Below are 230,686 nucleotides of genomic sequence, written 5' to 3'. Positions count from 1 at the left end.
GAATAATTAATGCTGAACCATATAAATTTAATAGTGATAAAACACCAACCACTTCAACTTCCTCACCGCGCATAATATCCATCAGTTCACAATTATCTAAATTGATATTACTTACATCATTTTTCACACCCGGAATAAACCAAATCGGATGATTAATTATATCGGGAAGAATTTTTTTAACCATTCCTGCGGCTAATTTCTGCTGGCTAACGGGAGTGAGTAAATGTGGAATATCACATAATCCTAGGTTTGATGTGATCATCCCTGATGCAACAATAATGAGATTGTCATAACAACTGATTCCAGCTTTATCTAGCACTGTCATTAAGCAACATTTTACTGCTTTAGATAATTTATCTTTACTACCCGTTATGGCCGTATCGCGAACGCCAACCGTATCACTTGCCTGCGCGATAACCACATTATTTCCCCATAATTTAACTCGAGTATTAGTAGTTCCTGAGTCAATAGTCACTATATACATGAAATTTCCTTTATGCTTAATCAATTACTTTTAAATGGAATGGCATTCCGTAATAATGATAATCAACATGGGAGTGGAATGCAATTCCAGTTTTACGTAAATGAGATAGTGATCACAAAAATAATCAAAAAAAATGATACTAATTAAAGTGAATAATAAACAATTGGATACGTAAAAAACCAGTAATTAAGAGAAAAGTTTATCATTAAGAAAAATAAAGATATAATGGCAGGATATTCCAAAATTAAAGTTAACCATATGATCGAACAATCAAACTCATCTAATATTGATAAAGCGCTTACAATTCTAGAAACAATCAGTAACTATGCTGACGGTATTTCACTAGCAGAACTGGCTAAAATAACGCATATTCCGAAAACAACAACTTTTAGGATTTTAGAATCACTAAAAGCACGAGAATATGTGTTGTACGATATTTCAAATGAAAGCTATTCACTTGATATCAAATCGCTGGAATTAGGTATTAAAGGATTGATGAATGTTAATCTGGTAGAAGTATCTATTCCTTATTTAAAAACATTATCAAGTAAAACAAATGAAACCTGTTTTTTAGGTGTTTATAATCAAGGCCATGTCATTTACCTTTATAAAAGTGAAGGCACGATGTCAATCCAGACAAATGCCCGACTTGGTAGTAGAATGCCTGCATATTGTACAGGCATAGGTAAAGCTTTACTTGCTTATCAACCTTTGGAAGAGATAGATCGTGTTCTTAATCAAAAACTAGAAAGAATCACTGAAAAAACAGTTACTGATCGAGTGCAACTCTATAATATTTTGGCAGATGTCAGGCTTAACGGTTATTCTTTTGATAATGAGGAAAATGAAGAAGGTTTAACTTGTGTTGCTAAGCCAATATTTAATTACACCAACTCAATTATAGGTGCGATAAGTGTTGCCGGCCCAACACATCGAATGTGCCATAAAATAGATTCTATTATTTTAGAATTACAAAATGTATGCAATACCGTATCAAGAAGACTTGGCTACATTGGGATACTGTCAAGTTAACTTATATTCAGTATAATCATACAGATGAAACATACTAAAATCTATAAACATCATCGTTACCCATTCTCAATTATTAGTCACTGCGTATGGCTATATTACCGTTTCACGTTAAGTTATCGTGATATTGAACTTATTATGATAAAAAAAGCAGTTTCTGTGACTTATGAATCAATTCGCTATTGGTGCATTAAGTTCGGTAAGCTCTACGCTAAACGAATTAAAAAGACAAAATGTTATGGTGATTGTATTTATATGGATGAGGTCTTTTGTAAGATTAATAGCAAGCGAGTTTATCTTTGGCGAGCCGTTGATCAAGATGGTCAAACTATTGATGTGTTGGTTCAAGAAAAAAGAGATAGCAAAGCTGCTAAACGATTTATTCAAAAGGTAAGAAAAAACATTCAACAACCTGTTTCAAAAGTGATTACTGATAAATTAAAAAGCTATATTAAGCCTATCAAAACGTTACTTTTATCTACACCTCATATTACTCAGCAATATGCCAATAATCGAGCTGAAAATTCACATCAATCGACTCGACTTAGGGAAAAGAAAATGCGTAAATTTAAATCGTTAAAATAAGCGCAATTATTCTTGCCGTGTTTTGGTAATATTTATGATCATTTTAATTGCGCAAGGCACTTATGCTCTGCTAAAACCTTTCGAATTTTAGCTAAACGTTGATTTAAGGAGTAGGGTGCTGGCGCCTGAATTTCAAAATTAGGGATTAAATGTCAAATTAAGATTTATTGTTAAAAGTTAATTTGGAATGTCTACACATTTTCATACAACTAAATTAAGGGGGAGCTGTTTATTAAATGCAACAGGCGTCATATATCCCAATGACGAATGTAGTCGTTTATAATTATACCAATACGCATAAGCAGAGAAACGCTGTTGTAGCTCCCTAGTATTGCTAAACGTGATGTGCTCCTAGTTTAGTGGAGACTTTTTAGTAACAAAAAAGGAGTCTCAAATGAGTAAAAAATACGATCCCCAATTTAAACAAGAAGCGATCAATTTAGCCCTAAATAGCGAACAAACTTATCGACAAACAGCCAATGATTTAGGTATAAATTACAAAACATTTTGTAATTGGATGTACCAAACGATGAATAAACCAACCCATCAAGCGATAAAATCAAATAAAAAACCAGACTATCACGAACTTGAGCGTCAAAATAAAGCGATGAAAAAAGAGCTTGAGCTACGTAAAAAGGAGATCGATATCCTAAAAAAGGCCGCTCAGTACTTTGCGAGCCTGAAATAGCAAGGTACGAATTTATTAAAAAGCAAAACACGCTATCTAAGCGTCGTTTATTTCATCTATTTGACGTGTCAAGTAGTGGTTACTATGCCTATTTAAAGCGATTACCGTCTCAGAGAACAGTGTTTAATCAGCAGCTTGACAAAAAGATTGAAACACTATTTGAAGATCATCGGCATCTCTATGGTTATCGGCGTTTACATGTCGAACTTTTGGAGGAAGGCTATTGTTTATCACGTGAACGAGTTCGTCGACGAATGCACAAGCTTCACCTTAAAGCAAAACAACGCAAAAAGTATAAACAAACAACGCACAGTAACCACAACAAACCGGTCGCTGAAAATATTTTAGATAGGCACTTTACCATGGACACACCTAATCAAGCTTGGGTATGCGATATAACTTATATTAAAGTGAACGGACAGTGGTTATACCTCGCGATTGTACTTGCTCTCTACTCTCGTAAAATCATAGGCTGGGCGATGGATACGCATATGGAAAGCTCGCTAGTTTGTCAAGCCTTAACTATGGCTTTGCTTCATCGGGGCTATCCGAGTAAAGTGATTGTTCATAGTGACCGTGGTGGCCAGTATTGTTCCGATGATTACCAAGCTATATTAACGGCTTATGGCTTAACGTGTAGTATGAGTCGCAAAGGTAACTGTTGGGATAATGCGGTGGCTGAAAGCTTTTTCCATACCTTAAAAACAGAATGGATTTACCGACACAAACTAGAAAATATGGCACAAGCTAAATTGATGATCTTGTGGTACATTGAGGTTTACTATAACCGAGTAAGAAAACATTCATATTTAAACTATTTATCACCTGTTCAATTTGAAGAAAAAATGATTTAATAATTTGAAAATAACGCTCCACTAAAATGTGGGCAGATCAACGTTGTATTTTTTACAAACTCAGTTTTAATTGTCTTAAATGTTGCTTCTGACACGGCATTATCGTAAGGACATCCCTTATTGCTTAGTGAACGGGTGATCCCAAACAGGTCAAAACATCCATCAAGCAATTGATTATCAAATTCTTTTCCTCTATCGGAATGAAATAACGCAATTGACGATAAAGGCGCTTTAATTTGGCTTAATGCTGACATAACAAGCTCTGCTGTTTTATGTTGTCCAACACGATAGCCTGCGATTTTTCGTGCTGAAAGATCAAGTAATACGCAAAGGTAATTCCATTTTTTACCGACCTTTATATAAGTCAAATCAGCAACAATCACGGTGGCTTTCATTCCTACTGTAAAATTTCGTTGCAATACATTATTTATAGTAACGGAATTAACGTTTTTGTTATTGTTTTTGTAACATTTTTGGGTGTATTTTGACTTTAGCGATAATGATTTCATCACTTTTGCAACATAACGACGAGAGACGCTTATCCCTTCAGTTAACAGTGCTTGCCGTATTCTTCTTGTTCCGTAAGACTGATAACTACCATTAAAAATCGTTAAGATCTGTTGGGCGTATTTTAATCTTCTTTGATACGCATTTTTTTTGCACTGATAATAAAAATAATGCCTTGATATACCTAAGCATCTACATAACCACTGCAACGAGTAGCGATGTCGGCAAGCTTGGATCACTGCGATTTTCGTCCCATTATCAGTGCGGCTTGCTTTAGGATATCGTTTTCCATACGAAGCTGCTTAAGCTCTTTGCGTAGAGCAATTAATTCCTGCTCCTCTAGGCTACGATTATCTTTTGTTTTGAATGAACCACTTTGCGTGGCTTGAGCAATCCAACGATCTAATGCTGATGGTGTGAGATCATATTCGGCTATTAGCTCACTACGTGACTTACCATGCTGATATAAATTAACCATCTGTTGTTTAAAATCATCATTAAATGTTCGTCTAGGTCGTTTGACTGTATTCATATTTATTTCCTCTTTTAGTGATAAGTTTACCTTACCCCCTAAAAAAACTGTATGAATTAGTGTAGCCTATCCAATTTGACAGTGCCTAACTTGACAGTACCTTAGTAATAATTAATATTATAAACTGCATAACTGACGATAGGGCCTGGTTTAATTTTATGTACATCATTAATCGAATAACCAATATAATATTGGTATCTTATTTTATCAGCAGCAATGGCTTTTGCCACTGACTTTGCTTGAGAATCGGAAATGGGCTTAATTTTCTTTTTACTTTCTTGCTTTTCATCATTTTCAACCGATAATGCTAATGCAATATTTTTCGCCCCGTCCGGTGAAAGATTTAAAAATTCACCCGATGTCTTTTCATAACTACTTTGTAAAGCATAAGAGTCAATCCAATACACATCGAAAAGCTCAGTCCGTTTATCATCATCAGAGACCTTGCTAGAGAAACAATCAAATAAAGTAACATAAAATCCTTTTGATTTAACATAGGATTCCGATTTTAAATTATACAGTTCGTTAATGGGAATCGACGGTAGATTTATATTAGTATGGCTTTGATTGTCAATATCAATTTTACACGATGTAGCTGTAACTGAGCCATAAAATTGCAATTGACTTTCACTCATCATTTCCGCGTGGGCAAGGCACATTGGAACAAAAATAAGGTAATTTGTTAATAATATTCGTTTCATTTGTTTTTTCTTATTAAGTAATTAATCATAGGTTATATTAAATATCATTTTTGATTCGACAAGACCCGCCGTTATACTACTGCCATATCGATAATAACGCGCGGTATAGTTTGGGGTAACATAATAACTGATTTCGGTAGAGGCTAACGAACCAACAATGTATTTCTTATCAAATACAACAGCAGATTTATTACTATCTAAAACCTGAATACCAACACCTTGTGCACCATTAGAACTTACCTCGTTTGCCAGCACACCATCTGAATTGGTTAAATTAGATGGAATGGTGCCAGAAAATGCTATTGATATATTGTCAAAACCCGAATTTATCGATGCCCCGCCGCTACATTTTAATTCTATTTTAAAATTAGTATCCCCCGCGGTTGCACCAATCGTTTTCAATTTTGTATAGTTCACAGGCTCTAAATAAACATTTTGCTGAGCACCACTCACCACCGAGCAAGAAGGCGAAACAATTTTTGTGCCATTAGTACTCATATAAGTGGTTAAACCCGAAGTAGCAATTCCACCACCTTGTGGTCCATAGGTGGTGTAATTACCACTCGATAAAGGCCCTGAACCGACTATTTCACTGGTTTTGAACAGCGTAACAATAAAATTACCTGCAGCTATAAAAATATTATTATTACTTTTCGCCACATAATCATAAGGGTAAATATTGGTATTTCTCGCCATTTGTATACCAACACCCGGAATATTAGTTTGGTAAATTTTATTACTATTTGTTGTAAATAAACCAGTATTTACCATGCCCTCTAAGATGTCACCTGAATAACAATAAAACATGTTACTTGTTTCGGGAAAAGGAAACGATTGTTGCGCGATAATATCACCTACTTTTAGGTTAGGATTAACAACAACTGTTCCCATATCTAAATACAGTATCACCGGCTGTGTATCTAATTTTGTACAAGTAGCATAACTTTGACCAATAAAAAATAAATTGAGAATCAAAAAAAATTTAATTACTATTTTCATAAACAGACCTTATCACTTTGGTTGCTATCATCTAATGAAAATGAACACTTACCGTTAATACCATCAACGATAGCTTGCGTTGCCTTATCATCGGAAATAAAGACCTGACCACCTTGACCTACTACACCGATTGATTCATTATTACTATTAATTATATTTTGCCCAAAGGTTAGCGGTTGGCCACTGCTATTGACCACATTAAAGACTCTTATTTTTTCTATTTTAGTCTCAAACTTAACTTTGGTGATAGTTCCTTCATAAGGCACGATTTGAGTTGATGTATTATTAAACGTGACATTTTCATCGCTACCTTTTGGATCGATGGCTATTGTATTCAGTCTATAAGGCCTAATATTAGACGCTAGTGCGTAACCGTTGCCGTCGACTTTTATTCCCAAAGAACCTGCAATAGCCGCACCTTCGGCATCTTTGGCTTCCACAAGAACCATGGTATTTGAGGTATTTGGGGTGAAAGTTACGCCACCGCTATGAACTACTAGTGAGCCATTTGCACCAGCACCAAATTGTCGGTAATGATTACCTTGGCTAAAATTAGCACTAACATTAGAAATGGTTGAACGGTAATTGGTATTTAAGGCGATACTTTGGTTGCCACCCGTTGCAACGGCACTATTAACACCATAGATTGCTAGGCCAGCATCGTCAAGTGTGCCATTCACGCCAACTTGTGACGAGCCAAAACTTGAATTATTAAATAAGGTATTGGCGGTCAACGTAGCACGTCTATTAATACTACCTAATGGGTAGTTAAAGCTAAGAGAAATACGATTATCAGTACTATTTTCTGAATAAACACGGGAAAATGTTAACGAATATGATAAGTTACCAATACTATTATTATAGGTTTGTTGAATTTGTTTGCGTGTTTTTGAATCTCCCCAATAATTATAGATTTGCCCCGTCAAATAAAGGCTGCCATAACCATTAGGTAAATTTTGATTGATGGTTGAATTAAATACATTTTTTCGTGCTAATGAGCTACTTTTAATGTTTCGTTTGTAATAATCAACAAAATATAACGCTTCGTTAGTATCTAAATAATCTTCGGAGCTTGAATGCGAGGCGCTAATAATTAAGTTAGTATTGGTTTCACTAATTTGCCGATTGAAGGATAATCGATAATTATAGCCACTTTTTGATATATCATCTATTGATGTTTTAGCGTAAGTAACATCAAATCCTAATGCACCAATCCCCATATTAACACCAGTACCGACTAAGTAGGCTTGATAATCATCAAACAGTGTGACCCCTGAATACACGGTAAAAGTATTATTCAAACCATGTTGAATACTTGCTTGGAGTATATTGGGCTTATTACTTAGGCTATCAATATCTGCTTTACCGATAGCCACTTGATAATGAGTAAAACCGGGCCTTGATAATTGAGAAATAGAGGCATAAGGAACAATAAAACTATTTTCACTACCATCCGCTTCTTTAACCGTTACATCTAAATCACCACCAAAACCAATTGAGGAAATATCTTTGATGCTAAATGGACCAGGTGATACCGTTGTTTGATAAATAACATTACCATTTTGACGAACAGTAACTAACGCATTGCTCATGGCTACCCCATTAATATCAGGGGCAAATGATGACATACCATCAGGGTACATATTATCATCCGTCGTTAGTTTTGCACCTTTCATTTTTATACTATCAAAAAGTGAACCTTCGGTATAAAACTGCCCGAGTACGGCATTAGACTTAATGGCTGCAATCGATTTTTGCAAATAGGTTTGATTACTATTCCATTCAAAACCACCTTTCTTTTGCCAAGTCACATTACCGTTATTTTTTAATAACCAACCATTAACCGATAACCCGCTATCTAAGCTTAAATAAAATGATTGGCTATCTTCAGCTGAGTTACCCGAAGTATGACTATCATAATAGTTACTATTGTAACTCACATTCAAAGCCGGGATACCTTCGTCCCAAAACTCGGATGATACATAACCAGCCGAAGTAGACAGGACATAAAGTTGTGGCACAGAAATTAATAGTTTTAAAGAAGATGGTTCAAAGATGTCTTTAATATTATCGCTATTATTCCACTGCGATAACTCACCACAAAAATCGGCATCATTACTCAGTGTTTTATTTAATTCTCTAGCATTAATACCAAAGTCATCTAACATTTTAGCGGTATAGCAAACGCCTAATACCCCGTTAGTTTGTTTAATAATATCTAACTCATAACGGCCACGCCACTGCTCATTCGTATAAACATCTACTGAATACTGCCCTTCATCAATAGATGCTTTATTAAAACGGGTAAGATCAATATTTTCTTTTTGACCGACTAAAAAGCCGGTATTAAATTCATATTCAACAGGAGTGTCTGCAATGGCTGCTCCACTAAAATAAGTCAATGCAGTAAAGAAACAGATCTTAATTTTTAATGGGTTAGGTTTTAACATTATCAAGCCATTTCATGAAATTATAATTTATTATTAATAAATTTTTATCGTTCGAGTAACATCCGCACCATAATCGTTTAGCGTATTAATGGTTGCTTTGTCACCTGATTTTAAAATTTTATTTAACGTCACTACTTCAGTTGAAAATGGCGCTATCATTGATGTCTTAGCATTCAAAGCAATTTTATTTTCCGTTGAAATTTTAGTAATAGTGACATAAAAAGGAGAGTTATTATTAATGGTTAACTGTTTTCCCTTGGCTGAAAATGATAATTTTTCAATTGCTGACTCAGGAGAACCTAAATTTACTGGACGATAGAAAAATTTAAAACGTGAACGAATCGCTAATTGTAATACATTTTCATCTTTCCCTGCTTTTTTCGATACAGAAGGAATATCTAAAATATTTAGCCACCATAAACTTTCTTTATCAGTTGGTATTTCAGCTTTATTCATTAGTTTTATACGTAAAACCTGTCCACCTTTTGCCTCGATCCTAGATATAGGCGGGGTTATTTGAAATGGGGTCTTTATCGTATCTGGTGATTCATTAGCATTACCATTATCCAACCAAGCTTGAGCTATGGCCGGACGATCAGCTGAATTGGTCATCTGAATGGTAATCTCTTTTTCATTGCTAGGGTAGATAAAGCGAGTACCATTAACAATGATATTATTAGCATAAGAAAAAAAACTAAAAACTAAGCTAAAAAAAAGTATCGTTATTTTCATGTTATCTCTCATAAGAAAAACGATAATTTTAGCATTATCGTTTGATAATATTCTTAAATACAACGACTAGTCATAAGTAATTTCATAAGTTGCATAACTAGATAATTGACCTGGTGTTACCGCTGTAGGTTGTGAAGAAACATAACCAACATAATAAACAAAACGAGAAACATCACCACCAGCAAGACCAGAAATAACCGTTGCTGTTGCTTGTGGTTGAGTATTATCACCCGGAATGATTTTGTTTGTCAAAGTAGAACTTGAATCCGTTGCTAAAACAAATTGAACATTTGTCGCACCAGAGAGCTCCATATAACTGTTTGCCAAATAACCATTGTTTGAACCTTCTAATAAATTTCCGCCAGTCCAATTTACTGAAATAGTTTTTGTCTTACCTTCAGTTGCGGCAGGCAAACAATTGCTTACATCAATTGTAAATGATTTTGCTTTATATAAGGTATCAGCTTTAGTAATTTCACTCACTGAAACGGGTGCAAGATAAATACTTGAATCACTACCTTGACCATCGACAGAAACGGTACAAGATACATCCGTTACAGAACCAAAGAAATTGACTTGTCCACCAGCTACACCAGTCGTCGCAGCTTGAGCCATTGATGTCGAAAATAATGCCGCTAAAGTCGTTACTAATAATGTTTTTTTCATGATAAACCTCAAAAATAAGAGTAAATTAATTTAATTAAAAAAATAAAACCCAATTAATTTTTTTTAAATTGAGTTTAAGTTTATAAATTCGATTTGAATTTTATTTAAATTTTAAAGTAAGTCAATTCTTTTTTTTTAATTAGTTTTGTAGGGATGCTGTCAAGTTAACTTATATTCAGTATAATCATACTGATGAATACTAATAAAATCCATCAACGATATTGTAACGGTATACTTTTCTTGGAGATATTCTTAGCGGTATGATAAACCATCAACTAAGGAGATTATCCCGTGACAAGACAACTAAGTAGTGGATTTAAACGAGAATGTGCAGAGCTCGTTATCAATTATGGCTATGCTCATGATGCAGCAAAAACAATGAGCGTGAGTTTGTCATCAATTGGCCGTGATCTGCCCACATTTTAGAGGAGAGTTATTTTCAAATTATTAAATCATCTTTTCTTCAAATTGAACAGGTGATAAATAATTTAAATAAGAATGTTTTCTTACTCGGTTATAGTAAACCTCAATGTACCACAAAATCATCGATTTTGCTTGAGCCATATTTTCTAGTTTATGGCGGTAAACCCATTCTGTTTTTAAGGTATGGAAAAAACTTTTAGCCACCGCATTATCCCAGCAGTTTCCTTTACGACTCATATTACACCTTAACCCATAAGCTGTTAATATAGCTTGATAATCATCAGAGCAATACTGACCACCGCGAGCACTATGAACAATCACTTTACTCGGGTACCCTAGATGAAGCAGCGTCATGGTTAAGGCTTGACAGACGAGTGCGCTTTCCATATGTGTATTCATCGCCCAGCCTATGATTTTACGAGAGTAGAGGTCGAGTACAATAGCAAGGTATAACCACTGTCCGTTTACTTTAATATAGGTTATATCGCATACCCAAGCTTGATCTGGTTTATCCATTGTGAAGTGCCTATCTAAAATATTTTCAGCAACCGGTTTGTCGTGGTTACTGTCCGTTGTTTGTTTATACTTCTTTCGTTGTTTAGCTTTAAGGTTAAGTTTGTGCATTCGGCGACGAACTCGTTCACGTGATAAACAATAGCCTTCCTCTAAAAGTTCGACATGTAAACGTCAATAACCATAGAGATGCCGATGATCGTCAAATAGTGTTTCAAGCCTTTTGTCAAGTTGCTCATTAAACACGGTTCTCTGAGACGGCTGCCGCTTTAAATAGGCATAGTAACCACTACTTGACACGTCAAATAGATGAAACAAACGGTGCTTAGATAACGTGTTTTGCTTTTTAATAAATTCGTACCTTGCTATTTCCGGCTCGCAAAGTACTGAGCGGCCTTTTTTAAGATGTTGATCTCCTTTTTACGTAGCTCAAGTTCTTGATAGTCTGGTTTTTTATTTAATTTTATCGCTTGATAGGTCGGTTTATTCATCGTTTGGTACATCCAATTACAAAATGTTTTGTAATTTATACCTAAATCATTGGCTGTTTGTCGATAAGTTTGTTTGCTATTTAGGGCTAAATTAATCGCTTCTTGTTTAAATTGAGGATCGTATTTTTTACTCATTTGAGACTCCTTTTTTGTTACTAAAAAGTCTCCACTAAACTAGGAGCAGATCAGTGGGGTCTGCTGCTGCAACGGTAATCCCCCCTAAAAATAAAATCAGTCATTTTGCCCTCACTTGCTCGCATAATGCGGGCTTTTTTATTGCTGTATAAAACTTGAACACCAAATCAATAACCCGACCGAATCGGCGCTACACCGCTCCCGCCTACGGACTTCGGTCATGTATTTTTTTTCAGTTTTATTTTACTACAAAACAAATTGCCGGGGCTTATTATGAAAAGGATCGGAGAAGAACGAAGAAAACTGAAATAATTGAAATACTTTTCACTTTTTTACAGTTTTTAGAGTGTGAAAAGATCCACAATAAAAATTAACTAATTGATTTATTTATATATTTCTATTTTCGGTCATATTTTGCGATCTCAATCGCAAAGGCAAATAAATGTCATTAGTAAATAAATCAATAGGTTATAAAATAATAAAACTGAAAAATAGAGACAACAAAAAAATGATTATAACTGGGTTAATCAATACTTATTTTGATATTAGTTTTCAAATTCGTTTTTATTAATCTCCTCAGTATGATATACGAGTGATTTTCATCCAAGTATCACGAAGATTCATTTAATCCTTTTTTAATAGAAAATTTAGACATTCTTTTTTTTAAGGCATTCTCCATTGCATCTAACTTTTGTAATATTTCAGGTATTAACTCTATTAATTTTTCGAATGTAGAATTATCTTTTTTTCCTTTAGAACATGATTTTAAATATTCAGTCGCATTAATATGATAATTCATAAACAAAGAGTCATAATCGTTCAGTAAGTCACTAATATTAATCTTTAATGAAGATTCATACAGTAAAATGAGCGATGATAATTGAGATCTTGCATCATTTTTATCGATGTCTTTTATTAAATTTTGTGCTGTCGTAAAGCTAATATCATTAAGGTGAATTTTCTCTAAAACAGTAAATTTATTTTCTGTAATAGACCTTATTTGAAGTAAATATATGCTTATCTGTTCTAATTTATTTAGCAATATTAACTCTCTGTCTTTTCGAAAACTCTTTATTTGTAAAAAAAAACTTACAAGATACCCAAGAGAAGTACCCGCTAATGCAACTAACGCAACGATAATATTCTGAACTAAGTCTTTATCCATATCCATTTAATTTTACTCTATTTCAATAATTGTAGGTCATGCATTTTAAGTGCAATTTTTTGATATATATACAGTTTAATAGCTTTGAGTACAAGGATTTCGAATCTTAGAATGGTGGAATCAGTATTGTCATATATAACCACTTAAGAACGGTTTTGTTTTTTAAACTAACCGCCACTTTACCGCCACCAACTAATTATAAGTAAAAAAATATATTCATATTTTTTATATAACAAATTGATAATTAATTATTTAAATGGCTGGGGTACAAGGATTCGAACCTTGGAGTGGCGGAATCAGAATCCGCTGCCTTACCGCTTGGCTATACCCCAAAATCTGGATGTTATCAATTTGTCTAACATTGGTGCGGATAGTGAGATTTGAACTCGCACACCTAATTAGGAACTAGAATCTGAATCTAGCGCGTCTACCAATTCCGCCATATCCGCATGAACAATATTATGATATTGCTTATGAATATAATCAAGAGGACGAAAGGAGAAATTGTAATTAAAGCCAGTATTAATTTTTCATCGTTGTAATTGATATAATGCTTTTTATTGGGCTATTATCAAACTAATTATACGCCTAAATTCTTACATTCAGGGGGCTCATTAGCTGAACAATGAGAAAATTAATGGCTGGGGTACCAGGATTCGAACCTGGGAGTGGCGGGATCAAAACCCGCTGCCTTACCGCTTGGCTATACCCCAAAAGGGAAATTGAAATTAAATGGTGCGGGTGAAGGGACTTGAACCCCCACGCCTCGCGGCGCCAGAACCTAAATCTGGTGCGTCTACCAATTTCGCCACACCCGCATTTATTTCAATATATTTACTTCTTACTAAATGGTGGCTACGACGGGATTCGAACCTGTGACCCCATCATTATGAGTGATGTGCTCTAACCAGCTGAGCTACGTAGCCATTTTATTCGCAACGTCATAACCAACACTGCGAGGCGCATTATGCTTGTGTTAGGGTTAATCGTCAACTCTTTTTTTTATAAATTAGTGAATTTTTTTGTTGATTGTTTGAGATATAATCAAATTGTGTTTTTTGCCACAGATTTAGTTTAATTATTCTACGATAAGTTAGTTCTTCTTGAATTGCTTTTCCTTGTAATCCTGTTGCAATTATTTCTTGTATAGAGACAGATTTTGCAATTATATAAGCTTCTTTTAAATATTCTGCTTGTGGATAGGGCTTATTAGCGAAGTTTTCGCGCCCCCGAAAGTCAGCTAAACTACTTAAAATGAGTTGTTCAAGATGTTTTGGAGTTCGCCACACATCTATTCCATTGAGTAAGGCAACGATATTTTCTGCCGACATTTCATTAATAGAGTGTGTTTCATCATGGTAGCGGCATATCATACAGGCCACTTTTTTATAATTATTGGCTATTTTTAATCGAGTACATAGCTGATTAACTAATGTTATTCCTTTCTCACCATGTCCTATATGGTGAGGTAGTTGCTCTGGCAATGTGTGAGCTTTACCAAAATCGTGACATAGTACAGCAAATCGGACTTCTAAATCTGTTGTTAATAGGGCTGATTGTTTGAGTGCCAGTAAAGTGTGAATGCCTGAGTCAATTTCAGGATGCCATTTTTCTGGTTGGGGAATACCAAATAAATTATTTAATTCAGGAAACAGTATTGCTAAGGCATTACATTTTCTCAGAACATCAAAATAGATTTGAGGATCTTCTGTCGCCAAAGCTTTTTCAGTCTCTTTCCAGACTCTTTCTGCTGTTAGGTGGTTGATTTCTCCAGATTCGACAATCGCAGTCATTAGTTGCAATGTTTCTGGGGCAATAGTAAAACCATAATGATGATATTTAGCTGCGAATCTGGCGACTCTGAGTACTCGTAACGGATCTTCAGCAAAAGCAGGGGATACATGACGTAAGATTCGCTGATGCAAATCATTAATACCATGATAGGGATCAATAAAGTGACCATCATCATCCATCGCAATGGCATTAATGGTTAAATCTCGACGTAGTAGATCTTGTTCTAGCGTGATATCTTGATTAAAGTCACAAATAAAGCCGTTATAACCTTGACCTGATTTCCGTTCTGTTCTGGCTAAAGCATACTCTTCTTTCGTTTTCGGATGCAAAAAAACAGGAAAATCTTTTCCGACTTGAATAAAGCCTTGTTCCAGCATATTTTGTGGAGTAGCACCAACCACCACCCAGTCTCGATCGACTATGGCAACGTTTAAAAGTTTATCTCTAACAGCTCCGCCAACGAGATATGTTTTCATAGCTTAATTAACTCATCCAGCGATCTTTTTTACGACGGCGCGGCATAATTAATGGTAGTATTAAACCTAAAACTAAACCAATTCCTGCGACTAAGCCACCTCGTACAAACCATTTTAAAATTAAATCTTGCCTACTTTCATCAACAGTTTCACTAAGTAATGAAATCTGTGATTGCTGTTCATCAGATTGTGCTTGTAATTGGTTTTTGAGTTGCTCTAACTCTGTAATTTTTTGTTGTGCAGTACTTAATTTTTCCGAATAGTCATCAAGCATAGTCTGTTTTTCTTGCTCTAATCGACTCAGTTTTTCTTGGGCATTCGATAAATCATTAGTCAGTTGCCCAACTTGCTCTTTTAGACTTGGTGTACTTGTCAATTCGTTTGAATTTACCCAAGCTACTCTTCCTGTATCCGTTCTGATTTGGGTATATTTACCACTCTCACTCGTTGCTAATTCCGTTACTTTATCGCCAGAATTTAAAGTACCAACAATCGCATATTCATTACCAGGTCCTCTTTTAAGATAGATTGGCAAATTTTCTGATACATATTTTTCTACAGCGTGAACACTAAAAGTGCAGGTTGATAAAATGACGAAAAAGGATACAAAAGTAGAGAGTGATTTTTTATTCATAACGTTATTTCTTGCGACCGTAGTTAATTATGTGTATTAGTATATCATAAAAATATTTTATCAGGAGTGGCTTATTAAATCCTATCCATTTGCTATTCTCAATATTTGATAAATCTGCTATCTTAGGATAAGTTTGACACAATTTATTAGAGTAATAATGACACAATTTGACAACACCCCAAACAACACCAATTTCACTCACATTAATGCAAATGGTGATGCGCATATGGTGGATGTAACTAACAAACCGCCCACGATGAGAGAAGCGATTGCTGAAGCATTTGTTTTGATGGATCCACAAACATTAGCTATGATTGTTAATGGTCAGCATCATAAAGGTGATGTCTTTGCAACCGCTAGAATTGCAGGAATTCAGGCTGCTAAAAAGACATGGGAGTTAATTCCCCTATGCCATCCATTATTATTAACTAAAATTGAGATACAAATCGAACCAGATATCGATAATTCGCAGGTTAGAATTCAAGCGCTTTGTCGATTGACTGGACAAACTGGGGTTGAGATGGAAGCATTAGTCGCCGCATCAACGGCTGCATTAACCATTTATGATATGTGTAAAGCTGTACAAAAAGATATGGTAATTTCTCAAGTCAGATTGCTGTCTAAATCTGGCGGGAAATCTGGTGATTTTAGGGCCAAACATGATTAAGATTCTATTTTTTGCGCAAACTAGAGAGCTTGTTGGTGTTCCTTCTTTAACTTTAGAGATTGAGGCGATAACTATTGCTGATTTGATTAATCATTTAAGTTTGAAAGGGGATAATTGGCAATATGCTTTAAAAGAGAAACAGCCTTTGTGTGCTGTAAATAAACAGTTGGTTGATGAAAGTTATATTATTCAAATAGGCGATGAAGTAGCCTTTTTTCCTCCCGTTACAGGTGGTTAACTAAAATGAATGAAAATAGCATTGTAATTGTTGGTGATGATTCTATTGATATCAATCACTATTATCAGTGGTTGTCTCAGTCTCCCGAAGATGGCGCTATTGTGACATTTACAGGTAAAGTCAGATCATTAAAAAGTGATATTGCTTCTTTATTTCTTGAGCATTATCAAGGAATGACTGAAAAAGTTTTAATGAATATTATTGATAAAGCAAAAGAGCGCTGGGATCTTAATCGAGTTGTTGTGATCCATCGCGTTGGTGAAATATTTGCCAATGAAAATATTGTGTATGTGGGCGTGAGTAGCGCTCACCGGAAAGATTCATTTGCTGCGGCTGAGTTTATTATGGATGTTTTAAAAAATGAAGCGCCGTTTTGGAAAAAAGAGAAATCGCTCAACGGTGATAGTTGGGTTGAAGCAAAAAAATCTGATAAAGAGTCCTTGAAAAAATGGCATTAAGGTACAATTAATATATAATGGTGAAAGTTTTAGTCATCATTTTCTACAAAAAGAGGTTATTAAATGAATAATTATTCCCCTAACGGCTCTATTATTGAACAATCGAATAGTCAAGTTCAAACATATATGAGTCATGTGTATGGTTGGATGACAGTCGGTTTAGCATTAACTGGGTTAGTTGCTTGGTATGCGTCAACAAGTGATTCTATTTTACGTTTGCTATTTAGTTTTAATGAGTATGGTTATATTACTTCCATGAGTATGTTTGCATGGATTTTAGTCGCAGCTCAATTAGGACTAGTTTTTGTACTTTCTGGAATGATTAACCGTCTATCTGGTAGTACGGCAACGATGATGTTTATGTTATATTCAGCATTAAGTGGCTTAACACTAACATCGATTTTTATCATGTATACGGCTTCATCTATTGTCAGCGTGTTCTTTATTTCTGCTGGTATGTTTGCTGCTTTGGCATTTTATGGTTATACGACAAAACGTGATTTATCAGGTTTAGGCCGTTTCTTATTTATGGGGCTAATCGGTATTTTGATTGCTTCAGTCGTTAATATCTTTATGCAAAGTGCGCCGTTAATGTGGGCAATTACCTATATTGGTGTATTTGTTTTTGCTGGTTTAACAGCTTATGACACACAAAAATTAAAAGCATTTGGTGAACAGTTATCTACTGACGATCCAAGTACATTTAGACGTTATGCTATTTTTGGTGCGTTGACACTATATCTTGATTTCATTAACTTATTTATTATGTTATTAAGAATTTTTGGTGAGCGTCGATAGTCTTTTTATCTTAAAAAAAATAAACCCCAATTATTGGGGGTTATTTTTGCTCTAAAAAGGACCAACGGGTCCTTTTTTTATATAAATTAATTACCTAATGCTTTATCAGCTTGTTTATTCTCGATTAACTCAAGCTTATAGCCATCAGGATCTTCAACAAAAGCGATAATTGTTGATCCACCTTTGACCGGGCCTGCTTCACGAGTCACTTTACCGCCCGTTTGTTTGATGCGTTCACAAGTTGCTGCTACATCATCAACCCCAATCGCAACATGACCAAATGCATTACCGTGGTCATATTTTTCAGTACCCCAGTTATAGGTTAATTCAATCACTGCGGCGCTATTTTCATCATTATAACCAACAAAAGCGAGTGAATACTTATATTCAGGATTTTCACTTGTTCTTAGTAATCTCATACCCATTGTTTTAGTATAAAAATCAATTGAGCGTTGTAAATTACCAACACGAATCATTGTATGTAAAATACGCATTTTTTATCCTTATCTATTTTTAACGTGGTGATGCACTAACTTGTTTACCATTGGTAACTAAACGAACTTCTTGACCAACTTGGAACTCATTTGCTGATGCTTTTTGGACTAAAACAATCGTTGAGCCATTTTCTTGACGGACTTCTAATTCTACAGCATTAGTCTGACTAACCGCGTCTTGCACTTCTCCACCGATTAAAGCCCCACCGATGGCTCCCCCAGCGATAGCTAAGCTATTACCCGTACCATTACCAATTGTGTTTCCTAAAAAGCCGCCAAGAATTGCGCCACCTAATGTACCAACAATGTTATTTGATGAGCCATCTGATGAGGCATTTGTTTGAATTTTTACCGGACGGACTGAAAGTACTGTACCATAACTAACATGTTGAACTTGTTTTGCTTGATCTGCGGTATAAACATCACCAGAATAAACATCACTATTTTGACAACCAGCAAGTAAAGCTGCGCCTAAAAATGCTAATGTTGTAATTCTTTTCATAGACTGAATCCTCTTTGCTTCTCAATTACTTAAATTTTATTGAGTATAATATATAAAATACCTTTACGTATTTTATCAAATATTGATACTACATAGTGTCATTTTATTGTAAATAATCATTTCTTAGGCATTTTTAAACAAATTATGTTCATTATTAATTAATAACTAATTAAAGTGCATAAACTCTGTCATTAAATGGCAATCAGGTTTTTATTATTTAGTGAATTGATGATACAATTTATAACAAAGGTGTTGCTTGAAAAGGTTGTTGCTAGCGGCCACTTACTTCAAATTAAATCTGATCTTGTTATTTTATCTCTTATTACTAAATGTCATAATATTTTTGGTAGAATCTGCAATAGATGCTATTAAATATAACTGACAGTCAGTATAGATTGATTCGAGATCGTGTGCTTTTTTCATATTCGAAGTAAGATAGTAACAATACTCAATTAATTACACAATGAGATAAATTTTGTCTATTTTTGCAAAAAATAAAGGAATATTGCATGAAAATAATCGAAATTGATGATGAATTATACCAATATATTGCCGGGCAAACTCAGCATATTGGTGAAAGCGCATCAAGTATATTACGACGTTTACTTGCTATTGAGTCACCCGAAAAAGTTAAGTCTCAGCCTGATGAGGCTAATGATTTTTCTATGTTAGTTAACTTAGTAAAGAATAATGATTTTCTTGATGAAAAAAAACTTGTGAATCGTTTTTTATGGATTCTGTCTGTGTTATATCAGAGTAATAAATCTCTATTTTCTACTGCGGCAGCTTCTTTACATGGGAGTAAGAGACGTTATTTAGCGAAAGATGAAACAACGCTTTTACAGACAGGAAATAATACTAAACCCAAACAGATTCCAGATACACCGTATTTTGTTGTGACCAATAGTAATACTGATAGAAAAATTTTTATTATTGAGTCTTTAATGAATGATATGGGTGTACCTGAGCAGATAGTAAATTTGGTTAAACAACAATTTGTTACTAAATAGTCGTATCAACCGCAATAGGAAGCAGAATAATGAATTCAAGAGCAGGGCAATTAGCTCAATCAAGTGATTTAATTAATGTCGATAGCTTATTAAATAACTACTACAGCATAAAACCAAATAGCCATGAACCAAGCCAATTAGTTATTTTTGGGACGTCAGGTCATCGAGGAAGTGCCAATAAAGCAACTTTCAACGAAGATCATATTATTGCTATTGCACAGGCTATTGCTGATTATCGTCACGCACAAAATATTACCGGTCCTTGTTTCATTGGTAAAGATACCCATGCTTTATCAGAACCGGCATTAAAAACCGTTCTCGAAGTATTAGCGGCTAACCATATCCATTGTATTATTGCTAAAGATTGGGGATATACACCAACGCCAGTAATTTCGCACGCTATTATTACTTATAATAAAGGGAAAATAGACAATTTAGCTGATGGTATAGTAATTACTCCTTCACATAATCCACCTGAAGATGGGGGGATTAAATATAATGCAATTAATGGTGGTCCAGCAGATACGGCTGTTACTTCTGTCATTGAGGCTCGAGCAAATGAGCTATTAAAGGGAAATTTAGCTTTAGCAACGAAAAGATTAACCTTATCACAAGCAATGAATTCCGGTTATGTGCATACTCGTGAGTATGAAACAGATTATATTGACGATTTAATCAATATTATCGATTTTGATATTATTCGCACTAAAGAATTAAATATTGGCGTTGATCCTCTCGGTGGCGCGGGTATTACCTATTGGCCTCGAATTGCTGAAAAATATGGTCTAAAACTGGATATTGTGAATAATAAAGTTGATACCACTTTTAGCTTTATGCATCTTGATCATGACGGTGTTATTAGAATGGACTGTTCTAGTGCTGATGCAATGGCTGGTTTATTGTTATTAAAAGATAAGTTTGATTTAGCATTTGGTAACGATACTGATTTTGATCGTCATGGCATTGTAACGCCAGCAGGGTTAATGAAGCCAAATGCTTATTTAGCTTGCTGTATTAACTATTTATTTAAACATCGACCTGACTGGAATAGTCAGACTGCAATTGGTAAAACATTGGTTACCAGTTCTATGGTTGATAAAGTTGCACAAGGTTTAAATAAAAAATTATTAGAATTTCCTGTCGGTTTTAAATGGTACGCAGATGGATTGTTTAACGGAACAATTGGTTTTGCTGGTGAAGAGAGCGCAGGCGCATCTTTCTTAAGAAAAAATGGCCAGGTTTGGTCAACAGATAAAGATGGTATTGTGCTTTGTTTACTTGCTGCTGAAATGACCGCTAGAATGGGTAAAAATCCTCAAGTACAGTATCAAGAGCTTGAACAGCAATATGGCTGCTCTTATTATGGACGAATTCAAGCATCAGCCAATTATGTTGAAAAGCAGAAATTATCTAAACTTAATCCTAAACAGTTAACGACAGATTTACTCGCTGGTGAAAAAATCGAGCAATGTTTAACTAAAGCCCCGGCTAATGATGCTTCTATCGGCGGTTTAAAAGTTGTGACTGAAAATGGTTGGTTTGCCGCTCGTCCTTCAGGAACGGAAGATGCTTATAAAATATATGCAGAAAGTTTTATTAGTTGCGAGCACCTGCAACAGATTCAACAAGAAGCAGAAGAAATTGTATCAGCCGTAATAAAATAGAAAATTATAGACAATTTAATTATGATCAATCGGGTATAGTAATAAAATAGTATAACTGGGCGTTTTGTTATCTATTTATTTATGTACCTAATTTGATCATGATTAAAATAGAGGAGGTAAGGGGAAAATGAGAATAATAGCGATGAAAATATGGATCGTTATATTTAATCTATTTCTTTTTAATAATATCGTCTTCGCTAAACTAACTAATCAACAGATCAATCTGTTATTAGAAAATGATGATGTACAAATATTTGCACTGCAGTCTAAAACGGTCAAAAAATCGATTGTTTCAATTAAATCAGAAAATGATAGTCGTCAGGGTAAAACGATCACACAATATGATCAAGATGGTTTACTGATTAACTATTATTCTGCATCATCAATTAGTCTCGAAGGCGCAGAAAAAAATATCATGATTACTACGTTAATAAGAGATAAAGATTATCAATGGCAACGTAAACAAACAGTCGGTGATTATCAAATTAATAATAGTTTTTATCTGTTAAAAGACGATCGTATTCAAATAAAATTACTACCTTCGCCGAGAGTTGCTGAACAACGTTTAGTTGTACAACATAATACGGTTTCTGATGAAACTAAAGAGTTGTTCGTCTCATTTGATTATGAAAAACCATCGGTACTTAAAAAGTTAAAGATTGAGTATAACTTTAACGCACTTGGACAGATTAGTTGGTTTAATTTTACCAATATTGATCAGCATGACTATGGTTATACCTCTATAATGGAAACTCAGTTTAAATATGATGAGCTGAATCGATTAATCGAAAGCGATGTGTTTTTACACTATCAATCGCTTGAGATGGCTGGTAATGATATGAGATCTCACATTGTCTATAGTGATTTTGATGAGTATGGCAACTGGTTAACGAAAACAGAGATGATGAACGGTGAGAAAATTGTTTATACGCGAACGATTGAATACTGGGAATAATTGATTAGTTGAACTTATGCTAAATACAGATATCTTATTAACCTTAAAAATTAATAATCAGCTATTTGCTGATGCTAAGCGTATTACATTATTAAAAGCGATTTATCAAATGGGGAGTTTAAGCCAAGCCGCCCGCTCTATTGGTATTAGCTATAAGTCGGCTTGGGATGCAATTAATGATATCAATACATTATCTGAAAAACCATTCGTTCAAACATTAACTGGTGGCAAGGGTGGTGGCGGCGCGACATTAAGTCCATACGGAATACGTTTTGTTGAGATGTATGATCTACTAACTAAAATGCAAACGAATGCATTTAATATTCTAAGTGATGAAACGCTTCCGCTCAATGATATTCTTAAAGTTGCTGCTAAAGTTTCCTTACAATCGAGTGCTAGAAATCAGTTTTATGGTGTAATTACATCGATTAATATTAATGAGGTCGCTGGATTTATTACTGTATTGTTGCAAGATAAACAGACTGAAATGACAGCCTACATTACGCATTCAAGTATTGAACGTCTTAATCTAATGATTGGTAAAGAAGTGATATTATTCGTTAAGGCGCCACAAATCGAGCTACTTGATCATGCTGATTGTAACCATTATCTGACTCATGTCGATAGTTTTGTTCGTAGTAAACATTGGGGAGAGTTGACGTTATCTTTAGCGTCTGGAATTAATATCTATGCTTCTCGTGCAATTGAAGATTTTAAACAATTAACAATCGAGCATGGTTCTCCGCTGAGTATCTATATAAATCCTGAAAATATTATTGTCGCAACTATCGTTTAGTTCCATCAGCAATAAAACAGGATTAATCATCATTTGCCCTTTACCAATAGTCGATTTAAGGGCAAAACTCGTTCTTTTAGCTACTTTTTAATCCATCGCAGATGAAAGAGTACATCATTACTTAATGACATAATGGTTTTGACTTTGTTGTCCTTATATTGCAAATATGCATTATGTTCAGGCGTATTTGGCTCTGCATCTTGCCATTTAGATACCTGTGTGCGGAATTCGTCATCAAAAATAGTTTTATCAGGCCAAAGTTGTAATGTTTTACCTTCATAGCTAATTTCAAATAGAAATTGTCCAAGTACTGAAAGTGGTGCATCAGGATTTTCTAGTGTTGGTTTTTGTAAGCAGCGACCTTCGCGAACGGCATGACTTAACATCTCTACACAATCTAGAATACCTGGACCAGGAAAACCTAATGTCCAATAAAGTTTCCGTCTTATAACAGGTGTGGTTGGTGAAAGTAATGAGAATGCATAATGGCTTACGCGAATCATCAATGCTGCAGCAATAACATTCGCTTTAGTGGCATACTTTAATAGATCTTCTCGGGTTATTTCAATATCACCATCTTGATCGCTAACGATAACGGATAATTCAGTCATTACTCATTCTCCAATGCGATAGGTAAAATAATATCTTCAACATAAATTTTATTACGCATCATGTCATTTTCTAACATAAAATCCATTTCAGAATACATATCTTTGATATCCTGTTGGTTTAAACGTTGAGTGAAATGCGACCAATCATAGAGTTTTTGTGCGTCTTCAATTGAAATACCTTGCACATTAGCTGCTAATTCGATGGCTTGTTGCGGGTTGGCTTCAATCCATTTAGCTGCTTCATCATGAGTATTGATGACTAGTTCAACCCACTCTGGGTGTGCTTTAATCACTTTATCGGTAGATGTCATCACTAGTAATGGTGAAGTTAAACCGCTCGCAGTTGTTAATACTTTGCCTCCTTCCTCTTCTGCTTTTATCATCATATTTGCTGCGAGTAGTGCGGCATCAACTCGTCCTGATTGCAGTGCTGAAAATGCTTGAGGTAATTCCATCTGTAGGAAGTTAACATCATTAATAGTCATATTGTTTTTAACAAGTGCGGCAACTAAAGTTTGGTATAGAACGGTTCCTTTAGGCCCAGCAATTGTTTTACCTTTAAGTTCACTGAGTGATGTTATACCATTTTTAGGTGACACTATAGCGTATACATCGCGGGGTCTAGAAACACCCGCAATAATTTTAATTGGGCTACCAACACCATTTGCCATTAGTACGGAGGTTGTATTCATTACTCCACCAAAATCAAGATCACCACTAGATAAAGCTTGTGCTTGTTTTGCCCCTGAGTTTATTTCGTGCCATTTTATCGATAATCCTTCTTTGGCGGCATTATCTTCTAACAAATGTTTCTCTTTCATTACAATCATTTGCATATTTAGTGGTGATTTTACATAGCTAATATTGATTATATCGTCATTTGCATACACGGTAGTGGTAAAAAAGAGTGCAGCAATAGTTGCTAATTTTAAATAGTTTTTCATAAATAACTCCGATTATGAATAGTGAAGTTGTTGTGTAATTTGTTGTTTTAAATTGTTTAAATCGCTATGTTGTGCCGTATAATGTTCAACTTCAAGTTTCCCCTCTTGCATCACAATAATACGTTCGCCAATCAGGAGTGCTTCATCGATATCATGAGTAACGAATAAGCAGGTTTTATTTTGCTGCTTAATTAGGTGCTTTAGTGCTTGTTGCAAATCACTTCGGGTTAATGCATCTAATGCAGCAAAAGGTTCATCAAGTAATAATATATCTGGTTGTTTTAGTAATGCCCTGGCTATACCAACTCGTTGAGCCATTCCTCCAGAAAGTTCTCTCGGCATAAGATTAGCACAATCAGGAAGCTGTACTTCTGTAAGTTTTTGAACGATTTTATCCATTTTTTTTTGTCTGCTGAGCCAAAATGGTAAAGCAAGTTTTAAATTTTCAGCAACAGATAACCATGGTAATAAACGCGGCTCCTGAAAAACCATGGCACATTGTTTTTGTTGTACATTAATTGAACCTGAGTCAGATAGGATTAAGCCTGCAATAATTCTTAGTAAGGTTGATTTTCCACAACCAGAACGACCAAGTAAACAGACTATCTCACCTCTGTTAAGATTCAAATTAATATTATTTAGCACCAGTTTATTGTGGTAGCTTTTCCGAATATTATTCAATCTAATCATTAGTTAGCGACCTCTGGAAAACGATGAGCTAATAATTTTTTCGATAAAATATTGATTAGTGAATCAAGCATCCATCCTAAGATGCCAATAGTTAATATCCCGACAATCACTTCATCGGTTCTTAGCATCTCTTGTGCATCAACAATTAAGTAGCCAAGTCCACTACTTGCTGCAATTAACTCGGCCCCAACTAAAGCTCGCCAGCTGTAGCCAAAAGCTAACCTAAAACCGGTCACAAAAGAGGGGATCGCATTGGGTATAACAATAGCAAAAACATAGCGTATCGGTGATAAATTTAAACTTTTAGCTAGCTCTTTTTGTGTTGCATCAACTCGTTTTAAACCATCTCGAGTATTCAAAAAGATCGGGAATATAGATGCCAGAATAATAATTGTTAACTGGGTTTCATTGCCTATGCCTAACCATAAAATCAATAAAGGCACCATCGCTAATGGTGGGATCATTCTTAATAAGGTGATTGGAGCTGATAATAATCTCTCTATCCAGATACTTGAGCTGACGAATCCTGCGAGAATCACGCCGAGTAAACAACTTAATGCAAAACCACTAAGGACTCTGATTAATGAGACAATAATATGTTTTTGTAAAACGCCTGTTTCAAACATATTAATCGCCGCTTGCCAAACTTTTAACGGCGTCGGTAATAGGTAAGGCGATATTAAGCCTGAGCTCGATAATATTTGCCAATAGATGACAATTAATACAGGTGTTAATAGCAGTTGAAACAAGCGACTCATAGGATTCGGATAACATCCTCGGTACGATTTGATAACAATGTATTGGCTAAATCACATTTCGCTTTTTGCCATTGTTGCATCGTGTGAGCCGTGACATTTTGTTGTTTACTTGCTAAGCCAATTTTTAAAAAATGTGCTCCAGGATAGCCTTCAATAGGAGCAAGGGCTAATTTTTGACCTTGGTAACTGAATTGAAAATAGAAACGACCATAAATGCCAGGTTGTGCAGTTGTATCGGAAAACTCAGTATCGACAGTAATGCGCTGATCAGTGACCATTCTTGTAATAAGTTCAAAACAATCACGTGCACCTAATCCAGGAAAAGCGGTAAAGAGTCCAATTTCACGTCTTTGTAGCGGTTTTCTATCAGTATTAAATTGATAGCTTAAACGCTGCAGTAGCCTAAAACCTAATACAACTCCACCAACTGCATCATAACCATGGTAGTTAAAGGCATCTTGAATATGGAAGCGAAACAGATCTTTTCCATCCGCAATATCTAAATAGGGCTCAATCCATTGAGCAGAAGGGATTAGTAATGAATTCATGTAAATTTACAATAGCTAATTAATTTTAGTAATAATAATGAAAATTATTATCAATATCAAATTGTTTATCGTAAAAGTCACATAGCTTCACTCATTTTATTTCTTATTTTATTATATGAATAGCATTAACCTCGGCACATACTCATGACATAGTTTGAACTTGCCGATGTTGGATATATGCTACCTGTCGTACTAATTTCAAATTGAGAAAGGTCGGAATAACTTTCTGCTGTCCAGTAGAACATTAGTTGATTACCACTAGAATAATCATATTTATAGATGCCACCCCATTCCCCCATGAAAGTACCGTCGGCATCACGCGAATATTGGCTATTGACCACAGTCGGCGATGTTCCTTCTGGATAGGCTATAGGATCTGAGCCGAGACTATTGGTGATTTCATTTCGTCTAAACATATATTGTAGTCTATTCTTATATATATCATCATTAATACTTGTGACATTTTGCCCACTACAGCTAGTTAGTGCGGGAAAAGAAGTCGCCTGGCTAAGTGTATTTTGATTGGCATAAGGTAACTCTTGTATCATAAAAGTCCATAAGGTTGGTTTTGGTATTGTATAACTACCTATCTTAGACCAGCTGGAACCATCGTTATATTCCATATTAATCGTGATATCATAATTAAATCGCGTGTTTTTTTCATAACGTATTGTACAATTTAGTCCTTCATAAGCTGTACCACTACCAGATAGATTGAGTTCACTTGCACCATTTTCAACACTACATCGGTACTTACTTTGATCATCACCTGCACCTAATAACGTAAATTCTACACCTTTAAAACCGGTTGTTGGAAACTGTTTATTATTCTTTTTCAAACCAGAGATGATAAATCCTTTTGTGGTATCAAAGACATTCGCATTAAAGCCACCAGGTAGCGTAGTCCCCGTGGTTAATACTGTTAAATCAAGTGGTTTTAGATAACAGACCTCTGGTTTTGCGACTTTGAATGTATACATTACTGTGCCAGAACCGTAGTTATTGATAGCAGGATTCCCATAAGTGGTGTTAGCTGATACATTGTTGGCAATGAGGAATAATGTATATGGTGATTCACAAGCTGACAGGGGTTGCTCTAAATCATCAATAATGGTTCCTTTTTGATTGAACCAAACGCCTCTAAGTGTTCCTTGGGAAAACGTTGAATTATTGGCAGAGGCATCGCCGTCTTGATCATCAATTAGCAGATCTGTTTGTGATAATTGATAAGTGTAATTATTGGCCTTAACCAATGGGGTTACATCACTAAATTTCATTCCAGCTATAGCGACAATCGCCGTACTTGAGACTGTCGAATTTATTTGGGTTATTTCAATATCGGCAGATAAGCTGTTTTTAATAGGCATCGTAAAACCTAATAATTCAGTACTATCTTTTAATGTAGTTGTACGATCCGATAATATAAAATAGGGCGCATTGCCTAATATACTTGATGTTTTTGATGTGAGAGCCGCATTAGCAGTTTGTGTTCCGATAAGGATTAGGTGATTTTTTTGGATAACATTGAGCATTGCATAGTATTTTTTTCATACATTTTATCCCGCTTTTCCATTTAAATTTAGTTATTTTTTTATTACTATAAATTAGTTACGTAGTCCATTTACCTATTTTAATTACTGATGTTACTTAATTAAGATTATCTGTTTTGATTAATTTTTTGTCATATTGTTTATTTAGATTAATAAGTAATCATTAATAATTTTTAGCTATTGAAAAAAAATACTTTTTATGCTAATTGGTATACGGGATATATGGATAAATAGAAATGGTTTGATGGTGATTTAAAAAGTAGGTGAGATTTTCCCACCCCAATTTCTATTATATAGTTAAAAGAGTAGTAAAACAGTATGTTAACTCTATTTGCTATGCTTATCTTGACTGATTATTTAACAAAATTGTTTGGTAAAGTACTGCATTATTCTTAAGTCTAGGGTTAATTCAGGATGAAATGAACAGGCTAATATATTATTTGATTGAGCGATGACACAGTGATTATCAACATAACTCAATGGAATGACATCTTTACCAAGTTCCGCAATATAGGGTGCTCGAATAAATATTGCTGGAATTTGTTCACCAATTCTTTCAATATTAAGTTCTGTCTCAAAACTATCTATTTGTCGACCAAAGCCATTACGTTCAACAATAATATCCATCAATCCTAAAGGTGTAACCTCCTGATCTTTTTGAGTTATATCTGTTGTCGACTTACCACATAAAACTAATCCAGCGCAGGTTCCTAAAATTCCTTTACCTGTGTTGGCGAATTGTTGGATAGGTTGATACAAATTGTTCTCTTTTATCAGACGACTAAGTGCTGTTGACTCACCACCAGGGATAATCAGTCCATCAATTGAGCTTAGATCTTTAGGGTGTTTAATAAGCTTAGGCTGAATATTCACCAATTTAGCGAGCATTGTAATATGCTCACTAACCGCGCCTTGTAAATTTAATACGCCAATCGTTTTCATTACCAACCGCGCTCCTGCATACGTTCAGAGGCTAATAATTGACTAATTTCGATGCCTTTCATTGCACTACCTAAGTTTTTCGATAATTCAGCAATACGTGGGTAATCATTAAAATGAGTCGTCGCTTGTACAATCGCTTGTGCAAATTTTTCAGGATTAGTTGATTTAAAAATACCGGAACCGACAAATACACCATCTGCACCCAATTGCATCATCAGTGCAGCATCTGCTGGTGTAGCAATACCACCGGCAGCAAAATTGACAACGGGCAGTTTTGCTAATTGTTTCACTTGTAAAATAAGTTCATAAGGGGCGCCAATCTCTTTAGCATAGGTCATTAACTCATCAGGAGTTTTACTTGTTACAAGACGAATTTGTTCATTGACTCTACGCATATGGCGAACAGCTTCAACAATATTTCCCGTACCTGGTTCTCCTTTTGTTCTTAGCATCGATGCGCCTTCTCCAATGCGGCGTAATCCTTCACCTAAATCTCGGCAGCCACAGACAAAAGGCACAATAAAATCACTTTTTAATAAATGATATTGATCATCGGCAGGAGTAAGGACTTCACTTTCATCAATATAATCTACCGCCATTGCTTCTAACACTCGCGCCTCTACAATATGGCCAATTCTCGCTTTAGCCATTACTGGAATAGAGACGGCTTTCATGACTTCTTCAATAATAGATGGATCGGCCATTCTCGCGACACCACCAGCAGCACGAATATCTGAAGGTACGCGTTCTAATGCCATCACCGCTACAGCTCCCGCTTGTTCAGCAATTTTTGCTTGTTCGGCATTAATCACATCCATAATAACACCGCCTTTTTGCATTTGTGCCATGCCGCGTTTAACCGTTTGTGAACCAATAATTTTACTATTCATCTTCTTCTCTCCAATAAAATAATGAACGATTACGTTGGCACTATTATGGAAAAATTAAAAAATGGAAAAAACAGCCAATTGGACTATTTTTATACCATCCAATTTTATATGATAGCTAGTATTACCTCGTTTATAGATATTGATTATGTGGAATCAGACACAGCTAAATTTATTTAAAGGGCCTTTATATAAAAGAGTCAGTGCATTAATTGAAAGTTACATTGATCAGGGGGTGCTAATTTCTGGTGAACGTTTACCTTCTGAGCGGCAGTTATCTAAACAGTTGATGATTAACCGTTCTACCATTGTACATGCTTTAGAGGGCTTAACTGAGCGCAATATTTTAGTACGTAAGTTAGGCTGTGGAACATTTGTGAATGCTGATAAATGGGGGCTACAGACTTATCCTACGATTAATTGGCATTTGCCTAGCCATTTTCATCGACCGGTTTCTTTATATCAGCAAAAAGTACAACATTTGAAAAAACAAACAATGCTAAATAACGATGTGATTTGTGATTTAGCTAATGGTGACTTACCAGCATATCTTATTCCTAAATTAACTTTGCCAGAAATGTCTTCACAAGAACTGATTTATCAAGAGAAAAATAGTGACTTATTACAAATAGGATTACCTTCTTTAAAACGATATATTGCGGATTATATGCGGCATAAATTTGCGATGGATGTTCCCATTGAGCAAATTTTAATTACTTCGGGAACTCAACAAGCCCTTTTTTTAATCACACAAGGTCTGCTTAAACCAGGCGATGCAATCGGTATTGAATCGCCATCATATTTTTATTCTTTACCTTTGTTCCAAGCAGCAGGGATCCGAATCTATGGTATTAGCATGGATGAACAAGGCATTCGACTTGATGACCTGATAAGTCTACAAAAACAGCATCCTTTGAAATGGCTTTTACTCAATCCTGTTTTCCAAAATCCGACAGGTATAACAATGAGTTTAAATCGTAAACAAGATATTTTATCTTTTTGCCGTAAAGAGGGAATAGGCATTGTTGAAGATGATGCGTACAGTGCACTCTCTTTTGATCCTAAATTGGACTGTTCTCCAATTAAAAAATTGGATCAACATAATCAGGTTATTTACTTAGGTTCATTGTCGAAATATTTAGGTCGGAGCATTCGTGTTGGATGGATGATTGCACCAACTCATGTTATCAGTCGTTTAGCTGAAATTAGACAATATATTGACTCAGGACTGAGTATTTTACCTCAATTATTGGCTGAAGATTATTTGCGTAATCATTACTTAGATCATCAGCAACATTTACAGCAACAGTTACAGATTAAATACCAACATTTACTTACATGGCTTAATCAGTATCACCCTGATTATTATAGCTATAGTAAAGTTCAGGGGGGGATGCATCTATACCTTAATCTTAACGTTCAAAATATTAAACAAGAAGAACAGTTGTTAAATTATTGGTTATCTAAAGGTGTTACAGTTTCTAAAGGTGATATTTTTGGTGATTCTTTTGGTTTTGTTAGATTAAGCTATGGACATTTTGTTGAAAATTTGTTTTGATACATAAACTCAATGTTTTATATATTTTACAAAATATGAATAATTTGCCTTGTAAAAAAATCTCAAGTAATAAATTATTATTGATTGCAGGTACTGGTTGGCTATTTGATGCAATGGATGTCGGTTTATTGTCTTTTATTCTTGCTGCTTTAAAACTTGATTGGGATTTAACTGCTGGTGAGCTTGGACTTATTGGTAGTGTTAATTCGATAGGTATGGCTATTGGTGCATTTATATTTGGTATATACGCAGATAAAAAAGGACGTAAATCCGCTTTTTTAATCACATTACTGATGTTTAGCATTGCTAGTGGCTTGAGTGCCTTTGCTTGGGGACTTGGGAGTTTATTGGTACTACGCTTTTTTATTGGTATGGGATTAGGTGGTGAGTTACCCGTAGCGTCAACATTGGTTAGTGAAAGTGTTGAACCCGCTGTGCGTGGGCGTATTATCGTTTTATTGGAAAGTTTTTGGGCAGTCGGTTGGATTTTAGCTGCCTTAATTGCTTATTTTTTAATTCCTTTGCCAAGCATTGGTTGGCGTGGCGCAATGATTATTTGTGCATTACCTGCTTTTTATGCGCTTTATTTACGAACAGGATTACCTGACTCCCCAATTTATGACTCCTTAAATAGTGCTGAGAAAAAAGAGTCTATTTATACCAAATTAATCACGCTATTATCTCCGCAATATCGCAAAAGTAGCATAATGCTATGGATTGTTTGGTTTTGTGTGGTGTTCTCCTATTATGGGATGTTTTTATGGCTACCGAGTGTGATGATGCTGAAAGGATTTACATTAGTACAGAGTTTCGGCTATGTATTGATCATGACATTAGCACAGTTGCCTGGGTATTTTTCTGTAGCATGGTTGATTGAACGAGTTGGTCGAAAGTGGGTTTTAGCGACCTATTTATTGGGTACATTGAGTAGTGCTTATCTATTTGGTTTAGCTGAAAGTGCCAACCTTTTACTACTATATGGGGCATTACTATCATTTTTTAATTTAGGGGCATGGGGTGCTATGTATGCTTATACACCCGAGCAATACTCTACTAAAATACGCGCAACGGGAGCTGGAATGGCTGCGGCAATAGGTCGAATTGGCGGGATTTTAGGCCCTTTATTGGTCGGTGGACTGGTTTCAGCCGGTTTTTCAATATCAACAATCTTTATGCTATTTGCGATTGCAATTCTATTCGCTATTATTGCAATAATCGTGTTAGGTAAAGAGACTAAGCAACAAAGCCTTATTGATTAATATTATTGGCAATAATTACTGGATTTTTTATTGAGTTATAAATATGGTATGAATTTTATACTAGAATAATAGCTTACAGCAATATTATAACGAAAATGTTATTGAATTGAGTGATTAGGGGCAGTTTCAGGGCTTAGCCCTGAAACTCTTTCTAATACTTACTTAATTAAGTCAGCAAGAATTTTGATGCCTTTTTCAATGCGTTCTTCTGGCACAGTAACAAACGCTAAGCGTAAGCAGTTCTTTTTAGGATTGGTAGCAAAGAATGTTTCACCGGGTACAAAAGCGACATTACTTTTAACAGCTTTAGCAAGTAATTCAGTACTATTAATATGTTCAGGTAATTCAACCCAAATAAACATACCACCTTCTGGTTTAGTCCAACGTACTGTTTTTGGCATATATTTATCAAGTTGTGCAAGCATAAACTGACAACGTGTTTTATATAATTCACGAATTTTAGGAATATGAGAACCTAAATAACCATCTTTAATAACTTGGTAAGCAATATGTTGCGTATAACTTGGCGTATGTAAATCGGCTGCTTGTTTTAACTGTACTAATTTACGAATAAATTCAACAGGACCAACAACGTAACCTAGACGCATACCGGGTGCTAAAATTTTAGAGAATGAACCTAAATAAACAGTATTATCCGGCGCAAAACTAATTAAGCTAGGTAGACGATGCCCTTGATAATCAAGTTCGCCATAAGGATCATCTTCAATCATTAATAGGTTATTTTTCTTTGCTTTTTCAGCAAGTTTTTTACGTCGTTCTTCTGATAAGCGACGTCCAGTTGGATTTTGGAAGTTTGGAATAGTGTATAAAAAGTTTGCCGATTTCGCTTCTTCATCACTTAATTGATCCGGATTGAGCCCCTGATCATCACTTGCTATTGAAACGTATTCAGGCTCATATTGGGTAAATGTTTGCAAAGCTCCTAAATAAGTCGGCGTTTCAACAAGTACCTTTGTCCCTTCGTCGATCAAGGCTTTACCAATTAAATCAAGTGCTTGTTGTGAGCCAGTGACGATTAATACATTATCAATGGTTAAGTGCGTTTTTTCCCGTTGATTTATTAAATTAGCAACCCATTCGCGTAATGGTTTATACCCTTCCGTTGGACCATATTGTAAAGCGTTGAACGATTCATCACTATCCATAATATCATCAACTGCTTGTTTTATTTTCGCGATAGGAAATGAATTTGGTGATGGGAGTCCCCCTGCAAATGAGATAACATCGGGCAATTCAGTTACTTTTAAAATTTCTCGAATTGCTGAACTTTTAAGAGCAGCTGCGCGTTTGGAAAATTGCCACATAGATGATGTCATGATAAATACCTTATAATTGTTATTAAAGATACAAATATAATACTTGCAAATTCGTTTGTCATTATTAAAAACAAAAATTAAAATAGGTAACTAGTTCTTTGTCATAAAACAAATCATTATTTTTATTTTTTGCCCTATACTATAAAAACTCTATACTATAAAAGATAGTTAGGTACAGAATTTTAAACCACTGAACATAATAATAGGAATAAGCATCGTGGAAAATAGAATTGCAGTCTTTTGGAAAATACTTGGCATCATTATTTTGATCGCATTAGCTCAAATACCTATCTACTTTATGCAGCAGTATGCGATATCTACGCTAGATAATAATTATTTTATTGATTTGCAGTCTCAAGCTATTGATTATGCCAATAAAATAGTTGATGCTGTGCAGGGTACAACGCCTGATACAAGCGTAATAAATAAAGTGGATAATTATCGATTCGTTATTGATACTTTAAACAGCAGTTATTTAACGTTAGCTTTAGCATTTTTATGGTTATTACTGATTGATCTATTTAAGAAATCCCAATTAAGCTTAGTTAATTATTTTATTGTTGCAATTGGTCTGGTGTTATTTTATTTAATTGAGTTAGTTTTAGCGAGTTATTGGGTGATTAATCTTGCTTATTTTATTGCTGTAGCGATTTGTGCAATATTATTGGTGGGATATCTATCGGGAGTATTAAAAAGTATCGCTTTATCGGTACTATATGGTATAGGACTAGTCTTAATTTTTGTATTAGCTTATTACCTAAATCTGTATGTCAATAATGCATTAGCTTATGTAGCGATATGTTTATTATTGATATTTATCGTTATTATTATGATGACTCGAAACATTAATCGATGTGAACGCTCAGAAGCCACATCGCGTGGTACAAAAAAACTAAATTAAGCAAGAAGTTGAAGAAAAGAGAAGAATATGTCAATTGCGACTATAGAAGTCAGTGTTAGTGCGTTATTACACAATGTAAATTTGTTTAGGCAGCTAAGTCCAACTAGCCAAATTATGGCTATAGTTAAAGCCAATGCCTACTCGCACGGTAAAAATAAAATTGCCACGATCCTAGATCGGGTTGTCGATTATTTTGGTGTCGCTCGATTAGAAGAGGGGATTGAACTGCGCAAAATTGGTGTGCAGTTCCCAATATTGATATTAGAGGGGCTGTTTCTTCATGATTGTCCATCACAATTAGTCGATTATAATTTACAAACGGTTATTCATTGTGCTCAGCAAATTGAAACACTACGGAAAATGTCCTTACCTGTTAACTCTCTCGATGTGTGGTTTAAACTTGATTCAGGTATGCATCGCTTAGGTTTTAGGCCTGAGGAAGCCAAGGACTATTTTCAACAATTAGCAGATTTAGCCTGTGTAAAAAAACCGATTAATATTATTAGTCACTTTAGTAGTGCTGATGAGCTCAATTCTGCACAAACACTCCATCAAATGGCTACATTTGATCTCTTTATTAATTCGATTGATGACCAATCTTTACTTGGTAAGCAATCGATTGCTGCTTCTGGCGGTATTTTAGCATGGCCAATGTCACATCGTGACGTTATTCGTCCTGGCATTGCATTATATGGTGTTTCTCCCTTTAGTTATAGTGAAGCAAATAAAGCGATTGCCGCTGAGTTTGGACTCAAATCAGTGATGACCTTTAAATCTGAAATTATCACCGTGCGAGAGCATAAAAAAGATGAATCATTGGGCTATGGATTAATTTGGCAAGCTAAGCACGATACACGTTTAGCTGTTGTTGCAATGGGCTATGGTGATGGTTATCCGAGAGATATTTTGCCTGATACGCCAGTATGGATTAACGATCGTTTAGTGCCAATTGTTGGTCGCGTTGCAATGGATATGATTTTAGTTGATTTAGGTCCACAAGCAACAGACCAAGCGGGTGATGAAGTTATTTTCTGGGGGAATGCCGCATTACCTGTTGAAAAAATTGCTGCACATTCAGGTATGAGCGCCTATGAACTTTTGACTCGTTTAACTGAGCGCGCTAAATTACGGTATGTAGATTAATGATAGTTATGAAAAAAAAATCTCTGATTTATTTTATTGTTACCTGCTCTCTTTTAGTCGTGATTGCTTTAGGTATTGGTTATTGGTATATACAAAATTTTGCGCAGAAAACGATACATCTTTCAACACCAGAACAGACCTTTGTTCTAAAAAGAGGAACTTCTGTTGCCAGTTTAGCTAAACAAATGGAGCAAGAAGAATTAATTGCAGATGCTTCCTTATTACCTTATTTAATGAAAATTAATCCTGAACTACAAGGTATTAAAGCGGGAACTTATTCATTAGCAACTGATATGACGGTTGAGCAGTTTTTGCAACTGTTAGTGGGTGGTAAAGAAGTACAATTAACGGTCCAATTTGTGGAAGGTAAAACGGCGAAAGATTGGCTCAAAATCTTGCAAGAAGCCCCGAATATTTCTTCTACTTTAATGGATCTTACATTAGATGAAATTGCACAAAAATTGAATATTGACGGTTCACTAGAAGGTTGGCTATACCCTGATACGTATAACTATACTAATGGGACTTCGGATTTAGCAATTTTGGAACGTGCTCATCAAAAGATGAAAACAACGTTACAGGCTATATGGGATAATCGCGATGATGATCTCCCTTATGAAACACCTTATGAAATGCTGATTATGGCATCCATTATTGAAAAAGAGACGGGTGTTGATGCTGAACGGGCAAAAGTTGCATCGGTATTTATTAATCGTTTAAGATATAAAATGTTACTACAAACTGACCCAACAGTGATTTACGGTATGGGGGAACGTTATACGGGTAAGTTATTAAGTAAAGATTTGCGTGATGCGACAAATCCTTATAATACTTATATTATTAAGCGTTTCCCGCCAACGCCAATTGCTATGCCGAGTTTAGCCTCTTTAGAGGCCGCAGCACATCCAGATAAAACTAATTATATCTATTTTGTTGCAGATGCCCAAGGTGGTCATGTTTTTACCACTAATTATAAAGCGCACCAAAAAGCAGTCTCAGAATATTGGCGGTTAATTCGTGAAAAGCAACAGTAAGTCAATTTTAATTAGGCCAGTAGTAAAATCTGAGCATCCGATATTGCTTGAATTATGGTCTGGTTCAGTTAGTGCAACACATCGCTTTTTAACACAAAATGATATTGCTCTATTATATCAACAACTTCAAGCCCAATGGCTTGATTTGGTTGAAATTTGGGTATTAGAGGTATCGACCGAAATTGTCGGTTTTATTGGTTTTGATGAAAATAGAGTCGAGATGCTGTTTATTGAACCTAACCATTTTAGAAAAGGTTATGGGCAGCAACTTATTAATTTTGCGAAACAACGTTCTCGTGAGATCTTTTTAGATGTTAATGAACAAAATCCACAAGCACTGGCGTTTTATCAGAAACAGGGATTTCAGAGTATCGGTAGAAGTGAAACGGATTCACAAGGTAATCCGTTTCCATTGTTACATTTACGTTATCAATAAAACCAATTTTTTCACTATAATAACACTTTCCAGCAAAATTATAACGAAGATTAAGACGACGACTCAATTGATTCTAATCAATGGCACCCTTAAATAAGGTGCATTGGTTTATGCGACTTTCGCCGTCTGTTTAAGTCTATCTTTTAATTCAGTATATAGCTTTTGTACCCGTTGTTCAGCCCATTGTTGGTTGTCAATTTTACTGACCTTGACTGCCGAATGTTTATATTCAGGAGTACGGGATACTGGATCTAGATGATCAAGAGTCAATTCGTTACATGCGCCGATCCACCATTGATAAGTCATATATACTGCCCCTTTATTTGCTCTAGGGGTCACATCTGCCCGAGTAATCACTTTACCTCGTCGAGATTCCACATACACTAACGCTTCATGTTCAATACCCAAGCGCATTGCATCTTCAGGGTGAATTTGTACATTACCCGGTTCATCAGCTAACGCTTGTAGAGGGCGACAATTTCCCGTCATTGAACGGCAAGAATAATGACCTACTTCTCTGACAGTGCAAAGTACCATTGGATAATCATCACACAATTGCTCTTTAGGCGGTATCCAATCAGCACTCATTAATAAACCTTTTCCATTCGGCCGATCGAATTTATTCCCTTTATACAAATAAGGTGAGCCTGGATGATCTTCGTCTGGACACGGCCACTGTACATAGCCTAGCCCGGCCATTTTTTGATAAGTAGCGCCTTTATATTGATCGCAAAGCATGCGTAACTCATCCCAAATTTCTTGGGTATTGTTATAGTGCATTGGATAACCCAGTTTAGTTGATAGTAGACTGATAATTTCCCAGTCAACTTTCACATTACCAGTTGGTTCTATCGCTTTTTCAAAATGTTGGAATCCACGATCAGCACTTGAGTAAATGCCTTCATGTTCACCCCATGACGTTGCAGGTAAAATGACATCGGCTTCGGCTGCTGTTTTGGTCATAAAAATATCTTGTACCACCAAAAAATCGAGATTTTTAATTGCTTCTCGCATAGTCGATAATTCAGGATCTGTCTGTAGCGGATCTTCTCCCATAATGTAATAAGCTTTGATTTTTCCATCTAGAATATGATGAGGAACTTCAGTAATGGTATAACCTGGTTTTTCTGGTAGTTCTTTTACTTGCCATGCTTTAGCAAATTTTTGACGAACTGCCATATCAGCAACTTTTTGATAGCCCGGATAATCTTTTGGGGTTGCCCCCATATCGCAAGCACCTTGCACATTGTTTTGCCCCCGTACTGGGCCTACGCCAACATTAGGGCGACCTAAATTACCCGTAATTAGAGCCATACTTGATAAGCCTTTAATTACGTCTGTACTTTGCCCCCATTGGGTCACTCCCATACCCCATAAAATAGTGGCAGCAGATGATTTTCCATACATATAAGCGGCTTCACGGATCTGTTTGGCTGTGAGTCCTGTAATCTCTTCGACATATTCTGGCGTGTATTTATCAATCACTGCTTTTAGTTCATCAAAGCCTTCGGTATAACGCTCTACATACTCTTGATTATAGAGATTTTCATTAATTAACACGTTTAAAAAGGCATTAACCAGTGCCATATTACTACCATTTTTTAGAGGCAGCCAGATATCTGCAATACGGGCGGTTTCAATATAGCGAGGGTCACAAACAATAATTTTAGCACCTTTTTCTTTAGCTTTAATAATCCGTCTAGCCACGATCGGATGAGAGTCTGCAGCATTGTAACCAAAGATTAATAAGCATTTACTATCTTCCAGTTCAATAATTGAATTACTCATCGCTCCATTACCTAAGGTAACTTGCAGCGCTGCAACCGATGGCCCATGGCAAACCCGAGCACAACAGTCGATATTATTGGTACCAATTGCGGTCCGAGCAAACTTTTGCATCACATAATTTGTTTCATTACCGGTACCACGAGATGATCCGGTTAACATTATGGCATCTGGACCATTCTGTTGCTTAATCTGTGCAAAACGATCTGCAACATAATCAATCGCCTCATCCCAACTTACGGCTTCAAATTCCCCGCCTTTTTGGCGACGAATCATGGGGGTCTTTAATCGTGGAGTTAAAATTTGGGTATCATTTAAAAAATCCCAACCATAATAACCTTTTAAACAAAGCTGCCCTTGATTAGTGACGCCATTAGCCCCTTCAGCGCTGATGATTTTATTATCTTCTATTACAAGATTAATTTTGCAACCAGATGCACAATATGGGCAAACGGTGAGTACTTTTTTCATAATCTGTCTCTCTATATATACGGCTGTGATATTCACTATAATAGCTAACGGGGATCTATTTTTATTCGTTAGCGGCGCTTGTTATAGTTGAACAAAAATATTGATCTCGTCTAATGCAGTACGTTTCTGTTTTTCTTGAATCATTTTATCGATAGTTTTTGGCTCAACTAGTGTTAATGTATTGGTTGGGCAAACAGAGACACATGCTGGGCCATTTGGATTATCAATACATAAATCACATTTGATCGCTTGAGTTTGATAGTTATCGATACCGCGTTCTTGATCAAATCCGAGTTCTTGAGTGACAACTGTCATCGCTCCAAATGGGCAGGCGATAACGCAGGTTTTACAACCAATACAACGCTCTTGAATAATCTGAATACTGTTTGCTTTACGGATGATCGCATCCGTAGGACAAGCGTTGGCACATGGCGCATTATCACACTGTCGACACATCACAGGAATCGTAATATGCTGACCCTTAATGACCCGCAAACGAGGATTAAAATTATCTGCTGACATACCGATATCATTGGTATGAGACATTACACAGGCGATTTCACAAGTTTTACAGCCAATACATTTGTTGGCATCTGCAACAATAAAACGATTTGTCATGATACTTTCTCCATTATTTGGCTGTCGTGAGTCATAGTAGATACACCCAAATAGTTCATCATACTTTTTGCAGCCATTCGTCCATCTGAAATGGCTGTAACGACGAGATCTGCACCGCGCACGATATCACCACCCGCAAAGATTTTGGGATTGTCCGTTTGGCAGGCTAGTTTTTGATAAGTGATAGGAATGGCTGAAATTGTACCGCGGCGGGTCAATTGAATCCCTTCGGCACGCAACCACGAAATATCGTGAGGTAAGAATCCAAAGGCAACAATGACGATATCAGCCTCCAGTACAAACTCTGAACCTTCTATAGCTTGAGGACTGCGGCGCCCTTTAGCATCAGGTTGACCGAGTTCTGTTTTGACCATCCGAATGCCAATGACTTGGTTGTTGTCATCGACTTCTATTTTTATCGGTTGCATCATAAACATAAATTCAGCCCCTTCCTCACGGGCATTTTTGACCTCTTTTTTTGAACCTGGCATATTATTTTCATCACGACGATAGGCACAAGTGGCACTTTTTGCACCTTGGCGAATCGCAGTTCGTAAACAATCCATCGCGGTATCGCCTCCACCAAGTACGACGACACGCTTATCTTTGGTATCGATGTAGGGTTCATGTACTAATTGTGTTAATCCCATGACTTGTTTTGTATTGGCGGTTAAAAACGGTAAAGCCTGATAAACGCCATGAGCATCCTCGTTATCTAGCTTGGCTTTCATGGATTCATAAGTACCTACGCCAACAAAAATAGCATCATATTCATTAAGTAAATCAGCCATTTCAATATCTTTGCCGATTTCGCTATTAAGACGAAACTCTATACCCATTTCAGTGAAAATTTCACGACGACGGATCATAATCTCTTTTTCTAGCTTGAAAGAGGGAATACCAAATGTGAGCATTCCACCAATTTCAGGATGTCGGTCAAATACAACAGGAGTAATTCCGTTTCTGACTAATACATCAGCACAAGCAAGGCCAGCAGGACCGGCGCCAATAACTGCGACACGTTTTCCAACGGGCTCAATATTCGATAAATCAGGGCGCCATCCCATTGTGAAGGCTGTTTCTGTCACATAACGCTCAATATTACCAATAGTAACGGCATCACCTTCGTTTTTTAGTGTACAAGAACCTTCACATAATCTATCTTGTGGACAGACGCGACCAGTGATCTCCGGTAAACTATTAGTGCTATTTGATAAGCGAGCCGCCTCGATGATCTTTCCTTCTTTAGCCAGCTTAATCCAATGGGGAATCCGATTATGTAATGGGCATGTCCACTCACAAATAGAATTTGGACCACAACTAAAACATCTTGCTGCTTGTTGTTGCGTTTGTGCTTTAGTAAAACTGCGATAAATTTCGTTATAAGTCACCTTGCGTTCTGCAATTGGTGTTTTTTCTGCATCAAGACGAGGAATTGAAATTAATCTTGCAAATGGAGTCTCTTCACTGGTAAAGGGGGAGACTTGTTTATGAGTGATCTGACGATCTTGTGTGGTACTAAAAGCTGTTTGTCGCTGTTTCTGCGTTCGCTGTTGATGTAGTTTTTCCAAACTGACCAGTTTAATTGAACCAGTAGGACAAGCGGCTTGGCAAGCAGGGCTTGCGCGTCGCCCTTCACACAGATCACATTTATGAGCGACAATGGTGTTAAAGACACTTTCACTATTGCCTATATTGAGTGAACCTTCAACCGATTCATCCACCATACGAATAGCGCCAAATGGACAGGATAGTACACAGGCTTTACAACCAATACAGAGGGATTTATTTAAATAAACCTTTTCCTCTCCCTGAGTGAGAGCTTTTACTGGACAGGATCTTACACAAGGGGCATTTTCACATTGGCGACAGGCTAATGCCGTGTAAACTTTTTTACGGCCTTGAGTAACTTTATGAACTTTAATTCTTGGTTGAAACTGTTCCCTAAGGTCAGGATGTTTTCCCTGATTATAGGTAAACACACAAGCGACTTCACAGGCGTGGCAGCCAACACAAGTTTGGGGATTTGCGATAATAAATTGCGTCATAATTGCTCCAATTATCAAAATAACGCATACAGCAAAAGAGAGCAAACTATCAGTCCATTGAAAGATGCTTTCTACTTATGTCCGTATGTCTTATTTTTATACTACTATTACTTCTTTTGTAATTATTATTTTTGATAATTGAAGATTTAACTGGTAGCAATTATAAAGCGTTTTTTTAAATAAAATAGCGTAATTATTCATTACCATAATAAAATAAGCTTTTGAAAATAAATAATTTACTAACTTAACAATAATAACCAAATATGCATAATGAATTTTTTATACTTAATTTGATATTTATCAAAAAATAATTATCCGTTTTGTTTGGTCAATTTATAGTCATTAATAAGTAAGTTATCATTTTTTACCAACTTATTGTTTTTGATAAATAGATATTTCACTCTTTGTCGTTGAATCCGCTTTTAACTTCAATACGTTCATTTTCAGTTACTTTGGAATATGATAAAATTGTACTAATTTCGTCTGCGAAATTGGCAGACATAGATAATGATAAGATGATTAGGTGTATTTTGAAAAAGTCAGACACAACTATAACTAAGCCAAAAAAAGAAAAATTGACGGCTAAACATATTTTGATAGAAGTACTGTTATTTATGGGACTGGTTATTGCAGTTTATCTTTTTTGTGCATTAGTCTCATTTGATCCGGCCGATCCAGGATGGTCGCAAACAGCTTGGCATGAACCTATTCGTAATTGGGGTGGGGTTATTGGTGCTTACTGGTCTGATGTATTCTTACAGTTTTTTGGTTTTATTGCATATACGATACCTGTTTTAATGGGGATATTTTGTATTCAAAGTATGCTTTACTTTTATCGTAGCCATGAATCCATTAATTTTTTAAGTCTATCCTTACGTGTTATTGGTGTATTAGCCTTTTTGTTTAGTGCGACAGGATTTTTTGCTTTAAATATACAAGATCTCGAACAATTTCAAGCCGGTGGCATTCTTGGTGATATTGTTGGCAGTGAAATAATACCGTTGTTAGGTCATATTGGTTCCTCTATTATTCTGTTTGCAATCTGTTTTGTCTGTATCACTTTATTGACTGGATTATCATGGTTTTTTATTGCTGAAATGATTGGGGCTTCAGTTGTTTTTATTACTACTGTGTTAGTTAACTTTATTGGAAAGCAGCTTAATCGCCGTTCAGAAAAAAGAGCAGCTAAAAGAGATGATGAATTTGAACAACAGTTACAAATTGATTTATCTGATGCTGAGAAAGAGCCTGTAATGACAAAGATTGATGTAAAAAATCAATCGACAGATATCCTGCATAGTCATACTGCCGCTCATAACGAATCGGTGGATAGTGCATTGAGCGATGAGACTCTCATAAATAATAAACAGATAAATAGCGAACCTATCGCTCATGATTTAGTTAGTGATCATTTAGAAAATAATCATGTTGCACATAATAACTTATTAAATAATGAATTAGATGATAAGAGTTCGGTAAACCAAAATTTAGTCATTCAGCATTTAGATGATAATATTCTGTATCGTGAAACTGTGACTGAGCAGATTATTCAACCATCCCCTCAAGCTAGTGCTGATCAGACTAATTCTGTAGAAGCGCGCGATGAACAGTTATCTGAATTTTTGAACGATAATGCGACAGAGCAAGCGTTTACCATCACTAGTCCTGTGATTGATGAAAATAATCCACCACCTAAGTTAGTCAACCGACATGAACCTGAAACGCCTCGTGAATTTACGATTAATGCCGATTACTATTCACCTATTTCGATGATTGACCAAGCTGTCGAACAGCCAAGCAATATAGAGATGGATAATGAGGAAACGATTAAACCTTTTACAACTGATGATGAAACAATTGCCCCTGTAGGTAGTTATAGTATTGCTGACGAAGCTGAAACTTTGGTTATTACTGAGGATGTTAATGATAGCATTATGTTAGATAATACATCATTGACTCAGTCTTCTCCTACTCAGCGTTATCCAACCCAATTCAATGAGACGGCTATTCAACATACTGAAGAGCTTACTGAAACGTTGACAGATATAGATGATGTGGAACCGCTAGGTGAAGTGTTAGAAACAGCACAAATATCAGTAAATGACGCGGTTACTACGATTACGAAAGAAAATATCCACGACAGTTTGATCCATCCTCTACTGCAGAAAGATAATCGGCCATTAAAAAAACCGACGACGCCACTTCCGTCTTTAGATTTACTCACTACTCCGCCGACGAAACAGGTAGCTATTGACCATGATGCACTAAAAGCGATGGCGCAATTAATTGAAAAGAGCTTAGCTGATTTTAGAGTGAAAGCACGAGTTGTGGATTATCTACCTGGCCCAGTTATTACTCGTTTTGAAATTGAACTAGCTCCGGGAGTTAAAGCATCACGAATATCAACCCTAGATCGTGACTTGGCTCGTTCATTATCAATGCCATCGGTACGTGTTGTAGAAGTGATTCCCGGTAAACCTTATGTGGGTATCGAATTACCTAATAGTCATCGACAAACCGTTTACTTTAGAGAAGTGTTAGATAGCCCGCAATTTATTGAAGCAAAATCACCTTTAACGATGGTGCTTGGTAAAGACATTGCTGGACAAGCTGTTGTTGCTGATCTAAGTAAAATGCCTCATTTACTCGTAGCCGGTACTACGGGTTCGGGGAAATCCGTTGGGGTTAATGCGATGATTTTAAGCTTTTTATATAAATCGCAGCCTGAAGATGTCCGCTTTATTATGATTGACCCAAAAATGTTGGAGTTATCGGTTTATGAAGGGATACCGCATCTGTTAACTGATGTCGTCACGGATATGAAAGATGCGGCTAATGCACTAAATTGGTGTGTTAATGAGATGGAGCGACGTTATCGTTTAATGTCAGCTTTAGGTGTACGAAATATTGCCGGTTATAATGATAAAATTAAATTAGCGCAAGAGATGGGGCGACCGATTCCAGATCCATTATGGCGGCCAGGTGATAGCATGGATATTGATATGCCGATGCTAGAAAAATTGCCTTATATTGTGGTATTAGTTGATGAATTTGCTGACTTAATTATGGCTGTAGGTAAAAAAGTTGAAGAACTGATTGCCCGTTTAGCTCAAAAAGCACGAGCTGCAGGTATCCATTTAGTGCTAGCAACTCAGCGACCTTCTGTCGATGTCATTACCGGATTAATTAAAGCTAACATTCCAACGCGAATTGCTTTTACTGTATCAAGTAAAATTGATTCACGTACTATTTTAGATCAAATGGGGGCGGAATCCTTACTGGGTATGGGGGATATGCTTTATTTAGCTCCAAATAGCTCTATTCCTATTCGCGTTCATGGCGCCTTTGTTCGCGATGAAGAAGTTCATGCTGTTGTACAAGATTGGAAAGCAAGAGGTATTCCGACACAGTATGTACAAAATATTACCAGTAGTTCAAGTGAAGATAGTGATGGTTATGATAATGGTGAGGAAGAGCTAGATCCACTGTTTGATCAGGTTGTCTCTTTTGTTGTTGATAAACGCCGTGCATCTATCTCGAGTGTACAACGTCAATTCCGTATTGGTTATAATCGCGCGGCAAGAATCGTTGAACAAATGGAAATGCAAGGAATTGTCAGTGCACCAAGTCATAATGGTAACCGCGAAGTGTTATCGCCACCATCAGGACAAGACTACTAATAAATTTTTTAATAAAAAATACACTACGTTGAATTATTGTAAGTAATAAATCGACAATGTGTATTTTTTTATATTAAATTCTATTGCTTTATACTATCGTGTATTACTCATAATACTAATGTTATTAACCTCTTCAATCATTCTGTTTATTTATACAGTGACTCAGCACATAATATGCTGATAAATTATTTAATTTGATTTATCATAGTAATCAGATCAGTCTCATCATGGGTAATAGTCGTGAAAAAAATCATCTTAGTTTTGTGTTTATTCTTTTCTTGTTCTGTATTTGCTGACGCTAAAGATGTTCTACAGCAACGTTTAGATAAAGTGCAGGGTTTTTATGCCAAGTTTTCTCAAGTCGTCAAAACAGCTGATAATCAGCTAATTCAAGAAGGTAAAGGTGAATTATGGATGAATCGTCCAAATTACTTTAACTGGACAATGACCGAACCTGATGAATCGGTAATTATCTCTGATAGTAAAGATTTATGGATTTATATGCCGATGGTTGAGCAAGTCACTGTCATGCCATTAACTCAAGCAGTGGATAATCGTTTATTATTATTGATGACTGACAGTAAAAGTGCTGCTTGGCATGATTATCAAGTAACACAAAAGCAAAATACATTCACTTTAAAACCGACCGATCACTCAACTGGATATTTTGTTCTGAGTGTATTACCAACGGGTATGATTGCTGATTTTGCTATTATAGAGGCTGATGGGCAGCGTAGTTATTATCAACTTTCTCATCAAACTTTGGGTAAGGTCGATATGAAATATTTTCAATTTACTATTCCAAAGAACGTTTCTGTTGATGACCAACGATAGTCGAGATAGTTAATATGTCCACATTTTCATTTGATTTTGCCGGTGATGACTTTAAGCCTTTAGCTGCCAGAATGCGGCCTCGTATGTTATCTGAATATATTGGTCAATCACATCTTCTCGGTGCGGATAAACCATTATCGAAAGCGATTGAAGCGGGTCATTTACATTCAATGATTTTATGGGGACCGCCAGGTACCGGTAAAACAACATTGGCCGAAATTATTGCTCATCATGGCAATGCGAAAGTAGAGCGATTATCGGCAGTAACCGCTGGAATTAAAGATATTCGTGAGGCGGTAGAACGAGCTAAACATAACCAACAGATGGGATTTAGAACTATTCTTTTTGTTGATGAAGTTCATCGTTTTAATAAAAGTCAGCAAGATGCTTTTTTACCATTTGTTGAAGATGGCACGGTGACGTTTATTGGTGCTACGACAGAAAATCCATCGTTTGAGTTGAATTCAGCATTGTTATCACGGGCACGAGTCTACTTGTTGAAATCTTTAACAGAACAAGATATCGAAAAAATTTTACAGCAAGCGATGACGGATAAAGATCGAGGCTATGGAAATTTATCAATAGTACTACTTGATGAGACTAAACAACAAATCGCACAATTTGTCGGTGGAGATGCAAGGCGAGCATTAAATACGCTTGAATTATTAGTTGATATGGCTGGTGATAGTACTACGCTAACTCCTGAATTATTAAAGGAAGTGGTGGGTGAGCGAAGTGCTCGTTTCGATAATCAAGGTGATCGTTATTATGATCTCATTTCGGCTGTGCATAAATCGATTCGAGGTTCTGCTCCTGACGCTGCATTATACTGGTATGCGCGTATTATTAGTGCCGGTGGCGATCCTCTTTATGTCGCTCGTCGTTTATTAGCTATAGCCTCTGAAGATGTTGGTAATGCAGATCCTCGGGCGATGCAAGTTGCATTATCGGCGTGGGATTGTTTTACTCGTGTAGGTCCTGCCGAAGGGGAGCGAGCTATCGCTCAAGCGATTGTCTATCTGGCCTGTGCACCGAAAAGCAATGCAGTCTATATGGCCTTTAATCAAGCCATGCAAGATGCACAAAATAAACCCGATTATGATGTACCCGAGCACTTACGTAATGCTCCAACTAAATTGATGAAAAATTTGGGTTATGGTCAAGAGTATCGTTATGCACATAATGAAGCTAATGCTTATGCTGCGGGTGAAAATTATTTTCCAGCTGAAATGGCCGATACGCTTTACTATCAACCGACAGAGCGAGGGGCTGAAAAACAGTATAAGGAAAAACTAGCTTGGTTGGCCGATTTAGATGCTAAAAGTACGCTAAAACGTTATAAAAAGTAGTGATCTCGTATTACATCCGTCACTACTTTATCCTCACTTCCTACATTAAAAAATAATTCTTTTATAAAATAACTTGTTGACCTTATAGTGACTTTAAGGTTTAAAGTACATAACATCAATATGTTTAGCTATAACAATAATAATAGCTGATATTTTTTAATTTAATGGGGATAATTATGAGTCAAAACCCACAAAAGTCAGGTAGTTGTGGTTGCCAATCTCAAATACATCAGCACAATGAAAAACATGAACATGAACATGAACATGAACATGAACATGAACATGAACATGAAAAGTGCTGCAATAATGGTTGTGAGTCAATAAACCTAAGTGATAACGATATCCCTGTGAGTAGTGATACGCAGGCGGTATATCGTATTCGCAATATGGACTGTCCAACAGAAGAGGCATTAATTCGTAAAAAACTCGCTAATATGCAAGGGATTGTTGATTTAGAATTTAACTTAATGCAGCGTATTTTGACTGTGCATCACAAAAGTGCTGACCTAGTGGCTATTGAAGCCGCATTAAGTGCGATTGATATGGGACCAGAATCAATATTAAATTCAGATCATGATAAAAATGTTGATTTTACTCCTGTTATTAAATGGAGGCAGCTTGCTGTTGCAGGTGTACTTGCTTTAGCTTCTGAAATTATCCATTTTATTAGTGGTCCTGATTGGCTCGTTTTCGTATTAGCTATTGTTGCAATTGTATTCGGTGGGCTTGGAACTTATAAAAAAGGTTGGATTGCACTTAAAAATTTAAATTTAAATATGAATGCACTTATGTCATTTGCGGTGACAGGGGCAATATTAATTGGTCAATGGCCTGAAGCAGCGATGGTCATGGTTTTATTTACATTAGCAGAAGCGATTGAAGCTAAATCAATGGATCGTGCGCGTAATGCAATTAAAAATCTACTTAGTCTCACACCGGAAAAAGCAACGGTAAGACAACCTGATGGCTCATGGCTAGATATCGATGTCAAAAATGTTGTTATAGGTAGCCATGTTCGAGTAAAACCTGGTGAGCGAATTGCTTTAGATGGTGATGTGATTTCAGGCCAATCAACAATTAATCAAGCTCCGATCACGGGTGAGAGTCTGCCTGTTGAAAAAAGTATTGGTGATGCTATTTTTGCTGGAACAATTAATGAAGCGGGTTCATTTGAATATAAAGTAACTGCACTATCTACACAGTCAACCTTAGCTAGAATTATTAAAGCTGTCGAGTCAGCACAAGGTACTAAAGCGCAGACACAACGTTTTGTTGATCGTTTTGCAAAAGTGTATACACCGATAGTCTTTTTGATTGCATTAGGTATCGCGATTATTCCACCTCTACTATTTAATGGTGTATGGTTTGATTGGATCTATAAGGGATTGGTATTATTAGTTATTGCCTGTCCATGCGCTTTAGTTATTTCAACGCCTGTCACCATTGTGAGTGGTCTTGCTGCCGCGACTCGCTATGGTATTTTAATTAAAGGTGGTATGTATTTAGAACAGGGTAGAAAGCTTAAATATTTAGCATTAGATAAAACGGGTACCATAACTTATGGTAAACCTAAACAAACCGACTTTTTTTCTTTAGGACAATTGTCAGCTTTAGATACCCAGATTATCGCGGCTAGTCTCGCATCTCGTTCTGATCATCCTGTTTCAAAAGCTATTGCGCTAGCGGCCAAAGATGCACAACTCAATTTGCTCGAGGTTAATGATTTTGCTGCGGTATTAGGTCAAGGAACTCGAGGGGTTATTGGCTCTAATCAGTGGTATTTAGGTAACTATCGTATGGTTGAATCGTTAGGTTTTGGTTCATCAACACTTGCGCAACAGATAACTAAATTTGAGCAACAAGGTAAAACTGTTGTCATGTTAATCGGTCATGATGGTGTGCAGGGACTATTTGCGGTTGCTGATACTGTTAAAGAAACTAGTGTTGAAGCAATTGCTCAACTTAAAAAATTGGGTATCACCACTTTAATGTTAACCGGTGATAATCAGCATACCGCTAATGTAATTGCTGAAAAGGTTGGTATTGATCGTGCAAATGGAAATTTATTACCTGAAGATAAATTATCAGTTGTTAGTGAGTTAAGTCAAAAAGGTATTGTCGGCATGGTTGGTGATGGTATTAATGACGCCCCAGCACTAGCTAAAGCTGATATTGGTTTTGCAATGGGAGCTGTAGGTACTGATACTGCAATTGAAACTGCAGATGTTGCTTTAATGGATGATGATTTACGTAAAATTCCACAGTTTATCTCCTTATCAAAAGCAACGTTTGCCATTTTAGTTCAAAATATCTCTTTTGCGTTAGCCGTTAAAGTGATTTTCTTTGGATTAACTTTTGCTGGTGATACGACTATGTGGATGGCTGTTTTTGCTGATATTGGAACGAGTTTATTAGTGGTTGCCAATGGACTTAGACTGTTAAGAAAATAGCTGATATATAGAGCACAAATTATTGAAGTCTTAAAAAATAGTCGGTGTATAATTTAAGTACTTATCATTATTTAAGGAGTTAGATATGAAATTGATCGTTGATAATATGAGCTGTAATCATTGTGTCAAAGCAGTGACCAAAGCCATTAATGAAATTGATGCCAAAGCGGTTGTTACTGTTGATTTAGCTAAAAAAGAAGTGACAATTGAAGGTGGTACAATTTCTCAAGAAGATGCAATTAAAGCGATTGATAACGCTGGTTATCAGTTCGTCGGTGTTGCTTATTAATTTTCATTTCTGAACCGTCCATATTATCTGATGGACGGTCTATTTAAGTCCTGTAATCTCCCATCCCCAATTAATTATTTTTTATAAAAAATTTTTTCTTTATTTTTTGCATTTTAACCTTTGCTTTTCTTTGTTTTTTCAAAGTATTTACAGTTATAAGTATTTTTTATTTGTTTTTTGCTTTAAAAAGATGTTTACATTTTAAAAAAAATATATAAAATTCTTTTCCACACTACTTTTGTTGAATTAACAGTGCTTTCTGTTTTTTTAATTTTTATACTTTTTGTAAATAACGATATTCAAGGAAAAAAATGAAACTTTCTCAAATCGCTTTAGCAACATTACTTTCAGCAGGCTTAGCAACATCAGCAATCGCAGCAACTAGCAATACAGGCAGTGGTACTGTTACTTTTAAAGGATCAATTATTTCAGGTGCATGTTCTATCGCTCCAGGTTCAGTTGATCAAACTGTTGAATTAGGAAGTATTAATAAAGCTGTTCTTTTAAATAAAGGTTCTAGTAATCCAAGAACATTTACTATCGAGCTAGAAGATTGTGATACATCTGTTGCAAATAGCGTATCTATCACATTTAGTGGTAATGCAAATAGTACTGATACTACATTATTAGGTATTAGTTCAAGTGCTGGCGCAGCAATTCAGATTACTGATGGTAATGGTACTCCTATCAAATTAGGTGAAACAACAAGTGATACACATAAGCTACAAGAGGGTTCAAATACTCTATTATTCAGTGCTTATGTAACTGGTGTTGGTACAGATATTAATGAAGGGGCTTTTGAGTCTATTTCTAATTTCGTTTTATCTTACGAATAAAATATCGCTTTTAATAAAAGGCAATGATTCATTGCCTTTTATTTATTTTTACTAACCTGAATTGGAGTTAACAGTGAAATATATGACTAACCATATAATGGTATTAACACTATTAATGCTATTCACAACATATTCTAATTCTGAGCCTGCTAATTTTGACGGTAAAGTCGAAATGAAAGGGCACATTTATGACTCAGCTTGTACGATTGATACTGGATCACTGGACCAAACAGTTAGTATGGGTAATACCGCCATTCATGAGTTGTTAGAGCATGGTATTGGACCTAATAAATCTTTCAGTATCAAATTAATTGATTGTGATTTTGGTAAAAATCCTAATGGTGTTAAAGGTGATTTAGGTATCACGTTTGATGGACCTCGTGATGGTGATATTTTTATGGTTTCGGGTGATGCGTCAGGTGTTGGCCTAACGATTTCTAGTGAAACGCAAGATCAGATCGTTCCTGGTCAAATTGATAAGCTAATGCGTAATGAGATTCATGTTGAGAACAATTTTACTGTATTAACTTACCACGTTCAGCTTGTGAAACTGAGTAATAGCTTGATATCAGGTGACTATTACACCACTCTCAGTTTTAAACTTGATTATAACTAATTGTTATCTTTAATATTATATTAGGTATATTTTTTATGTCTTCTAAGCTTAAAAAAGCTCATATTGTATCGTTTATTGCTTTAGCGGTAAATTTTGCATTAGTTAAAACATCATATGCTACCGATTTTGTGCAATTTAATGTTGATGTATTGGATTTAGAGGACAGAGGAAATATTGACCTAAATAAATTTGCGATGCCAGGTTATATTATGCCTGGAACTTATCCATTTAAAGTACGTCTTAATAACGAGTCAATTGGTACTTATCCGATTACTTATGCTCAATCATCATCGGATGAAAACCAGAGTGAAGTCTGTTTAGAACCTAAGTTAGTTAATAAATTTGGACTAAAATCATCGATATTAAAATCATTGATTTGGTCAAGTAACAATCAGTGTTTAGTATTAAGCAGTTTACCTGGTCTTGATGTAAAGGGTGATATTGCGACTGAATCACTGAATATTACTGTCCCTCAAGCCTATTTGGAATATCGAAGTGAGAATTGGGAGCCTGCATCGATGTGGGATGAAGGTATACCTGGGATCATGTTCGATTACAATGTGACCGGCCAAATGAATAATAGCTATAAAAATGATCATAAATACTATAATTTGAATGGTAATGGTGTGATTGGTGCTAACTTAGAAGGCTGGCGATTACGTGCTGATTGGCAAGGTCGATCTAATCACTCTTGGGGAAATACATCATCAGGTACTAACGGTAATACATTTGATTTTAGTCGTATTTATGCTTATACCTCGTTATCAAGTATTAATGCAAAATTAAGTGTAGGTGAAAACTATTTAACTTCATCACTATTTGATACTTTTCGTTATACGGGAATGAGCTTAAATACTGATTTAAATATGTTACCACCGAATTTACGCGGGTATGCACCAGAAGTGACAGGTGTTGCTGCCACTAATGCGACGGTCATTATCAGCCAAGCTGGACGTGTTATTTATCAAACACAGGTTCCTGCTGGCCCTTTTGCTATTCAAGATTTACCAAGTGGTATTACTGGCCAGCTTGATGTTGAAGTTCAAGAACAGAGCGGTTCAGTACAACAGTATCAAGTTAATACCGCTAATATTCCTTATTTAACACGTCCAGGACAAGTGCGTTATAGTGCAGCGATTGGACGTCCGACTGATATGAGACATCATACTAATGGTGAGCTGTTCTTAACTGGAGAGTTTTCATGGGGTATTTCAAATGGTTGGTCGGTATTTGGTGGTAGTATTAATAGTCCAAATTATGATGCACTTGCACTTGGTGTCGGTCGTGACTTAGACAGTTTTGGTGCTATTTCATTTGACTACACGCAATCTTTTGCGCGTTTACCGACAGAATCTTCGATGATTACAGGTGGTTCATTGCGTATCAACTACTCTAAACGATTTGATGAATATAATAGCCAGATCCAGTTTGCAGGTTATCGTTTTACACAACGTAATTTTATGAGTATGTCTGATTTCCTTGCTGTTTCAGGAAGATACGAAGATCTTAGTAATAGTAAAGAACTTTATACAATATCGTTGAACAAAACATTTAATGATTCACAAATGTCGGTTTATTTCAATTATGATCATCAAACTTATTGGAATGCACCAAATTCTGATCGTTATAGCTTAATGATCTCTAAATATTTTGATATTGGTTCAATTAAGCATATTAGTGCTTCTTTATCTGCATATCGTCAGGTGATTAATCATCGTAATAATGATGGGTTGTTTTTCTCATTTAGTATTCCGCTTAATAGCTCAAGTTATTTAGGTTACTCATTAACAACAACTCGAGATGAGACAATTAATCAGGCCAATTATTACAATAGCATTGATAATAAAACATCTTATCAATTGAGTGCAGGTCATTCAAATCAAGGTGCAACAGCGAGTGGTTATATTTCTCATCAGGCAAATAATGCACAATTAACTGCTAATGCTAGCTATATTAATAATGAATATGCTTCATTTGGTGTCGGAGTGAAAGGTGGAGTCACTATTACGGCCGATGGTGCAGATTTACATCGCATATCGCGTTTAGGTGGAACTCGATTATTAGTTGATACAGATGGTGTTGAAGGTATCCCTGTTAAAGCGAATGGACCTGAAGTTATGTCAAACAAATTAGGTAAAGTTGTTATACCTGATGTAAATAGTTATTATAAAAATAAGATAAAAATTGATCTTAATCGATTGCCTGATAATGCAGAAGTGACTGATTCTGTTCAACAATTAACTTTAACCGAAGGTGCGATTGGTTACCGTAAGTTTGTTGTCTTGTCTGGACAGAAAAGAATGGTCAATCTGAAGATGAGTGATGGTAGTTCAGTGCCATTTAGTGCACAAATTGTGAACAATAATCAGCAGGAAACAGGTATTGTTGACGATAACGGCCTAGCTTATATCAGTGGAATTAAACCGAATGAAGAGATGTTTATTAAATGGAACGGTAAAGCACAATGCAGCATACGTTTTCCTGCAGATTTAAGTGATGATTCCGAACAATTAACATTAATATGTCAGAATATTCCGCAATAAATAACCTTAACTTTGTTTGAAAGTATTTATTGGATTGGAATTTAGAAAGAGGATATCAGTTATGAAAATTAGTCAAATTCGTCATTTGCTCTTAGTGGGAACATTCATTGCGAGCAGTGTAATTTCAGCAAGTGCATTATCTGCGATTTCATTGGATCGTACTCGTGTTATTTTTGAGGGAACTCAAAAATCAGTATCATTAAATATTGCTAATAAAAATAAACAGTTACCTTATCTGGCTCAAGGCTGGATTGAAAATAGTGAAGGGCAAAAAATAACAACTCCATTTGTGGTATTACCACCGATTCAACGTATTGAACCAGATAAAGCAAGCCAAGTACGAATTGAGTCTTTACCCGAAGTGAAAAAGTTACCGCAAGATAGAGAGAGTCTTTTTTACTTTAACCTGCGTGAAATTCCACCAAAAAGTGATAAACCGAATGTGTTACAGCTTGCTTTACAATCGAAAATTAAGATGTTTTATCGACCAGCAGGTCTTGTTGAACAAGGTGAAAACTCGATTCCAGCACAACAATTAGTGATCAGTAAAAAAGGTGAAGCAGTGATTGTACAAAATCCAACACCTTTTTATATCACTATTGTTAATTGTGCATCGTCAAAATCGGGGCTAAGCAAAACGAATATGAATGCGGCAATGATTGCTCCATTTGGTGAGACAAAACTTGGTATTAAGGCTTCTATTTTGGGTAATAAACCAATATTAACCTATATTAATGATTATGGTGGTCGCCCTGATTTAGCATTTAATTGTCAGGGAAATGTTTGTCATGTAGTACCAGAACCAAAATAGTAGGATTTAGATTATGCAAGTGAATAGACGATTAATTAACCCTATTTCGATGGGAACTATAGCATTGATGATGAGCTGTACTTTTACAGCCTCAGCTGATTTTAGTAACTCCAATCTCAGACAACCTATTAATGAGTGGAGTGGCATGGATGGCCAAATTGGTAAAATCTATGTGCATGGTACATTAACTGAAAGCACTTGTAGATTAGCGATGGACTCAGCTTATCAAGCAATTAATTTGGGTAATATATCAACAGCGGAGTTACAGAAGGTTGGAGACACTGGTCCAGCAGTTTCACTCGATATTAATTTACTTGACTGTGTGCGTCATGATACTAGCATGGAAAATTTTGATACAGGAACGACTACTTGGAGTTATATACAGCCAGCTGTTAAAGTCCGTTTCCTTGCTACAACGATTAATGATAGCACTTCGGTGATAAAAGTATTGGGAGCTAAAGGATTGGGGATACAAATTTCTAATTCTGCTGGTGATGTGATACCTGTTGGTATGTCGACTCCACCACAATTGCTGGCACTTAATAATGATAGTTTAAAATATTATATTACACCAGTTAGAACTGCTCAATCTCTTAAAGCGGGTCAATATTATGCAGTGATTAATTTTGAACTTATTTATGATTAATTTAACTTCACTAAAAAAGGGGCTAAAAGTGTTCGGTCGAAGTCAGCGTTATATTGTTGGTTTACTGTTATTACTGGGCGTAATTATTCACGCACAAGCAACCAATCTTTATATAAAAGGTGTTCTTATCGATGATCCTTGTTCGATGATTCCCAATGACGGCAATATGTATGTTGATTTTGGTGAAATAACTGACAAAGATCTTTATAACTCTCGTCGTATTGAAGCGCCTTTTTATATTGAATTAACCGAGTGTAGCTCTAGTGCTATCAAAACATTAACGGTGAAGTTTTCTGGTAAGGAAAGTACTAAACAACCTGGATTATTAGCATTAGATAGCTCGAGTCTCGCTTCTGGTATTGCTATTGGTATAGAAAATAATGGTATAGCCTTACCCATTAATGGCCAGCAAGGTGCTACGTTTCCTTTCCAAAATGGTAATAGCTCATTACCATTTACAGCTTATGTTCAAGCCGATCCTGATGTACTTGCACAAAAAAATGTCGGGTTAGGACCTTTTACAGCAACTGCCACATTTGTATTTGAATATAACTAGTGATAACCACATATGAAGAAATTATTATTTATTTTATTTATTAGCTATTGCTATATACCACAAGCCTTTTCATTTGTTTGTTATAATCAATTGACGGGCAATAAAGTTGCCTCCAATGGGACAACGATTATTCCAATCCAAATCGATTCAGATATTATAAGAGGTGAAAATATTTTTGCTAATGTTGGTGATTATATCTTTTGTGAGAATCAGCAGCCTTATTTTTATGTTGATCATTTAGAGCTAAATGCAGGGGGGATTATACCTGGTTCAGCGATTAGTTATTTGGATAATGGTGTCTATATTAATGGCAGTCGAATTTTATCTCAAAATGCTCCTAAAACTAATATTTTTTCGATAGCTGATAGTAAAATTCATCCAATTGATATTGATATGTTTTTTGTTGTACCTAGTGGTATCGGTTCAAGTTTAGTTATTGAAGCTAATCAAACATTAATGACATTAAAGTTGCATAAATACAGTACCCCTAACTCTAGTCATGGTTATGAAGGGGTTCATGAAGATTTTACTTGGACATTTGTTGCCGCTAACCGAGCTGTACTACAAGCAGGGAGTTGTGATATTAATAACAATGAGCCGATTATCGTTGATTTCGGTCTGGTGAGAAAAGCGTCTGTAAAAAATACCGGCGCCGATAGTGTCAGTAAAGATGTTAATCTTGATATTGATTGCCATGATAGTAGTTTGAATAATCAACAAGTTAAAGTAACATTAAGTGCACAACAAGCCAGTTTTTCAAATGATTTCATTGCAGTTTCAGATAATACTGATTTAGGGATTGAAATTGCGCATAATGATCAAGTAATAGCCCCTTTTACTGGATTTATATCCTATATCAATAATGGTGTAGGTAATGAGCAAATTCGAGTTTCGGTTGTTAAAAAAACAACTGTAAATAGTAGCGATCTTAAAGATGGTTCGTTTAATGCGAGCGGTTCTTTGATTGTGTCTTTACCGTAAAAGACGGACTGATTCAACTAGCCCTTTCGTGAATGAAGGGCTAGCTATTTTATGGCTAAATATCTTTTAGTGTACTTAATTGTTCAAAAATTTGACAATTCTTACTTTGTATAACATCTTGGACATCTTCTAATTTTTCTACCTGACTGATCATTTGTGGTAAACGTTCATCATCTTGAACCAACAGCCAGATACGGCTATAACCTGATCCATTTAGCGGTAAACATAAAATACCTTCTACATTAAAAGCTCTTCTTGCGAATAAACCACAAATATGTGTCATGACACCGGGATGATTTAAAACTGTTAGAGTTAATGTAATTTGTTTATGATGTTTTTGCATAATTATTCTCCTACCATTTCAATATTTGCTGCACCAGGTGGTACCATTGGGTAAACTTTTTCATTAATATCAATATCAACCTGAATCAGACAAGGGCCTACACTATTTAGCGCTATTGTTAAAGCTTGCAAAGGGTCTTCTTGTTGATTCAGCTGGCATGCTTTAATCCCAAATCCTTGAGCGATTTTAATAAAATCAGCTTGATATGGCGAAGTAGATGAAAAAATTCGTTCACCATAAAATAGTGTTTGTTGTTGGTATACCAATCCTAATGCCTGATTATTGAGTAGAATTATTTTAATATCCAGATTATGTTCTGCCATAGTCGCAAGTTCTTGAATATTCATCATAATACTACCATCACCGGTAAAACAGATGACCTTGCGCTTTGGCGCCTCAATGGCGGCCCCGATCGCAGCTGGTAGACCAAAGCCCATTGTACCAAGACCACCAGAAGTTAGTAATTGTCTAGGTTGACTAAACGGATAGGCTTGCGCTACCCACATTTGGTGTTGGCCAACATCTGTTGTAATAATCGCATCGCTACCAGCTATATTGGCCACAGCCTTAATTAAACCATAATGGTTTAATAGTTCATCACTATGATGAAAGCTAGGATATTGTTGTTGTAATTGATTTACGCGGGTTAACCAAGATGTTCTCGATTGCGCTGCAATCTGTGGTAACAAAAGCTCAAGTACTTGAGCAACATCGGCATTAATAGCAATATCAGGTTGTCTAATTTTGCCCAGTTCAGCGCGATCAATATCAACATGTATAATCTTCGCATTAGGACAAAACTCTGCGGTTTTACCAATTGCTCTATCATCAAATCGAGCACCAAGTACGATTAATAGATCAGCCTCTTGTAAAATAAAATTTGTACTTCTTTTAGCATGCATCCCCAGCATACCAAGTGATAAAGGGTGTTCACTATCTATTGAGCCTAGTGCCATCAAGGTTGTGGTCGTTGGAATATTGGCTTTTTCTGCCAATTGTTCGGCATATTTATGAGCATCAGCAAAAACAATGCCTCCACCTAAATATAAAACAGGATTATTTGCTTGGTTAATTAAATCTGCAGCTTGTGTAATGAGATTGTGGATGAGGTCAGAACTGTGCTCAATTTTAGGATATTCAGGCAGTGAATCTATTTTAATTGTTGCAGTTTGAATATCTTTTGGGATATCTATCCATACCGGTCCTGGTCGACCTGATTGAGCAATACGAAAGGCATTTTGGATAATATTCGGAAGTTCTTCAATAGAGCGAACTAAATAGTTATGTTTAGTAATCGGGATTGATATTCCATAAGTATCAACCTCTTGAAAAGCATCAGTACCGATGGTTGATGATGAAACTTGCCCGGTAATACAAACAATTGGAATTGAGTCAAGTTTTGCATCGGCAATAGCGGTTAATAGATTGGTTGCTCCTGGGCCACTTGATGCGAGACAAACGGCTGGTTTTCCACTGGTACGAGTCATTCCTTGGGCGATAAACCCAGCAGCTTGTTCATGACGAGTTAAAATATGTTTAATTGTTTTACTCTGCCCAAGTGCATCATAAAAAGGCAGAATAGCGCCGCCAGGAATACCAGAAACCGTCGTAATACCAAAGTTTTCCAGTATTTTGACAATTAACTCCGCGCCAGTTAATGTTAATTTGGGACGACTATTGAATTGTTGCATCGCTCTTTATCCTTATTGATATTGCCGGGACCATTTAGAGCGAGATTGATAAAAAAAGAAACCCCGCTCGGTTTGCACCGGCGGGGTTTTGGTCAACTTATTGATTCAATCCCGTCGCGGCGCATTGCCGACCACCACACGCACGACGACGAGCACTGAATTAATCAGTGTAGCAATAAGCTGTGTCGAGAAACATGTAGTCATGGGATTAATATCTCCTACAAATAATTAGTATCTATAAAAACATAATTTTTTGTTGCTAGCAAATATTTTTAATAAAAAATAATACATCAATAAAAAAAGTGTGAAAAAAATCACATAATTTTTTATCCTCTATCATGAATATTTACATATTTTGGGATAGAGGATCAATTAAGTCTCAAGTGATTAGGTAGGTAGTGGGGCACTTGTTGTCAGTGATGTTATTTGCCTAACCACTCTTGTTCAAAACGATCAACAAATTCAACTAAAAATCGATGTCTTTCTTGAGCAATCTGCATTCCCATTGACGTGTTCATCTGGTCTTTTAATAAAAATAATTTTTCATAAAAGTGGTTGATAACCGTACTTGGTTGTCGGTAATCCTCTACTGACATTTTGTTTCTTGGCATAGCATGAGGGTCATGCATAATATGCTTTTTTTTGCCGCCATAAAGAAAGGTTCGACCAATACCAATTGCCCCAATAGCATCTAAACGATCCGCATCTTGGACTATTTTACCTTCAAGGCTAAGTGATTTTTTCTCTGTTAAATTTTTACTAAATGACATGTTGTCAATAATAGTCATTATCTCTTGCAGATCATTTTTATCAACGTGTTGCTGTTCAATAAATCCAATCAACTCTTGCCGAGCAGCTTGAACATTTTCAATCACTTTATCATCAATCACATCATGTAAATAGGCCGCTATAATGATAATAAATTCATTTGATTGGGGCTCGCTTTGTTGAATTTTTTTAGCTAAATGAACTACGCGTTCAATATGAGCCATATCATGGCCTGAATAATCATTTGCTAGTTTCTGCTGCACATAACAAGCGGTATTATTAATGGTTTCTTGTTGTAATTTTGTTAACATAACATTTTATCCATTGGATTTAAAAAATAGGTCATAATATACTCCGCTTGAGTATACACTATAATGACTATTTTGGATGAAACATATTTGTACATGGGATGACTATGAAACTTGTTGTACTCGTTGATAATAATACGTTAATTGACCAGTATTATTTGGGTGAACCTGGTGTTTGTTACTATATTGAAGATGGTGATGATCGATTATTACTTGATGTTGGTTACTCTGATATATTTATTAAAAATGCCCAGCTACTTGATATTGATTTAGCATCAATTCGCACGATTGCCATCTCTCATGGTCATAACGATCATACCCGAGGGCTCAAATATTTAGCGGATGTGATAGATTTATCTCCCGTTAAAATTGTTGCTCATCCTGATGCTTTCTATGCCAAAACGATTGACAATCTCTCAATTGGGGCTCCATTTAATCAATTAGAACTAGCCAAAATGAGCCACTTACAGCTCTCAAAGGCACCTATCAAAATTAGTGCTAATATTACTTTTCTAGGTGAAATTCCAGTATCAAACCAATTTGAAATTCGGCAAGGCTTTGGTTCTATTTTTGATGAAGAACATCGTTATCTTGGTACCGATTATGTGATGGATGATTCAGCATTAGTGTATCAAAATGATAAAGGATTATTCATTATTACGGGCTGTTCTCATAGCGGTATTTGTAATATTGTCGAATATGCTAAGCAAGTTTGTAATGAGCAACGTATTATTGGCATTATTGGTGGCTTTCATTTATTTGAAGCATCAGAGCAATTAACAAAAACCATCAACTATTTTGTGCAAAATGGGATTGATAATTTGTATCCATGTCACTGTGTTTCGTTTATGGCTAAAGCTGAAATTAATAAAATGATACCTATTCATGAGGTTGGCGTCGGTTTAAGTATCGAGGTTGATTAAGTTTTTTAGTATAATTTCACGCATTTAGCCAGTGATTTTATTCACTAAACAAACTAAAATGGGGTAAATTTTATCTTATATTTTTAGGAGCTATAGTATGAAAGATCGTTTAAAGTGGGTTGATGAGCTGTGTTTTCTTGGTGAAACAGCGAGTGGTCATACACTGGTTATGGATGGCGGTACGGAGCATGGCGGACGTAACCGCGGAGCCCGTCCAATGGAGTTATTGCTACACGGGACAGCGGGTTGTATGGCATATGATATTATTGCGATTTTAAAAACAGCCAAAGAAGATGTTCGTGATTTATGGATCGAGATCGATTACTCTCAAGCAGAAGCTTCACCAAAAGTCTATACGCGCATCAATTTGCATATTGTGATTACGGGTAAACAGGTTAAAAATGATGAAGTGGAAAGAGCAATCAAATTAGCATCAGAAAAGTATTGCAGTGCTTCTATTATGTTAGGTAAAACAGCAAAAATGAGTTATACCTACGAGATTAGAGAACAAGACTAGTTTTTCTCTAGACGTTTTTTTACAACTCTTCTGATCATTAGATGGTTTAATTTAATGTGATGGAGAGTTTTTTACACTATATTCATAGCTTACAGCAATATTATAACTAATTAATTTGATTGATATCTCACTGATGCCATACTATAGCGCCGATAAATAAGCCAGAAATCAGGTAAAGGTTGACGCTTAAAAGTATTTTTTATTGGTTCGATAATCACTGCCGCTCCTTCAATAATAACAATACAATTTTACGACAAATTGTTATATAATCGGCAATATTTTGGCTCTAGCAACATGATAATTGTGTTAGGGCTCGTGTAGACAATTTCGATTTTATAAATAGTTGGTGAATGAAGTGTATTTGTCACTGTATTATTATAATTTGCATTAAATCGAAATTAGATTGATTTGTATTGGAAAGGATAACTATGACTGATTTTTCCCAATCAGTGCCGGAACTGGTCTCTTGGGCAAAAAAGAATGATTTTTCCATTTCGTTGCCGCCTGAACGGCTCGCATTTTTGCTCGCAGTAGCTGCGTTAAACGGTGAACGATTTGATGGTGAAATGAGTGAAGCGGAACTTATCGACGCTTTTCGCCATGTCAGTAAAATTTTTGCACAGAGTCAAGATACTATTGCGGTTAGGGCCAATAACGCTATTAATGATTTAGTCCGTCAACGACTTATCAATCGCTTTACCAGTGAAATGACTGATGGGTTGGCGATTTATCGTCTTACTCCTCTTGGTATTGGCATTACTGACTACTATATTCGTCAGCGTGAGTTCTCGTCATTACGTCTTTCTATTCAATTGTCAATTGTGGCGCAAGAGTTAAAACGTGCTGCTGATGCTGCGCTTGAAGGCGGAGATGAGTTGCACTGGCATCGTAATGTCTTTGCCCCTCTTAAATATTCAGTTGCTGAAATTTTTGACAGTATTGATATGACTCAACGTATTATGGATGAGCAACAAACTGAAGTTAAGCAAAATATTGCAGCACTCCTTAGTCAAGATTGGCAATCGGCAATCACCAGTTGTGAAAGTCTATTATCTGAAACATCAGGCGCATTACGTGAACTGCAAGATACCCTGGAAGCTGCCGGTGACAAATTACAAGCTAGCTTATTATTGATTCAAGATGCCACTCTAAATGATCCTACATTAGACAAAATTAGTAATGTGGTGATTGATTTACAAGGTAAACTTGATCGGATTATGGGATGGGGTCAGCAAACGATTGATTTGTGGATCGGTTATGATCGTCATGTGCATAAATTTATTCGAACTGCGATAGATTTGGATAAAAATCGCGTCTTTTCTCAGCGACTACGTCGTTCTATTCAAAGCTATTTTGATGCGCCTTGGACATTAACATTTGCTAATGCTGAACGTTTACTTGATATGCGCGATGAAGAGCTTATGCTACAAGAGACGGACGTGACGGGAGAGTTACCAACTGAGTTAGAGTTTGAAGATATTGAACATATTCAAGAGCATATTATTGCCCATATTGAACAGAATTTATTGGTGTTTAAGGAGCAACAAAGACCTTTGGATATGGGAGAGGCTATTAGTAGTTATTTGGCACAATTCCCACGTGAACAACATTTCGATGTCGCACGTTTATTTATTGATCAAGCGATTCGTTTAGGCGTCGCTGATGCTGATTTAGCCGGTATTCCTGCACAATGGAAACCAATTAACGATTATGGAGCTAAGGTACAGGCACATGTCATCAATGCATACTGAAGAAGATTTTGAACTTGAGAATAATTCCGCACTTAATGATGTGATGGGGCGAATCGCCAGTACTTCTCAAGCAACCCTCGATAAATACATGCCAGTTAAGCTGGCTCAGGCTATTGCCAACCCATTATTTCCAGAGTTAGATAGTCTGTTACGTAGTGGTCGTCATATAGGTCTAGATGAACTTGATAATCACGCTTTTTTAATGGATTTTCAACCAGAACTGGAACAATTTTATGGACGTTATAATGTTGAGTTGATTCGCGCACCAGAAGGTTTCTTTTATTTGCGTCCACGTTCAACGACATTTATTCCACGTTCAGTACTATCAGAACTTGATATGTTGGTCGGCAAAGTTCTTTGTTATCTATACCTTAGCCCAGAAAGGTTAGCGCATGAAGGGATTTTTACGTTACAAGAGCTGCATGAAGAGTTAATCTCTTTAGCTGATGAGAGTAAATTACTTAAATTAGTTAACCAACGTTCAACGGGCTCTGATTTAGATAAACAAAAATTATATGATAAGGTTAAAACATCACTTAATCGCTTAAGACGACTTGGAATGGTGTTCTTTATTGTGGGCAATGATAGTAGCAAATTTCGTATCAATGAGGCGATTTTCCGCTTTGGTGCTGACGTACGTAGTAGTGATGATATGCAAGAGGCCCAATTGCGTTTAATTCGTGATGGTGAAGCGATGTCTATTGAATCATCACTTTCTTTAGCCGACGTTGAAGATAACGATGTGAATGAGGAGACAGAGGAATAGTTATGATAGGTCATGGAAAATTTCACTCATTAACGTTAGTTAACTGGAACGGTTTTTTTGCTCGTACATTTGAACTCGATCAGCTCGTTACGACCTTATCTGGTGGAAACGGAGCAGGTAAATCGACAACTATGGCGGCGTTTGTTACGGCATTGATACCCGATTTAACATTATTACATTTTAGAAACACCACTGAAGCCGGTGCAACTGGAGGTTCTAGAGATAAAGGTTTGCATGGTAAACTTCGTCCCGGAACCTGTTATTCAATGCTTGATGTGATTAACTCGCGTAATCAGCGGATTATCTGCGGTGTTCGTTTACAGCAAATTGCTGGTAGAGATAAAAAAGTTGATATCAAACCTTTTATTATCCAAGGTGCGGAAATTAGCTTATCACCAACTGAATTAGTGACAGAACGTTTAGATGATAGACAAGCACGTATTTTGTCATTAGCTGAGCTAAAAGATAAATTAGAAAATATTGATGGTGTAATTTTTAAGCAGTTTAATTCAATCAGTGATTATCATTCAGTGATGTTTGATTTTGGCGTATTACCAAAACGATTACGTTCATCATCGGATCGTAGCAAATACTATCGTTTGATTGAAGCATCGTTATATGGTGGTATCTCAAGTGCGATCACCCGTTCATTGCGTGATTATTTATTGCCTGAAAATAGTGGTGTGCGTAAAGCATTCCAGGATATGGAGGCTGCTCTTCGCGAAAATCGTATGACCCTTGAAGCGATTCGAGTAACACAATCTGATCGTGATCTCTTTAAACATCTTATTACTGAGTCAACCAATTATGTTGCAGCCGATTATATGCGCCATGCTAATGATCGACGAGTGCATATTGAATCGGCTTTAGGTTTACGTCGTGAACTCTTTAATACTAAGCAACAGCTTATTGATAATCAATATCGTCATATTGAAATGGCTAAAGAGCTACAAGAAAATAGTGAAGCTCAGTCTGGTTTAGAGTTAGATTATCAATCGGCTAACGACCACCTTAATTTAGTGCAAACAGCCTTTAGACAACAAGAGAAGATTGATCACTATCAGGTTGATATTGATGAGTTAAATGAAAAATTAACAGAACAAGCTGAAATTGTTGAACAGGCTAATGAACAATATTTGACTTACCAAGAACGTGCAGAGGCAACCGAACAAGAAGTTGATGAGATCAAAACCCAGTTAGCCGATTATCAACAAGCACTGGATGTACAACAAACCCGTGCAATCCAGTATCAACAGGCATTACAAGCACTAGAAAATGCTAAAAAACTGTGTCAGTTACCGCAGTTGATAACCGAGGATGCTGAAGAATACTTAGCCGTTTTTACTGAAAAAGAAGCTGAAATTACTGAAACTGTTCTACAGTTGGAGCAAAAACTAAGCGTTGCCGATGCAGCCGTAAATCAATTTGAACGTGCATATCAATTAGTGGTTAAATTAGTTGGTGATGTAACTCGTAGCGATGCTTGGCAGGCCGCTCGTAATACGCTAAAAACGTGGCCATCACAAAGTTATCAAGCACAGATGGCACACAATTTACAGTTACAACTTGATGAACTTGAACAACGTTTCTTTGAACAGCAAGAGGCTCAAGAGTTATTAAATCAGTTCTGTAAACGTATTGGTCGAAAAGTCGGTTATGAAGATCTTGATGAACTGAAACAGACTTTAGAAGAGACTTTAGATGAAAATGCAGCAATTGCCGGTGAGTCGAGTGAAAAGCGTATTGCTATTAGGCAAGAACTTGAACAAATTCAAAGTAAAATCGCTGAATATCGTCAAAAAGCACCAAATTGGTTAAAAGCACAAGATGCTTTAATTGCGTTGCGTGAGCAAGTGGATGCGCCACTAGCTACGAGTCAGCAAGTCACTGAATATATGCAAAAGCTGCTTGAGCAAGAGCGGCAATATACCGTTGATCGTGATCGTGTTATTGCTCGCCGTGATCAACTTGATGAACAAATTACGCAATTAAGTCAACCTAATGGTGCTGATGATAGCCGTTTAAGTAATCTTGCTGAGCGTTTTAATGGTGTGTTGCTATCGGAAATTTATGAAGATGTTACGATTGAAGATGCGCCGTTTTTCTCTGCATTGTATGGACCATCAAGACAGGGGATTGTTGTTCCTGACTTATCAAAAGTTAAAGAACAGTTAGATAATTTAGAGGATTGTCCTGATGATCTCTATTTTATCGAAGGAGATCCGGCATCATTTGACGATAGTGTTTTTGAAAGTGAAGAGTTAACTAATGCTGTACTGGTTAAATCCGGTGATCGTCAGTGGCGCTATTCTCGTTTTCCACAAGTTCCACTGTTTGGTAAAGCGGCGCGAGAAAAGCATTTAGATAAGTTGACTGATGAGCGAGATGTATTGCATGAACGTTATGCTAATCTATCTTTTGATTTACAGAAAGTTCAACGTATTGAACAAAACTTTAGTCAATTTATTGGTCAATATTTAGGGGTCGCATTTGAGGCTGATCCTGAAGCTGAAAGTCAAAAATTATCAACAAGACGTAACGAAATTGAGCGAGAGCTCAATAATCAACATACCGTTGATAAGCAAAATCAGCAACAAGTTATTGATTTAAAAGAACAGCTTGCTTTGCTTAATAAGTTGAATGCTCATTTACACCTACTCGCCGATGATGAGCTAGCTGATCGTGTTGATGAGTTGCGTGAACAATTAGCTTTTGCACAAGAGGCACAAAGCTATGTGAACAAAAATCAAAAAGTGATTACTGAACTAGAACCGTTAGTCAATGTATTGCAAAGTGATCCGCAACAGAATGAAAGCTTACAGCAGCAGTATAGTGTGGTTAAGTTAAAACAACGTGAAATTAAGCAGCAACTTTTTGCGCTAACCGAAGTGATGCAGCGTCGAGCTCATTTTAGTTATACCGATTCACAAGGGATGCTTGGCGAAAATTCAGATCTTAATGAGAAATTGCGTAAGCGCTTAGAGACCGTTGAAAGAGAACGTACTGATGCACGTAATAAAATGCGTCAATATCAAGAACAGTATAATCAATATAATCAAACTTTCACATCACTGAAAAGCGCCTTTGAAACCAAACGAGATATGCTTAATGATTTGAAAAAAGAGATTGAGCAAATTGGTGTTAAAGCTGATGCTGTTACGGAAGAGCGTGCACGTTTACGTCGTGATGAAATTCACCAAAAAGTAAATCAAAATCGTCAAATTTGTACATCATTAGAGAAACAGTTAGTGATGTGTGAAAATGAAATGACCCAGCTACAAAAACGTTTACGCCAGGTTGAAAAAGATTATCAGATGCAACGTGAACAAGTCGTTCAAGCAAAAATTGGTTGGTGTATTGTTTTACGTTTGGTTAAAGATAATAGTGTTGAGCGTCGGTTACACCGCCGTGAACTGGCTTATTTAAGTGCTGATGAGTTACGTTCTATGTCGGATAAAGCGCTCGGTTCCTTAAGACAAGCTGTTGCTGATAATGAACATTTACGCGATGTACTGCGTTTATCGGAAGATCCAAAACGACCTGAACGTAAAATTCAGTTCTATATTGCTGTTTATCATCATCTTCGTGAACGTATTCGCCAAGATATTGTTAAAACAGATGATCCAATTGAAGCCATTGAACAGATGGAGATTGAGTTATCACGTTTAACTGAAGAGCTAACATCACGAGAACAGCAGTTAGCGATTAGTTCTAAGAGTGTGGCGAATATTATTCGTAAAACTATTCAGCGTGAGCAAAACCGTATTCGTATGTTAAACCAAGGTTTACAAGCGGTGGCATTTGGTCAAGTAAATGGTGTTCGCTTAAATGTGACAATTCGAGAAGCACATTCAACGTTGTTAAGTGCACTAGCTGAACAGCATGATGATCATCAAGATCTATTTAGTAACAATCGTATCACCTTCTCAGAAGCATTAGCTAAACTTTATCAACGTCTGAATCCACAAATTGATATGGGGCAACGTACCGCACAAACGATTGGTGAAGAGTTACTTGATTATCGTAACTACCTTGAACTAGATGTTGAGGTTAATCGTGGTGCTGATGGTTGGTTACGTGCTGAAAGTGGTGCATTATCAACGGGTGAAGCGATCGGTACCGGTATGTCGATTCTTTTAATGGTTATTCAAAGCTGGGAAGAAGAGTCTAAACGCTTACGTAGTAAAGATGTAGTGCCATGTCGTCTATTATTCCTTGATGAAGCGGCCCGTTTAGATGCAAAATCAATTGCAACCTTATTTGAACTGTGTGATAAGCTGGAAATGCAATTAATTATTGCAGCACCAGAAAACATTAGTCCAGAGAAAGGAACGACTTATAAATTAGTGCGAAAAGTGGTGAATAACAATGAATTTGTTCATGTCGTTGGATTGAAAGGTTTTGCCTAATATTACACGATAATTGTTATATTTATAAATGGGATATTTTGGATATCCCATTTTTTTATCACTAAATAATCACTACATTAATCATATTACAGCCACTCTTTTAAATAGTCACTCTGCAATATCTGCGCTGTATCACCGTAATCATATAACTTACCTTGTTCAATAATCGCTACTTTATTCGCGAGTCTTTTAACTTCATTAATATTATGAGTAACGTAAATAATTGGAATCTTAATTTCGTTGACCAGATGTTGAATGTAGTTAATTAGCTCTTTTTTCCTAGGCATATCTAATGCTGATAGCGGTTCATCCATTAATAGTAGTTGTGGATTAGTCAAGAGCGCTCGTCCAATTGCAACACGCTGCTTTTCACCACCAGATAACATGGCCGGGTAGCGACTCAGTAAATGGCTAATATTGAGTACTTTAACAATTTCATCAAAGCGCTCTTCCATCTTTTTATGAATACCATACTTAAGATTAGTGATGACTTTATAGTGTGGGAATAGTAGCGGATCTTGAAATACTGTACCAATATGGCGCTGTTGCGCTGATAAAAATCGGTTATTAGACGTATCTACTAGTGTTGTACCATTGAGTATGATTTTACCGCTGTCGGGCTTAATTAAACCATTCAGTAAATTAATGAGTGTTGATTTCCCTGAACCCGAAATGCCTAATATGGCAGTTATCCCTTCAAAATCAATAGCTTGATTAAATGAGAAGGTAAAAGATGAGAGTTTTTTAGTAACATCAATGTGTAACATGTTTACCCCGCTAGTTTCTTTTTGTGCCAACGGTTTAACCATTCAGAAGCAATTAGCGCGATTAATGCTAATACGATAGATATTATACATAAACGCATAGCTGCATATTCACCATTAGGGGTTTGTAGATAAGTATACATAGCTAAAGGAATTGTTCGAGTTTCCCCTTTAATATTCGATACAAAGGTGATGGTTGCACCAAATTCACCTAAACATCTTGCAAATCCTAGCACAATGCCCATTAAAATACCTGGAAAAGCAAGGGGGAGGGTAATAGTCAAAAATACTCGCATTTTATCCGCACCGAGTGTCCTTGCTACATTTTCCAGTCTAATATCAATCGACTCAATAGCAAGTCTAATCGAACGAACGACCAAAGGGAATGCAACAACTGCTGAGGCGAGTGCAGCACCTTTCCAATCTAAACTAAAACTGATTCCAAAGGTTTGATAAAGCCATTGACCTACTACTCCTCGTCTACCCATTGTGATTAGTAACAGATAGCCTAATGCAACGGGGGGAAGCACTAACGGTAGATGAATAATACTATCGAATAGCGATTTCCCCCAAAATTGACAACGAGCTAGTAACCAAGCGACTAAGATTGCGAAAGGTAAACTAAACGTAATGGCGACGACTGCTATTTTTAAACTTAATAACAGTACTTGCCACTCATACGCAGTCAATATCATTGGTTAACAAAACCATACTGAGCAAAAATAGCTTTTGCTTCAGGTGTTGTCAAAAATTGGTAGAAATCTTTTGCTGCAGCTGAATCTGTTAATAAAGTTACTGGGTATTCAATAGCTTCAAAGCTATCTGCTGGAAACTCACCAATAATTTTAACTTTTTGACTAACTTTTGCATCAGTACTATAAACGATACCTAATACGGTCTCATCACGTTCGACAAACATTAAAGCATCGCGAACATTACTGGCCGGAGCTAATTGAGGCTCTAATTTATCAAATACGCCTAAGTTAGTTAGTGATGCTTTTGCATAAAGCCCAGCAGGAACATGATCAGGATCCCCTACTGCCATTTTTTCATTTTGTGGCAGAATCGTTGACCAATCCGTATTACGATCAATGGTTACATGATCTAATTTTGATGATAAAGGTGCGATTAGTACAAGTGAATTTTTGAGTAATGTCTCTTTATTCTTCGCTAAATCGCGTTCAATAAGATAATCCATCCATTTCTGATCTGCAGACATAAAGATATCTGCTGCGGCACCTTGCTCAATCTGTCTAGCAAGTACAGATGAAGAGGCAAAAGAGAAGACAATATCACTATCTGGATGTGTTTCTTGATATGCGGCACTAATGTCTTGCATCGCGTTAGTCAATGATGCTGCGGCAAATACGGTTACCTTTTCAGCTGAAAATGCACTTAGGCTAATAAATAATGCACTAATCGCAACAATGAGTTGATAGAATTTTTTCATTATAGAATCCTATTAAAGTATTGGTTCAATACGAGAGTTATTAGTAAATCGTTATATAAAAAATAATATAGCGATTTTAACAAAATAGTCATTGAATGTATATTACTGCTTTGAATTATTGTATATAACCGTCCGACTCAATAAACGTTAGGCTAAGGAAAATATAACAGTAGGTTAGTTTAAGATAAATATTGGTGTTATATAAAAAATTAAGGCGACATGAGTCGCCTTAATAATGACTTATTGACCTAAACGATAATTAGGTGGCTCTTTGGTAATTGAAACATCATGAACATGACTCTCTTTGATACCAGCACCTGTAATACGAGTAAATTGCGATTTTGTTCGTAACTCGTCAATTGTCGCACAACCTGTTAATCCCATACATGAACGTAAACCACCCATCTGTTGATGGATAATCTCTTTAAGTGGGCCTTTATAAGCAATTCGTCCTTCTATTCCTTCCGGCACTAATTTATCGGCCGCATTATCGGTTTGGAAGTAACGATCGGAAGAGCCTTTTGACATCGCACCAAGTGATCCCATACCACGATAAGATTTATAAGCACGACCTTGATAAAGTTCAATTTCACCCGGAGCTTCTTCAGTTCCTGCAAACATTGAGCCTACCATTACACAACTTGCACCAGCAGCAAGAGCTTTAGCGATATCACCTGAATAACGAATACCACCATCAGCTATAACTGGGATGTTGTAAGCTTTAGCTGCTTCAACTGCATCCATAATAGCAGTAATTTGTGGAACACCAACACCAGTAACAATACGTGTTGTACAAATTGAACCAGGACCAATACCAACTTTAACAGCACTAACACCCGCTTTAATTAAGGCTAATGCTCCTTCAGCTGTTGCTACATTACCACCAATAATTGGTAAGTCTGGATAGGCTTGACGAGCAGCTTTAATTCGTTGTAAAACACCTTCAGAATGACCATGGGATGAGTCGATAAGAAGTACATCTACGCCGGCTTCAACAAGGGCTGCAATACGTTCTTCATTACCTGGAGCTGCACCTACTGCAGCACCAACGCGTAGACGACCTTTGTCATCTTTACAAGCATTTGGTTTCGCTTCAGCCTTTTGGAAGTCTCGAACCGTTATCATACCTTTTAAATGGAAAGCATTATCAACAACTAATACTTTTTCAACTCGACGTTCATGCATTCTTTGTAAAACAATTTCACGTGGTTCATCTTCAAGAACAGTGACTAAACGTTCTTTTGGTGTCATTACGGCGGTAACGGGGAGCGTTAAATCTGTTGCGAAACGCACATCACGAGCTGTAATAATTCCAACTAAATTATTTTCTTTAGTTACTACAGGGAAACCAGCAAAACCGTAATCTTTAGCTAGTCTGATTACATCATTAATGGTTGCTGTTGGTAGAACTGTAATTGGATCTTGTACAATACCACTTTCATGTTTTTTCACACGTCTAACATGTTCGGCTTGCGCTTCAATAGACATATTTTTATGAATAAAGCCAATACCGCCTTCTTGAGCAAGTGCGATTGCTAGATTAGCTTCAGTTACGGTATCCATCGCAGCAGAAAGCATAGGTAGATTGAGTTTAATGGTTGATGTTAACTGAGTACTAATATCGGCAGTGTTAGGTAAGACAGTAGAATGAGCGGGAACTAATAAGACATCATCAAAAGTAAGAGCTTCTTTAAGTATGCGAGACATAGCAATATTCACCGTGAGTAAGGAAAAAGTTGATAAAATATTGCCGAAGCATTCTACATTTGATTTGTTAATAAAGCTAGTTTTTTCGTAAAAAATCTTATTAATAGAAATTGTATCAATAAATCAATAAACCACGCTATTTTATAAAAACGAAATAGCGTGGTTGAGTGATGAGCTGATAATTTAATCGTAACGATTTGCTGTTTTAATTATGCACACCAAAACCCGATAACTTTTACCTTATCTTGTTGTAATACAGCGCGAATCGGCATATCAGTAATATCTTTTCCCTGTGTGGCTTTATCTAACACTACTTTTTTACTTTCACCTACTAAATGTAAATAGATATTTTGGCTATTTAAAATGGCGGGTAATGTTAAAGTAATGCGATCAAGTGGGGCAGTTAATGGCGTCATATCCATCACTAGCTTACCTGAGTGCATATCTAATCCTGCTGCTAAATTTTTAGCATGAGGGAATAGCGATGCAGTATGTCCATCTTCACCCATCCCAAGAATCACAACATCAAATGGCATTGGTACTTCTGCTAATTTTTGCTGGGCTTCCAATTCTCCTTCGAAGGGGGTAGCTGCACTATTTTTAAGGCCAATAAAATTAGCTAATTTAGCTTGGTTTTGTAACAAATAACTTAATACGAGTTTTTCATTACTAGCATCATCAGTGTCATCAACCCAGCGATCATCAACTAAGGTAATGTAAACTTTACTCCAAGGTAATTCTTGTTGGCTTAATAGTTTAAATAGTGGGATAGGCGTTTTACCACCAGATACAGCAATTGAAGCCATTCCACGTTCAGCTATACCTTTGTTCAATGCTGCAACGATATGTTTTACCATATTTTGTGTGAGTTCATCAGATGATGCATATTGATTTAATGTAAACATTTTTATCCCTTATTCAAATTCATTCCAAGAGCGATTATCTTTAGTGATCAATGCAACAGACGCTACAGGTCCCCAAGTTCCTGCTTGGTACGGTTTTGGTGGATCATTTTCGTTAGACCATGCATCTAATATTGAGTCAACCCAGCCCCAAGCGGCTTCAACTTCATCTCGATGGACAAACAGTGCCTGACGGCCACGCATTACTTCAAGTAATAATCGTTCATAAGCATCAGCAATATGTTGATGAAACGTTTTGCTGAAACTAAGATCTAATTTGGTCATTTGTAAGTTATTATTACTTTCAAGACCAGGAACTTTATTTAGGATCTCAATATCTACCCCTTCATCTGGCTGTAAACGGATAGTCAGTTTATTTTGTGGTAATTGTGGATAAGAGTCACTAAATAGGTTCAGTGGTTGATTTTTAAAATAGATTACAACTTCAGAACATTTATTCGGTAAACGTTTACCTGTTCTTAAATAAAACGGTACGCCAGCCCAACGCCAGTTATCAATATCAACTTTGATTGCTATAAATGTTTCAGTATTACTGGTTTTATTGGCGCCATCTTCTTCTAAATAACCAGGCACTTTTATACTATTAACAAACCCTGCTGTGTATTGGCCTCGTACTGTTTTTTCACGAAAATTAGCCTTGGTAATTGGGCGAAGCGCTTTTAAAACAGTAATTTTTTCTTGGCGAATACTATCATCTTGCAAATTAGCGGGTGGTGACATTGCAATCATGGTCAATATTTGCAATAAGTGGTTCTGTACCATATCTCTCATTTGGCCTGCTTTATCAAAATAGCTCCAGCGGCCTTCAATACCGACTTGCTCTGCAACGGTAATCTGTACATGATCAATAGAGTTACGATCCCAAAGCGTTGAGAAAATAGGGTTAGCAAAGCGTAATGCTAATAAGTTAAGAACAGTTTCTTTACCTAAGTAGTGGTCAATACGATACACTTGTGACTCAGTAAAATATTCTGCAACAGCATTATTAATATCTTGGGATGACTGTAAGTCTGTACCGAGTGGTTTTTCCATGACGATACGGTTTTTGCTTTGATTTAATCCCGCATGAGCAAGACCTTGGCAAATGGTACCAAAAGTACCTGGATGCATAGCAAAATAAAAAATTGCAGGTTTTGTTTGGCTTAATTCTTTAGCGAGTCCATCAAAAGCCGGTGTATCGTTGACATCTAGCTTATGGAAATCCAATTTTTCACAAAAGCGTAGCCAAACAGAATCTTCAATTGGATCTGACATAAATGTTGTCAGTGCATCTTTAGCGACTTCAGCAAAAGCATTTTTGTCCCAATCTGCACGACCGACACCTAATATTCTTGTCTCTTGTGGTAAATGGCCATATTTTTCTAATTGGTATAAAGACGGTAGTAATTTTCGTCTGGTTAAATCACCTTTTGCACCAAAAATAACCAAATCACATGCTGGAATGTCCAAATTATCAGGGGACATATTATTCTCCTACATCGTTAAATAAGTAAATCAATTGATTTCGGTTATAGCCATGACAACCTAAAATTGATAAGTAGAGTAAAAATATAAATTAGCAATTAAATTGTATGCAAATATTTTAGTCTAGGGTAATCAGTTATTCTGTTGACTGCTGAGACTAAAATTAGTTCAGTACAATTCCTTAACTATTATCATAGTTTAACAAGAAAGATCCAGTTATTTCTCTTTATTTAAATAATAGGCAACTGTTGTTGGCAAACCGATATCTGCTGAATAATTGTTAGACCAATGATATTTATCATTCACTAATTTTTTGCAAAAAAAATGTACCACTCAAAAGTGAAGCACTAATGCTTGCTTTCGGGGGTACATATTAACCAAGATGCTCGATTGTATCGAGCATCAACATACAATTACGCTCTTACAAAATCCATGTGTAATAATTTAGGTTTGAATGCGTGACGTTGTACGGCTTGAATTTTAACTTTAATTTCTTTGCCATCAACTGCAATAGTTAAAACTTCAGAGTAGAACTCTGTTTTTTCTTGCATATTGAAAACTTGGTTATGATCAAGAACAACAGCAACTGGTTCTTGCTCTCCACCATAAATAATTGCTGGGAATTTACCCGCGTGACGCAGGCGGCGGCTCGCACTCTTTCCCTGCTCTTTTCTTGCTTCTGCATTTAATGTAAACATAATTTCTCTCTTTTGTTAAATAAGTGTCAATCACAGGCGACCCAGCAATTGACTAAAAGTCATAGCCTTATAAGGCTGGGGGATTATAGCCCTTAATTAGGGTTATCGCAACTTAAATTAGCATTAGCCGGTAATAATTTCAGGTAGCTGAACGTCCCAAGGTTGATTGGTAATATGCGGGATTTTTTGACAATTAAAAGCCAATCCGATCGGGTAAATATTATGTTTTTGATAGTCAGCTAACATGCGATCATAATAACCCCCACCCATACCGATACGATAATTACGTTCATCAAAGGCGACTAATGGGGTAAATATAACATCTAATTTGTGATGAGGTATCACATCAGCAATATTTAGCTTAGGTTGTAATATACCAAATTTATTACGGGTTAATTGTGTTGTCGCTTGATAACGGACGAAAAGTAGATATTTCTTATTAAATGGGTGGATAATTGGGATGAATACTGATTTTTGCTGTTGCCATAAGTATTCAATAATAGGTTTAGTCTCTAATTCACCATCAAAAGAGAGAAAAATAGCAATATTATTAGCCGCTGATACTGCTGAATGTTGAGCTATTTTCTGATAAATAATCTGTTGTTCTTGGATGCGTTGTTGATGAGATAATTCTCTACGAAAAGTTCTAACCTGAGTGCGAATTTGAGATGTTGTTAATGAAGATAATTTTTGCATAGATATCATCAGTACAATTAAGATAGAGCTCCAAGATGCCGTTACGGGTTGTAACCCTTGAACCCGAAGTTCAAGGTGAGCAATGCGTTTACTCTTTAGGTTTCCTTAACAAAAAGGCATACACACCGAGTAATAACCACATCCGCTCTATCGTTAAGATTATCGGCTCAGGGGACTGACCCGTTCGCGAACATCTCAGAGATGTCTACCATAATACAAAATTTATTTAATGAAACAATACCATTTATATTATTTTTACAATGTAGATCACTATTTGGCGAAATTTAACGCATGATCTAATAACTGTTGTAGTGTTTTTAATCGTTCATTAAATTCACTACCTAACTTATCACTTTTTTGCTTCTCTTTGACAAGTTCATAGGAGATATTCAGCGCAGCTGTGATGATCAGTTGATCGCTGTTCATTATTTGTGTTTTTCGACGCAATTCGTTTAAACGATCATCAAGATCTTTGGCTGCCAAATTTAGCGCATCGATTTCATCAACGGGGCAAGAGAGCTTAAGTGCTCTACCAAAAACATGAATATTAACAACTTGTGTACTCATAATTAACCTATTGATTGATAAAATTTGTAATTTTTTCTGTTAACTTGTCTGCACTTAAACCAATATCGTGACGAATTTCAGCTTGTGTACCTTGTGGAATAAATATATCAGGCAAACCGATGTTCAAAATATCACACTTGAGTTTTTTCGACAAAATAAATTCATTTACGGCACTACCTGCGCCACCTTGTACTGCATTTTCTTCCAATGTGACAATCGTTGCATAGTTTTGTACTGCTTGTAAAATAGCTTCCTCATCTAATGGCTTAATAAAACGCATATCAATGACGGTTGCATCAAGTTCTTCGGCCGATTTTAGTGCTTCATCGAGTAGCGAACCAAAATTCAATATAGCAATATCTTTACCTTGTCGAATTTGTTTGCTTTTTCCTATCTCAATTGCTTGCATAGGTTGAGCCTGCTCACTTCTAGTCTCTCCTCTTGGGTAGCGTACTAGGGCTGGTCCTTGATAGTGATAGCCAGTATAGAGCATATTTCGACACTCGATGTTACTACTTGGTGCCATAATAACTAAATTAGGGATACAACGTAAATAACTAATATCAAAAGCCCCTTGATGAGTAGGACCATCTTGCCCAACTATTCCTGCTCGATCGATGGCAAATAATACTGATAAATTTTGGATGGCAATATCATGAATGACTTGATCATAAGCTCGCTGTAAAAATGTTGAATAGATCGCGATAACTGGTTTTCTGCCACTAATGGCGAGACCTGCAGCGAAAGTTACAGCATGTTGTTCGGCAATTGCAACATCAAAAAATTGCTCAGGGTAGCATTTTGCAAATTTAGTCATCCCTGAACCTTCACTCATTGCGGGTGTTATAGCAACCAGTTGTTTATCGTGTTCAGCCATTTCACATAGCCAGTCACCAAATATCTGCGAATAGGTTGGGTTATTACTCGGCTGTTTAGTAATTACACCTGCTGATGGGTCGAATTTAGGGACGCCATGCCACAAAATAGGATTTTTTTCTGCAGGGGCATAACCTTTACCTTTCTGGGTTACAACATGTAAAAGTTGTGGACCTTTTAATTGACGAACTTTACTTAGCGTATTAACTAAATTATCAATATCATGTCCATCAATTGGGCCAATATAATTAAAGCCAAGTTCTTCAAATAAAATAGCGGGGGTCATTAGCCCTTTAATATGCTCTTCAGTTTTTTTCAAAAACTCTTTCACAGGTGGAATACCTGCAAATACTTTTTTGCCACCTTCTCTTAAGGTTGCATAGGTTCGGCTGGATAATATTTGTGCGAGATGCTGATTGAGCCCCCCAACATTTTCAGAGATAGACATGTCGTTATCATTGATAATAACTAGCATATCCGGTTTTAAATGACCTGCATGATTCATCGCTTCAAAAGCCATACCCGCAGTCAGAGCGCCATCACCAATCACACAAGCAACTTTACGGTTAGATTGCTTTTGTTGCTCTGCAACCGCAATACCTAGTGCGGCACTAATTGAGGTTGAAGAGTGGCCGGTACTTAATATATCGTATTCACTCTCTTCTCGCCATGGGAAAGGGTGTAAGCCATCTTTTTGCCGAATCGATAGCATTTGATCACGCCTACCCGTTAATATTTTATGTGGATAAGCTTGATGACCAACATCCCAGATTAGTTGATCAAACGGTGTATTATAAACATAATGTAGAGCCACGGTCAGCTCAATAACGCCTAATCCAGATGCTAAATGTCCACTTGAACGGCTTACGCTGTTTAATAGAAAGCGTCTTAACTCATCACTAATTTGCAGTAGCTGATTTTGTCGATATAGACGCAAATCCTGAGGATAGTTAATCTGTTTGAGTAAAGGATAGTTATCAAGGTTCATTTTGCTATTTTAAGATCCTAGTGTATGACAAAGTAATCAATTATTTCGTGTGATAATAAAATCAGCTAATTGTCGTAATGCTTCGCTATTATAAGGTATTTTATCTAATGCTTCGATAGCTTGCTTGTAAAGATGCTGACAAGTTTGTATCGATTGTTCTACACCGATGAGTGATGTATAAGTATTTTTTTCTAACTGCTGATCTGCACCATTATTTTTACCCATGACATTTTTATCACCAATCACATCTAATACATCATCTTGAATTTGGAAAGCAAGTCCAATGCAATCGGCAAATAACATAAGATCTTGTTGGTATTGTTTTGCTTCGTCGCCAGCGGCAAATAAACCGAGCAGAATTGCTGCTTTAATCAAGGCACCCGTTTTATTTTTATGGATCCATTTTAGCTCTTCGAGCGAGATAGTGTGGTGCTCTGATTGTAGATCTAATTGTTGACCTAAACACATACCTTGAATCCCACTCGCTTTAGCCAACTCTTTGATCATCGATATTTTACATGAATCAGATAGCATTGGCGCATCACTAATTAAAGAAAATGCATAAGTTTGTAAGGCATCACCGGCTAAAATTGCTGTAGCTTCATTAAATTTAATATGACAGGTTGGCAAGCCTCGTCTTAAGTCATCGTTATCCATGGCGGGTAAATCATCATGAATTAGGGAGTAAGTGTGAATAGCTTCAATTGCAGCAGCTGGGGCATCAAGTTTTTCAAGTTCACAGCTAAACATTGATCCCGCTGCATAAACTAAAAAAGGACGGATACGTTTACCACCAGCGAGTAGACTATATTCCATTGCTTCTTTTAGTAAAGAAGGCTCAATCATAACTAAGGATTGGGCTAATGAATGATTAACTCGCTTGGTATATTGTTCGTGTAAAACATCAAATAAATGGTTTGTCATAAAATTACTATATTAATTATCGGTGTCAGTAAATTCAGTTAATTCGGCATCATTACTTTCGCTAAGTAATATTTGGATACGTTGTTCTGCTTTTTTGAGTTGTGTTTGACCTTGTTTGGCAAGTTTTACACCTTTTTCAAATTCATTTAAAGCTTCATCTAAAGGAAGATTACCAACTTCTAATTTACTAACAATATTTTGTAGTTCTTCAAGAGTTTGTTCAAAAGAGGGTGATTGTTTCTGCGCTTTAGCCATGTTCTATCTCCAGACTGTATATTCGCTTAGTATATACTTAAATTGTTGGGAGTTATATATTTTGTGAAATAAATGGCACATTATATTATGAGAAGAATAATTTAAAATATCGAACAGGTTTAAATAGAAGGAACTCGTTATCGTTTTATTTTTTATTATATGGTTTGATAAACTTAGTTAATTTAGGGAATAAGATATTATTTGAGCAGATACCTTAACTTTACTATTATTTGCTTATAAAAGTTGATAGAATTCGTCCAATTTATATAAAGAATCGGTCGAAAAATGAAAAAACATACTGTTGAAGTCATGATATCTGAGCAAGATATTCAAACTAGAGTGCGTCTATTAGGTGAACAAATTAGTCAAGATTATAAAGATAGTCACAATGAGCTGGTATTGATCGGTTTATTGCGGGGATCATTTATTTTTATGGCAGACTTAAGTCGTGCAATTACTGTCGGTCATGAAGTCGATTTTATGACGGCATCTAGTTATGGTAGCGCAATGAATAGTAATCGTGATGTGAAAATTTTGAAAGATCTTGATGAAGATATTCGTGGTAAAGATGTATTAATCGTCGAAGATATCATCGATACAGGAAATACGTTAAGTAAAGTGAAAGAGCTACTAGAGTTACGTGGACCAAGAAGCTTAGAAATCTGTACTTTATTAGATAAACCTTCACGTCGTGAAGTCAAAGTACCTGTTAAATATATTGGTTTTTCTATTCCCGATGAGTTTGTAGTAGGTTATGGTATTGATTATGCTCAGCATTACCGTCATTTACCCTATATTGGGCATGTCATATTACAAGAATAATTAAATAAAAATGAACTTTTGCCTGATCACTTTGTCAAAAAGGTCATTCAGTCACAGTAAGTAACACGCAATACTAAATGATTTTAGTTGGGTTATTACGGAGTAAATGTGCGAAGAGTTATCTTTTCAATTGTGTTGTCACTTATTGTTGTCAGTAGCGCAGCATCAGCGAAAATGACATTATCTGTTCAGGGCCTTTCCGGGGCTTTGGAGGATAATGTCGATGCTCGTTTGTCTATGATTAACAGTAACCAAGTTGATGATACTCCTTATTTTAAACGCTATTTAGAAAGTGAAATTAAAAAAGGCTTACGAGCATTAGGGTACTATAATCCAACGTTTAGTTATAATATTCCTGAAAATAGTAATAAGTTAGTTGTTACTGTTGACCCAGGCAAACCTATTTTAATTGAGCAGACAGATGTTAATGTGACCGGTGATGGAGAGAACGATCCTGATTATATTAACCTGCTTAAAAATGACTTACCGAAACCAGGTTCAGTATTGAATCATGGTGACTACGACAGTTTTAAGAAAAAGCTCCAAAATTTGGCGTTACGTAAAGGTTATTTCGATGCCGATATGACCAAAAATCAGCTTGCGGTTAGTGATTCCTTACATCAGGCATTTTGGAAAATTGATTTTAATACTGGAGAACGTTATAAATTTGGTCCAGTTTCCTTTAAAGAAACCGAGATTCGCCAGTCTTATTTACGTAATATTATCCCATTCAAAGAAGGGCAACCTTATACTTCTGAAGATATTACATTATTAAATCGCCGCCTATCTTCAACCAATTGGTTTAGTTCAGTAACTGTGGTGCCTTTATTTAAAGATGTTAATAAAGATAAAGAGTTACCTATATATGTTATTACTACACCTAGAAAGAAAAATGTTGTTGACGTCGGTTTAGGTTACTCTAGTGATAATGGTTTTAGAGGTAAGCTCGGTTGGAATAAGCCATGGTTAAATGATCGCGGTCATAGTTTACAAACTGATTTTGCTTTATCTTCGCCAGAACAGACTATTACAGGTGTATATAAAATACCTTTATATGAATCACCATTAGAGGATTATTATACGATCCAAGGCGGTTATAAGAAAATTGATAACAATGACACTTATTCTAACTCTTATACCGTTGGTGTTATCCGAAACTGGGATAGTTTTACTGGCTGGCAAAAAGCAGTTGGTTTAAATGTGATGTATGATAACTTTACTCAAGCGAGTGATAGTTACGAGACTTTTTTACTTTATCCTTCATTTAGTATCTCCCGAGTAAGAGCTGATGGAAAATTATCTCCTTTATGGGGTGACTCTCAGCGTTATTCTTTAGAGGTTGCCGCAGAAAGTCTAGCCTCTGATATCAATTTTGCCCGTTTTCAAATGCAACAAGTCTGGATTCGTACTATTGAAGAGCGACATCGATTTGTTGTGAGGGGAAATGTGGGAATTATTCAAGCCAGTGATTTTGATCGGGTTCCACCAACGTTCCGTTTCTTCGCCGGTGGTGACCGTAGTATTCGTGGATTTGGTTATCAATCTATTTCACCACGAGATCGTGATGGTAAATTAAAAGGTGCATCAAAGTTATTAACTGGTTCATTAGAGTATCAATATAATTTTAGCGGAGCTTGGTGGGGAGCACTATTTGTTGATAGTGGTGAAGCTATCGATAAATTTGATCAAACAGATTTCCATACTGGTGCCGGATTTGGTGTTCGATGGGTATCACCGATTGGACCTGTCAAATTAGATATTGCTAGTCCAGTCGATAAATCGAAAAAATCGGTGCATTTCTATATTGGCTTAGGAGCGGAGTTATAACATATGAAAAGTCCGCATAGAGCTAAAAAAGTTAAACGAATTAAACGTATTCGACGTTGGAAAAAACGTAGTTTAGTTATTCTTTGTACTTTTGTCTTTTTAATCGCATTTTTACTTATTTTTATGTACACAAGCCTTGGTGTAAAACTAGGTATTACTGTACTTGAAAAAGTGATGCCAGAGATTCAAATCAAACACGTAAGTGGGACTTTATATAATCTTGAAGTCGATGATTTTTCTATGCAACTTGAAGGTATCGAGGTAAAAGTTAATAAGGCTGAGCTATCTTTATCTGGCTTATGTTTAATTAAAGGTAAAATCTGTGTTAAAAATTTTGCCGCCCAAGATGTACTTGTAAATATACATACTGATGCATTTGCAACAGATGAAAATGCGGTTGCCGTTGACGAATCAGATAATACCGTTAGAAGTGTCATTAGTATGCCATTACCGATTGAGCTCCGTCAGTTAGCATTATCGAATGTGAGCGTCAATGTTGATGATATGCAGTTTGGTTTATCATCATTTACCGGTAAAGCAACATGGGTTAATGAGAAGATCTATGTATTTCCTTCAACTGCAAAGGATGTTAAGGCTATTTTTGCTGATCAACCCGCTAGTACAGTTGTCACAACAAGTAATGAGACTAAAACCGATTTATCGATAAATCAGACGATTAATAACATTTTTAATCAGCCTCTCATTGCGAGTTTACCAACAGTTAATATTCCACTCGATATTTATGTAAGTAGTTTAACGGGTGATAATTGGTTGTTGCATATAGGCGGAGAAGACTTCCGTTTCAATAATATTAAAATTGAAGCAAGTACTGAAAATAATATTATTAATGCCAAATTAGTACAGACATCAATAATTAGTCCTTATAGTAATGCTGATGTTAGTGTAAAAGGTAAAATTATATTAGGTGATGATTGGCCGATTAATGCGCAAATTAAGGCTAAAATAGAACCACCGAAAAATCAAATTGCTACTGAAATTGATAGTGAGATCGATGGTAAACTACTCGGTGTACTTGCTGCTAAAATAAAAATTAGTGGTTTTAATCAAGCTGATATTTCAACTAAAATTGACTTTGTTGAAACTTATATGCCAGTGACTGCCAAAATAACTGGCTCTACAATTCAGTGGCCTTTATTTGGTAATGCACAGTATCAATTAAAAAATTTCGATGTAGATTTATCTGGCTCAGTTAAAGATTACCATTTTAATGCAAAAGGTGATTTTTATGGTGTAGATCTGCCGACAGTGCTCTTTGATATGCAGAGCAAGGGGACCAATGAATTTATTGATATTAAAACGTTAAAAGCAAAATTGCCACAAGGCGAATTTGATCTCGTCGGTAATATCAATTGGCAGAAAGGACTACAGTGGAATTCGACGATTAATTTTAATAAAGTCGATTTGACTAAAGAGTTAGCTAGTTTCCCCATTAAATTAGATGGTCAGTTAAAAACCGATGGTTCGTTTGACTCAACATACTGGGCGGCAAATTTAACGGATATGCAGTTAAATGGTAATATTAATCAAGCGCCTTTACACGCAAGTGGTAGCCTAGCGATTAATTCAAACCAATTTATTACGGCAAATAAATTTAATATTAAGTGGGGCGGTAATTTTATTGATTTGAATGGCTCAACTAAACAAGAGAATTTACTGGCTAACTTAAACCTTTCTGATCTTAAAATTATTCAACCTGATCTACAGGGTGATATTACTGGTCACTTAACTGTACATGGTTCAGTGAGTGAGCCGGTCATTAAAACTAACTTATTGATTCAAAATTTTGCTTGGCAAGACATTGAATTGCATCAAGCACAATTGAATGGAAATATTGAATATACTAAGTTATTGAAAGGGTTGATTGAAATTAAAGCACAGCATTTTGCCATGTCTAATATCGTTGTGGATGATGCGGACATTGTATTTTCTGGTGATGAACAAAATCATCAATTGACTATTAATAGCCAAGGCGATCCTCTTTCGACAGCAATTAAACTTAATGGCTATCTGAATAAACAGAGAACCAATTGGCAAGGTTCATTATCAGAGGCAACACTCGCATTTAATGAAACAAACCGTTGGCAAATAAATAAACCAATACAACTTCAATATAATTTAGCCTCGAATCAAGGTAGCATCACAGCTCATTGCTGGGTAAATGGTCGCTCACAAATCTGTTTAGATAAAAATGTAATTATTGCTGATCATGGGGAAGCATCGATTACTTTATCCGATATTGACTTGAAATTATTTGAAATTATTAATCAAGGCGAGACAAAGATAGCTGGTACGATACATGGCAACGCCAATGTTAAATGGAGTCCTCAACAGAACATTCCTTCCATTGTTGCCAATATACAGAGTAAAGATGTTTATGTCAGTCAGCAGATTGCCTCACAAACATTACCGATTCCGTTTGATCTATTTGTCATTAATATGAATGTGAATGACCAACAAGCTAAGTTAGATTGGAACTTTAGTATTAAAGAGTTAGGTCGTTTTGCGGGTAATATTAAAGTCACAGATCCTACTAATAAAAAAGCGTTAACAGGGCAAGTTATTATTGATGAACTATCATTGTCGATAGTAAATCCATTATTAAATGCTAATGAGCATGCTAATGGTACGATTAACGGTAATTTAAAATTTTCTGGTACGCTGTTAGACCCATATGTTGTTGGTAATGTAGATCTAAAACATAGTGAAATAAAAACCACCCAACTGCCTGCGGATATTAAATCGGTTATGATTGATATTGATTTTAGTGGCAAATCATCACATTTAAAAGGTCAAATGCAGACGAATGCAGGTGTTGTTGATATTACCGGCGAGGCCAGTTGGAAGAATATCGAAAAATGGAGTGCGTATGTTGCCGTTAAGGGGGCTGCGATTGAAGTTAGTATGCCTCCGATGATTACGATGTCGATTGTTCCTGATATTCGCGTTGAGGCTAATCAAGATCAATTAGATTTAACTGGGAAAATTAATATTCCTACTGCAAAAATCAAAGTAGAATCATTGCCAGCGTCGACGGTTGATGTCTCCTCTGACGAGGTGATGTTAGATAGCAATTTACAAGAGATTGCTCCGGCAACGACGGCAATGAAAATCAATACTAAAGTATTCGTATCACTTGGTGATAAAGTAAGTATTGATGCGTTTGGTTTAACTGCTAGGTTAACGGGTGGGGTCTTTGTGACTCAAACGGATAAAGGGTTATCTGTTCATGGTCAAATTAATATTCCACAGGGGCGTTTCCAAGCTTATGGACAAGATTTAATTGTGCGTAAGGGCGAAATTGTGTTTGCAGGCCCGGCAGATCAACCTAGATTAAATATTGAAGCCATTCGTAATCCTGAATCGATAGAGAATAATGTTGTCGCAGGTATTCGAGTTACCGGACTTGCAGATGATCCAAAAGCGGAAGTATTCTCTGACCCTGCGATGTCACAACAAGAAGCATTATCATATTTACTGCGAGGACAAGGTCTTGATAGTGGTGATCAAAGTGAAAATGATATGGTGACTGCATTATTGATTGGTCTTGGTACATCACAAAGCGGTAAATTGATTGGCAGCTTAGGTAGTACTTTTGGTATTAAAAACTTAAGTTTAGACACACAAGGTGTTGGCGATAGCCAAAAAGTCGTGGTGAGTGGATATATTTTACCTAGCTTACAGCTAAAATACGGTGTTGGGATCTTTGATGCGTTAGCGACGTTTACGTTGCGTTATCGTTTATTACCGCACTTATATCTTGAGGCGGTGAGTGGTGTTGATCAAACGGTTGATTTAATTTATCAGTTTGAGTTTTAGTTCAACACTCATTTAATCAACATGTTTTGAAAAATAGGCTAGTTTTTACACTAGAATGATACTTTACAATAAGATTATAACGAAATCTTATTGTAAAGTGAGCTTAATGGTGACAAATTTTTGTTACATCAACGGTAAATTCTGATGATTCGGCTGATTTAAATTTGCCTTTATGTGCTAGAAACTTGATAAGTTCTTGAGCGGTCATTCCTTGTTTAGAACAAGTGTGGAATGTCGCATTTTCACCAAACTTTTGATTAATCGCCACTAAGAGTGACTCTTCAGTATAATGATGATTTTTCATCATATCTAAGACTTCATGACCATGAATAGAGCCCATATTATCCTCGATGATAGATTTGTAGTTATTGATAATAAATTGTTAATAAGTAATAATTTAACATAAATTTCCTTGAGAAAAACCAAGAAAATTTTATTTTTCGTTTAATTAAATATGTACAATCGCAAATTTAGCAGTATGATATCAAATCAATTTTGATTACATAATTCTATCAAATGAACATACTCAATAGAATGATATTCTTAATATCACCACAATATTTTAACTTACTTCGTAGCACAGCATAGCGCTGCTCTCTATATTCAATTATTATCCAACTCAATTACTAATGTAAAATATTATGAATAATTCAAATCATCAGATCCCTGTTGGCATGCTTGGCATTATTAGTGCTATTGGTATCGTTTATGGCGATATTGGTACATCACCTCTTTATGTTTTAAAAGCAATTATTTATGGACTTCCAGAGCACCAATGGGCTAATCCTACTTACATTTTAGGTGCGGTATCATGTATTATCTGGACGCTCACATTACAAACTACCTTGAAATATGTCATCATTACATTAAAAGCAGATAATAAAGGTGAAGGTGGGATTTTATCGCTTTATGCATTAATTCGTCGGCGTTACCGTTGGGCGTTTGTTATTGCAATTATTGGTGCTGCGGCCTTACTTGCTGATGGTGCGATTACACCTGCAATTACTATTATTACAGCAATTGAAGGGTTAAATACCATTTATCCTAGTATTCCTATTATTCCTGTGACACTACTGATTATTGTGGTTTTATTTCTGATTCAACCACTGGGTACTGCTGCATTAGGACGATATTTTGGTGTAGGTATGACGATTTGGTTTACCACATTAGCTATTTTAGGGCTGAATCGATTGCTCCCTAATTTAGATGTGCTAGCCGCTTTTAATCCGATGTATGCTATTGAGTTTATTATTAATGCGCCTGATGCAATTATTATTCTTGGTGCCATTTTTATGTGTACGACAGGTGCGGAGGCGCTATATTCCGATCTTGGTCACTGTGGATTAAAAAATATCCGTATTTCATGGGGCTTTGTTAAAGTCTGCTTAATTTTGAACTATTTGGGACAAGCCGCTTGGATTATTCATAATCCAGCAATTGTTGATCCTGGTATTAACCCTTTTTATATGATGATGCCTGAGTGGTTTAGACTCATGGGGATTATTATGTCAACAGTTGCGGCGTTTATTGCCTGTCAGGCGCTAATTAGTGGGGCATTTACTATTATTAGTGAAGCGATCTCCTTAGAGCTATGGCCTAACGTACATATTCGTTATCCAACGTTGATTAAAGGGCAAATGTATATTCCTTCAATTAACTATATTCTATTTGTACTTTGTGCGGCAATGGTGTTGGGATTCGGTTCTTCAATTAACTTGGAGGCTGCTTATGGATTGGCGATTACACTGAGTATGTTAATGACAACTATTTTATTATTTTTCTACTTTATGAAAAATAATAAGCCGCTTTGGTATAGCGTACCATTAACACTATTCTTTTTAACCATCGAAACAGGCTTTTTTATCGCTAATGCGCAAAAATTCTTCCACGGTGGTTATGCATCGATTCTGATTGCAGGAGTCGTCTTTGTCATTATGTATTCATGGTATAGTGGTAGACGAATCAAGCGAGAATATAATACATTCGACCGATTAGATAAGGATTATTTAGCTAAAATAATTTCTGTCAGCCACGATAAAACCCTTGAAAAAATTGCAACTCACCTATTTTACTTAACACGTGCACAGAGTCCGCATTCGATCGAAAGTAAAATAAGTTATTCACTCTTTGAGAAAAAACCTAAACGTGCCGATACTTATTGGTTTGTTGCTATTAACCGAATGGATGAGCCTTACCAATTTGATTATGCGATAGAAATTCTCGTACCTTATAAAGTGTTTAGGGTTAATATCAATTTAGGTTTTAAAGTTGATATGCATGCCGAACAGTATATTCAGTTGATTGCATCAAAAATGGAACAACAAAATTTAGTCTGTTTATCATCAAGATATCCATCTTTAAAAGATAAACGTGGCGATAGTTTATATGTGATTGTTGAGCGTACATTACGTAATGTTGATCTCTATTTTATTCAAAAACCACTGTTAGTTTTTTATACATGGATTAAGCGTAAGTTTACTTCTGATACTGAGATGTTTGATTTAGATCCAACATCAACATTAATTGAGTATGTACCGATTGTTGCTAATGAGTATGAAAATGATACTGAAACATTAAAGCAGCTAATTGAACAATCACAAATGAGTATTAGTGGGGAATTACCTGAAGAACCCAATTGTGATGAGGATTCTAAGTTAAGTTAGTTGTGACAAAGCTGGCGCTAAAATAAAATTCAGTTGCTAAAATGGCAATCAATTAATGATTGCGTTATACTAAGCTAACTATTTGTTCTAAACTATAGTTCATTCTAACGTATAGTTTGTTCTAAAATTTAGTTAGCTAAAAATTTTGTGAGGTGGTATATGTCAAATTCTCAAAACAAATGTAAAAGTAATGAAACGGCTGCTTGCTGTTGCACTGATATTGGTACAATCATTGATAATGAAGATTGTACTGCTGAGTATGAAAATGTGTTTGCAACAGAAGCACTAGCACAAGAGAAGCTACAATCACTGACTATTGCTGCTAGAGATGTTGAATCAGATCCTTGTCAAATTATGAGTCAAATTGATAAAGTTGATAATGGTTATAAATTGTCGGCAAAATTTCATTTTTGCTGCGGTGCTGAATGTTTGATTTTTCAGTTAAAATTACGCTAATTATCTGGTCTTAATTTTTTATCAAGATGCAATCTAAGAGTTATGATAATAATTATAGGTTGTATCTTAATTTAACTCAGTAGTAGGGCGCCATGAAAATTTATATTATGCGACATGGAGAAGCGGGCTATAGCGCTTCATTAGATTCAACCCGTCCCTTAACTCCAGTTGGTGAAAAACAGTGTTTATCCGTTGCAAATTGGTTAAGTGAACAGCAGATAACATTTGAATTAGGGTTGGTTAGTCCCTATTTACGAGCCCAACAGACTTACTCTATTATTGCCAAAGCTGTGCCAATTAGTCAAACTGAGAAAAATCCATTATTAACGCCTGGTGGTTGTGCTAGCCATGTTGTGGATCATTTAACAATGTTAGCGTTAAGTGGTGTAAAATCAGTATTGATTGTTTCGCATCTTCCACTTGTTGGTTATTTGGTTAATGAACTCTGCCCACATATCGCTCCACCTATGTTTTCAACAGCAGATATTGCTTGTATTTCATTATCTCAAGATAGCCAAGGTGAGTTGGAATGGTTTCACCATCCGGTTTAACGCAATCTAGTGAACTTGATCTATTCTCATTACCGTTAGTTGGTCGATCACTGATTGAAGCATCAGCTGGCACCGGTAAAACTTACTCATTGGTCTTTGTCTATCTGCGGCTGTTACTGGGGATCGGTCAAAATAATTACCACCGAGCGTTATCTGTATATGAAATTCTCGTAGTAACTTTTACTACTGCAGCGACTGAAGAGCTACGTTATCGTATCAGACAAAATATTCATCAATTACGTCTTGCGTGCTTAGCTGGTCACCATGATGATCAAGATTATCAGCAGTTAATCGACCTAATTGATGATAAAACTTTGGCATTAAGGCGCTTACTCTATGCCGAACAAAACATGGATGAAGCGGCTATTTTTACGATTCATAGTTTTTGTCAACGTATACTGACTACTTATGCTTTTGAAGCTGGTATTTTATTCAAACAAACATTAGTTAAAGATGAATCGGCACTCTATTTACAAATTGCAAGTGATGTCTGGCGTGATTATTTTACACCGCTCCCAGAAGATATTGTTGGTATTATTTGGCAGACATGGCGCGATCCACAAGATTTATTGAATAAAATTAAACCATATCTTAATCGTCGATTACCGGATAATATTACACTTTCTAGCGAACCTTTAGATCAGCGGATTGTTGATTTTCATCAAGCAAGTATCAATAAAATTGAGAAGCTTAAACAAGACTGGTTAGTTTCAGTTGACGAGTTACAGTTACTAATTCAAGATTCTGGTGTCAGTAAACGTTCATATAGCAAAAGTAATTTACCAAAGTGGCTAGATAAAGTGACTCTTTGGGCACAATCCCCAACAATTGATTATTACTATCCCGTAAATGAGTTAAGTAAGTTTAGTCAAATCGAGCTCAATCTTAAAACTGATGCAGATAAAACCCCACCAGTGCATCGGTTATTTTGTGATATTGAGCAATTTTTAACTGATACTTTTGATTTAAGTAACTTTATATTATTTGATTTGGTTCATATGATTACTGAACGTGCAGCAAACAAAAAAATGCTGTTAGCTCAAATGGGATTTAATGATTTACTTAATAATCTACATAAAGCGTTACTTGGTGATAACGGTGAGTTATTAGCTCAGCAAATTAGTAAGCAGTATCCAGCGGCAATGATCGATGAATTTCAAGATACTGATGCTGTGCAATATCAAATTTTTGATACTATTTATCAAGATCATCAGCAATCTTGCTTACTATTAATCGGAGATCCTAAACAGGCGATCTATGGTTTCCGTGGTGCTGATATTTTTACTTATATTCAAGCAAAATCATCGGTTGATCATCAATTCACTATGTTAACTAATTGGCGCTCAAGTGCAAATATGGTTGCTGCAACAAATAGTTTGTTTAACCGAAGAAAGCAGCCCTTTATTTTTGATGCGATTCCATTTATTGAGATGAAGAGTGCGAAAAAAAATAGTAGCAAAGCCTTTTATGTTAATGATCATGAGGTTAGTACATTACAGAGCTATTTATTACCACAAAATATTTCTTCTAAAGGCGATTATCGAGAATATTCAGCTGAATATTGTGCAGAGCAAATATCTCAATGGTTATCACAAGAGGCTTATTTTGTTGATGATCAACAGTTACAACGTAAACTTCAGTCTGCAGATATCGCAATTTTAGTTAGAACAGGTAGTGAAGCCGAGTTGATTCAACAAAAACTCAATAAGCGTAATATTAAAAGTGTCTATCTTTCTAATCATAAAAGTGTTTTTGATACATTAGAAGCTCGAGAACTATTGCGAATTTTGCAAGCGGTATTTAACCCAACAAGTGAATCCTATTTACGTAGTGCACTTGCGACTCAGCTTATTGGTGCTTCAATGGCTGATCTTGATGCCTTATCTAATGAACAAAATGTTTTAGAGCAGGTTGTTGAGGAGTTTAGAGAGTATCATACGATTTGGTTACGTTATGGTATTTTAGTTATGTTACGTCGATTAATGACTCGTCGGCGACTGATCGAAAATTTGTTAAGTTTAACTGATGGTGAGCGAATTATTACTAATTTTATGCACCTAGGAGAGCTACTACAAGAGGTTTCCCCTGATATTGATACGCCACATGGGTTAATCCGTTGGTTAACCAAACAGATCAAAGAACCAGATCTTAATCTAGAAAATCATGAACAGCGTTTAGAGAGTGATGAAAATTTAATTAATATCATTACTATTCATAAATCGAAAGGGCTTGAATATCCGATAGTCTTTTTACCGTTTATTGGCGATTATCGTGAGTCTGATAGTTTAATTTATCATGATCGAAAAAATTATAATACCAACTATGCTTATAGCAAATCACTTGAAATTGATGCGTTAATTGAACAAGAGCGGCTTGCTGAAGATTTACGCTTACTTTATGTTGCAATGACCCGATCCATTTACCACTGTTCTATTGGGATTGCCGGAATCACAAAAGGAAGATCGACTGAACTAGTATTAAAGTCGTCAGCGATCGGTTATTTACTATTTAATACTGAAGATTATGACTATAACGCATTAAAAACAGCACTTGAGCAATTAGCATATTGTCAAGTTTTAGCTATCGACATCCCTATAGCCATTTCAGTGTTTGCAACAAGACTTGAATCATCTAATGTTGATTTGGCGGCAAATCAATTCAAACGTCAACTTGATTATAGTTGGCGGGTGACGAGTTACTCGAGTTTAATACAGTCATCAAGTGATGATAATAAAACAGCTGCTTTTTTAGCTGATATGATACCTGCGTTTGATAATGAAGTGTTATTGGATAATCGAATTATTGATGAAGTTATTAGTTCGACTGATGACCAAGTCATTTATGATATTCATCATTTTCCCAAAGGAGCTATTGTTGGAACTTTGTTACATGAATGTTTTGAGAATAGTGATTTTACCCAACCAGATCAACAAGATGTTGCAACGTATTTAATTACAAAATTAAATCTATCGCCAGAGTGGTTTCAACCTTTGTGTAAATGGTTTGTTGATGTATTACATACTCCGCTAGAACAGTGTTGTTCATTATCTGATTTATCACTAGCCCAACGTTTAAATGAATTACAATTTTACTTACCTATCCGTAAAGAGGTCTCTGCTCTTACTCTTGATCAACTATGCAAACATTATGATCCATTATCAAGGCAGTGTGATGAGTTAACTTTTGCTAAAGTACAAGGTATGTTAAAAGGGTTTATCGATATGGTTTTTGAGTGGCAAGGAAAATATTATATTGTTGATTATAAATCCAATTATTTAGGTGAATCCGTTGATGATTATCACATTGATGCTGTTAATAAGGCAATGTGTGAACACCGCTATGATCTACAATATCAGCTCTATTCTTTGGCATTACATCGCTACTTAAAAAGTAGGATTAGTCATTACCAATATCAAAGTCATTTTGGTGGAATCTATTATCTATTTATTCGTGGTATGACGCCAAATAATCCTCAACATGGTGTTTTTTATACAAAACCTGAATTTAAATTTATTGAAGCACTTGATAAATTATTTGGTTAGTTAATCATGTCTGAAAAATAGTAAATTTGCTGACTAATCTATTGATATTTTGTCGTAATCATAACGAAGCTAAATATTGAGGGTGAAAATTTAGCTCCGTTACTTTTGATCTATTTTCTAAATTATTTAGTTTCTAAAATTGTTGATAATGGTTTATGGATAATATCAAAATAAGTCTTTGTATTTTCTGGATTAGGGTAGATACGATAAGTATATGTTTCAGGCTCTACTGTGACATTTTCAACTGTTCGAGTAAACATAACACTACCATCAGATTTTTTAGCAACAATTGTTCTTGTTTTGCCATCTGCGCTTATCGACCAGTCACCAGAAAGCTTTAAGTTGCCTTCCTGAGTATACATTTTGAATGTACCGTCTGCGTTATAGACTGCAATACCAAAGAATCCATTAACGACTAAAGATGAAATTGCTGGATTGATGTTATTTAGTGATCATGAACGTAATCCACAAGATGGGTTAACCGCTGTACAGAAAAAATATCTACAAGACGATAATCTGCGTAATGTCTTAAATGCTGGTAGTAATGATGTTAAAGCAACAGTATTTTAGAATAATGATATGCAAGCTTATGTAGAGGGTTTTGTTAAAGATGGTAAAAAAGTGATTCTAATTGACTTTAGCTCAGACCCAAGGCATATTGCTGGAATACAATGCAAAAGGTGATGATATCTCTAGATGGTCATCTACGCTGGGGATTGCCGCAACATTTAATCCTGAAATTATGTCGTAATTTGCAAATATCATGTCACAGGAATTTCGCGCATTAGGAATTACTACTGCTCTGGCCCCCCAAATTGATTTAGCAACAGAGCCTCGTTGGTTACGAACAGATGGAACAATGGGGGAAGATACACAATTAACGATTGATATGACAAAAACATATGTTGATGCGGCCCAATCAACTTTTGTCGATGGACAAGATATCGGGTGGGGAAACGAATCAATTGTGACTATGGTAAAACATTTTCCTGGTGATGGAGTGGGTGAAGGTGGCCGTGAGTCACATATGGAGAGTGGTAAGTATGCTGTTTATCCTGGCAATAATTTTCGCGAGCATTTAAAGCCTTTTTCACAAGGTGCTTTTGATTTGAATGGTAAAACTAAAAAAGCAGCTTCAGTCATGACCTCTTATTCGGTTGCGATTGGCGCTGATGGTAAGCCACTTTTTGGTCAAAATGTAGCTACCTCATACGATAAAGGAAAATTGAGTTTATTAAGAGATCAATTAGGTTATGATGGTGTAGTTAGCACTGATTGGTCGGTGACTAAAGTAGGCAATGAGCCAGATAATACGTTAAAATTAGGCATGGCTTGGGGCGAAGCTGATAAAACAGTTGATGAGCGGCACTATATTATTTTACAAAATGGTACCGATATGTTTGGTGGTAATAATGATAAAAAACCAGTATTAGGTACTTATGAGTTATGGCAAGCAGATTATAAAGCGGGTAAAAATTCAATTTCAGCTGATGAACGATTTAAACAGAGTGGTAAACGAATTTCTAAACTCTTGTTTGAAACAGGTCTTTTTGAAAATCCTTATTTGGTTCTATCTGAGTCTGAAGTTATCGTTGCCAGTCCAGATAAAGTCAAAGCCGGTTATAATGCGCAATTAAATTCAATCGTGATGCTTAAAAATCGTAATGGTACGATTAGTGCGGCAGATAATAAAACCGATTATCAAGATAAAACGGTTTATATCCCAAGTTCAATTCGTCATCAATTTAAGACTGTTTTTGAAGATGCATATACCACGAATGATCCTACAATGGATATTGATATGGCAAAAACTTTTTTTAAGAACGTATTAACTGATACGCCAGTCGTTAATGATAAAGGTGAGGTTATTGGATTTAAGGTGCCCGATCTGACTCATGTCGATCTTATTATTATCGGTATGAATAGTCCGGATAGTGGGGGTAATTTTAATCATGCAGGGCAGAGAGACGACGGCTCTTTCTATCCATTATCATTACAGTATCGTCCATATATTGCAAATAGTGATTCAGTTCGCAAACAATCAATTAGCGGTAATCTCAATCCTGACGGAACCCAAGAAAATCGCTCTTATTTTAATCAAGCGGCTAATATTGGTAATGAATATGATTTAATTGCTTTTGAACAAGCCTATCAAAAAGCATACGATATTTATAAAACAACAGGGAAAGTAATTCCGATCATTGTTGCTTTAAAAGCTAAAAATCCAGTGATTGTTGCAGAGTTCGAAAGTCAGGCTGATGCTATTTTGACTGGTTTTTCTGTTAGTGATAAAGCTTATTTTGATATTATCGTTGGTAATTATGAACCAAATGGACTGTTGCCATTGCAGTATCCTTTGAATATGAATACTGTAGAGGCCCAGTTAGAAGATGTGGGGCGAGACTTAGAGCCGTATGTTGACGAAGGCTGGCAATAAATATGATTTTGGCTTTGGATTAAATTATAATGGTGTTATTCATGATAGCAGAACAGAAAAATATAAGTAATAGTTGTATAATTTAACTATATTAAGGGTCGCTAACGTAACGTTTACGACCCTTTTTTATACATACTACCCATTTAAAGTGAGAATTAAACTATTATCAATTTGATTATTCACGATATGGTTTTATTAATAATATACAGATAGCTGAAACTAAAAGTGGTAAGGCTAAAATAGAAAAGTAATAACTACGTGGTAATTCTGCAGCAATTAATAATCCAGCAATATAAGGACCTAATGCCGCACCTAAACGCGCTAATCCTAATACAATCCCCGTCCCTGTAGCGCGAATCTGCGGCGGGAATACAATTGGCGCTGTAGCATACAGACCAGCCATTGCCGCAAAAATAGTAAAGCCAATGAATGCAATTAAGGTAAAAAGTAATGGTAATATATTTGCACTAAATCCAAAGGCCGTGACTGAAATAAATGCAATCACGAGCATTAATGAAACCGCTTTTTGTACTGCATATTTTTTAGAAAACCAACCTAATAATACGCCACCAGCAATACCAAAAATATTCATTAATAGTGAACCGGTGATACTGAGTTCATTAGTATAACCTAAGTTAACTAAAATTTTAGGTGTCCAGTTGGCTAGGAAATAGAATGAACACATCAACATAAAGTTACTTATGCATAATAAAATTGTCGCTTTTAACATGCTAGGTGTTAATAGTAAGCTAAATTTTTTCTGCTGTTTTTGGGAAATAGCCGTTGTTTTAGGAAAAGTATCACAAGATTTTAAGCCCAGTTTTTTTAGTAATTGGTTAAGCTTAATCAGTCCTTTGTTACTTTTTTTAGTTAATAGAAAATCTAATGATTCTGGTAATTGACAAAAAACGACGACGAACATAATAGCTGAAAGTATACCGCCAAAAAAGAACACATATTGCCAGCCAAAGTGTTTAATTAACGGAATTGAGATAATTCCACCAATAACTGAACCAACCGTATATCCAGCAGCCATAATGCTAATCGCGAGTGAGCGCGAACGATTTGAGGAATATTCAGCAACAACTGTATTTATTCCAGGTAAGATCGCCCCCATCCCTAGGCCAGTGAATAGGCGAGCAATAATCAGTTCACTGTGATTATTTGATAAACCAGAAGCAAACATGCCAATTGTTAGAATTACTAAACAGCATAGTATAATGATGCGTCGACCAAATTTATCTGCGAAAGGCGATATTAATAATGCACCAATCACCATTCCCACGAGACCAGCACTAAATAGTACCCCAAGTTGTTCAGGATTTAATCCCCATTGCGTTGAAATTGATGGTGCAACAAACGCAATGGTTAATACATCAAAACCATCAATAACGCTGATCAGCACGCAAATACTAATTGCAAATATCTGAAAGCTATTCATCGTATTGTTATAGATGGCTTGCTTTATTTCACTAACATACATATATATCACTATCTCTATTTTTATCAAAATTAAGGCAAAAAATTACAATTACCACTTAGTAAGTGATAATTGTATAATCAACACAGACTATTTTATCGTTTTATTTCAGTCGAACCCCAAACATCGTTCGCAATATCGACGGTAAGTTTTAATTTAGCACGTTGATCTTCAACGGTGACATTATTGCCATGAACCGTACTACTAAACCCACATTGTGGCGATAGCGCTAATTGATCGATCGAGGTAAATTTTGCGGCTTGTTCAATTCGACGTTTAATATCATCAGGATTTTCTAGTTGAGCAAATTTACTAGAAATTAAGCCTAAAATTGCAATTTTACCTTTTTGTAGATATTTTAATGGTTCAAAACCACCACTTCTTTCATCATCATACTCTAAAAAATAACCATCTAATTTCATTTCACTAAGCAGTGCCTCAGCAACTGGTCCATAATTACCACTAGCCGCAAAGGTACTCTTAAAATTACCACGACATAAATGGATTGATAGCACTAAATCTTTCGGTTTTAGATCGACGACTTTATTAATGAATTCAGCATATTTGTAAAGTAGTAGATTTGGGTCATCACCTCGCTTACGAGCTGCTTCACGCATTTTTTCGTCACAAAGATAGGCTAAATTAGTATCATCCATCTGCACATGGCGGCAACCTGCACTGTATAAAGAAGCTAGTTCTTGCGCGTATGCTTTTGCAACATCATCATAAAATTCTGGTTCCAGAACTGGATAAGCAGCTTCATCAATACCTGCTCGTCCACCTCGGAAATGTAGCATTGTAGGTGATGGAATTGCCACTTTCGGTACTGAAGTGCTACTTGCTTGGCTCTTTAGAAAATTAAAATCGGCTAATTGAATATCTTTAATATGTTTAACTTTACCGGTGACTCGAATATCCGGTGGTAGTAACTTCTCTTTACCATCGCTATCAATTACTGTACCCGGTGAGCCTGTAGTGACGCCACCGAGTTGCTGTAAAAAATCTAAATGAAAATAGGTACGACGAAATTCACCATCAGTTACACTACGAATACCCGTTGATTCTTGAAATTTTACAATTTCAGTAATCGCTCTATCTTCAACTAAACGTAATTGTTCAAATGAAATTGCTTTATTAGCAAACTGTTCGCGTGCTTGTAATAAATAGCTTGGACGTAAAAAGCTGCCGACATGATCTGCACGAAAAATTGGATATGTACTCATAGTATCTTCCTTGTCATATTCTGGTTTTGTCTAAATAGATGGATAGACGTCTAAATTATAGTAAGATTATAGAAGGATGAGATACTATTATCAAATTAATAATTTTTATATTTAGATATAGTAAAAAACTATACCCTTAAGTACTATTTTTATAAAAATTATATAATATTGGTTAAAGTTTATAACATATCATAATTAGCCATAATATGGCTTTATAGTGTATAAAAAAACATTATTTCAAACACTTTTTTCTATAAAAACTGATTTGATAATGATAAAGTTTTTGTTCATTTTGAGAATAGGAAAACAAAAATGGTAGGTCGTCAGCATCCATTAATACGATTATATTTTAAAGTCGGTTTAATTCCACAAATAATATGTGGATTAATACTCGGTATTGGATTAGCTTTCTTTTCGAAAGAAGCTGCATCTGATGTTGCATTACTCGGTCATCTTTTTATTAACGCACTTAAATCAGTTGCTCCGATACTGGTTTTAGTTTTAGTGGTTTCATCTATTGCTAATCACCAACATGGTAAAAAATCGAATATGAACACTCTAATGGTGCTCTATTTTGTTGGTATGATGTCCGCTGCTTTACTTGCCACGTTTGCGAGTTTTCTATTCCCTTCATATATTACTATTGTTGATAATGCTCAAGAAATCGGCCTTACACCGCCTAGCGGTGTTAAAGAAGTTTTAACTACATTATTAACGCGAATGATCGATAATCCTGTTAATGCATTAGTGCAGGCAAATTATATTGGTTTGATTGTCTGGGGTGTTGGTATTGGATTAGCACTTCGTCACGCTAATCAAACCACTAAAACCATGATGACCGATTTATCTTATTCCATCTCTTATATTGTGCGAATTATTATTCGATTTGCACCATTGGGAGTGTTTGGTTTAGTCGCTTCAACATTGGCTGAAACTGGTTTTGCAGAGTTGCTAAATTATGTTCATCTATTATTAGTTTTAGTCTGTTGTATGTTGATTGTGGCGCTAGTGATTAATCCGTTATTAGCTTTCTGCGTTATGCGTAAAAATCCATATCCGTTAGTATTCACATCTTTAAAAGATAGTGCGATTCCAGCATTTTTTACTCGTAGTTCTGCAGCTAATATACCCGTTAATATGGAAATTTGTAAACGCCTTAAAATGGATGAAGATACCTATTCGGTTGCGGTTCCTTTAGGCGCAGCAATCAATATGTCTGGTGCTGCAGTTACTATTACCGTATTGACGTTGGCTACTGTTTACTCTACAGGAATCACTGTTGATATTTACTCTGCTGTTTTACTCTGTATTGTTGCTTCTGTTTGTGCCTGTGGTGCTTCTGGGATTGCTGGCGGATCTTTATTACTGATTCCTGTTGCATGTAGTATGTTTGGTATTCCTAACGAAATTTCAGTTAAGGTCATTGCAATTGGTATTACTATTGGTGTTATTCAAGATTCAGTTGAGACTGCGCTTAACTCTTCTAGTGATATTGTCTTTATTGGTTCTATTTCTTCTTCATTAAAAACAGAAAGTGAACCAGCTTTTGAATCTGCGTTTGAAGCAAAAACTAATTAGCCTACTATTGCCTCTATTATTCATCAATAGAGGCAGCCTTTAATTCAAACAGTTGCCTGTTTTTGATAAAAATATTGGCTTTCTTGTTATTACTGTATATAATCACACAATCTGTATAAAAACACAGGATTTTAGGATGAAGCCACTTACTGAGCGTCAACAACAAATTTACGATCTAATTAAAGAACATATTAATTCAACCGGAATGCCGCCTACTCGGGCTGAAATTTCTGCACAACTCGGATTCCGTTCAGCTAATGCAGCCGAAGAACATCTTAAAGCATTAGCGAGAAAAGGGGCTATTGAGATGATTGCAGGTTCGTCTCGCGGTATTCGTTTGCTACTTGAAGATGAAAATGAAGACGGATTGCCTTTAATTGGCCGAGTTGCTGCTGGATCACCGATTTTAGCACAAGAGCATATTGAAGGGCACTATCAAGTGGATCCGAGTCTGTTTAAACCGAATGCTGACTTTTTATTACGTGTTAATGGTATGTCAATGAAAGATATCGGGATTTTAGATGGTGATTTATTAGCTGTACACAAAACCCAAGAGGCTCGAAATGGTCAAGTTGTTGTGGCTAGAATCGGTGAGGAAGTTACCGTTAAACGTATTGAGAAAAAAGGCACTAAGGTACGTTTAATTGCTGAAAATGAAGAGTTTGCTCCTATTGATGTCGATTTACAGAAACAAGATTTTTCTATAGAAGGATTAGCTGTTGGTGTCATTCGTAATGGAACATGGATGTAATTTGCTTTTATTTCGTATAAACTAACCAAAATTCGATCAAATAGGATGAAAGGAAATGTGGTTATTTTGGTTATATGAATTTTTAGGTTTTGCTGCAGTTGTTGTCTTAATTTTTGCTTATTGTCGTTTTCGTAAACAAGGATTTTGGTCATTTGTTTGGCATCAACTAAAATGGGTTTTACTAAGTATTGTCGCAGTATGGTTGATTATTGCAGTTCTATGCTGGAACCATTTGTGGAGTGCCTCTCAATGTTATTTTAGAGGGGTCAGCATGAAAGCTACAACTAAATATTCGATATATTTAAGTGAATGTCAGATTCAAACACCAACAGGATCTTATGTTCCGATTGATCGTACTCGAGCCCTACCAGAAGGTGATCGTTCAGGTGGCGATAATGATATGCAATACTATGGTTACTAATTAGCTGATTTTATAAATCAATTATATTGTTCTTTAAAAAACCTCGAATTTATTCGAGGTTTTTTATAGTTAGTTTTTTATCGACAGACTATTCAACTCGATGAAGATAATAATCAGTATTATAAAAGCTTTAAAACCGGATAGCTTAAGTGTCTCTGATTTTGTTACTTTAAAATGGAGACACTTTTCTCTAACTCTATTATTACTCAGCAGAATTATTGGTTGGTTGATTATTTAACTGCTCTGTAGTCGTATCTTGCTTGGCAACTTGCGTTGTTGCCTCTGTAGTTGACTCAGTCGGCTCATCAAAATAACCATCATACCATAACCAACCACCAGCAGCCGCAACACCAACAATAATTGCAAAGATAAAGGCTACCCAATATTTGCAGTGACTTTTTTTCATTGGATCAGTTAAACTACGTGTTGCATTTTTAGGTAACTCTGCTTTAGAGGTTAATAACCCACCAAGTAGTAGACTAATTTTTATTTTGCCATTAATTGCCCAACCAGATGCTTCAAGTAGTGGTGCTAAAGTTCTTTGGCGTAGTTTTAACCATGCCAAAATGACTGATGGTCCAGAAATAATTAAGAATATTCCTAAGAATACAAATGGTAATTGCCACCAATATAATTGAAATAATGAACTGGCAATTGTTGCTATTGCGGTGCCTAATGCCCCAAGAGCAAGACCAATAGCAGCAAAAATCCCCATACTTTTTGCAATATCAAACTTTGGTGGTTCTGTTGTTTGTGTTGCTGTACTTACAATGGCCGAATCTTTTGAGCTCGCCCATTTGTTTATTTGCTCTGTAATAAAACGGCCAATACGTTTATAAGGATCCCAAATTGCCTGACTAATACTAATAGGCTTACTGATAATTTTTACTACTTTGGCATCCCAATCATTACCATCATTATCGACAAATACCCCATTACGACCATCAAGTAGAAAATCTGCATCGCCAGCTGTCATGGCCGCAACAATTGTTCGTTTTTGTTGTGTTCCATTAACTGCAGGGCTTTTACGAGTACATTCACAATACATTAAAAATAGTTCTGAGTAGTTAGCTAATGTGGTGTGTTTCACAATATCTGTAACCGGAATACAAAGTGTACAACAGCGACCATCAATAAATAGTCGTCCAGTTTGAAAGGCAGCACTGCGAGCATCCAAATCAAAGAAATCATAAAATGAAACAAAGTTCATGAGTAATCGATATAGGTGCTGATGATAAATAACTAGTTTTTCTACATCGGCAATATCTGCCGCCGCAGCGGGTGTTTTGCTATCTTTATCTGCCAGTTCAGCAAATTGCTCAAAAAGATCACTATTGAGTAGGGTATTAATTTTTGCTTCACCAAGTTTATCAATGGTTATTGTTGGCGCAATAGTTGTATCAACTTTAGCTAATGTTGGTTTTGAAGTGACTACAGCCGAGTACGGCGATAAAATTTGTTGAATATTTTGCCAATCGCTTTTGGATAGAGAGTCTTGTGAATTTACAAAAGGTTTTACTAGATTAATTAAACGTAATACTTTGCTACGCCAGATAGGATTTAATCCACTCGTTAAATTAAGATCTTGTGCTGCTTCAATTCTTGAAAGTGGTAATTCAGCTAATGCACTATCAGATAATAAACCATTATCCATTGGGACAATATACTTTTCATCTACGTTTAATGACTTTTCAGCTTGCGGTGCATAACTCGCTAATTCTGTTCGTAAAAAATAGTCGTTAATTTTATCTTTTAATTCTTGGACTAATTGCCAAGCTTCTTCTGTATCATTACCTAATGGTGTGGTTGCAGCACTGACATTTTGATACCATTTTATCCAATCTTCTAATGATTGTTTAAATGCGATTGCGATCTTATTATCGATCCCATTTAAACCACTCGCATCTTTAACTCCACCCATTACTTTCAGTGCATCTTGGATAAACCCTTGTAAATCAGGTGAAATTTTATTAGTAGCAGGAACGATGCCATCACCATTGAATAGATTACTATTATTCACTAAGGTTGAATCTTTGAGATCTTTTAGACTAATTACGTCTTGATCACTTTTTTCTATATTTGCCAAAATTGCTTTCGCTGTTGCTAGTAAGCGTTGGCCATTTTCGGTTTCAGTATTAATTGCAGATAAAGATAATTTATCATTACACTCGATCAATGTATCTAAGTGAATTAGTCTGGACTTTAACCATTTTATTGCATCAACAATATCGGGTATACGAATACGATCATCATTGTCATTATCAAGTAATGATAGTGTTTTATCATCTATTTCAAGTCCTGACGCAGGGCAACTCAAAGCAACCCATAATTTAGGATCAAGCTCATCTAAATGGGCAATGTCTTCAGCACTGGTTAAAATAACTTGATCAATTCCGCCTATACGTTGAAATTTCCATGGATATCCTGTTGTTTTCATTGTCATCTGCTTTTTCCTTTCTCTCGCAAAATATCTAGCCTATTATGCAATAGATACTTTTTATATTCCACAAAGATAATCCTATTGATGATTAAGGTTTTTTAGTAAGATTTTTCACTAGAATAACACATTACAATAAAAAAATAACGAAAAATGGCGTAATTTGGACTGACTAAAATAATTTTATTGATTTATTGTGTATTGTTGTTAATAACATGGCATAATTTTGCATTAATGAATCACACTGTAAAACGAATGAATATTATATGGCTTTAATTACATTACACGATGCTTATCTCTCTTTTAGTGATGCTCCTCTCTTAGATCATGCAAGTTTATCTATCGAAGCGGGTGAACGAGTCTGTTTGGTTGGACGTAACGGCGCAGGTAAATCCACTTTATTAAAAATTCTTAATAAAGAGATCGCGCTTGATGATGGACAGATTATTTTTGAAAATGATGTTGTAGTTTCTCGATTACAGCAAGATCCACCACGAGATATACAAGGTACTATCTTCGATTTTGTTGCGGGAGGATTGCAGGATGTTGCTGATTTACTTAAGCGTTATCATCGATTACTAAAAGTAATAGAAAGTGATCCAAGTGATGAAAATTTGACGGTATTAGCTAAGCTACAAGAGCAGTTAGAACAAAAAAATGGTTGGCAAATTAGTAACCGTATTAATAATGTACTGACCGCATTGTCTCTTGATCCTGAAGTTGAGCTATCATCTTTATCTGGCGGATGGTTACGTAAAGCAGCACTAGCTAAAGCACTCGTTAATGACCCAGATATCTTGTTATTAGATGAACCGACTAACCATTTGGATATTGATGGTATTGGGTGGTTAGAAAACTTCTTAAAGAGCTTTCCTGGGAGTATTGTGTTTATTTCTCATGACCGTTCTTTTATTCGCAAAATGGCAACACGTATTCTTGATTTAGACCGTGGTAATGTGACATCTTGGCCGGGAGATTATGATAAATATTTATTCGGTAAAGAAGAGGCATTAAGGGTCGAAGAGCTACAAAATGCGGAGTTTGATAAAAAGCTTGCACAAGAAGAGGTCTGGATAAGACAAGGTATTAAAGCTCGGCGTACACGTAATGAAGGGCGGGTTCGTGCGCTTAAAGCATTGCGTCAAGAATATTCTGAACGTCGTCAAGTAATGGGTACGGCTAAAGTTCAGATAGAAGAGGCTCTACGCTCTGGTAAAATTGTATTTGATTTAGAAAATGTTTCTTATCAAATTGATAATAAAAAGTTGGTGGAGAATTTTACTGCACAAGTATTGCGTGGCGATAAGATTGCATTGATTGGTCCTAATGGTATTGGTAAGACAACACTAATCAAATTAATGTTAGAACAAATTAAGCCAACCTCTGGGTCAATTCATTGTGGTACTAAATTAGAAGTCGCTTATTTTGATCAGCATCGGGCTGACTTAGATCCTGATAAGACGGTGATGGATAACTTAGCTTATGGTAAACAAGAAGTGACTGTAAATGGTCGAAATCGTCATGTTCTTGGTTATTTACAAGACTTCTTATTCCATCCTAAACGTGCTAGAACACCGGTTAGTGCATTATCTGGTGGTGAAAAAAACCGTTTATTACTTGCTAAACTATTTTTAAAACCAAGCAATTTATTAATTCTCGATGAACCAACCAATGATCTTGATGTTGAAACATTAGAGCTATTAGAAGAGTTAGTGAGCGAATATAGTGGCACTGTGTTATTGGTGAGCCATGATCGACAGTTTGTTGATAATGCGGTTAATCAGTGTTGGTTCTTTGAAGGTAATGGTGTTATTGATTCCTACGTTGGCGGTTATTTTGATGCATTACATCAACGACAAACAACCAGACCGATTGATAAACCAAAAGAAAATAAAGTGATTGCTGAACAAGTTGTTGCGACAGTTGTTCCTGAAAAGCCAGTTGCGACTAAGAAACTCAGTTATAAACAGATTAAAGAACTTGAAGCACTACCGAAAAAAATTGAGAAAATAGAAAAAGAGATCGCTCAGTTACAATTAAAAGTGAGTGATAGTAACTTTTTTAATCAATCTCACGACGTGACAAATGAAGCTTTACAAAAATTAGCAGATAAAGAACACGAGTTAGAGCAGGTTTTTGCTCAGTGGGAAGAGCTTGAAGCAATACAAAACGGTAAAAGCTAATTTGATAAATAATGCTCTGAATTTATGATAAAAATATTTTATCGGTATAATGATGAATTGCTAAAATAGCAAAATACGGAAATGTTATGAAGTCAGCCATTGAACCTTTAAAAAATTATATCTTATGTCATCATTGTGATTTATTGAGTGAATTGCCTACGGTTACTGATAACCATAAGGCAATTTGCCCTCGATGTCACACAGGTTTAGCAACTGAACATCGACATATGAAAAAGAATACTACAATTTATTCAATATGTGCTTTGATTATGTTGATATTATCTTGCTGTTTTATATTTATCGATATAAGGGTAATGGGAATTGTTAATAATCTGAATATTTTGGCTCTGGCTGATACCTTATATCAAGATAAATATCTCTCCTTAACTGTTCTTTTTCTGCTATTAGTTCTAGTGATTCCGGTTTTATGTTTAATATTCCAAATTATACTGTGTAGTCGACTACCATTATCTAAATTTAGACAAAGAGATTTATTAAAATGGTATGGCAAATTACATGATTGGAATATGCCTGAAATCTTTATGGCTGGAGTTTTAGTTAGTTTTGTTAAATTGACCAGTTATGGTGATGTAGGGCTCGACCAGGCCTTTTTACCATTTTGTCTATTTATCGTGTTTTACTTAAAATCTTATATTATTTTTTCGCAACGTGATATTTGGAATCAAGTTGCTAAAAATTATATAGGTGATACACCATTAGTATCAGGTAAGACCGGGATTGATCAAAATATACGTTTATGTCTGTGTTGCCACTCCATTTTGCCAGCTAATTTGGCTCGTTGCCCAAGATGTAAAACAAAGGGACAGCTAAGGGAGCGCAAAAAAATTCAATGGACTATTGCGTTAATTTTTACGTCATTACTACTCTATATACCCGCTAATATGTATGGGGTAATGAATACGGTTTTTTTAGGTTCTTTATCTAGTTCAACGATTTTAGACGGTGTAATTTATATGTGGCAAGAGGGAGATTACCCTGTTGCATTAGTTATTTTCGCTGCGAGTGTGATTATTCCAGTATTAAAAATTATCGCATTAAGCTGGTTATGTTACTTTGCTTTAGCTGCAAAAAATAAAACTAATGTCAATTGCCGTAAAATGAATAAACTTTATAAGATGGTTGAGTTTATTGGCCGTTGGTCAATGATTGATGTGTTCGTAGTTTCAGTCGTTTCAGCATTAATTCGAAATGGGGAAATGATGTCGGTATATCCTTATATTGGTGCTATCTTTTTCGCATCGGTAGTGGTTGTTACTATGATTGCTTCGCATAAATATGATCCAAGATTGATTTGGGATAATGTTAATTAAAAAATTAGGTGAATTATGTCTGTGATATCGGGAAAATTGGCAAAAATAATCAAAAGTGATCGTATTTCAGCGATTTGGATTATCCCTATTGTTACTTTAATTATTGGTGTATGGATGGTGTATAGCCATTTTGCTGGGCAAGGTACTACAATTACGCTATTAGCTCATGATGCTAATGGTATTATTGCAGGAAAGACAGTTATTAAGAGTCGTAATGTTGATGTCGGGATTGTCGAAAGTGTGACATTGAGTAAAGACTTTGATCAAGTTGTGATTAAAGGTCAAATTTATAAAAATATGGAACCGCTTCTAAAAAATGACTCAATTTTTTGGTTAGTTAAGCCACAAATTGGTATAGATGGGGTAACAGGCCTTGGTACGCTTCTTTCTGGCGTTTATATTGAACTTGTTCCTGGGTATGAAAAAGATTCGTTTAAAAATAGGCCATTCGATTTATCTGATAATCCTCCTTTATTGAGTCCAAATGCTGAAGGAGTTCGAGTTAATCTAATTAGTCATCAAAGTGGTGTACTTTCTCTCGGGGCGCCAGTGATGTTCCGTGGTTATACGGTAGGTAAAATTGAGAACTCTGAATTTGATATTGAGTCACGTAATATGAAGTATCAGTTATTTATTCCGAAACCTTATGATTCATTAGTTACAGAGAATGTCAAATTCTGGAAAGAGGGGGGAATTAATCTCTCTTTATCATCAAAAGGTGCTAGTCTCGATATCCCTTCTCTTAATGTATTATTATCTGGTGGTATCAGCTTCGATGTTCCTAATGGGGCTAAATTTGGCTCAAAAGTGAAATCGATGACAACATTTAACTTGTATGAAGATAAAAAAGCGACACAATCATCAGAATATTCTGATTTCCACCCATTTTTACTATTTTTTAATGAGTCAATCGCTGGGTTAAGTGAAGGTTCACCCGTTCAGTACCGCGGAATCACAATTGGTACAGTTGCTGAAGTTCCTTTCTATACTCAAGATATGTTAGAAAAAACGAGTGTGTTAAGTTTCAACATTCCTGTATTGATCCATATTGAACCAGGTAGATTAACCGATGTGATTGATGTGCCAATTGATTTATCAGAGCTGATTATTAAAGAGCAAAAAAATGGTTTACGAGCATCTCTTAAATCAGCTAACTTTTTTACTGGTTCTTTATATGTTGATCTCGATTTTTATCCTGATGTTGATAATAAAACGCCTGAACTTGCCGCTAAAGAATTTGGTTATGATACGATTGCGACTATTCCGGCTGGCTTATCACAATTACAAGCGAAATTAGGACAAGCACTTGATAACTTTAATAGATTGCCACTAGATAAAACGGTGACAGAGTTAAATGATTCATTAGTGAAAATTCAAACGCTACTTGATTCTGTAACTAAAATTACGAATAGTAAAGATGCACAATCGTTACCTAAAGATTTAAAAGAAACAATCAGATCCTTAAATGAGACTTTACAAGGACTACAACCCGGATCAACACTACATAATCAATTAAATGCTGATATGAAAAAATTTGAGAGTATGATGGAGCAGCTTACACCGTTACTCAATACATTAAATGAAAAAAGTAATGCGTTGATTTTTGCAGCCCCAACAAAAACAGATCCAGAGCCAAAAGCTAAAGGGAATTAAACCATGAAAAAACTGATTATGATATCACTATTACTATTATTAGCTGGTTGTTCATCAACAGCCCCTAATAGAACTTACTATCAGTTAACTAGTGATTTTTCAATTGATAACTTACAACTACAAAAAGTGGATAATGTCGCGTTTATTGATTCTGTAACGGTTGCAAGTTATTTAGATACAACAGGTATTGTTTACCAAACAGATGCAATTGAGTATAGTACTGCACGTAATAATCTATGGTTAACAGCGTTATCAAATCAAATTCAACAACGAGTTGTCACCGATTTGTCCGTTTTACTACCGAATTATTTTGTGACTACTGAGCCAGTATCAAATCCAAGAATAAGAATTAAACTCTATATTGACGGATTCCATGGTTCCTATACTGGTGATGCCATCATTGAGGGGCGATGGGTAATTAACTATGGTAATAATAATATTGTGACTAAAAATATTGATGCACGCTTAAGATTATCTGAAGATGGTTATGCTGCATTAGTTAAAACCTTGTCCAAAGGCTGGCAAGAAGAAGAAATTGAGTTAATTAGATCAATTAAGTGGTAGAGATAATAAGCCAATTCAATTTTTGAATCGAATTGGCTTGTTCTTTAGAGGCTATTTAACAATTTCTATTTTTAGACCGTAGCTTGTTTTTTGCTGTGAATTCGATTTAATCGGTTTATTGATACGACAAGTTTCAACACATACAAAATGGTGGTAACTATCGTCTGCTAAATCTTGAGTAGCTTTAGCTTTTTCGATCCATGGATTCCATGTAACGATATCACTATGATTAATATGAGTTAATTTTATCGTACGATTTGCATCCTTAATCAAGGTAATATTTTCTGGTTGAGTATAGATTCGATCAACCTCTTGATTAAATGTCATTTGACCATCAACTTTAGGCCTGTTTTCTTTTGCTAGTCGTTCAATATACTCTTGGCCTAGATCCGAAACAACAACACTTGTAATATCAGTAACACCAAAATAGCTATGCAATGCTGTAGTCGCCTCAAAATCACCTTGTGATGAAAGTTCAGCTGAACATGTTTTACCAACATGTAAACTTAATTCTAGATTAAATTCCTTTGACCAATACTTTTTAGTTTGTTCATTACTTTGTAAATGTAATACTAAATCGATACCGTCAGCTGTCTCTTTATGAGATACGAGTTGCCAATCAACAATACGTGCAAAACCATGCATTGGATCACCATTTTTACCAAACCAAGGCCAGCAAATAGGTATACCTCCACGAATTGGGGTCTGTTTTTTAAATAGTGCTTCTTCACTTAACCAAATAATGGGTGTTTTTTCACCTGATGGTTGCCAATAAAGGAGATGGGCACCCTGTAATGAGACTGCAGCCTGACATGTTGGGTGATTGATAAGGATAATGTTATGTTCACCGTAACTGATTTGTTTGACGCTATTACTGATAGTGATTTCATTATTTTTACTTGCTTGAATTTTTTTAATAATTGACATTATTATGCTCCATAACATGATATTAACTGATCGTTATTGTACGCCTCCTATACTAATCGTAAAGTGATAAATACGGTACTATATTGGTGGTTTTTATCTCTTTTTATGGTTGATTATTTTAATAATGTGATACATTTCACAATAAACCGATAAGGTATATGATCAAAACGGTATAATATCTAAATGCTATCATTGCTATTTGTATTAAAAGCCATATGTGTATTGGTTTTATGCGTTATTTAAACTTAGCCAATGGTTTTTTAAGATTCATAAGTCAACATAAGTACTTGTTATCTGTTAATGACATAATTTGGCTATTTTTGTGATTAAAATAACATAATTAGATTAAATGTTATTTTAATTACTTTATATTGTTCATATAATAACAAATATAAATGGCATAAATTAATTTTTAATGGAGATATTGTTATGAGTTTACAACCTATTGATTACGCAAAATTTATTGATCACACCCTATTAAAAATGGATGCTAGTGAAAATGAAATTCGTACACTTTGCCAACAAGCGATAGAGCATCATTTCTTTTCCGTATGTGTTAATTCATGTTATGTTCCTTTAGTATCGAAGTTATTAGCAGGCTCAGATGTTAAAACTTGCTCCGTAATTGGTTTTCCATTAGGTTCATGCTTAACTTCAGTTAAGGCTTTTGAAACCAAAGCGGCTATTGAAGCTGGCGCTGATGAAATCGATATGGTTATCAATGTCGGTTTTTTGAAAAGCCATCGTATGGATGATTTTATTGATGATATCCGTCAAGTAAAAAAAGTGACACAGGCTAACGGTAAATTATTAAAAGTCATTTTGGAAACTTGTTTACTAACGAAGGATGAAATTAAATTGGTTAGCGAAATTTGCCGTGACTTGCAGGTTGAGTTTGTAAAAACGTCTACTGGTTTTAGTTATGGCGGGGCACTGGTTGAAGATGTCCGCTTAATGCGTGATACTGTTGGTTCGCAGTTAGGTGTTAAAGCATCGGGGGGTATTCGTGATAAGGCTACAGCGCAAGCAATGATTGAGGCAGGTGCAACACGTTTAGGATGTAGTGCTGGTGTTGCGATTGTGTCTGGCACAAAATCCAATAGTAACGGTTATTAGTATTCTTGACATAGAGATAATTAGTAATGAGTAAGCGAGAAGCTAGGCTAAATCAATTAATGGAATTATCACAGCATTATGATAATTTACACGTAAAAGATGCCGCTAAATTATTACATGTATCTGAAATGACTATTCGTCGCGATCTTAGAGATGTAGCTTCTTTTTCTCTTCATCTACTTGGTGGCTATATTGTCAGCAACAAAGAAAATAGTGATAATGGATCGCATTATTTTGTCTCAGAGCAACAACAGCATAATATTAGTGAAAAAATGCGTATTGGCCTATTAGCGGCTAAATTAATACAAAATAATGAGACAGTTTTTTTTGATTGTGGGACAACGATCCCCTATATTATTGATAATATTTCAGATTCCATTCATTTTACTGGTATATGTTATTCACTTAATGTATTTTTAGCATTACAAAAACGAGAAAACTGCAAAGCTATTTTATGTGGTGGCTTGTTTGAGAGTGATAATCTTATTTTTACACCGATTAATGAGTCATCGCCGTTAGATATTGTTTATCCTTCAACATCATTTATTTCGGCAGCTGGAATTTCATTTAAAGGGGTAACTTGTTTTAATTTAGCTGAAGTTAATTGGAAAATTAAGGCCATCAGACAATCGAGTCGTAATATTTTAGTCGCTGATAGTAGTAAATTTGATGAATTAAAATCAGCTTATTTTGCTCAGTTATCCGATTTTGATGTACTTATTAGTGAACAGATTGATGATAAATATTTATCTTATTGTCAGAAAAATAATATAGTCATTTATCAATAAATCTGTGTCAAAATAGTAACGAGATTATTGTCAGTATAAAAAATAGAGAGTAGCAATTATGAAACGTGTTTTTATTATGGTATTAGACTCCTTTGGTATAGGAGCAACAAAAGATGCTGACAAATTTGGTGATGTTGGCGCCAATACATTAGGGCATATTGCTCAATGGTGTGCAGAACATCGTAAAGATGTCAAAGGTAATGCCATGCCGTTACATTTACCTAATTTAAGTCGTTTAGGTTTAGGTAAAGCGGCCGAAGAATCTAGTGGGATTTTCCCTATTGGACTGGATAAAAATGCCGAGATTATTGGTTCTTATGGCTATGCGCAAGAGCTATCATCTGGTAAGGATACTCCCTCTGGGCACTGGGAAATTGCCGGTGTTCCGGTCTTATTTGATTGGGGATATTTTTCTGATAAAGAGAATAGTTTCCCGCCTGAATTACTTGATATATTGGTTAAAAAAGCAAATTTGCCTGGTTATTTAGGTAATTGTCATTCATCTGGTACGGTCGTTTTGGAGGAGCTTGGTGAAGAGCATATGAAAACCGGCAAACCTATTTTTTATACTTCTGCAGACTCTGTTTTTCAAATCGCTTGTCACGAAGAGACGTTTGGCTTAGAACGACTATATGAATTATGTGAACTTGCTAGAAAAGAGCTTACTGAAGGCGGATATAATATTGGACGAGTGATTGCCAGACCATTTGTTGGTAAAAAAGCAGGTCAGTTTGAACGCACAGGGAATCGTCATGATTATGCTGTTGAGCCCCCATCAGCAACTGTTTTACAAAAATTAGTGGAAGAAAAACAAGGTGAAGTTGTTTCAATTGGTAAAATTGCGGATATTTATGCTCATGTAGGGATCACCAAAAAAATTAAAGCAACAGGTATTGATGAACTCTTTGATGCAAGCTTACTTGAAATCAAGGCTGCACAAGATAAAACGATTGTGTTTACTAATTTTGTTAATTTTGATTCAGATTTTGGCCATAGACGGAATATTGAAGGTTATGCAAAGGCCTTAGAACAGTTTGATCGTCGTTTGCCTGAAATGTTATCACTAGTACAAGGTGACGATGTCTTGATTATTACTGCTGATCATGGGTGCGATCCGTCATGGCATGGTAGTGATCATACTAGAGAACATATTCCTGTATTAATTTATAGTCCAAATTTGCCAATCAAAAATCTAGGACTTTGTGAGACTTTTGCTGATATTGGTCAAACGGTTGCCCATTATTTTGCAATATCACCAATGGACTATGGTAAATCACTATTTAAATTTTAGTTAAAAATGAAATAATGCCGGCGAATGAGTCGGTATTATTTGATATTACTAATATGAGCGATTTTACTTTTCATAATCAGTTTACGTAAAAATGGTGTAGTTAAAATTTTTGCTTTGATAATTTTACTAAGTAGCTTTAAACGTAATTTCAAGGTTCTTTGATAGTAAGCTTTGTTCGGATTTTTAATATTATTATTGAAGATATTACTTAATGTTTCCGCACTATCAAAAGCATAACTAATTCCTTCTAAGGAGCTTGCGCTGATAAAGCCAGCAGCTTCACCAATCAAAAATATATTTTCATTGCCTACGTAAAAATCTCGCCAACGTTGTGGGTAAACAACAGAGCATTTCTCGGTTTTTAACGGTGGACCAAAAATGAAACCATTTTGTTCTAACTCTTGTTTAAGTTGTTCAAATTTTTCGTTTGCTGCCTTTTTTGGAAAGGCTCCGCCAAAAATGAAATAGTCATCTTTTGATATGCTCCAAGCATAGCAATTGGTCGTTTTATTATCAAAAATACAAGAGTAAAAAGGAACGGGATGCTTTTCGGCAAACCATTGTTGAATAGCAATATATTGTCGTAAGGTATGATTAGGGTAACGCATTCGTCGTACTAGTGAATTTGCACCATCAGCTCCGACAACGTATTTGGTTGTGATCACCTTCTCTTCATTATTTTCAATAAATGTTACTTGATAACCATCAATGATACGTTCGATATTTTTGCATAATGTATTGTGTCTAACATCAACATGAGTCGGAATCAGTGATTTAAGCCATAAATCAAATTTGTGGCGATTAAAATTAATATAGGTACGTTGATAGTTGCGCACGAGCTGTGTTTGCAAGTCATAAGTTTTAACACTAAAAATTTGTGGATTTGTTAAAATATCAGTTGGGAGGTTAAGATTAAAACGGATAAATGAACGTTGGGAATCTGTTGCTAATAATCCGCCACATGGCTTGTTAAATCCATCTGTTCCACAGCTAAGCTTTTTATCTAACCCCAGTACTTTAAACTTTGGGTCCAATAAACGTGCTAAAGTTGCACCCGCCGGTCCAAGACCCACAATGACGATATCATAATCCATATAGATAACTTGCTATTTTTATTTTTCGTTATTTTAGCTTAAGCTGTCACTAAATTATAGTAATTCTTCTCTTGAATTTATAAAATTTGCTCCAATATTAATTAAATAACTTAATCTGTATTCGTAAGGTACTTGCAATGACAAATCCACTATTAGCTGATTCAGAGCTACCTCTGTTCTCTCAAATTAAACCTGAGCATATATTACCTGCGGTTAAACAGTCTATCGCGCATTGTAGAGAGGTAATTGAAAAAGTTGTTCAACAAGATGAATATACGTGGAACAATTTGATTCAGCCGATTGATGAAGCCGATGAAAAATTTGGTCGTGTTTGGTCGCCTGTTAGTCACTTAAACTCTGTAAAAAATAGCAACGAATTACGCGAAGCTTATGAAGCTTGCTTACCGTTATTATCTGAATATAGTACTTGGGTTGGGCAGCATAAAGGGTTATATCATGCTTATAAATCGTTAAGCGAAAGTGCAGAGTTTAATCGTTTAAATAAAGCTCAGCAAAAAGCGATCACTAATGCATTACGTGATTTTGAATTATCAGGTATTGCGCTAGATGAAGAAAAACAAAAACGCTATGGCGAGATTGTTGCAAAATTATCGGAGCTATCCTCTAGTTATAGTAATAATGTGCTAGATGCTACAATGGGATGGACAAAGCTAATTACCAATATTGATGATTTAGCTGGTTTACCCGAAAGTGCTCTTGCTGCTGCAAAAGCTCAAGCGGAGGCTAAGGAACAACAAGGTTGGTTATTAACCCTTGATATGCCAAGTTACATTCCTGTTATGATGTATTGTGATAATCGTGAGTTACGTTATGAAATGTATCATGCTTATTCAACCCGAGCATCTGATCAGGGGCCGAATGCGGGTAAATGGGATAATACGAATAACATCAAACAGATATTAGCACTGCGTTATGAACTGTCTGAATTATTGGGCTTTGAAACCTATGCACACAAGTCTTTAGCAACAAAAATGGCTGAAAAACCACAACAGGTTATTGATTTCTTAAATGATTTGGCTAAAAAAGCGAAGCCTCAAGGAGAAGAAGAGTTAAGTCAATTGAAGCGTTTTGCTTACGAATATTATGGTGCAAGTGAGTTAAAACCGTGGGATATTACGTATTATAGTGAAAAGCAAAAGCAGTTTTTATATACCATTAATGATGAAGAGCTTCGTCCTTATTTTCCTGAAAATAAGGTAATTAGTGGCTTGTTTGCTGTGGTGAATCGTGTTTTTGGAATTACCGCTAAAGAGCGTAAAGATGTTGAAGTTTGGTCACCTGAGGTGCGCTTTTTTGATCTTTATGATAAAAAAGGTGATTATAAAGCCAGTTTTTATTTAGATCTCTATGCTCGTGAACATAAAAGAGGCGGAGCATGGATGGATGATTGTCTGGGACAGATGAGATTTGCTGATGGGCATTTACAAAAACCAGTTGCATTTTTAACCTGTAATTTCAATCGCCCAATTGGTGGTAAACCTGCGCTATTTACCCATGATGAAGTTACCACATTATTTCATGAATTTGGTCATGGTTTACACCATATGTTAACAGCTATTGAAACTGCATCTGTTGCTGGAATTAATGGTGTGCCTTGGGATGCAGTTGAATTACCGAGTCAGTTTTTAGAAAACTGGTGCTGGGAACCTGAAGCATTAGCTTTTATATCGGGTCATTATGAAACCGGTGAGGCTTTACCAAAAGAGATGTTAGATAAAATGTTGGAGGCTAAAAACTACCAAGCAGCACTGTTTATTTTACGTCAATTAGAATTTGGTTTATTTGATTTCCGTTTGCATTATGAATACTCTCCAGCTAAAGGTGCTTTAATCTTAGAAACACTGAAACAAGTTAGAGAAAGTGTTGCTGTAACACCAACAGTCGAGTGGGGAAGATTCCCTCATGCCTTTAGTCATATTTTTGCAGGAGGTTATGCGGCTGGTTATTATAGCTATTTATGGGCTGAAGTATTATCCGCAGATGCTTTCTCTCGATTTGAGGAGGAAGGTATTTTTAATGCTAAAACAGGTAATGATTTTCTTGACCATATTTTGTCACAAGGCGGTAGTGATGAACCAATGAACTTGTTTAAAAACTTCCGTGGGCGTGAGCCACAACTTGATGCTTTATTACACCATTATGGTATCAAAAAGTAGTTGAATATATAATAAGATGATTAAGAAAATAGTGCGCCGCAGATAGCGGTGCATTTTTTATCTATATTAATATATAGTAAATTATCAAATTGGATTGTTATCTTTTTTAAGATGGAATAAGCATGAACTTATCTGCTCTAGCAAATAATTGGTTAAGTCTCCACGATCTTGATGGCGTTTTTGCATTATCAACTGATAAAGGTTATTTAGAACTTTTAAAAACTAATGAACCCAAATTGGGTGGTATTTATGTTGATTTTGTCTCTGGTGCCATGGCTCATCGTAGACAATTTGGTGGTGGTAGAGGCGAAGCTGTTGCCAAAGCAGTTGGTATTAAAGGGGATTATTTACCCACTGTTATTGATGCAACAGCAGGGCTCGGCAGAGATGCTTTTGTTCTTGCAGCGATTGGTTGTAAAGTAACGATGTTTGAGCGTCATCCCGTCGTGGCTGCATTGCTTGATGATGGATTAAATCGTGCTTATCAAAATGTCGAAATCGGTAATTGGTTAATTGATCGTCTATCTCTAACTTATTCAAATAGTTTGGATAAATTATCGGATATAACTGATAAACCAGATGTTGTTTATCTTGATCCAATGTTTCCTCATCGTCAAAAAAGTGCTTTAGTAAAAAAAGAGATGCGGATTTTTCAGGAGCTAGTTGGCAGTGATAGCGATGCTGATGGTTTATTATTAAGCGCGCGGGAAATTGCTAAAAAAAGAGTGGTGGTAAAACGCCCTGATTATGCACCATTTCTTGCAGAACAAAAGCCAACATCTTCAGTTAAAACAAAAAATCATCGTTTTGATATCTATACACCCATTACAGCATAGTAAATGTTAGATTGCGTTAGAGTATTTTTTGATAACTCTTATTTTAATTTGATGTAGTACATCTTTTGTATTATTCAATCGTTATTCTCTGTTTAGAATAGTATATGTTAGCGGTATTTTCCTTTTTTCGCTAAAAATTCTCTTGTTTTTATAGACTTATTTTTAGCATACTATTAACATAACGCCATATTTTTATTTGGCTAAACAGGGAAACTTATTATGCATCACACATCGGATATTCAAGATACCGTTAATTATATAAAAAGATTATCTAGCAAAAAACCAACAATTGGGATTATTCTTGGCTCAGGCTTAGGTGCATTTGCTGATACCTTGCAAGATGCGGTACATATTCCTTATGATGGTATTCCTCATTTTGCAAAATCTGCAGCAGTTGGCCATGCTAATGAATTGGTCATTGGCGATATCGGTGGTAAAACTATTGTTGCTATGAAAGGCCGCTTTCATTATTACGAAGGTTTTTCACTAGACCAAGTGACTTTCCCTGTTCGAGTCATGAAAATGTTAGGTATTGAAAAACTTATTATTACCAATGCTTGTGGTGCAGTAAATACTAATTTTGCACCGGGTGATCTAATGCTGATTACTGATCATATTAATCTCACCGCAAATAATCCATTAATGGGGCCAAATAATCCAGAACTTGGCGTACGTTTTTTAGATGTGAGTGAAGTTTATAGTAAAAAATTAAGAAGTATTGTTCTGGATGTTGCTAAGGATTTAAACATTAAGTTACAGCAAGGTGTGTATGCATGGTGGACTGGCCCAACTTATGAAACTCCTGCCGAAATCAGAATGATCCGTGTTCTTGGTGCTGATGCCGTTGGTATGTCAACGGTACCAGAAGCATTAATCGCTCGTCATTCTGGTATTGAAACTATTGGGATTTCGTGTTTAACCAATATGGCATGTGGTATTTTAGATCAGCCACTGAGCCATGATGAGGTGATCGAGACAGCGAATCGAGTCAAATCAACTTTCTTAAAATTAATTACAGAAACAATTAATAAATTCTAATTAACGACTTTTAATTATATTTTTGTTTATTTTGATATGTTCTCCCAAGGGGGAACATATTTGTTTTTAAGGTGGAAATAATGAATATTAAACTTCGTTTGAAGACTATGTTATTTTTGCAGTATTTTATTTGGGGAAGTTGGTTAGTCACGCTAGGCGCTTACATGATAAAAACACTAGGTTTTAGTGGTATGGATGTCGGTGTCGTATATAGTTCTAAAGGTCTTGCTGCTATTTTAATGCCTAGCTTGATTGGGATTATTGCTGATAAATTTATGTCAGCAAAATACCTATATATGTTATGTCACACTGTTGGTGCCGTTTCACTTTTTTATGCCGCATCAGTTAATGATCCTACAGTCATGTTTTGGATTATGTTGATTAATATGTTTGCTTTTATGCCAACTATTTCATTATCAAATTCAATTAGTTACTATTATTTAGATAAAAATAAGTTAGATAGTGTCATTAATTTTCCTAAAATTAGGGTATTGGGTACAGCTGGGTTTGTGGTTGCAATGTGGACGATCAGTTTATTAAAATATGAACTAAGCCATGTTCAACTGTATATTGCTTCGGGTGCATCTTTATTATTAGTTATCTATTCTGCAACCTTACCATATATGACAATAGTAAAAAAAACGAGTCAAACCTGGGTATCTCGTTTAGGGTTGGACGCGTTTGTTTTATTTAAAAAGCCGACGATGTTTGTATTTTTCTTATTTGCGATGTTACTTGGTGCAGTATTGCAAATTACGAATACATTCGGTAGTCCATTTTTACACGATTTTGCTAAAATTCCAGAATTCCAAAATAGTTTGGTTGTGCAATTTCCTGCTATTTTATTATCTGTTTCACAGATCGCTGAAATGGGCTTTATTCTGACAATTCCATTTTTCTTGAAGAGATTTGGGATTAAGCAAGTCATGATTATGAGTATGATCGCATGGACGCTACGTTTCGGATTATTTGCGTTCGGTGATCCATCACCAATCGGCTTTACATTGTTGTTATTATCGATGATTGTTTACGGCTGTGCATTTGATTTCTTTAATATCTCTGGTTCTATTTTTATTGAGAAAGAAGTCGATTCAAATATTCGCTCTAGCGCTCAGGGACTTTATATGACTGTAGTTAACGGTTTTGGTGCTTATGTCGGCGCTCTAGTTAGTGGGAAAATCGTTGATTTATATACTGTTGATGGCGTAAAAGATTGGCAGAGTATATGGTTAATTTTTGCTGGGTATTCTTTATTATTGGCGATTATTTTCTACTTTACTTTTAATTATAAACCTCGCCAAGGACAAGATAAGCTATAACTATTTGGATTTTTGCAATAGTTTTTAATGTTATAGTGTGATTACTCTTATTTATGAACGGTAATCTTCATTTCTATTGGAATATGTAGTTACGCTGAATTAATATCTATTTGTTAGTTTAGCGTATTTTATGTTGTTTTAATGAAGAACATAAAATATTTAACGGATGATAATATGAAAGATCGACTTATTGGGGGACTCCTTGTTTTTTTAGGAGCATGTAGTTTTGGGGTATTGTCTTCTATCGTTAAAACAGCATATAAAGATGGCTATTCCCTAGGACAAGTGACCGGTGTGCAGAGCTTTTTTGGTATGATAATTTTATGGATGCTTTACGCTGTTTATAAAATATTTAGCCAGAAAGCTAAAGTTGTATCCTCAAAAAAACATAATAATAAATTATGGTTAGTTTTTTTATCTGGATTTTGCCCTGGTTTAGTCGGTATTTTTTATTATCAATGTGTTCAGTTAATACCTGCCTCAATCGCTATTATTTTATTGATGCAATATCTTTGGATTAGTGTCGTTATTGATTATTTAATTTTTAAAAATAAGCCAACTCCATTCCATCTTGGTATTGTCGTTATTATTATTGTTGGAAGTTGTTTAGCAGCAGGACTTTTTAACCAAAATATTTCCTTAAATTTGAAAGGGTGTGTTTTTGGTATTCTCGCTGCCATTACTTATTCGTTATTTATTACAACTAGTAGCCGAGTTGGTAACCACTTACCAAAATTAAAGAAAAGTGCCTTGATGATAACAGGTGCGTGTCTTATTACTTTTGTTTTATTTCCTCCTTTTTTCCTATTTGAACTCAATATCAATGATAAGTTGTATCAATGGGGAATCATATTAGCTCTATTAGGTACTGTTTTACCGCCATTTTTATTTTCAGTTGGTGTGCCTAAAGTTGGTATCTCACTCAGTGCAATTTTATCAGCTGTAGAACTTCCTGTTGCAGTTGTTGCATCTTATATATATCTAAAAGAGTCTATCTATTTTAACCAATGGTTAGGCGTTGGTTTAATCCTTATCGCAATGGTTTTACCAAATCTTAAGCATATAGTTCGAAGTAAACGTAAGTAAAAAAGTAAAATTATTTAGTGTATTACTATATGTATTGGCTAGTGATTTATCTTTTTCAAATAAAATAGATTGGTTAAAAGATTTTTTCATTTAAAATAGTAAAAATATATTACTTTAATAAATGTGTATTCATGCGATTAGATAAATTTCTTTCCCATCATTTAGGTATTAGCCGTAATTTAGTTAATAAAGAGTTGAAAGCGGCTAATGTTACTGTTAATGATCAGATAATTAAATCAGGCTCTTACCAAATTACTACTGAAGATGTGATTAAATATCAGGATAATGTGATAGAGCAGATTACTGAAAAACGTTATTTTATGCTAAATAAACCGCAAGGTTATGTTTGTTCTACCGACGATTCAGAACATCCAACAATTGCATATTTTATTGATGAGCCAATGGCTGATAAGTTACATGCTGCTGGTCGTTTAGATCTTGATACGACTGGATTAGTATTATTAACTGATGATGGTCAATGGTCACATCGTATTACTGCCCCAAAACACCATTGTCAAAAAACCTATTTAGTTAGTGTTGAAAGTCCATTAACTGAGTCACTTATTACACAATTTGAACAGGGGCTACAGCTAAATGGTGAAAAAGATCTCACTAAATCAGCTCAACTAGAAATCATCAGTGAATATCAGGCTAGATTAACAATTAGCGAAGGTAAATATCATCAAGTTAAACGAATGTTTGCTGCCGTGGGTAATCATGTTGTCGCTCTTCACCGCCAAAAAATTGGTTCCATTGAGTTGGATATTGCAGAAGGCGAGTATCGACCATTAACTGAAGAAGAGATAAATTCGATTAATGAGAGGTAAGCAATATGATTTATGCTTTAGCTGATTATACTCCTGATTTTAAATCTGCGCTTTATATTGATCCAACTGCTACGATTATTGGTAATGTTATTCGTGCTGATTTCGCCCCTATCATTATCGGTATTAATAGTAATGTACAAGATAATGTCAGTATCCATGTAGACTTAGATTTACCATGTGATATTGGTGCGAATGTTTCTATTGGTCATAATGCAATTTTGCATAGCTGCTGTATTGATGACAATGTTATTATTGGTATGGGGAGTGTTATTTTAAATAATACCAAAATAGCTAAAAATTGTATTATTGGGGCGGGCTCTTTAGTAACGCAGAAGTTACCTTATGAAGAGGGGGGGTTTGATTATGGGCTCCCCTGCCCAAATCGTACGTAAATTATCTGATGTAGAAATTAATAAGATTCAAATTAATGCCGATTATTATCGACAAAATGGTCTTAATTATAAAAATTCTTTACGGATTATTGATATTAATCAGTAATGTTCCTATTTAAATCATTATTTGATAACTTATTCGGTATTTTGCTAATAAGTTATCTTATCTCTTAGCTTCTAATTCTTACTCTTCTTCATTCCATTATCGCTATAGAAATAATTTATATGTTTGACCACTTCATTTTTCACCCTATTAGTGATCCACTAGTTTATTTTTAGTCGAAGTCGACATAAATTTATCGGTGAAATAACTATCATTTTTTGTTTTTTTGTGGTAAAAAGTGGAGAAAAGTGGCATTAAAATAAGTCATATAATAATTATTTGATTTTCAAGGAATTTTCATTCAATAGAATGATGGGATAAGACATAAGATATGTTTAGTGGTGCAATTTCAATTAATTTAGACAGTAAAGGGCGTTTAGCGATTCCAACTCGTTATCGTGATGTATTGTCTGAAGGATTAGTTTGTACCATTGGCTTACATCATCCCTGCTTAATGCTATATCCTTTTGGTGAATGGGAACTGATCCAACAAAAACTTGCTAAATTATCCTCCATGATCGATGTCGAAAGACGAATTTCCCGATTACTTTTAGGTCACGCAACCGAATGTCCAATGGATAATGCTGGACGTATTTTAATTCCGATGACTCTAAGACAGTATGCCAAATTGGACAAAAGTACAATGTTTGTGGGGCAATCAAATAAGTTCGAAATTTGGGATCAATTTAAGTGGCATGAGCAAATCGCTGAAGATATTGCGGCTATTCCTACGGATATTAGTGAATTATCCGAAAATTTGAAGTATTTAACAATTTAGTGGTACATATGAATTATCAACATAAAACCGTATTATTAACCGAAGCAGTCGACGCACTTGCGATTAAGCAAGATGGTATTTATGTAGATGGTACTTTTGGTCGAGGTGGTCACTCTCGATTGATTCTTGAAAAACTTGGACCTAATGGGCGATTAATCGCGATTGACCGAGATTTAAATGCGATACAGGTTGCTAAAGAAATAGATGATCCTCGATTGACATTAGTCCATGGTCCATTTTCACAAGTCGCAAATTATGTTGAGGAACTAGGACTCACTGGTAAAATAGATGGATTTTTACTCGATTTAGGTGTTTCATCTCCACAACTCGACGATCCAGAACGCGGCTTCTCGTTTATGCGTGACGGCCCACTTGATATGAGAATGGATTGTACAAAGGGAATGTCGGCAAGCGAATGGTTAATGCAAAGTAGTGAAGAGGATATTGCTTGGGTACTAAAAACTTTTGGTGAAGAACGTTTTGCTAAACGTATTGCTCGGGCTATTGTTGAACAAAATCAAGAAAAAACCTTAACTCGCACATTAGAATTGGCAAATTTAATTAGTAATGCAAGCCCAATAAAAGAGCGTCATAAACATCCTGCGACGAGAAGTTTCCAAGCGATTCGAATTTATATCAATAGTGAGTTAGAAGAAGTTGAATCAGCATTAAGAGGGAGCTTAGAGATATTAAATGATCACGGTCGTTTAGCGGTGATTAGTTTTCATTCTCTAGAAGATCGAATTGTTAAGCAATTTATTGCCAAACAGAGTAAAGGACCTGATATTCCAAAAGGTCTTCCCTTAACGGAAGAGCAGATCAAAAAATATGGTTCATGTACATTAAAATCTTTAGGTAAAGAAAAACCATCAAAGCAAGAGATTGATGATAATGCTCGTTCACGTAGTGCAATATTGCGTATTGCTGAGCGTATTAGATGAGTATTAATCAAAAAACTAAGTTTAGCTTAGTGAGATTAATTGTTGATGATTTATTTAAAACGCAAAAGTTATCGTTATTTCTGGTCATATTGATCATTGTTTCAGCTGTTGTTGTGTTATGGACAACGCAACAAACTAGAAAACAACTTTTTGCTCAGGAGCAATTGGTACTAGAACGAGATGTATTAGAAAGTGAATGGCGAAATTTAATAATTGAAGAAAATGTATTAGCCGATCCTAAACGGATTGAACAGAAGGCTAATTTATTGGGGATGCAATATGTGTCACCGAAAAATGAGACAGTAATTGTTATAAAGAATAGATAATGAAAACAGCAAAGAAAAAAATAACTGATAATAAATTTTTTGCCAAATGGCGTTTCTATGTGATTTATGGTTTTATTTTGGTCGCTGTTTTAGGATTAGTGGTCAAATTAGCGTTATTACAATTAGTTGATCCAGAACGGTTAATTATTGAAGGTGATAAGCGTTCAATTCGTTATCAAGATGTTGGTGTGCCTAGAGCTATGATTCTAGACAGAAATGGTAGGGCATTAGCAGTTAGTGTTCCAATGTATGATGTTTGGGCTGATCCTAAAATCATATTACAATCTGCTAATTTTGATATTAATGATTTGAAGTGGCAAGAGCTGGCCAAAACACTTTCAATGCCAGTAGCGACACTAGAGAAAAAAATTAATCAAAAGTCATTACGTTTTGTCTATCTAGCGAAACAGATTACACCAACGAATGCTGATTATTTGAAAAAATTGAAATTACCAGGGATTAATTTTGACAAAACCTCAAAACGGTATTATCCGGCTAGTAAGATGACGGCTCAGCTAATAGGGTTAACAAATATTGATAATAATGTTGAAGTGGGTTCTGAAGGATTAGAAAAAAGTTTTAATAGTTGGTTAATTGGTGAATCGGGACAAAGGGTTGTTAGGCGTGATCGATTTGGGCGTGTTATTGAAGAGTTGGAACGCGTAGACGGTGAAGCCGCTGTTGATTTAGTATTGAGTATTGATGAGCGCTTACAGTCTTTGGTTTATAAAGAGTTAGCTCAAGCGGTTGAATTTAATAAAGCTGATAGCGGGACGGCTGTATTAGTCGATATCCATACTGGTGAAATTCTAGCAATGGCAACTAATCCAGCTTATAACCCAAATAATCGTACGAAAATTGATCCAAGTTTATTAAGAAATCGTGCCGTAACCGATGCATTTGAGCCAGGATCAACAGTTAAGCCTCTTGTGGTTATGGCTGCTCTTGAGAAAAAGATAGTTGATTTGAATACGGTTATAGATACTAGACCGTTTTATTTGAATAGATATGAGGTTAAAGACGTTTCATACCAAAAATCACTTAATCTTGCTGGAATTTTAGAAAAATCGAGTAATGTTGGTGTGAGTAAGTTGGCTTTACAGATGGAACCTCAAGATGTAGTTAGTTTTTATGCTAGATTTGGTTTGGGTCAATCGACAGGATTGGGTATCGGTGGAGAGTCAACAGGTACTATATCAGCGAATAGAAAACGTTGGTCTGATATAGAAAGAGCCACATTTTCATTTGGTTATGGATTAATGGCTACTCCGTTACAATTAGCCAGAGCATATGCAACAATTGGTAGTTATGGTATTTACCGACCGGTTTCTATTTTAAAAGTAAATGGTGCTGTTAAAGGTCAGCGCGTGATTGATGAAAAAATAGCTAAAACGGTTGTTGAGTTAATGGAAGCTGTCGCGGTTAGCGGTGGGGGTGTCAAAGCTTCTGTTCCTGGCTATACAGTGGCGGTGAAGACGGGGACCGCTAAAAAATTAGGTACGACAGGTAAGTATATTAACCAATATATTGCTTACACAGCGGGGATTGCTCCTGCAACTAACCCAAAATACTCATTGGTTGTCATTATTGATAACCCAAAAGCAGGTCAATATTATGGTGGAACGGTATCTTCCCCTGTCTTTAGCCGAATTATGGGGGGAGTACTAAGAACAATGAATATAGAACCAGATAAGAATTTAGATAGTCAGATGATTATTTACTAATAGATGTTATAGATATCGGAGTTATAGAGGACAAAAAGATAGTGGCTACTTACAATACTAAACAATTGATCGAATATTTTTCAGCTCAAATGCCCGTTTCTGAGAGAGGAAAGGTATTACCTTTTGAATATGAAGATATTAATCAGTTAGTATTAGATAGTCGACAAGTTAAGAAAAAAACACTTTTTGTTGCATTAAAAGGCGCTAATTACGATGGACGAGAGTTTATTCCTAAAGCGATTGAGTCTGGGGCTGTTGCTATTTTAGCTGAAACTGATGATATGGGTAAAAATGGTATTATCACCTGTCTTTTTGCTAATAATAAAAAAATCCCACAAATAACAGTTTATAAATTAGCAGAAAAATTATCAGAATTTGCTGGTGAATTTTACGGCGAACCTTCTAAAGAGATGTTAGTTGTTGGTGTAACTGGTACGAATGGAAAAACGACAGTAACTCAGCTTATTGCACAATGGGCTGATTTAATTAATGAAAAATCGGCGGTGCTTGGAACAATTGGTAATGGTGAACTAGGTAAACTCACTCCTGCAATAAATACCACTCCATCTGCGGTAGATACACAAGGTTATCTTGCTAATTTTCTATCTAAAAAAGTTAAGTTAGTTGCAATGGAAGTTTCATCTCATGGACTTGCTTTGGGTCGAGTTAAAGGTGTTGACTTTGCTGCTACGGTATTTACTAATTTAAGTCGTGATCATTTAGATTTTCACCGCACAATGACTAAATATGAACAGGCTAAATGGTCTTTGTTCTCACCTTTAACTGATAAATTAGCGGTGAAAAGTTCTGGTAAAAAGATTATTAACTATGATGATAAAGTCGGTAAACGCTGGATCGATAAATTAGATGACGCCATTATTGTTTCTACGTTACCCAAAAATTTAAAAAATATTCGTCAATTAGGTAAACCTTATGTCGGTGTACATAAAATCGTTTATCATAATAAAGGCACATCAATTTACTTCGATTCAAGTTTTGGGCGAGGAGAATTAGAGAGCCGTTTATTTGGAGAATTTAATGTCTCGAACCTATTGTTAGCATTTTGTACATTACTTGCATTAGGCTTTCCTTTCTATGTTTTAGTCAATACTGCATATCATCTACAGCCTGTTATTGGTCGAATGGAGATATTCAAAGAAAAAAATAAACCTACTGTAATCGTTGACTATGCGCATACTCCTGATGCATTAGATAAAGCACTAAGTGCAGCAAAAGAACATTGTACGGGAGCATTGTGGGTAATATTTGGTTGTGGGGGAGATAGAGATAAAGGTAAACGTCCTTTAATGGCTAAGGTTGCTCACTCTTATTCTAGTCATATTATTGTTACCAATGATAATCCTAGGACTGAAGATGCCAAAATGATTATTAATGACATTATGGCCGGATTTAGTGAAACTAAGTCTATTAAAGTGATTCAAGATCGCAAAAAAGCAATCCAGTGGGCGGTTAATCATGGTGATGAAAATGATATTATTCTTGTTGCAGGTAAAGGCCATGAAGAGTATCAGATCATTGGGCAAAAAAAATATCGCTATTCAGATCGTAAAGTAGTGAGCCAATTATTAGGAATTACACTATGATACCAGTATCAGTTAAGGAACTCTTAAATATTGTAGATGGTCAGTCAATAGCTATTACTGATCATAATCTATTTATTGATCAAATCAGTATTGATTCTCGACAGATCATTTCAGGTTGTTTATTTGTTGCCCTTGTTGGGGACAAATTTGATGGTCATGATTTTGCTAAACAAGCTATTTTATCCGGAGCTAGTTTAGTTTTAGTTAATCACCAGGTTGGAGAGGACATCCCTCAAATAATTGTTAAAGATACACTTGCTGCTTTAGGCAAGTTAGCTTCATGGGTTCGCAACCAATCAACCGCTAAATTTGTTGCGTTGACAGGTTCTTCTGGGAAAACCTCTGTTAAAGAGATGACCGCTGCAATTTTATTACAATGTGGCAATACGTTATTTACTAAAGGTAATTTTAATAATGATATTGGAGTACCTTTAACGCTATTCCGATTAACCTCTGAAAATCAATTTGCTGTTATTGAATTAGGTGCAAACCATATTGGTGAAATTGAATATACAACTCAAATTGTTAAGCCACAAAGTGCACTAATTAATAATATATCCGAGGCGCATTTAGAAGGGTTTGGTTCTTTAGATGGTGTAGCTAAAGCAAAAAGTGAAATATTTTTAGGACTTCCTGAGAATGGTACTGCAATCATCAATATGGATTGTTACCGAAAGGATTGGCTTAGCCGTTTATCTGGTAAGAAAATAGTGATGTTCTCTTTAGATAATTTTGATGCTGATTTTTATGCTAAGGCCATTTCTCAAGATGTAATAACTCAGTTTATTCTACATACTCCAAATGGCGAAATATCAATTAGTCTGTCGCTCTTAGGTTTACACAATGTTTCTAATGCGGTAGCTGCATCTGCGTTAGCGATATCAGTTGGAGCTAAATTAGAACAGATAAAAGAAGGATTACAGTCAGTACAACCTGTTAAAGGCCGCCTATATCCAATTAAATTAAATGATAAACAACTTATTTTAGATGATTCATATAATGCAAATATAGGATCAATGACTGCAGCTATCCATGTTCTTGCACAACAGAAAGGTTATCGAGTATTAGTGGCGGGTGATATGGCCGAACTCGGCGATGATTCAGCTAAACTTCATCAACGAATTGGTGAAGAAGCGAAAAGTTCGGGATTAGATTGTGTGATTACTGTTGGCAAAAATAGCCAGCTAATTAGTCAATATAGTCGTGTTGGTCATCATTTTGAGAATAAACAACAAGCGACTACGTTTTTAAGACAGATATTAAATGAACATCCGATTGCAACAATATTAATTAAAGGTTCTCGGAGTTCAAAAATGGAAGAAATTATTCATAATCTTAACAATTATCAGGATTAAATCATGTTATTTTGGTTATCTAATTTTTTAGTGAAATATGTAACGTTTTTCAATGTGTTTTCATATGTCACTGTAAGATCGATTTTAGCGCTATTAACAGCGTTGATTATTTCATTGTTACTTGGCCAAAAAGTTATTGATTGGCTACAAAAATTACAAATAGGACAAGTCATTCGTAATGATGGGCCAGAAAGTCATTTAAGTAAAAAAGGTACCCCAACAATGGGGGGAACGCTAATTTTAGCGTCAATTACTATTTCTGTTTTATTATGGGCTGACTTGAAAAATCCGTATGTGTGGATCGCGTTATTTGTTTTAATTGGTTATGGTATTGTTGGTTTTGTTGATGATTACTTGAAAGTGGTTAGGAAAAATACCGATGGGTTAATTGCGCGTTGGAAATATTTTTGGCAATCTGTAATTGCTTTAATCGTCGCATTTGGGCTTTATATTTATGGTAAAGATACAGCTGTAACATCGTTGGTTATTCCATTCTTTAAAGATGTTATGCCTCAATTAGGTCTATTTTTTATTCTATTAACTTATTTTGTTGTCGTTGGTGCAGGGAATGCGGTCAATTTGACTGATGGATTAGATGGATTAGCAATTGTGCCAACCATTATGGTTGCTGCCGGTTTTGCTTTAGTCGCTTGGGCTACTGGTACAGTAAGTTTTGCACAGCATCTGCATATTCCTTATATTCGTTATAGTGGTGAATTGATGATAGTTTGTATGGCTATTGTCGGTGCAGGGCTAGGTTTCTTATGGTTTAATACTTATCCTGCTATGGTGTTTATGGGGGATGTTGGTTCTCTAGCACTAGGTGGAGTTCTTGGTATTATTGCAGTTTTATTGAGACAAGAGTTCTTGTTATTGATTATGGGCGGGATTTTTGTTGTTGAAACCCTATCAGTTATTTTACAAGTTGGTTCATTTAAACTAAGAGGAAAACGAATTTTCCGAATGGCGCCTATTCATCACCATTATGAACTAAAAGGATGGCCTGAGCCTAGAGTTATTGTGCGGTTTTGGATTATCTCATTAATGCTAGTTCTAATTGGGCTTGTGACTTTAAAATTACGTTAAGTAAGTGGTGCGAATATGATTAACTATCAAGGGAAAAATGTTGTTATTATCGGTTTAGGAGTCACTGGGTTATCCTGTGTTAATTACTTCTTGGCTAAAAACGTTATTCCTAAAGTTATTGATACTCGCGAAAAACCGAGTGGATTGGAGAGCTTAGATAAACGAATATCATATCATTTAGGTAGTTTAAATAGTGATTGGATTTTATCTGCTGATTTAATTGTGGTTAGCCCTGGAATTTCACTCGCTACGACTGAACTGATGCAGGCAAAGCGCTTAGGTATTGAAATTATCGGTGATATTGAGCTTTTTTGCCGTGAAGTAAATCAACTCAAAAATAAAAAAATAGCGGCCATTACTGGTTCTAATGGTAAAACAACAGTAACAACGCTTGTCGGTGCAATTGTCGAGGCTGCCGGAATTAAAGTCGGTGTTGGTGGAAATATAGGTAAACCAGCATTAACTTTATTACAAGATGATTGCGATATTTTTGTTTTAGAACTTTCTAGTTTTCAGCTAGAGACGACTTATAGTTTACAGGCAACAGCTGCAACGATTTTAAATATATCTGAAGATCATATGGATCGTTATCCAGAAGGGATTATGCAGTATGTTACGGCTAAACAACGTATTTATACTAATGCAAAAAATTGTATTATTAATCATGATGATAAATTAACATATCTATTGGAATCAGATAATAATAAAACTATTGAGTTTGGTTTACAAAGTGGGTTATATCATCTCGATTCATCATATCAATATTTGATGTGTGATGAACAAATTGTTTTAGATACAAAGAAAATGAAGTTACTAGGCGTACATAATTATTTAAATGCCTTAGCAACATTGGCGATAACAGATGTGTTAGGGATTCAAAGAACAATTAGTCTTGATGTAATTACAAATTTTTATGGCTTATCACATCGTTTTGAGCTGGTATTTGAAAATAATGGTGTTAGATGGATTAATGATTCTAAAGCTACTAATGTTGGTAGTACAGAAGCCGCATTAAGAAGTGTGATTTGTCAGGGAACATTGTATCTTTTACTCGGTGGCGATGGTAAGGCCGCTGATTTTTCTCCATTAACGCCTTATTTATTAAAACAACAAAATATTGCTATTTACTGTTTTGGTCGAGATCGTGAACAATTAGCGATGTTAAGGCCTGAAGTAACAACTATTGTATCAACAATGAAAGAGGCGATGATTGAGATATCACATAAAACTCAATCTGGTGATATTGTTTTATTATCGCCGGCTTGTGCTAGTTTAGACCAGTTTAAGAACTACGCAGAACGGGGTAATATTTTTGCAACATTAGCGAAGGAACTTGGGTAAATGAATCTATTTCAAATAAAAAGCCAAGTTAGTGGACCCGGGATGTTATATGATCGTTCATTATTATGGGCAATCATTGGATTAATGATATTCGGTGTGTTAATGGTCACTTCAGCATCTATGGCAATGAGTGAGAATCGACCATTTTTTTATACTCAGCGAGAATTAATACAATTAGGTATGGCGCTATCGGTTATGTTGATTGCACTTTATGTACCGACAGCTCGTTGGAAGCAAGCCAGTATGCCATTGTTGATACTGACTATCATTATGTTGATTGCTGTTTTATTTGTCGGTTCTTCAATTAAAGGTGCATCACGATGGATTCCATTAGGGATCTTCAATTTCCAGCCTGCGGAGTTATCAAAATTAGCGCTATTTTGTTATCTAGCTAGCTATCTTGCACGAAAGTTTGAAGAAGTCCAAAGTAGTTTTTGGGGATTCTTTAAACCAATGACAGTGATGCTAGTGTTATCACTACTATTATTAAAGCAGCCAGATTTAGGTACTGTTATTGTACTATTTTCTGTGACTTTAGGTGTGCTATTTATTGCTGGTGCAAGATTATGGCAATTCATTGCGATATTAGGTTCTGGTGTATTTTCTGTAGTATTACTAATTTTATTTGAGCCATACCGATTAGTTCGTTTTACAACTTTTCTTGATCCCTGGAAAGATCCAACAGGATCTGGGTATCAATTAACGAGCTCATTGATGGCGATAGGGAATGGTGGTTTTTGGGGGCAAGGATTAGGTAACTCTGTTAGGAAATTAGGTTATTTACCTGAGGCTCATACCGATTTTATTTTTTCTATTATTGCGGAAGAACTTGGTTATGTCGGCGTCATTGCTATTTTGGCTCTGTTATTCTTTTTAACGTTTAAGGCATTATCTATTGGCTATCGTTCATTAAACTCCGGTTCTTTATTTTCAGGATATCTCGCTTGTCAAATCGGAATTTGGTTCGGTTTTCAGACTTTTGTCAATATTGGCGTGACATCGGGTATGTTACCAACTAAAGGATTAACACTACCGTTTATTAGTTATGGCGGCTCAAGTCTTATTATAATGAGTCTGGCTGTTGCATTATTGCTCAGAATTGATTTTGAGTTTCGTCAAGAGCGAATTCAAGCAAGGGTAAAAAAATGACAAAAAAAATATTAATTATGGCTGGTGGTACTGGAGGTCATGTTTTTCCAGGACTAGCCGTAGCAAATGAGTTAAGTAAACAAGGTTGGCAAATACGTTGGCTTGGTACTGCTGATCGTATGGAGGCGCAATTAGTGCCTAAATATGGTATCGAAATTGATTTTATCAAAATATCAGGTATTCGAGGGAAAGGTATTGTTGCTAAATTGTTATCACCTATTCGAATTTTCAAAGCAGTCATGCAGGCAAGAAAAATTATTAAAGCTTATCAGCCTGATGTCGTATTAGGTATGGGTGGGTATGTTTCTGGACCTGGCGGAATTGCAGCTAAACTTTGTGGTGTACCGATTGTTCTACATGAACAAAACGGTATTGCTGGATTAACGAACCAATGGTTAGCAAAAATAGCATCGACAGTATTACAGGCATTTCCTTCCGCGTTTAAAAATGCCAAAGTAGTGGGTAACCCAGTTAGAGATGATCTACTCTCTTTACCATCACCTGCCGATAGATTTGCTCATCGTGAAGGAAAAATTCGTATATTAGTCATGGGTGGTAGCCAAGGTGCTAAAATTCTAAATGACGTTATTCCTGTGGCATTTAAGTCTGTTGCTGATAAATTTATTATTTGGCATCAAACGGGTAAGGGAGCTCAAGAATCCGTACTAAAATCGTATCAAGATATTGATATGACTGAAAACAAAGTATCTGAATTTATTGATGATGTTGCCGAAGCATATAGTTGGGCTGATTTAGTTATTTGTCGTAGTGGCGCACTAACTGTGAGTGAAATCGAGGTTGTTGGTCTTGGTGCAATATTTGTCCCTTTTATGCATAAAGATCGTCAGCAGTACTGGAATGCTAAACCTTTACAAGATATCGGTGCAGCACAAATTATTGAGCAGATGGATTTTACTTCTGATACATTAGTTAGCCTATTAAAGTCTATCGACCGTAATGTATTATTAGATATGGCCAATAAAGCTAGTAGCCTTGCTGTAAGAGATTCTGCTTTAGAAGTAGCAGAAGCGATAAATGACAATGTAATTAACATTAAATAAAGATTGATTATGAATGCAAAAAAATTAGAGGAATTGAGAGCTATCATTCCAGAAATGAAACGCGTTAAACATATCCATTTTGTTGGTATTGGTGGCGCAGGCATGGGCGGTATTGCTGAAGTGTTAGCTAACGAAGGGTATGAAATTAGCGGTTCAGATATTGCTGAAAATTCGGTGACACAGAATTTATCCTCTTTAGGTGCTACGATTGTAATTGGTCATCGAGCTGAAAACGTTATTGGTGCAAGTGTAGTGGTAATATCATCGGCTATTTCTGATGAAAATATTGAAGTTGTTACTGCTTTAGAAGCAAGAATTCCTGTTATTCAGCGAGCTCAGATGCTCGCCGAATTAATGCGATTTAGATATGGTATTGCTATTGCTGGTACTCATGGTAAAACGACTACTACTGCAATGGTGACAGCAATTTATGCAGAAGCTAAACTTGATCCAACATTTGTTAATGGTGGGTTAGTCAAAGCAGCCGGTACACATGCTCGATTGGGTAGTAGCCGATATTTTATTGCTGAAGCGGATGAAAGTGATGCTTCATTTTTACATCTACAACCGATGGTATCGATTGTTACTAATATCGAAGCTGACCATATGGATACTTATCAAGGTAATATAGAGAATCTAAAACAGACCTTTATTACTTTTTTACGAAATTTACCATTTTATGGCTTGGCGATAATGTGTTACGACGATCCGATTAACCGAGAGTTGTTACCTATTGTAGGTCGAAAGATTATTACTTATGGTTTTAGTGAAGATGCTGATGTTGTGATTAAAAATTACCGACAAGTGTTGAACCATAGCTATTTTACTGTTGCTCGTTCTGGTTTACCTGAATTAAGTATTGAGCTTAATGCACCAGGAAAACATAATGCATTAAATGCTACTGCTGCACTAATCGCTGCAACTGAGGATGGTATTGATGACCATTATATTCTTGCTGCATTAGCTAAATTTGGAGGCACAGGTCGACGCTTTGATTTTCTAGGTTCATATTCTCATCCTAATGGTGGAGACATCATGCTAGTTGATGATTATGGGCATCATCCAAGTGAAGTAAATGTAACAATTCAAGCTGCGAAAAATGGTTGGTCAGAAAGACGTCTAGTTATGATTTTCCAACCGCATCGGTATACAAGAACGCGGGATCTTTTTGAGGATTTTACTACTGTTTTATCGCAAGTTGATGTATTAATTATGTTGGACGTTTATTCCGCAGGGGAACAACCTATTGCAGGAGCAGATAGTCGAACACTATGTAGAACAATTCGTAATCGAGGCAAAGTTGATCCAATTTATGTATCTGATCCCGATACATTACCACAAATGTTGGCTGAAGTATTACAGGGTGGAGACTTATTATTAACTCAAGGTGCGGGTAGTGTAGGCAAAATTGCCAATCATTTATCTAAAATCGGATTATTTGCACAAGAATTATTGTTAGAAGGTAATAAATAATGGCTGATAAAGTTGCTGTATTACTAGGTGGAACATCTGCTGAGCGAGAAGTTTCTTTAAAATCAGGGGCTGCGGTATTAAAAGGTTTATTAGAAAAAGGTGTTGATGCATATGCCATCGATACTAAAACATACCCTATTACGCAACTCAAAAGTGATGGATTTACTAAAGCATTTATCGCTTTACACGGTCGAGGTGGTGAAGATGGGATTACTCAGGCAATTTTAAGTTATCAAAATATTCCTTATACGGGTAGTGACGTGTTATCTTCTGCTCTAACAATGGATAAACTAAAAACCAAATTGATTTGGAAATCATCTAATTTGCCGGTTGCAGATTATGTTATGGTAGAAAAAGGACAAGCCATTTGTTGCGAGAGTATTATTAAACAACTTGGTTTACCTGTATTTGTAAAACCGAGTCATGAAGGTTCTAGTGTTGGTATGAGTCGAGTGAATGATGTTAAAGATTTACCATTAGCGCTTGAACAAGCATTTCAATTTGATGATTGTGTTATGGTTGAAGCATTTTTATCGGGTGCTGAGTACACTGTTGCTATTGTTGGGGATCATGTTTTACCAACAATTAAAATTCAACCTGCAACATCGTTTTATGATTATAATGCTAAGTATCTTTCTGATAAAACACAATATTTTTGTCCAAGCGGTTTGGATGAACAGCAAGAGATGGCGCTAAGAGATCTGGCATTAAGAGCTTATCAAGCTGTGGGTTGTCGTGGCTGGGGACGCGTTGATGTTATGTTTAGTCAAGAAGGTAAACCATATTTATTAGAGGTTAATACTGCACCAGGTATGACTGATCATAGTCTGGTTCCTATGGCCGCAAAACAGCAAGGTTGGTCTTTTAGCGATTTAGTATATAAGATTTTGACTTTAGCAAAAATTTAGATGAATTAAACAATATATAAATTGTAAGAATATTGATATGAAAAAAGCACGACAGGCTGCACAGAGAAAAGAAGCGAAAAAAATTTTTTTTCTGTTTGCTAATATTGAACAGTTTGTTAGCTTTTTATTTTTTATAATAGTTATATCGTTAAGTGCTTGGATTGTGGTTGCGGTAAAAAATTGGGTTGATAATCCTGAACGTGTTGTTTTATCTCAGTTAACGTTAACGGGTGATCATGTTTTTACAACAGAGGATGATGTACGTAAAGCAATTTTGGGATTAGGGCTACCAAATACTTATATTGCACAAGATGTTGATGATATTCAACAAGAAATTATGCGTCTACCATGGGTCAAGCAAGTTAGTGTTCGTAAGCAGTGGCCGGATCGTTTAATTGTCCATGTCGTTGAACATCAACCACGTTATGTGTGGAACGATGTTTTTTTACTGGATCAGTATGGGACTGTTTTTAGTGTACCGAAAGATCGATTTGATAGTAGTGATCTACCTAAATTGTCAGGGCCAATAGGTAAAGAAAAATTTATTTTAGAAACGTTTAATCAATTAGATGCTATTTCGATGAAGCTAGCGAGTCGAGATGTAGCACTTCGAATAGGGGAAGCGCATGCCGATGATCGTAATGCGTGGCAATTGGTTGTAAAATTATGTGTTACTGGATTTTGTGTAGATAATCAAAATATTACGCTAAATTTGGGGAGAGAAAAAACAATTGAACGATATGAGCGTTTTGTTCGTTTTTTTGCTGACATTCAAGCTCGTCTACCTCAAAATGAAAAATTAGTTGAAGTTGATTTACGTTACGAAAACGGTATTTCAGTTAAAAAACAGAAAATAGAGAATTAATTAGGGCGAAGAAGTATGAAAACAACAGATAAAAAGTTAGTTGTTGGACTAGAGGTTGGTACATCTAAAGTACTTGCACTTGTTGGTGAAGTACTTCCTGATGGTATTGTAAATATTATTGGAGTGGGTCATTGTCCATCAAAAGGCGTTGATAAAGGCGGCGTTAATGATCTTGAATCTGTTGTAAAATCTATTCAACGCGCAGTTGATCAAGCTGAACTTATGGCTGATTGCCAAATATCTTCGGTATATCTAGCACTATCAGGTAAGCATATCCGTTGCCAGAATGAAATTGGTATGGTGCCCATTGCGGCAGAAGAAGTGACTGTTGATGATGTCGAAAATGTTGTTCATACCGCTAAATCAGTTAGAATTTTGGATGATCATCGAATTTTACATGTTATTGCTCAAGAATATTCTATTGATTTGCAGGAAGGGATAAAAAATCCAATTGGCTTGTCTGGTGTTCGAATGAAATCAAAAGTACACCTGATTACTTGTCATAATGATATGGCTAAAAATATTGTCAAAGCTGTTGAACGATGCGGTCTTAAAGTTGATCAACTTATTTTTTCTGGATTAGCTTCAAGCGATGCTGTACTGACAAATGATGAGAAAGAGTTAGGCGCGTGTGTAATTGATATTGGTGGTGGTACCATGGATATCTCTGTTTATACTGGTGGGGCTTTACGTCATTCTGTTGTTATCCCTTATGCTGGCAATGTTGTAACGAGTGATATTGCTTACGCATTCGGCACACCTCCGATGGATGCTGAAAATATAAAAATTAAATATGGCTGTGCAACAGGAGCGCTTGTTGGAAAAGATGAAGTTATCGACGTACCTAGTGTTGGTGGTCGTCCATCAAGAACGCTACAGAGACAAACACTTGCGGATGTTATAGAGCCTAGGTATACCGAACTATTAACGTTAGTACAAAAAGAGCTAACGCAGTTACAAGAAAGCCTCAAACAACAAAATGTAAAACACCAGCTGGCGGCAGGGATCGTGCTTACAGGTGGCGCTGCTCAGATCAAAGGACTTGTAGAGTGTGCTGAAAAAGTTTTTCAAAATCAAGTTAGGATTGGATATCCACTTAATATTTCAGGATTAACTGATTATGTTCAAAAGCCTTATTGTTCAACGACTGTAGGCCTTTTGCACTATGGCAAGCAAAGTATATTAAATGGTGATGATAGTATAAAAAATAAATCATCAATAAAGGGATTAGTTAAACATCTAACCGGTTGGTTTAAAAAAGAGTTTTAGCTAAAAATATTATAATAATTCATGCATTAACTGCGTGACTTTACGAGTGCTTATCTGTAGAATATTAGCTAAGCGTTTTGTAGATGCAGGTAATATCAATTTGGAGAGTAATTATGTTTGAACCGATGGTTGCATCAAATGAACCAGTTATAAAAGTTATCGGTGTTGGCGGTGGCGGTGGTAATGCTGTTGAGCACATGGTCACCGAGCATATTGAAGGTGTTGAATTTTTTGCTGCTAATACAGATGCACAAGCATTAAGAAGAATTCGCGTTGGTCAAACAATCCAAATCGGTAGTAATGTAACTAAAGGTTTAGGTGCTGGGGCTAACCCAGAAGTAGGTAAGACTTCTGCTCAGGAAGATCGCGATGTAATTCGAAGTGCACTTGAAGGTGCTGACATGGTGTTTATCGCGGCGGGTATGGGTGGTGGTACTGGTACTGGTGCTGCTCCTGTCGTTGCGGAAATTGCAAAAGAGTTAGGTATCCTTACTGTTGCCGTCGTAACTAAACCATTTGGTTTTGAAGGTAAAAAGCGAATGGCTTTTGCTGAACAAGGAATTACCGAGTTAGCAAAACATGTTGACTCATTGATTACTATTCCAAATGATAAATTACTTAAGGTTTTGGGACGTGGAGTTACCCTACTTAATGCTTTCTCAGCTGCTAATGGTGTATTAATGGGTGCAGTACAAGGTATTGCTGAGTTGATTACTAAACCAGGTATCATTAATGTTGACTTTGCAGACGTTCGTACTGTTATGTCTGAAATGGGTTATGCAATGATGGGTTCAGGTAAAGCATCAGGTGATAACCGAGCTGAAGAAGCTGCCGAAATGGCAATTTCTAGTCCATTATTGGAAGATATTGATTTATCTGGAGCTAGAGGTGTATTAGTTAATGTTACAGCTGGTTTTGATTTAAGCTTGGAAGAATTTGATACAGTTGGTCGTACCGTTCAAGCATTTGCCTCTGATAATGCAACAGTTGTTGTTGGGTCAACGATTGATCCTGAAATGAGTGATGAAATTCGCGTTACTGTTGTTGCAACTGGTATCGGTATGGATAAACGTCCGGAAGTGAAAATTGCTACGCAATCAATGACTCCGCGTCCGACTTATCAACAACCAGCACCGAGCGTGCAACCAGAGGTGAAGTCAGCGCAAGTGGTGAATGAACACGCTACTTCAAATGTAAGTAAAGAAGATTATTTAGATATACCTGCTTTTTTACGAAAACAGGCAGATTAATTGAACTTATTTATAACGTTAATGTCAAAAGCTATATGGAATAAATCGTTATATTAATAATGATAGGTGCAACAATGAAACAAAGAACATTAAAAAAGAAAATTCAGGCAACAGGCGTCGGCTTGCATACAGGCAAGAAGGTTACCCTAACGTTGCGTCCAGCACCCGAAAATACAGGAATTATTTATCGTCGAACTGATTTAACACCAGCGGTGGATTTTCCTGTTGATGCAAAATCAGTACGTGACACAATGTTATGTACATGTTTAGTTAATGAAAATAATGTAAGAATTTCAACCGTTGAACATATTAATGCTGCATTGGCTGGTTTAGGTATTGATAACATTCTGATTGAAGTTGATGCCCCTGAAATCCCAATTATGGATGGTAGTGCTAGTCCATTTGTATATTTGCTATTAGATGCAGGTATTGCTGAACAGTCGGCAAAGAAACAATTTTTGCGTGTTAAAGAAACAGTAAGAGTTGAGATTGGTGATAAATGGGCTGAAATACGACCGTATAGTGGTTTTAAATTAGATTTTACGATTGATTTTAATCACCCAGCTATTGATAGTAGTACACAGCGCTATCAGATTGATTTCTCATCTGAATCATTTATTCGTCAGATCAGTCGTGCGCGAACATTTGGTTTTATGCGTGATATTGAGATGCTACAATCTAAAGGATTATGCTTAGGTGGTAGCCTAGATTGTGCAATCGTTGTTGATGATTATAGAGTCTTGAATGAAGATGGACTTCGTTTCGAAGATGAGTTTGTAAGACATAAGATGCTTGATACTATCGGTGATCTTTATATGTGTGGTCATAATATGTTAGCTGAAGTAGTTTGCTACAAATCAGGTCATGCATTAAATAATCAGTTATTACAAGCATTGTTAGCAAAACAAGAAGCTTGGGAGTTTGTCACATTTGATGATGCTGAAATTGTTCCAGTAGCTTTAGGTAATCAGTCTCTAGTTTTAGCGTAATTTATCTCTTTGTTAATTAACGCTTTCATCTAACAGTGAAAGCGTTTTTTATTTTTTATTATAAAGTTATTTACTAAAGATATTTATTTATGAATACAAGTCATTTTTTTGCTCATTTGTCTCGGTTAAAGTTAATTAATCGTTGGCCTTTAATGCGTAATGTTAGAATTGAAAATGTTTCTGAACATAGTTTACAAGTTGCCTTTGTTGCTCATGCGTTAGCAATAATTAAAAATCGTAAATTTAATGGTCAAGTTAATCCTGATCGTATTGCACTTATGGCGATGTATCATGATGCATCAGAGGTCTTAACCGGTGATATGCCGACGCCGACCAAGTACTACAATCCTCAAATTACGGTAGAGTACAAAAAGATTGAAAAGATCGCTCAAAATAAATTAATTGATATGTTACCTGATGAGTTTAGGGATGATTTTAGACCACTAATTGATGATGATTTTTATACTGAAGATGAAAAGCATCTAGTCAAACAGGCTGATGCATTATGTGCTTATCTAAAAACAATTGAAGAATTGAGTGCTGGTAATAATGAGTTTAAACTCGCTGAGCAACGATTAAAGAAAACATTATCAGAAAGAGATAGTGCTGAAATGGACTATTTTATGCAAGTTTTTGTACCAAGTTTTAGCTTATCACTCGATGAGATTACTTTAGATAAGTAATGTTAACGAAGTGATTGAAACGACTTTTGTATACAAAAAAAGAAGTTGCGAAGTACTTATCAATTATAAAAAAATTATTTTTCTTAGGTGTATATAGTAATGGAATATTTACTGATATTCGCAACCCATAATAGTTTTATAACTAAGGATAAAGAAAATGGCTAAAACCCCAGCACCAGCTAAAAAAGAACCTGCTAAAGCTCCAGCTAAAGCACCTTCTAAAAAGAAATAGCTGTAAAACCGAATTCATATGATTAAAGGGCGATTTTGCCCTTTTTTCATTTTTAAAAGGAATATAATTGGCTTTAGTTCCAGGTGATCACTCCTTAGATAATTTAGTACTAAAGTTTTCTACTAATCCAAGAATATCGATTTTATAGCTACTAGTGATCGATGTAATAAAGCCAAACACTTTTCGGTTGTTAGACCATTTTATATACCAATAAATTTTTTAGTATCGATAGTTTTATTATCAGCAAAAGGTATAGATAAACATGACGAGATGACGATTAGTACTATCTTTCTTATTTTAGGAGTTGTCATCATCCACTATTTTTTAATAGTAGGATCTTGGTAATAAATGGCTAAGATGTAATAATAAGCTTTACCATTAGGTGTATTAACACTAATTTCATCATCGATTTTATGCCCAATTAAGCTTCTGGCAACTGGACTATCAATTGATATCCAATTCTTTTTTGGATCGAATTCATCCGGCCCAACGAGTCGAAAAATTTTTTCGCTATCATGCTCATCTTCTAGTCTAACCCAGGCACCAAAAAAAACTTTTCCTTCTTGTGCAGGGCTAGGATCGACAATAGTTAGTGCTTCAAGGCGCTTAGTTAAAAAGCGTACTCGTCGATCAATCTCTCGCAAACGACGTTTACCATAGATATATTCAGCATTTTCACTACGATCTCCCATCGCTGCTGCTTCTGATACAGCTTGAGTTACTTTTGGTCGCTCTTCTTTCCAAAGATATTTTAATTCACGATCGAGTGCCAAATAGCCGTCTCTTGTTATATAATTACTTTTCGCCATAATTGAAATTGTTTATTTTGATTCCATTAATAAAAAGATAAGATAAGTATTTATGATAAATCCACAAATTAGCCATATTATAGCGGGTGAACTGGCAGTAAAACCAGAACAAGTTTTAGCAGCTATTACTTTAATTGATGAAGGGAGTACAGTCCCTTTTATTGCTCGATATAGAAAAGAAGTTACTGGCGGGCTCGATGATACGCAATTACGAACCTTAGATAGCCGATTAAATTATCTTAGAGAGATTGAAGATCGTAAACAAACAATTTTAAAATCAATTATTGAACAAGGTAAATTGACGCCAGAGCTCGAAAAAAGTATTAAGACAACACTGAATAAAACTGAATTAGAAGATCTCTATTTACCTTATAAGCCTAAACGGCGAACTCGTGGCCAAATTGCTATAGAAGCTGGTTTATCACCTTTAGCCGAAGCATTATGGCAAAATCCACAACTCGATCCGGATAGTGAAGCTAGTAAATATCTTAATAAAGAAAAAGGAATTGAAGATGTTAAATCGGCTTTAGATGGTGCTCGTTATATTTTAATGGAACGTTTTGCTGAAGATGCCAGCTTATTAGCTAAAGTTCGTCACTATTTATGGAATAATGCCCACTTAGTCGCCAAAGTTATCGAGGGTAAAGAAGAAGAGGGGGCTAAATTTAGGGATTATTTTGACCAACATGAATTGATCTCTAAGGTACCATCCCATAGAGCTTTAGCGATGTTTCGTGGACGTAATGAAGGTTTTTTACAGCTATCATTAAATGCAGATCCTTTAGCAGAGGAGGCTCCTAAAGAGAGTTATTGTGAGCATATTATTACTGAGCATTTAGGCATTCATTTAAATGATCAAGCAGCAGATAAATGGCGTAAAGCAGTGATTAGTTGGACATGGCGCATAAAAATACTTATGTACATGGAAACTGAACTAATGACAACGCTACGAGAACGTGCGGAAGAAGAAGCGATTAACGTTTTTGCTGCTAATTTACATGATATGTTAATGGCTGCTCCTGCAGGTATGAAAGTCACTATGGGGATGGACCCAGGATTGCGTACTGGTGTCAAAATTGCAGTGGTTGATCAAACGGGTAAATTAGTTGCAACAGAAACTATTTATCCTCATACGGGTCAAGCAGATCGAGCCGCTATGATTATTGTTGCTTTGTGTATTAAATATCAGGTTGAACTTGTTGCCATCGGCAATGGTACTGCATCGCGTGAAACTGAACGGTTCTTTATTGAATTACAAAAGAAATATCCTGATGTCAAAGCTCAGAAAGTCATTGTGAGTGAAGCTGGTGCATCTGTTTACTCCGCTTCTGAACTCGCTGCTCAAGAGTTTCCTGAGCTCGATGTATCGATCCGTGGCGCAGTATCTATTGCTCGTCGATTACAAGATCCATTAGCTGAATTAGTTAAAATAGATCCTAAGTCTATCGGTGTAGGCCAATATCAGCATGATGTTAGCCAAACATTATTGGCAAAAAAACTCGATGCAGTGGTTGAGGATTGTGTAAATGGCGTCGGTGTTAACCTTAATACAGCATCGATGATGTTATTATCACGTATTGCTGGGTTAAATAAAGTTATTGCTCAAAACATTGTTGAGTATCGTAATGAAAATGGTCAGTTTACTGATCGTAAACAGTTACTCAAAGTCGCTAGGTTAGGACCTAAAGCATTTGAACAGTGTGCTGGCTTTCTACGTATTATGAATGGTAAAAATGCACTTGATGCGTCCGCTGTGCATCCAGAAGCTTATCCTGTTGTCGAACGTATTTTAGATGCACTAGGTAAATCACTACAAGAGGTGATGGGGGATTCGAATTTACTGAGAACCCTCAGAGCTGCTGATTATACCGATCAACATTTTGGTTTACCAACGGTAACAGATATTATTAAAGAGTTAGATAAGCCAGGTAGAGATCCTCGTCCTGAATTTAAAACTGCTCAGTTTGCTGAAAATATTGAAACTATGAATGATCTAAAGCTAGGGATGATCATGGAGGGAACGGTAACTAATGTAACTAATTTTGGAGCATTTGTTGATATCGGCGTTCATCAAGATGGTTTAGTGCATATTTCAGCTTTATCTGATAAATTTGTTGAAGATCCAAGAACGGTAGTTAAAACAGGCGATATTGTTAAAGTTAAAGTGATCGAAGTTGATATTCCACGTAAACGAATTGCTTTATCTATGCGGTTAGATGATCAAGCCGCTCTTGGAAAAACGACAGAAACATCAAAAAAAGAACATAAATCAAGTGGCTCTAAGCCAGCACCTATCGCCACAAACAGTGCTATGGGTAATGCATTTGCTGCGGCATTTAAGAAAAAATAGTGATAATGCGATGAAAAAACAAATTCCTAATACGTTTAATTTAGCTGTGTATGCTGATGATGTAATAACTGTTGAGAGTACTGAACAGTTATTATCGGTTTATCAACAGGCATCTAAACAAAACTTACCTATTTTGATTTTAGGTGAGGGGAGTAATACACTTTTCACTGAAAATTTTAGTGGTATTGTTGTTATCAATAGAATTCGTGGTATTAGCGTAATGGATAATCGCGATTATTGGTTAATTAAGGTCGGTGCTGGAGAAATTTGGCATCACTTAGTTGCCCATTTAATTGATAACGATATTGCTGGACTCGAGAATTTAGCGCTTATTCCTGGTTGTGTCGGGTCTGCACCAATTCAAAATATTGGTGCTTATGGTGTTGAATTTGAAAAATTTGCGGACTATGTTGATTTATTATCATTGAAAACAGGTCAGATTATTACAGTACAAGATGGTAAATACGGATATCGTGAAAGTATTTTTAAATCACAATATCGAGAGGATTATGTTGTCATTTCTGTAGGCATTAAATTACCTAAACAATGGCAGCCAGTTTTAAGTTATGGTGAACTGAAAAATTTTGATAGGGAAACCGTAACGGCAAAAATGGTCTTTGATAAAGTATGTGAAGTTCGTCGAAGTAAACTACCTGATCCAAACATTTTGGGTAATGGAGGCAGTTTTTTTAAAAATCCTGTAATTGATAAAATACAATATGAGCAACTCGTGTTAGATTATCCAGATATGCCAGCTTATTTTCAATCAAATGGACAAGTGAAACTAGCTGCGGGTTGGCTAATTGATCAATGCGGTTTAAAAAATTATCAAATTGGTGGTGCTGCCGTACATGATAAACAAGCATTAGTTCTTGTTAATAAAGATCATGCGAAAGCTCAAGATGTTGTTGCCCTAGCCAAGGTAGTAAAAAATACAGTACAACAAAAATTTGGTATAACATTAAGCCCTGAAATTCGTTTTATCGGTAAACAAGGTGAAATTGATGCAGATTTGCTGTTGCGCTAATAAAACTATATTAGATCTGACAGTTAACTTGATTTAATATTATTCATTAATTTATAAAAATTCAGAGCTTGTTATATGGGTGCGCGTTCATACTCCTTTCCAATTCTATTAATTAGTCTATTATTTGTGACGATTTCTCTTTCGGCACTTAATACACAAGTACCATTATGGTTAGTTCATGATCATTTTCCTGTACGACAAATTGGGTTGGTTGGCTCTGCATATTTTGTTGGTAATCTTGTTGGAACAATTATTGCGAACTGGATTATCGGTAAGTTTAATGCTAAAAAAACTTATAGTTATGTTTGTATTTTATTTGCGCTTGCTACATTAGGTTTAAGCTTATCTGTTGATGTTTATAGTTGGTCATTTTGGCGTTTTATCATTGGTATTGCCTGTGCTGTTACTTGGGTGATTGTTGAAAGTTGTATTTTAATTACAGGTACAATGCGAACGCGCAGTAAAATGCTAGCAGTCTATATGACAACTTATTATTTAGGGACTGTATTTGGACAAGCTCTACTACGCTATTTTCCCGTTGAGATACTCTATTTTGGATTAGTGATTAGTACATTAATGGCTCTAGCAATACTCTTTATTACGTTAACTCATTATCGATTACCAAAAAAGAAAAAAAGTACATTAAATTTATTGCCGATGATTAAACATCGAGAAGCTAGATTAGGTTTAATTGGTTGTGTTATTGCTGGTATGGTTATCGGATCTTTTTATTCTTTACTGCCAGCTTATTATGCTCATTTAGGTTACGATGATAATCAAGTTGCTAATTGGATTATTTTATTAATTACTTCTGGTTTACTCGCTCAACTGCCAATGGGATGGCTTGCTGATCGTTATGGTAAACCTATTCTACTCTGTATTGAGATGTGTATTGCGATTATCGCTTGCCTGATGCTAATTGCAGATATATTTCCAGTTTTATCTACAATCCTGCTTGGTATCACTATTTATACTGTTTATCCTATTTCAATGGCTTGGGCTTGCCAAACAGTTAAAAAACAGGATATTGTAGCGATGAACCAAACAATGTTATTGGTTAACACGCTAGGTAGCCTTATTGCTCCAGCGGTAATTGCCCTAATTATGGATAAATTAGGTAACATTTACTTATTTGTGAGTTTTGTAATTATTCTACTCTACTTTTTTGGCGTGCTTTCAAAAAATGTAGTACAAAATAAATGGAGTCAAAATCGATATGCGTGATCTTGCTAATCCACTTAAAGTGATAGAGATCCTATCAGATGGTCATTTTCATTCAGGTGAGGAACTGGCTTCTATTTTTGGTATAACCCGTGCGGGTATTAATAAGTATATCAAAGTTATTAGACAGTGGGGAATAGAACTCTCTTCTGTACAAGGAAAGGGATATCAATTAGCTTATCCACTCAATTTACTTAATGAACAGAAGATTACCCATTACTATTTGCAGAAATCATCACAACCAGTTGCACTTGATATTATTCCCGTAATTAATTCGACGAATCAATATTTATTAGATAATTTAGCTGAATTATCATCAGGGAATGCTTGTGTTGCCGAGTTTCAACAAGCAGGAAGAGGACGTCGAGGACGCCAATGGTTCTCTCCATTTGGGAGTAATCTCTATTTATCACTATATTGGCGTTTAGAGCAAGGTCCTGCTGCTGCAATGGGACTAAGTTTAATGATTGGTATTGTTGTTGCAAAGGTTTTACGCGAATTATCTGGACAAGATATCAAAGTAAAATGGCCAAATGACCTCTATCTTGATGATAAAAAATTGGCAGGGATTTTGGTTGAAATTGCAGGTAAAGCGGGAGATATTGCCCATGTCGTTATGGGGATGGGAATTAATTTGAATATGCATAATCCCGATTCAGGGATTGTTAATCAAGCTTGGTCTAATTTAGGTAACATTGATAGAAATTTACTGGTTGCAAATTTATTGTACCATCTCCGTCAAGCTTTAGTCTGCTTTGAAAAACAAGGGTTTGCTGCATTTTTAGCAGAGTGGAATCCATTAGATAATTTTGCAAATCGTCCAGTAAAATTAATTATTGGCGAAACGGTGATAAAGGGTGTTGCTCGCGGTATTAACCAACAAGGGGCATTATTACTTGAACAAAATGGTCAAATAACCCCTTATATTGGTGGCGAGATATCGCTCAGAGCAGATAATTAAAATAATACGAAGCATTTATCTATTATTATTTTGTTGCTGTTCCCGCGTCTTTAAGCTCTTGGTAAACATAGTGTTTATAACTTTCAACAAGAGCTTTATCTTGGCAATCATCCAATTTTCCATTACAAAGATAGCGCATTGCAATATTTGCTTTATAAAAATCAGAATATTGTACCTCTGCTTTTTCTAAAATTAATCCACTTAGTAGTGAAGCATCAGTAAGTTCATTATGTCCTATATTGATTGGATAATTGGCTGATACAGTGTATTGAGTCAAATAATTTGCTTCAGAAAGTGATGTTTTATAGTTACCATTCCAGCTTACATCTGGTTGGTGGTCACCAAAATAGACAAATAGTGTCGGATTTGCTCTTTGTTTTATATAGTCATTAAAATTTTGTGTTGCTGCATTTAATGGTCCAATTCGACCTAAATAATCATTCAGTTTTCCAACAAATGCTTTATTTGACACATTTTCTCCGACTTGATGAGTATCTGTATAATTTGGATCATAAGGGCCGTGTTCATTCATTGATAGTACAAAGATAAATAGCGGTTTATCTGTGTAGGTTTCTAAGATAGTTTTAACTTTATCAAGTAAATCTTGAGTCGGAATTTTCCATAGATTCTTATTGTGTTCTTCTGGGTAACCCAAATCTTGCGGCATAAAGAATTTTTGCATCCCGAATGATGTATAAGCTGGGCCTGCATTATAATTACCATACCCCATTGGTGATAGAACCACCGTAAAATAGCCATTATTATTAAACTCTTTAAATAAACTGGTTTGTATATGTGGGGCAACTACGTAATAAACTGAATTTTTTCGATATGAAAAATCATTAGTATTGAGACCAGTTAATATCGAGAATTCGGTCAACCATGTTCCTCCTCCAAATGTTTGAACCCTCATCAAATTGCTATTTGGTTGTGAAAACATCTCATAATTAGGCACATTATTTGATGAGATATCAAACAATTGTGGATTAACGGTAGACTCTTGTAAAAATACCACTACATCGGGTTTTTTGATTAATAAGGGATTTTTTGAGTCAACAATATGATTTTCGATAGTAGATAATTTATTTAAAAAATATTGAGATGATTGTTCAAAAACAGGAGGAGCATAACTGAATTGATTGGATGAAATAAATAAATTTGCAAGAGTACCTCTTCCTTTCGGTAGATATTGTTGCCACAATTGATTCACTTTATCCTGTTGACTGATATAAGTAATTAAACCAAATAAAATTATCGCAGTAGCCAAGGAGCCCCATCGCTTGGTATGACTAATTTTTTTCTCGGTACGAAATAAAAAAATATTCACCACTAAAAATATGACAAGTGCAATTAAATAGAATAAGGCACCTGGATAGTGTAGTAGTGTTGAAAAATTTTGAGGATCAAATGCGACATTAAAATCAGGAAAAAATAATCTTTCTTTATAGTAGTGAACTTTGATTTGATTGAGTAACTGTATAATAATCAGGCATGAGCTCGTAATCATCAGTGATTGTACTTTTCGGCGTGTACAGAATAAAAAAAACATAAAAGATGAGAGGTAAAATCCGAAAGAGATCACTGTAAATATTGAAAAACCAACAGAATTGGAACAGATAACTAGCCCAGCTATGATAACAAGCACTGTATAAATGGCTTTTAAAGTAAATAAAATTTTCTTCACAACATATTATTCTAATTTGGATTATAATGATCAACGATAATAGATATTCATTCAGCAAATGTAAATACCAGGAGTAAATATTGTGCAAAACTTCCAATTTTATAATCCCACAAGAATTATTTTCGGACAAGATACGATAAAAGAATTACCTAAGTATTTACCTAAAAAAGCACGAGTATTAGTCTTATATGGTGGTAAAAGTGTGATAAATAATGGCACACTAGAGGAAGTAAAAGCCGTTTTATCAACTGATTTTTACTATCAAGAGTTTCAAGGTATTGAGCCAAATCCCCATTTTGAAACATTAATGCGTGCAGTTGAAGTTGTTAAAAAAAATAAAATTGACTTTTTACTAGCGGTGGGTGGTGGCTCAGTCATCGATGGAACGAAATTTATTGCTCAAGCAGCTCTTTATCGTGATGATCCTTGGAAAATTTTGACGCAAACAGGGCCAGCTGTTACCGCTGCTTTACCTCTTGGAACGGTTCTTACTCTACCAGCAACAGGATCTGAGATGAATTGTCGAGGCGTAATTACTCGAGCTGAAACACAGGAAAAGCTCTCTTTTCGAAATGAGCTGATTTTTCCGCAGTTTTCAGTCTTAGATCCTACTAAAACTTATTCATTACCACAACGTCAATTAGAAAATGGTTTGGTTGATTCATTTGTTCATACGATTGAACAATATTTAACTTATCCGACTGATGCTAAGATTCCAGACTACTTTGCTGAAGGGGTTCTTAAAACCTTAATTGAAATAGCACCTGATGTGATTAATAAAAAAGATGATTATTCATCCCGAGCAAATTTTATGTGGGCTGCAACGATTGCTCTTAATGGTATTTTAGCGACTGGCGTTCCAGAAGATTGGACAACTCATCGTATTGGTCATGAGTTGACAGCTCTATATGGTTTGGATCATGCAAGAACACTGGCATTGATTTTACCCGTGTTATGGACTCTTAAAAAAGATGAAAAAATAGCCAAACTATTACAATATGCTGAGCGAGTTTGGAACATTACGACGGGTAGTGATGATGAAAAGGTTAATTTAGCGATAACTAAAACTGAGCAATTTTTCCAATCATTAGGGATGAAAATGAAGCTGAGTGATTATGGTATTAAGAAAGATCTAGATTTACTAATAGAACGTTTAGAACTTCACGGCCAAACTGCTTTAGGTGAACATCAAAATATTACCTTAGATGTGAGCCGAAAAATTTTATCAGCAATATAGATAGGTGCTTAAAATAAATAAAGAGGATATATCATCCTCTTTATTTATTTTAGACAATATTATTATTTAATTTTTACTCAAAAAAAGATAGCTGATCCTCGCCAAAAAAATAGACAAATGTCACCTCTATGATATAAATAAAAATCATAGGAGAACATATCATGGTCAAAAAATTCAGTACTGAGTTCAAACAACAATCAGTTGATTATGCCTTATCGAATGCTCATCTTTCGCTAGCCGATATTGCAAATCACCTTGGCATTGGTCAATCAACCCTTGATAGATGGGTAAGGCAAATCAATCCAGGTAAAACCAGTAAACGCGAGTTAACGGCTGAGCAGCAAAAAATTATCGCTCTAGAAAAAGAAAATAAAGAACTGAAAATGGCGAATGAAATCCTAAAAAAGGCGCATGTGTACTTCATCAACCATCCAAGTCGGTGAAGTACAAGTATATGAAACTGTATTTATCGTCGTATCCGGTACGTTTAACCTGTTGCCTATTAAACGTCAGCGTGCCCGGTTATTACGCTTGGTTAAAACGCACACCGAAATCACAGCCGCTGATTGATAACGTCAAGGCACTCTATTGGCGGCATAAAGCGCGTTTGGGTGCACCAAGCTTAGTACACGATATCCGAGATGAGGGCTATGATGTCTCAGAAAGAACAGTAAGTCGAGTATTACAAAAATTAGGCTTACGAAGTAAAGTCGCCCGTAAATTTAACTATCTAGCAGCGCCAAGCCTATCTCATGATGTAGCGCCAAATACATTAGATAGACAGTTTAATCCTGATAAACCGAATCGTGTTTGGGTGACCGATATCACGTATATCAAAACCGGTGAAGGCTGGCTATACCTTTGTGTGATTATTGATTTATTCGGGCGAAAAGTGATTGGACGACAAACGAGCTCGCGGATTGATAGGCACTTAGTCTGTAACACACTCAAAAATGCCTTATTCCGTCGTCAGTTTCCAAAGGGTGTATTACTTCACAGCGACCGAGGAAGCCAATATTGCAGTGCTGATTTTAAGCGATTATTGTTACAGTATGGACTTAGTCAAAGTATGAGTCGAGCAGGCAATTGTTGGGATAATGCGGTAGCTGAAAGTTTTTTTCATACATTAAAAACGCACATTATTCATGGTTGTGATTACAAAACTCGGGAGGATGCGAATAAAGCCCTATTTGAATATATTGAAATCTATTATAATCGTGTTCGTCGTCATTCAACTAATGGTTGGATATCGCCTCAGCAATATGAAAATCAGTATTATCTAAATAACACATTTATAGAGGCGAGCACTGTCTAATATTTTGGCGAGGATCAAGCGATATGATTAAAATTAACAATGCGCAGTATAAAATTAGTGATTATAAAACATTCTCCATCCCTGAACTGACGATTCAATCTCGTGATAGTTGGGCTTTTGTCGGCAGTAATGGCAGTGGTAAATCTATTTTAGTTAAAGCATTAGCGGGTAATTTATTAAAGCTTAGTGGTGAATTTACTAATCAATTTACTAAAATTGAAACGCTCTCTTTTGAATTATTACAGAAAATGGTTGATGATGAGTGGAAGCGTAATAATTCTGATATGGTAAGTGATGGCGAAGATGATACCGGTTTAACAACAGCACAAGTGATTGAGGAAAATTGTCAGGATTCACTTTTATGTCAGCAATTAGCTAAGCAGTTTGATATTGAGCCTCTATTACAAAAACGATTTAAATACTTATCTACCGGTGAGACTCGTAAAACGCTACTATGTCGAACCTTGATGTCCTCTCCCGAATTACTTATTTTAGATGAACCATTTGATGGTCTTGATGTAGCATCGCGTCAACAGTTAGGGCTACTATTAAGCCAGCTTTCTCAACAGGGGATTACTTTAATCGTCGTACTTAATCGTTTTAATGATATTCCCGATTTTATTGAAAATGTTGGTGTGATTGCTGAATGTCAATTAATTAAAACAGGTAAACGTCAAGAACTCTTACAAGATCAGGTTATTGAACAATTGAGGACTCTCGAATCTTTACAAAATATTCATTTACCTGATACTGATGAATTTCCAGCCACCTTATCGGATGAGCTACCACGAGTTATTTTGCGTCATGGTTATGTTCAATATAATGAAAAACCGATTATTAATGATCTAAATTGGCAAGTTAATGCGCATGAAAACTGGCAGATAGTTGGTCCAAATGGTGCAGGAAAATCGACTTTACTTAGCTTGATTACAGGTGATCATCCGCAAGGATATTGTAACGATTTAACCCTGTTTGGATATAAACGAGGCTCTGGTGAGACAATTTGGGATATTAAAAAGCATATTGGCTATGTTAGTAGTAGTTTTCACCTAGATTATCGGGTGAGCAGTAGTGTTAAAAATGTCTTATTATCTGGTTATTATGATTCAATCGGAATTTATTGTACGACGAGTGATAAGCAAAACAAATTAGCTGATGAGTGGCTCTCTTTACTTAATCTGACTAAACAAGCTAATCAGCCCTTCCAGTCGTTATCTTGGGGTCAACAACGTTTAGTTTTAATTGCTAGAGCATTGGTTAAACATCCAACACTATTAATATTAGATGAGCCTCTACAAGGATTAGATCAGTTAAATCGTGAACTAGTGAAAGGTTGGATTGATCTTTTGATTAAAAAAGGTCATAGTCAGCTATTATTTGTGTCTCACCACGCAGAAGATGCACCAAACTGTATCACACATAGATTAACCTTTGTTCGATCAAATGATGAAGGTTATCGATACTGTTTAGATGAAGTGAGTAATAAATAATATTATGGCGATTAATTTTGCCCTTAAAAATAGGAAAAAAATAATTTAAAAATTATTTTTTTAATACTTGCAATTCTAATTTTTTCTGTAACCTATTGAAAAATTAAGGGCTGATTAGATGAAAAAAGTTATCCCCGATACCTGTGGATAACTTTGTGTATAGTTTCTTGAAAAAGGGTCTAACTGCTGGAAATAGCTAGTTTTAGTCTAGTTTGCTTAGATAGTAGTCACAATTTAACAAATTGTTATTAATCAGCATGTTAATATAAATCAAGCACAGATTTATTAACATAAGTAATGATTTTTGAAACAGGGAATCAGAGATTAATTAATCAAAAAGGTCAAGTCTTTTTTTGGGGATAAATTTGATTGACATCAAAATAATGTTATGGTTATAGGTAAAAAATATGCGAAGTTTTAAATTGTATTCAGAATTTTCTCCTGCAGGAGATCAACCTGAGGCAATCAAAAAAATTAATCAAAATTTAGAAGATGGTATCGCGCATCAAACTTTACTTGGGGTAACTGGATCGGGTAAAACATTTACGATGGCGAATGTGATTGCAACTCATAACCGTCCAACTGTTATATTGGCGCCCAATAAAACATTAGCTGCCCAACTATATGGTGAAATGAAAGCATTTTTTCCTGATAACGCGGTAGAGTATTTTGTTTCATACTATGACTACTATCAACCAGAGTCTTATGTGCCAACAACCGATACCTTTATTGAAAAAGATGCTTCAATCAATGAACATATTGAGCAAATGCGGCTTTCAGCCACGAAATCTCTTTTGGAACGTCGAGATGTTATTATTGTTGCTTCTGTTTCCGCTATTTATGGTTTAGGGGCGCCTGAATCTTATATGGCAATGATTCTTCATTTAACAAAGGGAACTATTACCGATCAAAGAGCCATTTTAACGCGTTTAGCTGAAATGCAATACAAACGCAATGATGTCGGTTTTAATCGCGGCACGTTTCGTGTGAGAGGGGATGTGCTTGATATTTTCCCTGCTGATTCAGATACATTAGCAGTACGAGTTGAATTATTTGACGATGAAGTCGAAAAAATCGTTCTGTTTGATCCGCTGACGGGGAGTGCTGTTAGTGAAGTGTCAAGGATCACTGTTTATCCAAAAACTCACTATGTTACTCCTAGAGCAATCCTCGATAATGCGATTGCTCAAATTAAGCAAGAGTTAGCAGAAAGACAAAAAGTATTGTTAGCAGAAAATCGTTTAGTAGAAGAGCAGCGGCTAACCCAACGAACATTATTCGATTTAGAAATGATGACTGAACTTGGTTATTGTTCTGGTATTGAAAATTACTCTCGCTATTTAGCTCAGCGTAAAGCTGGTGAGCCACCGGCTACATTATTTGATTATCTGCCCGCTGATGGATTACTCTTTATTGATGAATCTCATGTTGGTGTGCCACAAATTGGTGCGATGTATAATGGCGACCGTTCACGTAAGTTAAATTTAGTTGAATATGGTTTTAGATTACCATCAGCTTTAGATAATCGCCCATTGAAGTTTGCTGAATTTGAAAAAATAATGCCGCAAACTATTTATGTTTCAGCTACACCGGCAAAATATGAAATTGAAAAGTCCGGTTCTGAAATTATTGAACAGGTTGTACGTCCAACAGGACTCCTTGATCCTATTATCGAAGTCAGACCGGTAATGACACAAGTTGATGATCTTTTATCTGAAATTAAGCAATGTATGCAATTAGGTGAACGTGTTCTAGTGACTACCCTGACCAAACGGATGGCTGAAAATTTAACTGACTATTTTTCTGAACATGGTGTTAAAGTTAAATATCTACACTCTGATATTAATACCGTCGAGCGAATGGAAATTATCCGTGATTTACGTTTAGGTGAAGTGGATGTACTTGTCGGAATCAACTTATTAAGAGAAGGATTAGATATTCCAGAAGTATCATTGGTCGCTATATTAGATGCTGATCGGGAAGGTTTTTTACGTTCTACTAGTTCATTAATTCAAACAGTAGGTCGAGCTGCACGTAATTTACATGGTAAAGCAATTTTATATGCAGATAAAATAACGCCGGCTATGCAACATACCATTGATGAGACTGCAAGACGACGTAAGAAACAGCAAGACTTTAATTTAGAACACAATATTACACCGATGTCTGTGAAAAAACAGATTCAAGATATTCTTGAAGCTGGCTTAAGTACTAAAAAATCAACTAGCAAAGTGAAACTCTTTGAGCCTGGTAAAAATTACGAATATGTATCGGTTAAAGAGGTTCAAGCAAGGATTAAAGAACTTGAAGCAATGATGTATGAAGCAGCTAAAAATCTTGAGTTTGAAAGGGCTGGAGTACTACGGGATGAAATTAAAAAGTTAAGAAGTGATTTTATTACATTATCTTAGCTGCAAATAATTATTACTGAAAAGGCAATTCTTTTTCATTAGAATATGCCTTTTCAGCAATATTATAACGAACTTTTTTGATTGTATCTTAGTGATAATATAATTTTACCGCATAACTATTCTAATGAATGTATTATTATTGTTTAAATATAATTCAAATTGTTTATTTAAATAAATTTTGCTAGTATGCATGGCAAATTATTAATAGCAGGGAATCAAAATGGAAAACAATACTATTCAGCTTGAAGTCGATACGTTACTCATGAAAAAAATGTCTTTTATTGGCACAATGCAGAAAATTTTTGGCGTTTTGTCTATCATTGGCGGAGTAGTAACTTGTTTTGGGATTATAACGGCGATTATTGGTATTCCTTATCTTCTTGCAGGTATTAAACTATTTAAATCTGGTAGCTCATTTACTTATGCATCATATACTAACGATAGTAAATTCATGAAAGATGCGATCTTGAATTTGGCCTCATTTTGGATGTATACCTTGGTTATGATCATAATTACCGTTGTATTTTATATCATTGCATTGATTGCTCTTTTTGCTATTGCCGGTAGTAGCCAGTACTATTACTAGTTTCCTTTAATTTTAGATGGAATAAAAATGACAATTGTACGAATTGATCCTGATGAACGCTGGTCTGAAGCGGTTATCCATAATAATGTTATCTATTACACTAGTGTACCTACTGATTTAGTCGCTGATGCTTATGCTCAAACTAAAAGTGCATTGATGGAAATCGATGCAATTTTGGCTAGAGTGAACAGTGATAAAAACCAGATTTTAGATGTAACGATTTTTCTTGTTGATAAAGCGGATTTCTCAGCAATGAATAAAGCATGGGATGAATGGGTTGTTAAAGGTCAAGCGCCAGTTCGTTGTACTGTACAATCAGGTTTAATGAACGAAAGATATAAAGTAGAAATTAAGATTGTTGCTGCTGTAAAAACAGCTTAATTGAATTTGAGAGTTGTACTTTTCGGGTAACTAATTCAAGAAAAGTTCTGCCTATTCAATAGGCAGAACTTAATAAACTAAAATGCAGATGTTGTATCTTGGAATAAACCGACTTTAAGATCTGTTGCTTGATAAATCAGTTTACCGTCAACAAATACTTCACCATCGCCAATCCCCATAATCAATCTACGATTAATTACACGTTTAAAGTGAATTTTATAGGTTACTTTTTTAGCGGTTGGTAATACTTGACCTGAAAATTTAACTTCACCCACACCTAAAGCACGACCTTTACCTTTACCGCCTAGCCAGCCTAAATAGAAACCAACAAGTTGCCACATTGCATCAAGTCCTAAACAACCAGGCATTACTGGATCATTTTTAAAATGACATTTAAAGAACCAAAGATCAGGATTAATATCGAGTTCAGCTTCAACATAGCCTTTTCCGTATTGTCCACCTTGTTCATTCATTTCAACAACACGATCCATCATTAACATTAGATCAGATGGTAACGGTGGGCCATCATGGCCGAAAAGCTCATTATTACCTGATTTAATCAGGTCTTCTTTAGAGTAAGAAGATTTACGTTCAAAAGTCATAAGCAACCTTTTATTATTTTATATACTTGAGTAAAATTAGCGTACAAGTGTAAGCGGAATTCCTCATTTTTGCAATTTTATTTGCGCCATTTATTAAACCAACCTGTTGGCTGCTTTTCTTGAGTCATGGTCATTTGAATACGGGCTTGAATCAATTTATATAAGCTAATTGACGAGTCATCTTTATAATTAATTCCCGTTAGTAGATATAGTGCATCTGCGACATTATCGACTGTCCAAATCGTAAATTGTCGATTTTTAATGGCATCGGTAATCTCATCATTTAAACATAAATGACGGAGGTTTGATGAGGGAATAATAACGCCTTGTTGTCCAGTTAGGCCTTGGTGTTTACATACCGCAAAAAAACCTGCTATTTTCTCATTAACACTACCGATTGCTTGAACGTTACCGAACTGATCGACTGAACCTGTCACGGCAAGTTGCTGATCAATGGGTTGTGCTGATAGGGCACTAATTAGGACACATAAACCGGCAAGTGATGCGCTATCACCATCGACTTCGTTATAGGATTGTTCAAATACCAAGGAGGCGGAAAAAGGTAATTGATGAGTAATTGCAAATTCAGAGGTAATAAAAGATTGCATAATCATCATACCCTTAGAGTGAATATTACCCGCTAATTCATTCTTTCGCTCAATATCAACAAACTCACCATCACCAAAATGAATTAAACAACTTAAACGTGTCGGTTCACCTATCACTTTAGGATAGCCCGGATATTCAACTACTGATAATCCATTAATCTGACCAATAACTTGTTCTTGAGTATTAATAATTACCTGATTAGTAAAAATTGACTCTCTAAAACGTTCTACTAGATAGCTTTCACGCCACTGTTTTTGCTCGATTGAGGACTTGATGACATTATCATCGATACACTCATCTGCAAGTTGTGCCGCAAGGGTTAATTGTGTGCTTAACCAATCTGGTGATAGTGGCAGATGGTACTGATCTTCAGTATATCTAGTACCAGCCTTAATTAACTCGACAAATGCTGAAGTATCAATTGGTGGGAGCTGCTGATAATTGGCTAAAAACTTCAAATAAGCAGACCACTGTTTTAGCTCTTCATCGGATTGAACTAATAGATCTCCTTCAAATTCCGCATATAATGAGGTGTCAAAGAATTCAGGATCATAATCTTGTAATTCAGCCATACTTAATCGGTCACCGACCAATACAATACGTAGATCTAATGGCATTGATGGAATAGCGATCGGTAATGGGTTGGCATCATCTGTTGAGACCCACTGGTACTCTTCAGTGATCACCATTTTTTTCAAGCGTTCCCACAAGTTAGGTTGTGCCAGTAATGAACGTAATCCTAAAATTAAGACACCACCATTCACATTATGAACGAGACCTGATTGTAATTTAAATGAATCATCCTCAGGTTGTCTTACACAACCAAATAGACTTTCATGGTCAACCCAAGAAGAGAATAAACAATTATCGATAGCTGAAAAATTATCTTGTTTACTTTTAGCAGGCGTTAATGTTATTTGACGTTCATTAATATGGTAGGCAAAACCATAGTGATTAGTTGGTAATTTGCTACGAATACTATTATCTAATAGTGAAAAAAATAACTGGCTATCAGGTGCTTTTAGCAACATAAATCGAGATTGATATTTTTTTCTTATTTTAGGGCACAGTAATGATAGTGCCGATTCAATACGCGGTTGTAATGTTAGAAAATTAGCATCTAAGGCTAAATCTTGTAGTAAAGCTGAAATGTGTTCAGTGCGAGGCTGAGTTTCTTGCCAAGTTAATTGTTTAATTGTCAAAGTCGTAGTCTTTATTCTAAAAGATTATTTTAATCGGAAATTATATCTGAATAGAGATAATTTGGATATGTTTTGGATAATTATTTATTAATAATTTTCCTTTTGTTTAAGATGTTTTACAGGGAATTACATATCAAAATCTATCGTGGATTATATTCCAGATTAATTTGTTATTTTAGATATATTTAGTATAATTCGCCGCATACCAATTATCGTAAAATACTTATATTAGTTAATATAAAATATAAATTTGATTTTCTATGAATAACAATAAACCACAATTAGCTACAACATGGTATCCCGATACACTCATTGGTATAGCGGTTATCTTCATCTATTTTTTTAGTAATATCGTATTTTTTGTAGTGATGGGTAGCTTTATTCATTCAGATGATATGCTTATGTTAAGCTGTACACTATTTTCACTAGCTATTGTCATCACTTTATTTAATTTACAAAAAAAGAAACTTTATCCTGAAATGCTTTTTAAAGGTGTATTTAGTTTTAGTGATTACCGCTTTAATTTGTACCTTATGATTGGGTTAATGTTATTTGTGACCTTGTTAAATAAAATTTTTTCGATTTCTGATGAGTTGTTCATTGATCAGCTTTTCTATAATAAATCGCAATATCAAGTGATGATTCTTTGCATCGAGATTGTTCTTTTATCACCTATTTTAGAAGAGTTTTTATTTCGTCACTTTATTTTAGCCATTTTCCCTTATAACTTAGGAGGCAAATGGGCTGCTTATGCAATTGTTTTTTCTTCGTTAATATTTACGTTATTGCATACTCAATATATTCATTTTATTACGATGCTTAATATATTTGTTGTCGGTGTGATATTGTCGCTAGCCCGTATTATATCAAAAGGACTACTCTTACCGATTTTATTGCATATGTCGTATAATTTTATAACGTTATGTCTCTATTTTTTATTGTAATAGTATTTAGCAGCACAATCTGTATATTATTGACTGTTAGCGCAGCTCAGAAGTTAAAAAAATTACAGAAAGATTTTTTAAAATCGGTTAAACTAGTGACCATTCATAGACAGACTACCCAATAGACATCATTAGCTACTCCTTTATGGTTAAACTTAAAAATAATTCTCTGCATGATGATCGTGCCTCACAAATCGTAAGTTGGGGACATTGGTTTGCACTGTTTAATATTTTCTTCGTGATTATTGTCGGTAGCCGTTACCTGTTTATTGCTGATTGGCCGCAAACTTTGTTAGGTCGAGTATATGCGATAATTAGTTGTATTGGGCACTTTAGTTTTTTGACTTTTATTGTCTATCTGGTTTTATTATTTCCGCTGAGTTTTTTCCTTCACTCTCCTAAATGGCAGCGTATTATTGCCGTTATTATCGCGACAATTGCGATTACCATATTATTAATTGATATTGAAGTATTTACTAAGTTTAGGATGCACCTAAATTTTTCTATTTGGGAGATCTTAACATCACATGATGAAAATAATATTTTTAGTGTTGAATGGCAAAAATTATTTATTTTTGTACCACTGATTTTACTACTAGAAACCGTTTTTGCTATTTGGAGTTGGCGTAAACTACGTAGCTTAAGCAAGCGTCACCGTTATGCTAGGCCGGTGGTAATTACTTTTGTATTATGTTTTGTTTTATCACATCTTATTCATATTTGGGCTGATGCCAATTTTTATCGTCCGATTACCATGCAGCGTTCTAGTCTACCATTATCATATCCTTTGACTGCTAGACATTTTCTGGAGCGGTATGGTTTTATTGAGAAAGGTAATTACGAATCGCGAATTCGACAAGAAGGTAATCCGTTTGCTATTGCTATTGAATATCCATTAGACAAAATTAGTTATAATCCGGTTAAAGCACCTTATAATATTTTAATGATTGTTGTTGATGATTGGCAGGTGAATAATCAATCAAGTGATGAGCGTAATGCAATGCCTAAATTGACGACATTTGCTGAGCAACATAGCCAATTTAATAATCACTATAGTGCTAGTACGCAACCATTCTTAGGTGAGTTTTCTCTATTTTATGGTTTAGATCCTAATTACTACGATAGTATTTTAGCCGGTCATAAATCGTCAGTATTTATCGATACATTGGCTAAACAACGTTACAACTTAGGTCTGTTTTCATCTGATGGTTTTGATCATCCATTATACCGTTATGCCTTATTATCAAATTTCTCTGTACCCGATAAAGTACAAAATAAGTCTTACCTAGCAACAAGTGATTTGTGGTTAGCTTGGTATAAAGAACAGAGTCAATTAGAAAACCCAAATCCATGGTTTTCAATTATTCAGTATAAAGATAACCGGCAAGATCATGGTGTAACACAAGCCAAAGAACTTGATAAAGCGATCGCTAAGGTATTAGATACATTACAAAATAGTGGTGAAATGGATAACACTGTAATAGTTATTACGGCGGGTAATACCGAGTCATCGCAAAATCAATCTCAATTTAATCGTGAGATGTTACGAGTCCCTCTTGTTATTGCGTGGCCACATCGTGCTGCTGAAGTCATTACGACACCAACATCTCATGTTGATATTGTGCCAACATTGATGGCTGATGTTCTCAATGTGACAACAAATTCTAAACAGTATAGTCAAGGTGAAAACTTATTTTCACCAAATTCTCGCAAATGGCTGATAGCCGGTAGTGAGAAGGATATCGCGGCACTTTATGAAGATAAAACTATCTTAATTGATAATACAGGACACTACCAAGTTTATGATCTTGCTAATCAGTTACAGCAAAATGAAAAATTAGGATTGTCAACATTCTTACAGTTAGTCACGGAAAATAGGCGTTTTATGGTGACAAATTGATATTTTGTAGAAGCAATTAAATCTTTTTCGTAAATAAAATACCAGCGTTAATAACTAACTAAAATACGATACGGCAGTAATAACTATAAAACAGTGTATGGAGTGTAAAAATGATTATTGGTAATATTGAACATTTAGATCTAACCCCTTATTTACCTAAAAAAATTAAAGATGCTATTGAATATGTTAAAGATAATGTCAATAGCAACACGCCTGTTGGTAAATATGAAATTGATGGCGAAAATATTTTCTTCATGTTATCTGAAAATTCCTCAAGATTTATTGATACAGCTGAGCCCGAATATCATAAACGATATATTGATGTACAGATCGTATTAGAGGGGAGTGAAGGGATGGCTGTTTCAACGCTACCACCACATACTGAAATTACTGATGATAGGATGGCTAGTGGCGATATTGCGTTTGTTAAAACGCCAAAAGAAGAGACACTATTTGTTGCCCATGAAAAAGATTTTGTTATTTTTTATCCAAATGAAGTTCATAAACCACTTTGTGCTGTCGATAATCAACTTGCCAAGATTCGTAAAGTTGTAATTAAAGTTGCTATAAACTGTTTATAGTTCATAGCCGATATTTTTTATTTTATTATTTTAGCGAGCTTAAAAATGACAATAAATATTGCAATAATTGGTGAATGTATGATTGAGCTATCAATCAAACAAGATTCAACAACACGTAATTTTGGTGGTGATACACTTAACACATCTGTTTATCTTTCTCGATTATTAAATAAAAAGCCTTTTGATATCCACTATGTAACAGGTCTTGGAACCGATCCTTTTAGCCAAGAGATGCTTGATGCTTGGCAAAAAGAGGGCGTAAAAACGGATCTAGTGCAGCGAATGGCGAATAAGATGCCTGGATTATACTCTATTGTAACTGATGCGGCAGGTGAGCGTTCGTTCTACTATTGGAGAAATGATGCAGCAGCCAAGTTTTGGTTAAAAACAGATGAAACAGCAGAGGTTTGTGGCAAAGTTGCTAAATGTGACTACATTTATCTAAGTGGTATTAGCATCGCTATTTTAGATGCGGATAGTATTCTTAAACTGCTAGATCTATTAAGACAGGTAAAAGCAAATGGCGGTAAAGTTATTTTTGATAACAACTATCGTCCTCGGTTATGGAGCAGTATTGAGCTCGCACAAAGTGTTTATGCCGATATTTTAGCCTATACTGATATCGCATTTTTAACACTTGATGATGAGGATTTATTGTGGGGTAAACAACCTTATGAGCAAGTCATTGAACGAACTAAGCAATATGGTGTTACAGAAATTGTGATTAAACGCGGTAGTGAAAGCTGTATTGTGGATTGTCCAGAAGGTCGTTTTGATATTCCAGCTAATAAAATTGCAAAGGAAAAGGTAGTTGATACCACTGCTGCTGGTGATTCATTTGGTGCTGGTTACTTAGCGGCACGATTGACTGGCGCTGGTCCTGAGCTCTCGGCTAAACAAGGACATTTAGTCGCAGGTACAGTGATTCAATATCGCGGTGCAATTATTCCATTAGAGTATACTCCCTCACTGCTTTAAGCGATCTATTTAAACTATTAAGGCGGGTATTTCCCGCCTTTTTATTATTTAGTTTGAGCTATTATTTTTTGAATTCAAGTTTATCAAATACGATAGATTGTGTTAATCTGATACACTGTTATTTTAATGCTTTACTTGCCATTCAATGATTACACAATGATGAAATTACCCAGATTATCACTACTATCACAAATTTGTATTACGCATCTTATTAGTCATATCCATATGCTAGTATTGCCAATATTAATGCCCGTTATGTTGATGACTAGACAAGATATTGATTTTATTAAAATTGGCTTTGCAATCAGTGTTTTTAATATTGTCTCTGCGGTGGTACAGGCGCCTGTAGGGATTTTTGTCGACAAATTAGGCCCCAAGCGAGTACTAATTGTTGGATTAATTATTGGTAGCTTAAGCTTTTTATCACTTGGCTTCATTAATCATTATATCTGGTTAATTATTGCGATGGCAATAGCTGGACTTGCCAATGCAGTGTACCATCCCGCTGATTATGCTATTTTATCGCAAAATGTAATAGAGAAAAAAATGGGGCGGGCTTTCTCGCTACATACTTTTAGTGGTTTTGTCGGTTTTGCTATAACACCGACGTTAATGCTAACGGTTAGTTCATTTTATAATGTTAATATGGCATTTATCGTTAGCGGCGTTATTGGTTTAATAGCTGCCCTTATTTTAATTCCCAAAGCTAGCAATGAACAAAATAAATCACAGCAAGATAAACAATCTATTGATAAAACTGTACAAACAACCAAGGTTAAAAGATTACCGCTGATTACGCCGGCTATTTTCTCGATGTTTGTGCTGTTTTTATTGTTAAGTTTAAGTGGTGGTTCGATTCAAAACTTTTCAGTATCAGCATTAATTAAAGGTTACGGTATTTCATTGGATGATGCCAATATTGCACTAACTGCCTTTTTAATTACAAGTTCAGTTGGGGTGTTAGTTGGTGGGCAACTTGCGGACTATTCTAAACGTCATGGTTTAATTGCAACGGGCGCTTTAGTTATTACCGCTTTAATTGCGTTAATAATTGCAACATCACCAATCTCATCGACTATTGTTATTACCTTACTTATTGGTATGATGGGTTTTCTATCTGGTATTATTGCCCCATCACGAGATATGCTAGTCCGAAATATTGCCCCAAAAGGTTCAGAAGGACGAGTGTTTGGGATTGTTTCAACGGGTTTTAATGTGGGCGGCACTATCGGACCAATATTATTTGGTTGGTTACTTGATCAAAATCACCCACGAGGAATATTCTGGTCTGCAGCCATTTTTATGGTGCTAACTGCAATGATTGCTTTTTATCAAGAGATAAAAGGCGAGAAAAGAAAGTAAAAAGGATAAAATAGAGATGATGTGGTGTTATATTTACCGTAGTCCTAAAAAAGAGAATAGTTATCTATATATTGCTAAAGAGAATGATTTTTCTCAAGTACCTGATGTGTTGATGAAAGCATTTGGTCAGCCAATGTTTGCCATGAAAGTGTTACTTGATGGTAAACGTAAATTTGTTGTTGGGACGTCAGATGAAATTGAAGAGCGTATTAAAAATGATGGCTTTTTTGTCCAAATGTTAAAAGATGATGATTTTTATGTCTCAATATCGCAATAAAAGCTTATTAAAAAGCAGTAGTCAGAAAAGGATATCTTTATGAAATTACTTAGAGTCTTAGTGTTATGTAGCTCGGCTTATGTGATATGGGGTTGTTCAAACCAGGTTTCTCATCAACCAGAAGTTACACACTCTTCGGTAGTTAATTTTGATAAATCAAGAGATGAAAGTAATTTTACTGACTATGTGAAAGCATTAAAAACTTATGCTAAACGGCAAGGTATCAATGATGACACGATAAATCTTGCATTTAAAGATGTCTATTATATTGAACGAGTTGTACAGGCTGATAAAAATCAACCAGAAAAAAAAGTAACACTCGATGAATATTTATTTCGAGCTGTTTCACCAGCTAGAGTTCAATTAGCACAAGAGAAGTATTCACAATATTATTCTCAAATTCATCATGCAACTTTACTAACTAAGATACCTGAAACTTATATTTTAGCGTTATGGGGTGTTGAGAGTGGTTATGGTAAATATCAAGGTAAAGAAGATATTATTTCGGCCTTATCAACGCTTGCTTTTGATGGGCGACGTGAAGCCTTTTTTGTAAAAGAACTGATTGCCGCACTCACTATCTTACAGAATGGTCATATTGAAAAATCTCAATTTAAAGGTTCTTGGGCTGGCGCGATGGGACAAAATCAATTTATGCCATCATCCTATTTAACCTACGGGTTAGATGGTGACGGGGATGGTGTTATTGATATCTGGAATAATATGTCTGATATATTTGCTTCAACAGGTAATTATTTAGCTACTGTAGGTTGGGATGCTAAACAGAGTTGGGGTAATAAAATTAAGCTTCCTAGTAATTTTGATACTCAATTAGCTGGATTAGAAAATGATAAGTCACGTAATGTATCAGAATGGTTAAAAATGGGTGTCACTTTTATCGATAATAAAGCTAAGCCTGCCGGTATAAATAAAGCTTGGATAGTCATTCCTGATGTCGATAGTGGCGAGGGTTATCTTGTTTCTAATAATTTTAGAACATTGATGCATTGGAATCGTTCCTATTATTTTGCAGTAAGTGTTGGTATGCTAGCTGATAGTTTAACCGATAGCACCATCAATATGAGTAATAAGTAATACAGATAAAGGCAATCAATTAATTATGATAGAATTTTGGCAAAATAAGACATTAGATGAATTGACTGACTCTGAATGGGAACAGTTATGCGATGGTTGTGGCCAGTGTTGTTTAAATAAATTAATCGATGAAGATACTGATGAAATTTTATATACCAATGTGGCTTGTAACTTGCTTGATAGTAAGACGTGCCAATGTCGTCATTATGTTGATCGTTTTAAGTATGAACCCGATTGTATTAAACTCAATCGAGAAAATCTATTAACAATTGAGTGGTTGCCGCTTACTTGTAGTTATCGTTATTTTCAAGAGCATAAAACACTTCCCCAGTGGCATCCATTAGTGACGGGTAGTAAAGAGATGATGCATAAAAAGCGAATCTCAGTGAGAAATCGTATCGTTTATGAAAAAGATGTAATTCACTGGGCTGATCATATTATTCGTGATTAGTACTGTAATATTTTTTCTGATTGATAACTATTTTTTACACTATAATGATATATCACAGCAAGATTATAACGAAAACTGTGTAATAATATAGCGTCTTAAAAGACGCTATATTTTATGATTAAACACTTTTTTTACGCCAAACGGTACCACTTGGGCCATCTTCTAATACAATATTCATGGCATTCAATTGATCACGTGCATTATCGGCAAGTGCCCAGTTTTTAGTTGCTCGAGCATCGTTACGTTGTTTAATTAAAGCTTCAATTTTAGCTACATCAACATCATCTTGGTGTGTGCTTTGCAAAAAGTGTATAGGATCTTGCTCAAGTAAACCTAACACTTTTGCTAAGTGACGTAATTCCGCTGCTAGTTCGTTAGCAAGTTGCTTATCATTTTCGGCTTTAGCTTTATTAATTTCACGCGCTAATTCAAAAAGTACTGAATAAGCTTCTGGTGTATTGAAATCATCATCCATTGCCTGACAAAAATCACGGTAATAGTTACTATCAGGGGTTGTATGAGGTGTCTTTGCATCAGTATCACGTAATGCCGTATATAAACGTTCTAATGCGATTCTAGCTTGTTTCAAATTATCTTCAGTATAATTGAGCTGACTACGATAGTGTGCTGATAATAAGAAGTAGCGTACGGTTTCAGCATCATAATGTTTTAATACATCACGAATAGTGAAAAAGTTACCTAATGATTTCGACATTTTTTCTTGGTCAACCATCACCATACCAGAATGCATCCAATAGTTGACATATTCGCCATCGTGGGCACATGTTGATTGGGCTATCTCATTTTCATGATGAGGAAACATTAAATCTGAACCACCACCATGAATATCAAAATGTTGACCGAGCTCATGACAGTTCATTGCCGAACATTCAATATGCCAACCGGGTCGACCTTTACCCCAAGGGGAATCCCAACTTGGTTCATTGGGTTTAGACATTTTCCATAATACAAAGTCCATTGGATTTCGTTTAACATCAACAACATCAACGCGGGCACCCGCTTGTAACTGTTCTAAGTTTTGTCTAGATAAAATACCGTAAGAAGGATCGCTATCTACCGCAAACATAACATCGCCATTACTAGCGATATAAGCGTGTTCTTTCGTTAGTAATTTTTCTACAAGTGCAATAATTTGTGGAATATGGCGTGTTGCACGCGGTTCACTATCTGGGCGTTGAATGTTTAATGCATCAAAATCGGTATACATTTCGACTAACATGCGACCCGTTAGATCGTCGCAGGTTTCACCATTCTCTAATGAACGCTTGATTATTTTATCATCAACATCAGTAATATTACGAACATAAGTCAAATCATAACCTAAAAAGCGTAAATAACGGGTTATCACATCAAACGCAACGAAGGTTCTACCGTGACCAATATGGCACAAATCATAAATAGTAATACCGCACACATACATATTCACTTTATTAGCATGAATTGGTTTAAATAACTCTTTTTCTCGTGTTAAGGTATTGAAGATTTTTAGCATTGTGATCTACTTGTTTGATTCGGTTTATATTAGTTATTAATATAACAAAAATTTGCATAGGGTGAAATTACTTATATCAGTTAATTAGCAAAATTGTATTCTGATCTTGGATAGCTAAAATAGAATAAGTAGAAAAGAGTAAAACGATAAGAATACCTAGCAAAAGCTAGGCGGTGATTATTTTGTGAGCCAACGAAAAACGAAGATAACTAAAACAGCGCCAAGTACGGCAATAATTAGACTAAATAAGTTCAAACCAGTTACACTGCCTAGGCCGAAAAATGTACTAATATAACCTCCAACAATTGCACCAATAACGCCTAATACTAATGTTTTTATAAGCCCACCGTTAATTGGCATAAAAAACTTCGCTATCCAGCCAGCAATTAATCCCAAAATAATCCAACTTAAAATTCCCATTATCTTGTCCTTATTGTGTTATTGATTGCGATTTCTCGATTTTTTCATGTATTTAGTCTAAGTCAATAAGAGCAATTTATTTCAACTCAATTAATTACACTTAAGCAATTTAGTTAATAAGATTAGTTTTAATACTGATCTACTTGTTAGCATTGACGATAACTAATCAATGGGAATATTCCCATTGATCAAAACACTAATTACTCAAATATTGTTTTATGTAGTATTTTAACAATATTTTCGGCATCATGAGCCTTAACTAAAAAACAAATATTATGTGTGCTTGCACCAAAACAAGCTAAACGAACACTAAATTGTTCCAGTTGACCAAAAATTTGTTTAGTCATGCCTTTTGTTGTCGTTAAGTTATTACCAATAATCGCAACTAGGGCTAAATCTTCTTGTACTTCAACACAACATACTTTAGACAGTTCATCAAGTAACTCTTTAGTCAATAAACTGCTACCATCCGTATTGGTGCCTGCAGTATCAATGGTGACGGCAATACTGACTTCAGAGGTCGTGACTAAATCAACCGAAATATTATGTTTAGCAAGAATAGCAAATACATTAGCTAAAAAACCTTGAGCATGTAACATATTAAGACTATTTAAGGTTAATAGTGTCTGTTTACGACGTAGTGTTACGGCTCTAAATAATGGTAATTCTGATTTAATACTATGTGCATTATATACAATAGTTCCGCCATCATGAGGTGCTTTACTTGATCCAACAAATACGGGAATATTGCTGCGTACAGCGGGGACTAAGGTCGCAGGATGAAGAACTTTAGCACCAAATGTGGCCATTTCAGCTGCTTCAGCAAAGGTGATATCATCAATACGTTTAGCATTCTCAGCAATTCGTGGATCTGTGGTATAAATACCTGCGACATCAGTCCAGATATCAATTTGAGTCGCATTTAATGCTTCACCTAATAATGCGGCAGTATAATCACTCCCTCCACGACCGAGTGTCGTTGTCTTACCTGTGTGCTCACTACCAATAAAACCTTGCGTTACAATAATTTGTGAACCGTTTAATGATTTAATGTGAGCACAACAGAGTTGTTTAATCTCATCAACTTTCGGTGCTGCTTTACCAAATTTACTGTCAGTTCGCATCACCTTACGTACATCAAACCAGACAGCATTTCTCTGTTTTTCTTTTAATACTTCAACAAATAAACGAGATGACATTAATTCACCGTGGCAAACTAGCTCATCGGTCAGCGCTGCTGAAGTAGCTAAACTTGCCGCTTCAGAAAGGGCTGCAATATTGCTGATGACACGGTCAATTTCTTCACGAAGTGCTGGGTTTTCAGGTAATTGCTCAAGAATATTGTATTGAATGGCTTGCAATTTCGCGATATGTTGTTTGCGAATCTCCGCATCTCGTCCTTCTGCAAGGGCTACTAATAAGTTAGTTACTCCCGCTGAGGCAGACAATACTACAACTTTTACGTTAGGATTAGCGATAACAATATTGGCACTATTACTCATTGCTTGATAATCAGCAACACTTGTTCCACCGAATTTTGCGATAACACATGGTTGATTGGGATTACTCATCTTGTCCTCATTATTACTGACAGCAAAATATAATTATAAAAACTAATAATTTGGCTATTGTACATAATTCTTTGCTCAAGATAACCGCAATTAAAAAATATTATGTTTTAACGATTTTTAAAAAAGAACATGATATCTTTCCTTTCGCGTTGATTCATCCTATTAAACATTGCACTTTACTCAAAAAAGAGTATAATTCTCGGGCTTTTATTTCTGTTTTACTATTGTGTAATTGCATAGATAAGGCAGTAAATAGATAAGGCAAAATACAATTTAATTTTAAGAGGAAGTTATGGTAACTATTCGTTTAGCTCGTGGCGGTTCTAAAAAACGTCCATTTTATCAAGTCGTTGTGACTGATAGCCGTAACCCACGTGATGGTCGTTTTATTGAGCGTGTTGGTTTCTTTAATCCAGTTGCGCAAGGTAAAGCAGAAGAATTACGTTTAGATCTTGATCGCGTAAATCACTGGGTTGGTTTAGGTGCTACTGTATCTGATCGTGTTAGCTCATTGATCAAACAAGCACAAAAAGCTGCTTAATTCATTTTGAATAAAAGCAATAGAGTAATGTAAATGAATACTGAAAAATTAATCGTGGTAGGCAAACTTGGTTCAAGTTATGGCATTCGTGGTTGGCTTCGTGTTTTTTCATTTACTGAAGATGCGGATAATCTTTTTGATTATACTCCTTGGTATATCAAAAGAGCTGATTCTTGGCAAAAAGTTGAAGTTGAAAGCTTTAAGCCACATAACCAAGACACCATTGTTAAAATTAAAGGCATAGATGATCGTGATGACGCAAATGCGTTAACGAACGTTGAAATTTATGTTGATGCAGAAGAGTTACCTGATTTGGAAGAAGGTGATTTTTATTGGAAGGATCTAATTGGCTGCAAAGTATTAACAATTAATGGTTATGATTTAGGTCAGGTGATTGATCTAATGGAAACTGGTTCAAATGATGTATTAGTTGTTAAAGCTAATCTTAAAGATGTATTTGGCTCTAAAGAACGTCTGATCCCGTTTGTTGAAGATCAATTTATTAAGCAAGTTGATTTATCGGCTAAACAGATCACAGTAGATTGGGATCCTGCTTTTTAATTCTTCATGAATTAAAATTCATCGATATGAATAAGTTGAGGAACAAAGTATGAAAATTGGCGTTATTAGCCTGTTTCCTGAAATGTTTCAAGCAATTACTCATTATGGTGTGACAAGCAGAGCCGTCAAAAATGGTCTACTGGAAGTCATGTATTGGAATCCACGTGATTTCGCTTATGATAAGCATAAAACTGTCGATGAACGACCGTATGGCGGTGGTCCTGGCATGTTAATGATGGTTCAACCATTACGAGATGCGATTCATGCAGCAAAAGCACAGTTGGGTGAGGATACTAAAGTAATTTATCTGTCTCCACAGGGACGTAAACTCGAGCAACAAGGAGTTTGCGAATTATCAAAACAGTATAAGATCATTCTTATCTGTGGTCGATATGAAGGTATAGATGAGCGTATAATCCAAACCGAAATTGATGAAGAGTGGTCAATCGGAGATTATGTTCTCAGTGGTGGTGAGTTACCCGCTATGGTGTTAATGGATGCAATTGCTCGGTTTATACCCGGTGTATTACATCATGAAGCATCGGCAGAAGAGGATTCTTTTGCAAATGGTTTACTCGATTGTCCACATTATACCCGTCCAGAAGTGTTAGATGGAATGGCGGTGCCAGATGTGTTAATGTCCGGTCACCATGAAGAAATTCGTCGCTGGCGATTAAAACAATCACTAGGACGGACTTGGCTTAGAAGAGATGATCTTCTAAATAATCTAGCTCTGACTGATGAAGAGCAACGTTTACTGTCTGAGTTCAAACAAGAATACAACAGTAAGCAGAGCGATTAGTATTTCAGTGTATCTAGGAGAGACTTAATATGAAAAATGCAATTATTCAGCAATTAGAACAAGAACAGATGAAGAAAGACATTCCTGCTTTTCGTCCGGGTGATACCGTTGAAGTAAAAGTATGGGTTGTTGAAGGTAATAAAAAACGTCTTCAGGCTTACGAAGGTGTAGTTATCGCAATTCGTAACCGTGGTTTACACTCTGCTTTCACAGTGCGTAAAATTTCTAACGGTGAAGGTGTAGAACGTGTTTTCCAAACTCACTCACCAGTTGTTGATTCTATCAGCGTGAAACGTCGTGGTGAAGTGCGTCAAGCTAAATTATACTACCTACGTGAACTTCGTGGTAAAGCTGCTCGTATTAAAGAGCGTCTTAACTAATTTTACGATTTCACTAAAAATCTTAAAATATAGAGAAAATAGCCACTATTTGTGGCTATTTTTTTGTTTATCAAATATTAATATCAAGAGAAATTATTTATTGTATAACCGTTAATACTGTTATTTTACTATTGCTGTTTTAATAATACTTTCAGCACAGGCATAAGCACTACTCCAAGCCCATTGAAAATTATAACCACCAAGCCAGCCCGTTACATCGATTACTTCGCCAATAAAATAGAGGTTACTGACCGTTTTAACTTCCATTGTTTTTGATGATAAACATTCTGTACTAACGCCACCTAATGTTACTTCGGCGGTTCGATATCCTTCAGTTCCATTGGGGACAATCTGCCAATTAGTTAATTGTTCAATCAGCGTTTGTTGATGTTTGATATTTAATTGCTTTAGTGGAATATCGGCAATCATCTCTAGTTGACTTAGACAATCAATTAATCGTTTAGGTAGTAACTTAGCTAATACGTTTTTGAGTTGTTGATTTGCTGATTCTTGACGTTGAGTCGTGAAAAAATCAGTTAAATTTTGGTTAGGTAATAGGTTAATACTAATTGCTTCACCTGGTTGCCAGTAACTTGATATTTGTAAAATGGCAGGGCCCGATAAACCTCGATGAGTAAATAAAATATTGCCGAAAAACGATTTATTATTTGTCGATACTTCAGCTAATACTGAAATACCGGCCAGAGGCGATAAGCGTTCAAGCAATAGTGGTTGCAATGTGAAAGGAACAAGTCCCGCTTTGATTGGGATAACCGGTAAAGCAAATTTTTCTGCAATTTTATAACCTATTGGTGTTGTACCTAGTTTGGGCATGGATAGTCCACCGGTTGCAATAATGACTTTATCGGTTTCTATTTTGCCTTTATTCGTTGATAGCACAAACCCTGATGTAGTTTGTACAATGTCATCAAGCTCTGTTTGCATACTAAATTTGACGCTACCTTTTTGACATTCAGTTATCAGCATGTTAACAATATCTTGTGCCGAATTCTGACAAAAAAGTTGACCAAGTTCTTTTTCGTAGTAAGGAATATTATAGCGATTAACTAAATCAATAAAGTCACATTGGCTAAACCGTTTTATCGCTGATTTACAAAAATGGACATTTTGTGAAAGGTAATTATCTGCTGTAATTGTTTGGTTAGTAAAATTACAGAATCCTCCCCCTGACATTAAAATTTTTCGTCCAGGTTTTTTACCGTTATCAATTACGGTAACATTAAAACCCTGTTGACCAAGTAAACTTGCACAAAATAGACCTGATGCACCAGCACCAATAATTGTTATAGAAGAAGACATAGGTAAGTATAGATAAAAAAATAGATGCCGTATTATAGCTTAATAAGTTATAAAAATACCCCACTATTTGCATAGTGAGGTATTGCTTTCAATCTTAACTAAATTTATAACATGTACTACATCGATAATAATCGACTAAATCTGATGAAATAGTCGATTGATTATTTTAGTGAGACATTGACGTTTTTACGCCACCTTCAGGAACTGGCTGATAAGGAGTCTCTTTATCTGTTCTTTCTTTTGCTTTACGAGCTTTAAGCGCGGTTTTGATACCATAGAAAATAATACTATATACAACAACTAAGAATAGAATACTTAAACCAGCATTAGTATAGTTATTAATAACAATGTGGTGTAAGTTACTCGCTTGTTGTGCTGTTAGCGTGGTATCTTCTGTAATAATTTTATTGTATAGGTTCGCTTGATAGAAGAAACCTTCTAACTGTGGATTATTACTAAATAGTTTTAATCCTATTGCCCAAGTTGTACAGATTAATAACCATACACATGGAATTAATGTTACCCAAATAAATTTAGTACGTTTCATCTTAATAAGAACGACTGTACCAAGAATAAGAGCAACAGCTGCTAACATTTGGTTGGATATACCGAATAATGGCCATAAGCTTTTAACGCCGCCAAGTGGATCAACAACGCCTTGATATAATAAGTAACCCCATAAACCAACACATCCAGCGGTACCAACAACACCTGCAACCATTGAATCAGTTTTCTTCAAGAATGGAATAAAATTACCAAGTAGATCTTGTAGCATAAAGCGACCAGAACGCGTTCCTGCATCAAGAGCCGTTAAAATGAATAGTGCTTCAAATAAAATACCAAAATGATACCAGAAGCCCATATCTGCACCTGGAAGGATTTTATGGAATACGTGTGCAATACCAACTGCTAATGTCGGTGCTCCACCAGCACGGTTCAGAACGGAAGGTTCACCAATATCTTTTGCTGTTTGTAAGATTTCTTCTGGACTAATAACAAAGCCCCAAGAACTTACAGTCGCTGCGGCTTGAGCGGTTACATCTTTTAACTGAGCCATAATCATAGGTGCTGCTTGCGTATCACTCAGATTATGTAAGTCAGGCATAGTAAAGCCTAGACCTGCAGGAGGTGTATTCATCGCAAAGTATAAGCCTGGCTCGATAATTGATGCTGCTACTAAAGCCATAATTGCAACAAATGACTCCATTAACATTGCACCATAACCGATGAAACGTGCGTCTTTTTCATTAGCAAGTAATTTTGGTGTTGTACCAGAAGAGATTAAGGCATGGAAACCAGATACTGCACCACAAGCAATTGTGATAAACAAGAATGGGAATAGTGTTCCTTTCCAAACTGGTCCAGTTCCATCAATGTATTGTGTTACGGCTGGCATTTTAAGTTCAGGATTTAAAATCACAATACCAACAGCAAGACCAACGATCACACCAATCTTTAAGAAAGTTGCTAAGTAGTCACGTGGGGCAAGGATTAACCATACTGGTAATAGTGCTGAAATAAAAGCATAACCAATCAATACAAAGGTAATTGTTGTATCTTTAAAGGTTAATGCTGGTCCCCAGTATGGGTCGTGAGCAATAACGCCACCAAACCAGATCGATAATACGAGTAATACAATACCAATAACAGAGATCTCTAATACTTTACCTGGTCTTAGGAAACGCATGTAGATACCCATGAATAGAGCAATTGGCACAGTTGAACAAACGGTAAAAACACCCCATGGGCTTTCAGCTAACGCTTTAACAACGATTAAAGCTAGAACGGCTAAAATAATTAACATAATGAGGAAACAGCCAAATAAGGCAATAGTTCCTGGAATTTGTCCCATCTCTTGTTTGATCATTTCACCTAGTGAATTACCGTTACGGCGAGATGATAAAAATAGTACCATAAAGTCTTGTACAGCACCTGCTAATACAACACCAGCAAGTAACCAAAGTGTACCTGGTAAATAACCAACTTGTGCTGCAAGCACTGGTCCTACTAATGGTCCTGCACCTGCAATCGCAGCAAAGTGGTGACCAAATAATACATATTTATTTGTTGGAACAAAGTTTAAACCATCATTGTTAACGACAGCAGGGGTCGCACGAGTGGGATCTAACTTCATCACTTTAGTCGCGATATATAAGCTGTAATAGCGATAAGCTACTAGATAAACAGAGATTGAAGCAGCGACAATCCACAAAGCACTAATATGCTCTCCACGTCTTAAAGCTACAACCGCTAAACAACATGCACCAATAAAGGCAAGTAGTACCCAGGGTAGATGTTTAAGATATTTGTTATTACTCATTCATTTTTCCTTTTATTAAAGCAAAAAAGTATCTAAAATTTTGCAACGATATAGTAAGGAAGTTCCGTTTGGAAAGACATGATGATTTAACTAAGAGGTTAAATCATCAGAATGAGTGGTTTAAATTGTACTTTTAGCGGTTTTAGAGCATCACGATATTTGTCTTGTTTATATAATAAGTACTCATTTATATTGTGATGGAATGGTAATTAATTACAGTCCTAACTGTTCTTTTAATGGTTTTAAATAACGACGACTTACCGGAACAATAACATCATTACTCAATAAGATTTCAGTTTGTCCTGTTTGGGTAAATCGAATCTCTTTTAACTGTTTTATATTAATTAAGTATTGTCTATGGCAGTGAACTAAAGGCGTTTTCTCTTCAAGAGTACGTAAAGTTAGCTCGGTAAAATATTCAGTATTATCTTTATTAAATACATAAACGCCACTTGCCCTAGAACTAACATAATAAACATCATCAAGATTTAATAGATAAATTTTACTATGACCAATACATGGTATATATTTTAATGAGTGGGCTATATCTAATTGGTTAATATTTTGTTTACTTGGGCTATTGAGTAAGCGCTGAATACTTTTATTCAATCTTACAGGATCAATGGGTTTAAGCAAATAATCGAATGCTTGCGCTTCAAAGGCCTTAATTGCAAATTCTTCATAGGCAGTTAAAAATACGATCTGCGGCATCTCTTCAGCATCAAGCATATTCAGCATCTCAAGACCATTAATTTTAGGCATCTGAATATCTAAAAAAACCACATCGGGATTCAACTGATGAATAGCTTTAACCGTTTCAAAAGCATTTGAACATTCCGCGATGATTTCAATTTTTTCATATTGATTTAGCTGATGACGTAGATTTTCTCGAGCAAGAGGCTCATCATCAACAATAATGACATTTAGCATAACTGTTCATCCTGTTTAATTGGCAGGGAAAGAATAACTTTAGTATAGCAATCGGGCTGACAGTCTATTTTCATACCATATTGCTCTCCATAACGAATTTGGATACGTTTATGGACTAAATTTAAGCCTAAGCCGTTACCATCTTTATGTTCTTCACGATAGGTGCCGGCGTTATCTTCAACTTCAAGAACTAATAACGTATCTTGTTGATAGGCTCTAATCGTTACAACACCTTTACCAATCATCTGTGATACACCATGTTTAATTGCATTTTCAACAATAGGTTGTAAAGAGAAAGCGGGTAAATGTACTCCTTCAAATTTTTGTGGAATATCAACCACAATGTCCAACTTATCCATAAAACGTATTTTTTCAATTTCGAGATAGGCTGTGATATGTTCAAGTTCATCTTTTAACGTAACAATTTCTTTTGGTCGTTTGAGATTTTTACGGAAAAAGGTTGAAATATTTTGTACTAATTCCGACGCTTGTTGCTGATCACGGCGTATTACTGCTAATAATGTATTGAGTGCATTAAATAAAAAATGAGGATTAACCTGAGCATGCAGTAATTTTATTTCTGTTTGGGAAAGTAATTGCTTATATCGTTCATTTTGACCCGTTAGGATTTGAGCTGATAATAAACTAGCAATACCTTCGCCAAGTGTTCGATTAATTGAGCTAAATAATGTATTTTTAGCTTCATAAAGTTTGATAGTACCTACTACTGTGTTGTTTTCTCCACGTAGTGGGATTACTAAGGTTGAGCCGAGTCGGCAGTGTTTATTAATCGAACACTGGTAAGGTTCATGTATACCATCAAGGTATTTTACCTTATCGGTATCGATTGATTGCAAAGATGCGGGCGATGTAATCGGTGTACCGGGTAAATGATGATCACTACCAATCCCAATAAAAGCGAGGATTTTCTCTCGATCAGTAATTGAAACAGCACCAACACCGAGTTCTTTATAAAGAATATCGGCAACTTTAGTACTATTTTCTTGGTTAAAGCCATTTCGTAATAGACCATCGGTACTCGCTGCAATTTTCAATGCTCTTGATGAAAATGCCGATGTATACTTCTCAAACATTGCTTTGCGATCGAGCAGAATTCTCATGAACATTGCTGCTCCGACGCTATTTGCTACAATCATCGGTGTTGCAATGGTTTGTACTGCATGAAGAATAACTTCATAAGGTTTGGAAAAAATTAAGATCATACCCATTTCAAGGGATTCAAATAGTACCGCAAGTATGGCAACAATAAATGGATTATAGATAAGATCAACCCGGCGATTTTTCATTAAAAAATAGTGCACCATACCACATAAAAAGCCAGTTAGGATTGTTGAAATCATACAGGTTTCAGCTGTGATTCCACCTAGCGTATAACGATGAACACCACCAGTAATTCCAACTAATAATCCAACAGTCGGGCCCCCTAAAAGCCCACCTAAAATTGCACCAATCGCTCTGGTATTAGCTAATGTATCTTCTATTTCAAGACTAAAATAGGTTCCCATAATACAGAAAAAAGAGAAGATGAAATAACAAAGTAACTTATGAGGTAGATGTACAGTTACCTGCATGACTGGTATAAACAGTGGTGTTTTACTTAGAAGATAAGCAATAACTAAATACACGCACATTTGTTGTAGTAGTTGTAAGATTAAATTAAATTCAAACATATTGATATCGTTATGGCACTTTTGTTATAGGGAATGCTAGCGACAAATTTTAACTTACGTTACACTATTAAGCTAATTTATTATTGATAAAGATTATAACATGAATCAAAAAAATGACATTATGACCATTGAATTGATGGATGATGGGCGCCCTGTACGCCAAATTAGAAGCTTTGTTTTAAGGCAAGGTCGATTGACTAAAGGGCAAGAGTTAGCTATCACAAAGCTTTGGCCTCTGTTCGGTATTGATTATACAGAGAAATCAGTAATCAATTTTAGTGAGTTATTTGGTAATGATAATTTAGTGACACTAGAAATTGGCTTTGGTATGGGCGCTTCATTTGTTGAGATGGCGACTAATGCGACTAATGAAAATTTTTTCGGAATTGAAGTTCACCGCCCCGGCGTAGGAGCCTGCTTAATGGCTGTCGATCAAGCGCAATTAAGTAACGTTCGAGTAATGTGTCACGATGCTGTTGAAGTATTGCACAATATGATTGCAGATAATTCACTCGATAAAGTACAAATTTTTTTCCCCGATCCTTGGCACAAAGCGAAACATAATAAACGACGAATTATTCAACCTGAATTTGTTCAGCTATTAACATCCAAGTTAAAAGTTGGTGGGATACTGCATCTTGCAACCGATTGGCAGCATTACGCAGAGCACATGTTGACAGTGTTACAATCAGCACAAGGATTGTCCAATTTATCTTCAGATAATAGCTATGTTCCAAGACCAGAGTCACGCCCTATGACTAAGTTTGAAAAACGTGGTTTAAATTTGGGACATGGTGTGTGGGATCTGCAATTTAAGCGAGTGATTTAATTTCGACACAGTAAAACTATTTTAGATATTACAAATGGAGTTAATCCAATGTAATATCTATTTTTTTGATCATTTGCTAATGTATCAATTTACAATATAACGATATCAAAGACTATTTATTCTCAATAATCCGAGGAAAATCTTCATTTGAACGTAACGTCAATACTTCAACTCCCGTTTCAGTGACTAAAATAGTATGTTCATATTGTGCTGATAAACCGTGATCTTTCGTTTTTACTGTCCAACCGTCTTTCATTGTACGAGTTCGCCAGTCGCCAGTATTAATCATCGGTTCAATTGTAAACGTCATGCCTGCTTGTAAAACGACACCCTGATCATCCGCATCATAATGTAAAACTTGTGGTTCATCATGATAAACTTCGCCAATACCGTGTCCACAATATTCTCGTACACTTGAGAAGCCAAATGATTCACAATATTTTTGAATCGTTTTACCAATTTCACGTAACCGCATACCAGGCTTAATAATTTTAATCGCTTCATAAAGACTTTGTTGTGTGACTTCACAAAGACGTTGTCCTGTCACAGTCGGTTTTCCTGCAATATACATTTGTGAGGTATCACCGTGGTAGCCATCTTTAATAACTGTAACATCAATATTGAGAATATCACCATCTTTAAGTTTTTTTTCAAAGCTTGGAATACCATGACACACAACATCATTGATAGAGATACAACTTGTATGTTTATAACCATGATAACCAATATTTGCAGGAATCGCTTTTTGCTCATTAATAATATAATCATGGCAAATTTTATCTAATTCACCAGTCGATACCCCAGGCTTAACATAAGGCGCAATCATTTCCAACACGTCAGCAGCCAATTTACCAGCAATACGCATTTTTTCAATTTCATCTTTTGTTTTAATTCTAATTACCATTTTATTCGTCCTACATTAGCAAAGACCTCTATTTTAGCACAATTCTTTTATAGGAGAAATTGATTACAAATATTAGTTTGAGAGTCATTACTTTGCTTATATTTCAATAACCGATGTTATTTGATATTAAATATCACCGGTTATCATGGATTAATTAGCCATAGTCAAAATGGCTAAAATTAGCGGAGTCGTGATTGATGATAATACTGTTGATATCAGTAAACTTGAGGCAATTGCCGGTTGTAATAAGTTAAACTGTCTAGACATGATATAACAGTTTATCGCGATAGACATTGAGCCTAACAGCACAACCACTTGTGTTTCTAATGTCGGTAAATTAAGTAATCTAGCGATTATATAAATAACAAATGGTAATATCGCCAATTTGATCAGGCAAATGAATGAGCTAAGCTTTAATCCTTCTCGAATCTTATATTCTGCGAGTCCCATACCTAAGACTACAAGTGATAGCGGTGCAGCCATATCACCTAGCATTTTTGTTGATTTACTAACAAAAGTGGGGAGTGGTAGCTGGCTATAGTTGACAATTAATCCAGCTAAAATACCTAAAATAACGGGATTTTTAAAAACACTTTTTATCGCTTTCTTAAAACTACTTGTCGACAATTTACCTATTTGTGCAAATTCAATAGAAATAGTGGCGAGTGTCCATAAAATGAGTGCACTAAAAACGACAACTAAAGCAACACTGGGTACGGCTTCATCGCCCAATAATGCTCGAACAATTGGTAGACCGACAAAAACGTTATTGCTATATATGCCGCCCATAGCAAACATTGTTCCTGACGCCCCATCAAGTTTAAAACATTTGGCTGCAATCCATCGACCTAAAATAAATACGACAAATGTGCCACCGAAAAATGCAAATAATAGTCGATAATCAGCTGTCGGTTGTTCAGAAAAGTGGCTCATGATATGGAATAGCATAACAGGAATGGCAGCAGAAAATGTAAATTTCGTTAAACTATCTGTGATAGTTTTGGGCCACTTTAAAATTTTAATTAATAAAAAACCAAATAATATTAAAACAAAGAGCGGTAACGTTGATAAAAATTGTAACCACAATGTTTGTAAAAATCCCATTTCAATGCCTATTGATTCTTGAATTGTTTTGCTTGTTTTTCACTTCGCTTAAATACCCACTCTTTATCTGTTGAACGTATAGCATCAAAGCTATAACCAGCTAAATCAAATGATTGAATATCATCCGCTTTATTGAGTTGATGTTTAATAATATAGCGACTCATTAAACCACGGGCTTTTTTAGCATAGAAGCTGATAATTTTATAATTACCACCACTCTCATCAAGAAAGATCGGACTAATAATATTGGCTTGTAATTTTTTATTATTAACCGATTTAAAATATTCATTTGAAGCTAAATTTATTAATGTTTGGCTCTGCTGTTTAGCTAATTCATTATTTAACATTTCGGTAATTGTATCGCCCCAAAACTGATAAAGATTACTATTGGAACCATTTTTTAACTTAGTACCCATCTCTAAGCGGTAAGGCTGCATTAAATCTAATGGTTTAAGGACGCCATATAGTCCAGATAGAATACGCAAATGATTTTGCGCAAAGGTAAAGTTATCTTCAGTGAAGTCTCTGACATTTAATCCTTCATAAACTTCACCATTGAAAGCCAAAATAGCTTGGCGCGCATTAACTGGATCGAAATTAGGATGCCAGTTTTGAAAACGTTGGTAATTTAACTCTGCTAATTTAGGACTAATTTTCATTAGATTAGCAATATCTTCTGGGCTGAGTAATTGGCATGATTTAATAAGATCTGCTGAGTAATTTAATAATTCGGGTTGACTATATTCAGCTATTTTAACTGGTGTTTCATAATCTAATGTTTTGGCGGGTGAAATAACCGTTATCATTTTTTTGCCTTATTATAGTAAGAGAAAATGAGATAAATATTTTTCTTATTCTAACTCGTAAATTTTTATTTTGAGAGTATTATTTAATATGTAACTAATTTAAATAAGGAGAAATAGTGATGAATTCGATTAAAAAAGAGTTGCATGAAATTAAAGCATGGGCATCTGTGCGTCAAACATCGATTGAAATTGCTGAAGCAATTTTTGAATTAGCTAACCATGATGAAGCCCTTGCTGAGCAAATTTGGCAAGAAGGTAGTGACGAAGTGTTATCGTTGGCATTTGCTAAAACTAAGGCTGATAAATTGTTCTGGGGTGAACAAACGATTGAGCGTAAGAATATATAGTTAAGACAATGAAATTAATTTTTTTAGGTACAAGTGCTGGCACTGTAACAGTTGAACGTAATGTGTCAGCCTTGCTATTAGATCTTATTAAAGAGCGTAATACGTTATGGTTATTTGACTGTGGCGAAGCGACTCAACACCAAATGTTAAAAGCTAAATTAAGCTTGGCGAAGTTAGAAAAAATATTTATTACACATTTACACGGCGATCACCTATTTGGTTTACCGGGGTTATTGACAACACGCTCCTTAATGCAAAATATGTCACCATTGACTTTATATGGGCCAAAGGGCATAAAACAATTTATTGAAACTGTCATTGATATCAGTTCCTCCTGGTTAACTTATAAACTTGACATTGTCGAGATTGAACATCCAATGACTTTAGTGGATGATCAGACTTTTATCGTCACTTGTGAGGCTTTATCTCATCGAGTGCTTTGTTTTGGTTATCGAATCGTTGAAAAGGATAAGTCTCCTCGACTCGATATTGAAAAATTGAATGCAGACGGTATTTTATTTGGTCCACATTATGCCAAATTGAAGTTAGGGCAAATAGTGCAACTTGATGATGGTCGTGTTATTGATGGCCGCCAGTATTGGGGAGCAGTAAAGAAAGGTCGGAAACTGGCTATTTTAGGCGATACAGTTCCTTGTGATGCATCAATTATATTAGCAAAACATGTGGATGTATTAGTCCATGAAGCAACCCAAAAACATGATCTGGTTCAAAAAGCTAATGAACGAGGTCACTCAACAACGGTACAAGCTGCCGAAATTGCACTTAAGAGTCAGGTAAAAAAACTGATTATTACACACATTAGTCCTCGATATTGCTTAGAAAATAATCAATCAATAGTTGATGAGTGTCGAAAAATATTTGTTAATACCGAAATCGCCAGTGATTTTTCTGAATTTGAAATTGAATAAAAATATTTAATTTTTGCTTGGTATAAGCTGTTTTATTAAATTGATACGTTTCAATAAAAATGAGCACTTTTTTAAGATAAAATAATATGCATAATTAGGCACTATTAATGGCGTTTTTAGGTATTAATTACGTTAATTATATATACATTTCATTACATATTATTTGCAAATATAAACATAATTTTATATTTAAAATTAGGCTTATTTTTCAATATTTAATTAAATATATCAAATAGATATCTTGTTTTCAATCTAAATGAATCTTATGTTTTAAAAAAATCCTTTGATGATAATCAAAAAAAACTGTAAATATTTATATATATATGCAGTGTTTTTTTTAAATTATATGTTTATAATGTAAAGATATGTTAATTAATAAACCTCATTAATCGTAATAAGCAATGTAGTCGTCTATTAAAGATTTATTCAAATATTATCTTCATCAAAATGTAAGCGGTTGTCTAAATTTAAACAATAAAAGAGCGGACCTGATTGAGGAAATGAATGATGGGGTAATTTAGCATCGTGAATTCAATGAAAGCGTCAAGTCTAAAAAATACCAATTTACAGGTTCGGCAACAATCTGTAAAACTCGATAGAGTAAGTTTACCTAGTTTTTCCAATTTAACTAATTTGGGGCTGTTAACTATAACATTACCGTTTATCTCATTATCAAGTTATGCCACTTTATCTACAATGACATCACAAACGATACAAGGTACCGCACCGTATTTTGTTTTAAATAGGATGGTGTTAACCTCGACAGATGAAATATTAGGTTTTAGCTATAAAACGACTGATGGTGAGACTGCTTTTGCAAATGCAGCTCAAGCTAGCTCAACTATTACTGTTAATGCCTACATGAAAGAAAATGAATTAGTTGCACTTGTGCCAATAACGGGGATTGAAATACTATTAAATTCAGTTTTAGTTGCAGATAATTCAATTGACTCTAAAGGTTTATGGATTGCTGATGATGATGGTGATGCGTTAGCCGGAAGTACTCGTGCTGTTGGTTCAATAACAGCGACATTACTTAAAAATAGTGTTGCTGTGGCTCCGGCAGATACTGCATTTGATAGTTGTGCAACCTATCAGTTAAAAATTGCATTACCAGCGGTAGCTGCAGGTGTAATTTCATCAATTCAAGCGATAACCAACTATGGGTCACCTAATTATAAATATTATAATTATACTTCAAGTAATCAATCGGCAACTTATACATTAGCATCATCTATGCCGACTGCCTGTTATGCACTTCCTTATTTTAGTCGAGGGGATGGTGAGTACGCGGGGACTAGCGCTGAATGGGAACGTTATAAAGGTTTTAAACCACAATCAAGAACAATCGCGAGCAAAAACTTTCCAACAACGGGATTTGATAATGCTTTCTTTGATTTAACACTAGCTGGAACAACTGCTCAAGATCTCATTGATACGAATGCAGATAAATCAGGAAAAGTTTATGGAACAGGCTCTTCTGAGGTCTATTTAGTTTTATCAGCCACTTCTAAAGCGAATGTTTTAAGAGTCCGATTAAGAGGACCAAGTAGTTCTTCTGCTCCCGTTAATGCCTATACTGCAACAACTTTTAAATTGAAATCAGGAGAGATCGATGTTTATAGCTTTACGATCGACAAATGGTTTTTTGCAAGAAAAGATGTTAGAGGTTCTTACAATGACACTGTCAATCCAGCAATAAGCTATTGCTCTTCATTTTCTAATGGTACATATAGAATACCGAGTTTTGCTGAATATATTAATTCTACTTTTGCTCTCTTCAATATTGTGGGGAGTTCAAGCCAGAATCACTATACTCGTAGTATTGGTCAGGGATTATTTGCAGAATGGGGAGCACTTTCGTATAGCTCTACGGTTTACCCTGATAGTGATTTTGAAAATGCAATGTATTGGGCAAATCAGCCTTATGATGACAGGTGGCAAATTGTTGTTGGTTCCTTTAATGGCTCTATCTCTAGTGCTGCTGTTAACTCTTTAGTTGCTACAGCTTGTGTAAGTCCTTAAAATTTTTTAATTCTTAATTGCTATTGTTTTCAGAAGATATTTTTTTGAAACGAGAACAGCATGAATAAATAAACTGATTAATAACGCTTATTTGATGATGAGTCATGTATTGATTTATGTTGAGTATCATACTGATTACGATGAATGTTCGTCTTTAGTTACAATACGCTCTTTATCTTATGTTCAAGAGAAAGAGCGTTTGAAGACTAGTGCTATTTTTATACTATAATGCTACTTTATAGCAATATTTTAACGAAAATAGACTGCCATTTTATTGAACTACTATTTTGATTCAGTTAAGTGACTTTCAGCAAGCATAAACGTACGATCAAATAACGCATTTTCAATTAATCGATGAGTTACCATAATTAGGGTCTTACCTGTATAGCATTGTTCAATTATCGATAATATTTGCTGTTCAGTTTGATGATCTAAACTTTCAGTGGGTTCATCCATTAACACCAGTGGTGCATCATGCAATAGAGCCCTTGCGATACCGATTCGACGTTTTTCCCCACCGGATAAAGTTCTACCACTTTCTCCTAGCCATAAGTTAAGTCCATCCTCTATTGCGACAATTTTATCAAGTTCAACACTATGTAACACGGCAAGTAACTGCTCATCGGTCGCATTAGGATTACCAATTAGTAAGTTATTGCGAAGTGTATCATTAAAAATGGTAATTACTTGTGGAATAACGGTCATCATATTACGTAGTGTTGGCTCATCAAATTGGCTAATATCAGTTTGATTAATAAAAATTGTTCCACTTGTCGGTTGCCAAGAACGAGTCAGTAAACTCAATAATGTTGATTTGCCACAACCTGTTTTACCAACAAGAGCAATATGCTCACCATTATGGACAGTAAAATTAACGTTTTTTAAAACACTAAATGGCTGATTAGGATAACTAAAGTCGATGTTATTAAATTCAATTGTGCATGCTGTTAAATTCGCTGATACACCAATTGCTGGAAATTCGATATCTGCATGTGTAGACATTAGCTCATTCATTCGTCTAGCTGAGGTTAGTACTTGACCTAAAAATAGAAATGCCCCAGGAATTGGCGCTAAAATTTCGGTACAAGATAATCCAATAAAAATGAATAAGGCAATAATAGGTCGATCATAATTGGCAACACCATCTGCTACTAAATAAATAATTAATAAAGTCATGATGCCAATAATCAGCAAAATCATTGCGCTAGATAGGCTTAATAAGGTCGCTTGGCGTTTTTGATAGTCTAACCAACTTTGTTCAATAGTATCAAGTTGCTGACGATATTTATCTTTAGCATTGAATAAGGTTAACTCGGCTTGACCTTGTAAATAGCTCACTAAATTTTGTCGATAGAGACTTTTTTGTTCGGCAATGTGTGCTCCTAACGATTTACCTGCCTGATAAAAAGTTAATGGCATTGCCAAAATAGTAATCAATAAAATGATTGTAATTGTTAGGGCAACAGTATAATCAAAATAGCTAACAGCAAAGTAAATACATAATGTTATTAATAAGCCACTGACAATCGGCATAAATAGTCTTAAGTAAAGATGATCTAGATGATCAATATCAGCAATGAAACGATTTAATAAATCTGCTTTTTGATAGTGTTGCAGTTGCCACGAACTAAGCGGTAAAATCTGTTTGAAAGCATTAACGCGTAAATACGATAGAATTTTAAAGGTAATATCATGATTTACTAGTCGTTCAAAATAGCGTGCAGCTGTTCTAATTATTGCTGCACCTCTTACTCCTGCAGCAGGTAGCATATAGTTTAAGCTATATAAACCAGCGACGCCAACAAATGCAGTTGCTGATAAAAACCAGCCAGAAAGAGAAAGTAAAAAGATACTCGCACCTAACGCCATTAAGACAAGAATCACGCCTAATATGATCATTAAAAAGTTGTGTCTATAAAGCTTAATATAAGGTAAAAGGGTTTTTAACATTGTTCTGTCTCCCTTTTCTCGATGTATATTTGGTGCTTATCAAGTCGCCAAATTTGGTCAAACTTCATCTGTTCACTGAGTTGATGGGTAACGGTAATCATATTATTAAATTGATAATTGTTTTCTAAAATTGCTTCAATCTCTTGTGCAGTCTGTTTGTCCAAACTCGCGGTTGGCTCATCAAGTAGCAATAGATTTCCTGGTTTCAACAGTGCTCTAGCAATCGCGATACGCTGAGCTTGACCTATTGATAGTCTTACTGCATCCTCACCAATTTGGGTGTCAAGACCTTGCTCTAATTCACTAATAAAATCATTAAGTTGGGCTTGTTTGATTACATTATTAAGCATTTGTTCTGTTGCATCAGGATTAGCAAGCAGAATATTTTGACGAATGGTATCATTGAGCAAATAAGGATTTTGCCCTAGCCAACTAACTTGTGCTCGCCATTTTGTTAGATCTAATTCTCTAAATTCGCTACCGTTAATTTTAAGCGAGCCTTGATATGATAAAAACCCTAATAAAAGATTTAGCAAAGAACTCTTCCCTTCGCCACTGATCCCCATTAATGCAAGACCAAAGGGGGCTTGTAGGTTAAAATTAAGTGGGCCAACAATAGGTTTATTATCTGGTGATAAAATAACTAAATCTTCAGCTTCAATGCGTTTAATATGTTCAATTGTTATTAGCTCTTTAGAACTTGTTATATCCTTATCGGCCTGATTCTGTGTTGTTTGCATATCCTTAGCGAGAAATGATTCAATATTATCCGCTGCCGCTACTGCTTGTGCTTTAGCGTGATAGTAAGTACCTAAATCTCTTAAAGGTTGAAAAAATTCAGGGGCTAATATTAATGCAAAAAAGCCTGCAAATAGTGTTAGTACACCATTATAAGAACCAAAATTAAGTTCTCCTAAATAAGAAAAACCAAAATAGACCGCAACCACTGCAATAGAAATAGAGGCAAAAAACTCAAGAACCGCTGAAGATAAAAAGGCCATTCTTAATACACTCATTGTTTTATGTCGAAAATCTTCCGCAGCATTATGAATTGCTTTAGTTTGTGCATTACCTTGGTTAAATAGCCTAATTGTTTGTAGTCCTTTGAGGCGATCTAAAAAGTGTCCACTTAAATAAGCGAGCGCCTTAAAGTTTTTACGATTAACATCAGCAGCCCCCATTCCGACCAATATCATAAAGATTGGGATTAATGGCGCGGTGCATAAGAGAATTAAAGCCGCAGCCCAATTGAATGGGAAAATTGCAACTAAGATCAGGACAGGGATCATTATTGCTAAACGCATTTGTGGTAAATAACGAGCATAAAAGTCCTGTAGATCCTCTATCTGTTCAATTAGTAACGTAGTAAGTCCACCACTCGTTTGTTGACTAATTGCCGACGGCCCACTATGTTCGATTTTATCGATTAACTGTTGTCTAACTGTTTGACGTAATTTTTGGCCTAGTGAAAAATTAACTTGTTCCCGAACATAAGTTAAATAAGCTCTAATAATAAACAGAAACATTAAAGCTAATAGATGGAACTGGATGGTTTGAAAAGATCCCTGATCCATAATTAAATTTTGTAATATTAAAGCCAATAAACCAGCTTGAGCAATAATACACAATGCAGATATAAAACCGGTAATAATAGAATATCGTAGCAATTTTTTATGCTGTGATACTTGATTTTTTAGCCAAGTAAATAACTGCTTTTGGCGTTTTTTATCTAAAGATGTAGACATGAATTATTAAACTTTATGATTGATTTTCAAGATAATGTTCGGCATCTAATGCGGCCATACATCCCGTTCCTGCGGATGTAATTGCTTGACGATAAATATGATCCATTACGTCACCAGCAGCAAAGACTCCCTCGACACTGGTTTGTGTCGCATTACCTTGTAAGCCTGATTTAACTTTAATATAACCATTCTCTAATGCCAGCTGATCACCAAAAACAGCCGTATTAGGCTTGTGACCGATAGCAATAAAGACACCTAATACATCAATTTGTTCTGTTTTGTTCGGATCTTGAGTACTGCGGACACGGACGGCATTAACGCCCATCGCATCGCCTAATACTTCATCAAGTGTTTGATGTGTATGTAGAATAATTTTTCCTTGAGCCACTTTTTCCATTAAACGATTAATTAGAATTTTTTCTGCTCTAAACTCATCGCGGCGATGAATAAGATGAACTTCACTTGCAATGTTAGAAAGGTAAAGAGCCTCTTCTACGGCAGTATTACCACCACCAACGACAGCGACTTTTTGGTTACGATAAAAAAATCCATCACAAGTCGCACAAGCAGAAACACCTTTACCTTTAAATGCCTCTTCCGAAGGTAAGCCTAAGTATTGAGCGCTAGCCCCTGTTGCAATAATTAATGCATCACAAGTATAAAGAGTTTCACCACCATAAAGTTTAAATGGTTTCTGGCTAAAATCGACTTTTTCAACATAATCAAAAATAATTTCTGTTTCAAAACGCTCTGCATGTTCACGCATTTTGACCATTAATTCCGGTCCAGTTAAATCAACAGAAGCTGCCGGCCAATTTTCGATTTCAGTGGTCGTTGTCAGCTGACCACCTTCTTGCATCCCCGTGATTAGTAACGGTTTTAAATTTGCACGTGCTGCATATACGGCTGCGGTATAACCTGCAGGGCCAGATCCTAAAATAATTAAGCGAGAATGTTTGTTATTCATTATAAACTCCTAATATTGCCTATAGCGAAACAGTGTTATCTGTTTTTAGATAGACTTTATGCCTATTAACATAATCAATCTTACTATTGTATTACATTGGTCAATTTTTTCTATCTTGTTTGTTGATTATATTGATAGGTAATTAGTCTAAATGATAGACCTTTCTAAGGTCTTTTTTATAGCTTATTGATATTAAAGATATTATTTTAAATTAATTATTATATTGGTGTGATTATTTTCAACTTTTTATTAACTTTTGATATTTATCAATAAATTATCGACACTGTTTAAGTTACATAATTAATTATTATATAGCGATTAAAATAAATAATTGTTTTAAACGTTATAAATGCTATGAAAAAAATTAATTAGCGCTTAAAATAATCAATCATTTTCAACTATTAAAATAAATAAGAGAAATTTTATGTCTATATTTTATATCGTTATTGGTGTTTTAGTTTTACTAGCTTTATTGACTGTGTTTAAAGCTATTACCATTGTTCCTCAGGGATATCAATATACAATAGAACGTTTTGGTAAATATACACAGACGTTGGAACCCGGTTTAAATATTATTATTCCTTATATGGACGGTATTGGTCGTAAGATTAATATGATGGAACAAGTATTAGATATTCCTTCACAAGAAGTTATCTCCAAAGATAATGCTAATGTGCAAATTGATGCAGTTTGTTTTATTCAAGTACAAGATGCTGCTAGAGCGGCTTATCAAGTAAACCATTTAGAGCGTGCAGTAATTAATTTAATGATGACCAACATTCGTACAGTACTCGGTGGTATGGAACTTGATGAAATGTTATCTCAACGTGATCATATTAATACGCGCTTGCTCGGTATTGTTGATGAAGCAACCAGTCCATGGGGTATTAAAATAACTCGTATTGAAATTCGTGATGTTCGTCCACCTGCTGAATTAATTGCGGCGATGAATGCACAGATGAAAGCTGAACGTAATAAACGTGCTGAAATTCTAGATGCTGAAGGGGTTCGTCAAGGGGCAATTTTACGCGCTGAAGGTGAAAAACAGTCCGAAATCCTAAAAGCTGAAGGTGAAAGACAAGCTGCATTTTTACAAGCAGAAGCGCGTGAACGTGCTGCAGAAGCTGAAGCAAAAGCAACACAAATGGTATCTGAAGCGATCGCCTCTGGTAATATTAATGCAATTAATTACTTTGTTGCACAAAAATATACTGATGCATTACAAACTATTGGTTCTGCTGAGAATAGCAAAATCATTATGATGCCACTTGAAGCATCAAATTTAATGGGTAGTATTGGTGGTATAGCGCAGTTGATCAATGAATCTAAACAATAATAAAGCACGATAACGGAGAATAATAATGAATGAATTTTTATCCGCTATCTATACTAATCCACATTGGGTATTTATCGCCCTAGGTGGTGTATTATTAATTGTTGAATTACTTGGTACTGGTGGCTACTCATTGTGGAGTGGGATCTCGGCTTTTATCGTCGGATTAATTGCTTGGATTGTACCGATTGCATGGTCTTTTTTATGGATTTTATTCGCTATTTTTACGTTACTTACCGCATATGTTTGGTGGTTGTGGCTTAAAAAACATGATGGAGATAAATCAGTAAAAGGACATTTAAATCAGCCACAGCAAGATCTACTGGGTATTACAACAACAGTTGTTGAACAGATTCATAATGGTTATGGCCGAGTAAAAATTAAAGACGGTACATGGTCTGCGACTTGTGACCAAGATGTTGAAATTGGTGAGCGAGTTAAGGTTATTGCTGTTGACGGCCTAGTGTTAAAAGTTATAAAAGTAAACGCATAAATAAACAAAAGGGTAGCGAATAAGTTACCCTTTTGTCTATTCGATATATTTTACCTTGTTATTAATAATTGCATGATAGAGGGAAATTAATGAGTAATTTAATGAAATATAAACGAAAACTACTACTTAGCTTAGGGTTATTTGCGATGGTTGCAACATACCAAGCTAATGCTGCGGGTACATTGGTATATTGTGCTGAAGCATCACCTGAAAATTTCAATCCACAACTTGTAACCAGTGGTATCTCAATGGATGCTGGTGCAGTCCCTGTTTATAACCGTTTAGTTGAGTTTAAATTAGGTACGACTGAAATTCAACCAAGCCTAGCTAAATCATGGGATATTAGTGAAGATGGTATGACTTATACATTCCATTTACGAGACGATGTAAAGTGGCATAGTAATAAAGAGTTTAAATCAACTCGTAATTTGAATGCCGATGATGTGATTAATTCTTTTATGCGCCAAAAAGATGTTAACCATCCATATCATAAAGTATCTGGTGGCCAATATGAGTATTTTACAAGTATGGGTATGGATACATTGATCAAAGATATCGAGAAAGTTGATGATTACACCGTTGTATTCCATCTATCTCAACCAGAGGCCCCTTTTTTAGCAAACATGGCAATGTCATTTACATCGATTTTATCTACTGAATATGCTGATCAAATGTTAAAAGCCGGTACTCCAGAGAAATTTGATCTCGTTCCAATTGGTACAGGACCATTTTCGTTCGTACAGTATCAAAAAGATTCCCGAATTTTATTTAAAGCAAATCCAGATTATTTTGGTCCAAAAGCAAAATTAGATCGCTTGGTATTTACTATTACACCTGATGCGGCAGTACGTTATGCTAAGCTACAAAAAGGTGAGTGTCATGCAATGCCATATCCAAATCTTGCTGATGTTGAACGCATGAAGCAAGATAAGAATATTGTTATTGATGAAATGGCGGGTCTTAACATTGGATACTTAGCTTATAATATGGATAAGCCACCATTAAATAACTTAAAAGTACGTCAAGCGCTTAACATGGCAGTAAATAAACAAGCGATTATTGATGCGGTGTTCCAAGGTGCTGCAGAACCTGCTAAAAACTTTATTCCACCGACAATGTGGGGTTATAATAATGACGTTAAAGATTATCCTTACGATCCAGAACAAGCTAAAGCATTGTTGAAAGAAGCTGGTTTTGAGAATGGTTTTACGCTTAATCTATGGGCAATGCCTGTACAACGACCTTATAATCCAAATGCGCGTCGTATGGCTGAAATTATTCAATCTGATTGGGCAAAAATTGGCGTAAAAGCTAACATTGTGACTTATGAGTGGGGTGAATACTTAACTCGAATTCGTGATGGTGAACATGATGCGGTATTAATGGGCTGGTCGGGTGACAATGGTGATCCAGATAACTTCTACTCAGTATTGATGAGCTGTGATGCGGTCAAGGCGGGTTCAAACTACTCACATTGGTGTTACAAACCATTTGATGATTTATTACAACAAGCGCGTGTAGAATCGGATCATGAAAAGCGTATTGCACTTTATAAACAAGCTCAAGTAGAAATGATGAATCAGGCTCCAGCATTAATGATAGCCCATTCAATCGTTTATATGCCAGTGCGTAAAGAGGTTAAAGGTTACATTATGGATCCTTTAGCATTGCACAATTTTAATGAAGTGAGTATTGAAAAATAGTCTAAGAATATAAAGTACTACTGTTGTTTAGTAGTACTTTTATTTTGTCACTGATAAAAAATAATAGCCATGTATTTATCTGCTGTAACCTTAAAATGAATAGTATATTTACAATAAATATAGACAAAATGTCATTGTTGAATATACTTTCGTGCTTAATTTTTTAAATAACTTCTGAATAATATAAAAACAGATTAATTCAATCATTAATCAAATCATTATAAGCAAAGAGCCAATATATGTTTCAATTTATTCTTAAACGTTTAGGTATTGTCGGACTGACCTTTATTGGTATTACCATATTGACCTTCGTTTTTGTTCATTTAATTCCAGGCGATCCTGTTCTTATTTTAGCGGGAGAACGTGGGTTATCCCCAGAAAGACACGCGCAATTAATGAGCCAATTTGGTTTAGATCGCCCACTCTATGTACAATATTTTGATTATCTTATCGGTATTTTACATGGCGATTTAGGTATCTCCTTTAAGAGCCAGATTCCGATTTGGGACGAGTTTGTGCCAAGATTTAAGGCAACGATGGAGCTTGGGGTCTGTGCTATGATTTTTGCGGTTTGTATCGGTATTCCTGTCGGTGTATTAGCTGCAGTAAAGCGAGGTTCAATCTTTGATCATTGTGCGATTAGTATTTCATTAACAGGTTATTCTATGCCGATTTTCTGGTGGGGAATGATGTTAATTATGCTAGTTTCTGTGCATTTTGATTTAACCCCTGTTTCAGGACGGGTTAGTGATGTACTGTTTTTAGATGATAGTAATCCATTAACTGGGTTTATGCTAATTGATACTTGGATTTGGGGCGAGGCTGGTGATTTTATTGATGCCCTAGAACACTTAATTTTACCGTCTATTGTTTTAGGAACGATACCATTAGCTGTTATTGTTCGTATGACGCGTTCATCAATGCTTGAAGTCCTGAGCGAAGACTATATCCGTACCGCAAGAGCCAAAGGTGTTGGTCGATTACGTGTTATTTTGGTTCATGCGTTACGCAATGCGATGATCCCAGTTGTTACCGTTATTGGATTACAGGTTGGTACGATGCTTTCCGGTGCTATTTTGACTGAAACGGTTTTTTCATGGCCAGGAATTGGACGCTGGTTAATTGAAGGATTACAACGCCGAGATTATCCTGTTGTACAGAGCGGTGTATTAATTGTGGCAACCTTAATCATCTTTGTAAATTTATTAGTTGATGTGTTGTATGGCATTATTAATCCGCGTATTAGACATAAGAAATAAGAGTATTGTTACCCATGAAAAAAGAAACATTATCTGAAGAAATTATTTCGCCTGAGGTAGCTATTGTTGCTCCAGTCCCAATGACGCCAAGGCAAGAGTTTTGGTTCTATTTTAAAAAGAATAAAGGGGCTGTGGTCGGTTTAGTCTATATTATTATTGTCGTTTTTTTAGCGATTTTTGCTAATTTTGTAGCTCCGCATGCACCTGCTGAACAGTTTAGGGATGCCTTATTGGCTCCTCCTGCATGGATGGAGGGTGGTAGCTGGAACTTTATTTTAGGTACTGATGATTTGGGGCGAGATATTTTATCGCGATTGATTTATGGAGCTCGATTATCATTACTTGTTGGTTGTATGGTTGTGATTGTCTCTTTAGTGATTGGTATCACTTTAGGTTTGATTGCTGGCTATGTAGGCGGTTTTATTGATAGCCTAATTATGCGTGTCGTAGATATTATGCTCGCTTTGCCTAGCTTATTATTGGCGCTAGTATTAGTCGCGATTTTTGGACCCTCAATTGTTAATGCTTCAATGGCCCTTGCATTTGTAGCCTTACCGCATTATGTCCGTTTGACCAGAGCTGCAACCTTATCAGAAGTTAATAAAGATTATGTTATAGCATCACGAGTCGCTGGCGCGGGTGGTTTACGACAAATGTTTATTAATATTCTTCCGAACTGTTTAGCACCATTAATAGTACAAGCTTCTTTAGGCTTTTCTAATGCCATTTTAGATATGGCTGCTTTAGGATTTTTGGGCATGGGAGCTCAGCCACCTACTCCTGAATGGGGAACAATGCTAGCGGATGTGTTGCAATTTGCTCAATCTGCTTGGTGGGTAGTAACTTTCCCAGGCTTAGTTATTTTAATGACTGTGCTTGCATTTAATCTAATGGGTGATGGTTTGCGTGATGCACTTGATCCTAAATTGAAACAGTAAGAAGGATTCTGTTATGGCATTATTAGAAGTCAATGAATTATCTGTTCAATTTGGTGATTTTAAAGCTGTTGATCGTATCAGTTACCAAGTTGAGCAAGGTCAAGTTGTAGGGATTGTTGGTGAATCAGGTTCTGGTAAATCAGTAAGTTCCTTAGCCATTATGGGCTTAATCGATTTTCCAGGTAAAGTGAGTGCTAATGCACTGCATTTTGATGGTCGAGATCTTAAGCGTATTTCAGAAAGAGAACGTAAGAAAATTGTTGGCGCAGATGTAGCAATGATTTTCCAAGATCCGATGACCAGTTTAAACCCATGTTTTACTGTCGGTTATCAAATTATGGAAGCCTTAAAGATTCATCAAGGCGGCCGTAAATCAAAATTAAAAGAGAGAGCGATAGCACTACTAAACTGTGTGGGAATACCTGATCCTGAAAATCGTTTAAATGTTTATCCTCACCAATTATCTGGTGGAATGAGTCAGCGAGTGATGATTGCCATCGCCATTGCATGTAATCCTAAATTATTGATTGCGGATGAACCAACAACAGCATTAGATGTAACGATTCAGGGACAAATTATAGAGCTGTTACTCGAATTACAACGCAAAGATAATATGGCGCTGGTTTTGATTACCCATGATTTAGCGCTTGTTTCAGAAGCTGCTCATAAAATTATTGTGATGTATGCAGGGCAGGTAGTGGAAGTGGGTGATGCTGATGTGATTTTTAAATCGCCAATGCATCCTTATACACAAGCCTTGTTGTGTTCATTACCTGAGTTTACTCAAGATAAAGCGCGTTTGTCTTCTTTACTGGGTGTTGTTCCGGGGAAATATGATCGACCATCGGGTTGTTTACTTAACCCTCGCTGTCCATATGCTAATGAAACATGCCAAGAGAAAGAACCATTGCTTGTTGATGACGGTAACGGTCGACAAGTAAAGTGTCATTATCCCTTAACAAGTGAGGGGAAACCAAGATATGAATAATAATTTATTATTAGATGTTAAAAATCTAAAAAAATATTATCAAGTAAAGAGTGGCCTATTTAGCCAAAATATTAAACAAGTTAAGGCCGTTGATGGTGTTTCATTTACGTTAGAAAAAGGTAAAACATTAGCCATTGTTGGAGAATCAGGCTGTGGTAAGTCATCTTTAGCAAGATTGTTGACCATGATTGAAAAACCGACTGAGGGGGAGCTTTATTATAAAGGTCAAGATCTCCTTAAACCGGATCATGATGCAGAAAAATTGCGCCGGCAAAAAATCCAGATTGTTTTCCAAAATCCCTATTCATCATTGAACCCTCGTAAAAAAGTAGGAACAATTTTAGAAGAGCCATTATTGATTAATACTGACTTATCAAAAGATGATCGTAAAGCGAAAGTATTATCAATGATGGCTAAAGTTGGACTGAAAGAGGAGTTCTATTCACGTTACCCACATATGTTTTCTGGTGGCCAACGTCAGCGTATTGCAATTGCTCGGGGATTAATGCTTGAGCCTGAAATTTTAGTGGCTGATGAGCCGGTTTCAGCATTAGATGTATCTGTTCGTGCACAGGTATTGAATTTGATGATGGATTTGCAAGATGAGCTAGGGTTGTCGTATGTATTTATCTCTCATGATCTCTCGGTTGTTGAACATATCGCAGATGATGTGATGGTAATGTATTTAGGACGTTGCGTTGAGCAAGGGACGAAAAGTAGTATTTATGGAAATCCTGTGCACCCTTATACTCAAGCTTTACTTTCAGCTACTCCACGTTTAAATCCTGATTTGAGACGAGATCGAATTAAGTTAGAAGGAGAGTTACCAAGTCCATTGAATCCGCCAGAAGGCTGTGCATTTAATGCACGTTGTCGATTAGCCTTTGGACGATGTGTTAAAGAGAAACCACAATTGCTTGATTATCAACAACACAAAGTGGCCTGCTTTTATGTAGATGAACAACAAGAATCGCTTGTTGGTTAACGTTATTTAAACGATATGCTAAAAGGGATCTGATTGAAGATCCCTTTTTTATACTAGAATCATACCTTACAGCAACTAAATAACGAAAATACTGAACTATTTTTATAGTTGTGACTCGATAGGTAAATAGCCAACAATCTTTGCCATTGCCCGTTGCCACCATTTACTTTGTGGATCTTGCTGCCAAATAATTGGTTCATCATTCTCATTTTCATCAAGCCAACGTAACTTACCATCAACTAAGATGACTTGATAGCTTAGATCTCGACTTGTTTTCATTGCAAACTCTTTCTGTAGTGCAGAGACAATATTTGGATCTTCAAAGATAATTCCCATTTCTGTATTGAGATTTGCCGATCTTGGGTCAAAGTTAAAGGATCCGACAAAGCCAATTTTGCTATCAACTAAAAATGCTTTTGTATGTAAGCTTGCATCACTAGAACCAATTAAACTACGTTCAGTTTTACCAAACGGTTTTAATTCATAAAGATTAATATTATTGGCAAGTAATGGTTTACGATAGGGGGCATAGCCGCCGTGAGCCATAATAACATCGTTAGCAGCAAGAGAGTTGGTTAATATATCAATCGTAACGCCTTTTTGTTGTATTTGAGTTAATTGATTGACACCATTTTTACCAGGAACAAAATAGGGCGAAATCAATTTTACTGTTTTAGCCGCGTTTTCTAATAGTGGAGCGATGTGATGGATTAACCACTGAGATTCTCCTTGCCCAAAGGCCTTTATGGCAGGATCTGAATAAACATGAGCTGATTGAGTCCAATGTACTTGCCAGCCACCTTTATTCCATTCACCAGTAAAGAGTGATTTAACACTTGGTGTCTCTTTCAATTTATTTAGATAGGGTATTGCTGATAAATGTGTTTTTTTCTGTTGGACGATCTCTTTTAATTGTGTTAATGAATTACTGTCAGCGTTGACTAATGCTTCAATCGGAATAACGGCATCACTATTCCAGAAATCATCAAAAATTGCTTCGGTTTCTTTGACTGCTTCGCCACCAATTAATAAGTCAGCATCAAAAAAATTACGATTATCCGCTGCTCCGAAATATTCATTACCAATATTTCTTCCACCGACAACGGCCATTCTCCCATCAGCAATCCAGGATTTATTATGCATTCGTCGGTTAATGCTAAATACGCGTAATATCATCTCCAAGCCTCGCATAAAACGATTATCCCGTGCACGGGTTGGATTAAACATTCTGATGCTGATATTAGGATGTAAATTTAACGTAGCCAATAAACTGCTATGACCGTGTGAGTTCATATCATCTAAAATAATCCGCACTCGCACACCTCGATCTGCCGCATGAAGTAATTCAATAGCAAGTAATTGACCGGTTAGATCATCATTCCAAATATAATATTGTAGATCTAAACTGCGACCCACTTCTCTAGCGCTGGCGGCTCGAATAGCGAATGCATCTAAATTACTTGGAATAAGTAATAAACTGGTCTGCTTTGGATGTAATGCTGATTCAGGAGCTAATGCTTTATCTAATTGTGTTTGATTATCTTGAGTTGCGAGTGCGTAACTCGCTTCACCTTTTACTCGCTTAGCAAAAAGACCAAAGCTATAAACAGCTAGAAGTGAAGATAATATGAATAATATTAGTATTATGATAACCATACGCCATCTTCCTATGTGCTTCATAGTATGCTCAAACGTAAAATAAAAAAGAGTTAATTAACAAAATTGTGTTAATTATAACGAATTAAATATCAAATACTATCATCGAATAAAATAATCCCAAGAGCATTGTAACGGTCAACAAAAATTGGAGAGCTTCTTAGGCAGTTTTTAGTAAATTATGTTCAAATTCTGCTAGTGAAATAAATCCAAGTTTATAATGTCTTCTTTTTTGATTATAAATCGGTTCGATATAATCAATAATATCGACCATCGCTTGCTCTCTTGTTATATAATCTCGATAATTAATTCTTTCTGATTTTAATGATCTAAAAAATCGTTCAGTAACGGCATTGTCTAAACAATTTCCAGCTCTACTCATACTAAAGGTAATTTGATGATATGATAATAACTGTTGAAATTGTTCACTACGATATTGAATCCCCTGATCACAATGAAATAAGGTAGGGCATTTTCCTTTTCGACGCTGTATCGCCATGTTTAGTGCCTTAACCGTCAGTAAACTGTTTGGCTTTTCAGAAAAGGCCCATCCAACAATGCGTCTAGAGCATAAATCCATGACAACAGCCAGATAGAGCCAACCTTGCCTTGTCCGAATATAGGTAATATCGCCAGACCAATAGCGATTAATCGTTGCCGGATTAAATTGTCGATTTAAATGATTGGGTGCCAGTAGCGATGATTTACCGCCACGAGGATAGGAATGCTGTTTAGTCCTTTTAGCCACTAGGCCTAATTTTCGCATTAAGCGTCGGACCTTATCTAAACCAAGCTTAAACCCTTTTTTAACCAGTTCAACTAACATTCTTCTTTTTCCATATATACCGTCCATTTCGTTATGAATTGATTTCATGGCAATTTCAAGCCTAGCATTAATTAATTTAAATGCACGATGTTTAATTCGATAATAAAAAGTACTCGGTGCTAATGATAAACACCGACAGATTTGAACGGTTTCATTTCCTGCCTTCTTCAGTATTAGTGCTATTTGTTGCTGCTTATCATTTCGATGGCGAAGAAGGCTGAAGCTTTTTTAATAACTGATTATCACTTTGCAACTGCTTAACTTGTTTTTCTAAAGCTTGTATTCGTTTTTGTTCAGCGGTCAGCGCACTATTTTTAGGCGTAATACCTTGTCGTTCTTTTCTATATTGTGTTACCCAACGCCCAATTGATGAAATACTCACATTCATTGTTTTTGCTGCATCTTTATGTGCATAACCATAATTAAGAACGAGCTCTGCACATTCTCGTTTAAATTCACTACTTAGTTGTCTTGTCACGGGATAATATCCTTAGTTGATGGTTTATCATACCGCTAAGTATGTCTCCAAGAAAAGTATACCGTTACAGTTTTATTCATAATAAAAAAAGAACAGTATAATCATACTGTTCTTTTTTTTATGATACGACAAAATTAAAAAGCTAGAGATGGCTATTTTTTATTTCAATGAGTTAGTTTAATTTTTGTGAATTAATTGATGATATTAATCACGGAAATTATTAAACTGGAACGGTTGTCCTAGTTCTGCGCCTCTGACAAGTGCAATCACCTGTTGTAAGTCGTCTCGGGCTTTTCCTGTGACACGAACTTGTTCACCTTGAATTTGGGCTTGTACTTTTAGTTTACTATCTTTAATTAATTTAATAAGCTTTTTAGATAGTTCTTTATCAATCCCTTGTTTAAGCTTTACGGTAATTGAATAAGTTTTACCTGAGTGGTTCATCTCTTCAGGAATATCAAGAGCGCCACTATCGATTCCTCTTTTAGCAAGCTTATCTCGCAAAATATCAATTAACTGTTGTACCTGAAAATCAGATTCACTTGATACGGTGACGGTTTGATCTTTTTCATTAAGGTCAAAAGATGCTGGAACATTACGAAAATCCCAACGAGTAGCGAGTTCTCTTGTCGCATTTTCTACACCATTACGAACTTCAGGCATATCAATTTCAGATACGATATCAAAAGAAGGCATTATTTACTCCTAATTTAAATTAATTATCGCCACATTATGTGGCGATAAAAATAATTAATCAATAGTTCGAAGTAATTCGTTGATACCTACTTTACCACGTGTTTTAGCGTCTACTTTTTTTACAATCACGGCACAATATAAACTGTATGAGCCATCTTTTGATGGTAAGTTACCTGATACCACAACAGAACCGGCAGGAACACGACCATAAAAGACTTCTCCAGTGGTTCTATCATAAATTTTAGTACTTTGACCAATAAATACGCCCATTGAAATGACTGAACCTTCCTCGACAATAACTCCCTCAACGATTTCGCTACGCGCACCGATAAAGCAGTTATCTTCGATAATAGTTGGGTTTGCTTGTAATGGTTCTAATACACCACCAATACCAACACCACCAGATAAATGTACATTTTTACCAATTTGAGCACAAGAACCTACTGTTACCCAGGTATCGACCATAGTACCTTCATCCACATAGGCACCAATATTAACGTAAGATGGCATTAATACTGTATTACGCGCAATATAGGCTCCTTTACGAGCAATTGCTGATGGGACAACACGGAAACCTTCCTGTTTAAAACGAGCTTCGTCATAATCAGCAAATTTTAAAGGGACTTTATCGTAATAGTTAGTTTCACATCCATCAATCAGTTGATTTTCATTAATTCTAAATGATAGTAATACTGCTTTTTTTAACCATTGATGGGTAACCCAATCACCATTAATTTTTTCAGCAACACGCATTTTACCATTATCTAGTAAGTTAACTGCTTGAGTGACTGCTTCTCGCGTTGCTGCATCAACATTAGTTGGGGTGATTTCAGCACGACGCTCAAACGCTGCTTCGATAATAGATTGTAATTGTTGCATAGTTCTTATCCTTTTTACGTCGCAATAATTTTGCGTAGATTTAACAAGTTTGGCTAATTAGTATAATATAAAAATAACGGTTTTTTAATGGGTACATGGATTTCTTATAATTCAACTTTAATCATAAATTAATATAATTAGTTGACGATAAACCTACTAAATACTCTCTTTTTTATTGTGGATATTAGTTATGCCCAGTAAAATTAGATTTACGATCTCCGTGCATAACGAAAAATCAAGAGGATCTAAAATGAAAATCGTTGATGTCGATATTGCGATTATTGGTGGTGGAGGGGCTGGACTAAGCTCTGCCATTGAAATAGCCCAACATTTCCCAGACCTCAAAATTGCATTGATCTCTAAAGTTTATCCGATGCGTAGCCATACTGTCGCCGCCGAAGGTGGAGCCGCGGGTGTAATACAAGAAAATGATAGTTTTGGATTTCATTTTTATGATACGGTATCGGGCGGTGATTGGCTATGCGATCAACATGTTGTTGAATTATTTGTTTCTCAGGCTCCAAATGCTTTAGCTAAACTAGAGCGTTTAGGATGTCCGTGGGCACGTAAAAAAGATGGTTCAGTTAATGTCCGACGCTTTGGTGGCATGACAGTTGAACGCACATGGTTTGCATCCGATAAAACCGGATTTCATATTTTACACACTCTATTTCAATCATCTTTACAGTTTCAGCAAATTTATCGTTTTGATGAACATTATGTTTTAGATTTACTGGTTGATGATAATCGAGTTACAGGACTCGTTGCTCTGAACATGATGGAGGGTAAGTTAGTTCAATTTAATGCAAAATCGGTGATAATGGCTACCGGGGGAGCTGGTCGAGTTTATCAATACAATACTAACGGTAGCATTGTTACGGGTGATGGCATGGCTATGGCATATCGTCACGGAGTTGCACTACGCGATATGGAGTTTGTTCAATATCATCCGACAGGATTGCCTGGAAGCGGTATTTTGATCACTGAAGCGTGCCGTGGAGAGGGCGGAATTTTAACGAATAAAGACGGTTATCGTTATCTACAAGATTATGGCCTAGGGCCAGAAACACCATTAGGTGAACCGAAGAATCGTTATATGGAACTAGGACCAAGGGATCGATTATCACAAGCATTTTGGCATGAAAATCAGAAAGGTAATACATTATCTAGTGCTAATGGCGAGATTGTTTATTTAGATTTACGTCATTTAGGTCAGGAAAAAATTAATCAACGTTTACCTTTTATTCGAGAATTAGCTAGGACTTACGTTGGTGTTGATCCTGTAAAATCACCGATTCCTGTTAGGCCAACGGCACATTATACTATGGGTGGTATCACAACAGATATCAATTGTTCAACCATATTAAATGGTCTTTATGCCGTCGGTGAGTGCGCTTCTGTTGGTTTACATGGTGCTAATCGTTTAGGTTCAAATTCGTTATCAGAAGTGATTGTATTTGGTGAGATTGCCGGTAGGCAAGCTGCACAGTATGCAAAACAACTGGCATTTAGTACTAGGCATAATAGTAATCTAGCTAGTCAGATTGAAAAAGTATTATTGTCAGTAGTTCATCATCAAGGCTCTGAGAATTGGGCTCAAATTCGTAAAGAGATGGGGCAAACGATGGAACAAGGTTGTGGCATTTATCGTAATGAGCAAGGAATGTTAAATACAATTAATAAAATATCTGAATTAATTGAACGAGCGGAAAATATTAATATTGTTGATAAATCGCATGTTTATAATACAGAGTTAATTGCTGTATTAGAGTTAAAACAGAGTTTACTAGTTGCTCAAGCGATAGTTTGTAGCGCAATTTTACGCAAAGAGTCGCGAGGTGCTCATCAACGGCTTGAGGTTGAATATCAAAACCGTAATGATGATCAGTTTTTAAAACACAGTCAGGCTTCTTATCGAGAAAACGAGTTACCTAATATTACGTTTAATGATGTTAATGTGAGTAAACTGCCGCCAGCCAATCGTTCTTATGGTGGAAAAGAAGGGTAATTATTGTTATGACACAACGGACTATAACCATCAATATTATGCGCTATCATCCCGAAACTGATAGCCAGCCATATCTACAAAAATTTGAGCATATTCCCTATGATAATACGATGTCAATTCTTGATATGCTTAACTATATTAAAGAGAATCTAGCACCTGAATTAGTTTATCGAAGTTCGTGTCGTATGGCGATTTGTGGTTCTTGTGGAGTAATGATTAATAATATTCCAAAACTACTTTGTAAAACATTTGTGCGTGATTATGTTGGTAAAGAAATTACGATTAGCCCACTTGCTCATTTTCCCATCGAACGTGATCTTGTTATTAATATGACGCACTTTATGCAAAGTATCGAGGCGATTAAACCCTATATTATGGATGGCTTAAAATTAGCAAAAGATGAAATGAATAAGCAGCTCCCTGCTCTACTAGTTAAATATCAGCAATTTACTCACTGTATTAATTGTGGTTTATGTTATGCGGCTTGTCCGCAATTTGGTTTGAACCCTGAATTTATTGGGCCTGCAGCAATATCACTTGCGATGCGTTATAATTTAGATAGTCGTGATAATGGTCATCATGCCCGCATGCCTATTCTTAATCAAGAAAATGGAGTTTGGCGTTGTACATTTGTTGGTTTTTGCTCTACGGTATGCCCAAAACAGGTGGATCCTGCTTTTGCTATTCAATTAGCGAAAGTTGAAAGTGCTAAGGATTATTTGATTTCTAAAATCAAAATTCAGTCTTAATTAATTAGTAATGGAAATAGTCAATCATGAACAGTAGTGAGTCAGATAAATCGTATCGTAAACCCCATTTGAATCAAATGGAAAGTAATTGGTGGCTAAAATTACGCTACTATTTTTTCTATATACTTCGTGAGTCAACAGCTTTTTTCATGATCTGGACAAGCCTTGTATTGATGTTTGGAGTAGTTTGCTCTCATATTAACGAAATGGGGCAAAATGAATTTTACCGTTTTATTTTCTTTTTGCAGCATCCAGTTGTTATTGTGATAAATACTTTAGCATTACTCTCTGCACTAATACATTCTTTGACATGGTTTAATTTAGCACCTAAAGCTATGAATATTATTATTGCCGGCAAAAAAACACCAAATATGTTATTTACGCTTGGATTGTGGTGCATAACGATTATTATTTCAACCATTATGTTATTACTGATTTTTGGTTATTTTAAATAAAGGATTTTGATGAATATGGAAAATAAACAAAAACCATTAACTCGCTCTAATGAACCTATTTTTTGGGGATTATTTAGTGCAGGTGGCATGTGGGCAGCAATATTTTCTCCAGTAGTTATAGTGATTATTGCTTTTATTATCCCATTTGGTGATGCGGCTACTCGTAGCTATATCTTAAAATTGATTTATACAATGGGCGGTAAATTATTTTTATTTTTAATGATAAGTTTGCCGATATGGTGTGGTTTACATCGTATTTTACACATGTTACATGATTTTAATATTCATCCTCGACGAGGTAAATTATTAACCTATGGTCTCGCTTTAGCATGGACTCTTCATGCCGGGTATCTTTTATTTATTAATTAGCGTTAGCATATTAAAAAGGGGATTACCCCTTTTTAATTAATGATTAAATGCTCTGGCTAACTGGCCGTGACCTTGATAACTAAACGTTTTAGCACAATCAGCTATAAATACTGACTCTCCAGCCTTAATCGTGAAGGTATCTTTCGAAGTGGATAAGGTGATCTCTCCTGTTATACAAAAAAGAATTTCTGCACTAATAGTTTTTTCATGACGGATGTTTTCATCACTATTAATAATTTCAAAAGCAAAGTCATTAACGGGGACAGGAAAATCAATTTTATTATTTTCTTTAATCGCGGTTGTTAGTAATTGGTTAGCTGGAATACTATGAAATGTCGTATTATTAAATAGTTCGTTTATATCAATATGCTTGTTTGTTAGTCCCGCACGTAATACATTATCTGAACTTGCCATAATTTCTAAACCTGTTCCTGATAAATAAGCGTGTGGAGTCTGAGCTTTTAAGAACATGGCTTGTTGAGGTTTCAATTGCACTACATTTAAAATTAATGGCGAGAATAGCCCACTATCATTTGGATACTTTATAGCCATATGTTTGATGACAGCAAAAAGAGTTTCGGTTTTATTCTGAATTTTTTCTAGCAATTCGCTAATCGCTTGTTGCTTAACCTGATTATTTAAAATTAAGATACCGTGGAAAAATTGACTCAATCCTTCATCCGTTTGATTTTTTTGGAACGCTTGCACTAACTCATTAAGAGATTGAATATTCAATTCAGTAAATAATGATATTATTTCCGCTATTGGCCGAAAACCGTTCATGGCTAAAAATGGTGTCAATGCATAAATTAATTCAGGTTTGTGATTAGGATCTTTATAATTTCTTTGCGCTGAATCTATGGCAATTCCAAGTTGATTCTCTTTGGCATAACCCAATTTTGCTTTTGATAATTCAGGATGAACTTGAATTGACAACGGCTCTTGTGCAGATAATACTTTAAATAAATAGGGAAGAGCTGGGTAATTTTTACAAGTTTGTTCACCCAAGATCTGCTGGGGATTTTTGGCAATTAATTGATCTAACTTGATCTGTTTCCCATCCGTAGTAATTGCAGTGGAGACTCCTGCCGGATGTGCTCCCATCCAAATTTCAGCTTGGGGCTGGTTATTTGGGTTATCGATATTAAATAATGTTGATAATGCTGTTTTAGTTCCCCAATCGTAGTTTTTTATAACATTATCTAGTTTCCACATAGTATGTTGCATGGTATTACCTACTTATTATCAAAATGGATGATCGGTAGGTATTTTAACTCTTTTTCTTTTTAAATGCTCTTTTAATCACACCAAAAAATCCAAGTGAACGAACCATTCTGGCGCCATCAATATAAACTCGTATGGCTCTTAACACTTTTTTAGGCTCTTTTGACGCAAAAGTAAAAGTGCCATTACGTTTAGTCTGGATTGAATAACGCGGAATCCATTTACCACCGAACATCACTGAAGCGGTAACATAATCGACTTCTTCCCATGGAATTTGGATAAATTTTCGATTATCGCGACTGTGATAAAATTCAAAAGCTTTATCTCCAATCATTATGTCGCCATATTCAGAGATTCCCATAAATGAGGTACCTTTAATAACTAAATCCACTTTTGTATTTAATGATTGAACCATTTTATTGCTGTTATCCTTATTATCATTACTTAATCATATAATAGAATAATAAAAAAACCCATTTCTATATCAGTACAATATGAAAAATGGGTTTCGTATTTATTGCTTAATTGATTGTTATAATAGACCTAAAACGTGTCCAACAACCCCAATCACAAATAGTCCAACGATAATGATAATTGGCGATACTTTACGTTTTAGTAACCACATACAGAAGAATGTTAGTAATAATGGTACAAGTCCTGGAATTAATTGATCTAGGTTATTTTGTAATGTTGTTACTTTATCTTGAGTTAGTGATAAGCCTTGTTGCATTTGAAGGAGGGCATCTTGTATGCCTTGTCCACCTGATGGTAAGTTGTTCCAATCAATTGTTGCTTTTGGATCAAGTTTTACGACAGATACAATAGGTTTAAAGTTAATTGATACCCACCTTTGTACCAAAGCAGCTAAGACGAACATACCAAGAATAGAGGCACCTTTCGTAATTTTCTGTAGTAAGCCGCCAGAAAGATTATCAGTGATTTTAGAACCAGTACGATAACCAAACTCTTGGGTATACCACATAAAACACCAACGAATAATATTCCAAACAACAAAAAATAGAATAGGTCCCATAATGTTGCCGGTTAATGCTAGAGAAGCACCAAGTGCGCCAAGCATTGGACGTAACGTAAACCAGAATACTGGATCACCGACACCAGCTAAAGGTCCCATCATCCCGACTTTTACACCTTGAATCGCAACATCATCGACTGGAGCACCATTTGCACGTTCTTCTTCTAGTGCTAAAGTTACACCTAATACAGGCGAAGCAAGATAAGGGTGAGTATTAAAAAACTCTAAATGACGTTTTAATGCGGAAGATCGATCTTCTTGAGTTTTATATAATTTTTTGATTGCTGGGATCATTGAAAATGCCCAGCCACCATTTTGCATTCGTTCGTAGTTCCAAGAACCTTGTAGGAAGGTAGAACGCCACGCAACAGATAGACGATCGCCTTTAGTTAGCTTAATTTTTTGTTCCATTTTTTTATCCTCCAGTCCTAGTAATCATTCAAAATATCATCAAGTGGATCACCGGTGTTACCACCATTAGATGAATTACCACGTTCTGAAAGATTTAAATAAATAAGAGCAAGTGCAATACCTAAAGCACCTAATGCAATAAGTGTTAATTGTGAAATAGCTGCTACCACAAAACCGATAATGAAAAATGGCCAAACTTCTTTATTAGCCATCATGTTGATAACCATCGCATAACCAACAGCAACTACCATTCCACCACCAATAGCCATACCCGTTGTTAACCATTCTGGCATTGAGTTAAGTGCAGCTTGTACCGCGTGAGCAGGGATAAAAAGTAGTGCTCCAGCAGGGATTGCAATACGTAAACCTTGTAAACAGATAGCTAATATTTGTAAAAACTCAATTTTACGGAAGCTACCATGTTCAGCTGCCGAATCCATCATATGTACAATAGGTACAGCAATAGTTCGAACAATCATCGTTAAGAATAGACCTGCTACGGCTAGTGGAATTGCAACCGCAATCGCTGTTGATACACCATCAGTACCTTGTCCACCTAATACTAAAATAATAGCGGATGCGACTGATGCAAGAGCCGCATCTGGTGCTACTGCAGCTCCAATATTTGCCCAACCTAAGGCAATCATCTGTAGTGTACCACCAAGGATAATACAGGCTTCAAGATTGCCAGTAACCAAACCAATTAAGGTACATGCAACTAATGGTTGATGAAATTGAAATTGGTCTAAGATGCCTTCCATACCTGCTAAAAAGGCAACAAATATAACCAATACGATCGATATAATTGATAAATCCATAATAAACCTCTTAAGTTTTGAGTTATTTTTTCTGCTCAGCTAATTCGGTTTTCGCTTTTTTCAATAATTCATCAAGATTATCCTGTGAATCATTTGGTACTTTACGAATATCAAATTTAACATTTTTTTGTTTGAGTTGTTCAAAAGCTGCAATATCATTATTATCTAAAGAAATAACTTTGCTTACCACAACTTTACCGATTGAATGTGCCATTGAACCGATATTGAGTTCTTTAATATCTAAACCGCCATTCATTGCTTTTACAACATCTTGTGGATTTTCAAACAATAGTAATGCTTTTGTATTGCCAAAGCGTGGATCTTTGGATACTTCAATTATTTTGCTAATTGGAACAACATTTGCTTTAACACCAGGAGGGGCAGCTTCTTCAATCAATTTTTTACGGAGAGTATCTTGTGCAACAGAATCAGATACTACAATAATTCGATTCGGGTTTGTCGCTTTAGTCCATGCTGTTGCAACTTGCCCATGTAGCAAACGTGAATCGACACGCGCTAATACAATTTTAATTTTACCATTACCTACTGGAGCTTGCTGTGCACTATCATTTTTAATAGCGGCTTTCTCTTTGTTGGCTGTTGGCTTGTTTACTGCATTAGTATTGATACCTTCTCTGGCTGGCTCAAGAATTTGAACTGCAATTTCTTGCGCAGATTCACAAGATAGACGTGATGAATAGGCTTCTATTAACATAGGTAAATTAAGACCTGATACAATAACCCAGTTTGGATGTTCGCCACACAAATTATTAGCTTGGTTAAATGGCGTACCGCCCCATAAATCAACTAAAAATATAACTTGTTCTTGGTTATCAAAACTTTCTATTGCCGATTTCATTCTAGCTTTTAGATCATCGGGGCTATCACTTGGATGCAAAGTAACTGCTTTAACGTTATCTTGCTCACCAAATATCATAGTTCCTGATTGTAGAATACCTTCAGCAAAGTCACCATGGCTTGCTAGGATAATACCTACCATCTGTTTCTCCTTTTTTATGTGATATTGCGTGGATTATATAATATAAAAATTGCTAAAACATCAAAAATAAAAATATAAAAAAAGAATATTACTTTGTTACGATTATAGCCAATATTTTGTATGAACTCATCTATATGTTATTACAAATTTTTTACTATTTGGTTTCTTATATACAGTATTTAGTTTTTAGTTAGAAATCTAGTTTAGTCTTCAATAAAAAGAGAATAGTTATGATAGAAAAACGGCTATTTAAAATAGTAATAATGAGTGATATACTATGCGGCTATTAACTTTATATTTTTTAATAAAAACTTAAGTATATACTTGTTATATGTGCGCTGTCGTGTGGCGCACCACTGTAGTAAGTATTTAAGGGATTACCATGCCAATTATTACTCTTCCTGACGGAAGTCAACGTCAATTTGAAAAAGCTGTAACTGTATTTGAAGTCGCACAAAGTATTGGATCAGGACTAGCCAAAGCCTGTATTGCAGGTATTGTTAATGGTGAGCGTAGAGATGCTTGTGATCTTATTGAACAAGATGCAACGCTAGCTATTATCACAGCTAAAGATGAGAATGGTCTTGAAATTATTCGTCACTCTTGTGCTCATTTGTTAGGCCACGCGATAAAACAGCTATGGCCGAATACTAAAATGGCTATTGGTCCAACAATTGATAATGGTTTCTATTATGATGTTGATTTAGATCATACATTAACACAAGATGATCTAGATGCGCTTGAAAAGCGTATGCTTGAATTGGCTAAAAAGAATTATGACGTTGTAAAAAAAGTAGTTACTTGGCAACAGGCATATGATGTGTTTACACAGCGTAATGAGCCTTATAAATTAGCTATTTTAGATGAAAATATTCCTAAAGATGCAACACCTGCTTTATATCTCCACGAAGAGTATATCGACATGTGTCGTGGTCCTCATGTACCTAATATGCGTTTTTGCCATCATTTTAAATTACAAAAAATTGCTGGTGCTTATTGGCGCGGTGATAGTAAAAATAAGATGTTACAACGTATTTATGGTACTGCTTGGGCTGATAAAAAGCAACTTGATGGATATTTACAATTTTTAGAAGAAGCTGCTAAACGCGATCATCGCCGTATCGGTAAACAACTCGATTTATATCATATGCAAGAAGAAGCGCCAGGAATGGTATTTTGGCATAATGATGGTTGGACTATTTTCCGCGAATTAGAAGCCTTTGTTCGTGTTAAATTAAAAGAGTATCAATACCAAGAAGTTAAAGGTCCATTTATGATGGATCGCGTTTTATGGGAAAAAACAGGTCACTGGGCTAACTATAAAGATTTGATGTTTACAACATCGTCTGAAAACAGAGAGTACTGTATTAAACCTATGAACTGCCCTGGTCATGTGCAGATATTTAACCAAGGATTAAAGTCTTACCGTGATTTACCTTTACGTATGGCTGAATTTGGTAGTTGCCATCGTAATGAACCTTCTGGCTCATTGCATGGATTAATGCGAGTACGTGGATTTACCCAAGATGATGCACATATTTTCTGTACTGAGGGAATGATTCGTCAAGAAGTTAATAGCTGTATTAAAATGGTTTATGACATGTACAGCACCTTCGGCTTTAAGGATATTACGGTTAAATTATCGACTCGCCCAGAAAAACGTATTGGTCGTGAAGAAGCATGGGATATTGCTGAACGAGATCTTGCTGAATGTTTAACTGAGAATGGTATTGCTTTTGAATATCTTCCAGGTGAAGGGGCTTTCTACGGTCCTAAAATTGAGTTTACTCTACATGATTGTCTGGGACGAGCATGGCAGTGCGGTACTGTTCAATTAGACTTCATGTTACCAGATCGTTTAGATGCGACCTATATTGGTGAAGATAATGAAAAACATATTCCTGTAATGATCCACCGAGCTATTTTAGGTTCAATGGAACGTTTTATTGGTATTTTGACAGAAAACTGTGCTGGTTTCTTCCCAACTTGGCTTGCACCAACTCAGGTTGTTGTGATCAATATTACTGATAACCAAGCTGATTATGTTAAAAGTGTAACAGAAAAACTACAAAATGCAGGTATTAGAGCTAAAGCTGATTTGAGAAATGAAAAGATTGGTTTTAAGATTCGCGAACATACTTTAAAACGTGTTCCTTATATGTTGGTTTGCGGCGATAAAGAGATTGAAGAAGGAAAAGTTTCAGTTAGAACTCGTCAAGGTAAAGATCTTGGTAGCTTTGCAGTCGAACATGTTGTAGAATTGTTGCAAAATGAGATTCGTACTCGTTCTTTGAATCAAATCAGCGAATAAGCTGATTTGGTTTTGTTATTTTTATTTACTGGAGGATTTAAGTATTAAAGCCGGAAAACGTATTCAAACAACTCGTGCTCATAAAATTAATGATGAAATTACAGCACAGGAAATCCGATTAACAGGTATCGAAGGCGAGCAGCTTGGTGTTGTTAGCTTAAATGAAGCGATAAGGCAAGCAGAGGAAGCATCTTTAGATTTAGTTGAGATTAGTCCTAATGCTGAGCCACCAGTTTGTCGCATCATGGATTACGGCAAATTCATTTATGAAAAAAGCAAAGCAACAAAAGAACAGAAGAAAAAACAAAAGGTTGTTCAGGTTAAGGAAATTAAATTCCGACCTGGTACAGATGAAGGTGACTATCAGGTAAAACTCCGCAGCCTGATTCGCTTTCTAGAAGATGGTGATAAAGCTAAAGTTACGCTACGGTTCCGTGGTCGTGAAATGGCTCACCAGCAGTTAGGTACTGAGATGCTTGATCGCATTAAAGATGACTTAGCTGATTTGGCGGTTGTTGAATCTTATCCAACTAAGATTGAAGGTCGTCAAATGATTATGGTGCTTGCACCGAAGAAGAAATAATAGGTCTTAACAAGTTTATTCTTATGTCAAAGTGAGAGTAACACCTTTTATTTTATTTTATTAACAATGCGGATGTGGATGTATTATTATGCCAAAAATTAAAACTGTACGAGGCGCAGCTAAACGCTTCAAAAAAACAGCTTCAGGTGGGTTTAAACACAAGCAAGCTAATAAGAGTCATATCTTAACTAAGAAATCGACAAAACGTAAACGTCATCTACGTGGTCTGACCATGGTTTCAAAGGGTGATTTAGGTTTAGTCAAGGCGTGTATTCCACACGTTTAATTAATTTTTCAAGGAGATAGTTATGGCTCGTGTTAAACGTGGAGTTATTGCTCGTGCACGTCACAAGAAGATTTTAAAGCAAGCAAAAGGTTATTATGGTGCACGTTCACGTGTATATCGTGTTGCATTCCAGGCTGTAATTAAAGCTGGTCAATACGCATATCGTGACCGTCGTCAACGTAAACGTCAATTCCGTCAATTATGGATCGTACGTATCAATGCAGCAGCACGTCAATGTGGTTTATCTTATAGCCGTTTTATTAATGGTTTAAAGAAAGCTTCAATTGAAATTGATCGTAAAATTCTAGCTGATATCGCGGTTTTTGATAAAAACGCCTTTGCCGCTCTTGTTGAAAAAGCAAAAGCAGCACTTTAGTTTGAAGTTGAGGCCGAATTTGTTCGGCCTCAATTTTAATTTAATTAAACCGTTGGTAAAAAATTTGCTGAATACAGTTTTTTTTCGTTTCTTTTTTAGCTTTATAAAATGTGTTCATTTTGAGGCAGAATGAAAATGAAAACAAATTGTTTAGAGCCTCAATTAGAGGCTTTTTTTATATCAAACATTTATAAATAAGCATATTTACAGTGAAAATTACTCGATAAGGGTAACTAAAACTAATATAAAGAGGATGCTATGTCTCAGTTAATTGAGTTGGTAGACAAAGCCAAATTGGCGATTGAAGCAGCAAAAGATATTAATACGATTGAACAAATTCGAGTTGAGTATTTGGGAAAGAAAGGCTATTTTACATTGCAAATGGCTTCACTACGTGATGTTCCCGCTGAGGAACGGCCAGCGGTAGGGCAAAAAATTAATGATGCTAAGCAAGAAGTTGTTCTTGCATTAAATAGTAAAAAAAGCGCTTTTGAACAAGCCGTTTTGAATGCTAAGTTAGCTAATGAAACCATTGATGTAACACTACCTGGTCGAAAAATGGCACCTGGTGGATTGCACCCAGTCACATTAACTATTAATCGTTTAGTCGAGTTTTTTGGTAAACTTGGTTTTGTTGTTGAAACTGGGCCTGAAATCGAAGATGATTACCATAATTTTGATGCGCTTAATATTCCAGCTCATCATCCTGCTCGTGCAGATCATGATACATTTTGGTTCGATGCTAACCGCCTACTACGAACTCAGACGTCGACCGTACAAATTCGTACTATGGAAACACAACAGCCTCCTATTCGTATTATAGCTCCAGGTCGCACTTATCGTAATGATTACGATCAAACTCATACGCCAATGTTCCATCAAATGGAAGGTTTGCTTATTGATAAAGATATTAGTTTTACGCATTTGAAAGGCTTATTGCATGATTTTCTACATTGTTTCTTTGAAGATGATATGGAAATCCGTTTTAGACCTGGTTATTTCCCATTTACAGAGCCTTCTGCAGAAGTTGATATTAAAGCTAAAAATGGTAAATGGTTAGAAGTTTTAGGTTGTGGAATGGTTCACCCAAATGTTTTACGTAATGTTGGCATTGATCCTAACGTATATAGCGGATTTGCTTTTGGTATGGGGATGGAACGTTTGACTATGTTGCGCTATGGTGTAACTGATTTACGTTCATTTTTTGAAAATGACTTACGTTTTTTAAAACAGTTTAATTAATCGGGAGAACCAAACATGAAATTTAGTGAAAGCTGGCTACGTGAATGGGTAAACCCAAATATCAGTAGCGAACAATTATCCGATCAGTTAACGATGGCTGGTCTTGAAGTTGACGATGTTGAAAAAGTTGCTGGTGATTTTACTGGTGTTGTTGTAGGTAAAGTTGTTGAGTGTAAACAGCACCCTAATGCCGATAAATTACGTGTAACTAAAGTTGATATAGGAAAAGATCAGCTATTAGATATCGTTTGTGGTGCATCTAACTGTCGACAAGGCTTAATTGTTGCGTGTGCAACTATTGGGGCTGTTCTACCAGGTGATTTTGTGATTAAAGCCGCTAAACTTCGTGGCGAACCATCAGAAGGGATGCTTTGTTCATTCTCTGAATTAGGTATTACAGATGATCATAATGGAATTATTGAACTTCCAGAAGATGCACCATTAGGTGAGGATATTCGTCAATATTTAAAATTGAATGATAATATTATCGAAATTAGTGTCACTCCTAATCGCGCCGATTGTTTCGGTATGATTGGTATTGCTCGAGATATTTCTGCTGTTAATAATATTAGTATTGTTGAACCGAAGTTTAATTCGCCAGAAGCAACGATTACTGACGAACTTAGTATTAAAGTCCTTGAGACTAAAGCTGCACCAAGATATTTAGGACGTATCATTAAGGGGATCGATGTTAAAGCACCAACCCCATTATGGATAAAAGAAAAATTACGTCGTAGTGGTATTCGTTCTATTGACGCTGTAGTGGATATTACTAATTATGTCTTAATTGAATTAGGCCATCCGATGCATGCTTTTGATCTACAAAAAATTACTGGTGGAATTACAGTAAGATATGGTCATCCAAAAGAAAAACTAACACTTCTTGATGGTAATGAGGTTGAAATCAAAGCGAATACTTTGGTGATTGCTGATGATGAAAAAGCATTAGCGCTTGCAGGTATTTTTGGTGGTAAGGAGTCTGGTGTATCAACAGATACTCAAGATATTGTATTGGAAGCGGCATTCTTTTCACCATTAGCTATTGCTGGTAAAGCAAGAGAGTACGGGTTACATACTGATGCATCTCACCGTTATGAGAGAGGTGTTGATCCTGCGTTACAACACAAAGCAATGCAGCGTGCAACGGAGCTAGTTTTAGCTATTTGTGGTGGTGCAGCGGGACCGATTGTTGATGTGACTGATCAAAATTCAATGCCAAAACAGGCAATGATTTCTCTACGTCGTGAAAAAATAGATCGATTAATTGGTTATCATATTGATGGACAAAGAATTAGTGATATTCTTGTTAAATTAGGTTGTGAAGTGATTGTTCAAGATAACATCTGGCAGGTAACCGCTCCAACTTGGCGTTTTGATATTCAAATTGAAGAGGATCTAATCGAGGAAATAGCGCGAATCTATGGCTATAATAATATCCCGAATCAAAATCTTAATATTGATTTGATAATGCAAGCTAATTCAGAAACGCGTGTTCCATCAAAACGTTTTAAAGATCTATTAGTTGATAGAGGCTACCAAGAAGCAGTAACTTATAGTTTTGTTGATCCAAAAATCCAATCATTGTTGCACCCAAATCAAGATGCGATGATTTTACCTAATCCTATCTCAACAGAGATGTCGGCAATGCGTCTATCATTATGGACAGGCTTGCTTGGCGCGGTGATGTATAATCAAAATAGACAACAACAGCGAGTACGTTTATTTGAAACAGGCTTAAGATTTGTACCTGATGCTAATGCTGAATTTGGCGTTAAACAAGAAACAATGTTAGCAGGTGTAATAACTGGTAATCTTTACGATGAACATTGGGCTATTCAAAAACAACCGGTTGATTTTTTTGATTTAAAAGGTGATGTAGAGGCTATTTTAGCAATATCTGGTATTAATGAAGTTGTTCAGTTCAAAAAATCTGAGAATCCGTCTTTACATCCAGGACAAAACGCAGCGATATATATTAAAAATGAATTAGTCGGTTATTTAGGTGTTTTACATCCAGAGATTGAAAATAAATTGGCTTTAAATAGTAAAGCACTTGTTTTTGAATTGAATTTAGATAAAATTAGCACTAAAAGAGTTCCTAGTGCACAGGACTTTTCTAAGTATCCAGCTAACCGCCGAGATATTGCAATTATTGTAGATAAGTATGTATCGGCTGCTGATATTCTAGATGAGTGTAAAAAGGTTGGTGGTGATAAATTGGTAGATGTTAATTTATTTGATATGTATCAAGGAAGTAATATTAAAGAAGGGCAAAAAAGTTTAGCTATCAGTTTGATATTACAAGATAAAACACGTACACTAGAAGATGAAGACATAACTTATATTGTAAGCCAGTGTATTACTGCATTACAAAATCGTTTTAAAGCCTTATTAAGAGAATAATCACTATGACATTAACTAAAGCTGATATTGCAGAGCGCCTAACAGATAAACTTAATATAGATAGACAAGAGTCAAAAGTACTTGTCGAGCTTTTTTTCGAAGAAATTAGAGTTGCCTTAGAAAAAGGTGAAACAGTGAAATTATCTGGTTTTGGCAATTTTACTATTCGTGATAAAGATTCTCGTCCGGGACGCAATCCTAAAACGGGAGAAAATGTTGCTATTACCGCACGTCGCGTAGTAACATTTAGACCAGGTATTAAATTTAGAGAGCGTATTGAAAAGAATTTAGAAGTTTAGTAAATATATTTTCAATATTATTGTTAGAAGCACTGATAATAATCAGTGCTTTTTATCTGTGGTTCGAAATCCTCCCACATAAAAAAACTAAGGAATATTATGAGTGACCATTCCCATCTCACTTTATTAGGTGAGCAAACTGTTCGTTATCCACAAACTTATTGTCCTACTATTCTTGAATCATTTAACAATAAGCATTTAAATAATGATTATTTTGTTAAATTCAATTGTCCCGAATTTACAAGTCTTTGCCCTATTACTGGCCAGCCAGACTTTGCTACTATTTATATCTCTTATGTACCAAATATTAAGATGGTAGAAAGTAAATCTCTTAAACTGTATCTATTTAGTTTTCGTAATCACGGTGACTTTCATGAAGATTGTATTAACATTATTATGAAAGATCTTATTGCATTAATGGACCCGAAATATATTGAAGTTTGGGGAAAGTTTACCCCTCGAGGTGGCATTTCTATAGACCCTTATGCAAATTATGGTAAAGCGGGAACTAAATGGCAAGAAATTGCATTTACTCGCTTAGCCAATCATGATTGTTATCCAGAAAAAGTTGATAATCGTTAATTTTATATTTTTATAAGTGGTAAGCAAATGTTACAACAACCCAAAGTATTGGTTGTATTTTCTGGTGGGCAGGATTCTACAACGTGCCTGATTCAGGCAATAAAACAGTATGGAATCAGCAACGTAGAGATAATCAGTTTTAATTATGGCCAGCGTCATCAAATCGAGCTTGATAAGGCAAAGTTTATCGCTAAAGATTTAGGTGTATCTCAAGTTATTATTGATACTACTGTTATTAAACAAACGACTAATAATGCGTTAATTGATACAACGATGGCTATTACTCAAACAGAGACTAAATATCCAAACACATTTGTTGATGGCCGTAATGCACTCTTTTTATTGCTAGCAGGTAGTTTTGCGAAGCAAAAACAGATCAAGAATATCATTATTGGCGTATGTGAAACAGATTTTAGTGGATATCCTGATTGTCGTGATGTATTTATTAAGTCAATGAATGTCACGATGAATTTAGCGATGGATTATTCATTCAATATAATAACACCTTTAATGTATTTGACTAAAGCTGAAACATGGGCTCTTGCTGATGAGCTAGGTTATCTTGATTATATTAGGCAGTATACTCACACTTGCTATAATGGTGTGGAAAATGGCTGCGGTGATTGCCCTAGTTGTCGTCTTAGAGAAAAAGGTTTAACTGAATATTTACAGTATAAAGCTGCTCAAACGACTTACTAATTTTTTATCGGTGCTTATTGAAAGGACGATTTATGCATTCATTTACATTAGAACAGAAAAAAAAGGCGCTGTATCAATTAGCCTTTTTTCATATATTAATTATCGCTTCAAGTAATTATTTGGTACAAATTCCATTTACTTTTTTCGGTTTTCATACGACATGGGGAGCTTTTACTTTTCCATTTATCTTTTTAACAACAGATCTCACTATTCGAGTCTTTGGCGCTACGTTAGCTAGAAAAATTATTTTTGTGGTTATGATCCCCGCATTAGTTTTATCGTATGTGATCTCTGTATTATTTTTTAATGGTCAGTGGATGGGAATTATTGCGTTAACTGATTTTAATGTCTTTGTGTTTCGAATTGCATTAGCTAGTTTTGCTGCTTACTTAGTTGGGCAGTTAATGGATATTACTGTGTTTAATTATTTACGTAAAAAGAGGCAGTGGTGGGTTGCTCCTTCTGCTGCGGCAATTATCGGAAATATGCTTGATACATTTGTCTTTTTTAGTATTGCTTTTTACAAAAGTGATGACATTTTTATGGCTACAAATTGGATTGAAATTGCAGTTATTGATTACAGCTTTAAGCTATTAATATGTGGTGTATTCTTTTTACCGCTGTATGGTTTACTCCTGAATATTTTATTAAAAAATTTAATCAAAGAACACAAAAATAGTAGATAAAGAAATGGCGCTATATGCGCCAATCAATTCTTTAGTTTAATCAAAACAAACTATTAGCTCATGCCATACTGTTTTAATTTTTTACGTAAAGTTCCTCGATTGATACCAAGCATATTGGCAGCACGAGTTTGGTTACCACGAGTATATTGCATAACCATATCAAGAAAAGGTTGTTCTACTTCAGCCAAAACAAGCTCATAAAGATCAGTTGGATCTTGACCATCTAATTGTGATAAATAATTTCTCAATGCTTGTTTTACAGAGTCTCTTAAAGGTTTTTGAGTGATCTGTTCTTGAGAATTTACTGTTGTAAATTTTAACGCTTCGGCTGTAACACGAATTTCTGACATAGTATTTTTAACTCTTGACTGTAATTATACGAAAAATGCTTCTAGTGCATCAATTTGCTGCTGTGCATTATTAATTTCACTAAATAAGCGCCTAAAATGATCGCTATTAGCATAACTTTGGGTATACCAAAATACATGTTTCCTAGCAATCTGCAATCCTTTTCTTTCACCATAAAATTGATGAAGTGATTTTATATGTTGTAAAGTAATTTGTTTTACTTCGTCAATACTTTTTACTGATTTTAACTTTCCATGTTTCAAATAGAATGCTATATCTTCAAAAATCCAAGGGTTTCCATTCGCAGCTCGACCAATCATGATCGCATCAGCTTGAGTATAATGAAAAACCTCTTCCGCCTTTTCAGGGCTTGTTATATCCCCATTTGCTATAATGGGAATCGTAACATATTTTTTAACTTCTTTTATTGAATCATATTCAGCAGAACTTTTGAATAAACATTCTCTTGTTCTACCATGAATTGTAAGTGCTTTTATACCACATTTTTGTGCAATTTGCGCGATATCTATACAATTTTTGTGAGATTTATCCCAACCAGTACGTATTTTCAATGTGACGGGCACATTAACTGATTGTACGACATTAAGTAAGATAGTCTCGACCAAATCAGGATATTGTAATAGTGCTGAGCCTGCTAACTTTTTATTCACCTTTTTAGCGGGGCATCCCATATTTATATCAATGAGCTCAGCACCTTGCAGTTCATTGAACTTTGCAGTTTTCGCCATTTCATCGGGATCACTCCCTACAATCTGTACTGCTCTCGGTCCAAGTTCATCTTTATGAGCCATTTTTTGTAGTGACTGTTCGGTATGCCAGATCTGAGAGTTAGCTAAAAACATCTCAGAGAATGCAAGGCCTGCACCAAATTGATAACATAAAGAGCGGAAAGGCAAATCTGATATACCTGCCATAGGAGCTGCAAGTAATCGGTTTCTAATCGTTAAGTTACCAATGCTAAATGAGTCAGACTGCACACAAAAATCCTCTTTTAAGGGCGCGTATATTACGCATTTTTTTTTGAACTGAAAAGGGGAATAATCAAAATTATTATAATATTTATTTCATAAGGGTACTATTTTTACATATATTCTATGCTAACTGATTTATATACAACAAATTTTTATATTTTGATAAATGTAAATTTAAGTAAATTTAACGCCATTATGAAATTTAATATTTTTAGCATATAATCAGCAATTGCATATTATTAACGAAAATAGTGCTATCTATAATTAAATAATGGTAATAAAAATGACATTGAATCTAATACCTGTAGTTGCAGTTGATGGACCGAGTGGGGTAGGTAAGGGAACATTATGTATTTCTCTTGCTAATTATTTAAATTGGCATCTATTAGATTCAGGCGCTATTTATCGAGTACTCGCTTTATCCGCTTTAAATCAGCATATTTTACCCGATGATGAGCCAGCCTTATCAAGATTAGCTTTAACATTACCCCTAGTATTTAAAACATCTGCAGATGGTGTTTCGGTATTATTAGATAATATTGATGTTTCTAAAGCTATCCGCGCTCAAGAGGTAGGAGAGACTGCTTCAAAAGTTGCTTCGTTACCAAAAGTGAGAGAGGCTTTACTGCAAAGGCAGAGAGACTTTAGAACTCTACCAGGACTGATAGCTGATGGCCGTGATATGGGTACTGTTGTATTTACTGATGCTATTATAAAAATTTTTCTTGATGCTAGCCCACAAGCTAGGGCTGAAAGGCGTATGAAACAGTTGCAAGAAAAGGGTGTTTGTGCTATATTCTGCGAGATTTTGCAGGAGATCTCTGAGCGCGATAATCGGGATCGTAACCGAACTGTTGCGCCACTAAGGCCCGCTCCTGATGCATTTGTTATTGATTCTACTAACTTGACGATTGATGAGGTCTTTAATCAAGCATTATCTTTGATAAATGATAGGATCAAAAAGTAAATTAATTTTTTAAGCTTCATTACAGGATGTTGTGAAGTATTGTAAACAACCCCATTAGGCATGATGCCAGGTGGACGTTAATTTTAACTTAAAGTAAATAAAATATGACTGAATCTTTTGCTCAACTCTTTGAAGAGTCCTTAAATCAACTAGATACTCGTTCTGGTAATATGATCCGTGGTACTGTCGTCGCTATTGATAAAGACGTGGTGTTAGTTGATGCTGGTTTAAAATCTGAATCAGCAATTCCAGTAGAGCAGTTTAAAAACGCACAAGGCGAATTAGAAGTTAAAGTTGGTGATGAAGTTGATGTTGTTCTTGATTCAATCGAAGATGGATTTGGTGAAACAATTCTATCTCGTGAGAAAGCAAAACGTCACGAAGCTTGGCTTACATTAGAAAAAGCTGTTGAAGATGCAGCGACCGTATTAGGTGTTATCAATGGTAAAGTTAAAGGTGGCTTTACGGTTGATCTTAACGGAGTTCGTGCTTTCCTTCCTGGTTCACTAGTTGATGTTCGTCCATTACGTGACACATCTCACATTGAAAACCGTGAAATCGAACTTAAAGTTATTAAATTAGATCAAAAACGTAATAACGTTGTTGTTTCTCGTCGTGCAGTAATTGAATCAGAAAGCAGCGCTGAACGTGAACAACTTCTTGAAACATTACAAGAAGGTTCTGAAGTTAAAGGTGTTATTAAAAATCTTACTGATTACGGTGCCTTTGTTGACCTTGGTGGTGTTGATGGTTTACTTCATATCACTGATATGGCTTGGAAACGTGTTAAACATCCTAGCGAAGTGGTTGAAGTTGGACAAGAATTACTTGTTAAAGTATTAAAATTCGATAAAGACCGTTCACGTGTTTCTCTTGGCTTAAAACAATTAGGCGAAGATCCATGGGTATCAATTGCTAAACGTTACCCAGAAGGTACTAAAGTAACTGGTAAAGTGACTAACTTAACTGATTACGGTTGTTTCGTTGAAATTGAAACAGGTGTTGAAGGTTTAGTTCACGTATCTGAAATGGATTGGACGAATAAAAACATTCACCCATCTAAAGTCGTTAGTCTTGGTGATGTTGTGGAAGTTGTTGTGCTTGAAATCGATGAAGAACGTCGTCGTATCTCATTAGGCTTAAAACAATGTAAAGCAAACCCATGGTTACAGTTCGCTGATTCTCATAATAAAGGCGACAAAGTTAGTGGTAAGATCAAATCAATCACTGATTTCGGTATCTTTATTGGTTTAGATGGCGGTATTGATGGTCTAGTTCATCTTTCTGATATCTCTTGGAATGTCCCAGGCGAAGAAGCTGTAAAAGCTTATAAGAAAGGTGATGATATTGAAGCTGTAGTTCTACAAGTTGATGCAGAACGTGAACGTATCTCTTTAGGTGTTAAACAATTAGAAGAAGATCCATTCAATAGTTTTGCTGGTAACTACAAAAAAGGTATGATTATCAAAGGTAAAGTAACTTCAGTTGATGCTAAAGGTGCAACAATTGAGATTGCTGATGGTGTTGATGGTTACCTTAAGGCTCAAGATATTGCTCGTGAACGCATTGAAGATGCATCAGCAGTATTAAAAGTTGGTGATGAAGTAGAAGCTAAAATTGTGAATATTGATCGTAAAACTCGCTCAATCTCTTTATCTGTAAAAGCAAAAGATGAAGCTGATGAGAAAGAAGCTTTAGCAGCTGTGAATAATACGCCTGCTCAAGACGAGTCATCATTCTCTAATGCTATGGCTGAAGCTTTCAAAGCAGCATCTAAATCTGAATAAATTTTGATTTAGAATAAAAAAATCAATAATTTATTGTATTATAACCGTAAAAGAGGGCTCGCCCTCTTTTACTTTTGTTATAAAATAGATAGAATCATTGTATAATTATCGATAGTTAGCTTGACTAAATTATATAAAACAGGAGCGCTCATGAACAGATCCGACTTAACCGAAAAAATAGCAAACTGGCGCACGCATTTGCCAGTGCAATTAGTTGATGAAGCAGTGCGGGATATTATCGAGCAAATTACCGTTGCGATGGAAAATAATGACCGTGTTGAAATTCGTGGATTTGGTAGTTTCTCCTTGAATTATCGAGCACCTCGTAAGGCAAGAAATCCAAGGACTGGTGGCCAAGTTGAAGTGAAGCAGAAATACATTCCTCATTTCAAGTCAGGGAAAGAGCTCAGAGAGCGAGTGAATGGCTCTAAGTAATTAGCTATTACACACACGATATTTTTCTAAGAAAGCACTGCAATCGCGGTGCTTTTTTTATAATGTTATACTTATATTTGTTTTTATCTAAGAATATTATTTGTTATTTGTTACTAATTCCTCTTCTATTTTATATATTAACCGCTATTAAATTTGTCATCAGATCAAATATTCAAGTAGAAATGTTTAAAGATAATTATCAATTTTAACAATGATATATTGTCAAACAGATGAAATAGTGTTAAAACACTGAGTTTATTAGATAAATAATTTATTAGAGTGCTATATTAAATGAATTTGAAACAACTGAAATATTTTCAAACACTCGCAAAAAATCAACACTTTACATATACGTCAGAATATTTTGCTATTAGCCAGCCAAGTCTAAGTCATGCTATTGCTGAACTGGAAAAAGAGGTCGGCATTAAATTGTTTCAGAAAAAAGGACGTAATGTTGAGTTGACTAAAGAGGGTGAACAGTATTTAATCTATGTTAATAAAGCATTGCAGTCATTAAATGAAGGCGAACAGTTTGTTAAAGAACTCACGAGTATATCTCATGGACATATCAAGTTAGCTTTTGTCTATTCATTAAGTATGAATTACGTTCCTAAAATTATTCAAGCTTTCACCGCTCTGCCACAATATGAAAATATCTCATTTTCATTTTATGAAGATCTAAGTCGTAATATTGTGCATGAACTAAAAACTAAAAGATACGATATTGGTTTATGTTCTTTTATGCACGATGATCCTGAGATTGAGTTCACCCGTTTAGCTAAACAAGAAATTGTTTTCATTATTTCCAATGATAATCCATTATCCAAACGTAAGAAAATAGATTTAAAAGATATTGTTGATGAGCCAGTTATTCTGTATAGCGAAAGAAGTGGTATGCGCGGTTATTTAGATAATATGATTGCTGATTCAGGTGTCGTTTTGAATAATGTTGTAACGCGGGTAGAAAGTGAAAATGCAATGATTGGACTTGCTTCTATTAATTATGGTATTGGGATGATGGTTCGAGTACCAGTGCCACAAGAGGTTAATGTATCATTAATCTCTATGAATAAAAATCGTCAAAAAAGAGATATTTATGTTGCAACTGTCAAAAACCGCCCATTAATGCCGGTAGCACAAAAATTTCATCGTTTTTTAACACAATATTGTGGTGATAGTTTTTTTAATATGTAGTTCTATGCTATTATTTATTTAAATTTTGAATTAATTTTTAGAAATTAATAAAAATATCAACTTCATTAGACAATATCCGTTTTAAACGGAATCTTTCAAAAGGACATTTTATATGAGCCAGTTTAAACCTTATAATATCTATGGCATTATTGGTTACCCTTTGGGACAAACACTTAGCCCATTGATTCATACCACTTCTTTTAAAGAACAAAATATTCCAGCCATCCTTGTGGCTTGGCCTACTCCACCAAATGAAGTTGAAAATTTTGTTAAATCAGTCCGACTACTTAATATTCGGGGCTGCTGTGTCACTATTCCTCATAAGCAGGCTGTAATTCCTTTTCTTGATGAAGTGACTGATCGTGTTAAAAAAGTAGGTGCTGCTAATTTAATTTATTGGGATGGTGATAAGTTATGTGGTGACAATACCGATGTTAAAGGATTTATGGATCCATTAGAAAAAAATCCACTACCTAAAGAATATAAAAAAGTACTATTACTTGGTGCTGGAGGCGCTGCAAGGGCTGCTGTTGTTGGTTTACAAACTTTAGGCTATACCGATATTACCGTGACTGATATTGTAGAAGATCTACCTTTAACATTAGCTAAAGAATTCAATTTAAAAACGGTTAGTTGGAATGAACGAAACAGTGTGGATGCACAAATTATTGTGAACTCTACACCACTAGGAATGTTAGGTAAGTTTGAAGGGCAAACACCGTATAATTTTGAATGGTTTAAAGGTAAAGGAGTTGCTTATGATATCGTCTACACCCCTTACTATACCCAATTCCGTTTAGATGCTGAAAAAGCCGGTTGGACATCAATTTCAGGTCGAGAGATGTTTATTGGACAAGCTAATGAACAGTATAAAATTTGGACTGGAAATGATTTATCTGCTGGTGCTAAACAAGCCGTTATTGACGCTTTAGCTGGTAACTAATTTATTGATTAATATTGCTTATTGGATGGTAAATTATGTCATTAATTGGACAAGTGAAATTATATAACGGAGTATTTATTCCATCATTAGGTTTTGGTACATTTAAACTTACAGAGCCGACGGAAGTCAACACTGCTATTGAAGCCGCTTTATCTGCTGGATATAGGGCATTTGATACTGCTGAGTTATATCAAAATGAGTCTGTTCTTGGTAATGCATTGGCTCATTGCGGCGTAGCAAGAGAAGAACTATTTATTACAACTAAAATTGGTAATAATTCGCAAGGTTATGAGCAAACACTCAGATCTTTTGATAGATCACTAGAAAATTTACGATTAGATTATCTCGATCTTTATTTAGTCCATTGGCCATTAAAAGATAATTTTTTTGCAACTTGGAAGGCAATTGAACGACTTTATGATGATAAACGAGTGAGAGCAATCGGTGTGTGTAATTTTCATCAATCTCATTTTGAATTGTTAAAAATACAGGCTAATATTAAGCCAATGATTAACCAAATTGAAATACATCCTTATTTGACTCAGCAATCGTTAATCCAATATTTAACCAGTGAAGGGATCGCAATTGAAGCATGGAGTCCCTTAGCTCGAGGCCGCGTTAATGATGAGAAGGTACTTATTGATATCGCTAATAAATATCAAAAATCAGCGTCACAAGTGACATTACGTTGGCATTTACAAAAGGGGCTAATCGTTATACCAAAATCAGCGAATCCTCAACGAATTATTGAAAATACAAAAATATTTGATTTTGTTTTAACTCCACAAGAGATGAAGCAAATTGATTTACTTGATGAAGGCTATCGAACTGGACCTAATCCAGATGTGGTTTATGAAAAAAATGGTTTTTGAGGGTAGTTTTTTATAAACAGTATGTAGTTTAAAATTATTATATTTTATTGTTGATCACAGTTTATTCAGCTGTGGTTGACGATTTTGTTTTTAACCTTGTTTATGTAATACAAAATAAGCTGGAGAATATCATGACTAATATCGAATTACAGGCATATCGTCGTTTTTTTATGCTAAAAGTTTCTGAAGCAAGTGAGTATATTGGCAATACAACTGTTGATGTTTGGCATGATTGGGAACAAGGTAAAGCCGACATTCCAGCTAAAGTAATTGAACAAGTAAAAAATTTAAAACAGAAAAGACAGAGTAAAATCACTGCGATTATTGATGATATTAATGATCGTATTGGCAGTAATGATATTCGTTATTTTTTAACATTTGAAGACTTTAAACGTGTTAATCCGACCTTATCGGTATTAGATTGGCGTTTGCATCAATCAATAGCGACTGAGCTTTATTTTAGAGGGTTAGAAAAGTTGTGCTAATGTTATAAAAGGTAATTATTGATAATAGTATTTTTGAGTAAGTAATATTAAATTTTAACTATGTGTAATATTAAGTTTACAGTTTTGTTTTTTATCCTTATGAAAAATAAAAATATTTTTATATTAAATTTTAAATGTAAATATTAGTTGCAATTCTAGCTATTATGAATAATATGATAGATATATTTGTTAATTTTTTGAGAATCAACCATGAATAAAACTATTTATCTAGTTGGCGCTAGAGCGGCAGGTAAAACAACAATGGGACGACGACTTGCTGAAAAATTAAATTACTCTTTCATCGATACTGATGTGTATTTACTTGAATCAACCAAACGTACTGTTGCTGAAATAGTCGAAAAAGAGGGTTGGGACGGTTTTAGGATGAGAGAAAGTCAAGTTCTTCAAGAAGTGACTAAACCTCGTTGTGTTATTGCGACTGGTGGTGGAATGGTGCTTGCAGATAAAAATAGACAATTTATGCAAAAAATGGGTATTGTATTTTTCCTTTCAGCTCCAGCTAAAGTTTTAGCGTCAAGATTAATGCTTGATCCCAATGTTGCACAGCGTCCATCATTAACAGGATTATCTATTGTTGATGAAATGGAAAAGGTATTATCTGATCGACATCATCTTTATATGGA

209 protein-coding genes, 5 tRNA genes, 1 other RNA gene, 3 pseudogenes and 1 riboswitch (2 of these 219 running past the window's edge) are annotated in these 230,686 nt (G+C 35.6%); of the genes and pseudogenes, 134 read left to right on the top strand and 84 right to left on the bottom strand.

The genetic code is table 11. From position 1 onward, the window contains the following. Nucleotides 1–484: the 5' end (the start) of a 2-dehydro-3-deoxygalactonokinase gene (locus RHO11_06495; GenBank protein WVD62761.1), read on the bottom strand. The gene continues 524 nt to the left of window position 1, outside the view; only the first 484 of its 1,008 coding nucleotides appear in the window; the start codon lies at nt 482–484; the stop codon falls past the left edge of the window. 225 nt (nt 485–709) lie between these two features. On the opposite strand from RHO11_06495, the gene RHO11_06490 reads away from it, so the two are divergent. From RHO11_06490 to RHO11_06475, 4 genes are all read left to right on the top strand, one after another. Next, on the top strand, nt 710–1,516 hold the full coding sequence (locus RHO11_06490; protein WVD62760.1) for an IclR family transcriptional regulator: 807 nt from the start codon (nt 710–712) through the stop codon (nt 1,514–1,516). Between the two features lie 24 nt (nt 1,517–1,540). Continuing rightward, complete coding sequence (locus RHO11_06485; GenBank protein WVD62759.1) at nt 1,541–2,098, top strand: IS6 family transposase; 558 nt, start codon at nt 1,541–1,543, stop codon at nt 2,096–2,098. Nucleotides 2,099–2,492: 394 nt separating this feature from the next. Continuing rightward, nucleotides 2,493–2,786 carry a transposase gene (locus RHO11_06480; protein WVD62758.1) on the top strand — a complete coding sequence of 98 codons (294 nt, stop codon included), beginning with the start codon at nt 2,493–2,495 and terminating at the stop codon, nt 2,784–2,786. Next, nucleotides 2,783–3,640, top strand: coding sequence for an IS3 family transposase (locus RHO11_06475; protein WVD62859.1), 858 nt, complete (start codon nt 2,783–2,785; stop codon nt 3,638–3,640). Before RHO11_06480 ends, RHO11_06475 begins: the two co-directional genes overlap by 4 nt. On the opposite strand, the gene RHO11_06470 is transcribed toward RHO11_06475, so the two are convergent. The 7 genes from RHO11_06470 to RHO11_06440 form a co-directional block, all read right to left on the bottom strand. Continuing rightward, entirely contained in the window at nt 3,637–4,386 is a 750-nt protein-coding gene (locus RHO11_06470) for an IS3 family transposase (protein WVD62757.1), read from the bottom strand. The two genes, RHO11_06475 and RHO11_06470, sit on opposite strands and share 4 nt — an antisense overlap. Further along, nucleotides 4,383–4,679: a transposase gene (locus RHO11_06465; protein WVD62756.1), complete on the bottom strand. Its 297-nt coding sequence runs from the start codon at nt 4,677–4,679 to the stop codon at nt 4,383–4,385. The genes RHO11_06470 and RHO11_06465 overlap by 4 nt, the downstream gene beginning before the upstream one ends. A 101-nt stretch (nt 4,680–4,780) precedes the next feature. Next, nucleotides 4,781–5,380, bottom strand: coding sequence for a hypothetical protein (locus tag RHO11_06460; GenBank protein ID WVD62755.1), 600 nt, complete (start codon nt 5,378–5,380; stop codon nt 4,781–4,783). 21 nt (nt 5,381–5,401) lie between these two features. After that, nucleotides 5,402–6,379 carry a fimbrial protein gene (locus tag RHO11_06455; GenBank protein WVD62754.1) on the bottom strand — a complete coding sequence of 326 codons (978 nt, stop codon included), beginning with the start codon at nt 6,377–6,379 and terminating at the stop codon, nt 5,402–5,404. Continuing rightward, nucleotides 6,376–8,829, bottom strand: a complete 2,454-nt coding sequence (locus RHO11_06450) for a fimbria/pilus outer membrane usher protein (GenBank protein WVD62753.1) — start codon at nt 8,827–8,829, stop codon at nt 6,376–6,378. Before RHO11_06450 ends, RHO11_06455 begins: the two co-directional genes overlap by 4 nt. Before the next feature lie 33 nt (nt 8,830–8,862). Then, a complete protein-coding gene (locus RHO11_06445) occupies nt 8,863–9,561 on the bottom strand; it encodes a molecular chaperone (GenBank protein WVD62752.1) in 699 nt (232 codons plus the stop codon). Nucleotides 9,562–9,627: 66 nt separating this feature from the next. Next, nucleotides 9,628–10,227: a fimbrial protein gene (locus RHO11_06440; protein WVD62751.1), complete on the bottom strand. Its 600-nt coding sequence runs from the start codon at nt 10,225–10,227 to the stop codon at nt 9,628–9,630. A gap of 291 nt (nt 10,228–10,518) precedes the next feature. On the opposite strand from RHO11_06440, the gene RHO11_06435 reads away from it, so the two are divergent. After that, complete coding sequence (locus RHO11_06435; protein WVD62750.1) at nt 10,519–10,653, top strand: hypothetical protein; 135 nt, start codon at nt 10,519–10,521, stop codon at nt 10,651–10,653. Nucleotides 10,654–10,674: 21 nt separating this feature from the next. Here the strand turns inward: RHO11_06435 and RHO11_06430 are convergent. The 10 genes and pseudogenes from RHO11_06430 to RHO11_06385 all read right to left on the bottom strand — a co-directional run bounded on the left by RHO11_06430 (nt 10,675) and on the right by RHO11_06385 (nt 15,858). Further along, nucleotides 10,675–11,325: pseudogene (locus tag RHO11_06430) on the bottom strand (IS3 family transposase). A gap of 203 nt (nt 11,326–11,528) precedes the next feature. Beyond that, a complete protein-coding gene (locus tag RHO11_06425) occupies nt 11,529–11,789 on the bottom strand; it encodes a transposase (protein WVD62749.1) in 261 nt (86 codons plus the stop codon). A 610-nt stretch (nt 11,790–12,399) separates the two neighbouring features. Further along, nucleotides 12,400–12,960: a hypothetical protein gene (locus tag RHO11_06420; GenBank protein WVD62748.1), complete on the bottom strand. Its 561-nt coding sequence runs from the start codon at nt 12,958–12,960 to the stop codon at nt 12,400–12,402. Nucleotides 12,961–13,211: 251 nt separating this feature from the next. Then, a tRNA-Gln gene (locus RHO11_06415) sits at nt 13,212–13,286 on the bottom strand. 30 nt (nt 13,287–13,316) lie between these two features. Continuing rightward, nucleotides 13,317–13,403 (bottom strand) — tRNA-Leu (locus RHO11_06410). A 189-nt stretch (nt 13,404–13,592) separates the two neighbouring features. Further along, a tRNA-Gln gene (locus RHO11_06405) sits at nt 13,593–13,667 on the bottom strand. Nucleotides 13,668–13,687: 20 nt separating this feature from the next. Then, nucleotides 13,688–13,772, bottom strand: a tRNA-Leu gene (locus RHO11_06400). A 31-nt stretch (nt 13,773–13,803) separates the two neighbouring features. After that, a tRNA-Met gene (locus RHO11_06395) sits at nt 13,804–13,880 on the bottom strand. A gap of 63 nt (nt 13,881–13,943) precedes the next feature. Continuing rightward, entirely contained in the window at nt 13,944–15,224 is a 1,281-nt protein-coding gene (locus tag RHO11_06390) for a multifunctional CCA addition/repair protein (protein WVD62747.1), read from the bottom strand. Nucleotides 15,225–15,231: 7 nt separating this feature from the next. Next, nucleotides 15,232–15,858: a TIGR04211 family SH3 domain-containing protein gene (locus RHO11_06385; protein WVD62746.1), complete on the bottom strand. Its 627-nt coding sequence runs from the start codon at nt 15,856–15,858 to the stop codon at nt 15,232–15,234. Nucleotides 15,859–16,015: 157 nt separating this feature from the next. Between RHO11_06385 and moaC the strand changes: the two genes are divergently transcribed. From moaC to RHO11_06365, 4 genes are all read left to right on the top strand, one after another. Beyond that, complete coding sequence (gene moaC, locus RHO11_06380) at nt 16,016–16,525, top strand: cyclic pyranopterin monophosphate synthase MoaC (protein ID WVD62745.1); 510 nt, start codon at nt 16,016–16,018, stop codon at nt 16,523–16,525. Continuing rightward, nucleotides 16,518–16,763 carry a molybdopterin synthase sulfur carrier subunit gene (gene moaD, locus RHO11_06375; protein ID WVD62744.1) on the top strand — a complete coding sequence of 82 codons (246 nt, stop codon included), beginning with the start codon at nt 16,518–16,520 and terminating at the stop codon, nt 16,761–16,763. Before moaC ends, moaD begins: the two co-directional genes overlap by 8 nt. 5 nt (nt 16,764–16,768) lie before the next feature. After that, nucleotides 16,769–17,221 carry a molybdopterin synthase catalytic subunit MoaE gene (gene moaE / locus RHO11_06370; protein WVD62743.1) on the top strand — a complete coding sequence of 151 codons (453 nt, stop codon included), beginning with the start codon at nt 16,769–16,771 and terminating at the stop codon, nt 17,219–17,221. 63 nt (nt 17,222–17,284) lie between these two features. Then, complete coding sequence (locus tag RHO11_06365) at nt 17,285–18,019, top strand: Bax inhibitor-1/YccA family protein (protein WVD62742.1); 735 nt, start codon at nt 17,285–17,287, stop codon at nt 18,017–18,019. An 86-nt stretch (nt 18,020–18,105) separates the two neighbouring features. Here RHO11_06365 and gloA read toward each other — a convergent pair whose 3' ends face one another. Next, the gene (gene gloA, locus RHO11_06360) at nt 18,106–18,513 is read right to left on the bottom strand and encodes a lactoylglutathione lyase (protein ID WVD62741.1); all 408 of its coding nucleotides are present in this window, start codon (nt 18,511–18,513) and stop codon (nt 18,106–18,108) included. Between the two features lie 19 nt (nt 18,514–18,532). Next, complete coding sequence (locus RHO11_06355) at nt 18,533–19,015, bottom strand: glycine zipper 2TM domain-containing protein (protein WVD62740.1); 483 nt, start codon at nt 19,013–19,015, stop codon at nt 18,533–18,535. A gap of 509 nt (nt 19,016–19,524) precedes the next feature. Here RHO11_06355 and RHO11_06350 point away from each other — a divergent pair. From RHO11_06350 to RHO11_06335, 4 genes are all read left to right on the top strand, one after another. After that, nucleotides 19,525–20,025 (top strand): hypothetical protein, encoded by a 501-nt coding sequence (locus RHO11_06350; protein ID WVD62739.1) that lies wholly within the window; start codon nt 19,525–19,527, stop codon nt 20,023–20,025. A gap of 29 nt (nt 20,026–20,054) precedes the next feature. After that, nucleotides 20,055–21,689 carry a phosphoglucomutase (alpha-D-glucose-1,6-bisphosphate-dependent) gene (gene pgm / locus RHO11_06345; protein WVD62738.1) on the top strand — a complete coding sequence of 545 codons (1,635 nt, stop codon included), beginning with the start codon at nt 20,055–20,057 and terminating at the stop codon, nt 21,687–21,689. Between the two features lie 142 nt (nt 21,690–21,831). Continuing rightward, the gene (locus RHO11_06340) at nt 21,832–22,644 is read left to right on the top strand and encodes a hypothetical protein (protein WVD62737.1); all 813 of its coding nucleotides are present in this window, start codon (nt 21,832–21,834) and stop codon (nt 22,642–22,644) included. 16 nt (nt 22,645–22,660) lie between these two features. Continuing rightward, entirely contained in the window at nt 22,661–23,440 is a 780-nt protein-coding gene (locus RHO11_06335; GenBank protein WVD62736.1) for a TOBE domain-containing protein, read from the top strand. Nucleotides 23,441–23,520: 80 nt separating this feature from the next. On the opposite strand, the gene RHO11_06330 is transcribed toward RHO11_06335, so the two are convergent. The 8 genes from RHO11_06330 to pdxS form a co-directional block, all read right to left on the bottom strand. Continuing rightward, nucleotides 23,521–24,051: a hypothetical protein gene (locus RHO11_06330; protein ID WVD62735.1), complete on the bottom strand. Its 531-nt coding sequence runs from the start codon at nt 24,049–24,051 to the stop codon at nt 23,521–23,523. Beyond that, nucleotides 24,051–24,995: an ABC transporter substrate-binding protein gene (locus RHO11_06325; GenBank protein ID WVD62734.1), complete on the bottom strand. Its 945-nt coding sequence runs from the start codon at nt 24,993–24,995 to the stop codon at nt 24,051–24,053. The genes RHO11_06330 and RHO11_06325 overlap by 1 nt, the downstream gene beginning before the upstream one ends. 12 nt (nt 24,996–25,007) lie before the next feature. Continuing rightward, the gene (locus RHO11_06320; GenBank protein ID WVD62733.1) at nt 25,008–25,685 is read right to left on the bottom strand and encodes an ABC transporter ATP-binding protein; all 678 of its coding nucleotides are present in this window, start codon (nt 25,683–25,685) and stop codon (nt 25,008–25,010) included. Continuing rightward, on the bottom strand, nt 25,685–26,443 hold the full coding sequence (locus RHO11_06315; protein WVD62732.1) for an ABC transporter permease: 759 nt from the start codon (nt 26,441–26,443) through the stop codon (nt 25,685–25,687). The genes RHO11_06320 and RHO11_06315 overlap by 1 nt, the downstream gene beginning before the upstream one ends. After that, complete coding sequence (locus RHO11_06310) at nt 26,440–26,991, bottom strand: hypothetical protein (protein ID WVD62731.1); 552 nt, start codon at nt 26,989–26,991, stop codon at nt 26,440–26,442. The genes RHO11_06315 and RHO11_06310 overlap by 4 nt, the downstream gene beginning before the upstream one ends. Nucleotides 26,992–27,116: 125 nt before the next feature. After that, nucleotides 27,117–28,523: a hypothetical protein gene (locus RHO11_06305; protein ID WVD62730.1), complete on the bottom strand. Its 1,407-nt coding sequence runs from the start codon at nt 28,521–28,523 to the stop codon at nt 27,117–27,119. A 375-nt stretch (nt 28,524–28,898) separates the two neighbouring features. Beyond that, entirely contained in the window at nt 28,899–29,483 is a 585-nt protein-coding gene (gene pdxT, locus RHO11_06300) for a pyridoxal 5'-phosphate synthase glutaminase subunit PdxT (protein WVD62729.1), read from the bottom strand. Continuing rightward, complete coding sequence (gene pdxS / locus RHO11_06295) at nt 29,483–30,373, bottom strand: pyridoxal 5'-phosphate synthase lyase subunit PdxS (protein WVD62728.1); 891 nt, start codon at nt 30,371–30,373, stop codon at nt 29,483–29,485. The genes pdxT and pdxS overlap by 1 nt, the downstream gene beginning before the upstream one ends. A gap of 145 nt (nt 30,374–30,518) precedes the next feature. Here pdxS and RHO11_06290 point away from each other — a divergent pair, with 145 nt between their 5' ends. Both RHO11_06290 and RHO11_06285 read left to right on the top strand, forming a co-directional pair. Further along, nucleotides 30,519–31,928: a PLP-dependent aminotransferase family protein gene (locus RHO11_06290; GenBank protein WVD62727.1), complete on the top strand. Its 1,410-nt coding sequence runs from the start codon at nt 30,519–30,521 to the stop codon at nt 31,926–31,928. Then, nucleotides 31,925–33,187 carry an MFS transporter gene (locus RHO11_06285; GenBank protein ID WVD62726.1) on the top strand — a complete coding sequence of 421 codons (1,263 nt, stop codon included), beginning with the start codon at nt 31,925–31,927 and terminating at the stop codon, nt 33,185–33,187. The genes RHO11_06290 and RHO11_06285 overlap by 4 nt, the downstream gene beginning before the upstream one ends. Before the next feature lie 158 nt (nt 33,188–33,345). Here the strand turns inward: RHO11_06285 and RHO11_06280 are convergent, their stop codons facing one another. Further along, complete coding sequence (locus RHO11_06280; protein ID WVD62725.1) at nt 33,346–34,524, bottom strand: PLP-dependent aminotransferase family protein; 1,179 nt, start codon at nt 34,522–34,524, stop codon at nt 33,346–33,348. 217 nt (nt 34,525–34,741) lie between these two features. On the opposite strand from RHO11_06280, the gene RHO11_06275 reads away from it, so the two are divergent. Genes RHO11_06275 through RHO11_06260 form a run of 4 tightly spaced genes read left to right on the top strand, consistent with a single transcriptional unit; the run spans nt 34,742 to nt 38,038 of the window. Further along, complete coding sequence (locus tag RHO11_06275) at nt 34,742–35,425, top strand: inner membrane CreD family protein (protein WVD62724.1); 684 nt, start codon at nt 34,742–34,744, stop codon at nt 35,423–35,425. A gap of 27 nt (nt 35,426–35,452) precedes the next feature. Continuing rightward, a complete protein-coding gene (gene alr / locus RHO11_06270; protein WVD62723.1) occupies nt 35,453–36,568 on the top strand; it encodes an alanine racemase in 1,116 nt (371 codons plus the stop codon). A gap of 8 nt (nt 36,569–36,576) precedes the next feature. Further along, nucleotides 36,577–37,602 carry an endolytic transglycosylase MltG gene (gene mltG, locus RHO11_06265; protein ID WVD62722.1) on the top strand — a complete coding sequence of 342 codons (1,026 nt, stop codon included), beginning with the start codon at nt 36,577–36,579 and terminating at the stop codon, nt 37,600–37,602. Continuing rightward, complete coding sequence (locus RHO11_06260; GenBank protein ID WVD62721.1) at nt 37,586–38,038, top strand: GNAT family N-acetyltransferase; 453 nt, start codon at nt 37,586–37,588, stop codon at nt 38,036–38,038. Before mltG ends, RHO11_06260 begins: the two co-directional genes overlap by 17 nt. Nucleotides 38,039–38,146: 108 nt before the next feature. Here the strand turns inward: RHO11_06260 and fdhF are convergent, their stop codons facing one another. The 3 genes from fdhF to aegA form a co-directional block, all read right to left on the bottom strand. Next, a complete protein-coding gene (gene fdhF / locus RHO11_06255) occupies nt 38,147–40,294 on the bottom strand; it encodes a formate dehydrogenase subunit alpha (protein ID WVD62720.1) in 2,148 nt (715 codons plus the stop codon). An 81-nt stretch (nt 40,295–40,375) separates the two neighbouring features. After that, nucleotides 40,376–40,912, bottom strand: a complete 537-nt coding sequence (locus RHO11_06250; GenBank protein ID WVD62719.1) for a 4Fe-4S dicluster domain-containing protein — start codon at nt 40,910–40,912, stop codon at nt 40,376–40,378. After that, nucleotides 40,909–42,960 carry a formate-dependent uric acid utilization protein AegA gene (gene aegA, locus RHO11_06245; protein ID WVD62718.1) on the bottom strand — a complete coding sequence of 684 codons (2,052 nt, stop codon included), beginning with the start codon at nt 42,958–42,960 and terminating at the stop codon, nt 40,909–40,911. Before aegA ends, RHO11_06250 begins: the two co-directional genes overlap by 4 nt. A 602-nt stretch (nt 42,961–43,562) precedes the next feature. Between aegA and RHO11_06240 the strand changes: the two are divergent. From RHO11_06240 to RHO11_06185, 12 genes and pseudogenes are all read left to right on the top strand, one after another. After that, a pseudogene (locus RHO11_06240) lies at nt 43,563–46,640 on the top strand (DNA translocase FtsK 4TM domain-containing protein). Between the two features lie 240 nt (nt 46,641–46,880). Further along, nucleotides 46,881–47,474: an outer membrane lipoprotein chaperone LolA gene (lolA, locus tag RHO11_06235; GenBank protein ID WVD62717.1), complete on the top strand. Its 594-nt coding sequence runs from the start codon at nt 46,881–46,883 to the stop codon at nt 47,472–47,474. A gap of 14 nt (nt 47,475–47,488) precedes the next feature. Then, nucleotides 47,489–48,823 carry a replication-associated recombination protein A gene (locus tag RHO11_06230; GenBank protein WVD62716.1) on the top strand — a complete coding sequence of 445 codons (1,335 nt, stop codon included), beginning with the start codon at nt 47,489–47,491 and terminating at the stop codon, nt 48,821–48,823. Between the two features lie 176 nt (nt 48,824–48,999). Further along, the gene (locus tag RHO11_06225; GenBank protein ID WVD62715.1) at nt 49,000–51,273 is read left to right on the top strand and encodes a heavy metal translocating P-type ATPase; all 2,274 of its coding nucleotides are present in this window, start codon (nt 49,000–49,002) and stop codon (nt 51,271–51,273) included. An 85-nt stretch (nt 51,274–51,358) separates the two neighbouring features. Continuing rightward, nucleotides 51,359–51,562, top strand: a complete 204-nt coding sequence (locus tag RHO11_06220) for a heavy-metal-associated domain-containing protein (GenBank protein ID WVD62714.1) — start codon at nt 51,359–51,361, stop codon at nt 51,560–51,562. Nucleotides 51,563–51,873: 311 nt separating this feature from the next. Next, nucleotides 51,874–52,398: a fimbrial protein gene (locus RHO11_06215; protein WVD62713.1), complete on the top strand. Its 525-nt coding sequence runs from the start codon at nt 51,874–51,876 to the stop codon at nt 52,396–52,398. 82 nt (nt 52,399–52,480) lie between these two features. After that, the gene (locus RHO11_06210; GenBank protein ID WVD62712.1) at nt 52,481–53,014 is read left to right on the top strand and encodes a fimbrial protein; all 534 of its coding nucleotides are present in this window, start codon (nt 52,481–52,483) and stop codon (nt 53,012–53,014) included. A 35-nt stretch (nt 53,015–53,049) separates the two neighbouring features. After that, nucleotides 53,050–55,557 carry a fimbria/pilus outer membrane usher protein gene (locus RHO11_06205; protein WVD62711.1) on the top strand — a complete coding sequence of 836 codons (2,508 nt, stop codon included), beginning with the start codon at nt 53,050–53,052 and terminating at the stop codon, nt 55,555–55,557. 61 nt (nt 55,558–55,618) lie between these two features. After that, entirely contained in the window at nt 55,619–56,368 is a 750-nt protein-coding gene (locus RHO11_06200) for a fimbria/pilus periplasmic chaperone (protein ID WVD62710.1), read from the top strand. A 13-nt stretch (nt 56,369–56,381) separates the two neighbouring features. Continuing rightward, nucleotides 56,382–57,014 carry a fimbrial protein gene (locus RHO11_06195; GenBank protein ID WVD62709.1) on the top strand — a complete coding sequence of 211 codons (633 nt, stop codon included), beginning with the start codon at nt 56,382–56,384 and terminating at the stop codon, nt 57,012–57,014. Between the two features lie 28 nt (nt 57,015–57,042). Next, nucleotides 57,043–57,570, top strand: coding sequence for a fimbrial protein (locus tag RHO11_06190; protein WVD62708.1), 528 nt, complete (start codon nt 57,043–57,045; stop codon nt 57,568–57,570). A gap of 12 nt (nt 57,571–57,582) precedes the next feature. Continuing rightward, entirely contained in the window at nt 57,583–58,551 is a 969-nt protein-coding gene (locus tag RHO11_06185) for a fimbrial protein (protein ID WVD62707.1), read from the top strand. Between the two features lie 55 nt (nt 58,552–58,606). Here the strand turns inward: RHO11_06185 and ilvN are convergent, their stop codons facing one another. The 3 genes from ilvN to RHO11_06170 form a co-directional block, all read right to left on the bottom strand. After that, nucleotides 58,607–58,894 carry an acetolactate synthase small subunit gene (gene ilvN / locus RHO11_06180; GenBank protein WVD62706.1) on the bottom strand — a complete coding sequence of 96 codons (288 nt, stop codon included), beginning with the start codon at nt 58,892–58,894 and terminating at the stop codon, nt 58,607–58,609. Between the two features lie 2 nt (nt 58,895–58,896). After that, nucleotides 58,897–60,585 (bottom strand): acetolactate synthase large subunit, encoded by a 1,689-nt coding sequence (ilvB, locus tag RHO11_06175; protein ID WVD62705.1) that lies wholly within the window; start codon nt 60,583–60,585, stop codon nt 58,897–58,899. A 422-nt stretch (nt 60,586–61,007) separates the two neighbouring features. Beyond that, nucleotides 61,008–61,664 carry an HD domain-containing protein gene (locus RHO11_06170; GenBank protein WVD62704.1) on the bottom strand — a complete coding sequence of 219 codons (657 nt, stop codon included), beginning with the start codon at nt 61,662–61,664 and terminating at the stop codon, nt 61,008–61,010. A 104-nt stretch (nt 61,665–61,768) separates the two neighbouring features. Here RHO11_06170 and RHO11_06165 point away from each other — a divergent pair, with 104 nt between their 5' ends. The 5 genes from RHO11_06165 to mukB all read left to right on the top strand — a co-directional run bounded on the left by RHO11_06165 (nt 61,769) and on the right by mukB (nt 70,027). Then, complete coding sequence (locus RHO11_06165; protein ID WVD62703.1) at nt 61,769–62,584, top strand: MBL fold metallo-hydrolase; 816 nt, start codon at nt 61,769–61,771, stop codon at nt 62,582–62,584. Between the two features lie 97 nt (nt 62,585–62,681). Beyond that, nucleotides 62,682–63,101 (top strand): OsmC family protein, encoded by a 420-nt coding sequence (locus tag RHO11_06160; GenBank protein ID WVD62702.1) that lies wholly within the window; start codon nt 62,682–62,684, stop codon nt 63,099–63,101. 428 nt (nt 63,102–63,529) lie between these two features. Beyond that, on the top strand, nt 63,530–64,852 hold the full coding sequence (gene mukF / locus RHO11_06155) for a chromosome partition protein MukF (protein ID WVD62701.1): 1,323 nt from the start codon (nt 63,530–63,532) through the stop codon (nt 64,850–64,852). After that, nucleotides 64,833–65,618, top strand: a complete 786-nt coding sequence (gene mukE / locus RHO11_06150) for a chromosome partition protein MukE (protein ID WVD62700.1) — start codon at nt 64,833–64,835, stop codon at nt 65,616–65,618. The genes mukF and mukE overlap by 20 nt, the downstream gene beginning before the upstream one ends. Before the next feature lie 2 nt (nt 65,619–65,620). After that, complete coding sequence (gene mukB, locus RHO11_06145; protein WVD62699.1) at nt 65,621–70,027, top strand: chromosome partition protein MukB; 4,407 nt, start codon at nt 65,621–65,623, stop codon at nt 70,025–70,027. A gap of 86 nt (nt 70,028–70,113) precedes the next feature. Here mukB and modC read toward each other — a convergent pair whose 3' ends face one another. The 13 genes from modC to xseB all read right to left on the bottom strand — a co-directional run bounded on the left by modC (nt 70,114) and on the right by xseB (nt 81,339). Further along, on the bottom strand, nt 70,114–70,794 hold the full coding sequence (modC, locus tag RHO11_06140) for a molybdenum ABC transporter ATP-binding protein (protein WVD62698.1): 681 nt from the start codon (nt 70,792–70,794) through the stop codon (nt 70,114–70,116). Between the two features lie 2 nt (nt 70,795–70,796). Continuing rightward, entirely contained in the window at nt 70,797–71,486 is a 690-nt protein-coding gene (gene modB, locus RHO11_06135; GenBank protein ID WVD62697.1) for a molybdate ABC transporter permease subunit, read from the bottom strand. After that, nucleotides 71,483–72,241 carry a molybdate ABC transporter substrate-binding protein gene (gene modA, locus RHO11_06130; GenBank protein WVD62696.1) on the bottom strand — a complete coding sequence of 253 codons (759 nt, stop codon included), beginning with the start codon at nt 72,239–72,241 and terminating at the stop codon, nt 71,483–71,485. Before modA ends, modB begins: the two co-directional genes overlap by 4 nt. A 240-nt stretch (nt 72,242–72,481) precedes the next feature. Continuing rightward, complete coding sequence (gene guaB / locus RHO11_06125; protein WVD62695.1) at nt 72,482–73,948, bottom strand: IMP dehydrogenase; 1,467 nt, start codon at nt 73,946–73,948, stop codon at nt 72,482–72,484. A 209-nt stretch (nt 73,949–74,157) separates the two neighbouring features. Continuing rightward, nucleotides 74,158–74,853, bottom strand: a complete 696-nt coding sequence (pgl, locus tag RHO11_06120) for a 6-phosphogluconolactonase (GenBank protein ID WVD62694.1) — start codon at nt 74,851–74,853, stop codon at nt 74,158–74,160. Between the two features lie 9 nt (nt 74,854–74,862). Beyond that, entirely contained in the window at nt 74,863–76,335 is a 1,473-nt protein-coding gene (gene zwf / locus RHO11_06115) for a glucose-6-phosphate dehydrogenase (protein WVD62693.1), read from the bottom strand. 413 nt (nt 76,336–76,748) lie between these two features. Then, a complete protein-coding gene (rplY, locus tag RHO11_06110) occupies nt 76,749–77,033 on the bottom strand; it encodes a 50S ribosomal protein L25 (protein WVD62692.1) in 285 nt (94 codons plus the stop codon). 123 nt (nt 77,034–77,156) lie between these two features. Beyond that, on the bottom strand, nt 77,157–77,729 hold the full coding sequence (locus RHO11_06105; protein WVD62691.1) for a 5-formyltetrahydrofolate cyclo-ligase: 573 nt from the start codon (nt 77,727–77,729) through the stop codon (nt 77,157–77,159). A 23-nt stretch (nt 77,730–77,752) separates the two neighbouring features. After that, a non-coding RNA gene (gene ssrS, locus RHO11_06100) (6S RNA) lies at nt 77,753–77,934 on the bottom strand. Nucleotides 77,935–77,999: 65 nt separating this feature from the next. Next, nucleotides 78,000–78,296, bottom strand: a complete 297-nt coding sequence (gene zapA, locus RHO11_06095) for a cell division protein ZapA (protein ID WVD62690.1) — start codon at nt 78,294–78,296, stop codon at nt 78,000–78,002. A 7-nt stretch (nt 78,297–78,303) separates the two neighbouring features. Beyond that, nucleotides 78,304–80,160, bottom strand: a complete 1,857-nt coding sequence (dxs, locus tag RHO11_06090; GenBank protein ID WVD62689.1) for a 1-deoxy-D-xylulose-5-phosphate synthase — start codon at nt 80,158–80,160, stop codon at nt 78,304–78,306. A 36-nt stretch (nt 80,161–80,196) separates the two neighbouring features. Then, nucleotides 80,197–81,084 carry a (2E,6E)-farnesyl diphosphate synthase gene (gene ispA, locus RHO11_06085; protein WVD62688.1) on the bottom strand — a complete coding sequence of 296 codons (888 nt, stop codon included), beginning with the start codon at nt 81,082–81,084 and terminating at the stop codon, nt 80,197–80,199. 12 nt (nt 81,085–81,096) lie between these two features. Then, the gene (gene xseB, locus RHO11_06080) at nt 81,097–81,339 is read right to left on the bottom strand and encodes an exodeoxyribonuclease VII small subunit (GenBank protein ID WVD62687.1); all 243 of its coding nucleotides are present in this window, start codon (nt 81,337–81,339) and stop codon (nt 81,097–81,099) included. Between the two features lie 285 nt (nt 81,340–81,624). On the opposite strand from xseB, the gene hpt reads away from it, so the two are divergent. The 3 genes from hpt (at nt 81,625) to RHO11_06065 (ending at nt 87,825) form a co-directional block, all read left to right on the top strand. Next, entirely contained in the window at nt 81,625–82,161 is a 537-nt protein-coding gene (gene hpt / locus RHO11_06075; protein WVD62686.1) for a hypoxanthine phosphoribosyltransferase, read from the top strand. A 108-nt stretch (nt 82,162–82,269) separates the two neighbouring features. Further along, entirely contained in the window at nt 82,270–83,988 is a 1,719-nt protein-coding gene (locus RHO11_06070) for an autotransporter assembly complex family protein (GenBank protein WVD62685.1), read from the top strand. 3 nt (nt 83,989–83,991) lie between these two features. Further along, complete coding sequence (locus tag RHO11_06065) at nt 83,992–87,825, top strand: translocation/assembly module TamB domain-containing protein (GenBank protein WVD62684.1); 3,834 nt, start codon at nt 83,992–83,994, stop codon at nt 87,823–87,825. A gap of 103 nt (nt 87,826–87,928) precedes the next feature. Here the strand turns inward: RHO11_06065 and RHO11_06060 are convergent, their stop codons facing one another. Beyond that, nucleotides 87,929–88,165: a YecH family protein gene (locus RHO11_06060; GenBank protein WVD62683.1), complete on the bottom strand. Its 237-nt coding sequence runs from the start codon at nt 88,163–88,165 to the stop codon at nt 87,929–87,931. A 301-nt stretch (nt 88,166–88,466) separates the two neighbouring features. Here RHO11_06060 and RHO11_06055 point away from each other — a divergent pair, with 301 nt between their 5' ends. The 4 genes from RHO11_06055 (at nt 88,467) to recB (ending at nt 95,037) form a co-directional block, all read left to right on the top strand. Continuing rightward, nucleotides 88,467–90,488 carry a KUP/HAK/KT family potassium transporter gene (locus tag RHO11_06055; protein ID WVD62682.1) on the top strand — a complete coding sequence of 674 codons (2,022 nt, stop codon included), beginning with the start codon at nt 88,467–88,469 and terminating at the stop codon, nt 90,486–90,488. 159 nt (nt 90,489–90,647) lie between these two features. Beyond that, nucleotides 90,648–90,944, top strand: a complete 297-nt coding sequence (locus tag RHO11_06050; protein ID WVD62681.1) for a YfcZ/YiiS family protein — start codon at nt 90,648–90,650, stop codon at nt 90,942–90,944. A 92-nt stretch (nt 90,945–91,036) separates the two neighbouring features. After that, complete coding sequence (gene sixA / locus RHO11_06045) at nt 91,037–91,495, top strand: phosphohistidine phosphatase SixA (GenBank protein WVD62680.1); 459 nt, start codon at nt 91,037–91,039, stop codon at nt 91,493–91,495. After that, complete coding sequence (gene recB / locus RHO11_06040; protein WVD62679.1) at nt 91,474–95,037, top strand: exodeoxyribonuclease V subunit beta; 3,564 nt, start codon at nt 91,474–91,476, stop codon at nt 95,035–95,037. Before sixA ends, recB begins: the two co-directional genes overlap by 22 nt. Nucleotides 95,038–95,159: 122 nt before the next feature. Here recB and RHO11_06035 read toward each other — a convergent pair whose 3' ends face one another. Continuing rightward, nucleotides 95,160–95,465, bottom strand: coding sequence for a DUF4822 domain-containing protein (locus RHO11_06035; protein WVD62858.1), 306 nt, complete (start codon nt 95,463–95,465; stop codon nt 95,160–95,162). Nucleotides 95,466–95,475: 10 nt separating this feature from the next. Here RHO11_06035 and RHO11_06030 point away from each other — a divergent pair, with 10 nt between their 5' ends. Continuing rightward, a complete protein-coding gene (locus tag RHO11_06030; GenBank protein WVD62678.1) occupies nt 95,476–95,607 on the top strand; it encodes a hypothetical protein in 132 nt (43 codons plus the stop codon). Nucleotides 95,608–95,800: 193 nt separating this feature from the next. Then, nucleotides 95,801–97,474, top strand: a complete 1,674-nt coding sequence (locus tag RHO11_06025) for a glycoside hydrolase family 3 N-terminal domain-containing protein (protein WVD62677.1) — start codon at nt 95,801–95,803, stop codon at nt 97,472–97,474. Nucleotides 97,475–97,649: 175 nt separating this feature from the next. Here the strand turns inward: RHO11_06025 and RHO11_06020 are convergent, their stop codons facing one another. Both RHO11_06020 and RHO11_06015 read right to left on the bottom strand, forming a co-directional pair. Continuing rightward, the gene (locus RHO11_06020) at nt 97,650–98,957 is read right to left on the bottom strand and encodes an MFS transporter (GenBank protein WVD62676.1); all 1,308 of its coding nucleotides are present in this window, start codon (nt 98,955–98,957) and stop codon (nt 97,650–97,652) included. Between the two features lie 92 nt (nt 98,958–99,049). Further along, complete coding sequence (locus tag RHO11_06015) at nt 99,050–100,177, bottom strand: 5-methyltetrahydropteroyltriglutamate--homocysteine S-methyltransferase (GenBank protein ID WVD62675.1); 1,128 nt, start codon at nt 100,175–100,177, stop codon at nt 99,050–99,052. A gap of 312 nt (nt 100,178–100,489) precedes the next feature. On the opposite strand from RHO11_06015, the gene sstT reads away from it, so the two are divergent. From sstT to RHO11_06000, 3 genes are all read left to right on the top strand, one after another. Continuing rightward, the gene (gene sstT / locus RHO11_06010) at nt 100,490–101,755 is read left to right on the top strand and encodes a serine/threonine transporter SstT (protein ID WVD62674.1); all 1,266 of its coding nucleotides are present in this window, start codon (nt 100,490–100,492) and stop codon (nt 101,753–101,755) included. Nucleotides 101,756–101,891: 136 nt separating this feature from the next. Continuing rightward, the gene (gene lexA / locus RHO11_06005) at nt 101,892–102,506 is read left to right on the top strand and encodes a transcriptional repressor LexA (protein WVD62673.1); all 615 of its coding nucleotides are present in this window, start codon (nt 101,892–101,894) and stop codon (nt 102,504–102,506) included. 55 nt (nt 102,507–102,561) lie between these two features. Continuing rightward, complete coding sequence (locus tag RHO11_06000; protein WVD62672.1) at nt 102,562–102,927, top strand: hypothetical protein; 366 nt, start codon at nt 102,562–102,564, stop codon at nt 102,925–102,927. Nucleotides 102,928–103,129: 202 nt separating this feature from the next. On the opposite strand, the gene RHO11_05995 is transcribed toward RHO11_06000, so the two are convergent. Further along, nucleotides 103,130–105,370 (bottom strand): hypothetical protein, encoded by a 2,241-nt coding sequence (locus tag RHO11_05995; protein ID WVD62671.1) that lies wholly within the window; start codon nt 105,368–105,370, stop codon nt 103,130–103,132. A gap of 260 nt (nt 105,371–105,630) precedes the next feature. On the opposite strand from RHO11_05995, the gene RHO11_05990 reads away from it, so the two are divergent. From RHO11_05990 to RHO11_05975, 4 genes are all read left to right on the top strand, one after another. Beyond that, a complete protein-coding gene (locus RHO11_05990) occupies nt 105,631–107,547 on the top strand; it encodes an ABC transporter ATP-binding protein (GenBank protein WVD62670.1) in 1,917 nt (638 codons plus the stop codon). 86 nt (nt 107,548–107,633) lie between these two features. Beyond that, a complete protein-coding gene (locus RHO11_05985; protein WVD62669.1) occupies nt 107,634–108,878 on the top strand; it encodes a PqiA/YebS family transporter subunit in 1,245 nt (414 codons plus the stop codon). Nucleotides 108,879–108,893: 15 nt separating this feature from the next. Beyond that, nucleotides 108,894–110,531, top strand: coding sequence for an intermembrane transport protein PqiB (gene pqiB, locus RHO11_05980; protein ID WVD62668.1), 1,638 nt, complete (start codon nt 108,894–108,896; stop codon nt 110,529–110,531). Between the two features lie 3 nt (nt 110,532–110,534). Then, nucleotides 110,535–111,095 (top strand): ABC-type transport auxiliary lipoprotein family protein, encoded by a 561-nt coding sequence (locus RHO11_05975; protein ID WVD62667.1) that lies wholly within the window; start codon nt 110,535–110,537, stop codon nt 111,093–111,095. Between the two features lie 51 nt (nt 111,096–111,146). Here the strand turns inward: RHO11_05975 and RHO11_05970 are convergent, their stop codons facing one another. Then, on the bottom strand, nt 111,147–112,022 hold the full coding sequence (locus RHO11_05970) for a D-hexose-6-phosphate mutarotase (GenBank protein ID WVD62666.1): 876 nt from the start codon (nt 112,020–112,022) through the stop codon (nt 111,147–111,149). A gap of 429 nt (nt 112,023–112,451) precedes the next feature. Here RHO11_05970 and deoC point away from each other — a divergent pair, with 429 nt between their 5' ends. The 3 genes from deoC to deoB are packed head-to-tail and all read left to right on the top strand — an operon-like array spanning nt 112,452 to nt 115,217. Continuing rightward, entirely contained in the window at nt 112,452–113,138 is a 687-nt protein-coding gene (gene deoC, locus RHO11_05965) for a deoxyribose-phosphate aldolase (GenBank protein ID WVD62665.1), read from the top strand. Nucleotides 113,139–113,164: 26 nt separating this feature from the next. Next, entirely contained in the window at nt 113,165–113,926 is a 762-nt protein-coding gene (gene deoR, locus RHO11_05960) for a DNA-binding transcriptional repressor DeoR (protein ID WVD62664.1), read from the top strand. A gap of 58 nt (nt 113,927–113,984) precedes the next feature. After that, complete coding sequence (deoB, locus tag RHO11_05955; protein WVD62663.1) at nt 113,985–115,217, top strand: phosphopentomutase; 1,233 nt, start codon at nt 113,985–113,987, stop codon at nt 115,215–115,217. Nucleotides 115,218–115,252: 35 nt separating this feature from the next. Here the strand turns inward: deoB and RHO11_05950 are convergent, their stop codons facing one another. Further along, entirely contained in the window at nt 115,253–116,311 is a 1,059-nt protein-coding gene (locus RHO11_05950) for an FAD-binding protein (protein ID WVD62662.1), read from the bottom strand. A gap of 137 nt (nt 116,312–116,448) precedes the next feature. Between RHO11_05950 and prlC the strand changes: the two genes are divergently transcribed. From prlC to yfbR, 24 genes and pseudogenes are all read left to right on the top strand, one after another. After that, nucleotides 116,449–118,488, top strand: a complete 2,040-nt coding sequence (gene prlC, locus RHO11_05945) for an oligopeptidase A (protein ID WVD62661.1) — start codon at nt 116,449–116,451, stop codon at nt 118,486–118,488. A 122-nt stretch (nt 118,489–118,610) separates the two neighbouring features. Continuing rightward, the gene (locus RHO11_05940; protein WVD62660.1) at nt 118,611–119,324 is read left to right on the top strand and encodes a class I SAM-dependent methyltransferase; all 714 of its coding nucleotides are present in this window, start codon (nt 118,611–118,613) and stop codon (nt 119,322–119,324) included. A gap of 219 nt (nt 119,325–119,543) precedes the next feature. Further along, nucleotides 119,544–120,362, top strand: a complete 819-nt coding sequence (locus tag RHO11_05935) for a purine-nucleoside phosphorylase (GenBank protein WVD62659.1) — start codon at nt 119,544–119,546, stop codon at nt 120,360–120,362. An 80-nt stretch (nt 120,363–120,442) separates the two neighbouring features. After that, entirely contained in the window at nt 120,443–121,681 is a 1,239-nt protein-coding gene (locus RHO11_05930; GenBank protein WVD62658.1) for a nucleoside permease, read from the top strand. Nucleotides 121,682–121,855: 174 nt separating this feature from the next. Beyond that, entirely contained in the window at nt 121,856–122,767 is a 912-nt protein-coding gene (locus tag RHO11_05925) for a DMT family transporter (GenBank protein WVD62657.1), read from the top strand. Nucleotides 122,768–122,898: 131 nt separating this feature from the next. Further along, a complete protein-coding gene (rsuA, locus tag RHO11_05920; protein ID WVD62656.1) occupies nt 122,899–123,594 on the top strand; it encodes a 16S rRNA pseudouridine(516) synthase RsuA in 696 nt (231 codons plus the stop codon). 5 nt (nt 123,595–123,599) lie between these two features. After that, a complete protein-coding gene (locus tag RHO11_05915; GenBank protein WVD62655.1) occupies nt 123,600–123,986 on the top strand; it encodes a gamma carbonic anhydrase family protein in 387 nt (128 codons plus the stop codon). Nucleotides 123,987–124,420: 434 nt separating this feature from the next. Then, on the top strand, nt 124,421–124,867 hold the full coding sequence (gene mraZ / locus RHO11_05910; GenBank protein WVD62654.1) for a division/cell wall cluster transcriptional repressor MraZ: 447 nt from the start codon (nt 124,421–124,423) through the stop codon (nt 124,865–124,867). 8 nt (nt 124,868–124,875) lie between these two features. Beyond that, entirely contained in the window at nt 124,876–125,808 is a 933-nt protein-coding gene (rsmH, locus tag RHO11_05905; GenBank protein WVD62653.1) for a 16S rRNA (cytosine(1402)-N(4))-methyltransferase RsmH, read from the top strand. After that, nucleotides 125,805–126,134, top strand: a complete 330-nt coding sequence (ftsL, locus tag RHO11_05900) for a cell division protein FtsL (protein ID WVD62652.1) — start codon at nt 125,805–125,807, stop codon at nt 126,132–126,134. Before rsmH ends, ftsL begins: the two co-directional genes overlap by 4 nt. Next, nucleotides 126,134–127,858 carry a peptidoglycan glycosyltransferase FtsI gene (ftsI, locus tag RHO11_05895; GenBank protein WVD62651.1) on the top strand — a complete coding sequence of 575 codons (1,725 nt, stop codon included), beginning with the start codon at nt 126,134–126,136 and terminating at the stop codon, nt 127,856–127,858. The genes ftsL and ftsI overlap by 1 nt, the downstream gene beginning before the upstream one ends. Before the next feature lie 41 nt (nt 127,859–127,899). After that, entirely contained in the window at nt 127,900–129,462 is a 1,563-nt protein-coding gene (gene murE, locus RHO11_05890; protein ID WVD62650.1) for a UDP-N-acetylmuramoyl-L-alanyl-D-glutamate--2,6-diaminopimelate ligase, read from the top strand. Further along, nucleotides 129,459–130,817, top strand: coding sequence for a UDP-N-acetylmuramoyl-tripeptide--D-alanyl-D-alanine ligase (gene murF / locus RHO11_05885; GenBank protein WVD62649.1), 1,359 nt, complete (start codon nt 129,459–129,461; stop codon nt 130,815–130,817). Before murE ends, murF begins: the two co-directional genes overlap by 4 nt. 3 nt (nt 130,818–130,820) lie before the next feature. Next, the gene (gene mraY, locus RHO11_05880; GenBank protein WVD62648.1) at nt 130,821–131,903 is read left to right on the top strand and encodes a phospho-N-acetylmuramoyl-pentapeptide-transferase; all 1,083 of its coding nucleotides are present in this window, start codon (nt 130,821–130,823) and stop codon (nt 131,901–131,903) included. 15 nt (nt 131,904–131,918) lie between these two features. Then, nucleotides 131,919–133,244 (top strand): UDP-N-acetylmuramoyl-L-alanine--D-glutamate ligase, encoded by a 1,326-nt coding sequence (gene murD / locus RHO11_05875; GenBank protein ID WVD62647.1) that lies wholly within the window; start codon nt 131,919–131,921, stop codon nt 133,242–133,244. Between the two features lie 42 nt (nt 133,245–133,286). Then, nucleotides 133,287–134,393, top strand: a pseudogene (gene ftsW, locus RHO11_05870) (cell division protein FtsW). Then, the gene (gene murG, locus RHO11_05865) at nt 134,390–135,454 is read left to right on the top strand and encodes an undecaprenyldiphospho-muramoylpentapeptide beta-N-acetylglucosaminyltransferase (protein ID WVD62646.1); all 1,065 of its coding nucleotides are present in this window, start codon (nt 134,390–134,392) and stop codon (nt 135,452–135,454) included. Before ftsW ends, murG begins: the two are co-directional and overlap by 4 nt. 9 nt (nt 135,455–135,463) lie before the next feature. After that, nucleotides 135,464–136,927, top strand: a complete 1,464-nt coding sequence (gene murC, locus RHO11_05860; GenBank protein ID WVD62645.1) for a UDP-N-acetylmuramate--L-alanine ligase — start codon at nt 135,464–135,466, stop codon at nt 136,925–136,927. Then, nucleotides 136,927–137,835, top strand: coding sequence for a D-alanine--D-alanine ligase (locus RHO11_05855; protein ID WVD62644.1), 909 nt, complete (start codon nt 136,927–136,929; stop codon nt 137,833–137,835). The genes murC and RHO11_05855 overlap by 1 nt, the downstream gene beginning before the upstream one ends. Before the next feature lie 37 nt (nt 137,836–137,872). Next, entirely contained in the window at nt 137,873–138,700 is an 828-nt protein-coding gene (locus RHO11_05850) for an FtsQ-type POTRA domain-containing protein (protein ID WVD62643.1), read from the top strand. Nucleotides 138,701–138,715: 15 nt separating this feature from the next. Then, nucleotides 138,716–139,969: a cell division protein FtsA gene (gene ftsA, locus RHO11_05845; protein WVD62642.1), complete on the top strand. Its 1,254-nt coding sequence runs from the start codon at nt 138,716–138,718 to the stop codon at nt 139,967–139,969. Between the two features lie 113 nt (nt 139,970–140,082). After that, a complete protein-coding gene (ftsZ, locus tag RHO11_05840; GenBank protein ID WVD62641.1) occupies nt 140,083–141,219 on the top strand; it encodes a cell division protein FtsZ in 1,137 nt (378 codons plus the stop codon). Between the two features lie 74 nt (nt 141,220–141,293). Beyond that, the gene (gene lpxC / locus RHO11_05835) at nt 141,294–142,208 is read left to right on the top strand and encodes a UDP-3-O-acyl-N-acetylglucosamine deacetylase (protein WVD62640.1); all 915 of its coding nucleotides are present in this window, start codon (nt 141,294–141,296) and stop codon (nt 142,206–142,208) included. 89 nt (nt 142,209–142,297) lie between these two features. Next, complete coding sequence (gene yfbR / locus RHO11_05830; protein WVD62639.1) at nt 142,298–142,891, top strand: 5'-deoxynucleotidase; 594 nt, start codon at nt 142,298–142,300, stop codon at nt 142,889–142,891. Nucleotides 142,892–143,440: 549 nt separating this feature from the next. Here yfbR and greB read toward each other — a convergent pair. Then, a complete protein-coding gene (gene greB, locus RHO11_05825; protein ID WVD62638.1) occupies nt 143,441–143,932 on the bottom strand; it encodes a transcription elongation factor GreB in 492 nt (163 codons plus the stop codon). Nucleotides 143,933–143,984: 52 nt separating this feature from the next. Between greB and RHO11_05820 the strand changes: the two genes are divergently transcribed. From RHO11_05820 to birA, 4 genes are all read left to right on the top strand, one after another. Further along, nucleotides 143,985–146,282: a Tex family protein gene (locus RHO11_05820; GenBank protein WVD62637.1), complete on the top strand. Its 2,298-nt coding sequence runs from the start codon at nt 143,985–143,987 to the stop codon at nt 146,280–146,282. A gap of 10 nt (nt 146,283–146,292) precedes the next feature. Beyond that, a complete protein-coding gene (gene murB / locus RHO11_05815) occupies nt 146,293–147,309 on the top strand; it encodes a UDP-N-acetylmuramate dehydrogenase (protein ID WVD62636.1) in 1,017 nt (338 codons plus the stop codon). 75 nt (nt 147,310–147,384) lie between these two features. Beyond that, nucleotides 147,385–148,533 carry an MFS transporter gene (locus RHO11_05810; GenBank protein ID WVD62635.1) on the top strand — a complete coding sequence of 383 codons (1,149 nt, stop codon included), beginning with the start codon at nt 147,385–147,387 and terminating at the stop codon, nt 148,531–148,533. Next, the gene (gene birA / locus RHO11_05805; protein WVD62634.1) at nt 148,526–149,491 is read left to right on the top strand and encodes a bifunctional biotin--[acetyl-CoA-carboxylase] ligase/biotin operon repressor BirA; all 966 of its coding nucleotides are present in this window, start codon (nt 148,526–148,528) and stop codon (nt 149,489–149,491) included. The genes RHO11_05810 and birA overlap by 8 nt, the downstream gene beginning before the upstream one ends. 25 nt (nt 149,492–149,516) lie before the next feature. On the opposite strand, the gene RHO11_05800 is transcribed toward birA, so the two are convergent. Then, complete coding sequence (locus tag RHO11_05800) at nt 149,517–151,175, bottom strand: LTA synthase family protein (GenBank protein ID WVD62633.1); 1,659 nt, start codon at nt 151,173–151,175, stop codon at nt 149,517–149,519. An 82-nt stretch (nt 151,176–151,257) separates the two neighbouring features. Here RHO11_05800 and RHO11_05795 point away from each other — a divergent pair, with 82 nt between their 5' ends. The 6 genes from RHO11_05795 (at nt 151,258) to RHO11_05770 (ending at nt 158,595) form a co-directional block, all read left to right on the top strand. After that, nucleotides 151,258–152,412, top strand: coding sequence for an iron-containing alcohol dehydrogenase (locus RHO11_05795; protein WVD62632.1), 1,155 nt, complete (start codon nt 151,258–151,260; stop codon nt 152,410–152,412). A 161-nt stretch (nt 152,413–152,573) separates the two neighbouring features. Beyond that, a protein-coding gene (locus RHO11_05790; GenBank protein WVD62631.1) for an IS3 family transposase occupies nt 152,574–153,727 on the top strand; the annotation gives its coding sequence in 2 pieces (ribosomal slippage) (nt 152,574–152,820 and nt 152,820–153,727; 1,155 coding nt in all). Nucleotides 153,728–153,750: 23 nt separating this feature from the next. After that, nucleotides 153,751–155,217, top strand: coding sequence for a molybdate ABC transporter ATP-binding protein ModF (modF, locus tag RHO11_05785; GenBank protein ID WVD62630.1), 1,467 nt, complete (start codon nt 153,751–153,753; stop codon nt 155,215–155,217). Nucleotides 155,218–155,624: 407 nt separating this feature from the next. After that, entirely contained in the window at nt 155,625–157,628 is a 2,004-nt protein-coding gene (uvrB, locus tag RHO11_05780) for an excinuclease ABC subunit UvrB (GenBank protein ID WVD62629.1), read from the top strand. 220 nt (nt 157,629–157,848) lie between these two features. Continuing rightward, a complete protein-coding gene (locus RHO11_05775) occupies nt 157,849–158,214 on the top strand; it encodes a DUF5362 family protein (GenBank protein ID WVD62628.1) in 366 nt (121 codons plus the stop codon). 27 nt (nt 158,215–158,241) lie between these two features. Further along, the gene (locus RHO11_05770; protein ID WVD62627.1) at nt 158,242–158,595 is read left to right on the top strand and encodes a RidA family protein; all 354 of its coding nucleotides are present in this window, start codon (nt 158,242–158,244) and stop codon (nt 158,593–158,595) included. Between the two features lie 77 nt (nt 158,596–158,672). Here RHO11_05770 and fabA read toward each other — a convergent pair whose 3' ends face one another. Beyond that, entirely contained in the window at nt 158,673–159,197 is a 525-nt protein-coding gene (gene fabA, locus RHO11_05765) for a bifunctional 3-hydroxydecanoyl-ACP dehydratase/trans-2-decenoyl-ACP isomerase (protein WVD62626.1), read from the bottom strand. Nucleotides 159,198–159,274: 77 nt separating this feature from the next. Beyond that, entirely contained in the window at nt 159,275–161,008 is a 1,734-nt protein-coding gene (locus RHO11_05760) for a Lon protease family protein (protein WVD62625.1), read from the bottom strand. A gap of 260 nt (nt 161,009–161,268) precedes the next feature. Here RHO11_05760 and RHO11_05755 point away from each other — a divergent pair, with 260 nt between their 5' ends. The 8 genes from RHO11_05755 (at nt 161,269) to RHO11_05720 (ending at nt 168,596) form a co-directional block, all read left to right on the top strand. Then, the gene (locus RHO11_05755; GenBank protein ID WVD62624.1) at nt 161,269–161,952 is read left to right on the top strand and encodes a type II CAAX endopeptidase family protein; all 684 of its coding nucleotides are present in this window, start codon (nt 161,269–161,271) and stop codon (nt 161,950–161,952) included. Between the two features lie 145 nt (nt 161,953–162,097). After that, the gene (locus tag RHO11_05750; GenBank protein ID WVD62623.1) at nt 162,098–163,852 is read left to right on the top strand and encodes a DUF3413 domain-containing protein; all 1,755 of its coding nucleotides are present in this window, start codon (nt 162,098–162,100) and stop codon (nt 163,850–163,852) included. A 110-nt stretch (nt 163,853–163,962) separates the two neighbouring features. Then, nucleotides 163,963–164,433 (top strand): YhcH/YjgK/YiaL family protein, encoded by a 471-nt coding sequence (locus RHO11_05745; protein WVD62622.1) that lies wholly within the window; start codon nt 163,963–163,965, stop codon nt 164,431–164,433. A 45-nt stretch (nt 164,434–164,478) separates the two neighbouring features. Then, entirely contained in the window at nt 164,479–165,411 is a 933-nt protein-coding gene (locus RHO11_05740) for a sugar kinase (protein ID WVD62621.1), read from the top strand. A gap of 156 nt (nt 165,412–165,567) precedes the next feature. Continuing rightward, on the top strand, nt 165,568–166,773 hold the full coding sequence (locus tag RHO11_05735; GenBank protein WVD62620.1) for an MFS transporter: 1,206 nt from the start codon (nt 165,568–165,570) through the stop codon (nt 166,771–166,773). A 16-nt stretch (nt 166,774–166,789) separates the two neighbouring features. Beyond that, the gene (locus RHO11_05730) at nt 166,790–167,050 is read left to right on the top strand and encodes a YcgL domain-containing protein (GenBank protein WVD62619.1); all 261 of its coding nucleotides are present in this window, start codon (nt 166,790–166,792) and stop codon (nt 167,048–167,050) included. Between the two features lie 39 nt (nt 167,051–167,089). Continuing rightward, the gene (locus RHO11_05725; protein ID WVD62618.1) at nt 167,090–168,145 is read left to right on the top strand and encodes a lytic murein transglycosylase; all 1,056 of its coding nucleotides are present in this window, start codon (nt 167,090–167,092) and stop codon (nt 168,143–168,145) included. Nucleotides 168,146–168,170: 25 nt separating this feature from the next. Continuing rightward, nucleotides 168,171–168,596 (top strand): YcgN family cysteine cluster protein, encoded by a 426-nt coding sequence (locus RHO11_05720; GenBank protein ID WVD62617.1) that lies wholly within the window; start codon nt 168,171–168,173, stop codon nt 168,594–168,596. A 118-nt stretch (nt 168,597–168,714) separates the two neighbouring features. Here the strand turns inward: RHO11_05720 and cysS are convergent, their stop codons facing one another. The 3 genes from cysS to lysC form a co-directional block, all read right to left on the bottom strand. Beyond that, nucleotides 168,715–170,109, bottom strand: coding sequence for a cysteine--tRNA ligase (gene cysS, locus RHO11_05715; protein WVD62616.1), 1,395 nt, complete (start codon nt 170,107–170,109; stop codon nt 168,715–168,717). Nucleotides 170,110–170,286: 177 nt separating this feature from the next. Next, complete coding sequence (locus RHO11_05710; protein ID WVD62615.1) at nt 170,287–170,529, bottom strand: GlsB/YeaQ/YmgE family stress response membrane protein; 243 nt, start codon at nt 170,527–170,529, stop codon at nt 170,287–170,289. A 200-nt stretch (nt 170,530–170,729) separates the two neighbouring features. Continuing rightward, nucleotides 170,730–172,100, bottom strand: a complete 1,371-nt coding sequence (gene lysC / locus RHO11_05705; protein ID WVD62614.1) for a lysine-sensitive aspartokinase 3 — start codon at nt 172,098–172,100, stop codon at nt 170,730–170,732. 292 nt (nt 172,101–172,392) lie between these two features. Here lysC and rpsP point away from each other — a divergent pair, with 292 nt between their 5' ends. Genes rpsP through rplS form a run of 4 tightly spaced genes read left to right on the top strand, consistent with a single transcriptional unit; the run spans nt 172,393 to nt 174,384 of the window. Then, nucleotides 172,393–172,641, top strand: a complete 249-nt coding sequence (gene rpsP / locus RHO11_05700) for a 30S ribosomal protein S16 (GenBank protein WVD62613.1) — start codon at nt 172,393–172,395, stop codon at nt 172,639–172,641. Nucleotides 172,642–172,674: 33 nt separating this feature from the next. Beyond that, nucleotides 172,675–173,202 (top strand): ribosome maturation factor RimM, encoded by a 528-nt coding sequence (gene rimM / locus RHO11_05695; GenBank protein ID WVD62612.1) that lies wholly within the window; start codon nt 172,675–172,677, stop codon nt 173,200–173,202. Between the two features lie 49 nt (nt 173,203–173,251). Then, entirely contained in the window at nt 173,252–174,004 is a 753-nt protein-coding gene (gene trmD, locus RHO11_05690; protein WVD62611.1) for a tRNA (guanosine(37)-N1)-methyltransferase TrmD, read from the top strand. Nucleotides 174,005–174,033: 29 nt separating this feature from the next. Continuing rightward, complete coding sequence (rplS, locus tag RHO11_05685; GenBank protein ID WVD62610.1) at nt 174,034–174,384, top strand: 50S ribosomal protein L19; 351 nt, start codon at nt 174,034–174,036, stop codon at nt 174,382–174,384. A gap of 120 nt (nt 174,385–174,504) precedes the next feature. Here the strand turns inward: rplS and RHO11_05680 are convergent, their stop codons facing one another. The 4 genes from RHO11_05680 to RHO11_05665 form a co-directional block, all read right to left on the bottom strand. Beyond that, nucleotides 174,505–175,704: an NAD(P)/FAD-dependent oxidoreductase gene (locus tag RHO11_05680; protein WVD62609.1), complete on the bottom strand. Its 1,200-nt coding sequence runs from the start codon at nt 175,702–175,704 to the stop codon at nt 174,505–174,507. A 166-nt stretch (nt 175,705–175,870) separates the two neighbouring features. After that, a complete protein-coding gene (locus RHO11_05675; protein WVD62608.1) occupies nt 175,871–178,024 on the bottom strand; it encodes a carbon starvation CstA family protein in 2,154 nt (717 codons plus the stop codon). A gap of 213 nt (nt 178,025–178,237) precedes the next feature. Further along, on the bottom strand, nt 178,238–178,954 hold the full coding sequence (gene btsR / locus RHO11_05670) for a two-component system response regulator BtsR (protein WVD62607.1): 717 nt from the start codon (nt 178,952–178,954) through the stop codon (nt 178,238–178,240). Then, entirely contained in the window at nt 178,948–180,645 is a 1,698-nt protein-coding gene (locus RHO11_05665) for a sensor histidine kinase (protein WVD62606.1), read from the bottom strand. Before RHO11_05665 ends, btsR begins: the two co-directional genes overlap by 7 nt. A 100-nt stretch (nt 180,646–180,745) precedes the next feature. Here RHO11_05665 and trmB point away from each other — a divergent pair, with 100 nt between their 5' ends. Continuing rightward, nucleotides 180,746–181,474 carry a tRNA (guanosine(46)-N7)-methyltransferase TrmB gene (trmB, locus tag RHO11_05660; GenBank protein WVD62605.1) on the top strand — a complete coding sequence of 243 codons (729 nt, stop codon included), beginning with the start codon at nt 180,746–180,748 and terminating at the stop codon, nt 181,472–181,474. Between the two features lie 112 nt (nt 181,475–181,586). Here trmB and map read toward each other — a convergent pair whose 3' ends face one another. The 3 genes from map to yaaA all read right to left on the bottom strand — a co-directional run bounded on the left by map (nt 181,587) and on the right by yaaA (nt 184,288). Further along, nucleotides 181,587–182,378 carry a type I methionyl aminopeptidase gene (gene map / locus RHO11_05655; protein ID WVD62604.1) on the bottom strand — a complete coding sequence of 264 codons (792 nt, stop codon included), beginning with the start codon at nt 182,376–182,378 and terminating at the stop codon, nt 181,587–181,589. Between the two features lie 150 nt (nt 182,379–182,528). Next, the gene (locus RHO11_05650; protein WVD62603.1) at nt 182,529–183,482 is read right to left on the bottom strand and encodes an AEC family transporter; all 954 of its coding nucleotides are present in this window, start codon (nt 183,480–183,482) and stop codon (nt 182,529–182,531) included. 8 nt (nt 183,483–183,490) lie between these two features. Further along, on the bottom strand, nt 183,491–184,288 hold the full coding sequence (gene yaaA, locus RHO11_05645; GenBank protein ID WVD62602.1) for a peroxide stress protein YaaA: 798 nt from the start codon (nt 184,286–184,288) through the stop codon (nt 183,491–183,493). Between the two features lie 119 nt (nt 184,289–184,407). On the opposite strand from yaaA, the gene RHO11_05640 reads away from it, so the two are divergent. The 3 genes from RHO11_05640 (at nt 184,408) to RHO11_05630 (ending at nt 187,589) form a co-directional block, all read left to right on the top strand. Then, nucleotides 184,408–184,635 (top strand): YccJ family protein, encoded by a 228-nt coding sequence (locus RHO11_05640; GenBank protein WVD62601.1) that lies wholly within the window; start codon nt 184,408–184,410, stop codon nt 184,633–184,635. Nucleotides 184,636–184,643: 8 nt separating this feature from the next. Further along, a complete protein-coding gene (rnz, locus tag RHO11_05635; protein ID WVD62600.1) occupies nt 184,644–185,564 on the top strand; it encodes a ribonuclease Z in 921 nt (306 codons plus the stop codon). 534 nt (nt 185,565–186,098) lie between these two features. After that, nucleotides 186,099–187,589: a hypothetical protein gene (locus RHO11_05630; protein ID WVD62599.1), complete on the top strand. Its 1,491-nt coding sequence runs from the start codon at nt 186,099–186,101 to the stop codon at nt 187,587–187,589. A gap of 282 nt (nt 187,590–187,871) precedes the next feature. On the opposite strand, the gene cydC is transcribed toward RHO11_05630, so the two are convergent. From cydC to trxB, 3 genes are read right to left on the bottom strand one after another with little or no spacing between them, the layout of a single operon-like run. Further along, a complete protein-coding gene (gene cydC / locus RHO11_05625; protein ID WVD62598.1) occupies nt 187,872–189,539 on the bottom strand; it encodes a cysteine/glutathione ABC transporter ATP-binding protein/permease CydC in 1,668 nt (555 codons plus the stop codon). Then, entirely contained in the window at nt 189,533–191,284 is a 1,752-nt protein-coding gene (gene cydD / locus RHO11_05620; GenBank protein ID WVD62597.1) for a cysteine/glutathione ABC transporter permease/ATP-binding protein CydD, read from the bottom strand. Before cydD ends, cydC begins: the two co-directional genes overlap by 7 nt. A gap of 13 nt (nt 191,285–191,297) precedes the next feature. Then, a complete protein-coding gene (gene trxB / locus RHO11_05615) occupies nt 191,298–192,251 on the bottom strand; it encodes a thioredoxin-disulfide reductase (protein WVD62596.1) in 954 nt (317 codons plus the stop codon). 424 nt (nt 192,252–192,675) lie between these two features. Between trxB and RHO11_05610 the strand changes: the two genes are divergently transcribed. The 7 genes from RHO11_05610 to RHO11_05580 all read left to right on the top strand — a co-directional run bounded on the left by RHO11_05610 (nt 192,676) and on the right by RHO11_05580 (nt 199,950). Further along, entirely contained in the window at nt 192,676–193,587 is a 912-nt protein-coding gene (locus tag RHO11_05610) for an SPFH domain-containing protein (GenBank protein WVD62595.1), read from the top strand. Between the two features lie 25 nt (nt 193,588–193,612). Further along, entirely contained in the window at nt 193,613–194,077 is a 465-nt protein-coding gene (locus RHO11_05605; protein ID WVD62594.1) for an NfeD family protein, read from the top strand. Between the two features lie 89 nt (nt 194,078–194,166). After that, a complete protein-coding gene (locus tag RHO11_05600) occupies nt 194,167–195,780 on the top strand; it encodes an ABC transporter substrate-binding protein (GenBank protein WVD62593.1) in 1,614 nt (537 codons plus the stop codon). Nucleotides 195,781–196,019: 239 nt separating this feature from the next. Next, nucleotides 196,020–197,039 carry a dipeptide ABC transporter permease DppB gene (gene dppB, locus RHO11_05595; GenBank protein ID WVD62592.1) on the top strand — a complete coding sequence of 340 codons (1,020 nt, stop codon included), beginning with the start codon at nt 196,020–196,022 and terminating at the stop codon, nt 197,037–197,039. A gap of 14 nt (nt 197,040–197,053) precedes the next feature. Then, nucleotides 197,054–197,977 carry a dipeptide ABC transporter permease DppC gene (gene dppC / locus RHO11_05590; protein ID WVD62591.1) on the top strand — a complete coding sequence of 308 codons (924 nt, stop codon included), beginning with the start codon at nt 197,054–197,056 and terminating at the stop codon, nt 197,975–197,977. A gap of 13 nt (nt 197,978–197,990) precedes the next feature. Continuing rightward, nucleotides 197,991–198,965 carry a dipeptide ABC transporter ATP-binding protein gene (gene dppD / locus RHO11_05585; protein WVD62590.1) on the top strand — a complete coding sequence of 325 codons (975 nt, stop codon included), beginning with the start codon at nt 197,991–197,993 and terminating at the stop codon, nt 198,963–198,965. After that, a complete protein-coding gene (locus RHO11_05580) occupies nt 198,958–199,950 on the top strand; it encodes a peptide ABC transporter ATP-binding protein (GenBank protein ID WVD62589.1) in 993 nt (330 codons plus the stop codon). The genes dppD and RHO11_05580 overlap by 8 nt, the downstream gene beginning before the upstream one ends. A gap of 102 nt (nt 199,951–200,052) precedes the next feature. Here the strand turns inward: RHO11_05580 and RHO11_05575 are convergent, their stop codons facing one another. The 5 genes from RHO11_05575 to dapD all read right to left on the bottom strand — a co-directional run bounded on the left by RHO11_05575 (nt 200,053) and on the right by dapD (nt 204,485). Next, a complete protein-coding gene (locus RHO11_05575) occupies nt 200,053–201,606 on the bottom strand; it encodes a phospholipase D family protein (protein WVD62588.1) in 1,554 nt (517 codons plus the stop codon). 160 nt (nt 201,607–201,766) lie between these two features. Then, nucleotides 201,767–202,603: an IS3 family transposase gene (locus RHO11_05570; GenBank protein ID WVD62857.1), complete on the bottom strand. Its 837-nt coding sequence runs from the start codon at nt 202,601–202,603 to the stop codon at nt 201,767–201,769. A 25-nt stretch (nt 202,604–202,628) separates the two neighbouring features. Then, entirely contained in the window at nt 202,629–202,910 is a 282-nt protein-coding gene (locus RHO11_05565; GenBank protein ID WVD62587.1) for a transposase, read from the bottom strand. Between the two features lie 204 nt (nt 202,911–203,114). Next, on the bottom strand, nt 203,115–203,606 hold the full coding sequence (locus RHO11_05560; GenBank protein WVD62586.1) for a YajQ family cyclic di-GMP-binding protein: 492 nt from the start codon (nt 203,604–203,606) through the stop codon (nt 203,115–203,117). A 54-nt stretch (nt 203,607–203,660) separates the two neighbouring features. Continuing rightward, nucleotides 203,661–204,485, bottom strand: coding sequence for a 2,3,4,5-tetrahydropyridine-2,6-dicarboxylate N-succinyltransferase (gene dapD, locus RHO11_05555; protein ID WVD62585.1), 825 nt, complete (start codon nt 204,483–204,485; stop codon nt 203,661–203,663). 250 nt (nt 204,486–204,735) lie between these two features. Between dapD and frdA the strand changes: the two genes are divergently transcribed. From frdA to frdD, 4 genes are read left to right on the top strand one after another with little or no spacing between them, the layout of a single operon-like run. Continuing rightward, complete coding sequence (gene frdA / locus RHO11_05550; protein ID WVD62584.1) at nt 204,736–206,493, top strand: fumarate reductase (quinol) flavoprotein subunit; 1,758 nt, start codon at nt 204,736–204,738, stop codon at nt 206,491–206,493. Between the two features lie 8 nt (nt 206,494–206,501). Further along, nucleotides 206,502–207,242 carry a succinate dehydrogenase/fumarate reductase iron-sulfur subunit gene (locus RHO11_05545; protein ID WVD62583.1) on the top strand — a complete coding sequence of 247 codons (741 nt, stop codon included), beginning with the start codon at nt 206,502–206,504 and terminating at the stop codon, nt 207,240–207,242. A gap of 26 nt (nt 207,243–207,268) precedes the next feature. Continuing rightward, on the top strand, nt 207,269–207,697 hold the full coding sequence (locus RHO11_05540; protein ID WVD62582.1) for a hypothetical protein: 429 nt from the start codon (nt 207,269–207,271) through the stop codon (nt 207,695–207,697). A 15-nt stretch (nt 207,698–207,712) separates the two neighbouring features. Then, nucleotides 207,713–208,066: a fumarate reductase subunit FrdD gene (gene frdD, locus RHO11_05535; protein WVD62581.1), complete on the top strand. Its 354-nt coding sequence runs from the start codon at nt 207,713–207,715 to the stop codon at nt 208,064–208,066. Between the two features lie 36 nt (nt 208,067–208,102). On the opposite strand, the gene manA is transcribed toward frdD, so the two are convergent. From manA to RHO11_05510, 5 genes are all read right to left on the bottom strand, one after another. Then, the gene (manA, locus tag RHO11_05530) at nt 208,103–209,293 is read right to left on the bottom strand and encodes a mannose-6-phosphate isomerase, class I (GenBank protein WVD62580.1); all 1,191 of its coding nucleotides are present in this window, start codon (nt 209,291–209,293) and stop codon (nt 208,103–208,105) included. A gap of 43 nt (nt 209,294–209,336) precedes the next feature. Further along, a complete protein-coding gene (locus tag RHO11_05525; protein WVD62579.1) occupies nt 209,337–209,705 on the bottom strand; it encodes a DUF956 family protein in 369 nt (122 codons plus the stop codon). 117 nt (nt 209,706–209,822) lie between these two features. Beyond that, entirely contained in the window at nt 209,823–210,734 is a 912-nt protein-coding gene (locus tag RHO11_05520) for a PTS system mannose/fructose/sorbose family transporter subunit IID (protein ID WVD62578.1), read from the bottom strand. A gap of 17 nt (nt 210,735–210,751) precedes the next feature. Continuing rightward, complete coding sequence (locus RHO11_05515; protein WVD62577.1) at nt 210,752–211,552, bottom strand: PTS mannose/fructose/sorbose transporter subunit IIC; 801 nt, start codon at nt 211,550–211,552, stop codon at nt 210,752–210,754. Nucleotides 211,553–211,574: 22 nt separating this feature from the next. Next, entirely contained in the window at nt 211,575–212,552 is a 978-nt protein-coding gene (locus RHO11_05510; protein WVD62576.1) for a mannose/fructose/sorbose PTS transporter subunit IIB, read from the bottom strand. Nucleotides 212,553–212,934: 382 nt separating this feature from the next. On the opposite strand from RHO11_05510, the gene thrS reads away from it, so the two are divergent. The 10 genes from thrS to RHO11_05460 all read left to right on the top strand — a co-directional run bounded on the left by thrS (nt 212,935) and on the right by RHO11_05460 (nt 222,019). After that, entirely contained in the window at nt 212,935–214,863 is a 1,929-nt protein-coding gene (gene thrS, locus RHO11_05505; protein ID WVD62575.1) for a threonine--tRNA ligase, read from the top strand. A 61-nt stretch (nt 214,864–214,924) separates the two neighbouring features. Continuing rightward, nucleotides 214,925–215,446 (top strand): translation initiation factor IF-3, encoded by a 522-nt coding sequence (infC, locus tag RHO11_05500; protein WVD62856.1) that lies wholly within the window; start codon nt 214,925–214,927, stop codon nt 215,444–215,446. Between the two features lie 88 nt (nt 215,447–215,534). Beyond that, nucleotides 215,535–215,732 carry a 50S ribosomal protein L35 gene (rpmI, locus tag RHO11_05495; GenBank protein WVD62574.1) on the top strand — a complete coding sequence of 66 codons (198 nt, stop codon included), beginning with the start codon at nt 215,535–215,537 and terminating at the stop codon, nt 215,730–215,732. Between the two features lie 22 nt (nt 215,733–215,754). Beyond that, a complete protein-coding gene (gene rplT, locus RHO11_05490; GenBank protein WVD62573.1) occupies nt 215,755–216,108 on the top strand; it encodes a 50S ribosomal protein L20 in 354 nt (117 codons plus the stop codon). A 258-nt stretch (nt 216,109–216,366) separates the two neighbouring features. After that, complete coding sequence (gene pheS, locus RHO11_05485) at nt 216,367–217,350, top strand: phenylalanine--tRNA ligase subunit alpha (GenBank protein ID WVD62572.1); 984 nt, start codon at nt 216,367–216,369, stop codon at nt 217,348–217,350. Nucleotides 217,351–217,365: 15 nt separating this feature from the next. Further along, the gene (gene pheT / locus RHO11_05480; protein WVD62571.1) at nt 217,366–219,753 is read left to right on the top strand and encodes a phenylalanine--tRNA ligase subunit beta; all 2,388 of its coding nucleotides are present in this window, start codon (nt 217,366–217,368) and stop codon (nt 219,751–219,753) included. A gap of 5 nt (nt 219,754–219,758) precedes the next feature. Continuing rightward, nucleotides 219,759–220,052 carry an integration host factor subunit alpha gene (locus RHO11_05475; GenBank protein ID WVD62570.1) on the top strand — a complete coding sequence of 98 codons (294 nt, stop codon included), beginning with the start codon at nt 219,759–219,761 and terminating at the stop codon, nt 220,050–220,052. A gap of 52 nt (nt 220,053–220,104) precedes the next feature. Beyond that, nucleotides 220,105–220,149: riboswitch (PreQ1 riboswitch) on the top strand. Nucleotides 220,150–220,151: 2 nt separating this feature from the next. Next, nucleotides 220,152–220,634 carry a preQ(1) synthase gene (gene queF / locus RHO11_05470; GenBank protein WVD62569.1) on the top strand — a complete coding sequence of 161 codons (483 nt, stop codon included), beginning with the start codon at nt 220,152–220,154 and terminating at the stop codon, nt 220,632–220,634. Between the two features lie 27 nt (nt 220,635–220,661). Then, on the top strand, nt 220,662–221,333 hold the full coding sequence (gene queC, locus RHO11_05465; GenBank protein WVD62568.1) for a 7-cyano-7-deazaguanine synthase QueC: 672 nt from the start codon (nt 220,662–220,664) through the stop codon (nt 221,331–221,333). Nucleotides 221,334–221,365: 32 nt separating this feature from the next. After that, nucleotides 221,366–222,019 (top strand): 7-cyano-7-deazaguanine/7-aminomethyl-7-deazaguanine transporter, encoded by a 654-nt coding sequence (locus RHO11_05460; GenBank protein ID WVD62567.1) that lies wholly within the window; start codon nt 221,366–221,368, stop codon nt 222,017–222,019. A gap of 53 nt (nt 222,020–222,072) precedes the next feature. Here RHO11_05460 and fis read toward each other — a convergent pair whose 3' ends face one another. Together fis and dusB are read right to left on the bottom strand one after the other, a co-directional pair. Beyond that, nucleotides 222,073–222,369, bottom strand: a complete 297-nt coding sequence (gene fis / locus RHO11_05455; GenBank protein ID WVD62566.1) for a DNA-binding transcriptional regulator Fis — start codon at nt 222,367–222,369, stop codon at nt 222,073–222,075. 24 nt (nt 222,370–222,393) lie between these two features. Continuing rightward, nucleotides 222,394–223,365 (bottom strand): tRNA dihydrouridine synthase DusB, encoded by a 972-nt coding sequence (dusB, locus tag RHO11_05450; protein WVD62565.1) that lies wholly within the window; start codon nt 223,363–223,365, stop codon nt 222,394–222,396. A gap of 277 nt (nt 223,366–223,642) precedes the next feature. Between dusB and cmk the strand changes: the two genes are divergently transcribed. The 8 genes from cmk to aroL all read left to right on the top strand — a co-directional run. Further along, on the top strand, nt 223,643–224,326 hold the full coding sequence (gene cmk / locus RHO11_05445; protein ID WVD62564.1) for a (d)CMP kinase: 684 nt from the start codon (nt 223,643–223,645) through the stop codon (nt 224,324–224,326). Nucleotides 224,327–224,430: 104 nt separating this feature from the next. Next, nucleotides 224,431–226,113, top strand: coding sequence for a 30S ribosomal protein S1 (gene rpsA, locus RHO11_05440; GenBank protein ID WVD62563.1), 1,683 nt, complete (start codon nt 224,431–224,433; stop codon nt 226,111–226,113). 150 nt (nt 226,114–226,263) lie between these two features. Next, nucleotides 226,264–226,548 carry an integration host factor subunit beta gene (locus tag RHO11_05435; protein WVD62562.1) on the top strand — a complete coding sequence of 95 codons (285 nt, stop codon included), beginning with the start codon at nt 226,264–226,266 and terminating at the stop codon, nt 226,546–226,548. A gap of 291 nt (nt 226,549–226,839) precedes the next feature. Further along, nucleotides 226,840–227,742: a LysR family transcriptional regulator gene (locus RHO11_05430; protein ID WVD62561.1), complete on the top strand. Its 903-nt coding sequence runs from the start codon at nt 226,840–226,842 to the stop codon at nt 227,740–227,742. Nucleotides 227,743–227,854: 112 nt separating this feature from the next. Further along, entirely contained in the window at nt 227,855–228,685 is an 831-nt protein-coding gene (locus tag RHO11_05425) for a shikimate dehydrogenase (protein ID WVD62560.1), read from the top strand. 35 nt (nt 228,686–228,720) lie between these two features. After that, complete coding sequence (locus RHO11_05420; GenBank protein WVD62559.1) at nt 228,721–229,557, top strand: aldo/keto reductase; 837 nt, start codon at nt 228,721–228,723, stop codon at nt 229,555–229,557. 131 nt (nt 229,558–229,688) lie between these two features. Further along, nucleotides 229,689–230,042 (top strand): DUF1870 family protein, encoded by a 354-nt coding sequence (locus RHO11_05415; protein WVD62558.1) that lies wholly within the window; start codon nt 229,689–229,691, stop codon nt 230,040–230,042. 210 nt (nt 230,043–230,252) lie between these two features. Next, nucleotides 230,253–230,686, top strand: the 5' portion of a protein-coding gene (gene aroL / locus RHO11_05410) for a shikimate kinase AroL (protein ID WVD62557.1). It continues 82 nt past the right edge of the window; only the first 434 of its 516 coding nucleotides appear in the window; its start codon is at nt 230,253–230,255; the stop codon falls past the right edge of the window.

The sequence above is a fragment of the Orbaceae bacterium BiB genome (genome assembly GCA_036251205.1).
Lineage (GTDB): Bacteria > Pseudomonadota > Gammaproteobacteria > Enterobacterales > Orbaceae > Orbus > Orbus mooreae.
This window is presented reverse-complemented; position numbering and strand designations above follow the sequence as displayed.

Excerpts from the sequence above, each read along its gene's own strand:
- RHO11_06490 (WVD62760.1), top strand. The coding sequence starts at position 710 with ATGGCAGGATATTCCAAAATTAAAGTTAACCATATGATCGAACAATCA.
- RHO11_06485 (WVD62759.1), top strand. The coding sequence starts at position 1,541 with ATGAAACATACTAAAATCTATAAACATCATCGTTACCCATTCTCAATT.
- RHO11_06480 (WVD62758.1), top strand. The coding sequence starts at position 2,493 with ATGAGTAAAAAATACGATCCCCAATTTAAACAAGAAGCGATCAATTTA.
- RHO11_06465 (WVD62756.1), bottom strand. The coding sequence starts at position 4,679 with ATGAATACAGTCAAACGACCTAGACGAACATTTAATGATGATTTTAAA.
- RHO11_06460 (WVD62755.1), bottom strand. The coding sequence starts at position 5,380 with ATGAAACGAATATTATTAACAAATTACCTTATTTTTGTTCCAATGTGC.
- RHO11_06455 (WVD62754.1), bottom strand. The coding sequence starts at position 6,379 with ATGAAAATAGTAATTAAATTTTTTTTGATTCTCAATTTATTTTTTATT.
- RHO11_06450 (WVD62753.1), bottom strand. The coding sequence starts at position 8,829 with ATGTTAAAACCTAACCCATTAAAAATTAAGATCTGTTTCTTTACTGCA.
- RHO11_06445 (WVD62752.1), bottom strand. The coding sequence starts at position 9,561 with ATGAAAATAACGATACTTTTTTTTAGCTTAGTTTTTAGTTTTTTTTCT.
- RHO11_06440 (WVD62751.1), bottom strand. The coding sequence starts at position 10,227 with ATGAAAAAAACATTATTAGTAACGACTTTAGCGGCATTATTTTCGACA.
- RHO11_06425 (WVD62749.1), bottom strand. The coding sequence starts at position 11,789 with ATGAGTAAAAAATACGATCCTCAATTTAAACAAGAAGCGATTAATTTA.
- RHO11_06420 (WVD62748.1), bottom strand. The coding sequence starts at position 12,960 with ATGGATATGGATAAAGACTTAGTTCAGAATATTATCGTTGCGTTAGTT.
- RHO11_06390 (WVD62747.1), bottom strand. The coding sequence starts at position 15,224 with ATGAAAACATATCTCGTTGGCGGAGCTGTTAGAGATAAACTTTTAAAC.
- RHO11_06385 (WVD62746.1), bottom strand. The coding sequence starts at position 15,858 with ATGAATAAAAAATCACTCTCTACTTTTGTATCCTTTTTCGTCATTTTA.
- moaC (WVD62745.1), top strand. The coding sequence starts at position 16,016 with ATGACACAATTTGACAACACCCCAAACAACACCAATTTCACTCACATT.
- moaD (WVD62744.1), top strand. The coding sequence starts at position 16,518 with ATGATTAAGATTCTATTTTTTGCGCAAACTAGAGAGCTTGTTGGTGTT.
- moaE (WVD62743.1), top strand. The coding sequence starts at position 16,769 with ATGAATGAAAATAGCATTGTAATTGTTGGTGATGATTCTATTGATATC.
- RHO11_06365 (WVD62742.1), top strand. The coding sequence starts at position 17,285 with ATGAATAATTATTCCCCTAACGGCTCTATTATTGAACAATCGAATAGT.
- gloA (WVD62741.1), bottom strand. The coding sequence starts at position 18,513 with ATGCGTATTTTACATACAATGATTCGTGTTGGTAATTTACAACGCTCA.
- RHO11_06355 (WVD62740.1), bottom strand. The coding sequence starts at position 19,015 with ATGAAAAGAATTACAACATTAGCATTTTTAGGCGCAGCTTTACTTGCT.
- RHO11_06350 (WVD62739.1), top strand. The coding sequence starts at position 19,525 with ATGAAAATAATCGAAATTGATGATGAATTATACCAATATATTGCCGGG.
- pgm (WVD62738.1), top strand. The coding sequence starts at position 20,055 with ATGAATTCAAGAGCAGGGCAATTAGCTCAATCAAGTGATTTAATTAAT.
- RHO11_06340 (WVD62737.1), top strand. The coding sequence starts at position 21,832 with ATGAAAATATGGATCGTTATATTTAATCTATTTCTTTTTAATAATATC.
- RHO11_06335 (WVD62736.1), top strand. The coding sequence starts at position 22,661 with ATGCTAAATACAGATATCTTATTAACCTTAAAAATTAATAATCAGCTA.
- RHO11_06330 (WVD62735.1), bottom strand. The coding sequence starts at position 24,051 with ATGACTGAATTATCCGTTATCGTTAGCGATCAAGATGGTGATATTGAA.
- RHO11_06325 (WVD62734.1), bottom strand. The coding sequence starts at position 24,995 with ATGAAAAACTATTTAAAATTAGCAACTATTGCTGCACTCTTTTTTACC.
- RHO11_06320 (WVD62733.1), bottom strand. The coding sequence starts at position 25,685 with ATGATTAGATTGAATAATATTCGGAAAAGCTACCACAATAAACTGGTG.
- RHO11_06315 (WVD62732.1), bottom strand. The coding sequence starts at position 26,443 with ATGAGTCGCTTGTTTCAACTGCTATTAACACCTGTATTAATTGTCATC.
- RHO11_06310 (WVD62731.1), bottom strand. The coding sequence starts at position 26,991 with ATGAATTCATTACTAATCCCTTCTGCTCAATGGATTGAGCCCTATTTA.
- RHO11_06305 (WVD62730.1), bottom strand. The coding sequence starts at position 28,523 with ATGCTCAATGTTATCCAAAAAAATCACCTAATCCTTATCGGAACACAA.
- pdxT (WVD62729.1), bottom strand. The coding sequence starts at position 29,483 with ATGAAAACGATTGGCGTATTAAATTTACAAGGCGCGGTTAGTGAGCAT.
- pdxS (WVD62728.1), bottom strand. The coding sequence starts at position 30,373 with ATGAATAGTAAAATTATTGGTTCACAAACGGTTAAACGCGGCATGGCA.
- RHO11_06290 (WVD62727.1), top strand. The coding sequence starts at position 30,519 with ATGTGGAATCAGACACAGCTAAATTTATTTAAAGGGCCTTTATATAAA.
- RHO11_06280 (WVD62725.1), bottom strand. The coding sequence starts at position 34,524 with ATGACATCATCTATGTGGCAATTTTCCAAACGCGCAGCTGCTCTTAAA.
- alr (WVD62723.1), top strand. The coding sequence starts at position 35,453 with ATGTCAATTGCGACTATAGAAGTCAGTGTTAGTGCGTTATTACACAAT.
- mltG (WVD62722.1), top strand. The coding sequence starts at position 36,577 with ATGAAAAAAAAATCTCTGATTTATTTTATTGTTACCTGCTCTCTTTTA.
- fdhF (WVD62720.1), bottom strand. The coding sequence starts at position 40,294 with ATGAAAAAAGTACTCACCGTTTGCCCATATTGTGCATCTGGTTGCAAA.
- RHO11_06250 (WVD62719.1), bottom strand. The coding sequence starts at position 40,912 with ATGACAAATCGTTTTATTGTTGCAGATGCCAACAAATGTATTGGCTGT.
- aegA (WVD62718.1), bottom strand. The coding sequence starts at position 42,960 with ATGACGCAATTTATTATCGCAAATCCCCAAACTTGTGTTGGCTGCCAC.
- RHO11_06230 (WVD62716.1), top strand. The coding sequence starts at position 47,489 with ATGTCCACATTTTCATTTGATTTTGCCGGTGATGACTTTAAGCCTTTA.
- RHO11_06225 (WVD62715.1), top strand. The coding sequence starts at position 49,000 with ATGAGTCAAAACCCACAAAAGTCAGGTAGTTGTGGTTGCCAATCTCAA.
- RHO11_06220 (WVD62714.1), top strand. The coding sequence starts at position 51,359 with ATGAAATTGATCGTTGATAATATGAGCTGTAATCATTGTGTCAAAGCA.
- RHO11_06215 (WVD62713.1), top strand. The coding sequence starts at position 51,874 with ATGAAACTTTCTCAAATCGCTTTAGCAACATTACTTTCAGCAGGCTTA.
- RHO11_06210 (WVD62712.1), top strand. The coding sequence starts at position 52,481 with ATGACTAACCATATAATGGTATTAACACTATTAATGCTATTCACAACA.
- RHO11_06205 (WVD62711.1), top strand. The coding sequence starts at position 53,050 with ATGTCTTCTAAGCTTAAAAAAGCTCATATTGTATCGTTTATTGCTTTA.
- RHO11_06200 (WVD62710.1), top strand. The coding sequence starts at position 55,619 with ATGAAAATTAGTCAAATTCGTCATTTGCTCTTAGTGGGAACATTCATT.
- RHO11_06195 (WVD62709.1), top strand. The coding sequence starts at position 56,382 with ATGCAAGTGAATAGACGATTAATTAACCCTATTTCGATGGGAACTATA.
- RHO11_06185 (WVD62707.1), top strand. The coding sequence starts at position 57,583 with ATGAAGAAATTATTATTTATTTTATTTATTAGCTATTGCTATATACCA.
- ilvN (WVD62706.1), bottom strand. The coding sequence starts at position 58,894 with ATGCAAAAACATCATAAACAAATTACATTAACTCTAACAGTTTTAAAT.
- ilvB (WVD62705.1), bottom strand. The coding sequence starts at position 60,585 with ATGCAACAATTCAATAGTCGTCCCAAATTAACATTAACTGGCGCGGAG.
- RHO11_06170 (WVD62704.1), bottom strand. The coding sequence starts at position 61,664 with ATGTTAACAAAATTACAACAAGAAACCATTAATAATACCGCTTGTTAT.
- RHO11_06165 (WVD62703.1), top strand. The coding sequence starts at position 61,769 with ATGAAACTTGTTGTACTCGTTGATAATAATACGTTAATTGACCAGTAT.
- RHO11_06160 (WVD62702.1), top strand. The coding sequence starts at position 62,682 with ATGAAAGATCGTTTAAAGTGGGTTGATGAGCTGTGTTTTCTTGGTGAA.
- mukF (WVD62701.1), top strand. The coding sequence starts at position 63,530 with ATGACTGATTTTTCCCAATCAGTGCCGGAACTGGTCTCTTGGGCAAAA.
- mukE (WVD62700.1), top strand. The coding sequence starts at position 64,833 with ATGTCATCAATGCATACTGAAGAAGATTTTGAACTTGAGAATAATTCC.
- mukB (WVD62699.1), top strand. The coding sequence starts at position 65,621 with ATGATAGGTCATGGAAAATTTCACTCATTAACGTTAGTTAACTGGAAC.
- modC (WVD62698.1), bottom strand. The coding sequence starts at position 70,794 with ATGTTACACATTGATGTTACTAAAAAACTCTCATCTTTTACCTTCTCA.
- modB (WVD62697.1), bottom strand. The coding sequence starts at position 71,486 with ATGATATTGACTGCGTATGAGTGGCAAGTACTGTTATTAAGTTTAAAA.
- modA (WVD62696.1), bottom strand. The coding sequence starts at position 72,241 with ATGAAAAAATTCTATCAACTCATTGTTGCGATTAGTGCATTATTTATT.
- guaB (WVD62695.1), bottom strand. The coding sequence starts at position 73,948 with ATGTCTCGCATACTTAAAGAAGCTCTTACTTTTGATGATGTCTTATTA.
- pgl (WVD62694.1), bottom strand. The coding sequence starts at position 74,853 with ATGTTTACATTAAATCAATATGCATCATCTGATGAACTCACACAAAAT.
- zwf (WVD62693.1), bottom strand. The coding sequence starts at position 76,335 with ATGTCCCCTGATAATTTGGACATTCCAGCATGTGATTTGGTTATTTTT.
- rplY (WVD62692.1), bottom strand. The coding sequence starts at position 77,033 with ATGTTTACATTAAATGCAGAAGCAAGAAAAGAGCAGGGAAAGAGTGCG.
- RHO11_06105 (WVD62691.1), bottom strand. The coding sequence starts at position 77,729 with ATGCAAAAATTATCTTCATTAACAACATCTCAAATTCGCACTCAGGTT.
- zapA (WVD62690.1), bottom strand. The coding sequence starts at position 78,296 with ATGAGTACACAAGTTGTTAATATTCATGTTTTTGGTAGAGCACTTAAG.
- dxs (WVD62689.1), bottom strand. The coding sequence starts at position 80,160 with ATGAACCTTGATAACTATCCTTTACTCAAACAGATTAACTATCCTCAG.
- ispA (WVD62688.1), bottom strand. The coding sequence starts at position 81,084 with ATGACAAACCATTTATTTGATGTTTTACACGAACAATATACCAAGCGA.
- xseB (WVD62687.1), bottom strand. The coding sequence starts at position 81,339 with ATGGCTAAAGCGCAGAAACAATCACCCTCTTTTGAACAAACTCTTGAA.
- hpt (WVD62686.1), top strand. The coding sequence starts at position 81,625 with ATGAAAAAACATACTGTTGAAGTCATGATATCTGAGCAAGATATTCAA.
- RHO11_06065 (WVD62684.1), top strand. The coding sequence starts at position 83,992 with ATGAAAAGTCCGCATAGAGCTAAAAAAGTTAAACGAATTAAACGTATT.
- RHO11_06060 (WVD62683.1), bottom strand. The coding sequence starts at position 88,165 with ATGGGCTCTATTCATGGTCATGAAGTCTTAGATATGATGAAAAATCAT.
- RHO11_06055 (WVD62682.1), top strand. The coding sequence starts at position 88,467 with ATGAATAATTCAAATCATCAGATCCCTGTTGGCATGCTTGGCATTATT.
- RHO11_06050 (WVD62681.1), top strand. The coding sequence starts at position 90,648 with ATGTCAAATTCTCAAAACAAATGTAAAAGTAATGAAACGGCTGCTTGC.
- sixA (WVD62680.1), top strand. The coding sequence starts at position 91,037 with ATGAAAATTTATATTATGCGACATGGAGAAGCGGGCTATAGCGCTTCA.
- recB (WVD62679.1), top strand. The coding sequence starts at position 91,474 with ATGGTTTCACCATCCGGTTTAACGCAATCTAGTGAACTTGATCTATTC.
- RHO11_06030 (WVD62678.1), top strand. The coding sequence starts at position 95,476 with ATGTTATTTAGTGATCATGAACGTAATCCACAAGATGGGTTAACCGCT.
- RHO11_06025 (WVD62677.1), top strand. The coding sequence starts at position 95,801 with ATGTCACAGGAATTTCGCGCATTAGGAATTACTACTGCTCTGGCCCCC.
- RHO11_06020 (WVD62676.1), bottom strand. The coding sequence starts at position 98,957 with ATGTATGTTAGTGAAATAAAGCAAGCCATCTATAACAATACGATGAAT.
- RHO11_06015 (WVD62675.1), bottom strand. The coding sequence starts at position 100,177 with ATGAGTACATATCCAATTTTTCGTGCAGATCATGTCGGCAGCTTTTTA.
- sstT (WVD62674.1), top strand. The coding sequence starts at position 100,490 with ATGGTAGGTCGTCAGCATCCATTAATACGATTATATTTTAAAGTCGGT.
- lexA (WVD62673.1), top strand. The coding sequence starts at position 101,892 with ATGAAGCCACTTACTGAGCGTCAACAACAAATTTACGATCTAATTAAA.
- RHO11_06000 (WVD62672.1), top strand. The coding sequence starts at position 102,562 with ATGTGGTTATTTTGGTTATATGAATTTTTAGGTTTTGCTGCAGTTGTT.
- RHO11_05995 (WVD62671.1), bottom strand. The coding sequence starts at position 105,370 with ATGACAATGAAAACAACAGGATATCCATGGAAATTTCAACGTATAGGC.
- RHO11_05990 (WVD62670.1), top strand. The coding sequence starts at position 105,631 with ATGGCTTTAATTACATTACACGATGCTTATCTCTCTTTTAGTGATGCT.
- RHO11_05985 (WVD62669.1), top strand. The coding sequence starts at position 107,634 with ATGAAGTCAGCCATTGAACCTTTAAAAAATTATATCTTATGTCATCAT.
- pqiB (WVD62668.1), top strand. The coding sequence starts at position 108,894 with ATGTCTGTGATATCGGGAAAATTGGCAAAAATAATCAAAAGTGATCGT.
- RHO11_05975 (WVD62667.1), top strand. The coding sequence starts at position 110,535 with ATGAAAAAACTGATTATGATATCACTATTACTATTATTAGCTGGTTGT.
- RHO11_05970 (WVD62666.1), bottom strand. The coding sequence starts at position 112,022 with ATGTCAATTATTAAAAAAATTCAAGCAAGTAAAAATAATGAAATCACT.
- deoC (WVD62665.1), top strand. The coding sequence starts at position 112,452 with ATGAGTTTACAACCTATTGATTACGCAAAATTTATTGATCACACCCTA.
- deoR (WVD62664.1), top strand. The coding sequence starts at position 113,165 with ATGAGTAAGCGAGAAGCTAGGCTAAATCAATTAATGGAATTATCACAG.
- deoB (WVD62663.1), top strand. The coding sequence starts at position 113,985 with ATGAAACGTGTTTTTATTATGGTATTAGACTCCTTTGGTATAGGAGCA.
- RHO11_05950 (WVD62662.1), bottom strand. The coding sequence starts at position 116,311 with ATGGATTATGATATCGTCATTGTGGGTCTTGGACCGGCGGGTGCAACT.
- prlC (WVD62661.1), top strand. The coding sequence starts at position 116,449 with ATGACAAATCCACTATTAGCTGATTCAGAGCTACCTCTGTTCTCTCAA.
- RHO11_05940 (WVD62660.1), top strand. The coding sequence starts at position 118,611 with ATGAACTTATCTGCTCTAGCAAATAATTGGTTAAGTCTCCACGATCTT.
- RHO11_05935 (WVD62659.1), top strand. The coding sequence starts at position 119,544 with ATGCATCACACATCGGATATTCAAGATACCGTTAATTATATAAAAAGA.
- RHO11_05930 (WVD62658.1), top strand. The coding sequence starts at position 120,443 with ATGAATATTAAACTTCGTTTGAAGACTATGTTATTTTTGCAGTATTTT.
- RHO11_05925 (WVD62657.1), top strand. The coding sequence starts at position 121,856 with ATGAAAGATCGACTTATTGGGGGACTCCTTGTTTTTTTAGGAGCATGT.
- rsuA (WVD62656.1), top strand. The coding sequence starts at position 122,899 with ATGCGATTAGATAAATTTCTTTCCCATCATTTAGGTATTAGCCGTAAT.
- RHO11_05915 (WVD62655.1), top strand. The coding sequence starts at position 123,600 with ATGATTTATGCTTTAGCTGATTATACTCCTGATTTTAAATCTGCGCTT.
- mraZ (WVD62654.1), top strand. The coding sequence starts at position 124,421 with ATGTTTAGTGGTGCAATTTCAATTAATTTAGACAGTAAAGGGCGTTTA.
- rsmH (WVD62653.1), top strand. The coding sequence starts at position 124,876 with ATGAATTATCAACATAAAACCGTATTATTAACCGAAGCAGTCGACGCA.
- ftsL (WVD62652.1), top strand. The coding sequence starts at position 125,805 with ATGAGTATTAATCAAAAAACTAAGTTTAGCTTAGTGAGATTAATTGTT.
- ftsI (WVD62651.1), top strand. The coding sequence starts at position 126,134 with ATGAAAACAGCAAAGAAAAAAATAACTGATAATAAATTTTTTGCCAAA.
- murF (WVD62649.1), top strand. The coding sequence starts at position 129,459 with ATGATACCAGTATCAGTTAAGGAACTCTTAAATATTGTAGATGGTCAG.
- mraY (WVD62648.1), top strand. The coding sequence starts at position 130,821 with ATGTTATTTTGGTTATCTAATTTTTTAGTGAAATATGTAACGTTTTTC.
- murD (WVD62647.1), top strand. The coding sequence starts at position 131,919 with ATGATTAACTATCAAGGGAAAAATGTTGTTATTATCGGTTTAGGAGTC.
- murG (WVD62646.1), top strand. The coding sequence starts at position 134,390 with ATGACAAAAAAAATATTAATTATGGCTGGTGGTACTGGAGGTCATGTT.
- murC (WVD62645.1), top strand. The coding sequence starts at position 135,464 with ATGAATGCAAAAAAATTAGAGGAATTGAGAGCTATCATTCCAGAAATG.
- RHO11_05855 (WVD62644.1), top strand. The coding sequence starts at position 136,927 with ATGGCTGATAAAGTTGCTGTATTACTAGGTGGAACATCTGCTGAGCGA.
- RHO11_05850 (WVD62643.1), top strand. The coding sequence starts at position 137,873 with ATGAAAAAAGCACGACAGGCTGCACAGAGAAAAGAAGCGAAAAAAATT.
- ftsA (WVD62642.1), top strand. The coding sequence starts at position 138,716 with ATGAAAACAACAGATAAAAAGTTAGTTGTTGGACTAGAGGTTGGTACA.
- ftsZ (WVD62641.1), top strand. The coding sequence starts at position 140,083 with ATGTTTGAACCGATGGTTGCATCAAATGAACCAGTTATAAAAGTTATC.
- lpxC (WVD62640.1), top strand. The coding sequence starts at position 141,294 with ATGAAACAAAGAACATTAAAAAAGAAAATTCAGGCAACAGGCGTCGGC.
- yfbR (WVD62639.1), top strand. The coding sequence starts at position 142,298 with ATGAATACAAGTCATTTTTTTGCTCATTTGTCTCGGTTAAAGTTAATT.
- greB (WVD62638.1), bottom strand. The coding sequence starts at position 143,932 with ATGGCGAAAAGTAATTATATAACAAGAGACGGCTATTTGGCACTCGAT.
- RHO11_05820 (WVD62637.1), top strand. The coding sequence starts at position 143,985 with ATGATAAATCCACAAATTAGCCATATTATAGCGGGTGAACTGGCAGTA.
- murB (WVD62636.1), top strand. The coding sequence starts at position 146,293 with ATGAAAAAACAAATTCCTAATACGTTTAATTTAGCTGTGTATGCTGAT.
- RHO11_05810 (WVD62635.1), top strand. The coding sequence starts at position 147,385 with ATGGGTGCGCGTTCATACTCCTTTCCAATTCTATTAATTAGTCTATTA.
- birA (WVD62634.1), top strand. The coding sequence starts at position 148,526 with ATGCGTGATCTTGCTAATCCACTTAAAGTGATAGAGATCCTATCAGAT.
- modF (WVD62630.1), top strand. The coding sequence starts at position 153,751 with ATGATTAAAATTAACAATGCGCAGTATAAAATTAGTGATTATAAAACA.
- uvrB (WVD62629.1), top strand. The coding sequence starts at position 155,625 with ATGCGAAGTTTTAAATTGTATTCAGAATTTTCTCCTGCAGGAGATCAA.
- RHO11_05775 (WVD62628.1), top strand. The coding sequence starts at position 157,849 with ATGGAAAACAATACTATTCAGCTTGAAGTCGATACGTTACTCATGAAA.
- RHO11_05770 (WVD62627.1), top strand. The coding sequence starts at position 158,242 with ATGACAATTGTACGAATTGATCCTGATGAACGCTGGTCTGAAGCGGTT.
- fabA (WVD62626.1), bottom strand. The coding sequence starts at position 159,197 with ATGACTTTTGAACGTAAATCTTCTTACTCTAAAGAAGACCTGATTAAA.
- RHO11_05755 (WVD62624.1), top strand. The coding sequence starts at position 161,269 with ATGAATAACAATAAACCACAATTAGCTACAACATGGTATCCCGATACA.
- RHO11_05750 (WVD62623.1), top strand. The coding sequence starts at position 162,098 with ATGGTTAAACTTAAAAATAATTCTCTGCATGATGATCGTGCCTCACAA.
- RHO11_05745 (WVD62622.1), top strand. The coding sequence starts at position 163,963 with ATGATTATTGGTAATATTGAACATTTAGATCTAACCCCTTATTTACCT.
- RHO11_05740 (WVD62621.1), top strand. The coding sequence starts at position 164,479 with ATGACAATAAATATTGCAATAATTGGTGAATGTATGATTGAGCTATCA.
- RHO11_05735 (WVD62620.1), top strand. The coding sequence starts at position 165,568 with ATGATGAAATTACCCAGATTATCACTACTATCACAAATTTGTATTACG.
- RHO11_05730 (WVD62619.1), top strand. The coding sequence starts at position 166,790 with ATGATGTGGTGTTATATTTACCGTAGTCCTAAAAAAGAGAATAGTTAT.
- RHO11_05725 (WVD62618.1), top strand. The coding sequence starts at position 167,090 with ATGAAATTACTTAGAGTCTTAGTGTTATGTAGCTCGGCTTATGTGATA.
- RHO11_05720 (WVD62617.1), top strand. The coding sequence starts at position 168,171 with ATGATAGAATTTTGGCAAAATAAGACATTAGATGAATTGACTGACTCT.
- cysS (WVD62616.1), bottom strand. The coding sequence starts at position 170,109 with ATGCTAAAAATCTTCAATACCTTAACACGAGAAAAAGAGTTATTTAAA.
- RHO11_05710 (WVD62615.1), bottom strand. The coding sequence starts at position 170,529 with ATGGGAATTTTAAGTTGGATTATTTTGGGATTAATTGCTGGCTGGATA.
- lysC (WVD62614.1), bottom strand. The coding sequence starts at position 172,100 with ATGAGTAATCCCAATCAACCATGTGTTATCGCAAAATTCGGTGGAACA.
- rpsP (WVD62613.1), top strand. The coding sequence starts at position 172,393 with ATGGTAACTATTCGTTTAGCTCGTGGCGGTTCTAAAAAACGTCCATTT.
- rimM (WVD62612.1), top strand. The coding sequence starts at position 172,675 with ATGAATACTGAAAAATTAATCGTGGTAGGCAAACTTGGTTCAAGTTAT.
- trmD (WVD62611.1), top strand. The coding sequence starts at position 173,252 with ATGAAAATTGGCGTTATTAGCCTGTTTCCTGAAATGTTTCAAGCAATT.
- rplS (WVD62610.1), top strand. The coding sequence starts at position 174,034 with ATGAAAAATGCAATTATTCAGCAATTAGAACAAGAACAGATGAAGAAA.
- RHO11_05680 (WVD62609.1), bottom strand. The coding sequence starts at position 175,704 with ATGTCTTCTTCTATAACAATTATTGGTGCTGGTGCATCAGGTCTATTT.
- RHO11_05675 (WVD62608.1), bottom strand. The coding sequence starts at position 178,024 with ATGAGTAATAACAAATATCTTAAACATCTACCCTGGGTACTACTTGCC.
- btsR (WVD62607.1), bottom strand. The coding sequence starts at position 178,954 with ATGCTAAATGTCATTATTGTTGATGATGAGCCTCTTGCTCGAGAAAAT.
- RHO11_05665 (WVD62606.1), bottom strand. The coding sequence starts at position 180,645 with ATGTTTGAATTTAATTTAATCTTACAACTACTACAACAAATGTGCGTG.
- trmB (WVD62605.1), top strand. The coding sequence starts at position 180,746 with ATGAATCAAAAAAATGACATTATGACCATTGAATTGATGGATGATGGG.
- map (WVD62604.1), bottom strand. The coding sequence starts at position 182,378 with ATGGTAATTAGAATTAAAACAAAAGATGAAATTGAAAAAATGCGTATT.
- RHO11_05650 (WVD62603.1), bottom strand. The coding sequence starts at position 183,482 with ATGGGATTTTTACAAACATTGTGGTTACAATTTTTATCAACGTTACCG.
- yaaA (WVD62602.1), bottom strand. The coding sequence starts at position 184,288 with ATGATAACGGTTATTTCACCCGCCAAAACATTAGATTATGAAACACCA.
- RHO11_05640 (WVD62601.1), top strand. The coding sequence starts at position 184,408 with ATGAATTCGATTAAAAAAGAGTTGCATGAAATTAAAGCATGGGCATCT.
- rnz (WVD62600.1), top strand. The coding sequence starts at position 184,644 with ATGAAATTAATTTTTTTAGGTACAAGTGCTGGCACTGTAACAGTTGAA.
- RHO11_05630 (WVD62599.1), top strand. The coding sequence starts at position 186,099 with ATGAAAGCGTCAAGTCTAAAAAATACCAATTTACAGGTTCGGCAACAA.
- cydC (WVD62598.1), bottom strand. The coding sequence starts at position 189,539 with ATGTTAAAAACCCTTTTACCTTATATTAAGCTTTATAGACACAACTTT.
- cydD (WVD62597.1), bottom strand. The coding sequence starts at position 191,284 with ATGTCTACATCTTTAGATAAAAAACGCCAAAAGCAGTTATTTACTTGG.
- trxB (WVD62596.1), bottom strand. The coding sequence starts at position 192,251 with ATGAATAACAAACATTCTCGCTTAATTATTTTAGGATCTGGCCCTGCA.
- RHO11_05610 (WVD62595.1), top strand. The coding sequence starts at position 192,676 with ATGTCTATATTTTATATCGTTATTGGTGTTTTAGTTTTACTAGCTTTA.
- RHO11_05605 (WVD62594.1), top strand. The coding sequence starts at position 193,613 with ATGAATGAATTTTTATCCGCTATCTATACTAATCCACATTGGGTATTT.
- RHO11_05600 (WVD62593.1), top strand. The coding sequence starts at position 194,167 with ATGAGTAATTTAATGAAATATAAACGAAAACTACTACTTAGCTTAGGG.
- dppB (WVD62592.1), top strand. The coding sequence starts at position 196,020 with ATGTTTCAATTTATTCTTAAACGTTTAGGTATTGTCGGACTGACCTTT.
- dppC (WVD62591.1), top strand. The coding sequence starts at position 197,054 with ATGAAAAAAGAAACATTATCTGAAGAAATTATTTCGCCTGAGGTAGCT.
- dppD (WVD62590.1), top strand. The coding sequence starts at position 197,991 with ATGGCATTATTAGAAGTCAATGAATTATCTGTTCAATTTGGTGATTTT.
- RHO11_05580 (WVD62589.1), top strand. The coding sequence starts at position 198,958 with ATGAATAATAATTTATTATTAGATGTTAAAAATCTAAAAAAATATTAT.
- RHO11_05575 (WVD62588.1), bottom strand. The coding sequence starts at position 201,606 with ATGGTTATCATAATACTAATATTATTCATATTATCTTCACTTCTAGCT.
- RHO11_05560 (WVD62586.1), bottom strand. The coding sequence starts at position 203,606 with ATGCCTTCTTTTGATATCGTATCTGAAATTGATATGCCTGAAGTTCGT.
- dapD (WVD62585.1), bottom strand. The coding sequence starts at position 204,485 with ATGCAACAATTACAATCTATTATCGAAGCAGCGTTTGAGCGTCGTGCT.
- frdA (WVD62584.1), top strand. The coding sequence starts at position 204,736 with ATGAAAATCGTTGATGTCGATATTGCGATTATTGGTGGTGGAGGGGCT.
- RHO11_05545 (WVD62583.1), top strand. The coding sequence starts at position 206,502 with ATGACACAACGGACTATAACCATCAATATTATGCGCTATCATCCCGAA.
- RHO11_05540 (WVD62582.1), top strand. The coding sequence starts at position 207,269 with ATGAACAGTAGTGAGTCAGATAAATCGTATCGTAAACCCCATTTGAAT.
- frdD (WVD62581.1), top strand. The coding sequence starts at position 207,713 with ATGGAAAATAAACAAAAACCATTAACTCGCTCTAATGAACCTATTTTT.
- manA (WVD62580.1), bottom strand. The coding sequence starts at position 209,293 with ATGCAACATACTATGTGGAAACTAGATAATGTTATAAAAAACTACGAT.
- RHO11_05525 (WVD62579.1), bottom strand. The coding sequence starts at position 209,705 with ATGGTTCAATCATTAAATACAAAAGTGGATTTAGTTATTAAAGGTACC.
- RHO11_05520 (WVD62578.1), bottom strand. The coding sequence starts at position 210,734 with ATGGAACAAAAAATTAAGCTAACTAAAGGCGATCGTCTATCTGTTGCG.
- RHO11_05515 (WVD62577.1), bottom strand. The coding sequence starts at position 211,552 with ATGGATTTATCAATTATATCGATCGTATTGGTTATATTTGTTGCCTTT.
- RHO11_05510 (WVD62576.1), bottom strand. The coding sequence starts at position 212,552 with ATGGTAGGTATTATCCTAGCAAGCCATGGTGACTTTGCTGAAGGTATT.
- thrS (WVD62575.1), top strand. The coding sequence starts at position 212,935 with ATGCCAATTATTACTCTTCCTGACGGAAGTCAACGTCAATTTGAAAAA.
- rpmI (WVD62574.1), top strand. The coding sequence starts at position 215,535 with ATGCCAAAAATTAAAACTGTACGAGGCGCAGCTAAACGCTTCAAAAAA.
- rplT (WVD62573.1), top strand. The coding sequence starts at position 215,755 with ATGGCTCGTGTTAAACGTGGAGTTATTGCTCGTGCACGTCACAAGAAG.
- pheS (WVD62572.1), top strand. The coding sequence starts at position 216,367 with ATGTCTCAGTTAATTGAGTTGGTAGACAAAGCCAAATTGGCGATTGAA.
- pheT (WVD62571.1), top strand. The coding sequence starts at position 217,366 with ATGAAATTTAGTGAAAGCTGGCTACGTGAATGGGTAAACCCAAATATC.
- RHO11_05475 (WVD62570.1), top strand. The coding sequence starts at position 219,759 with ATGACATTAACTAAAGCTGATATTGCAGAGCGCCTAACAGATAAACTT.
- queF (WVD62569.1), top strand. The coding sequence starts at position 220,152 with ATGAGTGACCATTCCCATCTCACTTTATTAGGTGAGCAAACTGTTCGT.
- queC (WVD62568.1), top strand. The coding sequence starts at position 220,662 with ATGTTACAACAACCCAAAGTATTGGTTGTATTTTCTGGTGGGCAGGAT.
- RHO11_05460 (WVD62567.1), top strand. The coding sequence starts at position 221,366 with ATGCATTCATTTACATTAGAACAGAAAAAAAAGGCGCTGTATCAATTA.
- fis (WVD62566.1), bottom strand. The coding sequence starts at position 222,369 with ATGTCAGAAATTCGTGTTACAGCCGAAGCGTTAAAATTTACAACAGTA.
- cmk (WVD62564.1), top strand. The coding sequence starts at position 223,643 with ATGACATTGAATCTAATACCTGTAGTTGCAGTTGATGGACCGAGTGGG.
- rpsA (WVD62563.1), top strand. The coding sequence starts at position 224,431 with ATGACTGAATCTTTTGCTCAACTCTTTGAAGAGTCCTTAAATCAACTA.
- RHO11_05435 (WVD62562.1), top strand. The coding sequence starts at position 226,264 with ATGAACAGATCCGACTTAACCGAAAAAATAGCAAACTGGCGCACGCAT.
- RHO11_05430 (WVD62561.1), top strand. The coding sequence starts at position 226,840 with ATGAATTTGAAACAACTGAAATATTTTCAAACACTCGCAAAAAATCAA.
- RHO11_05425 (WVD62560.1), top strand. The coding sequence starts at position 227,855 with ATGAGCCAGTTTAAACCTTATAATATCTATGGCATTATTGGTTACCCT.
- RHO11_05420 (WVD62559.1), top strand. The coding sequence starts at position 228,721 with ATGTCATTAATTGGACAAGTGAAATTATATAACGGAGTATTTATTCCA.
- RHO11_05415 (WVD62558.1), top strand. The coding sequence starts at position 229,689 with ATGACTAATATCGAATTACAGGCATATCGTCGTTTTTTTATGCTAAAA.